This window comes from Bacillus sp. RE35 (assembly GCF_052146655.1).
GTDB lineage: Bacteria > Bacillota > Bacilli > Bacillales > Bacillaceae_G > Bacillus_A > Bacillus_A cereus.
This window is the reverse complement of sequence record NZ_CP197377.1, coordinates 5,102,069-5,332,754: the sequence shown is the minus strand read 5'-3', so window position 1 is coordinate 5,332,754 and position 230,686 is coordinate 5,102,069. Positions and strand designations below refer to the sequence as shown.

The window sequence follows — 230,686 nt, the reverse complement described above, 5'->3', positions numbered from 1 at the left end:
ACAGATGAAAAGTATGCTTGACTACTAAATTTCATCTTATCGATTTAGTTCTAGTTGCAAATTATCGGCTGTTAGAGCCATTTGTGAGGAATCATCTTGAATTCCTTTCATTACTTGTGAAATAGCTTGTAGTTCGTGTTCAATTTTCTTATTCTGTTCTTTTGAGTTAGACATATCTTTTACGATTTCTTGGAAGTATCGATCTGTTGCCGACATACTATCTGTTCCTTCCGATACGAGAGAGCTAATTTGTTTCACAGAAGACGAGACACGAGTAATTTGTTCATTTGTTTTTTCGACGAGCTTTGTAACGTTAAATATAGATTCTTTCGTTTGCTCTGATAATTTTCGGATTTCGCCAGCAACAACAGAAAACCCTTTCCCAAATTCTCCAGCACGTGCCGACTCAATAGCAGCATTTAGTGCGAGTAAATTTGTTTGCTCCGCAATCGATTTAACAATATCTATGATTTCATTAATTTTGTTAGAAATATTGAGAAGTTCATGAGTATCTGTAATAATCGTTTCCATATTCATTTGAATAGATCCCATTCGTTTGTTTTGCTGGTTTAATTGTTCTTTCCCTTTATTCGCTTTTTCTTCAGATGTTGTAGCTAATGATGTACCTGTTTTAGCAATCTCTACAATAGTTTCAGATTTGGCGGTTAGTTTTTGAATAGAAGAGCTTGTTTTTTCAGATACAGCAGCTAGTTCTGTTGCGATATGCGTAATTGTCATAGCAGTTAATTCTTTTTCTTTCTCATGCTCTTTTTGCATTCTTTCATATTCAGATTCATAAGCTGCAAGAACAAGTTCTTGTTCAAGAGTGAATAATTTATTTATAACATTTATAGAATATGAAAAATCATCGATTGTCGTTATTTTTGTTTGCAAAATCTTCATGATAGAGCGGAATAATTCTTGATAAGCAGCAGTATACCATTTTCGATGTAAACCAATTTGTACATGCCTTTTGGCAATCCTAACACGCTGTTCAATAAAATCTTCATGCATATTGCCGCTGAATAATTCTTTAATATGTGTTTTTAAAGTTTGTTTTAGTTTTGGAATAGAGCTGTAACGCTCAATAATAGTAATTAAATTAGGTTGTTTTGTAATGTTGGCATAGAATTTTTCAGTAATCCAATCAATTTCTGCATAAATAAAAGGCTGTAGCACTTTTACAACTTGTAAATCTTCTTTTGAAATATGTAGCATATCCATTTGAATTTTTAATTCAGAATTAGTAGGTACATTAAAAGTTATTTGTTGGTTCTTACTTAATTCGATTATACTGGCATTTGTTTTATTAATATTTTTTTTGAAAACCCCAAGCATCATTCTTCCCCCTGTATATAAAACGTTTTCAATTTTAAAACTAATATAGAGTAATTATATATGCTTATATATAATTACTCTATATTAGTTCGTTGAATAGTATATAAATTAAGAGAATTCTATCTAGAATTCTCTTAATGGCCTTTATTAATTTTAGCATGTGTTTTAAAGAAGACAGGGAAATGCACATTATATATTACAGTGACGACACGAATAACGAACGTTACTAATAAACAAACATAGAAAGCTAATACGTGCGCCCCCATAGCGTGTGTAATTAGGAAGCTAATTGCTCCTAAGATAGAAGCGATTGCGTAAATCTCTTTTCGGAATACGTAAGGGATATCTTGAGCACAAATGTCACGCAAAATACCGCCTCCAATACCTGTAATGACTCCCATTGAAACAACTAGAAATGAGGCGTCAACATGATGTGACATTGCCGCATTTGCACCAATAGCTGTAAAAACGCCTAAGCCAACAGCATCAGAAAGCATAATAACGACTTGAAGTTTATTGATACGCTCAAAAAACATACAAGTAAATAATGCTGATAATACACTTACGAAAAAGTAAATGGGTTTTACAAATGCGACAGGGGGCAGGTTACCAATCATGATATCACGAATAATACCGCCGCCGAGCGCAGTGGCTACAGCTAAACAAAGGACACCAAATAAATCTAAATCTTTTTTTAAACCAACTAATGTACCAGAAATGGCAGCGGCGATAATGCCAAGAAACGTAAATATATCGATTAATAACATGGCCTTAATCCCTTCCTCTTAAAGATGTTCCAGAGAAAAAATATACACTAAAGTATTGGAAATAACAATTACTTTTCGCTACATGTAGAAAAACGGATAAAATTCATAAAGAAAGCGTTTGAAAATGTTTGGAAAATAACCATAAAGTAATCTGAAAAAGATATGAAAAGATTAATTTTACATTTTTTGATGTTGTTAATTTGGTAAAATATTACAATTAGAGGTGAGATATTTATATTTGTATAAAATGATAAAAAAATATGTATATACTGACAAAAATAAGGGGATGGTTGTTAGATAGATTTTGTAAAAATAGGGGAGTATAGCTAAAGGACGATGATTTTTATTACTTATTAATACTTGTCCTGGCTAGTTTTAGCTGGAAAAATAGTTCTCGATTTGAATATGAGTTATGTTATAATTGCTAGGTGTGTTTGAATGATAAAAAATTATGATTAAAAGATAATGTTAAGATTTTGTATGGAGGTCTTGGAATGTTAGCAAATCAAGCTAGGGTTAGATTTGAGCATTTTTTGCTCTTTTTTATTATTTTACAGCCTGTTTTAGATTTATTAACGTCTCTTAGCATAACTTTATTAAAGTCAAATGCTACCGTTGGAATTTTAGTAAGATTCCTTATTATGGCTGTTGGTGGTATTTACATTTTAATTCAGGCAAAAGAGAAGGAAAATAGAAAGTTTTTAATTTATCTTATATTATTAGCCGGAGTTTTAGGGATAGGGTTTATTAATAACAAACTAGTTAAAAATCCTATTGTACTTGGTGAAGAGGTTAAATTCGTTGCGAAAGCATTATATATATATATCATGCTGGGATCATACATTTTAGCTTTAAAATCATTGAAAAAGACAGTTAATATTAGTGATAAGGTTCGAAATAGTATTGTATATTCTACATTAATCATTAACGCAATTATGGTTATTTCTATTTCAACATCTACTGACTTTGGTAGTTATGAATGGATGAAGGTTGGTTCTCGAGGTTGGTTCTATGCAGGGAATGAACTAGGTTCAATCTTAGCTATTATTTTCCCTATTGTGGTACTATATTCTATTCAAAAAACAAAGAGCTGGAAACACATTTTATATTGGATTCCATCACTTTTAATGATTTATTCGCTAATTCAAGTCGGTACAAAAGTTGGAATGGGCTCAATTGGTGCTACGTTAGGGGCAGCAATCGGAATCATTGTACTACAATTATTATTTGATAGAAAAAATCCGAACAAAAAATCCCTTGCGCTTAATGCAGTAATTGCTATGGTCCTATTAGCTGGTGTAGTTGGGACGTTTAAACAAACACCATTAGCACAAAATATGGGTATTCACAATAATTATTTATCAGAGCAAAATGTGGCACAGCAAGGTCAAAAAGAAAAAGAAATTAAAGAGAAGCTGAAAAAAGAGCAAGAACTTAAAGCAAAAGAAGAAAATCATCATAAAGTTGAAAAGCCAGAAGAAAAGGCGAAGATAGAAGAGGAAGTTAAGAAAGAGCTTGAGAAAGAGCAAAAGAAAGAAAATCAAGAAAATCTTATTTTCAGTGGACGTCAAGTATATGAAGAAAGACATAAGCAGTTCTTTAAAGAAGCGCCAATGTCACAAAAGTTATTAGGAATGGGTTATGCAGGTAACTTTAAATACAATGAACAAAAGCAGCCAGATCCAAAACTAATTGAAATGGACTTCCATGATTGGTTTTATGATTTCGGGATTATTGGCTTTGTATTACTAATGATTCCATTTATTTATTACGGGCTAAGAATTTTACTAGCATTTGCTACGAGATTTAAGGACATATTCAATATAAAATATGGAATGATTTCAGCAAGCTTATTGTTAGCGTTAGGTATTGCTTATATTGCAGGACATATTTTAACAGCACCAGGAGTTGGGATTTACTTTGTAGTGGTGTTAGCTTATCTAATAGTAGACCTAGAAATTGAATGATAAAAATAAAAGCTAACTTTTGTTAGCTTTTATTTTTTAGTACAGTAAAATAAAAATAGATGGAAACGTAGCGAGGATTTAAAGGAGGAAAAAATATGAGAATATTGCATATGAATGCAGGAGCAGAAGATGGGGGAGGGAAAACACATATTATTTCACTTCTCGATCAGTTTCCAACTGGTGAAGTAGAATTAGCAGTATTTGAAGATGGAATTGTTGCGAAGGAAGCAAGGGAGTTAGGGATAAAAGTCCATGTGTTTTCACAAAAATCGCGCTATGATTTATCCATTTTAAAGAATATAAGTGAATTTATTAATAAAGAAAAATTTGATGTAGTTCATACACATGGCCCTAGGGCTAATTTCTATGTTTCTTTAATGAAAAAGAGAATAAAGGCAAAATGGGTAACGACTATTCATAGTGATCCATTTCAAGACTTTACTAAACAGGGCTTAAAAGGTTGGATTTTTACGAAATTAAATTTGAAAGCCTTAAAAAATATAGACTTATTTTTCGTTGTAACAAATAGATTAAAAAAAAGCCTGGCAGCATTAGGTATTTCAAATGAAAAGATGCATGTTATTTATAATGGAATTGAATACGATAAGGAAAAAGCAGAAGGCTATAATAAAAAAGAAATGTTCAATATTGATGAAGATGTATTTACAGCAATCCAAGTAGCACGATTACATCCTGTCAAAGGACATGAAGTTTTATTCGATGCGTTACAACAAACAAAATTAGAGAAAATTAAAGTATTATTAGTTGGCGATGGCCCATTAGAAGAAAATCTAAAGTCATTAGCTACTGAAAAAGGGATTAACGATAAAGTAGAGTTTTTAGGACATCGTCAAGATGTAAAACAATTATTTGCGTCGTCACATGTAAATTTATTAACTTCCCATAGTGAAGGGTTCCCATTAGTTTTATTAGAAGCGGCAAATCAACGCGTACCATCAATTGTGACTAGGGCTGGAGAAATTGAACCATTAATCGTAGATGAAACTTACGGATGGATTGTGCCAACAGGTGATGGAAAGGCATTAGCATTAGCTTTAGAAGAAGCATATGATAAGTGGAAAACTGGAGAGTTAGCAGCAATGGGTAAACATATTTATGAGCATGCTACTATGAACTTCTCACTTCAAAAACTATATGAAGATACAAAGGAAACATATAAGCAATTAATAGCGAAAAACTTGTAATGATAGAGAGGATAGTTAACTATGGCAGTACAAACAGTTGATATTCTAGGCGTTCCTTTTTCTACAATGACAATGGATGAAACGGTCCAATATTTAAAAGAACAACTAGAAGCGGAGCGAACTCATACGTTTCAGGTAGTAACAGCAAACCCTGAAATTGTTATGTGCGCAAAAAAGGATGAAAAGTTCTATCAAACATTATTGAATACAGATTTAATTACACCTGATGGTATTGGGGTTGTAAAGGCAAGCGGGATGCTTGGTACACCTTTAAAAGAACGTGTAGCAGGTTTTGATTTAATGTGTAATTTACTTGCGAAGTTATCTGAAGATAGTAAGCCGGTATCTGTTTTCTTATTAGGTGCAAAGCCGCATGTTGTACAAGCTGCAGCAGATCATTTAACAAAGACATATTCAGCTGTATCCATCGCCGGTATACAAGATGGTTATTTTAAACAAGAAGACGAAGAGAATATTATTTCTCGCATTCAAGAAGCAAAACCAGATTTATTACTTGTTGCACTTGGTTTCCCGAAACAAGAGAACTTTATCCAAAACAATAAGCATCGTTTAGAAACGAAAATGGCTGTTGGAGTGGGTGGAAGTTTAGACGTATGGGCTGGAGAGGTAAAACGTGCACCAAAATGGATTCAAGCGATTCATTTAGAGTGGTTTTATAGATTATGCAGTAATCCAACACGCTGGCGTCGTCAGTTAGTATTAGCGGAATTTTTAAAAGAAGTAATGCGTTCGAAAAAGTAGCGAAATATCGCTGCTTTTTTTATTTGTTCATTTTTAATAAATTGAAACTTTAATTAGTGAGGCATCCCCACTGATTATTAGCTCTCACCAATCGGGATAGACGTTTTACTTTTTGGGAATGATGAAGGAGAATTTTTTACACAAAAGTATTTTACTTATACAATTCACACATGTAAAATGATGTGTAAAGACACCTGTGTGAGGAGGACTTCTAGTGGGCAAGGTAAAAGAAATTTCGAAGCGCAAACTACTTGGTATAGCTGGGCTTGGATGGCTATTTGATGCAATGGATGTTGGAATGCTTTCATTTGTAATGGTAGCCTTGCAAAAGGATTGGGGATTAAGTACGCAAGAAATGGGCTGGATAGGCAGTATTAACTCAATCGGTATGGCAGTAGGAGCGCTTATTTTTGGGATACTATCAGATAAAATAGGGCGAAAATCAGTCTTTATTATTACATTATTATTATTTTCTATCGGTAGTGGTTTAACTGCGTTAACGACGACACTTGCGATGTTTCTCGTTTTACGCTTTGTAATTGGTATGGGGCTTGGCGGAGAGCTTCCGGTTGCCTCTACACTAGTATCAGAGAGTGTTGAAGCACATGAGCGTGGGAAAATTGTTGTGTTATTAGAAAGTTTTTGGGCAGGTGGATGGCTAATTGCAGCTCTTATCTCGTATTTTGTTATTCCGAAATATGGTTGGGAAGTTGCGATGGTATTGAGTGCAGTTCCAGCACTATATGCTTTATATTTAAGATGGAATTTACCGGATTCCCCAAGGTTCCAAAAAGTGAAAAAAAGACCATCTGTTATTGAAAATATAAAATCAGTTTGGTCTGGGGAATATCGTAAAGCAACAATTATGCTATGGATTCTATGGTTTTGTGTTGTCTTTTCCTATTATGGAATGTTCCTTTGGTTACCGAGTGTAATGGTGCTAAAAGGGTTTAGTTTAATAAAAAGTTTCCAATACGTACTTATTATGACGTTAGCTCAACTTCCAGGGTATTTCACCGCTGCTTGGTTTATTGAACGTCTCGGTCGTAAATTTGTTTTGGTTACGTATTTAATTGGGACAGCTTGCAGTGCTTATTTGTTTGGGGTTGCGGATTCATTAACAGTATTAATCGTGGCAGGTATGTTACTATCCTTCTTTAACTTAGGTGCTTGGGGAGCATTATACGCCTATACACCTGAGCAGTATCCAACCGTTATTCGTGGTACAGGTGCAGGAATGGCAGCAGCGTTTGGGCGTATTGGTGGTATTCTTGGACCATTATTAGTGGGGTATTTAGTTGCCTCAGAAGCTTCACTATCATTAATATTTACGATTTTCTGCGGATCAATCTTAATTGGTGTATTCGCTGTAGTAATACTTGGACAAGAAACGAAGCAACGAGAATTAGTATAAAGTGAAATTTTAAATGTATGCCTGATCGTTTATTACCCTACACTACTCGGCTCTTTCTAGGCAGTTAATGTAGGATAAAGGGGGAGAGGAAACCGAAGGGGTTTCCTTTTTTCTGTTTTTTTAGATAAATAATGGTATAGTAAGAAAAAGGGATTATTTCTTATAAAAGCGAATGTATACAACAGGACATATGGACAAAGAATTAGGTGGTTGAAGAAATGAAAATTTTACTGATTATGGAAGAGGCAGAAGAGAGAAGAGAGTTAGCTGAAAATTTCACTGAAAATATGAGAAATGTAGAATGTTTTGAAGCAAAGACAGGAACAGAATCTTTATTTATGATGAAAAAACATATACCAGACTTTGTTTTTTTAAGTTCCAAATTACTAGATGGTACTGGTTTTGAATATGCAAGTTTATTACGAGAAATAAATTGCTATACAAAATTTATTTTTGTAGGTGAAAACATAGAAGAATCTATTACAGCTTTTCGTTTCCAAGCATTTTATTATTTATTGCGACCATTTCGTGAAGAAGATTTACAATTTCTTTTATATAAAATAGGTAAAGAACAAGGCGAGAAAGCAAAGAGTTATTTGCGAAAACTACCGATAGAAAGTCAAGAGGGCATACGATATATTCTTCCAGAAGATATCGTATATGTAAGTAAAAATAAAGAAAATAAAACTGTTTCAATTTACACAACGAATAATCAGTATATTTCAACATATACACTTCAGGAATTAGAAAATAAGCTAAATGCATATGATTTTTTACGTGTACATAAAAGCTATTTAATTAATATGTCATATGTAAAAGAACTGAAACCTTATTATAATGGCACGTATAATTTGTATTTAGATAGGTATGATGAGCAACCGATTCCAGTCAGTCGTAATTATGTAAAACGCCTTCGAAATAACATTGAATTATAGTAGATAATGAGAGTATTTTAACATGATAAACTAAAAATCCTTCATGATAGGGAGGATTCAAGTTAAATATTCAGAAAATTTAGTACAATCTCCACTAAGAAATAGTATTGGGGGAATTGTATGTGAAGACATTGAAATCGATCTTACTTTGGGGCGTTATTACAGCAGTAGGAGCAGGTGCTTTTGGGGTAATAGCTTTATCACAAGGTGAAACCATTAATGCTGTATGGCTCTTAGTAGCTGCCGTATGTGTATATGCAGTTGCTTATCGCTTTTATAGTAGATTTATAGCGAGAAAGGTTTTTAATTTAGATGATAATCGGCAAACACCAGCCCATACATTAAATGATGGGAAAGACTATGTTCCAACAAATAAGTGGGTATTGTTTGGACATCACTTTGCAGCGATTGCTGGAGCGGGACCTTTAGTAGGACCGATTTTAGCGGCACAAATGGGGTATTTACCAGGGACCATTTGGATTATTGTTGGGGTAGTTGTTGCGGGGGCTGTCCAAGATTTTGTTATTTTATTTGCTTCAATGAGACGTAATGGTAAATCGTTAGGAGAAATGATTAAAGATGAGATTGGACCTGTTACAGGACTAATTGCAATGATAGGTATTTTAGGAATTATGATTATTTTATTAGCAGTATTAGCGTTGGTCGTAGTAAAGGCACTAATCGGAAGTCCTTGGGGAATGTTTACGATAGCAGCAACGATTCCTATCGCTATTTTAATGGGAGTTTATATGCGCTATATTAGGCCTGGTCGTGTTGGAGAAGGATCAGTAATCGGTATTATCCTACTTATTTTATCTCTTGTTGGAGGACAGTATGTAGCAGAAAATCCAACACTTGCAAGTATGTTCACATTTAGTGGTGAAACAATTGCTATTATGCTTATTGTATATGGATTTATTGCATCTGCATTACCAGTTTGGATGCTTTTAGCACCACGTGATTATTTAAGTACATTTTTAAAAGTTGGAACAATTGTAGGGTTAGCAATCGGTATCTTAATTGTAGCACCAGATTTACAAATGCCAGCAGTTTCGAAATTTATTGATGGAACTGGTCCTGTGTTCTCTGGAAACTTATTCCCATTCTTATTTATTACTATTGCTTGTGGTGCAGTGTCTGGATTCCATGCTCTTGTTTCATCAGGTACGACGCCGAAGATGATTGAGCAAGAGGGACACGCACAGCCAATCGGTTATGGAGCAATGTTAATGGAGTCGTTTGTAGCAGCGATGGCGATGATTGCAGCTTGTGTATTAACACCGGGAACGTATTTTGCAATTAATAGTCCCGCAGCACTTATCGGTACAGATGTCTCGCAGGCAGCTCAAGTTATTTCCTCATGGGGATTTGCTATTACACCAAATGAATTAAAAGATCTTGCTGTAAATGTTGGAGAGCAAACGATTTTATCACGTACAGGTGGTGCGCCAACATTAGCGATAGGTATGGCATATATTTTCTCACAAGTAATAGGTGGAACGGCCATGATGGCATTTTGGTATCATTTTGCGATTCTCTTTGAAGCCCTATTTATTTTAACAACGATTGATGCCGGAACGCGTGTCGGCCGATTTATGATTCAAGATATTTTAGGGCATGTATATAAGCCATTTGGGAAAACGGATTCTACATTAGCGAATGTAATCGCTACAACATTATGTGTATTAGGATGGGGATATTTCTTATACCAAGGGGTAATAGATCCGCTCGGTGGAATTAATACATTATGGCCACTTTTCGGTATTGCAAATCAAATGCTAGCAGGTATTGCATTATTACTTGGAACGACAATTTTGTTCAAAATGGGGAAAAAGGCGTACGTTTGGGTAACACTTATTCCAACTGTGGGATTGCTTATTGTAACAATGACAGCTGGTTATCAAAAGCTATTTCATGAAAATCCTAAAATCGGATTTCTATCTCACGCGAAGGTGTTTCAGGGAGCGTTAGATGAAGGGAAAGTGTTAGCACCAGCTAAAAATGTTACTCAAATGAAGCAAATTATTTTTAATGATTATATCGATGCAGCGCTTTGTGGGATTTTTATGATAGTTGTAATCGCTGTGTTAATTTCAGCACTTCGAATTTGGATACAAGTATTAAGAAATAAGCCAATGCCGTTAAAAGAGGCACCATATATTCCTAGAGATGAAAGTGAGTCGAGGAACTATGCTTAAAAAGCTGTGGCAAGTATGGGGGGAAAGGAAGCGCTTTATTAGTTTGCTCGTTGGGGTACCAAGTTATGAAGTATATGTGGAGCATATGAAAAAGCATCATCCTGAAGAAGAGGTTTTATGTCAAAAGCAATTTTTTGCTGAGGCACAAGAAGCAAGATTTAACGCAAAGGGTGGAAAAATATCACGCTGTTGTTAATGAAAAAGGGCGAGTTTTCGCCCTTTTTATTTTTTGCTGTTTCACGTGGAACAGCAAAAAATAAATAAAAACTTTGGGAATTATAGGGATTTCGTATACAATAAAGTAAGGAAAGGGATAGATAGAAAAGTAAGGAGATCATTTTATGTTAAGGGACTTATTTGTAAATACAACAATTATTCTTTCCTTTATTTTTGTTGGAGGTCAGCTTTTAAGAGATAAGCCGTTAAAAGAAGGATTCTCTTTTGGGCAGAAATGTGTAGTAGGCATTTTTACTGGGATACTAGGTATATTACTAATGTATTTCGGTGTTCGTGTTGGTACCATCCTATTGGATTTACGCTACTTAGCTGTTATTCTAGCTGTTATTATTGGAGGGCCGATAGCGAGTACCATAACAATTATTATGATTTTAGTAACTAGACTGTTGTTTATGGATTATTCATTAGCTTCTCAAGTGGCCTTTTATACAATCATTGCGATAGGAATAGGGAGTATCTTTATTTCGCGTATGAAGCTTTCTTTAGGGGAAAAGTGGGTATGGTTACACGCATATATTTTATCTATTCTAATCCCAGCGTTATATATATGGTTAATTAAAGAGATCCACATAGTGGGATTATATTTAATTTCTAGTATTATTACAGGTTACATAACATTCATAAGTGCAAATTATGTTTTACAATCCAATGAGCTATTTCAAACGATGAAGCAATACGCAACGATAGATGCATTGACAGGTCTAGGAAACGTAAGACAGTTTGATTTAGAGATGAATCGTCATATTAGTAATAAACACTTGAAAAACGATTCACTTTGTTTACTACTTATAGATATTGACCATTTTAAGCATGTAAATGATACGTATGGGCACCCAGCGGGAGACGAAGTGTTAAAACAAGTAGGGCATATTTTGCGAGAAATGTCAGCATTTCCGGATTTGGTTTTTCGAAAGGGTGGAGAGGAGTTTGCGCTTTTGATACCAAGGAAAGGAATGGTTTATGGAATTCATGTTGGGGAACAAACTCGTATAGCTGTTGAAAAACATTCATTTGAATTGTTAGATGGAACAAAAATAAAAATTACAGTTTCGGTAGGGGTTTCAGAGTATGAAGGGGCATCAGAGCAATTTATTCAAGCGGCGGATGATGCGTTATACTACTCGAAACGAAATGGTAGAAATAAGGTCAGCTCTGCATCTTAAAGATAAGATGACCGGAAGACATAAAGCTTATAAAAAACACTCACAGAGACAATGTATGAACCTTGTGAGTGTTTTTATTTATATATTAGACAAGTTCTTTTGATACAACGAATTTACGATATGCACCATGGTGAGTTGGACCTACGTATTCGTTAATTTTGAATGAGTAACGAATAGCAGCTGTGATGAATTCTTTAGCAGTTTTTACTGCTTCTTTCACAGGTTTTCCTTTTGCAAGTTCTGCTGTAATTGCAGCAGAATATGTGCAACCTGCGCCGTGTGTATTTGTAGTATCAATTTTTTCTGATTCTAAAAGATCGAATGTTTCTCCATCATATAGGACGTCGATTGCAGTTTCCGTACCAAGTTTGCTTCCGCCTTTAATTAGTACGTATTTGGCACCTAAAGCGTGGATTTTCTTCGCTGCTTCTTTCATGTCCTCAAGAGAATTAATTTTCACACCGCTTAATTGGTAAGCTTCAAATAAGTTTGGCGTTACAACTAATGCCTTTGGCACAAGAACGTCACGTAAGCAATCGTTCGTTTCAGGGTGTAATGCTTCATCTGCACCTTTACATACCATAACAGGGTCAACTACTACATTTTTGAAATTGTGCTTTTCGATTGTTTCTGCAACCATTTCAATAATTTCTACTGATCCAAGCATACCTGTTTTTAAAGCGTCTACGCCAACACCTTCAATTGTTGTTTCTAATTGTGGTTTTAATGTAGAAGCTGGGATTGGAAATACGTTATGTGCCCAACTGTTATGTGGATCCATCGTTACGATTGTTGTAAGAGATGTCATTCCGTATACGCCCAGTTCTTGGAATGTTTTTAAATCTGCTTGTATACCAGCACCGCCACTTGTGTCAGAACCAGCGATAGTAAGTGCTTTATTTAATGTCATTATGAAAGCCCCCTCGAGTGATATAATGAAAACTATGTTTTCACCATTATATCAATGTTACGAATAAGTACAAAGTGAAAAGTAGATGATTTATTTTAAGAGCTATTTAAAATCTTGTATGCAGGAGACTGAGTATGTTTCGAGATAATCGTACGAATGAATTAGTTATATTAAAGGAAATTGCAGAAACATTAAATACATCAAATGATACATATCATGTATTGCAAGCTGTCCTCGAGAAATTGCTAAGTGTAACAGGTTTAACGACAGGATGGATTTTTCTTGCGGATGAAAATGGTAAGTATACGAAGTTAATTGATTATCAATTACCAGAGGCACTTACATATGAAAATAAACGCCCGATGTGCGAAGGTGAATGTTGGTGTTTACGAGGTTTTGTAGATGGAAAATTGGAGAGAGCCGTTAATATTATTGAATGTAAAAGAATTAATAATGCAATTGAATATAATTGGGGGGATACGGAGGGCATTCTTCATCATGCTACGGTTCCTTTAAAAGCTGGGGGAGAAAAATTTGGGGTGTTAAATGTTGCAAGTCCGGGTAAAACACATTTTTCAGAAGAAGAATTAGTATTACTCCAATCGGTTGCCTTCCAAATTGGTACGGCTTTAAAGCGAACAAAATTATATGAAAATGAAAAGAGAAGAGCACATTATTATGTGAAATTAGAGCGTTTCATTCAAGATTTAAAAATGATTCATAAGTTTAATGTACTACCTGAAAAGGTGGTAAATCACGTAGGTGAAGTATTTCAATGGAATCAAGTAGCGCTTTTTATTAGGGAGGAAAAAGAATTATCTCTGCGAGCGTCTTACGTTCAGGAAGAGTTACAAGAGGATGTAAAAGAGGCGGCCAAGAAGGCGTTAGAACAAGATGAACCAGTTCTAATAAAACATCAAATAGGACATAATGTACATCTAAATCGAGCTGTTATTGCTACACCAATACATATTCAAAACCATATATTTGGTGTTTTATGTGTTAGTTTGAATAATGGAGAGTTTGATGCTAATACAATAGATGTAATTCAAGCATTATCGAACCATGTTTCGTTAATAATAGAGAATTTGAGGTTAAACGAGCAGCGCCGTGAACTTGTACGAATGGAAGAAAGAAATCGGTTAGCAAGAGATTTACATGATTCTGTTTCGCAAAAATTATTTTCATTAACCTTCATGACAAAAGGCGCCGAGGCAGTTTTAAAAGGTAAAAATGAAAAGGTAGATCAATCTTTGCATGAGATGCGTGAACTTGCGCAAGGAGCTTTGAAAGAAATGAGGACATTAATTTGGCAGCTTCGTCCGGCAGGATTAGAAAAAGGATTATTGCCAGCTCTAAAGCAGTACGGTGAAAATTTGGGACTGAAAATTAGGGAGCAAGTTACGGGTGTTCGTGATTTACCTCGTGTAGTAGAAGAAGCTTTGTGGCGCATAGGCCAAGAAGCACTGAACAATGTAAGTAAGCATGCAGGTGTAAAAGAAGCGACGATTTATTTTACAGTGAATGAGAAAAATGTATCATTAGAAATAGTTGATCAAGGAAAGGGCTTTGTGGAAAAGAATATAAAAGAAAAGAAATCACTAGGTATGACTACGATGCGTGAAAGAGTAGAATTAGTTGGTGGAACAATTAAAATTGTAAGTAGTAATAAACGAACGAGCGTAAAAGTAAATGTACCATTATGATGTGAAAATGAGGGAAGTTTGTGAAAATAAAAGTATTGTTAGTTGATGATCATACAGTCGTTTTAAAAGGATTAGCATTTTTCTTAAGTACACAGGAAGATTTAGAGTTAGTTGGAGAAGCGAATAATGGGAAAGAAGCGTTAGTGAAAGTAGGAGAAACAAATCCCGATGTTATATTAATGGATTTATATATGCCTGAAATGGATGGTGTTGAGGCGACGGCATATATAAAAAACGAGTATCCAAATGTGAAAGTAATTGTATTAACTAGCTTTTCTGATCAGGCGCATGTGTTACCTGCATTAAGGGCTGGAGCAAGTGGGTATATTTTAAAAGATGTAGAACCAGATCAGCTTGTTGAGGCTATTCGAAGCGCATATAAAGGTAATATTCAATTACATCCGGATATAGCAAATGCTCTTCTCTCTCAAACATTACCTGTAGAAGAAAAGGAAGAAGAATCTTCTATTCAAGTGGATGTGCTAACAGCGAGAGAAAATGAAGTATTGCAGCTATTAGCGAAAGGGATGAGCAATAAGGAAATTGCATCTGTTTTAGTTATTACAGAAAAGACGGTTAAGGCGCATGTAAGTAGTATTTTGAGTAAGTTGAATTTATCTGATCGTACGCAAGCGGCATTATATGCAGTTAAAAATGGAATTGTATAAGACGAAAGTCGTAAGACCAAGTTCGCCTTTAGAAGGTGGACTTTTTTTATGGAAAAATACGTCTATGTGAGGACGAAATTGTCTTTATATAAAGATAAAATATGTTTGTAAGCAACAAAACAACAATTACAAGGGATACCTTTTTTGAAAGCATATAACAACATAAGAGTGAGTACTAGGAGGAATAAATAATGGCAACAGTTTTATTCGTTAAAGCAAATAACCGTCCAGCGGAACAAGCAGTTAGTGTAAAATTATATGAGGCATTTTTAGCAAACTATAAAGAAGCACACCCAAATGATACAGTAGTAGAACTTGATTTATATAAAGAAGAATTACCATACGTAGGCGTAGACATGATCAATGGTACATTCAAGGTAGGTAAAGGATTTGATTTAACAGAAGAAGAAGCAAAAGCAGTAGCAGTTGCTGATAAGTATTTAAATCAATTCCTAGAAGCTGATAAAGTTGTTTTCGGCTTCCCATTATGGAACTTAACGATTCCAGCAGTATTGCACACATATATTGATTATTTAAACCGTGCTGGTAAAACGTTCAAATATACGCCAGAGGGTCCAGTTGGCCTAATTGGAGATAAGAAGATTGCATTATTAAATGCAAGAGGCGGCGTATATTCAGAAGGTCCAGCAGCTGAGGTAGAAATGGCTGTTAAATATGTAGCAAGTATGATGGGCTTCTTCGGCGCAACAAACATGGAAACAGTAGTTATTGAAGGACATAACCAATTCCCAGATAAAGCAGAAGAAATCATCGCTGCAGGTCTTGAAGAAGCAGCTAAAGTAGCAAGTAAATTTTAATTAAAATTATAATCGTCACTCGAAAAAACAGCATTAACATGTAAACGTTAATGCTGCTTTTTTATATTTTTAGTTCATCAGCCAGCTTTTCTAATGTATTTCGATCTTGTATATAATATGTTCGGCCTTCTTTTCTTAAATAATTTTGTTGGCAAAACTGATTTAATACATATAAAAGATGACGGTAGCTGACATTTAAATATTCCGAGGCCTCGGTATGCTTTTCTATATAACAATTATTTTGCTCTGTTAATAAAATAAAAGCAGCTAATCGATTTTCAAAAGGATAACTATAGTTTTTTGCGTAATTTTCAGTGCGAGTAATTGTCTTTTCTCCAATAAATTTACATAAGTGCTGTAAAAACGTTGCATCTTGTAATAAAAGTTGCTGACAATCTTTAAGAGGAAGTGCCAAACACACACAATCTTCTAGTACTTCAACGGACTTAGTAATATTTTCTACTCCTATTAATCCTAATTCTCCGATAAAAGATGGTGCTTGAATAAAATTAATTAATGAAACCTTCCCGTTTTTATGACTCATATATATTTTGGCTCTCCCAGAAATTAAGTAATAGAGATAAGGAAGAGCATTTCCTTCGCTACATATCATCTCTTTCGTTTGAAAAGAATGCAGCTCTACATATGGCAAGACATGAAATGAAAATAGGGTATGGAATTGATGGATTCGCATGTATTGATAAATTTCTTCCTCATTTTTGCTGATTTTCATATTTTCACCCCTATGTATAGTATGAGATATCTCCTATTATCTTTACAAGAAGGAATGATATGATTTATGTAAATTTGTTTTTGTAGAAAAGAGAGTGTGATGAATTTATGAAAAAATATAAAACATTGTTATTTGATGTAGATGATACATTACTAGACTTCCAAAAGGCTGAAAAAGTGGCTTTACGGGTACTTTTTGAAGAGAAGGGAATCCCTTTAACAGACGAGATAGAGACTCGTTATAAAAAAATAAATAAAGGTCTTTGGGATGCTTTTGAAAAAGGTGAACTATCACGCAATGAAGTTGTAAATACACGATTCTCTCTGTTGTTTAAAGAGTATGGAGAAGAAGTAAATGGAATATTATTCGAAAATAATTATCGTAACTACTTAGAAGAAGGAAATCAACTCATGCAAGGTGCGTTTGAATTTATAAATCAAATTCAAGGGGAGTATGAATTGTATATAGTGACAAATGGTGTTTCTAAGACGCAAGATAAACGTTTGCGTAATGCAGGGTTACATTCATTATTTAAAGATGTCTTTGTTTCGGAAGATACAGGTTTTCAAAAACCGATGAAAGAGTATTTTGATTATGTTTTTGAACGGATTCCTAACTTTGCACCTGAAGAAGGGCTGATTATTGGGGATTCATTAAGCGCTGATATTAAAGGTGGATATGTAGCGGGAATTGATACTTGTTGGTTTAATCCAGAAAGGAAATTAAATGATAGTGGGATTATACCGACATATGAAGTGCATAATTTTGAGGAGTTAGAAGCTTTATTAAAGCAGCATGTGTAATAAAAATAGGCAGTGGAGCTTTCGTCCCCACTGCCTATTTTTATTAATTTTTATTTTCGTTATGTTTTGGGAGTGGAAAGGCATTCCCGATAGCAGCTGCACCAAGCATGGGCAATAGTAAATTAAGCGGGAAAAACATAAGTAATAGTAATGTTATAGCTATTGGCTTTCGTAACGCATAGCTTGAAATTGCTGTCGTTACGATGGCAACAGATGCTACTGGATCTATAGGAAGAATAGATGCTACAGCGTATCCGATACTTGAACCAGAAAATATAATTGGGAAGATATGTCCACCTCGCCACCCTGTGTTCAAACAAACGGCAGTAATGCACAACTTTAAAATCCCTGAAAGAAGTAGTATCCAAAAAGATAAATGGCTCCATTCAACAACTAATTCTTTTAATTGATGTTCCCCTGAAAATAATGTGTACGGAAGAAAAGTTCCCCCGATTCCTAATAAAATACCACCGATAATTCCGAGTGTCAGCTTGTATTCTCTAAAAGGGTGAATTAACTTTTCTAATGTGAATTCTAACTTGAAATAAAAGAAACCAACTATAGCGCCGATACTAGCAAGTGGAAGAAATGCAATCCATTCATTGAAAGAAAGTGCACCTTCCCCGAAATCAACAATAAAGGATCCACGATTATCAAGTTTACTCAGTAGTAAATAAACAGAAAAACCTGCGAAAGTAGTAGCTAAGTATACAATCGCTTTTTTTCCTTTAGAAAAAGCAGCAATTTCTTCCCCCTCATTTTCATTTGGTGCTAAATAACCGAATAATGGTGCATTAAAAATGACACTTAAAGTAGCGCCAATTCCGATCTCGGTTAGCTCATTCATACCCTTTAAGGCAAATTTAAAGCGATCCCCTACCCATGTGCACAGTCCGCCTATAATTCCAACTAGTGCGGCTTCTGGACCAAGACTAGCACCGAAAATTAAAACAATAATCGCTGTTAAAGTAGCCCGATGGACAAAGCGATATTCGATTCGACCAGTTTTTTTATATTCAGCCATTACTTCAGGCATAAGGCGTGGGTATGTACCGAAATGTTTTTGTGATAGACCAACAAGGACCCCGCCAATTATTGTTACGCAAAGGGTGTAATAAGAGGGAAAAGAGAGAACTTCAGGCAAGTATCCCCAAATAAAGTGGATTCCAATATTTATTGTGACTAAAAATAACCAGACTGTAGCTCCTACTATAGATCCTAGAAGAATGCCATATAGAGCAAGTATGTAATGCATATCTTTTTTATTTGTCATGTTATACCTCCGTTATGTAAATCTTAGTAGGGAAAAAAGTGAAATATACTAGTGAAAAATGGATTGAATATATATAGTATCTTTTTGAGAAGATGGCCTATTCAACATATAGGCTAACTTTTGGGGAATTTGAATTTATAGGTTAAATTACTTATTTAATTTTATAGACTGATTTGAGGTTTTTAAAGGTCTTTTTTGAAATAGACTAGAATATATTTCTTTTGTTGCTTTATATGAAACTGTTAACATTTATTTTAGAACATTCAGAAAAACTGTTTGACATTAGGAAATTATTGCTATAAAATCAACGGTAATTGCATAGTCTTATCAAGAAAAGGTGGAGGGACAGGCCCGATGAAACCTTGGCAACAGCCGTATAACGGAATTGTGCCAAATCCTGCAGGTAGTAATCCTGAGAGATAAGAAAGAGCCTTTAGAGCGTGTTTTCAAACTGCTCCTTTCTTGTTTTCAGGAAAGGGGCAGTTTTTTATTTTGTATAAAAGAAAGGAGAATGAGAGATGGGAGAATCATGGGGAAAAGGAACAATTTGTGTGCAAGGTGGCTATACGCCAAAGAATGGTGAACCACGTGTTTTACCACTTTATCAAAGCACAACGTATAAATACGATACTTCGGATGATTTAGCAGCTCTATTTAACTTAGAGGCAGAAGGATATATTTATACACGTATTGGAAACCCTACTCTAGCAGCATTTGAGCAGAAATTATCAGATTTAGAAGGCGGTGTAGGAGCTGTTGCAACGGCTTCTGGGCAAGCAGCTATTATGCTCGCAGTTTTAAATATTTGTAGTAGTGGAGACCATTTACTTTGCTCTTCAACTGTTTACGGGGGAACGTTTAATTTATTTGGGGTGAGTTTACGTAAGCTTGGCATTGATGTTACGTTCTTTAATCCAAATTTAACGGCAGATGAAATTACGGCGCTTGCTAATGACAAGACGAAACTTATCTATGCAGAATCGTTAGGAAATCCAGCGATGAATGTTTTAAATTTTAAAGAATTTTCAGCTGCCGCTAAAGAATTAGAGGTACCTTTTATCGTTGATAATACATTAGCAACTCCTTATTTATGCCAGGCATTTGAACATGGGGCAAATATTATTGTTCATTCTACGACGAAGTATATCGATGGGCATGCGAGCTCCTTAGGCGGTATTGTAATTGACGGTGGAAACTTTGATTGGACAAATGGAAAGTATCCTGAGCTTGTTGAACCAGATCCAAGTTATCACGGTGTAAGTTACGTTCAAAACTTTGGTGCAGCAGCGTATATTGTGAAAGCACGTGTTCAGCTATTAAGAGATTATGGAAATTGTATGAGCCCATTCAATGCATATATTAGCAATATTGGCTTAGAAACATTGCATTTACGAATGGAGCGTCATAGCGAAAATGCTCTGGCAGTTGCTAAGTGGCTTGCTAATCATGAACGTATTGAATGGGTGAATTATCCGGGATTAGATAGTAATGAAAATTACTCGTTAGCACAACAGTACTTGAAAAAAGGTGCTAGTGGTGTTTTAACTTTCGGTATTAAAGGCGGATTAGAAGCAGCAAAAGAATTTATCGCAAATGTAAAACTAGCAACTCTTGTAACGCACGTAGCTGATGCACGAACTTGCGTTATACATCCCGCTAGTACGACGCATAGACAATTAAATGCTGAAGATCAGCGTTTAGCTGGTGTTACATCTGATTTAATTCGTTTATCGGTTGGTATAGAAGATGTTTCTGATATTATTGCAGATTTGGAAGCAGCTCTAGTTGGAGGCAAAACACATGCCGATCATAATTGATAAAGATTTACCGGCTCGCAAAGTGTTGCAAAAAGAAAATATTTTTGTAATGACGAAGGAGCGGGCAGAAACACAAGATATACGTGCTTTAAAAATTGCTATATTAAATTTAATGCCAACGAAGCAAGACACAGAGGCGCAATTACTTCGCTTAATTGGAAACACACCGTTACAATTAGATGTTCATTTGCTTCATATGGAATCACATCTATCGCGTAATGTAACGCAAGAACATTTAACAAGCTTTTATAAAACGTTTCGTGATATTGAAAATGAAAAGTTTGATGGGCTCATTATTACAGGAGCGCCAGTGGAGACCCTTGCTTTTGAAGAGGTAGATTATTGGGAAGAGCTTAAACATATTATGGAGTATTCAAAAACGAATGTAACATCTACGCTCCATATTTGCTGGGGGGCACAGGCTGGCTTGTACTATCATTATGGTGTTCCAAAGTATCCCCTTAAGGAAAAAATGTTTGGTGTATTTGAACATGAAGTTTGCGAGCAACATGTGAAATTATTACAAGGATTTGATGAATTGTTTTTTGCTCCGCATTCTCGTCATACAGAAGTACGAGAGAATGATATTAGAGAAGTGAAAGAATTAACATTGTTAGCAAACTCTGAAGAAGCAGGTGTTCACCTTGTTATTGGGCCAGAAGGAAGGCAAGTGTTTGCCCTTGGACATAGCGAATATAGTTGTGAGACGTTAAAACAAGAATATGAACGAGATCGTGACAAGGGATTAAATATTGATGTGCCAAAAAACTATTTTAAACATAATAATCCAGATGAAAAGCCGCTTGTTAGGTGGAGGAGTCATGGTAATTTATTGTTTTCTAATTGGTTGAATTATTACGTGTATCAAGAAACCCCTTATATATTGTAAAGAAAGATTGTGTAACACGTGGTAACGTTTTCCTTGTAAAGATTAACCTTTATTTTTCCGAATGTTCAAAATACATTGTTTTTCAGATTTTTTACTCATATAATTTCATCTAAACACAATTTTTGAGGGGTGGACAGTACTATGAAAGAAATTCAAGTTGGGTTATTAGGTCTTGGGACAGTTGGCAGTGGTGTGGTTCGTATTATTACGGATCATCAAGAACGACTCATACACCAAGTAGGTTGTCCAGTGAAGGTAACGAAAGTATTAGTGCAAAACATTGAGAAAGAGAGAGAGGTAGAGGTACCTTCTACTCTATTAACACAAGATGCAAATGAAATTTTAGATAATCCAAATATTGATGTTGTCATTGAAGTGATGGGTGGCATTGATGATGCAAAATCATATATTTTACAAGCTTTAAAAAGCGGAAAGCATGTTGTAACTGCAAATAAAGACTTAATGGCATTACATGGAGCTGAATTATTAGCGACAGCAAAAGATAATAAGGCTGATTTATTCTATGAGGCGAGTGTGGCAGGGGGAATTCCAATTTTACGCAGTATCGTAGAAGGACTTTCTTCAGATCTTATTACGAAAGTAATGGGAATTGTAAATGGAACAACAAATTTTATTTTGACGAAAATGTCAGACGAAGGGAGAGCATATAACGACGTGTTAAAAGAAGCCCAACAACTTGGATTTGCAGAAGCAGATCCAACATCAGATGTAGAAGGTTTAGATGCAGCAAGAAAAATGACGATTTTAGCTACCCTCGGTTTCTCTACAAATGTAGAGCTTGGAGATGTGAAAGTAAAAGGGATTACCTCTATTACAGAGGAAGATATTGAATACAGTAAGAGCTTAGGCTATACAATTAAATTAATCGGTCTTGCAAAACGAGATGGTGAAAAATTGGAGGTTACAGTTGAACCAACTTTACTTCCAAATACACATCCTCTTGCGGCAGTACAAAATGAATATAACGCTGTGTATGTGTACGGTGAAGCAGTTGGAGAAACGATGTTTTATGGACCAGGCGCAGGAAGTTTACCGACAGCGACAGCTGTTGTTTCGGATTTAGTTGCTGTAATGCAAAATATTAGATTAGGGGTAACAGGAAATAGTGCTGTAGTCCCACAATATCAAAAAGTATTAAAAGAGCCAGACGAAATTGTCGTGAAAAAGTTTTTAAGACTGCATGTAAAAGACGAAATTGGTGTATTTGCAAAAATTACTTCATTGTTCTCTGAGCGCGGAGTTAGCTTTGAGAAAATTATTCAAATGCCGCTTGAAGAGAAAGGAAAGGCTGAAATTGTAATTGTAACGCATCGTGCGTCTCTTGCTGATTATGATTATATTCTACATACGTTGCAAGGGTATGAAGAAATAGATTGTTTGAAAGCGAACTATCGAATTGAAGGGGATGCTAAGTAGTATCTCTTACCATAAAACAGAAAGAGCCTATTAAGCAGCTTGCTTAATAGGCTCTTTTCTATTTAAAATCTGCGTACCAACTTGAATAAATGCTTGGATAATCCAGCCTGTTGTAAAGGATAAGATGATTGTTCCAAAATAGATAGGTCCATCTAATAAAAAGCTTAACGTTAAAAATAAAAAGGCTAATGAAATCTCTGTTCTTCTAAACGTCCATTTTTTCTTCTCGGCAACCGTTAAAACGAAAGCTTCTTGAGGCGCTGCACAAAGGTTTGTAGAGACGTAAAGACCAATTCCAGCTCCAACGAATAGATTTCCGCAAATAAGTGTTATATATTTTGGAAGAGAGCGGATAGCGTCCATAATAGTTGTAATGGAACCAATCCAATCAACAAAAAGAGAAATAAGAACCATCGTTACAATTGTACCGATTGTAATTTGTTTTCTATTCCAAAAGAGTACGATAAGTGTAAAGGCAAAGTTAATCATGAAAATCCAAAAACCAATACTTATCCCAAAATTTTGATATAGTGCAATAAAGAAGGAATCATAAGGGCTAAGTCCAAAGGAAGTAATTGTCGTCATCATATTAATACCGATGGCAAGAATGAGTAAACCGCCAATGAAAAATATATATTCTAATTTGAATCGAAGCATAGTTGTATATCCTTTCTAAATGTATTTGCTAGGAAAGGATATATTGTGGAAAGCTTACCAGGTCAAGGAAGAATTTTTGTGAGAAGGGGAAAATGAGATGACAAATATAAGAAAGATTGCTGAACTTGCTGGAGTATCTGTTTCAACTGTTTCACGTGTACTAAATAATCATCCGTACGTAAATGAACAGAAACGAAAAGAAATTTTAGCGATTATAGAAGAATTAAATTACACGCAAAACGTGAATGCAATTCATTTAGTGAAAGGAAAAACGAATGTAATTGGCGTTTTATTGCCACACGTAAATGATCAATATTATAGCGCTATTATCGAGGGGATATCAAAAGAGACAGCAAAGAATAATTATAATATGATGCTTTGCCAGACGAATTATAGTGAAGAAAGAGAACTAGAAATTTTGAATATGTTAAAAATGAAAAAGCTTGATGGGGTTATTATTTGTTCTCGGACAAATAGTAAGGAGAAGCTTGAAGAATATACGAAATTCGGCCCGATTGTTATGTGTGAAGAAATAGATTCGAAGTATATTTCAAGTGTCCATATCGATTACTACAAAGTATTTTCACGTGGGATGAAAAGCTTAATAGATGCCGGTCATACACGTATTGGATATTGTATTGGAAGAAGTAATAGCGTTAATAGCCAAAGACGAAAGAAGGCGTACGAAGATTCGCTTCAACAGAGTATCGTAACACCGTTAGAGACCTGGAAATTTGAGGGATGTTTTACAGTGGAAGATGGACGCAATGTAATTAGAGAATGGGCTCATATGTCAGTAAAACCGACGGCGTTCCTTGTATCTTGTAACCATATTGCAGCGGGGATGGTTACAGAAGCAAAAAAACAAGGAGTTCGTATTCCAGAGGATATTACGATTATCGGGTGTGATGATCAAGAGGTGGCAGATATATTGGGTATAACGACGATTTCGCATTCTAGTAAAAACGTTGGAGTGAAAGCGTTTGAATTATTATATGAAAAGATTAATGAAGAGAAATTAGATGTGAAGCAGATAGAGTTATTACCAGAGTTAGTAGATAGAGAAACGACATAATTGAGAAGGTGTGAAAATCGCTTTTCAAAATTTCGTTTGGTATAATTATGGACAATCTATGAGGGCTAAAAGGGGTTTTGATATGAGATCAAAAGTAGTAAAAGTAATTCTACTCATTACAATTGCATCTTTCTGTTTATTTGCATATGGCTTTGTTTCAGGTGTAAATGATGTATTAAATCCGAAAGCTTCAAATTTAATTAAAAAGACCGATGTAGTGGCAAAAGAGAAAAAGAAAATGGGAACGTTACAAATCGTTAGTTTAGGTGATTCATTAACGCGTGGCGTTGGTGATAAAGAAGGAATTGGCTATGTTGGGCGAATGAAAGAGGATTTACAAAAAGATTATAAGCAAAAAATTGCATTAACAAATTTAGCAGTTAGTGGTGCAAAAATGCCCGATTTATTAAAACAAATTGAAAGTAATGGCGCTCAATATTCAATTAAGCAAGCAGATGTAATTGTGTTAACGATTGGTGGAAATGATTTGTTCCCAGGCTGGGAATCACTTGGGAAAATAGATTTAGAGACGTATCGTCCTGACACAGAGACGTTTCAAAATGAAGCAAAGAAAATTATAGAAGAAATTCGTAAATTAAATACAGATAGTCCGATTTTTTGGCTTGGTTTATACAATCCTTTTGAAGATGTAGAAGATTTAAAAGGGTCTTCAAACATTGTTGTGGACTGGAATGCATCTTTAGAGAAATTAGCGCTAAACGATAAAAATGTGTATATTACACCGACATTTGATTTATTCCAAAACCGCGGGAAAGATTTATTATACTCTGATCATTTTCATCCGAACGAAGTAGGTTATACGTATATGGCAGAACGTTTAGTTCAAAATGTTGTAAGTAAATTAAAACTAGAACAAGGAGGGGTAAAATGACGACGATACTTTCCGTACGAGACTTGAAGAAGGTAATTGGAAAGAAGACTCTTGTAGAGAATATTTCCTTTGATGTAAAGCAAGGAGAAGTGTTCGGGTTCTTAGGACCAAATGGTGCTGGAAAGACGACTACCATTCGAATGTTAGTCGGATTGATTAAGGCGACAGAAGGTACGATTTCTATCGGTGGTTATTCGATTAAGGAAAATTTCAGAGAAGCGATGCGTCAAATTGGGAGTATCGTTGAAAACCCAGAGTTGTATACATATTTAACGGGATGGGAAAATTTAAAGCAATTTGCTCGTATGTTAGGTGATATATCAGATGAACGTATTATTGAAATTGCTGAAATGGTTCATTTAGATGAAAGAATTTATGACAAGGTAAAAACGTACTCACTTGGTATGAAACAACGCCTTGGAATTGCACAGGCGCTCCTTGGGAATCCGAAATTGCTCATATTAGATGAGCCAACGAATGGTTTAGATCCAGCAGGGATTAGAGAACTTAGGGAATTTATACATAAGCTTGTGAAAGAAGAAAATATGAGCGTGTTTATTTCAAGTCACTTGCTAAGTGAAGTGCAAATGATATGCGATCGCGTTGCTATTATTCATAAAGGAAAGATGATAACAGTTGCCAAGGTTGAAGAATTAATTAAAACAGCAAGTGATCGTGTAGAATGGATTGTTACACCGATTTCTAAGGCGAAAGATATGCTAGAAGCGGCCGAAGAAGTAAGGGAAGTGAGTGTAGAAGGCGATCGATTACTATGCCGCATGGATATTGCATCTATAAGTAGTTGGAATAAACACTTTGTCGCAAATGAAATAGATGTACATAGCGTTAAGGAGCTTGTATTTACGCTAGAAGATTTATTTATTGAACTCACAAGGGGTGAGCAGCATGCGTGAATTTGCGAATCTAGTTTTAAATGAATCAGAAAAGATTTACCGCAAGAAACGTATTTTTGTTGTCATGCTTATTTTAGCAATCTTGATCCCGCTTTTTGTGTATGCGCAGTATCGTGAAATAGAAACGACACAAAAAAGACTCGGTACAACTGATTGGAAGGTTTCATTGCAACAGCAAATTGTTGATTCTCAGAACCGGTTGAACAATTCTAGGTTGCCAGAAGAATGGCGTGATTGGTTAAAGGTAAGAGTTGAGCAACAACAATATTATTTAGATCATAATATTAATCCGATGGCACCGGGTGCACCGACTTTTGTCAGAGCATTTATTGAACAAGGAATTACATTATTCATTCCGCTTCTCGTAATGATTGTCGCCATTGATATCGTTTCAGGAGAACGAAGTGATGGGACGATGAAGATGTTACTTACGCGGCCGATTCGGCGCTGGAAAATACTCCTTAGTAAATACGTGACGATGTTATTTTTCATTTCGCTCATACTGTTTCTTGTAGGTTTGTTTGCTTACATATTATCAGGGCTTGTATTTGGGTACTCGGGATGGAATTTACCTGTTTTAACAGGATTCGTCATTGATAAGGAAACGTTAAATACGAACTTTGTACATCTTATTCCGCAGTGGCAATACATCTTAATGGCGTATGGACTAGCCTGGTTTGTTGCTATCGTTGTCGGAACTATATCATTTATGGTCTCTGTTTTAATTCGTAATACACCAGCTGGTATGGGCGTTATGCTAGCTGCATTAATTGCAGGCGGTATTTTAAGCTCGTTCGCAACATCTTGGGAAGGCGCCAAATATATTTTTAGTGTGAATTTATCATTAACGGATTATTTATCAGGAAAATTACCTGCATTACAAGGTTTATCGATGGGATTTTCTTTGATGAATTTAACTGTTTGGGCAGTTGTTTCTCTTGTTATTTCGTTCGTAGTATTTACAAGACAGGATATGGTGAATTAATTAGACAGGAAGTGACAGTATGGAAAATGTTTTAAAGAATGATTGGGAGCCACTATTGGCACCAGAATTCGAGAAAGAGTATTATCTTACTCTATCCAGTTTTTTGACAGAAGAATACAGCACGCATGTTGTTTATCCGAAGGTAGAAGATATTTTTAAAGCTCTTCAGTATACAAGTTATGAAAATACAAAGGTTGTCATTTTAGGGCAAGATCCATATCATGGACCGAATCAAGCGCATGGTTTAAGCTTTTCTGTGCAACCTGGTGTTAAAACACCACCGTCATTGTTAAATATGTATAAAGAACTTCGAGATGAATATGGTTATGAAATCCCGAATAACGGTTATTTAGTAAAATGGGCGGAACAAGGAGTATTATTACTAAATACCGTATTAACAGTTCGTCAAGGCGAAGCAAATTCTCATAAGGGAAAAGGATGGGAGCACTTCACAGATCGTGTAATTGAACTATTGAACGAACGTGAAAAGCCAGTTATTTTCATATTGTGGGGGCGCCATGCGCAGGCGAAGAAGAAATTAATTACGAATCCGAATCATCATATTATCGAATCTGTACATCCAAGCCCATTATCGGCAAGACGTGGTTTCTTTGGTAGTAAGCCATATTCTAAAATAAATACAATTTTAGCTAATATGGGCGAAAGAGAAATTGATTGGGAAATTCCAAATTTATAAATAGAAAAGGTAGTTAACAGTTGTTAACTACCTTTTTATTATCATTGTTGCTCGTTCTTTAATTTTGCATCTAGTACAAAAGTACCAAATGGGATAACTGATGAAACGAATGCTCCAAGTGCCCATAAAATTGATTTACGGTGTACGATTGTTACTTGAATTACTGCAAAGATGAATAGAATAAATAGAACACCATGAGCCATGCCTGTAATTTTAACAGCTGTTGCAAATCCTGCAAAATATTTCAATGGCATTGCTACAAATAATAGTAATAGGAAAGAAATACCCTCAACTAGTCCAATTGCTCTTAATCGTCCGATTGGTGTAGATAACATAAAGTAGCCTCCTTTAACGTATGCTTGTATATAGTAAATTTGTATTCTTTTTCAAAATAAAATAGTCTATTTTGTTTCATTATATACAAAAAGAAAGTTTACACTACGAGAATAGTGCAAAGTTCAAAATATAGTCACAAAAGCATGAGAATTTAAATAAAAACCTATTTGAAGTATTTGACTTCAAATAGGTTTTGTGAATGAAAATATTAAACAAGTACATCCGTTTTTAAAACGAATTTCTCTACAACTTTTGCAACACCATCGTTCATATTTGTATCTGTTACGTAGTTCGCAATTTCTTTAATATCATCAGGTGCATTGCCCATTGCAACGCCAAGACCAGCAAATTCGATCATTGCTTGGTCGTTATAGCTATCGCCCATTGCGATAACTTCTTCACGCTTAATGCCAAGCTTTTGAATCAGTTTGTTTAAGCTCGTTCCTTTTGTAACACCGGCTTCAGTAAATTCTAAGAAGAATGGTTTCGAACGCATCACGCTTAATTGGCCTTCTAGTTGTTGTTGAAGTTTCTTTTCAACTTCAACAAGGCGTTCAGCTTCTTTATTCATTAATACTTTTACTACAGGCTCTTTAACTGCGGCTTTAAAGTCATCTACTACAACAATTGGCATACCAGTAATATCGCCCTCAATTTCAGTATAAGGATTATTTTCTTCCGTTACGATATCATCGCCCATATAAGTATGAATCCATACATCTTCAGTTTTACTAATTTCAAATAGGTTGTGAACGATTTCAGGAGATAGTGTACTACTAAAGATTTCTTCGTTTGTTTTACAGTTAATAATTTTTGCGCCATTAAAAGATAGAATGAAACTGCCGTATTCTTCTAAGCGAAGTTCTTTGGCTACATTGCGCATACCAAACGTTGGACGTCCAGAAGCAAGTACAACCTTTACCCCTTGCTCTTGTGCAGTCATTAACGCTTCTTTCGTACGAGGTGAAATAGTATGGTCATCACGTAATAAAGTATCATCTAAATCTAAAACAATCATTTTATAAGTCATATAGAAAATTCCTTTCTTTAATTGAAATCAAAATACATGTTCATGAAGATGTTGAGGAATAATAGTAAGACATCAAACCTCTTTGAAAAGAAGTAGATAAATTATTATGAGTTGTTGCTCATAATATTGGTTAATAATCATTGGGGAAGAATAAAACCCCAATGATTAAAGTTTGATTTTATCGTAACAACTCTAAAGGTAGAGTGCAATAATGGAAGTTTTCCAATTTACGATATTTGTTTTGCAGCGGAACGAGAAAATAGTATTTCTAGCAAGATTGCCATTACAGATCCAAGAACGAGACCATTACTTAAAAACGATGCTAGAAATGGTGGAAGTGTGGAATATGCTCCTGCTGGAACAAACATAACTCCGACTCCTGTAAAGATTGAAAGACCGGCTACTTTAAATAATCGTTCTTTATCCTGGACAGTTTCGTATTCTCGAAAGGCGAGACCAATCATGCTTGCGAATACAGGATAAATAGCGGCATAACCAACTGCAACAGGGATTGCTGCAAAGAATGAAGTAATCTTTGGAAATATACTAACGACAATAATAAAGCTTGACCCTAATATAAACGGGAGACGTTTATAAATATTAGTCGTTGCAATAAAACCTGCTGATCCAGAAATAGCGACAGGCCCAATAGCTGAAAATAGGCCGCCTAGCAATTGGTTGATTCCTGTTATAATGCCAGCTTGTTTAAAACGATCTGATGCAGCGTTTTCTTCATATTTAGAGACAACCTTTTGTACAACGCGAATACTTGCTAACATATTTGTTAGAAGTAAGAGTGTAACGAAAATGACCGTAATTACCATGTTCCATTCAACACGAGGCATTCCGAAAACAAATAAGGATGGAAAACGGATTATGTCTGTCACTGGTGTTATTGGATTAGATAATCCGAAACATGCGAATAATATCCAGCCGCATACGATACTGAAAAGAACGGAATATTGTCCAATAATAGGTAGCTTCATGATGAAAAAGGATAGTAAAATAACAATGAGTGAAAGAATAAATACGTTAGGTTGTACTTCTGTATGTTTTCCATCAAGGCCAAACATTCCCTTTAAGAAGGAGCCACTAAGCTGCGCGACAAGAAGAAATAAATACGTTCCAATGACTGTCGGTGTAAAATAGCGAACGAGTTTATCAATAAGTCCAAAAACGCTAAGAATAATACAAATAATACCGCTTAATAAGAAAGCATATTGAAGAACTTTAAGTGTCTCATTGCTTGATCCAAATAATACGACGCCTAAACTCGCATAAAGGGAGAAAATTCCCCACCAAAGGCCAGCAGGACCTTCTTGAATAGGAAGTTTATGCCCAAATATAGCTTGCAAGAGACCAGCAAAGCCTAGAACAAATAATGTTCTTTGTACGAATGCAATGGCTTCAGCGCCATCAAGACCATAACTAGTTGCGACACTAATTGGTACAATAAGGCTTCCAGCTAAAATAAATAGTGCCCATTGTAAGGCGGAAAGAAATGTCTTCATTATATCAACCTCTTTCATAGATTCCGTATCTAGTATATACGTATTTTATTTCCACTGGCAAAGATTGTAGATAGAGAAAAGAGTTGAAACACGGTATGAATGCACGTAAGCAATTATGGATAGCAGTTATATGTATGACTTTTGTTGTAATTCTAGGAACGATAGGATTTATGACGATTGAAGAGATTAGTTTGTTTCAAGCATTTTGGATGACAATGATTACTGTATTGACTGTTGGATACGGAGATGCTGTTCCTGTAACGCAAGCGGGGAAAGTATTTGCGCTTCTTATTATTCCTGTTGGCGTAGGTATTGTTACGTATGCAATTGGGGTAGTGGCAGCTATGATTATTGAAGGGAATTTATTTCATGCAGTACGGAGGAAGAAGATGGATAAACAAATAGCGCAGTTGAAAAATCATATTATAGTATGTGGTTGCGGTAGAGTGGGGCTTCAAGTTGTACATGAATTGCAAGAAAAGAATATTCCATTTGTCGTTGTTGATAAAGATGAAAGTATATTGGAGCAGGAAAAGCTTTTATTTGTACATGGAGATGCAACGGAAGATCAAGTATTACATAATGCCGGAATTTTAAAAGCAGCTGGTTTAGTTGCTATTGTTGCAAATGATGCCGAAAATGTATTTATTACATTAACAGCAAGAGGGTTAAACGATACGATTAAAATTGTGGCGAGATCTGAAAAGCCAGAAACTGAAGAGAAATTAAGGCGTGCCGGTGCAAATAAGGTTATTAATCCATCTAGTATGGCGGGTATTCATATCGCAAAAGGTATTGCAAATCCATTAACCGTTCATTATATTGATACAGTGTTGTATGGAATAGAACAGTCATTTGTCATTGAAGAAATTCTAGTTGGAAAAGATTCAATATTAGTTGGTAAATCGTTACTAGAGAGTAATGTAAGGAATCAGTTTGATGTAACAATATTAGCGATTTCAAGAAATGGGGATATTATACATAATCCAGCAGGGCAGGAAAAATTGAAAGAACGTGATATGATAATAGTATTTGGTTCAGTAGAGAAATTGGGGCAATTCGAGAAAGAATTACAAAGTACGAGGTGAGAAGGAATGCAAATATCTAGCGACAAGATTTTAAATAAAATGGCGAATGAAATTGCGAAGGCAAAAAGTAGTGAAGGACAAAAGTCAAAAGAACATTTATTAGTTGTGCGTGCTTTATGTGACTTATTATTAGATGAACAAGTTGAAACATCTACATATAGAGAACCGCAAATTCCATCGCAAGTAATTGGATCACAACCAGTAACAACTATGCAACCAATTGCACCTGTTTCTGGGGAGCCAGTATATATAAAAGAAAGTGATGCAAACGGTAATTCTTTATTTGATTTTTAGAAGATAAATCGTTTGGCTTATATGCAAAAATTGCTTATGATAAAGGTAAAAAAGGGGAATTAAGATGAAAATTTTCTTTTTACTAGGTTGTATTGCAGCGGGGCTATCTGTTGCATTAGGGGCCTTTGGAGCACACGGTTTAGAAAATAAAATTTCTGCAAAAATGTTAGAAGTGTGGAAAACAGGCGTTACATATCAAATGTTTCATGCAGGTGGACTATTCGTAGTTGCTTTATTGATGGATAAGGTTCAATCATCACTTTTAACTACTGCTGGTTGGCTAATGGTAGCTGGAATTATTATGTTCTCAGGTAGTTTGTATGCATTAAGTACGACAGGTATTAAGTTCTTTGGTCCAATTACACCTCTTGGTGGTGTAGCGTTTATTGTGGCGTGGATCCTAGTAGGGACTGCAGTTGTAAAAGGATTATAAAAAAACAAAAGCTGGCATTTGCCAGCTTTTTTTATGGTCTTGGAGTATAAGTTGCTTGTTGACTAGGTAAATACGTAATTTCTTCTGGAAATTCTACGTAATCTAAGTAGATCATTAGTAGTAAATAGCGTTTTCCTGATTGCGGTTCACTAATAACGATATGGTCACGGCCAGCTGCTTCAATAATACCTGTATAAGATTGTGTGCCAAGGGAACTGCCACGTTCATAGGTCATTACAACCGTAGCTTGCTTACCTTTGTTTAAACGAAGGATATTTTCAATATAGGATTGCTCTAGAGGTAACATGCCTTGAGAAATTGCATATTGAGCTTGCGCAGCTTGAGCTGTTTGTTGTTGCATCGCTTGCTGCTGTTGTTGAGTCATTTGTTGCGGTTGTACATAAGTTCCAGATGGTTGATAAAAACCTGTTCCATAGTATGGATTTTGTTGCTGTGCCATTCAAAAATCCCTCCTCATTTTTATTCCTTAATATACGCTAGGGCAGTCTCCAGCAGATGGCTGGAAGAAGCAGTGCTTTTTAAAGCGACCAGAGTTTTGTTGGTTATACCAAGTTGGTGGACAAGGACCTTCAGGTCTAAAGAACCATAAGGCAAAGTTGGCAGGCCAAAAACGTTGCCCTTGAATGGTCCGTCTCGCTAGGGCAATATCTTGTTCGCGTGCCCGTTGATAAAAATATCCTTTTTGCGTTGCTTCAAAACCGCCGGGGTTTTGATAAACCATTTGACGTAAATTACGAATGCTTTTAAAGTCTAAACAATTTCCGCGGACACGATTTACCCCAACGTTTCCGACCATTAACATTCCTTGTTGCCCTTCTCCTTCGGCTTCAGCACGCATCAGTCTAGCCAACAACTTTACATCTTCTTCGTTATAAGCAATAACGCCCATTATGTGTCACCTCTCTTTTTGTAATACCTTTTGGAAAGAGGTTTATCCCGCATTAACGGGCAGTAAGACTCCTGCCCTAAAATTTGGTTGAAGTAAAGAAATTAGATGGGAGATCAAACTGCCCGTAAACGCCCGATTGGTTCAACTAATAATCAGCGGGGGATTCCCCCACTGATTAAAGTTTCACTTTATCTCTAGATGAAGTGTGTAACAATTACTAGTTCATACGTATGAGGAAAAGGACTCAGATATGACAACCAAACGAAGTTTTACATTGAGAGTGGAAAATAAAAAAAGCTAGCGTGAGCCAGCTTTTTTATTAAAAAACTCTAGACCATAAGTTTGAGAAGAAATCACCAATAGAGCGCATTGTTAACACAAACCAATTTGCTTTTTCAACTTCCTCTGTCGTTTTTGCAGTAACTTTCATACTTTTACTACCGTCTAAGAAACCATATTTATCAGTTGATTCTAAAGTAATTGAGCCTACTTTGGTATCTTTCTTAATAGGTGCAACTAAATGTCCATCTTCAGAAAGAGATTTATCTAATTCAGTTCCAATTTTATAAGGCTCTTTGCTACCTTTTTTCGCAATTACTGTTATTTCTTTTTCGGGTGCAACAGTTACTTGGTCTTCTTTCCCTTTTACTACAGAGATTGTATTGTTTTTATTAACTTTTAGTTTTTGTTTTTCAAAGTTATTAAATCCATATTCGATTAATTCACGAGATTCCGTGAAACGTTCATCCATTGATTTTGTTTTAATAATAACCGAGATAAGACGTACATCACCACGTTTAGCAGTAATGGTAAATCCGTATCCAGCTGTATCAGAACTTCCGGTTTTTAAACCATCAGTACCTTCATAAGCGAAAGCAGCTCCTGGTAACATCCAATTCCAGTTTTCCATACGAATTGGTTTTGGGTGATTGTCTGGGAAGTTTCTAAATCTTTGTTTTGTATCCTCTAGCATTTCTGGATACTTTGTAATCATTGCTTTTGAAAGCATACCCATATCACGAGCTGACATAGAGTTTTCTGCATTTGGATCAGTACCCTCAGGATGTTTTCCTTTTAAGTCAGCGTTATTTAAGCCAGTAGCGTTTACAAATTTATATTTCTTTAATCCTAGCTTTTTAGCATGTTCATTTGCAAGATTTAAGAAGTTTTTCTCACTTCCTGCAAGAAGTTCTGCTAAAGCAATACTAGATCCATTTGCAGAGAATATAACAATAGAATGATATAATTCTTTTACAGTATATTGACGTCCTTTTTCGAACGGTACATTAGAGAATTCATTATTACGAGAGACTTCATAAGCGTAATCAGAAATATTTACTTTCGTATCCCATGTGATTTTTCCTTCTTTAATTGCTTCTAAAACAGCGTAAACAACAATTAATTTTGACATACTAGCAATAGCTAGCAATTCATCTGGATTTTGCTCGTGAAGTATTTTTCCTGTATCTGCATCAAATAAAAGTGCAGCCGCCGCCTCAATATGTATTTTTTCTTCCGCATGGGATGTTGTTACTCCTAAGGAAGAAATTGACAATACAAGCAATAGTAAAATAGACAAGATTTTTTTCATATAGATTATCACCTTCGCATCGTTATTTAGCATATAGCTCGTATTATTTTAGCATATCTTTACATATAAAAAGGTTACAATTTTACAAGAAATTTGAAAAAATGTTGGTTTTTCTTCAAAAGTGTAGAAAAAAGGAGATTTTTGAGGATAAATATAGAGAAGAATAAAAAAAGGAACGAATTTCGTTCCTTTTCACCATTTATATGTGTAAAAATTTCTCTACTTTTTCGTCTGGTAAAATGTTTCCAACGAAGAATGTTCCAAATTCACCATAACGAGCACTTACTTCATCGAAGCGCATTTCGTATATAAGTTTCTTAAATTGAAGAACATCGTCAGCGAATAATGTTACGCCCCATTCGAAATCGTCGAATCCAACAGATCCTGAAATCACTTGGCGTACTTTACCTGCGTATTGACGACCAATTTTACTATGGCTGTACATCATTTTTTTACGTTCTTCCATAGGAAGCATGTACCAGTTGTCATCACCTTGGCGACGCTTATCCATTGGATAGAAGCAAATATGATTTGCTTTCGGTAATTCAGGATATAAACGAGCTAAAATTTGCGGGTTTTGGTATGGATCCTCATCAGCTGGAAGGTAGTTGCTTAATTCAACAACAGATACGTAAGAATATGCAGGAACCATATATTCAGCTAAAGTTGTTTTATTCAATTCTGTCTCAATTTCATTTAACTCTTCCATTGTTGGACGTAAAATCATAAGCATAATATCAGCTTTTTGGCCAACAACTGTATACATTGCGTGACTACCTTTTTTCGCAGTAGCTACTTCGTTCCATTTTTCAACGACATTTAAAAATTCAGACACTGCTTGTCCGCGTTCGTCGCTAGATAATGTTTTCCATGCAGCCCAATCAATAGAACGTAAATCATGTAAACAATACCAGCCATCTAACGTTGTTGTTGCTTCACTCATTCTATTCACCTCAGTTAATGATAGTTTTACACGTTAACTATAGCATATATAGTTTTAAAATCATCTATATAAAACCTTGGCGCATAAAATTGTCACATTTAAGTGTTTAAGCAAGGTGAATTTAACGGCTGAATTTTATGAAAATATAATCATTTTTATTTTATCTATTTTTTGGGAGCTATAAGTTTAAAATATAGAAGAAAAGCAGTATTCTTAAAGATAGAGTTTTTTTAACATATGTAGGAGGGTTTATTCGTGAGCAACTTATTTACAACAGTAAAAGAAAAAGTTCAAGGAAAAGGCATTTCTATCGTACTTCCTGAAGGAACTGATGAAAGAATTTTAGGCGCTGCAGAGCGTTTAGCAAAAGAAGAGTTAGTAAAACCAATCTTAGTTGGTAATAAGGAAGAAATTAGCGCAAAAGCTGCTAGCATGAATTTAACATTAGCAGGCGTTGATATTTACGACCCAGCTACATACGAAGAAATGGATGCAATGGTAGCATCTTTCGTTGAACGCCGTAAAGGTAAAGCAACTGAAGAAGACGCTCGCAAAATCCTTAAAGACGAAAACTACTTCGGTACAATGCTTGTATACATGGGCAAAGCACACGGTTTAGTAAGTGGTGCAGCTCACTCTACAGCTGATACAGTTCGTCCAGCACTTCAAATTATTAAAACAAAACCAGGCGTTACAAAAACTTCTGGCGTATTCATCATGGTACGTGAAGAAGAGAAATATGTATTCGCTGATTGCGCAATTAACATTGCACCAAACAGCCAAGATTTAGCTGAAATCGGTATCGAAAGTGCGAAAACTGCTGAGTTATTCGGCATTGATCCACGCGTTGCTATGTTAAGCTTCTCTACAAAAGGTTCTGCGAAATCTCCAGAAACAGAAAAAGTTGTAGAAGCAACTCGCATTGCAAAAGAAATGGCTCCTGAGTTAACTTTAGATGGAGAATTCCAATTCGATGCTGCATTCGTACCATCTGTAGCTGAGAAAAAAGCTCCAGGTTCTACAATTAAAGGTGATGCTAACGTATTCGTATTCCCAAGCTTAGAAGCTGGTAATATTGGCTACAAAATCGCTCAACGTTTAGGTAACTTCGAAGCAGTAGGACCAATCTTACAAGGCTTAAACATGCCTGTAAATGATCTGTCTCGTGGATGTAACGAAGAAGAAGTGTACAAGTTAGCTTTAATTACAGCAGCTCAAGCACTTTAATTCTATAATGAATTGAAATAAAGACCGTCGCTATAATAGCGACGGTCTTTATTTTTCTAAGCCAAGTGCTTTATTATTACGATCAATAATACGTTGTAAATTCGTCTCATATAAAGGAATCTCATCTATTGTTAATTGAGATGGTGTTAACTTTGGAGCGAATTGCTGCAATGTTTTTAAAAGACGCATCATTAAATCTTGTACTGTAATGGTTTCGCCAAGTAATTCTGAGAGTGAGGCCATCGTACTTGGTACAATTTCAGGGTACGTAAAGCGTGTTTCTTCTCCTTGAATTGCTAGGTTGTAGAAATCACGAACGAGTGCGGCACGCTCAGAGCCACTTCCGGTAGCACAGAGATAAATTTGGACAGCGACCCCCCCGCGAATACGACGTTGTGAAATACCAGCGAATTTTTGATCGCGAATACTTAAGTCATAACTACCAGGACAGTAAGAGCCAACAATTTCTTTTGCCTCGATAGTAACGTCGTAATCCTTTAACATCTCCTTAATCAAATGCCACATTGTATCGTATCCAAGATCAATATCGATACCTTTTTCTGTTTCTTGGAATAAAAGTGATACGTTTAAAACACCTTCATCAAGCACGACTGCAAGCCCGCCAGAATTACGAACAATAACATTGAAGTTGTGTTGTTTTAAAAAAGAAATACCTTCTTCTAAATGCGGAAGGCGTGAATCTTGAATGCCAAGGACAATTGTATTGTGATGAACCCAAGAACGCATTGTTGCGGCTGACTTGCCATTTCCAATGCTTGTGCATAATGTGTCATCCATTGCGAATGACTGAAGTGCATGGAATGTTGGTCCCAAACTAGACTGATCTACAATGCGCCACTCTGGCTGAGATAAAATGGAACGGGAATTGCTCATATAACTAACCCCTTATCTTTAAAATGACAATCTCTATTATAGCAAAAAATGAAGAATGGAGTTTTCTCACATATAAAGGGGGAGCTTAAAGGTGAAATAATAAAAAGGATGCATTGCATGCATCCTTCTTATTCTGCAATTTTTTCTAAATTACCGTTTCGGTCCATTCGGAAAGATGTTTGAGAACGTTCTTCGTCATCCATGACTGCCAATTTACGAGCACGGTTCATAATGTTCATAAGTGTTTCGTAATCTTCTTGTACAGTATGAGATTGCTTTTCTAATTTTTCTAGTTTCTTTTCTAGTTCCTCATTCCGAAGGATTTGTGCTTTAATTTCTTGTTTCAATCTCGTATTCTCGTTTTCAAGAGCTGTCACTTTTATATTTGAAGATCCGACTGTTTGTAAAAAATAAATAACATCTTGCATTGTCATAGAGCTTCTTGCAGCAGGAGCAGTAGATTCTTGATATGGAATAGCTTCTTTATATTGTACGATTGATTCTTCTTGTACTAATTCTTCATAATCAGTTATCGAATCTGAAGCTGGTGGTGTATAAAGTAAACGTTTTTTCGCTTGTTCACCGCTTGCAGCACGCATTTTATCTTTACGATGTTTTTTTGCTAGTTGAAGAGCTTGTTCATAGCTATAGCGAACAACAGCATTCCAGCGGAAACCACAAGCAGCAGATGTACGATTTAACTGATCCCCTACTTCCTCAAATGCATTTAATTGCGTACTTCCTTCTCTAACATGACGAAGTACCGTTTCAGCAAGTAATAAATCATCCTCATCTGTCCAAGCATCTTGTCTTACTTTCATAGATTCAACTCCCTTTCTTTTTATGAACTTCCTATTTTTATAATGGGCAAAAAAATAAACTTTTATACAAAGCTTTTAAAAATATGGTAGATTTCGATGAAAGGTAAAAATTTTCCCATGAATGGTGAGCGCTTCTGTAGGAGAGCATATAAATATGTATCATTATGTAGAGAATAGGTTTTGTAGGGAAACTTGCAACGAGCTTCAAAGAGCGGTAAAATACCATTTAGTGTTTATTTTTAAATGTACTTGAGAAAAGTTTAAAATAGAGGAAGTGTTATGTAATGGGAAACGAGTTTCGCGTGTGCGATGACTGTCAGGCAACGAACATTAAAACGTTAGTTCCGAAGTTAAAAAAAGTAGATTCATGTGCAACGATTGAAGTTGGATGTCAGTCTTACTGTGGTCCTGGTCGTAAAAAATCATTCGCATTTGTAAATAACCGTCCAGTTGCGGCTCCAACAGAAGATGAGTTAATCGTGAAAATTGAAGCGAAGTTAAATAAGTAAGAAAAAGAAGAGTGAAAAGATTACTCTTCTTTTTTTATGCCCATAAGAGGAATGATTTATTCTGCGAAAGTACTCTTGTGTGGACGAACATTTTCTAAAGGATGAACATAACTTTTGTATTAAAATACCAATTTGTATAAATTTATATTTCAAAATAATGGTTGACAGTCTTTTAAAGCGATAGGTAGAATAGAAGTGTCTGATTCTGAGAATCATTATCAGGGAAATAACAATTCACCTAATTTTTTTATTACTATTTGAGAATAAATTTCATTTCAATAAATATATGTTGTTGGTTAGGATGGTTGAGGGATGGAAGCGAGCGCAAGCAGTATAGAACAGCAAGAAGAGAATGTTAAAGAGATTAAGAGCAGACCGCTCATCGCTTCTATTATTTTAGTAGCGGGTACAATTTTGTTAGCTTTAAGCATGGCAGTTTCTATTTCTTTTGGGGCTGCAGATATTAGTTTAAAGACTGTATGGCAAGCTGTATTTCAGTTTGATGGATCTATTACACATCATAACGTAATTCAAGAGCTTCGCATGCCTAGAGCAATAGGGGGCGTAGTTGCAGGTGCCTTTTTAGCGGTATCAGGAGCAATTATGCAAGGTATGACGCGAAATCCACTTGCTTCACCATCGTTAATGGGGATTACAGATGGAGCTGTATTTGGAATTGCAATTATGTATGCATTTTTCCCTAATTCACCTTATTTAATGTTTGTTATCGCATCTTTTATTGGAGCTGCGTTTGGTGCAAGCATTGTATATGGAATTGGATCTTCTTCACCAGGTGGATTAACACCTGTGAAATTAGCTTTAGCAGGTGCAGCTATTAGTGCTTTATTAGGGGCAATTTCATCTGGAATCGCATTGTATTTCAATCTTGCCCAAGAGGTGAGTATGTGGAATGCAGGCGGAGTCGCTGGAGTGAAATGGCAAAGTATTAATATGTTAGTGCCAATTGGCCTTATTTGTCTTTTTATCGCAATTATGATGTCGAGATATATTACAATTTTGAGCTTCGGTGAAGAAATTGCGATTGGACTTGGTCAAAATACGACATTGATTAAATTTATCGGAACAGTACTTGTTCTTGTTTTAACGGGTTCCGCAGTTTCCATGGCAGGATCAGTTGGATTTGTTGGTCTTGTAATTCCGCATATGACTCGTTTCCTCGTAGGCTCGGACTATAGATGGGTTATTCCATGTTCTGCGGTCTTAGGTGGGCTGTTAATTGAATGTGCAGATATGTTATCTCGCGTTATTAACCCGCCATTTGAAACGCCAATTGGAGCAATTACAGCACTAATTGGGGTTCCATTCTTCCTCTACTTAGCACGTAATGAAGGGAGAGGAAAGATGTGAGGACGAGTGTCTTAACAAAAAAGAACATTTCTATATTAACGATTTTAGTAGGACTAATCGTTTCTATATTTCTTATTAGTTTAAATACAGGAACTTTTAAAATCCCGCCAATGGACGTATTAAAGTCATTGGTTGGACTAGGGGCTGAAGATCAGTCTGTTATTTTATTTGAATTCCGTATGCCGCGTATGGTAATTGCTATACTAGTCGGATCTGCTTTAGCTATGTCAGGCGCGATTTTGCAAGGTTTATCACGAAATCCTCTTGCTGATCCAGGTATTATAGGTATTAATGCTGGAGCGGGATTAACAGTTGTTATATTCGTCTACTTCTTCTTCGGGAAAGTAGGGACTGGTACATTTTTATCTGTATTCATTCTCCCATTCTTCGCACTAGTTGGAGCGATATTAGCAGCGGTAATTATTTATTTACTAGCATGGAAAGACGGCGTTTCATCGACTCGATTAATACTAGTCGGTATTGCCGTTGCAGCTGGATTTGGAGCTGTTAGTTTAATTTTCTCTATGAAGATGACATCTAACGATTTTCGTTTTGCTACGATTTGGCTGGCGGGAAGTCTATGGGGTACAGATTGGAAATTCGTATTAAGTGTACTTCCATGGATGGTTATTTTCTTACCGCTTGCTATAAGTAAAGCACACATATTAAATGTAATGAACCTAGGCGATTCTACAGCAGTTGGCCTTGGTGTAAACGTAGAAAAAGAAAGACGTAAATTATTATTTATTGCAGTTTGTTTAGCAGGGGCATCTGTTGCTGTTGCCGGCGGAATTGGCTTTATCGGTTTAATGGCCCCGCATTTAGCAAGGCGCCTTGTTGGTGGTAAACATCAAATTATGTTGCCCACAGCTGCGCTAATAGGAACGTTTTTACTTTTATTCGCAGACGTAATTTCAAGAAGTGTACTAACAACTTCAGAAATACCAGTCGGTCTTGTTATTTCTGTAATTGGTGCACCGTATTTTATTTATTTACTTATGAGGACAAAATAAAGGGAGGCTTTTCGTATGGCAACTTTAGCGGTGGATGCGGTATCGGTTGGCTATAATGAAGGTTTAATTATTGATGGATTAACAGTTGAAATTCCGGAAGGGAAAATTACAACAATTATTGGACCAAATGGTTGTGGGAAGTCCACATTATTAAAAACGGCGTCTCGTATTTTGAAGGCAAAGCAAGGTACTGTTTATCTTGACGGAAAAGCAATTGAGAAACAGCCAACGAAAGAAATTGCAAAGAAAATGGCGATTTTACCACAAACTGCAGAAGTGCCAACGGGTCTTACTGTATTTGAGCTTGTGTCATATGGAAGATTCCCTCATCAAAAAGGGTTTGGCACGTTGAAAGAAGAGGATTATCGCTACATTAACTGGGCACTTGAAGTGACAGGAATGAAAGAATTTGCGAATCGTCCAGCAGAAGCGCTATCAGGCGGTCAACGTCAACGTGTTTGGATTGCAATGGCTCTTGCACAAGGAACAGAATTACTTGTATTGGATGAACCAACGACGTACTTAGATATGGCTCATCAATTAGAAGTATTAAACTTATTGAAAAAGTTAAATGAAGAAGAAGGTAGAACGATTGTTATGGTTATCCATGACTTAAATCACGCTTCTCGTTTCTCCGATCATATGATTGCATTAAAAGCAGGTAAGTTAATGAAACAAGGAACGCCAGATGAAGTTATGACAAGTGAAACACTTCGTAACGTATTTGAGATTGAAGCTCAAATCGTTCCATGTCCAGTAAACTGTAAGCCAATTTGTTTAACATATGATTTAGCGATGATTAGTAATCAATTGCGTAAAAAAGCATAAGTAGAACCCCCTCGTGAAGAGGGGGACTTCTAATGGACGTTGAGCTTCTTATATAAGAATGGGAAGTTGAACGCCCGTTAGAATGGGTTATTAACAACAATTAATAAATATATATTAATTAATTGTTATCTTTGTTTCTTATAGTTCGTTGTAACTTATAAGATAAATACAGCTAGAAGGAGTGGGAACATGAAGAATTTTAAAATGGCACTATTAGCAATGGTACTAGTTGTGACTTCTGTACTATTTGCAGCTTGTTCTAACAAAGAAGAAGAAAAGAAAGCAGATGCAAAGACTGAAGAGCGCACTGTAAAACATGCAAAAGGGGAAATTAAAATTCCTGCAAACCCAAAGAAAATTGCTGACCTTAGTGGTTCAACAGAAGAATTATTAATTTTCGGTATGAAACCGGTTATTACTGCTAATACATCTCAAGAAAAAATTGATGCACATATTGAAAAGAAACTAAAAGACGTTAAACCAGTTGGTTCTGCTTGGGGCGATAAAATTAACATCGAAGCAGTAGCTGCTGCAAAACCAGATTTAATTCTTGTAAATAATCGTCAAGAAAAGATTTATGATCAATTATCTAAAATTGCACCAACAGTTATGTTAAACACTCCATTAGATCAATGGCGTCCAAAATTTGAAGAAGTAGGTCAAATCTTCGGTAAAGAAAAAGAAACAAAAGAATGGTTCAAAAAGTATGATGAAAAAGCAAGCAAATTACATGACAAAATCGTCGCTAAAACTGGTGAAGCAACATTTATGAAAATGGCTGCATATCCAAATGCTTTCCGCGTATACGGTGACTACGGTTACGGTAGCGTAATCTTTAATGACTTAAAACTACCAGCAGTTAAAGGTACACCAACTGATAAACCACTAGTACAAGTACAAAAAGAAGCTTTAATCGATTACAACCCAGATTACTTATTCGTATTTACAACTGGTGACGGTTCTCAGCGCTTGAAAGAATTCCAAGAAGAATCAATTTGGAAAAACATGAACGCTGTTAAAAACAACCACGTATTCACAATTAAAAATGAAGACTTAAACAAAGGTTACTTCCCATTAGGGAAAGATATGATCTTAGACGAAGTTGCTGAATTCGTTTTAGGTAAATAATGTATAAAGGAAATCACTTTTACTTCGGTAAAGGTGATTTTTTCTTTTTATAAAGGGAATTAATACAGTCTTTCATTTCTTTCTGTTTCTCATTTCGTTTATAATATAAAGTAAGAATGTAGTAAAGAAAGGGGGATGTCGGAAAGTGGTATATTTAAACGACAAACTCAGCGAAACAAAAGTGTTTAAAGACCCAGTACATAAATATGTGCACGTGCGTGATCGTGTTATTTGGGATTTAATCGGAACGAAAGAATTTCAACGCTTGCGCCGTATTAAGCAGCTTGGAACGACATTTTTTACATTTCACGGTGCAGAGCATAGTCGCTTTACTCATTCGTTAGGTGTATACGAAATTATTCGTCGTATGATTGATGATGTGTTTGATGGCAGACCAAATTGGAATGCTGAAGATAGATTGTTATGTTTATGTGCGGCATTACTTCATGATGTCGGTCACGGCCCATTTTCTCACTCGTTTGAAAAAGTATTTTCATTAGATCATGAGAAATTTACGCAAAAGATTATTGTTGGCAATACGGAGATTAATGATGTATTAAGTCGTGTTGATAAGGAGTTTCCACAAAAGGTAGCAGATGTAATTGCAAAAACGTCTACTAATAAATTAGCAATTAGTATGATTTCGAGCCAAATTGATGCGGATCGTATGGATTATTTATTAAGAGATGCTTATTTTACAGGCGTAAAGTACGGAAACTTCGATATGGAACGTATACTGCGTGTAATGCGCCCGTATGGGGATCAAGTAGTCATTAAAAATAGTGGTATGCATGCTGTTGAGCATTACATTATGAGTCGTTATCAAATGTATTGGCAAGTATATTTCCACCCAGTAACGCGAAGTGCAGAAGTTATTTTAACGAAGATTTTACACCGTGCGAAATCACTGCACGAGAAGTATTATACATTCAAAAATCATCCTGTTCATTTCTATTCTTTATTTGAAGAAGAAGTAACAGTAGAGGATTATTTAAAGTTAGACGAGAACGTTATGTATTACTACTTCCAAGTATGGCAGGAAGAAGAAGATCCAATTTTAAGCGATTTATGCCGCCGTTTTATGAATCGAAATCTATTTAAATATGTAGAGTTTACAGATAAACACGGTTTAGATAATTGGATGGAATTAAGTAGTTTATTTAAAAAGATTGGACTTGATCCGGAGTATTATTTAGTAGTTGATTCAACATCAGACTTACCGTATGACTTTTATCGTGCAGGAGAAGAAGAAGAGCGTCTACCAATCCTACTTCTTATGCCAAACGGAGAGCTTAGAGAGCTTTCACGTGAGTCGGATATTGTTGAGGCGATTACAGGTAAGAAAAGAACGGATCAAAAGCTATTCTATCCACATGATTTAATCTATGAAGATGGAAGAAAAGGAAAATATAAAGAGAGAATTATTGAGTTGTTAGAAGGAAAGAAATAAGAAGCAGCTAATGGCTGCTTCTTATGAAAAAACTTGAAATTATTTGTCGCTTAAGCGTTTTCCGCCAACTGCATAATGGTTTTTAGACATTTCTTCGATGAAAACAACGATGTTTTCTTCAGGAGCACCAGTTGTTTCGCTTACTGCTGCTGTTACTTTCTCAGCAAGAGCTTTCTTTTGTTCTTCTGTGCGTCCTTCTAGCATTTTCACTGTTACGTATGGCATGTACAATCGCTCCTTTTATGTAAGTTACACTCTTATTATAGCGGATTATGGGGAAGAACAATCGAAAAAACAAATAATTTCTTTTTTTGACATATGGAAGAGGAGATGAAGTATGGATCAGTTATTTAGATATCCATTGCACGAAATTCCGTTAGTAGCAATGGCAATTATTATTGCACTATCCGTTCATGAATTTGCACATGCATATGTTGCATATAAATTTGGGGACGATACAGCAAAGAGACAAGGGCGTTTAACGTTATCACCGATGGCCCATTTAGACCCTATCGGTTTGATTGCAGTATTAATTCTTGGATTCGGTTGGGCAAGACCAGTTCCTGTTAATCCATATAACTTTAAAAGACCGCGTCTGGCAGGTATATTAGTGTCAATTGCAGGGCCGATTAGTAACTTAATTTTAAGTGCAATTGGTTTAATGATTTGGTATAGCTTATTAAAATTTGGTGTATTATACTCAATTCCATCTGCAGTGGCAGATACGTTAGCTCAATTTTTCCAGATTTTTATTATGCTGAATATCGTTTTACTTGTATTTAACTTATTACCGATCCCGCCACTTGATGGATATCGAGTTGTGGAAGATTTAGCGCCAGCAAATATTCGCGCGAAAATGACACAGTATGAAAAATACGGGGCAATTGCGTTATTAATTCTCGTTATTACACCGCTTAGTAATTACACAATTCAACCTATTTTCCAGGTAGTTATTCCGCATGTATTTGTATTTTTAGACAGCATCATTGCGCCTATTTTTGGCCTTTTATAATTTTTAAGTGAGGAGGATTTTACATATGACAGAGAAAAAGAAAAAAATCGGTTTTAATATCGTGAAAAATGATTCAACAGATGGACATGGTGGATTTGGTGTTGGAGCATTAAGCTTAGAAAACATTTCACCCGTATTTGTTGATGTACTAGAGAAGACTGCATTCGTTGATATCGGTGCGATGCATGCGCGTAGTACAGTAGAAAAAGGTATTAAGTTTTTAACAAATAAAGATGAAGTTCCAAATGGAAAACCATTTTGGCTTGTTTGGGTAACAATTGAAAGAACTGCGACAGGTGCGTATTACGCAGGTGTAACAGCTTGTGAAATGACAGTTGACCGTGAGATTCGCCGCGGATATAAATCACTTCCAGAACACGTAAATAAAATGGATAAATCATTGAAGCGTCACATTATGGTTGACCATATGGATGAATCATCTAAAAAGGTACTTGGTACGTTCTTGAAAGAACATAATGAAGCGATTTGGAACGAATCTAGTGAAGAATTGCGCCGTGCATTATTAAGTGAATAAAAAATAGCTGACGGATGCCCGTCAGCTATTTTTTTACCAAGGAAGATATTTTTTCCACCAACTTGTTTTTTTCTTTTCTTCAGTTGTTTTTTCAAATTCTTCTTTATCATCGACGTGATCCATACAATATTCAGTCGGTTCGGTACCTTTAGCGAAATACATTTTCACAGAAATAGGACAATTTTTTGTAGCAATTTTACCGTTCTCTGGATTGATATTAACCGCTACGACGTCACTTGGTTGTTTAAATTCTTTTTTAGGCTGTCCATCTAAGCCCTTCTCCATCGTATCAGTCCATATTTTCTTCGCATACCCCTGTTCTGCTACGTTTGAAATAGATTTAGGTTGATCATATCCGACCCATACACCTGTTACGATTTGCGGAGTAAATCCGATCATCCAACTATCCGTTTCAGTAGAACCAGATTTGCCGGCATATGTTCTTGATAATTTTGATAACATCGATTGGCCAGTTACAGCAGCATAACTGCTTAGTTTCTTATTAAACATACCAGTCATCATTTCTTCCATTACAAACGCTTTGCTCTTGTCGAGAACTTGTTTACTCTCTAAATGAGCATCGTATAATATATTTCCTTCATGATCCATAATGCGGCGAATGAAAGTAGGTTTTACTTCTTTTCCACCGTTTGCGAACATGCTATAAGCGTTAACCATTTCAATTGGTTTTACTGGTGATGTACCGAGAGCTAGAGAAGGCACATCTTTTAATGCACTTTTAATTCCAAATTGTTTCGCTGTTTTTGCTAGCGTGTCATCTCCTAAAAACAAATTCGTTTTCACAGCATAAATGTTATCAGAGACTGCGAGAGCTTGTGCCATCGTTACGAAATCATCTGCATAATAATCTTTATAGTTCTTCGGTTTATACTTTGAAACGCCGTCACCTAGGGTGAATACAGTATATTCGCTTTTTAAGCGCGTAGCAGGCGTGAATCCTCGTTCTAATGCCGCATAATATAGAAATGGCTTAAATGTAGAACCAGGCTGACGAACGGCTTGTGTAGCCCTGTTAAATTGACTCATATTATAATCAGTTCCACCAACAAGAGCAGCCACTTCACCTGTCGTTGGATTCATAGAGACGAGAGCAGTTTGTATGTTTGTTGTGTCAGGTATATGATCTTTTACAGCTTGTTCTGCTACAGCTTGTAGTTTAGGGTCTAGCGTTGTATAAATTCGTAAGCCACCTCGTTGTAAAGCTTGTTCGTCTAATCCAACATCACGAAGAAGCGAAGCTTGTACAGCATCTTGGAAATATGGTGCGACCTCTGCTACTTTTTTCGTATCTAATGAGGCAAAAGTTAGTGTCTCTTTCTTCGCTAAGGTTGCTTGTTGCTTCGTAATATATCCTTGCTTCACCATTTCATCTAATATGAGAGCTTGTCGTCCTTTAGCGCGATCCTCTTTCAAAAAGGGAGAATAGACACTTGGCCCTTTCGGGATACCTGCCAGCATACTAGCTTCTGCTAATGTTAACTCTTTTGCCGTTTTATCGAAATATAGACGGGACGCAGCTTCGATGCCATAAGCGCCATGTCCGTAATAAATTGTATTTAAATATCCTTCTAAAATATGATTTTTATTATAGTTTACTTCAAGGCGGATAGTGTACATTGCCTCTAATAATTTTCGTTTCCACGTTTTATCATGATCTAAATACAGATTACGCGCGTATTGTTGTGTAATTGTACTAGCTCCTTGTACCTTTGCCATCGCTTTTAAATCAGCAACAATTGCACCTGCAATCCGTTTCACATCGAAGCCGTGATGTTTATAAAATCTTTGATCTTCAATAGAAAGGGTCGCTTCTTTTACATAAGGTGAAATTTCATTAAGAGAGACATTGTAACGTTTTTGAATTTCGTTACTTTGTCCAATAACAGTATCATCGTTTGCGTAAAAGACGCTTGTTTGCGGGACCGCAACAGGAGGAGGTCCCATAATTTTTGCAACTATAATAATAACAAAAAAAGAAAAAACGAAGAAAAGGACGCACGAAAACATTGCGGTGAAGAAAAGACGTTTATATTTTTTAAGTTTTGGATTCATAGTTTGATCCATCTTTTTTCAGCCCCTCATTAATACAAGCGTTATTGTATTAGTATTGAGGGTTTTCGTTTATTTTAAACAATGAAATTTCGAAAATAAAAAGCTCCTTCCATTAAGAAAGGAGCTCAAAGGCACGTGCTGGCCAATCGGTAATGATGACATCTACACCATAATCAATCATAGTTTGTAAATCTTTGTATTCGTTAATTGTATATGGACGGAAAACATATCCTTGCTCTTGTGCTAACTGCACAAATTCTTTCGTTAATAACTGGAAGTTTGGATGTAATCCACTTGCTTCTCTATGTTTTGCTTCGGAAATTGGATCAGTAAGTGGTGTATCATATAAAATTGCTCTTGGGATTTCAGGAGCAATTTCTGCTAATAATGAAACAGAGTCATGGTTAAATGATGAAAATACAATTTGATTAGAAAGATGATATTCACGCACAAGTGCAACAGCTTTTTCCTCAATATTTGGGTAATGAATAACATCTGTCTTTAATTCAATATTTAGTTGTAAGTTCGTTGTGGAAAGCCAAATGAAAACCTCACGCAACGTTGGGATTTTTGCTTCATGGAAAGAAGGGTCTTTATAGCTACCAGCGTCCAATAATTGTAGTTCCTCTACCGTTTTTTCAGAAACAAGTCCAACGCCATTTGTTGTACGATCGACGGTTTCATCGTGAATTACGACAAGTTCACCATCTTTTGATAAGTGGACATCGAGTTCAATTCCGTGAGCACCAATGCGTTCTGCTTCTTGGAAGGCAATCATCGTATTTTCGGGATGTGTTCCTTTTACTCCGCGGTGAGCGAAAATAAGTGGTTTACTCATGTGAAATTCTCCTTATTATCTCTTTTCTTTTATTATGAAACTGCTTTAGGGAAAATACAATTGAATATGACAAACATTTACAAAAGTCTAACAGTTGCAGAAAAGTTAACGTTAACGTAAAATGTAATAATCAAGTGAAGGGAGGAATAAACATGTATAAAATTGATGAAGTAACAAAGCAAGTCGGTTTAACAAAACGTACACTTCGTTATTATGAGGAAATTGGTTTAATTCATCCCCCAGAACGTAGTGAGGGAAATATCCGTCTGTATACGGATGAGGATATTGCCAGAATTAAAAGAATTGTAGAAGCGAAAGAAGTGCTAGGAATCACACTTCAAGAAATGCAGCATTTCTTATCACTAAAAGAAAGAATGGAGCAAAGAAGAAATAGCGAAAATCCTCGTGATCGTGAAGTGATTCAAGAAATTAAAGATATGCTTGAAAAACAAGTGCAAACGTTAGACGAAAAAATGGAGCAAATGCAACGTGTAAAGGCAGAACTAGAAGATAGTTTACATCGTGCAGTAACATTTTTAGAGAGCACAAAAGGAGAGTAATCAAAATGGAGAGCAAACAAAAACTAGGGAGATTGATTACAGTGGTGGCTACCTTCCTTGCCTTTTCGGGTATAGGAGTAGTCGACCCAATTTTGCCGATTATTGCAGAGAAAATTGGTGCATCGCATTGGCAAGTTGAAATGTTATTTACCGCTTATATTTTAACGATGGCAATTATGATGTTACCAGCTGGTATATTTGCATCGAGATTTGGTGATAAACGGATGATGACAATCGGTCTTGCGATTGTGACTGTATTTGCGTTTATATGTGGTATGTCACAAACGATTGCTCAATTATCTCTTTTCCGCGCTGGATGGGGATTAGGGAATGCGATGTTCTTCGCGACGGCGATGACTTTATTGATTGCATTAAGTAAAGAAGTTCATGAAGCAGTAGGATTATACGAAGCAGCTATCGGCTTAGGTATGGCTGGCGGACCGTTATTAGGCGGGATATTAGGTGGTCATTCTTGGCGTTATCCGTTTTTCGCGACGAGTATTTTAATTTTCTTAGCATTTATTTTAGTATTCTTTTTTGTAAAAGAACCAGAACGAAAAGTGAAGCGTAAGGCTGCTGGCGTAGGGGAATTACTTAACCTGGTGAAGTATAAACCATTTATGCAAGGTGCCATTTCAGGGATGCTATACTACTACGGATTTTTTGTCGTGTTAGCATATTCACCACTTATTATGCATTTATCAGCTATTCAATTAGGCTTTGTATTTTGCGGATGGGGACTCGCGTTAGCTTACGGTTCTGCAATTTTAGCACATAAGCTAGAAGGGAAATATGAACCAAAAACATTATTGAAGGGTAGTTTACTCGTATTTGCGATTTTCTTAATTGCACTATTCTTTGTGAAAATTATGTGGTTACAAATTACTCTTATCGTTTTATCAGGATTGGCGTCTGGCTTAAACAATGCATTATACACAAGTTATGTAATGGATATTTCACCTTATGAAAGATCTGTTACCTCAGGTGTTTATAACTTTGTTCGTTGGTTAGGTGGTGCGATTGCTCCGATTTTATCAGGAATTATCGGTCATACTGTTTCACCACAAAGTCCGTTTTTAGTAGGTGGAATTGTGGTGTTAGTTGGTTGTATTATGATCCTAATTCCAATTCGTAAACCAGTAGAAATAGAGACAAAAGCCCTTTCTTAAGAAAGGGTTTTCTTTCCTTTTACGGTGCAAACCCTTTCCGCACATATGTTAGAACCCTCTGACTAAAATATATTTTCGGTATTTTTGTACTTTTAACTATACATTTTGGATGTTTTGTTTTATTTTTGTTAGGGGACATTAATGATGTCCCTATTATAAATTTGCATTGAAAGGCGTGATTGTACGATGGAACTATGGTTCACTGAAAAACAAACAAAACATTTTGGGATTACGGCGCGTATTAACCGCACATTACATACGGAGCAAACAGAATTCCAAAAACTTGATATGGTTGAAACGGAAGAGTTCGGAAACATGCTTATTTTAGATGGCATGGTTATGACAACAGAAAAGGACGAGTTCGTTTATCACGAAATGGTAGCGCACGTACCTTTATTTACACATCCAAACCCTGAAAACGTATTAGTTGTTGGTGGCGGTGATGGTGGTGTTATTCGTGAAGTGTTAAAACACCCAAGTGTAAAGAAAGCAACTCTTGTTGAAATCGATGGAAAAGTAATTGAGTACTCTAAACAATACTTACCATCAATTGCAGGCGCATTAGATAATGAGCGTGTAGAAGTAAAAGTAGGAGACGGTTTCCTACATATCGCAGAAAGCGAAAATGAATACGATGTAATTATGGTAGATTCTACTGAGCCAGTAGGACCAGCAGTAAACCTATTTACAAAAGGCTTCTACGCTGGAATTTCAAAAGCGTTAAAAGAAGATGGTATTTTCGTTGCACAAACGGACAACCCTTGGTTCACACCAGAGTTAATTACAACTGTGTTTAAAGACGTAAAAGAGATCTTCCCAATCACTCGTTTATACACAGCAAACATTCCAACTTACCCAAGTGGTCTTTGGACGTTCACAATTGGATCTAAAAAACATGATCCATTAGAAGTAAGTGAAGAGCGTTTCCACGAAATCGAAACGAAATACTACACAAAAGAATTACACAATGCAGCATTCGCATTACCGAAATTTGTTGGCGATTTAATTAAGTAAGAGAATTGTATCAAACAAATAAAGTGTAAGTAGCTCATTTAAGGTGTTTGTCCAGAAGACTTGAACATGCTAGCTACTTACACTTCTGTAGAGAAAATCGTCTTCTTGTTGTTAAAAAGAAGACCCGGTAAATCGAGAAAGAGGAGCAATTCGCTCCAAATTTGAGAAATAGTGAAAGGTTGGGATACCTTAAGTTCCACATAAGGAGGAAAAGAATATGCGTTTTGATGAAGCTTATTCAGGTAAAGTATTTATTAAAAGTCATCCAAGTTTTGAAGAGTCAAAGGTAGTTATTTATGGGATGCCTATGGATTGGACAGTAAGTTACCGTCCGGGATCTCGTTTTGGCCCTGCACGTATTCGTGAAGTATCAATCGGTCTTGAAGAATATAGCCCGTATTTAGATCGTGAACTAGAAGAGGTAAAATATTTTGATGCGGGTGATATCCCATTACCATTCGGAAACGCACAACGCAGCTTAGACATGATTGAAGAGTATGTATCAAAACTTTTAGATGCCGATAAGTTTCCACTAGGTCTCGGCGGTGAGCACCTAGTGTCTTGGCCAATTTTTAAGGCAATGGCAAAAAAATATCCGGATTTAGCAATCATCCACATGGATGCTCATACTGATTTACGTGAATCGTATGAAGGGGAGCCTTTATCCCACTCTACACCAATTCGTAAAGTGTGTGATTTAATTGGTCCGGAAAACGTATATTCTTTCGGAATTCGTTCTGGAATGAAGGAAGAATTTGAATGGGCGAAAGAAGTAGGTATGAACTTATACAAATTTGACGTATTAGAACCGTTAAAAGAAGTATTACCGAAACTTGCTGGCCGCCCAGTCTATGTCACAATCGACATTGATGTATTAGACCCAGCTCACGCTCCAGGAACAGGAACGTTAGAAGCTGGCGGTATCACATCTAAAGAATTATTAGATTCCATCGTAGCAATTGCAAATTCAAATATAAATGTAGTTGGAGCAGACTTGGTAGAAGTAGCTCCAGTCTACGACCATAGTGATCAAACACCAGTCGCAGCAAGCAAATTCGTGCGGGAAATGCTGCTCGGTTGGGTGAAATAAAAGTGAAGCCGACTGTTTAGGCCCGGTGGCTAAGGTTCTTTCCTGCAAAAGGCGCTTTTTGCCTCGAAGGAAGAAGCGAAGCCACCGATCATTCTAGCCACTGCAGCTAGATAAAATAAAAGCCCTCTATATGATTAGAGGGCTCTTATTTTTTCGTTATGTGTCGGTAAGTCGATATATTAAAAAAACCGCCGATATAATTTCATTTACTGTTACGCAACACAAAAAAGAGCTATTCCTAAACGATGGGAATAGCTCTTTTTCTTATGCAACCTTCTCTTCCGAAGTAACTCCGCGAATTTCATCAGCAGAGCGGATCGGATATTTACGGAACACAATAGATCCGATGTATCCGACAATAGTGGTAACGATCCCACATAATATAGCAGCAATTGTTACTTTTACAACGTCATTAAATCCGAATAAGACAAGAAGTCCTGGGATTGGTGATGCTGTTCCTGGTGCATTATTAACGAGCTGGAACAGAGAGGTAATAATACCAGCAAGTGCACCGCCAACGAAGTTTGTCGCATAAATTGGAATCGGATTTGCTGAAACAACATCGGCTTGTGTTAAAGGCTCGATTGCTACAGCAATTGTATCTTTCTTTGAACAAATTTTTAAGCGTTTAAAGAAAATAAAGTTCATTGGGGCTGAAGCTGCTACAGCCAGACTACCAATTGCCATTGGTAAACCTGTTAATCCAAGCATTGCAGTTAGTGCCATAGAACTCAGTGGAGAGGTAGAAATAACTGTTATTAATCCACCAAGCATAATACCCATAATGATAGGACTTTCTGTAGTTGCAACTGAAATCATAGAACCGATTTTACCAAGTGTGGCGTTAACGAGCGGATCCATAAGCATTGCCATTCCGCGTGAGATTGGTGCAGCGATAAATAGGATTGCTAAAAATTCCACACCAGCTGGTAATTTCTTTTCGAGAAATTTCACGACGAAGGCACAAACGTATCCAGCGAAAAATCCTGGTAAAATACCAAATCCACTAGTAGCGATACCAATTAAAACAGCATATACGGGGGAAACACCGATTGCTAATGCGACTAAAATCGCTGCTGCGACACCGCTCATACTACCGGAAGCTTCTCCTACTGATTGTAAAAAGTCATTATGAAACATTTCTCCACCTATATAACGGTGAAATGCTTCAATAAGAAAACTTGCAATTGCTGCATTAGCTAAAGCGCCCATCGCCTTCATTCCGTAAGGCGCACGGTAACTGAAAAGTGTAAATAGACAAAGTACAACAAGTAATAGTGCTAAACCTTGCAAGATAGCCATTTGAAAACTGTCTCCTTTGATTTTTGTAATAAAAATTCGTATCATTCAATAATAATATAAAAGTGTATGAAACGGAAAAATTTTTTCTTGGGAACTGGTTGTAAGAAAAAATCCCTTACAATAATGTAAGGAAAGTGTAAGACTTTTAGATAGAGTATAGTATGCTCTTTTCCGTATAATACAAGTATAGATATAATACTAGCGAGAAAGAAGTGCAAACAGGAGGTTCATGTATGAAATTGGTAATTAAAGTTTTAGCTGTATTCGCCATTATTCTAGGTGGAACAGCGTATTATTTGAACACAAAAACAGAAGGTGTACATGCTTTTGTAGACAACTTCTTTTCAAATAAAGAAATACAAGATTATTATGCGGTTATAGATAAAGGTGAGAAAAAAGACGGAGAATACTTGTATACTTTTAAAGGGTATACAGAAGATGGAAAGTTACAAGTTATTAAAAGAATGATGAACCGTGAATTGCATACGGGGGCGTTTATAAAAATTTATGCAAAAGGTATGCAAGGAAAAGGATGGGCTGAAATCCCGAAAGAATCCATTCCGCAAAAAGCGTTGGAAAAAATAGAAAAACCATAAAAGGAGCGACTCATTCGCTCCTTTTTTAGTACGTTAAAATAGTGATAGATGTCTTCTCTTTGTGAGAAATAATTTTTGCATGTCCACCAATTGGAAAAGTGAAAATCGGGGTTGTATGCCCGAAACTTGCGTTTGCAATGATAGGGATATGTGCAAGTTCAGGTTTTGAAGCAATCATTTCTTGAATGTCTTCTATCGTACATTCTGCACCTTTTTGCATCTTTCCTATAACGATTCCCTTTATGTATTCAAAACCTTGCTGCTGCATAAGGGAATGTAAATAACGATCAAAAGTTTTAAGAGTAGATGTTCCAGTTAAACTATCTTCTTCAATAAATAAAATTTTCCCCTTTAAATTTGGCATATATGGTGTACCTTGCAGTAAGTTAAATGTGCTCATATTGCCACCGATAATATCTCCCGTAGCTTCTCCTTCTTGAATTGAAACATATCCTTCATTTTTAATAAATTCTCGATTTTCCTGATCTATATACCAAGAATCATCGCTCCATGTTTCAGATGGAAGGACTTCAATAGGCTCATTAGAAGTTAAGCACTTTAAAAAGTAATCGGTTGTATATCCGAGCCCTTTCTCCATTCCAAACGAAGAGAAATGGGGTCCTGAATATGTAACAAGCCCTGTTTTTGCGTAAATTGCATTATTTAAGGCAGTAATATCAGAATAACCACAGAAAAATTTCGGGTTTTCACGAATTAAATCATAATCGAGATGTTTCAATAAACCATTTGAGTTGTATCCGCCAAGTGTAGTCAAAATAGCTTTTACATTAGAGTCTCGAAATGCTTCATGGAGGTCTTGAATGCGGGAAGAAATAGAGGAGGAAGCAAATCGATCTATCTCATCAGCATATTTTGAGAATGTAACTTGAAAGCCCATGTCAGTTAATCTTTTTATAGCAAGTTTTCTATTTTCATTTGAAACAATACTTAAACTACACGATGGTGAAATCACTCGTATTTCAGCACCCTTTTTTAACTTTGTTGGTATCACTACATTCACCTCTTTAATTGAAAGAAAATTTAGATTTAAAAAATATTTTATCATATGAAATAAAGTAGAAATGAATTATTTTTTGAAATGGAGTTTTCCTGATTTTTCAGCAGACAGACAGAGTCTTTTTTTGATATGATAGGAAAAGTGATTTATTATAAGTAGTATTTAATATCTATAACATTTGAAAGGTGTGCAAGACGTGGAGAAACAACTTGCAGGCTTGCCGGTACACGTTCATTTCGTAACAGAAATCCGTGAAGGGGCGAGGAAGGAAACCGTTGCTTTTGAAGCAAATGGTCAATACTATGTAAAAGGTCAAGGTACATATGTAACATTCCAGGAGCCGAACGAACAAGGCGAAGTGAAAACAATTATTAAAATTCAAGATGAACAAGTTCTCATTATGCGTTCAGGTGCTGTTTCTATGCGTCAGACGCATGTGAAAGGTGAATGGACAACTGGTACGTATACGAGTGAACTTGGTACGTTTGCATTGCAAACAAAGACTGATAACGTTCTTTTTAAATGGTCGGATGAAAAGAAAAAAGGACAACTCTTCTTAACGTACGCATTGCTTCTAAGTGAACAAGAAGCTGGCAGATATACTATTACAATTAATTTGAAGGAGGCAAAATAATGAATTCCTTAGAACAGGTAAAAGGATTGATTAAAGAAGAAATTCAGGCTGCTGTATTAAAGGCAGAATTAGCGACAGAAGAACAAATTCCAAACGTTGTATTAGAATCTCCAAAAGATAAAACAAATGGTGACTTCTCTACAAATATGGCAATGCAACTTGCACGCGTTGCGAAAAAAGCACCTCGTATGATTGCAGAAGAACTAGTTGCAAACTTCGATAAAGCAAAAGCTTCTATTGAAAAAATCGAAATCGCTGGTCCTGGTTTTATTAACTTCTATATGGATAATAGCTACTTAACAGATTTAATTCCAACAATCGTAAACGCTGGTGAAGCTTACGGTGAAACGAATACTGGTAAAGGTGAAAAAGTACAAGTTGAGTTCGTATCTGCGAATCCAACAGGTGACCTTCACTTAGGACATGCACGAGGTGCGGCAGTAGGTGACACTTTATGTAACCTATTAGCAAAAGCAGGATACGATGTATCTCGTGAGTACTACATTAATGACGCTGGTAACCAAATTCATAACTTAGCTCTTTCTGTTGAAGCTCGTTACATGCAAGCTTTAGGCTTAGAAAAAGAAATGCCAGAAGACGGATACCATGGTGCGGATATCATTGGAATTGGTAAACGTTTAGCAGAAGAATTCGGTGATCGTTATGCGAAAGCTGATGAAAAAGAAAGCTATGAATTCTACCGTGAGTACGGTTTAAAATATGAATTAGCAAAACTTCAAAAAGACTTAGAAAGCTTCCGCGTTAAATTTGATGTATGGTTCTCAGAAACATCATTATACAAAAACGGGAAAATTGATCAAGCACTTGCTGTATTAAAAGAGCGCGACGAGATCTTTGAAGAAGACGGTGCAACTTGGTTCCGTTCAATGACTTACGGTGACGATAAAAACCGTGTATTAATTAAAAATGACGGTTCTTACACATACTTAACGCCAGATATCGCGTATCATCGTGATAAATTAGAGCGTGGTTTCGATAAGTTAATTAACATTTGGGGTGCTGACCATCACGGTTATATTCCACGTATGAAAGCTGCTATTCAAGCACTTGGTTACGATAAAGACACGCTTGAAGTAGAAATCATCCAAATGGTACAACTATACCAAAATGGTGAAAAAATGAAGATGAGTAAGCGTACGGGTAAAGCAGTTACACTTCGTGAGCTTATGGAAGAAGTAGGCGTGGACGCAATGCGTTACTTCTTCGCAATGCGTAGCGGTGACTCTCATTTAGACTTCGATATGGACTTAGCTGTATCAAAATCTAATGAAAACCCAGTATACTATGCACAATACGCTCACGCTCGCGTATGCAGCATCCTTCGCCAAGGTGAAGAATTAGGATTAGCTACAGGCGGAGACGTTAACTACAAACTTGTTACTTCTGAAAAAGAAGTAGAGTTACTGAAAAAACTTGGTGAATTCCCAGCGGTAGTTGCGGATGCAGCACAAAAACGTCTACCACACCGTATTACAAACTATGCATTTGAATTAGCAGCAACATTACACAGCTTCTACAATGCAGAAAAAGTATTAAACCAAGATAATTTAGAATTAAGTAAAGCTCGTTACGAGTTAATGAAAGCAGTACGCACTACACTTCAAAATGCATTAGCAATCGTAGGAGTATCTGCACCAGAAAAAATGTAATTAAGAAAAGCGGAAGCGGCTCGTTTAGAATAGGAGGGGGATGGAGCTCCTGATAGAGAGGCGTACTTTGCCTCGGAGGAAGGCGCGAAGCCACCGAGTATTCTAGCCGCTGGAGCTGGACAATAAAGAAAAGCGGAAGCGGACTTTCGTTTTTAAATAAAAGGCAATCACACGATGTTGTGATTGCCTTTTTATGTGGAGATAATAAAAAATAAAATTTTATCAAACAAAAAGGGAATTTGCGTCGTCTTATATAAATGACAGGAGGCTTATGATGGAAGAAAAGGTAGAAGAATTAATTGATATATATAAGAAGCAAATATATTCCTTATGCTATAAGTTAGCAAAGACGAAAGAAGACGCGGAAGATATTTTTCAAGAGACATGGATAAAAGTTTTTTCATCGCGGCACCAACTTTCTTACGTGGAGAATTATAAAAAATGGATTACTACAATTTGTGTTCGTACGTTTTATGATTTTTATCGTAAGAAAAAAAGGTGGAAAGATCGAATATTGGATTTGTTTCATAAAGAGGATGGTGGAGAAATAGATTTCGCAGATGATGTGAATATATCAGAAGAATTTATTCAAAAAGTGGAAGCGGAAATGATACGGGAAGTTATACAGCTATTGAATGAAAAATATAAAACCGTGCTCGTACTCTACTATTATGAACAATACTCTTATAAAGAAATGAGCGAAATATTAAATATACCGATTGGTACGGTAAAGTATCGGCTTAATTATGGGAAAAAGAAAATGCGAGAACATTTGGAGGGGTCCGTTCATGAAGGAAGATAAATTTGAACAGAAAATAAAGAGCAGTTTAGCAGAAGAGATAACTCCAAGCGAAGAGCTAATAAATAACACGAAGCAGGGCGTGCGAAAGGCTCAGAAGTTAGAGAGGAAATGGATGATTTGTATTCATACCATTTGGATTGTTTTGCTAACAATTGTTATAGAACAATTTGTCACTCATTTGGATTATAAAATTCCTATGTTAATAGCCATTGTGATTATGATGCATGTATACATTCCGATATATGTTGTAATACAGTCATTTTTAAAGAAGGAGTATAAATTACATGAATGAGTTCGCTAATCCGTTTGTACTATTTGAAGTAGCTGGAGTGACGATGTTTTTAGCTTTTATAGCACTTTTAATATGTGTTGCATCATGGGTATATACAGATGCTAAAGCACATCAAATGAGTAAAGGATGGAGTGTCTTAGCGGTTATATTTCCATTTTTTATCGGTTTTTTGTTATATATGGTAAGAAGAAGTAAAAAGAAAGTTGAAGGAGAATATAAGATGAACTTTGTTAAAAAACAGAAAGTAACATTAGTTGCGATATTGGCAAGTACAATGTTTGTATTACTTAGTGGTTTTGCTTTTGCACAAACGTTAAATGACGCGTGGAAAGCAGGAGATATATATTTAGAAAATGAGAAGCAAGGGGAGACAAGTTACGAGGCGAAATTCTCATCATGGGATATTGCCGGTAAAGATATTGAACTTCAGTATGAGAAGGACACAGAAGTGACATTTTCTTATGAGACAGATGCAAAACGAGGGAACTTATGCTTTAGCGTGTATGAAAGACGAGGAGAAGGTATAAAAGAGTTAAAGGAAATCTGTGAATCGAAAAAAGGTAGTTTTACAGTTACTTTAAAAGCAAATGAAGAGTATGTATTGAATATAAGTGGATTAAAAGTGAAAGATGGATTCGTAAAAGTGAATTGGCAAGAGAAATAAAAGGGGCCCTATAAAGGACCTCTTTTTTATTGAATAGTATAAGTAACAGAAAAACTAACAGGACTATAGTAAACGTAAGGTGCATGAAATTGAACATACATATTTCCATCTGTTTTTGCAGTGAAAATTCGGCCGTAACCATCAGAATAACGTCCAATTAGGTTATGATTTGAGTCATAAACACTGTAACTAGGAGTTTTGCTGTTAGGATGAATTGTTAGTTCTTGTCCTTTTTGAAGGAAAATAGGTTCTTGTTCAGAACTACCTCCAGTTTGCAAAGAATAAAATTTTGTAAAGCTTTGTTCTTGAGCGGCAGCAGCGACTTTTGTTTCAGGAATAAACGCAGTAGCTCCAGTAATTCCTGCTAAAGTTAATGCACCTGCTAAAATCATTTTTTTCATAATAGAAAAAGCCTCCTTATTAGTTGTAATCGGTGTTGTTACAGTTAATATTGTATACGATAATGGGTAGGATAAAATATGCTTTTATGCATATATATTTTTTCTCAATAAAAGACCACTGATAAAATCAGTGATCTTTTAAATGATTAAGCAGCTTTCTGTTCAGTTTGAGGAACAGGTTTTTGAAGCGAGTTATAAACTCCTGTTCCGATAACGTCTAATGCTATTCTCATTCGTTCAGGTGAAATGTTTTCTAATACGTTATCTTGAGGTGTATGGTATACCTTCTCAATATGATAGATTAATGGATTCCAACTATCGACACCCATCCAAATGAATAGAGCAGCAGGAATACCAGCTTCAGCAAATGGAACATGATCACTAGAACCGAATTTACCTTGTAGGACGAGGTCATTATTTAGTTGTTTACCTGCTTGCAAGGCAGCATCTGTTACAAAGTTTGTAGAGCCATCAGGTGTCATAGCGTATAAATTCTTTGCTTTATCATAATTTGTTGCAACCATGTCGGCGTTAAAGACACCTAAAATACGGTCGCGTTCTTTCTGGGATAGACTATTCACGTAATAATCCGAACCAAGTAATCCAGTTTCTTCAGAACCAAAGGTAATAAAGCGAATTTCTTTATCAGTTTCTACATTTTGAAAAGCACGAGCTAGTTCTAATACTAATCCAGTTCCAGAAGCATTATCATTTGCGCCAGGTGCTCCGACAACACTATCATAGTGCGAGCTTACAACGACTGCTTTCTCATTACCTGTACTCTTTTTTGGTTTCTTTTTGGCGATAACATTTAGAGATGTTAATTTAGATTCATGTCTCGCTTTTAGGGAAAGAATTGTTGTCCCTTTTTTAGCGATTTCTTCTTTAAATGCATTTCCTTGCGCATAAGCAAGACCAAAGACAGGGATAGATTGCTTTTTCGTTAGGCGGGGATTGAAGGTTTGTCCATAATTTCCGCGTCCGCCAATTAAACTGTATAAAAGAACGCCTTTTGCACCTTTGCTAACAGCATTTTCAACTTGTTTATTATAGTCTGTAACTGTCGTTCCTCTTTCAAATAAAACAATTTTACCGTTTACTTCATTTGGAATATCTTCTAATTTTGTCCCACCTTGAACAAAGATAAGGGGAGCTGTAACAGCTTCTGTAGAAATGAGTGCATTAGGAGCAGCACCAGCTTGCCAATTACGTTTTGTTGATAGTGGTGATTCAATGAATCCAACGTATTGATCGGGCACCTGAAATGGTTGATATTCTACGTCATAGCCCATTGATTTAAGCTGCATACCAATGTAACGAGAAGCCCATTCTTCGGATTTTGTTCCACCGGGGCGAGGACCAATTGTTTCAGATAAGAAACGAACATGTTCAATCGCGCGGTTTGGATCAATCTGTTTTGTAATAGATGGAGTTTGTGTAACCTCTGACGTGGAATCCGCTTTTGCTTGCCCAATTGGAGCTAAGCTAACAGCGAGTGATACAGCAAGCAAAGAGCTTACTATTTTTTGTTTCAATGATTTTCTCATTTTTTCCTCTCCTATTCTTCTATTCTCTGTGACTGACAAAAGAAGACGGATAATGACTTTATTTTACCTTCGAGTCTTTTATTTTTCAATATTCTGACATTGAGAAATAAAAACAATATATGCATATTTGCATATTTTTGAGGAAGATATGTATGCTATCATTTTAAACGAAGGTTCGCTTTCTACTCTGAAAGCTCCTACATTGCATGAATCTAGTGTACCCAAACTTTAGATTATGTAGAGAAATGGAACCACTGTAGGGTTTCATTTCTCATGTTTGAATCAGTTGATGGTAATTATGTTTCCGCATTTCATAATTATTATCAGTGATATATGTAAGGCATCCATATGAAAATAAGAGGCTGTTCAAAGGTTTTCCGTACTTTTGGGCAGCCTCACCCCGTTAAAAGGACGATACTTTATGTATCGTCCTTTTTGTATAAAAAAACATCCAATCAATTGAGAGATTGATTGGATGTGAAAAAATTATTAATAATTTTTTTTGCGTTTTGTAGCCAAAATACTTAATAATCCAGCTAGTAGAAGAAGGATACCTACTGTTTGTGTAGGGTCTTCTTTATGACCTGTATTTGGAAGGTGTTTATCCGTATTTCGATCATCTTGCTGTTTGTTATCTGTTTTATTCGATGTTTCTTCGGAAGTTCCGTTTTCGTGTTTCTCAGATGTTTCATTGCCTTTGTTCTCTTCTTTATTTGGAGGAGTAACTGGCTTGTCATCTCCACCTGACGAAGATTCAATCTTTTTATTTGAAACTGTAATTTGTAGTGGTGTAGCTTGGGCTTTATCAATTGTAAAGTTTATTGGTGATGCATCTAATTGATAGCCTTTAGGAGCCTGTGTTTCTACTAATTGATAATTACCAGGTTTCAAATCATTTACGATTACTTTTCCGTGTTGGTCTGTTTTTAAACCTTCTCGGATGATTTTTCCATCTTGGTCTAAAATATTGAAAATGGCACCTTCAAGTGTTCCATGGTGATCAATATCAACTTTAGTTAACTCAATTGAACCTGTTGTTAAACTATTTAAAGCTGTAACAGAGGTAATCTGAGATTGTCCTTTCGTAATTGTGAAAGGAATTGGTTTAATGTTTAAATCATAGCCAGTTGGAGCTTTCGTTTCAATGAACTGATAATCTCCCGGACGTAAATCAGAAACAGAAATCTTCCCGTCTTTATCAGTAGTTAAATCAGAACGAACATCCTTGCCGTCCATATCTACAATTTTAAAGATTGCTCCTTCAAGAGTAGTACCATCGATGTCATCAACTTTAGTTAATTCAGCTGCGCCTTTAGTTAAGCTATTCGTAGCAGTAACAGAGGCGATTTTTTCTTGGCCTTTTTTAACTGTGAACTTAATAGGTGTTTTGTTTAAGTCATAGTGTTCAGGAGCTTTCGTTTCGATAAACTCATAGTCTCCTGGCGGTAATTCATCCACAACTAAACGGCCGTTTTTATCAGTAGTTAAATCGGTACGAACATCGTGTCCATCCTTATTAACAATTTTAAATACTGCACCTTCAAGTGTTGTGTTTTGCTTAGCATCATCAACTTTAATTAACTCAACACTACCTTCAGTTAAGCTATTAATAGCTGTAACGAAGACATGCTTTGTTTGACTTCTTTCGATTGTGAACTTAATTGGTTCTTCATTTAAGTCGTAATGTTTAGGAGCTTTTGTTTCAATAAATTGATAGTCTCCTGGTTGTAAGTCTTTAGCGATGATTTTTCCGTCTTTATTGGTAACTAAATTCGTACGAATGTCGTTACCGTTCAGATCAGTAATTTTAAATACCGCACCTTCTAGCATTTCTTTCTTATCTATAGAGTCAACTTTCGTTAATTCCACGCCACCTTTTGTTAGGCCATTCTTAGCAGTAACAGAAGCGTGAGTTAGTTGACTTCTTTCGATAGTGAAGCTAATAGGTGTTTTATTTAAATCGTAATCTTTCGGAGCTTTCGTTTCAATGAATTGATAGTCTCCTGGGCGTAAGTTCGTAGCAGTAATCTTCCCATCTTTATCAGTAGTTAAATCAGTGCGAACAATTTTACCTTTCGCATCGATGATGTTAAACACTGCATCAGAAAGTTTTGTATCTGGATTTATATCATCTACTTTTATTAATTCTACAGAACCCTCAGTTAAGCTATTTGTAGCAGTAACTTGGAGCTTTTCTTTTTGGCTTTTCTTAATTGTAAACTTAATAGGTGTACTATCTAATTTATAGTGTTCAGGAGCTTTCGTTTCAACAAACTGATAGTCCCCAGGACGTAAATCAGAAACAGAAATTTTTCCGTGTCCATCTGTTGTAAGCTCAGTACGAATGTCTTTACCATTCAGATCAGTAATTTTAAATACCGCATCTTTAAGAGCAGTACCATCTACATCATCCACTTTAGAAAGTTCCACAGCGCCTTTCGTTAAGCTATTTGTAGCTGTAACGGAGATAGGATCAGCTTGGCTCTTTGTAATTGTGAATGGAATTGGCTCTTTGTTTAAATCGTAGTGTTTCGGAGCCGTTGTCTCGATGAATTGATAATCACCAGGACGTAGGTCAGAAACGCTAATTTTACCTTGTTGATTCGTAACAAGATTTTTGCGAATTACAGTACCATTCATATCCACAATTTTAAATACTGCGCCTTCAAGAGTAGTGCCATCGACGTCATCCACTTTAGAAAGTTCCACGCCGCCTTTTGTTAAACTATTTTTCATAGTAACGGTAGCAATATCTTTTTGGCTTTTTTCAATTGTAAATATAATTGGTTTTTTGTCTAAATCATAGTGTTCAGGAGCCGTTATTTCAACGAATTGGTACGTACCAGGACGTAAGTTTTCGATAACGATTTTACCTTCACTGTTTGTTTTTAAATCTGTTTTAAGTACTTTGCCATCTTGATCTAGTAAATTAAATACCGCATCGGCAAGTTTTGTTTGAGTGTTTAAATCATCAACTTTAAGTAATTCGATACTACCTTGTTTTAAGCTATTTGTAGCAGTTAAAGAAATAGCTTTCTTCTGTCCTTTTTCAATAGTGAATTTGATTGGTGTTTCATCTAAAACGTAATGCTTCGGAGCTTTCGTTTCGATAAATTGGTAATCACCAGGACGTAGGTCGTTAATTTCGATTATTCCTTGTTCATTTGTAACAAGGTCTTTATGAACTACATCACCATTCATATTAACAATTTTAAATACTGCATCTTTAAGAACAGTGCCATCAACATCATCAACTTTAGCAAGTTTAACTGCACCCTTTGTTAAAGCATTTGTAGCAGTGACATGAAGAGTTTCAGTTTGGCTCTTTTTAATTGTAAATACGATAGGTTTTTTATCTAAATCGTAATGTTCAGGAGCAATTGTTTCAACGAATTGATACGTACCAGGACGTAGGTTTTCAACAACAATTTTACCTTCATCATTTGTTTTTAAGCCTTCTTTAGCTAGCTCTCCGTCTGCATCTAATAAATTAAATACGGCGTTAGCAAGTTTTGTATTTATATCAATATCGTCAATCTTTGTTAGTTCAACGCTACCGTTTTTCAAAGCATTTTTGCCTGTAACATTGATCTCTTTCGTTTGACTTCTTTCAATTGTAAATGGAATCGTTGTTTCATCTAATACATAGTGCTCAGGAGCTTTTGTTTCAATGAACTGATAGTCTCCAGGGCGTAAATCAGAAACAGAAATTTTACCGTTTTTATCTGTAACAAGATTCGTATGAACTTCCTTACCATTCATATCAACAATCTTAAAGATTGCACCTTCGAGCATCGTACGATCGATGTCGTCAATTTTTGTTAATGTTACTGCACCTTTCTTTAAACTGTTAGTAGCAGTAACAGTAATATTCTCTTTTTGACTTTTTTCGATAGTGAACGGAATAGGGTCTTTGCTTAAGGTATAGTCTTTTGGAGCTTTTACTTCAATAAATTGATAGTCTCCAGGACGTAAATTAGAAGCAGAAATTTTACCGTTTTTATCAGTCGTTAAACCTTTGCGAATTACCTTTTTAGTATCATGAGCGTCAACGATTATAAATTCTGCACCTTCAAGAATAGTGCCATCAACATCATCAACTTTTGTTAAAGTGACGCCACCTGTAAGTAAACTATTTTTTACAGTAACAGGGATAGGAAGATCTTCCTTACTACCTTTTTTAATTGTGAACTTAATAGGTGTTTTGTCTAATTTATAATGTTCAGGGGCTTTTGTTTCGATAAATTGATAATCCCCTGGTGCTAAATCAGGAATAACTAATACTCCGTAATCATCTGTTGTTAAATCTTTCATAATTTCTTTGCCAGTTGCATCTTGCAATGTGAATACAGCGCCGGCAAGAGCTTTACTACTTTCCACATCATCTTCTTTAATAAGTTTAACTTTTCCTTTCGTTAAACTATTTTTAAATGTAAGTGGAAGGAGTTTTTGTTGTCCTTTTTCGATTGTAAATTCAATTGGTTCTACATTTACATCGTAATAAGTTGGAGCCTTTGTTTCGATAAGCTTATAGTTACCAGGACGTAAGTCATCTACAACTAGCATTCCTTTATTATTCGTAACAAGGTCCGTACGAACATCTTCATTAGTATCTCTATTAACGATTTTAAATACTGCACCTTCAAGTGTTTCCTTTTCATCTGCAGCATTCACTTTTGTTAACTCAATACCGCCTTTTGTTAAGCTGTTTTTAGCGGTAACAGTAGCCTGAGTTGTTTGACTTTCTGTAATCGTAAATTTAATTGGTTTTGTATTTTTGTCGTAATACTTCGGTGCTGTTACTTCGATAAATTTATAATCGCCAGGGCGTAAGCCAGTAGCGATAGCTTTACCATCCGCACCAGTTTTTACATTTTCGCGAATAACTTTCTTTTCATCATTTGCATCAACAATTTTAAATACAGCACCTTCAAGAGCTGTACCATCGATATCATCAACTTTTGTTAATTCAACATCTCCTGGTTTTAAAGCATTTTCAGCTTTCACAAGTAGAGTTTCTTTCTGACTTCTATCGATTGTAAATTCAATAGGTTCTGCTCGTAAAACGTAATGTTCAGGAGCAGCTATTTCAATAAATTTATACGTACCAGGACGTAGGTTACTAACTTTAACTTTACCGTGTTTATCAGTAGTTAAGTTAGTGTGAGGGGAAACGTCATTATTATTTGTATCGACAAGTTTGAATACAGCACCTTCTAGTGGTTTTTTCTCACCAAACTCATCAACTTTTAATAATTCAACCTCGCCCGTTTTTAAGCTGTTATTTGCCGTAACAGTAGCAAGAGCTTGTTGGCTTTTATCAATTGTAAACTCGATAGGGTTTGTACTTAACGTATAATCCTTAGGAGCTTCTGTTTCGATAAATTTATAAGCACCAGGCTCTAAATCTTTAACGGTAACTTTTCCATCTGAACCTGTTTTTATATTTTCACGAATTACTTGTTTCTCGTCATTCGCATCGACAATTTTAAATACAGCACCTTCAAGGGCAGTGCCATCGACATCATCGACTTTCGTTAAAGTGACACCACCTTTAATGAGGTGATTTGTCGCTGTAACAGTAAGTGCTTTCTTTTGACTTTTTATAATTGTAAACTCAATTGGTTTTTTATCTATGTCGTAATCTTTAGGTGCTTTTTCTTCGACAAATTGATAGTCTCCAGGGCGTAAATCTTTTGCTTCGATTTGTCCTTGATCATTTGTCGTTAATTTTTCATATCCACGAATTACTTTGTTATATCGATCGCGTACACTGAACTCCGCACCTGCTAAAGTTTTTCCATCTTTATCGAATTTTGTTAAAATGGCCGATCCTGGAATCAAACTGTTTGTTGCAGTTCGGTTTATTACTGTTGTTTGATCTTCTTTGATTGTGAATTGTATAGGTGTACTGTCTAATTTATAATGCTCAGGAGCAGTTGTTTCTTGTAAGTAGTAAGTTCCTGGTTTTAAATTATCTACAGTAATTTGTCCTTGATTATTTGTTGTTAATTTTTCGTGTTCTGAAATTATTTTTTTGTCTTTATCAAGTAGTGTGAAAACGGCACCTTGCAGTGTGACGTTTGTATTCAGGTCATCAGACTTTGTTAAAACTACTTTACCGACAAACTTCTTATTTGCAAGTTTATATGTTGTAGTCTCTTGTGTACCAAGTTCAACAATTTTCCCTTGTTTTAAATCCCAGCTAATTACATAGCCTTCAGGAGCCTTTGTTTCTTTTAATAAATATTTATCGCGTTTTAAATTATTAAATTTAGCGATACCGTCTTTGTCTGTTGTAATTTTACGGATAACAGTTTTACCTGTACGATCGTATAAAGTAAATTCTGCCCCAGCTAATAGTGCGTTCTTATTGTCGTTATCTACCTTTATAATTTCAAGGTTTCCACGGCCTTTAGTAGCAGATCCTCCGCCTGAACCAGAAGACATTCTCACTTCAATCGTTTCAGTAGTTTCTGTGTTTTTAACTGTCAACTTATTGCCTGTGATTTTCGCTTTATTACTTACTTTTTCTTTATCGTCTGCATTAATAAGTGAGCGATATTCTAAAATATAAGCTCGATCAATTTTTTTCAAGAAGGCAATTTCGAAATGTTGCTTTCCGGTATTATTGTCTGTTGTTATTTTGAGTTTATAGTCTGTTCCTTCTTTTAATTCGTTTACTGTATCTTTTGTTAAATTTCCATATGGATCAACAGTTGTAGGATATAAGTGGAATGAATCTTCCACAATTACCTGATTTTCGGTTGGATCATCTGTTACAACGGCATCTGCAATGGTTGATTGGCTTTCGTTAATTGCGATACTCCAATTAATATAGTTGTCGTCTTGCACAGCTTTTTTAGTAACGAAGCTGCCACCTTTATTTACTTGAGTGTCACCTGTAAGGGTGTTTACGATTTTAGAGCCATCTTTTAAATCTGCCTCGTTTTTGTAGGTGCCTTGGATAAGTTCACCATCAAGGCTTGTTTTAAAGATAATATAGTAAGGTGAATTAATTGATTGTTTGAAATGAACCTTTAGGGTGTTTTTATTTTTCTCTGTAGGTTCTTCAAGTTCATATTTCTCAGTTGGTACAGCATTACCAGGTTGTGCATTATCAGGATTTCCATTTAGAATCATATCGCGCACTTCAATGGATCCAGGCACTAATTTTTGTTTATCTTGTATTACGTCTATAACATAAGGATCTTTAATCTCAACATTATTATAGTTAAAGCCTATTATCCAAGTAATTTCCTTCGTTTGGGCGTTATAAGAACCGTATTTATAACCATTTGCCTTTGTGAAAGTATCAGGATCGAAATTAGCTTCAACTTTATTTGATTGTGGATTAGAATCCGTATCTATCCAAGAAAGGTTACCTGTATTTTTAAATGAAGTTTTACCACTTTCTAGCTTTGTATAATCAAAGTCTGTCGTATATTTTACGACTAATGTCTTTGTCATATTAGACTGATACGTACCTATAAGAGTAATTTTGAAGCCTTTATCTGTTACATCTAAAACATAGTCAGTCCCAGCTTGAAGGGTATAATTTCCGTCTTTAATGTCTAGTTTCTTATCTTTTAATTGTAATCCACCATGATCAAAGGTGTCCGTAATAATCGCGTTGCTTAATGGATAGTTGTTATTATTTACTATAATTGTCCAAGTTGTTGTTTTGTCTTTATAATTTGTTTCAGCTTTATTATTAGATTTAATAATATTTTGCTGCTTGAAGCTAGCTTCATTTTCTTTACTTGAATTATTATCAGCTGTAACTTTATTTTTTACTTTTCCATCTTCTATAACTTTATTAGTTGGCTTGGTTTTATAGGTAATCACATAAGCACTATTAATATCATCATTAAACTGTAAATCGAATCCATTCTTCTTGTTATTTACAGTGTAATTATTAACAGCGTCTCCTGTTACAAGCGTTCCTTTTTCATTATATGAAGCGTTTTTTACAACAATAGAATTTGCATCTAGTTCGTGTGTATCGTCAAAAATATCTTTTAAAATCGCATCAGCTTTTTTGATCTCTCTTTGATCACCATTGTAAGTAATTGTCCACTCAATTGTTTGCGTCTTTGGATCATATTTACTTGTTTTATTTAAGTGTGTACCACGAGAAACCGTTACAGTAGAACTTGCGTTTTGTTGCTTTTGATTATCACTCGTTATCGTAACGTTATTTCGGAAACTTTTAATATTTTCATCAGTAATTTTTGTGGCATATTCGATTTGATATGCTTTATTGATAGAATCTTTGAAAGCAATCTCCAATTTTGAGCCATCTGATGAAATAATATTGTAATCTGTTGGCTCAGCTTCTGCACCACGCGTTACATTCCCATTAACATCAACTTCTAAATAATAAACTTTAATAGAATCTTTATTTAAGCTTGTACCTTGTGGAATGTTATCTTTAAAAACAGCGTTTTTAAGGGGTTCTTTCGTTTTGTTCATCTCTACTTTCCAATTAATTTCATTTGTATTAATTGGTCTATCAGGTAAACCCTTTTTATTCGTAGCTGTTTGTACATTAGGCTTAAAGTCAACTGTAATAGAAACATCCTTATCTTTAATCGGGAAAGGAATTTCTTGTGTTGTTGTACCTTTAATTTCAGCTTTATTAAATTCTGTCTTTAATTGTAGGTTACCAGCAACATCTGGATGCTCTTCAACATAATCGTTGAATGTCATCGTGACTTTTCCATCTTTTGTAACAGTAAAATTACCAATTTGATGGTTTTCACTATCATATAAAGGACTGTTAATTGTATTGTAAATCTTAAAATGTTTAGGAAGATCAAAAATATAGTAATCTCCATTTTTCACATTCATTGATTTTAAAAGTTCCCATGTAAACTCAATATTGGCAGGGGAATCTGTACTTGGACGGTTATCCTCTGTAAATGGTTTTCCGTCTTTATCCGTCAACTTTACACTGGTTAAAATGTTTGTTGTTATTTGCTTTGGACCTGAATTTGTATTCTCAGCAGGGTCGCTTGCTAGCTTTTGTTCTGGATTGTCAGTAGCAATTTTAGCTGCTGGGTTTTGTTCCGGATTATCAGTGGCAGTTTTAGCTGCTGGGTTTTGTTCCGGATTATCGGTAACAGTTTTAGTTGTTGGGTTTTGTTCCGGATTATCAGTAACAGGTTTAGTTGTTGGGTTTTGTTCCGGATTATCAGTAACAGGTTTAGTTGCTGGATCTTGCTCCGGATTGTCAGTAACAGGTTTAGCTACTGGATCTTGCGCTTGTTTATTAGTATCCTGTTTGGTGCTATCTTCTTTAGAGTTTTCTACTTGAACAGGAACTGATATAGGCTGAACCATTGTTCCTAAAGGAAAAGCGATTTGAACTGATTTTTCTCCAGTTTTTAAAGTTGAGTTAAACACGGTATCAACTTTAATTTTTCCTTTAGCGTCTTTCAAATTTTCTACTTGATTATTAAATATTAATTTTAATTTATTATCTTTAGCTGTTATAAAATATTGACCAATATTTTTTTGATCTGTTACTAAATCTCCTTGCAAATCTTTAGATACTTTTAATGCAAGTGGTATTTGAACTACTGCTGTATCATTTGCGTGTGCAGCTTGTTGATCCTTTATTGACCAAGCGTATTCTACTTGAATGATTGATCCTATCTTTATTAAATTGTTAGGATTTTTTGCTTCGTCAATAATATGATTCGTTGCATCTTTCATTTCAACAGTGTCAAATAAGGAATCTCCTGTTAAGGTTTCCGCTTTTACTTGATTGTATGGAAAACTAGCAAGTTGCGAAAATAGTACGAATACAATTAAACATACATTGAAAAGTTTTTTCATTTTTCCTCCTCTGAACATTCATTTGTCCATTGGGGACTTATTCCACATGAACAAATGGAATATTAAAAGTATTTGTTATAAGCTATTTATTTTTGCTATCCCTCCGTTTCTATACGCGTTCTCAGACAAACAGGATTATGTTCAAAGTAAAATTGTTTAACGTAAAACAAAATGTATATTTACACAGTTCTATGGAAATATACACAATTCGACAAAAAATGTCGAAAAAAATACTGATATAAAGAATGATATCAGACCTTTATATGTGAGATAGTTTTCATGTATATCTAGTAAAAAAGAATGGTTATAAAGGTAAGTTTTACGATACATACTAACCAATGTAGTGTATCCCTTTGTGAAGGCTTATTTTTGCCTTAAAGTTATGTGGAGATAAAAAGCTAGATAGGGTTGGTTTTGGTCAGAATGAAGACAATATGTACTTTGAAAATAGTCATTTATTTTGTCTAAAGAGAGTTGTGCGATTAGTGGACCGAAGTTGAAAGATGATAGTTTCTTACATTGTTAGAGGAATATAAGAATTACAGAATATTCGACTAACACGTTACTACGGTCATTTTTGAGACTGTTTAAACAATAAGAAAGAAGGTGTTTTTAGTTACAATATCTTTTTAGTAAAGATAAGCTTAAGTAACCTCCGCTAAAGATTATATACTTAAATGATAAAGAGTTCAACAGTAGTTCACATATTTTCCCAAAAATAAAAACGGCTGTTTTATGTGGAATAAATCTACAAAACAGCCGTTTTTGGTATTAGATTTCTGTTAAAATTATTGGTTCGCCGCGCGTTACGACAACCGTATGTTCACATTGTGCAACAAGACTTTTATCAGGTGTAACGAATGTCCAGCCGTCGTCACCACGTTCAATAATATGATCAGCTTTCATAGAGATGAACGGTTCTACAGCGATAACAAGACCGTCTTTTAGAAGCGCATTATCCATTGGATCATAGTAACTTAAAATGTGATTTGGTGCTTCATGTAAGCTAAGACCAATGCCGTGACCAGTTAAGTTTTGAATAACATTGTATCCACTTTTATGTGCGAAGTTTGAAACAGCACGACCAATTTGATTTTGTTTTGAGCCAGCTCTAACCTTTTTCATTGCTGCCCAAAATGCATCAACCGCTGCTTGGCAAAGCTTTTCTTTTGCTTCGTCTTCTCCAAGAACAAATGAGATACCTGTATCTGCATAATAGCCATCAAGTGCAGCAGATACATCGACGTTTACTAAGTCGCCTTCTTTTAATACGCGATCTCCTGGAATACCATGAGCAACTTCCTCATTTACACTAATGCAAGTTACACCTGGGAAATCATATTCTTTTTCAGGTGCAGAAATAGCACCATGCTCATCTAATACTTTTTTACCGATCAAATCAAGCTCTTTCGTTGTCATACCTGGCTTCGCTTGTTTTTTCATTTCTTCACGTGCAAGCGCAACGATGCGGCCGATTTTTCGTAAGCCTTCTAAATCTTGTTCATTACGAATAATCATGAAAACCACTGTCCTTCCTCGAATATATATCTTATCCGATTGTATCATGTTTATTTTCGTCCTGCTACTCGCTTGCGGTATGCGGGTTGATTCCTCTCATAAAGAATACATGACAATTGTCATATCGATGTCATGACGCATCATACTGTTTCCTAAGTTTTCCAAGTAATACAATGTAAATATAAGAAACAGCGGGGGTGGAGAGATGGAAAAGATTATTGAAGTAAATGGTGTTTCTAAAACATTTAAACATAAAAACGCAGTAAATAATGTTTCATTTCATGTAAATAAAGGGGAAATAGTAGCGTTACTTGGTCCGAATGGTGCGGGGAAAACAACGACGATGTCGATGATGCTTGGATTAAAGGACCCGACAGAAGGTAAGGTCTTTATATTTGGAAAGAGTCCAAAGCATAGAGATGTTCGTAATAGCCTCGGTGCGATGCTGCAAGAAGTAAGTGTCATTGATAGTATTACGGTGGAAGAGGCAATTGAGTTATTCCGTAGTTATTATACGAATCCTATAGCGAAAGAAACGTTACTGCAGTTATCAAATTTAGAATCAGAGCGAAAGCAAAGATGTGAGAAGTTATCAGGTGGGCAAAAAAGAAGGTTGAATTTTGCGCTTGCACTTGCGGGAAATCCAGATTTGTTATTTTTAGATGAGCCGACAGTCGGAATGGATATTACGTCTCGAAGAATGTTTTGGGAAACGATTCGAAAGTTAGCAAGTGAAGGGAAAACAATTATTTTAACGACGCATTATTTAGAAGAAGCAGATGCTTTAGCAAATCGTATCTTATTATTTGCGAACGGAAAGATTATCGCAGATGGTACACCAGACGAAATGAAAGCGACGATTTCGCGAAAAACAATCACATTTTACTCGAAGGAAAGCATTCCTACAAAATTACTAAAGGAATTACCAAATGTAACAGAAGTAAAGTCAAGCGAAGGACGCTTCATTTTAACAACGGAGGATACGGATGCAACTTTAAAAGCCATTTATCAAAAGAGTTTACCTGTAACAGATGTTTCAGTTGAACGTGGAAGTCTTGATGAAGCATTCGAACAGTTTGTCGCAAATCAGAAGGAGGAAATCGCATGAGAGCATTATGGATGCAATGCAAAATAGAAATTTTACGTACATTCCGCAATAAATTATTTATCTTTTTCTCATTATTAATGCCTGTTATGTTTTACTACATTTTCACAAATGTTGTTCAAGTACCACAAAACGGAGATGCGTGGAAAGCACATTATTTAATTTCGATGGCAACTTTCAGTATTGTAGGGACTGCACTCTTTAGTTTCGGTGTGAGACTTTCTCAGGAAAGAGGGCAAGGATGGACACATCTTCTAAAAATTACACCGCTTCCAGAGGGAGCATATTTAACAGCAAAAATTATCGCTCAAACAGTAGTAAATGCTTTTTCAATATTAGTTATCTTTATTGCAGGGATACTAATTAATCATGTTGAGTTAACGATAGGGCAATGGATTGGTGCGGGATTATGGTTATTGTTAGGGGTAACACCATTTTTAGCGTTAGGAACAGTAATAGGTTCCATTAAGAAGGCGGACGCAGCTGCTGGCTTAGCAAATATTTTAAATATGAGTTTAGCTATAGTTGGCGGGTTATGGATGCCGATTGAAGTATTCCCCAAAATATTAAGAACGATTGGTGAATGGACACCGACATACCATTTCGGAAGTGGTGCGTGGGATATTGTAGCTGGAAAATCAATTGGATGGGAAAATATCGCGGTATTAGGAGGTTATTTCCTTATATTTGTTGTAGTATCAATATATATAAGAAAAAGACAGGAAGCGGTATAAATGATAGAGAAGAAGAGGATTGAGATTTTTCCGAAACATATGGGATTCTTCCCGTATATGTGGTTTGTTTATCTATTATTTCCAATTTATCACTTAGCGCAGGCATCAGGATGGAAGCTTGTAATAGGAAGCGGTATGTTGATAATTTTTATTGTCACATACCGTCAGCTTTATTTTGTTCAGAGGACGTTTGTTTTTTGGGCGTGTATTCAAATGGTACTCATCTTTTTATTTGCTTTATTTTATAATCCTTTTATGATATTTTTTGGCTTTTTCACAGCAAGTGCGATGGGATTTGCGCCAAATAAGAAAGTATTTCGAGTGCTGTTATGTTCGTTAGTTATCATGCTTGGAGCATTTTTATTTGTAAATATGAATCAACTAACAACTACAAGTTTAGTAAATATCGTTCCAATGTTTATTTTAATGCTTCTTACGCCATTTGGTATGCGCAATTTTAATCAGAAAAAGATGTTAAGAAATCAATTGGATCAGGCGAACGAGCAAATTAAAGACTTAGTAAAACGTGAAGAACGGCAGCGGATTGCAAGAGATCTTCATGACACATTAGGGCATACGTTATCTCTTATTACTTTGAAAAGCCAGCTTGTAGAGAAGTTAATTGTGAAAAATCCAGAGCGTGCAAGTGCGGAAGCGAAGGAAATTACACAAACGTCTCGTACAGCCTTAAAACAGCTGAGAGAATTAATTTCTGATATGCGTATGATTACGGTAGAAGAAGAGCTAGAGCAAATAAAAGCGATCTTACAAGCAGCTAATATTGAATTAGAAGTGAGGCAAGAAGCAAGATCGAGCTCGTTATCACCAATTGAACAAAATATTGTCGGGATGTGTTTACGTGAGGCCGTTACAAATGTTGTAAAACATAGTAAGGCAACGCGGTGCGCAGTTTCTGTATTAGAATCACAAGGTGAACTGATTTTGAAAGTAGAAGATAACGGAATCGGTTTAACAGATCAAAATCATGATGGAAATGGTATTCGCGGCATGAAAGAACGAATTGCTCTTATTGATGGATTTGTTGAACTAGGTACAATCAATCCAGGGACGTTATTAACGGTAAAAGTTCCAGTTGTTATTAGAACAGGAAAAGATGAGGTGAGGGCATGATTCGAATTATTATTGCAGAAGACCAGCGGATGCTTCGTGGTGCATTAGGGGCCCTGCTTGATCTAGAAGATGATATCGAAGTAATTGGGCAAGCTGCGAACGGGGAAGAGGCGTTAGAATTAATTGAATCGTTAAAGCCAGATGTAAGTATTATGGATATTGAAATGCCGATTCAAAGTGGATTGGATGTCGCTGAGACTTTAAAGAAAGAAAAATCATCATGCAAAGTAATGATTTTAACAACATTTGCACGGCCGGGATATTTTGAAAGAGCAATGAAAGCTGGTGTGCACGGCTATTTATTAAAGGATAGCCCAAGTGAAGATTTAGCGGCAGCAATTCGTAATGTAATGAAGGGGAAACGAGAGGTCTCCCAAGATTTAATGTTTGGCTTATGGCAGGAGCAAAATCCGTTGTCAGATCGCGAAAAGGAAGTACTGTTACTTGCGAAAGAAGGAAAGACGGCAAACGAAATTGCGAAGGCACTTTATCTTTCGCCGGGTACAGTACGTAATTATATTTCTGAAGTATTAGCGAAGCTTGATGCGAAAAATAGAATTGAGGCAATTACAATTGCGGAAGAAAAGGGTTGGATATAAAAAGAAGGTTACCTATGAGAGGTAACCTTCTTTTTATAATTATTGTACTTCTATTACTTGATTTACTTTTTGTAACGGTTTGTAACCGTGTGCTTCAAATGCCTTTGCAAATTCATTTGATACGGCAGTGCCATATAAATCTTTTGCAGCTTGTACGATATGAGATTGAAGTGATTCAAAGTCTTCAGCGGAAGTTGCATAATTTTGCAATGCACGCATAACAACTTTACTTACTTTTTCATTTCCTTGTTTTTGAACAGCAACACCGTTATATGTTTTACCTTCAGCTAATTGATATAATACGTGACTGATAATACCAGAATTCACGTGTGATTCTTGATTATTACCATCGTTATAGAAATCTTGTAAATTTGTATATAGTTTATGACCGCCGTCACCAATTTCCCTTGGGATATCACGAATTGTTAGGCCACCTAATGTATCGCCCATAATCCAGTTTCCTTTATCTTTCTTTACGTAATATTCGATTTGTGTACCCCAGAAATCCGCTAATCCCTCGTTTAGTGCAGATGTTTCAGCGCTTGGATATCTCACGACTTTATTTTTCGTCGTGCCACTGAATACAGCATGTCCAAATTCATGAGCTGTTACATCAAGAGCGGATGTTAGTTTTCCGTCTAAACCATCACCAAATACCATTTGGTTCCAAGCGGGATGCCAAAATGCATTTACATAGTCTTCTTTTACACCATCACTAACTTCAGTAGAATCAAAACCGTGTACACTAGCAACAACTTTTGAATCTTTATTGTCGTAACTTTTTAGATTATGTTCTTTCTTAAAGTAATCGTAAATATCACTCATGTTCTTCATAGCGCCCGCGGCTTCTTTATCTGCAAAATTAGGAGTACTACTTGAAATTAGTGTCCCTGGATAACCAGCTTGACTATATCCTCCAAGGGAATCGGCGTAGTTTGCATTATAAATATAAATACCATTTCCGCGTGATAAATCCGCTAAATAAAATTTTCCATCAGTTCCTTTGGCAATTTTGAAAGAGATGTTTTCTTGAAGTGCATTTTTCCCAGTTCCTTGCTCACTTGCAGGGGATAATCTAGGTGATGTTACTTGATTTATAGTCTTATTCTCTTTGTTTTTAATGAACTTTTCTTGGAAAAGTACTTCTCCAGTTTTTAAATCAACGATAGCATTGCCGTTTATAATTTGTTCATTGTTTTCATAAGTAAATGTAATAACAGTTGCGAATGTATAATAGCCATCTTTTTTCTTATAAACAACGGTTTCGCTAGAGAATTCTGTCTCAACTGCATCGCTTGGAATTTGAACTATATCGCGTAATTTAGATTTTACTTCATTTTTCGACAAAAAATTTGTTATAGTAAGATTAGGTTGTTGATTTAAATTTTGAACAACTTTACCACTAACAGTTGTGATTACTCCATTTTTATCTACTTTTACAATGAGATCTTGGCCATATACTTTATAGTTTTTATATGTTTGTGCAAGGCGAACTTCGGTTTGATTTTCTTTGGTTTCTTTATTTGTAGGTTGGAAATCTACATTTTTTTCAGTAGTGACTTGTTCTTGTTGAGCTTTCGCCCCATTTACCTCACCTTTTAAATACTTTTTAGCAATATTTTCTTTCGTATCATTTTGAGGTTGTGTTAATTTCCCGATTGTTAAACCAGGCTGAGCAATTTCAACTTTGACTGCACTTTTGTCTAATTCTTGAGCATGAATAGCTTCTGTTGATAAAGGGCAAAGAAGACCGAATGTAACGAAAGCACTAGCAAGTTTTCTATAATTCATCTATAACACTCCTAATCTATTATTGTATGTGAGATGAATTGTATGAAAAATTTGCCGAATTTTATATATATTATGCATTATTTCATATCAAAAATTGTCGAATTCACATTATTGTAGTGGTATGACAACTCAAAAAATTAGATTGTTCTAATGGGATGGTGAGTAAGTATGCACGCAGAAAAATTAGGAAGTGAAATTAAGAAAATTAGGGTGATGAGAGGATTAACACAGAAACAGTTATCCGATAATATATGTCATCAATCGGAAGTGAGTAGAATTGAATCGGGTGCGGTATACCCAAGTATGGATATATTGCAAGGTATCGCAGCAAAATTACAAGTTCCTATTATTCATTTTTATGAGGTACTCATTTATTCCGATATTGAAAGAAAAAAACAGTTTAAAGATCAAATCATTATGCTTTGTAAGCAAAAAAGATATAAAGAAATTTATAATAAAGTATGGAATGAGCTGAAAAAGGAAGAATATCATCCTGAATTCCAGCAATTTCTTCAATGGCAATATCATGTAGCAGCTTACATATTAAAGAAAATCGATTACGAATATTGTATTTTAGAATTAAAAAAATTGTTAAATCAACAGTTAGCTGGAATAGACGTATACCAAAATCTTTATATAGAAAATGCGATTGCAAATATTTATGCTGAAAATAGCTATTTTAAGAAGAGTATTGAGTTATTTGAAGATATATTAAAACAATTAGAGGTATTGCATGATAATGAAGAATTTGAAGTGAAGGTAAGATATAATCATGCGAAAGCATTATATTTAGATAATCAATATGAAGAGTCACTTTATCAAGTAAATAAAGCGATTGAAATATCATGCCGAATTAATAGTATGGCATTAATTGGACAGCTATATTATCAAAAAGGTGAATGCCTAGGGAAGTTGGAGTACGATGGGGCAGAGGTTGAAGATGCATATAAAAAGGCAAGTTTCTTTTTTGATATATTAGAAATGCATGCATATAAAGAAGCGCTCGTAAATAAGATCAGCAGATAAATATCCTAAAAAATGGGTATGCATAATTGCATATAATAGATATAAATTTTCATGATATATTAAAATAAAAAATGTGGGTGATGGAATATGAAGAAATTACTTATTGGTAGTTTATTAACGTTAGCGATGGCATGGGGTATTTCATTAGGCGATACGGCATTAGAGAAAAGCCATATAATTTCTCATAACGATCAAGAGGTACAATTAGCTAAAGATTTACCTTTTGAATATTAAAAAACAACCGTCTTACTTAGGCGGTTGTTTTTTTATGGAGTAACATCCAAACGTCTTTACTAGAAACAGGTTTGCTAATAAAGAATCCTTGAATGTGATCACAATTTTGTTTATGTAAAAATTCCCATTCTTCTTCCGTTTCTACACCTTCTGCAATCACTTCTAAATTTAGTTGTTTTGATAGTGTAATAATGGAAGAGACAATTGCTTCTTCTAAAGGGCTAGTTGTAATTCCACAAATAAACTCTCGAGCGATTTTTAATGTGTTGATTGGATATTTTGTTAAATAAGCTAAAGAACTATAACCAGTTCCAAAGTCGTCGATTGAAATTTGAATACCGAGATTTTGAAGTTGTTCTAGTTTTGCAACTACAGATTGATTTTGATTAATTGCGATGCTTTCCGTAATTTCAATATCTAGTGCTTCTGGTTTCAGTTCTGTTTCTTCCAATACCTTTGAAATAGTTGGGATTAAATCTGCATGGTTAAATTGAACAACAGATAAATTTACACCAACTTTTAAATGAGAGAAACCTTGATTATGCCATCTTTTTGCCTCTAAACAAGCAGTACGTAAAATCCAATTGCCAAGTTCAATAATAAAACCAGTTTCCTCTGCTAGAGGGATAAATTGGGCAGGAGATACGATACCGAGTTTTGGATGCTTCCAACGTATTAATGCTTCAAAACCGATAATTTGTTTTGTTTTTGTGCTTACTTGTGGCTGGTATTCAAGGAAAAATTCATTTTGTTGTAATGCTTTTGAAAGTTCACCTTCTAAGAATTGAATTTCATTTTGAGCGATACTCATTTCTTTTGAGAAGAAAACAAATCTGTTTTTTCCATTTGCTTTCGCACGATACATAGCCATATCAGCATTTTTCATTAACTCATTTACATCAGTTCCATAATCAGGGTACATCGCAATTCCGATACTTGGTGTAATAGAAAGTTCTTCGCCTTGAATGAAGAATGGTTTGTTTAAAATAGTTAAAATCTGTTCAGCTATAAAAATTGCACTTTTTTCTGAGTACATTTCTGGTAATAGAATTGTAAACTCATCTCCACCTTGGCGAGCGACGATATCTTTTGAACGCAAGCAACCGCGTAATCTTTTTGCTACTTCAATTAATAATAAATCTCCAACGTCATGGCCAAGTCTATCGTTAATTTTTTTAAATCGATCTAAATCAAGGAATATGACGGCGACATCATTTGCGTTAGTTTGGGCTGTATTTAAAATGGCTTTTAAATCTTTTTCGAACTTTCGACGATTTGGTAATCCAGTAAGTGCATCGTGAAAGGCTAAATGTTCTACTTGTTTTTGTTTTTCATATAAGGTGGTAATATCACGTGCTATCCCAAACATTCCGACCACTTCTTTGTTTATAAAAGTAGGGATAAGTGTAATATGGAGATAATAATAATAGCCTTCTTGTTCTTTTGTACGAACTTCTAACGTTTGTGGCCTACCTTCCTTTGTAATTTGTAAAGCCTTCTTTAGTAGTTCGTGGTCTTTTGAATCAATGAAGTGTACCAGAGAATAGCTTGCCACTTCGCAATAATAGGCAGTAAATAAGCTTTCGCACGCCTTATTAGATTGTTGAAAAATGCCATTCATATTTAAAGAGAAAACGGCATCGGGATGGTCCTCGAATAAAGATTTATAACGTTGTTCACTTTTTGATAATGCAAATGCACCTTCTTCAACTTCGTCCTCTAGTTGTGTAGTCAACTGTTCATATGTATGAATTAGTGCTTGATTATCTTTCCACATGTAAAGTTGCCGCAAGAATAACAAAATAAGTGATAATACGAGACCGATTAACATGAATTTATCATCCCAAGGTTGAATGATAATAAAAGAAAAAGTAATAATTATACTAAAATAAGGTAGTATAAAACGTACATAATCGAATCGATAATATTTTGTTTTCGTTTCATGCTGCATTGGTTTATCTAAAATATATAGTATGGAAGAAAGTCCAATTAATAAAATAGAAGCAGTGTGTATTAAATAATTAATTTCAGCAGAAGTTTTCATTCCAAAATTCAATTGAAACAGATGAATATAACCGTATACGAGTATAATAGTGAAACCGATAATTAATGCAATTCTACTAGAAGAATATTGTTCTCTTCTATATAGGCTAATAACGGCGTAAATTACTAATGATTGTGCAATGAAATACCCAATTAAAATCCAAGTATCCTTTGTTAACATGCGGAAGCTTGAAAGGTCTAAGATAAAAGTTAAGGTGAAATAAATGTTCATAATAATAATAAAGATGCTATCGAATGAAAATTGAGAAAGCCCCTTAATAGAATAATTTTTTATAAACTTTATAGCAAATCCAACAAAGAGCAAAATATATTGTATGATAAAAAAAGGTAATGCTTTATATGAAAATATAGATTGATCATGTATAGAAAGTGAACTAAGAAATAGGGTTATCTCCATAACTAACCCACATAGGCAAGTACATAGTAATAAAATCCAAAATAGTTTATCACTGCGTTTCATTCTCTTAATAGCTTTATATAAACAGTGACAAGAAAAAAGTGCAGCGAAACAGAATAAGAAAAGAATTCCAATCTCCTTTATATGCGACTCATTTGGAATAAAGAGTATCCAAAGAGCAAATATAGATATGTATATTATGACAAATTGTACATATTTTTTTTGATTAATCATATTATGACTCCGTTTCAATAAAGTTGAATCTCGAGGGAATGCTAATTTAAATAATAGCATATAAAATAGGATGTTTTTTACTATAAAAATTACTTTTTTGAAAAAATGGTGCAAAGTTACAATTTACCACTGTAACATTGCACCACTTATTCTTTTAATTCCTCTTATAGCAGAAAGTTCATCTATTAATTGGAATAATGCTAAGTCTTTTTGTTTACTTTCAATCATAATATCGAAATTATGATTGTGTTTTTTTGCAATGTGTAAGAAAGGCTTAATAAACTCTAAATCGATATATTCAGCATGAGCCCTAAATTCTTTTTCCGATCTCGGGGAGGAAATGTGAACTTTAGGAGAAATATTTGTATGTGACCAAGTTTCAAAAATTGCAGGAAGCAACTCTTCTAGTGGTTCCTCGCAAAGATTGGCCATATGATGATGATAATCAAATACAAATGGAATATTTTCTTTTTGGCAAATTGATAAAGTTTCAGCGGTTGTATAGGTTTTATCATCATTTTCAAGAGTCATTTGTTTTTTTATATGTGTAGGAAGTTTTTTTATGTTTTCATGGAAGCGCTCAATTGCCTTTTCTTTATTTCCATAGGCTCCACCTACATGAATATTAATGTAAGAAGAATCTGCAATGCCTATAGCATCCAATATTTTATAATGATAAGTCATATCCGTAATAGCGTTAGTAGTAATATGTGGCTTGTCGCTTGTAAATAGCGTAAATTGATTTGGATGAAAACTTATTCGTAAATTGTGTTCTTTAATTAAAGCCCCTATTTTACGCCAAAGTGGTGTGAATACCCCAATATAGTCAAACTCGACTTCGGGATGTGTTGCAAGTGGGACGATGGAAGACGATAGGCGATATAGTGGGATTTCATGCGCTATATTGTAATGAAGGATACGTATTGTGTGCTCTAAATTTTGCCTTATAACATGGTACAGTTTGTCTTCTCGCTCTTGCTTACTGAGTTTCTTAAAGCTTGTAAACGTCATTGTTTTGGCAGGAGAACAGTCCCAGAGTGCCATTGCATGTGAGACATATCCAAACCGTATAAGCATATGAGATACACCTCTTTTATTCATTGTCTTTCCTATAAAAAGAAAGCAAATATTGTTCCAATCCATTCCTTTCCTCTATCGATAAGAGAAGGCGGGTTTACATCGCTATAGGAAAGTACAGATGCATTCTCTAGATCTTCATGGAATTTCTTTTTTACTGTTTGAATGAAATGTTTATTATATAACAGGCAGTTTATTTCATGGTTAATATATAAACTTCTCATATCAAAGTTTGCTGTTCCGATATCGCAAATATCATCGTCTACTATAATAATTTTGGCGTGAAAAAAACCTTGTTGAAATGCATAAATATTGCAACCAGCCTGTATTAATTTTCGGCAGTACGGAAATTTGGCTTCTCGAACAAGAGGGTGATCAGCTTTTTCTGGAACAAGAATTGTGATTTGAACCCCTCTTTCTTTTGCTTTTAATAAGGCATTCATAATTTTTTTTCCAGGAATGAAATATGGTGTACCGATACAGATTTCTTTTTTTGCCGCGTTAATTAAATGTAAAAAAGTATGCTGTAAATAAGCCCCATCAGTCGGAATAAATTGATGCAGGATGGTACCTGGGTTTTGTTTTGGAAAATAAAGAGAAGCATCTAATAAATTTTGTTTCGTATCATCAAACCAGTCATGCAAAAATTGCTTTTGTAAATCTTGAACCCCTTCTCCTGTAAGACGTAAATGGTAGTCTCGCCATAATCCTAAATATTCATTATGCCCTAGATACTCTTCACCGATATTAAATCCCCCGATATAGCCGGTTTTCCCATCAATCACTGTAATTTTCCTATGATTTCGTTGATTGGCAGAAAAGAAAGGCAGAGGAAATTTTACCTTATGACAAAATGAAAAAGATACACCATGTTTTTGCAGGGAGCGAATAGCTTCGTTTGATAAAGAATGGCTGCCAAATCGATCAAGTAAAAGTCGTACTTCAATTCCTTCCTGAGCCTTATCAATCAGCAATTTTAAAAATTCACGACTGATTTTATCGTTTTTTACAATGAAGAATAAAATATGAATGTGATGCTGTGCTTGTTTTATATCAGTAAATAAAGCGTCATACAAATCTTTCCCGTATGTATAAAGGTGAAAATCACTTTGACGTAAAGGGAAAGTGCGAGAGCTTACTCGTTTTAAATGAAGAAGTCTCCCGTATGAAAGGTCAATTGTAATCCAAAGAGCAACGGATATTAACAAAAGAGATAAGTAGAGCATTAGTGAATTCCCTCCTTCGCATTCTTTTCACCTTCAGTGTGTTACAAATGATACGGGTAGCACGGCTGTTATTATAAATTTCTTTAGAGGATAGATCTTGTACTGATTAAAGGTTCACTTTATCCCGCTTTAACGGGCAGTAAGCTTCCTATTTCAAAAATTGATGAATAAGCAGAAGCTAGTTTGGAAATCAACTGCCCGTAAAAGCCCGATTGGTTCAACTAATAATCAGCGGGGGATGAACCACCCCTGCTGATTAAAGTTTCACTTTATAGTTTCACCGAAATAAACAGCTTTATGAAAAAATGTGTTGTTCTATAACAAAAAACTGTTGACTGAATGCTCACTCATTATATAATGGGGATAGGGGATATAATTCAGAAAATTATATATTTTTGAAGATTCAAAAAAGAAAGAGGGCTTACAAAGAGAGGGGTAGCATAAAAATGAATAGCTTACTGATCATTAATTGGCTGGCTGCCATTGCTGTTATTGCTTATGCAGGATATTTGTTTGTATATCTTATACGGACGAGAATGGCCTACATACAATTAGGAAAAAAAATTGAATTTGACCGTCGTTTTAAAGAGCGTTGGGATCTCCTTAAGGTCAATGTTTTCGGTCAAAAAAAGCTGCTGAAAGATAAGAAAAGCGGCATCATTCACGTTATGTTCTTTTACGGATTTATTCTTGTCCAATTTGGAGCAATTGACTTCGTTTGGAAAGGACTCGCACCAGGATCACATCTTCCACTTGGACCACTATACCCTGCATTTACATTCTTCCAGGAAATTGTCACACTTGTTATTTTAATTGCAGTATTTTGGGCTTTTCATAGACGTTATGTAGAAAAGCTTGTTCGTTTAAAACGTAACTTCAAATCAGGTCTTGTTCTTATCTTTATCGGTGGCTTAATGATTTCTGTGCTACTTGGTAACGGTATGGGACTTATATGGCATGGCGAGGAGCTTTCATGGAGTGAACCAATTGCTTCTGCAATCGCTTACGTTTTTAGCGGGATAAATGAAACCGTAGCCATTTCAGTGTTCTATTTTTCTTGGTGGGTGCATTTACTAATTTTGTTAACGTTTTTAGTGTATGTTCCACAATCAAAACATGCGCATTTAATTGCAGGACCAGCTAATGTATTCTTCGGTCGTCTTTCAAACCCAGGGAAGCTTGAAAAGATTGATTTTGAAGATGAAACGCAAGAAACATTTGGTGTTGGTAAAATTGAAGACTTTAGACAAAATCAACTTATTGACTTATACGCTTGTGTAGAGTGTGGCCGTTGTACAAATATGTGTCCGGCAACAGGAACAGGAAAAATGTTATCGCCGATGGACTTAATTTTAAAACTTCGCGATCATTTAACTGATAAAGGAGCTGCGGTAACATCAAAAGCACCGTGGGTTCCAGTAGTTGCCTTCAATAATACACAAGGAAATCAGTTAGCGATGATGGCAGCTGGAAAAGGACAACAAGAATCAGCGTCTACAACGCTCGCTTACGATCCGAGTTTAATCGGAGATGTTATTACAGAAGAAGAGATTTGGGCATGTACAACGTGTCGTAACTGTGAAGATCAATGCCCAGTTATGAATGAGCATGTTGACAAAATTATTGATTTACGTCGATATCTCGTTTTAACAGAAGGAAAAATGGACGCGGAAGCACAACGCGCGATGACAAATATCGAGCGTCAAGGGAATCCGTGGGGTCTGAACCGTAAAGAGCGTGAAACATGGCGCCAAGGTGATGACGAAGTAACAGTTCCAACTGTAAAAGAAAAATCAAAAGCTGGGGAGGAATTCGAGTATTTATTCTGGGTTGGTTCAATGGGATCATACGACAATCGTAGTCAGAAGATTGCGATATCGTTTGCGAAGTTAATGAACGAAGCAGGCATTTCATTCGCAATTCTCGGTAATAAAGAAAAGAATTCTGGAGATACACCACGCCGCCTCGGAAATGAATTTGTATTCCAAGAGATGGCGACAAAGAATATCGAAGAATTTGAAAAGGCAGGAGTGAAGAAAATCGTTACGATTGATCCTCATGCTTATAACACATTTAAAAATGAGTATCCGGACTTTGGCTTGCAAGCAGAAGTCTATCATCATACAGAATTGTTAGCTCAGTGGGTGAAAGAAGGGCGCTTAAAGCCTGTTCACGCTATTGAAGAAACAGTTACGTACCATGATTCCTGTTATTTAGGAAGATACAACGAAGTGTACGAAGCGCCACGTGACATTTTGAAAGCGATTCCTGGAGTGAATCTTGTAGAAATGGCACGTAACCGTGAAACTGGAATGTGCTGTGGCGCAGGTGGTGGCTTAATGTGGATGGAAGAAACAACAGGTTCTCGTATTAACGTTGCTCGTACAGAACAAGCATTAGCTGTACAGCCATCCATTATCGGTACAGGTTGTCCATATTGCTTAACGATGATCAGTGATGGAACGAAAGCGAAAGAGGTAGAAGAGAAAGTTCAAACTCTTGATGTGACAGAGATTTTAGAACGATCTGTTATCGGACAGAAAAAAGAAGCAATGTAGTTTGTAAGAATGTATACAACTTTAGAAAGAGGTGCAATGATTGCACCTCTTCTCAACGTAGGGATACCGAGCGAGCGCTCAGTGTTAAAAAATGAAATGGGGGAAAGAAACATGAGTAAAACAGTTATTTTAAGTGCTGCAAGAACACCAGTTGGAAAATTTGGAGGATCTTTAAAGGATGTAAAAGCGACGGAACTTGGAGGAATTGCAATTAAAGCAGCACTTGAAAGAGCAAATGTTGCGGCTAGTGATGTTGAAGAAGTTATATTTGGAACGGTTATTCAAGGTGGGCAGGGACAAATTCCATCGCGCCAAGCTGCGAGGGCTGCTGGAATCCCTTGGGAAGTGCAGACGGAAACAGTGAATAAAGTTTGTGCATCAGGGCTTCGTGCGGTTACGTTAGCGGATCAGATTATTCGTACTGGCGATCAATCACTGATTGTAGCTGGCGGTATGGAGTCGATGAGTAACAGTCCTTACATTTTACGTGGAGCAAGATGGGGATACAGAATGGGCAACAACGAAGTTATTGATTTAAACGTTGCTGACGGTTTAACATGCGCATTTTCAGGTACACACATGGGCGTTTATGGCGGAGAAGTTGCAAAGGAAGATGGAATTTCTCGCGAAGCGCAAGATGAATGGGCATATCGTAGCCATCAGCGTGCGGTTTCAGCGCATAAAGAAGGGCGTTTTGAAGAGGAAATCGTGCCAGTAACGATTCCGCAAAGAAAAGGCGATCCTATTGTCGTTGCAAAGGATGAGGCGCCACGTGAAGATACAACGATTGAAAAGTTAGCAAAGTTAAAACCTGTATTTGATAAGACAGCGACGGTGACAGCTGGTAATGCGCCGGGACTAAACGATGGTGGTGCCGCACTTGTATTAATGAGCGAAGACAGAGCGAAGCAAGAAGGAAGAAAGCCATTAGCGACAATTTTGGCGCATACAGCAATTGCAGTGGAATCTAAAGATTTCCCAAGAACTCCAGGTTATGCAATTAACGCATTGCTTGAAAAAACAGGAAAGACAATTGAAGACATTGATTTATTCGAGATTAATGAAGCCTTTGCAGCGGTAGCAATTGCAAGTACAGAAATCGCAGGAATTGATCCGGAAAAATTGAATGTAAATGGCGGCGCGGTAGCGATGGGACATCCAATTGGAGCAAGCGGAGCGCGCATTATCGTTACACTAATCCATGCACTTAAGCAGCGCGGCGGTGGAATTGGAATTGCTTCGATTTGTAGCGGTGGCGGTCAAGGGGACGCAGTGATGATTGAAGTTCACTAATTAAAGTTCGAGGGTATAAAATTTATTAACAATTAAGGGGGAAGAAAAATGGGTGTACAAAACATTGTTGTAATTGGTGCAGGGCAAATGGGATCAGGAATTGCACAAGTATGTGCAATGGCAGGATATGACGTGAAGGTACAAGATTTAAAGCAAGAGCAATTAGATAGAGGATTGGCTATCATTACGAAAAACTTAGCACGCCAAGTAGAAAAAGGACGTATGAAGGAAGAAGAGAAGGAAGCCACATTAAATCGTCTTACAGTAACGCTTGATTTAGATTGTGTGAAAGAAGCGGATCTTATTATTGAAGCAGCTGTTGAGAAAATGGATATTAAAAAGAAAATCTTTGCGAATCTAGATGAAATTGCTCCAGAACACGCAATTTTAGCAACGAATACGTCATCTCTGCCAATTACAGAAATTGCAGCGGTAACGAAGCGTCCGGAAAAAGTAATCGGTATGCACTTTATGAATCCAGTTCCAGTTATGAAGCTTGTTGAGATTATTCGTGGTTTGGCTACCGATGATGCGGTATATGAAGCAATTGAAGATATTACGAAAAAAATTGGGAAAGTACCAGTTGAAGTGAATGATTTCCCAGGTTTTGTATCAAATCGTATTTTGCTACCGATGATTAACGAAGCAATTTATACGTTATATGAAGGTGTAGCGACGAAAGAAGCAATTGATGAAGTCATGAAGCTTGGTATGAACCATCCGATGGGGCCTTTGACACTCGCCGATTTTATCGGTTTAGATACGTGTTTATACATTATGGAAGTGTTGCATGAAGGATTAGGAGATAGTAAATATCGCCCATGTCCGTTATTACGTAAGTATGTGAATGCAGGATGGTTAGGGCGTAAAACAGGTCGTGGATTCTACGTTTACGAATAAATGCCCCCTTTGTTACAACATAGTGGTCTTACCAAATTATTTAAAGGATATATAGCAAATGGAGGCGGAATATATGAACTTTCGTTTTAATGAAGAGCAGCAAATGATGAGGAAAATGGTTCGGGATTTTGCACAGAAGGAAATAGCTCCCTTTGTTCCTAGTATGGAACAAGGGGTGTTCCCGAAAGAGATTTTGCAAAAGATGGGTGAGCTTGGATTAATGGGTATTCCAGCGCCTGCAAAATACGGTGGGGCAGAAATGGACTTTATATCTTACATTCTAGCAATTGAGGAAATCTCAAAGGTAAGTGCAACAGTTGGTGTAATTTTAGCTGTACATACGTCAGTTGGAATGAATCCGATTTTATATTTCGGAACAGAAGAACAGAAGAAAAAATATGTTTCTAAACTTGCAACTGGGGAATATTTAGGTGCATTTGCTTTAACAGAGCCAAATGCAGGATCAGATGCAGGGAGTTTGAAATCAAGAGCTGTGAAAAAAGGTGATCATTATATTATTAATGGATCGAAAGTGTTTATTACAAATGGTGGTGAAGCAAGTACATACATTGTATTCGCTTCTACAAATCCAGAGGCAGGAAAAAGTGGTATTTCTGCATTTATAGTAGAGAAAGATACACCTGGTTTAATCATCGGAAAAGATGAACATAAGATGGGACTTCTCGGTTCTCGTACAGTACAACTTACTTTTGAAGATATGAAAGTGCCAGCTGAGAATTTACTTGGGGAAGAAGGACAAGGATTTAAGGTGGCGATGGCGAATTTAGATGTTGGGCGAATTGGAATCGGTGCGCAGGCGTTAGGAATTGCTGAAGCGGCGCTTGGCTGTGCAATTGATTATGCAAAAGAAAGAGAGCAATTCGGGAAGCCAATTGCGGCGCAGCAAGGGATTGGCTTCAAGCTTGCAGATATGGCAACCAGTGTCGAAGCAGCAAGGTTACTCGTATATAGAGCGGCATCTCTTAGGGCACAGGGATTACCATGCGGTAAAGAAGCATCTATTGCGAAATTATTTGCTTCTAAGACAGCGGTTGAAGTCGCGATTGAGGCGGTGCAAGTGTTTGGTGGTTACGGTTATACGAAAGACTATCCAGTAGAACGATTTTTCCGTGATGCGAAAATCACGCAAATATATGAAGGAACAAGTGAAATACAGAAACTTGTTATTAGCCGTGCTTTATAAAAGGGCGAGGGGGAGACGGAGATGCATTTTAAACTATCAGAAGAACATGAAATGATAAGAAAAATGGTTCGAGATTTTGCTAAAAATGAAGTGGCACCAACAGCAACTGAGCGTGATGAGGAAGAGCGATTTGATCGAGAATTATTTGATCAAATGGCAGAGCTTGGTTTAACCGGTATTCCGTGGCCTGAAGAGTACGGTGGAATTGGAAGCGATTACTTAGCGTACGTAATCGCTATTGAAGAATTATCCCGCGTTTGTGCTTCAACAGGCGTAACACTGTCCGCGCATACTTCACTTGCGGGATGGCCAATTTTTAAATTTGGGACGGAAGAGCAAAAGCAAAAGTTTTTACGACCGATGGCTGAAGGAAAGAAAATTGGTGCATACGGCTTAACTGAGCCAGGATCTGGATCGGATGCTGGTGGAATGAAGACAATCGCAAAGAGAGATGGAGACCATTATATTTTAAATGGATCAAAAATTTTCATTACAAATGGCGGTATTGCTGATATTTATGTTGTTTTTGCGCTAACTGATCCTGAATCAAAGCAGCGCGGTACGAGTGCATTTATTGTAGAAAGTGATACACCGGGATTTTCAGTTGGGAAGAAGGAGAGCAAGCTAGGGATTCGCTCTTCACCAACGACTGAAATTATGTTTGAAGATTGCCGTATTCCTGTAGAGAATCTACTTGGAGAAGAGGGGCAAGGGTTTAAAGTTGCGATGCAAACATTAGATGGAGGTCGTAACGGTATTGCGGCGCAAGCTGTTGGTATTGCACAAGGGGCTTTAGATGCTTCTGTAGAATATGCAAGGGAGCGCCATCAATTTGGAAAACCAATTGCGGCGCAGCAAGGGATTGGCTTTAAACTTGCGGATATGGCAACAGATGTAGAAGCGGCACGCCTTTTAACATATCAAGCGGCTTGGCTTGAATCAGAAGGGCTTCCGTATGGAAAAGAGTCAGCGATGTCAAAAGTATTTGCAGGAGATACAGCGATGAGGGTGACGACTGAAGCGGTGCAAGTATTTGGTGGTTACGGTTATACGAAAGATTATCCAGTAGAGCGTTATATGCGAGATGCAAAAATTACACAAATATATGAAGGAACACAAGAGATTCAGAGGCTTGTAATTTCTCGTATGTTAACGAAGTAGGAACGAAAGCGTAGGTATTTTCCTACGCTTTTTCCTTCCAAAAAATAATAGAGAGAGGTGAAGGGAATGGTTAAACATAATGTACATGCATCGGTGAAAGATGAAAAATTAGTTGCGTTAAGACGTGAGCAAATGATTAAAGGTGCGGTGCAACTGTTTAAACAAAAAGGATTTCCGCGTACAACAACGAGAGAAATTGCAAAAGCGGCTGGATTTAGTATAGGGACACTTTATGAGTACATTCGTACAAAAGATGATGTTTTGTATTTAGTTTGTGATAGTATTTATGAACATGTAAAAGAAAGATTAGAGGAAGTAGTTTGTACAGAAAAAGGGAGTGTAGAAAGTTTAAAGATAGCAATAACGAATTATTTTAAAGTGATGGATGAATTACAGGAAGAAGTATTGATAATGTATCAAGAGGTACGCTTTTTACCGAAAGAATCACTTCCGTATGTATTAGAAAAGGAGTTTCAAATGGTAGGAATGTTCGAGAATATTTTAGAACAGTGTACGGAAAATGGAACATTTACATTAAATAAAAAAGAAATACAGCTTCTTGCCCATAATATTTTTATACAAGGACAGATGTGGGGATTTAGACGCTGGGCGCTGCAAAAACTGTATACGCTCGAAGAATATACAGAAATGCAAATTAGGTATGTATTGCAAGGGGCCCATATGCTTCCGAAATAAGGAACAGACAAATTATAATTTTACTACCCTATAAAAGTTTCCCGTTTTTTTTTGTAGCATATTTGTGCGACTTTTGTTTATAATGAATAGTATGGATTTTTTTAAGCAGGCCGTTATATATAAGGTTATATTTGATGAAAGGAAGTGCCGCATAAGTGGATTTTAAGCAATATTCACCAGAAGAGCTAAAAGAATGTTCAATGATTGAAGTTGTACATAGCGTTTTAGGGGATAAAAAACAAGCAACGACATTCAACGAGTTGGTTCAAGAAATCGCTCAAGTGCTGGGACTATCTCAAGAGCAAGTTAATGCGAAAATCGCACAATTTTATACAGACTTAAACATTGATGGACGTTTCATTAATTTAGGAGAAAATCGTTGGGGGCTACGCAGCTGGTACCCATACGAGCAAATTGATGAAGAAATCTTGCCTCAACCAAAACCGAAGAAGAAACGTAAAGTTGAAGAAGACGGTTTTGACGACTACATTGAAGAAGATGAAGATGACTTCGACGATGCAGACGTAAGTGAAGACGAAGATGATGATGTAGAAGATTTGGACAAGGTTCTTGAAGAAGAAGACGGAGATGACGACGATCTTGATGATTTAGACGAAGATGACGACGACTTCGCTGAAGAAGAACTTGAGTATGACGAAACTGAAGAAGAAGAAGAGGAAGAACTGTAGTTCTTGACTTTTCATTATCGTCCATGTAGAATCATTTTTGGGCTCTTTAAAAAAGGACGATAATACTTTTAAAGTGTAAATATAAAAGAAAATTGCTCCCTACTTATTACTTTTTGTGATGAGGGGAGCAATTTTCTTTTTTGTTTTTTGTTTAGAAAATAAAAAGAGTCTAACAATAAGATGGATACAGTGTTATCTACATACGTTGCGCTTTGCAACGGTGATTATATAACAGCAAAATAGAAGGGAGCTTTTTCATGACTAAGTATATTTTTGTAACAGGCGGTGTAGTATCGTCTTTAGGAAAAGGTATTACAGCAGCATCTCTTGGAAGACTTTTAAAAAATCGTGGTTTAAACGTAACGATTCAAAAGTTTGATCCATACATTAACGTAGACCCAGGGACTATGAGCCCATATCAACACGGTGAGGTATTCGTAACAGATGATGGCGCAGAAACTGACTTAGACCTTGGTCACTATGAGCGTTTCATCGACATTAACTTAAACAAATACAGCAACGTAACAACAGGTAAAATTTACTCTTCAGTTCTTCAAAAAGAGCGTCGCGGTGAATATTTAGGAGGAACAGTTCAAGTTATTCCTCACATTACTAACGAAATTAAAGAACGCGTATATCGTTCTGGTCGTGAAACAAATGCGGATGTTGTTATTACAGAAATCGGTGGAACTGTTGGTGACATCGAGTCTCTACCATTCTTAGAAGCAATCCGTCAAATTAAGAGCGACATCGGTCGTGACAATGTAATGTACATTCACTGTACGTTAATCCCGTACTTAAAAGCAGCGGGTGAAATGAAGACAAAACCAACACAACATAGTGTTAAAGAACTTCGTAGCTTAGGTATTCAACCAAACATTATCGTTGTTCGTACAGAAATGCCTGTTTCTCAAGATATGAAAGACAAGCTTGCATTATTCTGTGACATCGATACAAAAGCGGTTATCGAAGCTCGCGATGCAGATACTTTATATGCGGTCCCATTATCTCTTCAAGAACAAAACATGGACCAAATCGTTTGTGACCACTTAAAATTAGACAATCCAGCTGCAGATATGACAGAGTGGACTGCTCTAGTTAACAAAGTGCGTAATCTTTCTAAGAAAACAAAAATCGCTCTTGTTGGTAAATATGTAGAACTTCAAGATGCTTATATTTCTGTTGTAGAAGCACTTCGTCATGCTGGTTACTCATTCGACACAGATGTAGAAGTAAAATGGGTAAATGCTGAGCACGTAACAGCAGAAAACGTAAAAGAATTAGTTGGCGATACAGATGGTATCCTTGTACCAGGTGGCTTCGGCGATCGTGGTGTAGAAGGTAAAATCGTTGCGATTCAATATGCTCGTGAAAACAAAGTTCCATTCTTAGGAATTTGCTTAGGTATGCAACTTGCATCGATCGAATTTGCACGTAATGTATTAGGTTTAGAAGGTGCTAACTCTTCTGAAATCAACCCTGACACACCATATGCAATCATCGACTTATTACCAGAACAAAAAGATGTAGAGGACCTAGGTGGTACACTTCGTCTTGGTCTATACCCATGTAAGCTTGCTGAAGAAACAAATGCTTACAATGCTTATAATGAGCCGGTTGTATATGAACGTCATCGTCATCGTTATGAGTTCAACAACCAGTTCCGTCCGGATATGGAAAAAGAAGGATTTGTATTCTCTGGTACAAGCCCAGACGGTCGTCTAGTTGAAATCATTGAATTAAAAGATCATCCTTGGTTCGTGGCAGCACAGTTCCACCCAGAACTTGTTTCTCGTCCAAACCGTCCACAACCATTGTTCCATGACTTCGTAAGAGCTTCTATTACGAATAAAGAGAGCAAGTAATAAAAAAAGCGCCTGAAATAAGGCGCTTTTTTTAATATTCATTTAAAATTTCATCGATTGTAAATTTAATCCCGTGATAAGCAAATAAAGCTACTATTAAACTTGGGAATCCGTAGCGATTACCTTCATCGTCTGGAATAAGACCTTTTAACAGTTTTGTATCAATATGTACGTCTGTATATCGTTCCAGTGATTCTGTACCTTCTTGAAGAGCAGAAATGCCCACAATAGAGTGTCCCTCTTCTTGTAGTTTTTTTGCAATTTCTACAACCGCTTCATCTGTTGAAAAACGGCTAATAAGAAGTACACGATCCGCAGAGGTTACTTCTGCTTCTTTACCATTTTCAAATAAGCGTTTTGCTTGCTTCATTGGTTCAGCACCGAATAGTGCCTCGGCAACAACGCCCTCCATTTCATTTGTACCATGTAAATAAATGAAACCATCGCCAACTAGTGCTTGAGCAAGTAAACGAGCGCTATCTTCTATATTCATTTCTTCTTTTTGAGAAACTCTGGAGAAATAACCACTTAATTGAGTTGAAAAAATTTTTAACATAATGTTACTCCCTTCGTACGTGTTTGCCGGCTTTCATTATAATTTATTTTTTTAGAAAGGTGAAATCGTAGGGTAGCATAACAAAATAGGAAACGGTAAAATAAGAAAGAATAGGAAGGAATTTGCCAAAGAATAGCGAAATTAAATCGTTAAGATATAAGAAGCTTTAAATCTTGTACTTACACAGAAAGGTTGGGAATTATGGAAGGTAAAATTTTAATCGTTGATGATCAATATGGGATTCGTGTGTTATTACATGAAGTGTTCCAAAAAGAAGGTTATCAGACATTCCAAGCAGCGAATGGATTTCAAGCTTTAGATATCGTGAAAAAAGATAATCCAGATTTAGTAGTGTTAGATATGAAAATTCCAGGCATGGATGGTATAGAGATTTTAAAGCATGTAAAAGAAATTGATGAGAGTATTAAAGTAATTTTAATGACTGCTTATGGAGAGCTTGATATGATCCAAGAAGCAAAAGATTTAGGAGCTTTAATGCATTTTGCTAAACCATTTGATATTGATGAAATTCGTCAAGCTGTGAGAAATGAGCTCGCTGTAGAGGCGTAAAAATGAATTTTTTATAAAAAATATGGAAAAAAGCGTTTACATGGACTATTGTGCAGGTGAATACGGTTGAGTTTTTGAGTACAAGTTGTTATCCTATTGAGTGTAGAAAAAAGTCCGGTATGTAGATATACATATTTTACCTTATTCTGGTCATACTACCAGCGATAAGAACTTATCGGATACAAAAAACGTTTTTTAGGAGGATTCACCATGCCTTTAGTTTCTATGAAAGAAATGCTAAACAAAGCACTAGAAGGAAAATACGCAGTTGGTCAATTCAACATGAACAACTTAGAGTGGACTCAAGCTATCTTAGCTGCTGCGGAAGAAGAAAAATCTCCTGTAATCCTAGGTGTATCTGAGGGTGCAGCTCGTCATATGACTGGTTTCAAAACAGTTGTAGCTATGGTTAAAGCTTTAATCGAAGAAATGAACATCACTGTTCCTGTAGCGATTCACCTTGACCATGGTTCAAGCTTCGAAAAATGTAAAGAAGCAATTGATGCAGGTTTCACATCTGTAATGATCGACGCTTCTCACCACCCATTCGAAGAAAACGTTGAAACTACTAAACAAGTAGTAGAATACGCACACGCTCGTAACGTATCTGTTGAAGCTGAGCTTGGAACAGTTGGTGGACAAGAAGACGACGTAATCGCTGAAGGCGTAATTTACGCTGACCCAGCAGAGTGTAAGCACCTTGTTGAAGCAACAGGTATCGATTGCCTAGCTCCAGCTTTAGGTTCTGTACACGGTCCTTACAAAGGTGAGCCTAACTTAGGATTCGCTGAAATGGAACAAGTTCGTGACTTCACTGGCGTACCTTTAGTATTACATGGTGGTACTGGTATCCCAACTGCTGATATCGAAAAAGCTATCTCTTTAGGTACTTCAAAAATCAACGTAAACACTGAGAACCAAATCGAGTTTACAAAAGCTGTTCGTGAAGTATTAAACAAAGACCAAGAAGTTTACGATCCTCGTAAATTTATCGGACCTGGCCGCGACGCTATCAAAGCAACTGTTATTGGTAAAATTCGCGAATTCGGTTCTAACGGTAAAGCGTAAGAATAAAATTCCGTTTTGGAAACCGTCTAGTCTTTTAGACGGTTTCCTTTCGTTGTATAATGAAAGCGTGAACAAGTCTAAAGATTTTATCATTTTTGGTTTTTAAATAGAAAATAATGTGCATAGTCCTATTAATAAATGTGATAACGTATCTAAATTGATAAAGTGAATTCGATGAATAGTTGATCTTTATCTATTCGTGCTACAGGAGAAATGAAGATAATGGTTTCCTATTTATTGAGTTTTGGGATGGAAAGAGTAATTGAGATTCTTAAGGGGAGCTTTCTATAAAAAGATAGAAAGTAAATACATTCACAAGAAGGGAGCTCAATATGGAAAAATTGCTAATTGAAGGCGGAAGAGCTTTAAATGGAACAATTCGAGTAAGTGGTGCAAAGAACAGTGCCGTTGCATTAATTCCAGCGACAATTTTAGCAGATACTCCAGTAACTATTGGTGGTGTCCCTAATATTTCGGACGTGAAAATGTTAGGAGACTTACTAGAGGAAATTGGAGGGAAAGTAACTTATGGACAGGAGGAAGAGATGGTAGTCGATCCTTCTAACATGGTTGCAATGCCTTTGCCAAATGGAAAAGTGAAAAAATTGCGCGCTTCTTATTATTTAATGGGTGCAATGCTTGGCCGTTTTAAAAAAGCTGTTATTGGGCTTCCGGGTGGATGTCATTTAGGACCGAGGCCGATTGATCAGCATATTAAAGGGTTTGAAGCGCTAGGTGCACATGTTACGAATGAACAAGGTGCCATCTATTTAAGAGCAGATGAGCTACGCGGGGCACGTATTTATTTAGATGTTGTTAGTGTAGGAGCTACGATTAATATTATGCTAGCAGCTGTACGAGCGAAAGGTAGAACTGTTATTGAAAATGCAGCGAAAGAGCCTGAGATCATTGATGTAGCTACATTGTTAACAAGCATGGGAGCACGTATTAAAGGTGCTGGTACTGACGTAATCCGAATAGATGGTGTTGACTCTTTACATGGTTGTCACCATACTATCATCCCAGATCGTATTGAAGCTGGTACGTATATGATTCTAGGAGCTGCATCAGGAGGAGAAGTAACGGTTGATAACGTTATTCCTCAGCATTTAGAATCAGTTACTGCAAAGCTAAGAGAAGCTGGTGTTCAAGTTGAAACGAACGATGATCAAATTACGGTGAACGGTAATAGAAAGTTAAAAGTAGTTGATATCAAAACGCTTGTATATCCAGGTTTTCCAACGGATTTACAACAGCCGTTTACGACGCTTTTAACAAAGGCACACGGGACGGGAGTTGTAACAGATACAATTTACGGTGCCCGTTTCAAACACATTGATGAATTACGTCGTATGAATGCTCAAATTAAAGTAGAGGGTCGTTCGGCAATTGTAACTGGTCCTGTGTTACTGCAAGGTGCAAAAGTGAAGGCGAGTGATTTACGAGCAGGAGCGGCACTTGTTATTGCAGGGTTAATGGCAGATGGAATTACAGAAGTAACAGGACTTGAGCATATTGATCGAGGTTATGAGAATATAGTGGACAAGCTTAAAGGGCTTGGTGCAAACATTTGGCGAGAACAAATGACAAAGCAAGAAATTGAAGAAATGAAGAACGCATAAGTGATACTTCCGCAAGGGGGAAGCGAAGCATCACTACTTGCGGAAGTACACTTTATAGAAAAACACGGTTCACAAAATACGGCAGAAATATAAAGGCTTAAAGGAGAGGGATTATCGTGGAAAGAAGTTTATCTATGGAGTTAGTACGTGTAACAGAGGCTGCAGCTTTATCATCAGCGCGTTGGATGGGGCGCGGGAAAAAGGATGAGGCAGACGGTGCAGCAACATCAGCTATGCGTGATGTATTTGATACAATTCCGATGAAAGGTACAGTTGTAATTGGTGAAGGTGAGATGGATGAAGCACCAATGCTATATATCGGAGAGAAATTAGGTACAGGATATGGACCACGTGTAGACGTTGCGGTTGATCCTTTAGAAGGGACAAACATCGTAGCAGCTGGTGGCTGGAATGCTCTTGCTGTCATTGCAATTGCAGACCACGGTAATTTGTTACATGCCCCTGACATGTACATGGATAAAATCGCGGTTGGCCCAGAAGCAGTTGGGGCGGTCGACATTGATGCGCCTATTATTGATAACTTACGTGCAGTTGCGAAAGCGAAAAATAAAGATATTGAAGATGTTGTAGCGACAGTTTTAAATCGTCCACGTCATCAAGAAATTATTGAAGAAATTCGTAAAGCTGGTGCGCGCATTAAATTGATTAATGATGGAGATGTAGCTGGAGCGATTAATACAGCGTTTGATCGTACAGGTGTAGATATTTTATTTGGATCTGGTGGAGCACCTGAAGGTGTATTAGCAGCAGTTGCTTTAAAATGTTTAGGTGGAGAAATTCACGGAAAACTATTGCCACAAAACGAAGCTGAATTAGCACGTTGTAAAAAAATGGGCATAGAAGACATTAATCGTATCCTTCGCATGGAGGACTTAGTAAAAGGTGACGATGCAATCTTTGCAGCAACAGGCGTAACAGATGGAGAACTATTACGCGGTGTTCAATTTAAAGGTAGCGTAGGAACAACGCAATCCCTTGTTATGCGCGCAAAATCAGGCACAGTTCGCTTCGTAGATGGTCGTCATAGCTTAAATAAAAAACCAAACTTGGTTATTAAATAAAAAGCGTAAGCAGCTCCTTCAGAAAGGTTAAAATGGTCGATCTTTCTAACTATCGGAGCTGGAACTAAATTAAATAAGAAGCGAAGACAAATTTTCTTGTCTTCGCTTCTTGTATTTGTGTTCCAACGTATTGATTAAAACTAGATAAAAGGGTTACAATAGTGAATATTACCCTACTTGAACTTATTGCCTTTCATTATTAATTATTTGCCTTCCGTATTTTTTCCCTTTACCCATGAAAAAAGAGAATAACGTTAAAGTGTGGTGTCTGAATGAATTTGTCAATTGCAGCATTAGAAAACATGAAATTAAAAGAGTTATACGAGCTTGCGAAAGAATTTAAGATTTCGTATTATAGCAAGTTAACGAAAAAAGAGCTGATTTTTTCTATTTTGAAAGCTCGAGCAGAAAAAGAAGGTTTCTTTTTCATGGAAGGCGTATTAGAAATTATTCAATCAGAAGGATTTGGATTCCTACGTCCTATCAACTATTCTCCAAGCTCAGAAGATATTTATATCTCAGCTTCGCAAATTCGTCGTTTCGATTTACGTAATGGAGATAAGGTTTCTGGTAAAGTACGACCTCCGAAAGAAAATGAACGCTATTTTGGGTTATTACAAGTTGAAGCTGTAAACGGAGATGATCCAGATTCAGCAAAAGAGCGTGTGCATTTCCCTGCATTAACACCATTATACCCAGATCGCCAAATGAAATTGGAAACGGAACCGAAAAAGTTACCGACACGCATCATGGATTTAATCGCACCAGTTGGATTTGGACAACGTGGTTTAATTGTTGCGCCTCCAAAGGCTGGTAAAACAAGTCTATTAAAAGAAATCGCGCACAGTGTTACAACAAATCATCCGGAAGCAGAACTAATTGTACTTTTAATTGATGAGCGTCCAGAGGAAGTAACAGACATTGAACGTTCTGTTAAAGGAGATGTTGTAAGTTCTACTTTTGATGAAGTACCAGAAAATCATATTAAAGTAGCTGAGCTTGTGTTAGAACGTGCGATGCGTCTTGTAGAGCACAAGAAAGATGTTATCATTTTAATGGATAGTATTACCCGTTTAGCTCGAGCTTACAACCTCGTTATTCCACCAAGTGGTAGAACATTATCAGGTGGTATCGATCCAGCTGCCTTCCATAGACCGAAGCGTTTCTTTGGAGCTGCACGTAATATTGAAGAAGGCGGTAGCTTAACAATTTTAGCAACAGCCCTTGTTGATACAGGATCACGTATGGACGATGTTATTTACGAGGAATTTAAAGGAACTGGAAATATGGAACTTCACTTAGATCGTTCATTAGCTGAACGTCGTATCTTCCCAGCGATTGATATTCGTCGTTCTGGTACACGTAAAGAAGATCTATTAATTCCAAAAGAACATTTAGACAAGTTATGGGGCATTCGTAAGACAATGCGTGATACACCAGACTTTGTTGAAAGTTTCTTACGTAAGCTTCGTCAAACGAAGACAAATGAAGAGTTTTTACAAAACATTGTTGCAGACTCGAAAAGGTATGTAACAACTAAGTAAAGGGAAAAAATCAGGACTCGCTTATTTTATAGTAAGCGAGTTTTTTATGCTGTTTAGGTGATATTAAAGAGAGAAATAAGTGAAAGAACCTGAGCTAGTCAGAGCTGGATGAGCTCCCTCCAGCGGCTAGAATGGTCGGTGGCTTCGCGTCTTCCTACAAGGTAAAAAGCACCTCTACGTCAGAAGCTCCATCCCCCTCCCATTCTGAACGAGCCGCTTCTGCTTTTAAATTGTATCTAGTTCCGACGGCTAGCTCTTCGTGTCTAAGAACCTCCAACACTAAAGGTAAAAAGCACCTTTTGTGCGAGAGAACCTTAGCCGGTCAGAGCTAAACGAGCCGTCTACACTTTTAATTTCAAAAGACAAAAACAGGTAGTTGCAAAATGAAGTTAGCCTTGTTATAATTTCATCATATGTGTTTCATCAATATAGTTGTGTATGCAGCTGAAGATGAAAAACTCTGTTTCGAAAATGATTCAGGGCGGAAGGAGATGAAAAGAATGAAAGCAGGAATTCACCCAGATTACAAGAAAGTTGTATTCATGGACACAAACACAGGCTTCAAATTCTTAAGCGGATCTACTAAAGGATCTAACGAAACTGTTGAGTGGGAAGATGGTAACACTTATCCATTACTAAAAGTTGAGATCAGTTCTGATTCTCACCCATTCTACACTGGACGTCAGAAGTTTGCTACTGCAGACGGACGCGTTGACCGCTTCAATAAGAAATACGGTCTTAAGTAATAAAAACATAAAACAGGCAAGTGTATGTATTCGCTTGTCTGTTTTTTTTGCGAAAATATTATACCTTTACCCTACTTTTAACTGAAAAGTAGATGAAAGGAGAGCTTCATGTACTTAATAAATCAAAATGGCTGGATTGAAGTGATTTGCGGTAGTATGTTTTCTGGCAAGTCAGAAGAGCTAATCCGCCGTGTGCGCCGTACGCAATTTGCAAAACAACATGCAATTGTATTTAAACCATGTATTGATAATCGATATAGTGAAGAAGATGTTGTATCACATAACGGATTAAAGGTAAAAGCAGTTCCTGTTTCAGCTTCAAAGGATATATTTGAACATATTACAGAAGAGCTGGATGTTATTGCAATCGATGAGGTGCAATTTTTTGATGGGGACATTGTGGAAGTGGTGCAAGTATTGGCAAATCGTGGCTATCGTGTCATTGTAGCTGGTTTAGACCAAGATTTCCGTGGTCTACCATTTGGACAAGTTCCTCAGCTGATGGCGATTGCTGAACATGTGACAAAACTACAAGCAGTATGTTCTGTATGTGGATCTCCAGCAAGTCGTACACAACGATTAATTGATGGAGAACCAGCGGCATTTGATGATCCAATTATTTTAGTTGGAGCTTCAGAATCGTATGAACCACGTTGTCGTCATTGTCATGCAGTACCTGCAAACAAAGATAAGTAAAACTCGCTGCGCAAGGCGGGTTTTTTTCAAAATAGAGAGAATGAGCGGTGTGAGCCGCTTACGTTTTTAAATATATCTAGTTCCGGTGGCTAGCTCTTCGCATCTAAGAACCTTCCGCCCGAAAGGTAAAAAGCACCTTTAGGTCGAAAGAACCTTAGTTGGTCAGAGCTGAAAGAGCCACTGCCACTTTTAAATATATTATCTAGCTCCAGCGGCTAGAATCTCCGGCCATTTCGCTCTCTCGCTCGAAGCAAAAAGCGCTTCAAGGTCGAGAGCTCCAATGGCCTGCAATTCTGAGCGAGCCGCTTGCGCTTTTAAATATAATTTGCGTTTTTTTGAGTAAGTACCATATACTATTTGTATTAGATACTAGGATGTAGAGGTGAATGATGTGTTAGATCGTTTGCAAGCTGTAGAAAATCGTTATGAGAAGTTAAATGAATTGTTAAGTGATCCAGCGATTATTAGTGATTCAAATAAGCTTCGTGAATATTCAAAGGAACAGTCTGATATACAGGAAACGGTAGAGGTGTATCGTGAGTATAAGGATGTTCGTGAGCAATTAAAAGATGCGAAAGCAATGTTAGAAGATAAGTTAGACGCAGAAATGCGTGAAATGGTAAAAGAAGAAGTTTCTGAGTTAGAATCACAAGATAAAACATTATCAGAGCGTCTGAAAATTTTACTTGTTCCAAAAGACCCTAATGATGATAAGAACGTTATCGTTGAGGTTCGTGGAGCTGCTGGTGGAGACGAGGCAGCTTTATTTGCTGGTGACTTATACCGTATGTATAGCCGTTACGCTGAGGTACAGGGCTGGAAAACGGAGATTATTGAGGCTAGTTATACAGAGTTAGGTGGATATAAAGAGATTATCTTTATGATTAATGGTAAAGGTGCTTTCGCGAAGCTGAAATTCGAGAATGGTGCTCACCGTGTACAACGTGTTCCTGAAACGGAATCTGGTGGACGTATTCATACATCTACAGCAACTGTAGCTGTATTACCAGAGGCAGAAGAAGTAGAAATTGATATTCATGAGAAAGATGTTCGTGTTGATACATTCGCTTCTAGTGGACCTGGTGGACAGAGCGTTAATACAACGATGTCAGCGGTGCGTTTAACGCATTTACCGACTGGTGTAGTTGTATCTTGTCAGGATGAGAAATCACAGATCAAGAATAAAGAAAAAGCGATGAAAGTATTACGCGCACGTGTTTATGATAAGTTTAGACAAGAAGCGCAAGCTGAGTATGATCAAAACCGTAAACAAGCTGTTGGTACGGGAGATCGTTCAGAGCGTATTCGTACGTATAACTTCCCGCAAAACCGTGTTACAGACCATCGAATCGGTTTAACGATTCAAAAGCTAGATCAAATCTTACAAGGTAAGTTAGATGATTTCATCAATGCCTTAGTGATGGAAGATCAGGCTCAAAAGATGGAGGCAGCTGAGTAATGCGTGTCTATGAAGCCCTGAAATGGGCTTCTTCTTTTTTACAGGAAAATGGACGAGATGAAAATGCGGGAGAAATTGTCCTTTGTCATGTATTAAAGGTGAACAGAACAGGATTACTTATGAATATGCGTGAAGAAATAACTGAGGAACAAGAGAAAAGCTTTACGGAGTTTATCCATAAGCATGTAGAAGGTATTCCTATTCAATATATGATTGGTTATGAAATATTTTATGGACGGTCTTTCTTTGTGAATGAAGAAGTATTAATACCAAGGCCGGAAACAGAAGAGCTTATAGTGGGAGTATTAGAAAGAATCGAGCGCCATTTTGGTGATGAGAAACTACATGTAGCAGATATAGGTACAGGTAGTGGAGCGATTTCTATTACGCTTGCTTTAGAAAATAAAAATCTTCATGTGTATACAGTAGATATTGCACAAGAGTCGATTGAAGTTGCAAAAGAAAATGCAAAAGCTTTAGGTGCAGAAGTAACGTTCTATCACGGTGATTTATTGTCACCATTTCATAAAACGGGTCAAAAGCTAGATGTTGTTGTTTCAAATCCTCCATATATACCGGAAGAGGATTGGCGTGGTCTTTCTCCTGTTGTGAAAGAGCATGAGCCGAAGAGAGCACTTGTTGGTGGTGAAGACGGATTAGATTTCTATCGCCGTTTTATGGAAGAATTGCCGAATGTGTTGCAGAAGAAAGCGATTGTGGCGTTTGAAATTGGAGTAGGACAAGGTGAGGATGTAAAAAGATTGTTACAACAAGCTTTTCCACATGCTCATGTTGAGGTTGTTTTCGATATTAACGGAAAAGATCGTATGGTATTTGCAGAGATGGAGTAAGGTTCACACCTTACTCTATTTTTTTGTGGAAAAATTCATATAGATTTTGAATTTAATAGTTTAGAAAGATGAAAGTCTGTCCACACTGTTTGTAGAAGGGACGGTGGAGGAAATGAAAAAACAAGTTATTGCTTATCTTCTTATACTATTAATTGGTGCACAGTTACTTGTGCAGTTTGGATATATGAAAGCTGATGCGAAAGGGCCTTCAGTTATTCCGAAAGAGGCCGTTCGATTACGAATTTTAGCAAATAGTGATTCAGATAAAGACCAGGCATTAAAGCGTAAAGTGCGTGATGAAGTAAAAGCACAAATTGATGGATGGGTAGCGGATTTAACTTCATTTGAAGAGGCGCGCAAAGTAATTCAAAGTCATATTCCAGAAATCGAGAAAACGGTGGAAAATACGTTAAAAAGAGAAGGAAGTAAAGAATCATTTCAAGTGAAATTTAGTAAGAATGTAAAGTTTCCTACAAAGGTATATGGGAATTTTATTTATCCGGCAGGGGAATATGAAGCAGTCTTAATTACAATTGGGGAAGGTGAAGGGGCAAACTGGTGGTGTGTATTATTTCCACCGATGTGTTTCTTAGATTTTTCAAGTGGTACAGCTGTAAGGAAAGAAGAACATGTTGTGAAGGCTGAATCTCCTGAAGAGGAGCAAGTAAAACAAATAGATAATGAAGAAGTAGTAAATGTAGAAGAGAAAAAAGAGGATGAGGTAAAAGAAACGAAAGTTGTAAAGCGGGAAGCAGTAAAAAAAGTAACAGCTTCTGAAAAGAAAGTAGTGAAAAATGAAACAAAAGTCGAAGAGCAGCCTGTAAGTAAAGAAGAAACAAAAAATGTGGAAAAAGTGGAGAAATCTGTGGAGAAAAAACAAGAAAAGCAAAATGAGTATGTAAAAGTAGAAGAGGAAGAAGAAAAGCCAGAAGTTAAATTGTTTATTGTAGAAGCTTTTACATCTTTATTCTCTAAATAGTACTATTAATAAATCCCTCCTCATATATATAAATGAGGAGGGATTTATTATGAAGAAAGTGTATTTTGCTACGAAAGCAGATGTGGAAAGATTACATTCTTTTTTCGGACAAGCTAATAAAAAAGATGATAAAATAAATGAGTTGTACGCACAATTTATGATTTTGGAAGAGGCGGAAGAAATACGAGCTGTAATTGGTTATGAACAAAGTGGGGAAGATGTACTTATTCGTTCTTGTTTATTCACACCTCATGTGGATAAACAGACTTTCTTATATTTTTTTGAAATGTTTTTGCAGTATATGAAAGAAAAAAGTGTTCAACAATTGTACTTACTAACAAATCATCCACAATCTGTACCGATCTTTCAGTTCTTTGACTTTTTTACTATAGAAAAGGATGAGGTTCCAGAGGGAATTCAACAGCTAGAACATTTTTGTAAAAATATAAAAGAGCAGAATGCAATAATACTAAATTGTCAGCTATTCACAAAGTTATCCACGGATTAATTAGGTTTATCCACATTTTGTGGATAAACCTTGTTTGTCTTTTGGATAAATCTCATAGTAAACTAAAAATAGACAAGTATTTAAGGCTAGAAAAGGACGTGGAAAAAAATGCATACAAATATGTGGGTTGTGGATAATGTTGTGGAAAGAAAAAAATATTATCCACAGTTACAAGAAGCAGCAAAATTATTAAGAGAAAATGAGGCGGTTGCTTTCCCTACGGAAACAGTATATGGGTTAGGGGCAAACGCGATGGATGATGAAGCAATCGCGAAAATTTTCGAAGCGAAAGGAAGACCGAGTGATAATCCACTCATTGTCCACATAGGTACAAAATCTCAGTTAGATGGGATTGTGAAAGAAATTCCACCAGTTGCAGAGAAGTTAATGGCGCATTTTTGGCCAGGACCATTAACAATTATTTTGCCGAGAAAAGAAGGAATTTCAGAGAAGGTGACGGCAGGACTTAATACGGTTGGAGTAAGAATGCCTGATCATCCAATTGCACTTGCTCTTATTGAAGAGGCGAATGTACCTGTTGCGGCACCAAGTGCGAATCGTTCAGGGCGTCCAAGTCCAACATTAGCTTCTCACGTATATGAAGATTTGAATGGGAAGATTGCAGGTATTGTTGATGGTGGTGCAACTGGAGTAGGCGTTGAATCAACTGTAATTGATTGTACAAGCACGGTTCCAACAATATTACGTCCAGGTGGGATTACGAAAGAACAATTAGAAGCGGTGATAGGTACTGTTTCTTTAGATCCAGCTTTAAAGGATGAGAAGGAAAAACCGAAATCGCCTGGAATGAAATACACACATTATGCGCCGAAAGCACCACTTAGTATTGTCGAGGGCTCACGTGAGTTTATTCAGCATCTTGTGGATGAGAAAAAGAAAGAAGGATTTAAAGTAGGCGTATTAACGACAGAAGAGTATCAGCATGTATATAGTGCAGATGTTATATTATCTTGTGGCGTTAGAAGTGACTTAGCTAGCGTTGCGACTAAATTATATGATGTACTTAGAACATTTGATGCAAGTGAAGTGGATGTTATTTTTAGTGAGTCATTCCCTAATGAAGGAATAGGGAATGCAATTATGAATCGTTTAACGAAAGCGGCAGGACATCATATTATTATTGAATGATAAGGTAAGATTAGCAAACAGAATATTTCTCCTTGGATAAGCATATTGTGAAGTAGCACGTCCAAGGAGGGGCATGAATGACGTTTGAACAGCTAATACCTTTAATAATTATGGCATTCGCCTTAGGGATGGATGCGTTCTCGGTGAGTCTTGGTATGGGGATGATGCCCCTAAAGTTAAGACAAATCCTGTATATTGGTATGACGATAGGGATATTTCATATTATTATGCCGTTTATAGGAATGGTACTAGGTCGTTTTTTATCAGAGAAATATGGAGATATCGCACATTTTGCGGGTGCTATTTTATTAATCGGACTAGGGTTTTATATCGTATATTCGACCATTTTACAAAATGAAGAGACTAGAACTGCTCCTATTGGAATTAGTTTATTCGTATTTGCATTTGGCGTCAGTATAGATAGTTTCTCAGTAGGGCTTAGTCTTGGTATTTATGGGGCACAGACAATTATTACGATTTTACTTTTTGGATTTGTTAGCATGTTATTAGCGTGGATTGGTTTATTAATTGGGAGACATGCGAAAGATATGCTCGGTACATACGGTGAGATAGTAGGTGGTATCATTTTGGTTGGGTTTGGATTATATATCCTTTTTCCTATATAATTTTATGTAGGAGGGAATTATGAACAAGCTATTGGAATGGTATGTTAAATTTTTAACCTTCTTTCCTCGATGGCTAAGAAGACTTATAATTTGGGGTATTATTTTGCAAATTTCGATGTTAGGTTGGATTAAGTTAATTCGTGAATGGTGAGATAGTTCCTTTCTGTGAATATTTTGTTTGTACTATATTTATTACGCTAAAAATTACAGATATAGAAAGGATGAGATGAATGACGAGATTGAAGCAAGTTTTTGGTATTATTATTAGTTTTTTTGTTTTTTGGTTTAGTATGCTCGGTGTACAAATGTTTGCTGAGTTTTTAGATATTGAGTCATTGAAATTTGTTGCGGGAAAGACTGAGGCGGCGCGTGCCTTTTACTCTCCGTACCCGTTTTTAATTGTTTTTCTTATTACATTGCTTTCCCTATACTTCTTCGTAATTAAGCTAGGGAAGCCGAAAAAAGAGAAAATGCCTACTTTAGAGGAAAAGAAGGAAGAATTACAATGATAAAATCCCCTGCTAAAAAGCAGGGGATTTTATATTTGAGTGATGGGAGGAATCTAGCTGCCTCCGCTTTTAGATGTTATCCAGCTCCAGCGGCTAGAATCTCCGGTCATTTCGCTCTCTCGCATGAAGCAAAAAGCGCTTCATGCGAGAGAGCTTGAAGTGCCCTCCCATTCTGAGCGAGCCGCTTCCGCTTTTAGATATATCTAGCTCCAGCGGCTAGAATGGTCGGTGGCTTCGCATCTTCCTGTGAGGCAAAAAGCGCCTCTACGTCAGAAGCTCCATCCTCCTCCCATTCTGAACGAGCCGCTTCCGCTTTTAGATATTATCCAGTTCCAATGGCCAGCTCTTCGCATCTAAGAACCTCCCGCACGAAAGGTAAAAAGCACCTTTTGTGCGAGAGAACCTTAGCTGGTCAGAGCTAAACGGGCCACTTCCACTTTTAAACTGGCCTAACTAATTCAAATTGTTCTCCTAATTTTGCATAGTTGTGTCCTGCTAGGCGGCTTATTGGTTTGAGTCCTTCGGCGTGAATGCGCCCTTTTTCATATAGATGTTCGGCAACGTGGAAACGAACGACGCGTCCAATTAGTAGATCACAAGCTGGTGAGTCTTCCGTTCCGCCAAGTGGAATTGCACGTTCTAATACGCATTCCATTCGAATATTTGCTTCTTTTACACCTGGAACAGAGATGACTTCACTTTCGATTGGTGTTAGTTTTGCTAGTTCAATTTCACTTTCATTTGGCGGGAGGTTAGCTGCTGTTTCGTTAATTGCTGCTACATATGATTCGTCAGAAATATGTACGACAAATTCTCCTTTTTCAATTGCGTTTCGGGAAGTGTCCTTTCTTTCTCCTGCTTTTCGTTGTACAGATACTGAGATAAGTGGTGGATTAGCAGCGACAATATTGAAATAACTATATGGTGCTCCGTTTAGTACACCTTCTTTTGTTACAGAAGTAACGAATGCGACAGGACGAGGGATGATACTTCCGGTAAGTAATTTGTAATTATCTTTTTCAGTTTGTTCATTTGGATTAATGGATAACATGCTTGTAATCCCCTTTCTAAATATGAATACTTATTGTTTGTTTACAAGATAACGATGAGAAAATCCTGCTGGAAATAATATTTTGTTTCATAAAAAGAACTTACTTCAATTGTAATGAAGTAAGTTCTTTTTCAAGAATCTCAAATTTGAGATAAAAATTAAAGTAAAACGTATGCGCCAGGTCCGATTAAAGCTACACCAACAGCGACAGCGATTAACATTAAGTTATATTCATATCCGTTTTGTGTTACCCAGTAACCATTTTTTCCGTGAACAGTGAAGATAGCCATTAACATTGTTCCAACGATAAATAATGAACCAACTACAATGAAAATACCTGATGCGAATAAGAAACCACCTAGTAATTCAGTTGCGCCAGCCATAAATGCCATAAATACACCAGGACGTAAACCGATTGACTCCATCCAGCCACCTGTTCCTTTTAAACCGTAACCGCCGAACCAACCAAATAATTTTTGAGCGCCATGACCCATGAATGTAATTCCTATAATAAGACGAATAATAAGTAGACCGAAATCCATCATTTTAAAAACCTCCTAAAAGTTATTAACTTACCTTACGTAAGTAATAATAAAATAGTTACTTACTATAGTCAAGTGGATTTTGAAAAAAGTTTGAATTAAATTTTACAAATTAACAACAAAAAATAAAATGTAGTAAAGACCTCTAGACAAGTTGGGCAAAAAAAGAGAAAATATAAATAGAAGTTAACTTCTAATTGTTATTCAGACAATCAGAATTGACTGGAATTTTGTGAAGCGCTACAATAAGAGTCTATTAGTAATGACATAATTTATTTCGAAAGCGTTTTTACAGTATAATATTCGAAGTATGAAGTCTTACATGTATCCCGAGTTTTACTAGGGATTGCCCTATAAACTTTTAGGTAAATTATAAGGAGGACTATCCTATGTTTAAAAAATTATTCGGTCTTGGTTCAAAAACAAATGAAGAAACAATCGTAGCTCCATTAACTGGAGCAGTGAAAAATATTGAAGAAGTACCAGATCCAGTATTTGCTGGTCGTATGATGGGTGACGGTGTTGCAATTGATCCTACTGAAGGTGTAGTTGTATCTCCAGTTGATGGTGAAATCGTACAATTATTCCACACAAAACATGCTATCGGAATTAAAGCGAAAAACGGTACAGAAATTTTAATCCACGTTGGATTAGAAACTGTAAAAATGGAAGGTGAAGGTTTCGAAGCTCACGTTTCTGAAGGCCAAGCTGTAAAAGCTGGAGATAAATTAATCTCATTCGACTTAGAATTAATCCGTGAAAAAGCGAAAAGCACAATTACTCCAATTGTTATTACAAACACAGATGCAGCTGAGTCTATTAAGACAACTGTAGGCGTAGCAGCTACAAAAGGTTCAACAGAAGTAATGAAAGTTACAATGAAATAATTGCAATATAAGAGGAATCCGTTTCGTATGAAATGGATTCCTTATTTTTGTTGCGTGTTCAGTATGTATGTTAAAATACTCTAGGCACTTGGAAATAGGGTTTCACATATATGTGGATAAGGCGCATTTTTCTTAGAAAAAATATAAGAGAAATGCGCCTTTTGTATATTCACATTTCTTTTGTTCTATTCTAATGTAAGTTATGATGAATGATAAGAAATCGAGTATAGGGGTGGGTTTGAATGAAACGAGTGTTATTTGTTTGTACTGGCAATACATGTCGTAGTCCAATGGCTGAGGCGTTGCTTCGTCATCACGGAGGAGATAAGTTTGAAGTGCAATCTGCTGGTGTTTTCGCCTATCCTGGGAGCGATGCATCGGTACATGCGAAGGAAGCTTTAGCTGAAAAAGGAATTTCAATTGATCATGTGGCGCAGCAAGTAAATGAAACTTTGCTTGATTGGGCTGATATTGTCGTAACGATGACAGAAAACCATAAGCAAATTGTACTTGGGCATTATCCGAGCGTTGAAAAGAAATTAAATACGTTATATGGATTAACTGAAGGTATAGGCAAGGACATTTCAGATCCATTTGGAGGCTCGCTTTCTATTTATAAAGAAACGTTAGATGAGATGGAAAAACTTGTACAAACTTTACTGAAAAAACATTCAGTAGGTTGATGTTTCGTGTATAATACGATATTGGAGATCACTTCTTCCTATATGAGGTAGCGAGTGTGAAATGAAGATAATTGATTGAAACTTTGGAGGGGTAAAAATGAAAGTAGTAATAGCATCTGATCACGGCGGTATGAATATCCGCAAAGAACTTGTAAATTTATTAGAAGAGTTAAATATTGAATATATTGATTTAGGTTGTGAATGTGAAGCTGGTTCTGTTGATTACCCTGACTTTGCGTTTCCAGCAGCTGAAATGGTAGCGAATGGTGAAGTAGATCGTGGTATCTTAGTTTGTGGGACAGGCATTGGTATGTCAATCGCAGCAAACAAAGTAAATGGTATCCGTTGTGCGTTAGTTCATGATACTTTCAGCGCGAAAGCGACGAGAGAGCATAATGACACTAACATGCTAGCAATGGGCGAGCGTGTAATTGGTGCTGGTCTAGCGCGTGATATCGCGAAAATCTGGTTAACAACTGATTATGAAGGTGGTCGTCACGAAAACCGCGTAGGAAAAATTAAAACATACGAAACAAAGTAATAGATTCTAACTATCAGTAGTGTGAAATATAATTTGGTGAACCAACCTGTGAAAGGAAGAGGCGTAATGACAGAAATCGTAAAGGTAAGAGAACAGCTACAAATGTCGCTTTCTGATTTCCAAGAACAAGCTTCATTACAAAGCGGTCAAGTTTTTGTAGTGGGTTGTAGCACGAGCGAAGTGCTAGGCGAAAGAATTGGAACATCAGGAACGATGGAAGTAGCAGAGGCGATTTTCTCTGAGTTAAAACAATTTCAAGAGCAAACAGGTATTGAATTAGCGTTTCAATGTTGTGAGCATTTAAACCGTGCTTTAGTAGTTGAGAGAGAAGTAGCGATAAAATATCAATTTGAAATTGTAACAGTTACGCCTGTTAGATCAGCAGGTGGTGCATTGGGGACATATGCGTATCACAATTTGAAAGATCCGGTAGTAGTTGAGTTTATTAAAGCTGATGCAGGAATGGATATTGGTGATACATTTATCGGTATGCATTTGAAGCATGTAGCTGTTCCGGTTCGTACAAGTGTGAAGGAAATTGGAAGTGCGCATGTAACGATGGCCAAAACACGTGGAAAACTAATTGGTGGAGCACGTGCTGTCTATGCGGCAGTGGAAGAGACTACCACTTGCCGTTAAATATGAGAAATTAGAAAGTCATATAGTACCTGTTTATCATAAGGTAAAAGGTATGTTGTCTGACTTTATAATAGAAGAAAGAAAAGACCGATTTTCGGTCTTTTTTTTCTTTTATGATATAGAAAGTCATGTTAGAATGTAGTTGAAAACATGAAGGTTCGAAAGAATTACAACCTGAATTTTCGTTTTTTCTGAATAAATAAGAAAAAACTGTTGGGAATCGATGTAATTCGTTCAGAAAAGGGGGATTTTGGTGGATCATTTAAAACGTCAAGATGAAAAGGTATTTGCTGCAATTGAGGCAGAACTAGGAAGACAGCGTTCAAAGATTGAGTTAATTGCTTCGGAAAACTTTGTAAGTGAAGCAGTAATGGAGGCACAAGGTTCTGTTTTAACGAATAAGTATGCTGAAGGATATCCTGGAAAACGTTACTATGGTGGCTGTGAACACGTAGACGTAGTAGAAGATATCGCACGTGATCGCGTGAAAGAAATTTTCGGCGCAGAGCACGTAAATGTTCAACCACACTCTGGTGCACAAGCGAACATGGCAGTATACTTCACGATTTTAGAGCAAGGCGATACAGTACTTGGTATGAACTTATCTCATGGTGGTCACTTAACACACGGAAGCCCTGTTAACTTCAGTGGAGTACAATATAATTTCGTAGAATATGGCGTGGATGCTGACTCTCACCGTATTAATTACGATGATGTATTAGCAAAAGCGAAAGAGCATAAACCAAAATTAATCGTTGCAGGTGCAAGTGCATACCCTCGTGTTATCGATTTCAAGCGATTCCGTGAGATTGCAGATGAAGTGGGCGCTTATTTAATGGTTGATATGGCACATATCGCAGGTTTAGTAGCTGCTGGTTTACATCCAAATCCAGTACCACATGCACATTTCGTTACAACGACAACACATAAAACGTTACGTGGTCCGCGTGGTGGTATGATTTTATGTGAAGAGCAATTTGCAAAACAAATTGATAAATCAATCTTCCCTGGTATTCAAGGTGGTCCACTTATGCACGTAATCGCTGCAAAAGCTGTTGCATTTGGTGAAGCACTTCAAGATGATTTCAAAACATATGCACAAAATATCATTAACAATGCGAACCGCTTAGCTGAAGGTCTTCAAAAAGAAGGACTTACACTTGTTTCTGGCGGAACAGACAATCACTTAATCTTGATTGATGTTCGTAACTTAGAAATCACAGGTAAAGTAGCAGAGCACGTATTAGATGAAGTTGGTATTACAGTGAACAAAAATACAATTCCATTTGAAACAGCAAGCCCATTTGTAACAAGTGGTGTACGTATCGGTACAGCAGCTGTAACATCTCGTGGTTTCGGTTTAGAAGAAATGGATGAAATTGCGTCACTTATTGCTTATACATTAAAAAATCATGAAAATGAAGCTGCATTAGAAGAAGCACGTAAGCGTGTAGAAGCGTTAACTAGCAAATTCCCAATGTATCCAAATCTATAATAGATTGAAGAAGACTGCCGAGACTTAATTGTTTTGGCGGTCTTTTTTTTGGACATATATTATTTTTAAAGTATGTATACAAATGATGAATAAATTTTGGCGATATAATGAAGGATACAGCTCCCATAATTGGTAAAGATACTAGATAGATTCATTGTAAAATCATGATTTTGCCAAATTTGCCCTTGAATATTAGTAGCGTTTTCTTTACAATCGTAAATAGTGTAAAAAAGCGTGCAAACGCATGAATATCATCTAAAGGAGAGATTCACATGGGAAAACTGTATGTATTTGATCACCCGTTAATTCAACATAAGATTACATATATTCGCGATAAGAATACAGGTACGAAAGATTTTCGTGAATTAGTGGACGAAGTAGCAAGCTTAATGGCTTTCGAAATTACTCGCGACCTTCCACTTAAGGACATTGAAATTGAAACACCTGTAAGCAAAGCGACAACAAAAGTGATCGCTGGTAAAAAACTTGGTTTAATTCCGATTTTACGTGCAGGTTTAGGAATGGTTGATGGAATTCTGAAATTAATTCCAGCAGCAAAAGTAGGACACGTTGGTTTATACCGTGACCCTAAAACATTGCAACCGGTAGAATACTATGTGAAACTTCCAACGGATGTAGAAGAGCGTGACTTTATCGTACTAGATCCGATGCTAGCAACAGGTGGTTCTGCGGCTGAAGCAATTAACTCTCTGAAAAAGCGCGGTGCGAAACAAATTAAATTAATGTGTATCGTTGCAGCTCCAGAAGGGGTAAAAGTAGTACAAGAAGAACATCCTGATGTTGATATTTATGTAGCAGCATTAGATGAGAAATTAAATGACCACGGATATGTAGTACCAGGTCTTGGTGATGCTGGTGACCGTTTATTCGGAACGAAGTAAGACAACTGACGAGCAGGGGAGATTCCCCAGCTCGTCTTTTTTGCTGTAAGCAAGTAGGGGAGGGGGAGAGGATAAATATACATCGTATATACAACATAAGTTGCATACACCTCACATATAATATAGAAGTCTTACGTCTGAGGAACACTATATTATGGAAGAAAAGCGTTATATCTCGAAAATATAATAGTGACAAACTTGTGAACATTTCCTTCTATTATAAAGAGAAAACTGTTAGAAATTGCATATATGTAACCAGTATTTAGAAGGGGAACGTTTTCATTTTTGGGAGGAAATGCCTAATACTCAAATTTTTAGATTTTTTACGATTTCTCGTTGACACTGTTAATACCCTATTGTATGCTAACAACGGGGATAGATGGTAGGGCTTTCAGTGACAAAATTACATCTATTCCGTGACGAAAATGTAAACTTTTTGTTTTGTATAGGATTTATGCAAAAAAATGAGTTATTATTAACACATCGTGAATGAGGGTTACATATTGGAGGGATGAATCCTTGCAAAAAAACGATCGCAGCCATATAAAAGCTTATGCTTTAATGTCAGGTATTCTTGCTCAATTAGTCGGTTCTATTCTTGTTGGAATCTTTGGTGGGCAGTGGATTGATAATAAGGTTGGAACGTTTCCGTTGTTTCTTATTATAGGGTTATTACTCGGACTAGGAACAGGGGTATACGCAATGATTCGACTCATTCGACATTACTATTCGGGAGAGCAATGATGATAGACGTACATGGACTTGTCCAAAGACAAAAGAAATATATGTACTACTTGCTTGCGCTTCTAGTGCTAGGATGGGGATTTACCTCTTACAAGGATGTATTTCTTGGACTGATTATCGGTACGATTTTCAGTTTTCTTAGTTTGCGCATCATTGCACGTAGAACAGACAAGCTGCTAGATCGCGTAACAAATGGAGAAAACGTGAAGTTCAAGGCAACAGCGGTAAGTACATATTCAAGATTCGCCACGATTGGGTTATTAATTTTATTTGCAGCCAAATATCAAGAGTTAATCGCGATGTGGGGCCTAGGTGTAGGATTGCTGACAGGATACCTTGTCATGATCATAGATTTTCTTTATTTAGAGTATAAGAGCAGGGAAGAGAGGTGAATTACTAGTGGAACACGGTAAATTAGTTGAATTTCTAGGTTTAACGTTCGATTTGTCATCAGTTATGATGGTTACTGTAGCAGCAGTTATTGTTTTCTTAATCGCTGTTATCGGAACTCGCAGCTTAGCTCTTCGCCCAACCGGGATGCAAAACTTCATGGAATGGGTGTTTGACTTCGTGAAAGGGATTATCAATAGTACGATGGACTGGAAAACAGGTGGACGTTTCTTAACGCTTGGCGTTACGCTTATCATGTTTATCATCGTATCGAACTTCCTTGGTTTACCATTCATGTATTCAGCAACTGAAGCTGGCGAACATATTGCATGGTGGAGATCACCAACGTCTGATCCAGCAGTTACATTAACATTAGCCGTGATGGTAGTTACCCTCACCCATTATTATGGAATTAAGATGAAGGGTACGAAAGAGTACGTAAAAGGTTATTTCCAACCTATGAAATTCTTATTCCCATTAAAGGTTATTGAGGAGTTTGCTAACACATTAACGTTAGGTCTTCGTTTATTTGGTAACATTTATGCAGGTGAGATCTTATTAGGATTACTTGCTAAGTTGGGCGGAGCATCAGTCCTTGGGGCATTAGGTGCGCTTGTACCAATGTTAGCATGGATGGGATTCAGTGTATTCGTTGGATCAATCCAAGCATTTATTTTCGTTATGTTAACGATGGTTTATATGGCTCATAAAGTAAGCCATGACCATTAATATAATTTAAGTAAGAAAAAATTTATTTTTTTATAATACAAAGGAGGACAAATTAAATGAGTTTAGGTGTAATCGCAGCTGCAATTGCAATTGGTTTATCAGCATTAGGTGCAGGTATTGGTAACGGTCTTATCGTATCACGTACAATCGAAGGTGTTGCTCGTCAACCAGAATTAAAAGGCGCACTTCAAACAATTATGTTCATCGGGGTTGCTTTAGTTGAGGCACTTCCAATCATCGGTGTAGTTATTGCATTCATCGTAATGAACAAATAAGGGAGACTCCCCTTACATAGATGGCGAAGAGTGTTTTTCCGAACTTTCTTCGCCATTGCTTTATGAACGAAACGTATGTCTTTTTTTTTCATATGATCAATTTAGATATTTTGAAGGGAGTGAATCCTTGTGCCAACTTTATTATTAGGAGCTTCCATTCCATTTGGAACGATTGCTTATACATTGTTCATTTTCTTACTTCTATTAGTAATGCTACGCAAATTTGCGTGGGGTCCTTTAATGGGAATTATGAAAGAACGTGAAGAGCACGTTGCTAATGAAATCGACGCTGCAGAAAGAAATAATGCTGAAGCGAAGAAATTAGTAGAAGAACAACGTGAGATGTTAAAACAATCGCGTGTTGAAGCACAAGAGTTAATCGAAAGAGCGAAAAAGCAAGCTGTAGATCAAAAGGATGTTATTGTTGCTGCTGCGAAAGAAGAAGCAGAATCAATTAAAGCATCTGCTGTACAAGAAATTCAACGCGAAAAAGAGCAAGCAATTGCTGCTTTACAAGAACAAGTCGCTTCTTTATCTGTTCAAATTGCTTCTAAAGTAATTGAAAAAGAATTAAAAGAAGAAGATCAAGTGAAGTTAATTCGCGATTATATTAAAGAAGTAGGAGAAGCGCGATGAGCAATGGGATTGTAGCAAAACGTTATGCTGTCGCTCTTTTTAAAATTGCAAAAGAAAAACACGTATTAGAAATGTTTGAAGAGGAATTACGCCTTGTACAAAACGTTTATGTAAAGAACGGAGAACTACATAGCTTTTTAACGCAACCGAACATTTCAAAGGAACAAAAGAAAACGTTTCTTGCAAACGTATTCGGATCTGTTTCTGAATCTATTTTAAATACGTTATATATTTTAATTGATAACAAACGCATTGATATCTTACCTGAAATTGCAGATGAATATGTTGTTCTTGCTAATGAAGAACGTAACGTAGCGGATGCAACTGTATATTCTACTCGTCTTCTATCAGAAGAAGAGAAGCTTAACATTGCTGAAGCATTTGCAAAGAGAACGGGAAAAGATGCAATTCGCGTGAAAAATGTTGTAGATGAAGATTTACTAGGCGGAATTAAAGTACGTATTGGAAATCGCATTTATGACGGAAGTTTACAAGGAAAATTAGCACGTATTCAGCGTGAATTAATGAAGAATAGATAGGGGTGAAGCACATGAGCATCAGAGCTGAAGAAATTAGCGCACTGATAAAGCAACAAATCGAGAACTATCAGTCTGAAATCGAAGTTAGTGATGTTGGTACAGTTATCCAAGTTGGTGACGGTATCGCGCGTGCTCATGGTCTTGATAACGTTATGGCTGGTGAACTTGTAGAGTTCTCTAACGGCGTTATGGGACTAGCACAAAACTTAGAGGAAAACAACGTAGGTATTATCATTTTAGGACCTTACACAGAAATCCGTGAAGGTGACGAAGTTCGTCGTACTGGTCGCATCATGCAAGTACCAGTAGGAAAAGAACTAATTGGTCGTGTTGTAAACCCATTAGGTCAACCAGTTGATGGTTTAGGCCCAATCAATACAACAAACACTCGTCCAATCGAAAGTCCAGCACCAGGTGTAATGGATCGTAAATCTGTTCATGAGCCACTTCAAACAGGTATTAAAGCGATCGATGCTCTTGTACCAATTGGCCGTGGTCAACGTGAGTTAATCATTGGTGACCGTCAAACTGGTAAAACAGCAGTTGCACTTGATACAATCATTAACCAAAAAGATGAAGACATGATTTGTATCTACGTAGCAATTGGACAAAAAGAATCAACTGTACGTAACGTAGTAGAAACACTACGTAAGCACGGTGCATTAGAATACACAATCGTTGTAACTGCATCTGCTTCTCAACCAGCTCCATTATTATACCTAGCTCCTTATGCTGGTGTAACAATGGGTGAAGAGTTCATGTACAATGGTAAACACGTATTAGTAGTATATGATGACTTATCAAAACAAGCAGCGGCTTACCGTGAGCTGTCATTACTATTACGTCGTCCTCCAGGTCGTGAAGCTTACCCAGGGGATGTATTCTACTTACATTCTCGCTTATTAGAGCGTGCAGCAAAATTAAGTGATGCAAAAGGCGGCGGTTCTTTAACTGCACTACCTTTCATCGAAACACAAGCAGGGGACGTATCAGCATACATCCCAACAAACGTAATTTCTATTACGGATGGACAAATCTTCTTACAATCTGACCTATTCTTCTCTGGCGTACGTCCAGCGATCGATGCGGGTACTTCTGTATCTCGTGTAGGTGGATCTGCTCAGATTAAAGCAATGAGTAAAGTATCAGGTACACTTCGTCTTGACCTTGCATCTTACCGTGAGTTAGAAGCGTTCGCTCAGTTCGGTTCTGACCTTGATAAAGCAACTCAAGCGAAATTAAACCGTGGTGCTCGTACTGTTGAGGTATTAAAACAAGGATTACACAAACCGTTACGTGTAGAGAAACAAGTTATCATTCTTTACGCTTTAACACGTGGATTCCTAGATGATATCCCAGTAGTAGATATCACTCGTTTTGAAGAAGAATTCCATGCTTGGTTAGATTCTAATGCGACTGACTTATTAGAAGAAATCCGCACAACTAAGAAACTTGCGGATGACGACAAATTTGCAGCAGCAATCAATGGATTTAAAAAAGTATTCGTAGCTTCTGAATAATAAAAGCGGAAGCGGCTCGTTCAAGCCGCTGGAGCTAGATAGTATATATAAAAGGCATCTCGGGCTCTGAGATTGCTAAAGGTCATGTAAAGGAAAAGAGTAGGTGCACCTATTCTTTTCCTTCAATCATGAGCAAGAATATCTTGCAACGTAGATTAGGAAGAGGATTCTTACTAATCGTGCCAACTTCCGGAAAAAAGGTGGTGAAAACCTGTGGCATCTTTACGCGATATAAAAGCGAAGATTAACTCGACAAAGAAAACGAGTCAAATTACGAAAGCGATGGAGATGGTATCTGCATCTAAGTTAAACCGTGCAGAGCAAAATGCTAAATCTTTCGTTCCGTATATGGAAAAGATTCAAGAAGTAGTAGCGAGCATTGCGCAAGGAAGCAAAGGGATTAATCATCCAATGCTAAATGCGCGTCCTGTAAAGCGTACAGGATACATCGTTATTACGTCTGATCGCGGACTAGCAGGTGGTTATAACAGTAACGTATTACGTACAGTAAGTAACGTAATTCGTGAACGTCATAATATGGATTCAAACCAATATTCTATTATTGTGCTTGGACGACTAGGACGTGATTATTTAAAACGTCGCGGCTTTAACATTATTGATGAAGTAGTTGGATTATCTGACCACCCATCATTTACTGATATTAAAGACCTTGCTTCTCGAGCAATTGCGATGTTCGCAGATGGTGCTTATGATGAGCTGTACATTTACTACAACCATTACGTAAGTAAAATTTCACAAGAGGTAACGGAAAATAAAATTTTACCGCTTACTGATGTGGCGTCTGACAAACCGACGACAGCTTATGAATTCGAACCTTCTGAAGAAGAAATTTTAAAAGTACTATTGCCACAATACGCAGAAAGCTTAGTGTACGGTGCATTACTAGACGGTAAAGCAAGTGAGCACGCAGCGCGTATGACAGCAATGAAGAGTGCTACAGACAACGCAATGGAAGTTATCGATTCACTTACACTTTCATTCAACCGTGCGCGTCAGGCAGCGATTACGCAAGAAATTACGGAAATCGTTGGTGGAGCAGCAGCGTTAGAATAGTATTAAAAAGCGGAAGCGGTTCGTTCAGAATGAGAGGGGGATGGAGCCTTTTGACGTAGAGGCGGTTTGTGCCTCGTAGGAAAAAGCAAAGCCACCGAACATTCTAACCGCTGGAGCTGGATTCAATAAAAAGCGGAAGCGGCTCTTTCAGGAGAGTCGCGTAAGCTAAACTAATAAAAAATTAAAAGCTAACCTCTCTGATAGAGGTAGCTAATTAAAAGAAAGCTAGGAGGGAACCCGATGAATAAAGGGCGCGTTACGCAAATCATGGGTCCGGTTGTAGACGTTAAGTTTGATGGCGGAAAGCTACCAGAAATCTACAATGCCCTTACGGTAAAACAAAGCAACGAAAACGGAAGCATGAACTTAACATTTGAAGTTGCACTTCATTTAGGTGATGATACAGTTCGTACAGTTGCGATGTCTTCCACAGATGGACTTGTTCGTGGCACAGAAGTAGAAGATACTGGTAAAGCAATCTCTGTACCAGTTGGTGATGCAACACTTGGACGTGTATTCAACGTATTAGGTGATGCAATTGACTTAGATGGTGAACTTCCTGCGGATGTACACCGTGATCCAATTCACCGTCAAGCACCTGCATTCGAAGAATTATCTACTAAAGTAGAAATTCTTGAAACTGGTATTAAAGTAGTAGACTTACTTGCTCCTTACATTAAGGGTGGTAAGATCGGCCTATTCGGTGGTGCCGGCGTAGGTAAAACAGTATTAATTCAGGAGTTAATCAATAACATCGCACAAGAGCACGGTGGTATCTCTGTATTCGCTGGTGTAGGTGAGCGTACTCGTGAGGGTAATGACTTATACCACGAAATGAGCGATTCTGGCGTAATCAAGAAAACTGCGATGGTATTCGGACAAATGAACGAGCCACCTGGAGCACGTCAACGTGTTGCATTAACAGGTTTAACAATGGCTGAGCATTTCCGTGATGAGCAAGGACAAGACGTACTTCTGTTCATCGATAACATCTTCCGTTTCACGCAAGCGGGTTCTGAAGTATCTGCCCTTCTTGGTCGTATGCCATCTGCGGTAGGTTACCAACCAACACTTGCAACAGAAATGGGTCAATTACAAGAGCGTATTACATCTACAAATAAAGGGTCTATCACGTCTATCCAAGCGGTATATGTACCAGCCGATGACTATACTGACCCAGCACCAGCTACAACGTTCGCTCACTTAGATGCAACAACAAACTTAGAGCGTCGTTTAACGCAAATGGGTATTTACCCAGCCGTAGATCCATTAGCATCTACATCTCGTGCACTTTCTCCAGAAATCGTAGGAGAAGAGCATTATGAAGTAGCTCGTCAAGTACAGCAAACTTTACAACGTTATAAAGAACTTCAAGATATCATCGCTATCTTAGGTATGGATGAGTTATCTGAAGAAGATAAGTTAGTTGTACATCGTGCTCGTCGTATTCAATTCTTCTTATCTCAAAACTTCCACGTAGCTGAGCAGTTTACAGGTCAAAAAGGTTCTTACGTACCTGTAAAGAATACAGTTAGTGGTTTCAAAGAAATTCTAGAAGGAAAATATGATGACCTTCCAGAAGATGCATTCCGCTTAGTAGGTGGCATTGAAGAAGTTATTGAAAACGCGAAGAAAATGATGGCGTAAGGCCTTAGGAGGGACGAAGTATGAAGACATTTCCAGTCAGTATTGTAACTCCTGATGGACCGGTTTACGAAAAAGAAGTAGAAATGGTAAGTGTAAAAGCAGAGAGTGGGGAAATGGGGATCTTACCAGGTCACATTCCAACTGTTGCACCATTAAAAATTAGTGCAGTTCGTCTGAAAAATGGTGGACACACTGATTATGTAGCAGTAAGCGGTGGCTTTATCGAAGTTCGTCCAGATAAAGTGACTGTATTATCATCATCTGCTGAAGAAGCAAACCATATCGATATCCATCGCGCAAATGAAGCGAAGCGTCGCGCTGAGCAACGTCTGCAAGATAAACAAGCACATGTTGACTTTAAACGTGCAGAAATGGCATTACAACGTGCCGTGAACCGTTTAAACGTTTCCGATATGAAGTAAAAAAATCCGTAAGGGCTTTGCCTTTACGGATTTTTTTGTGTGTATTTTATGGATAATTTTACAAAAATGGTATAATTATATTGATGCTTGTATAAGTAGAAGTGTACAACAATTTATATTTCATAAAGGGGATGGATCAATGATTGGTGAAATGAAGCGAGAAGCATTGTACTCTTTAAAGGGAAAATGGGGACTAGGTGTTGGATCAACAATTTTATATTTTATTTTAAGTTATGTCGTTTCGATGGCTGCAATGCTTATACTGTTAATTCCAGGAATTATTATATTTCTCTCAGTTGCAGGCTTAACTGGATCATTTGAAGAGGAAACGATGTCAATTGGAGCAGGTATTACCTTTGGAATTTTTTATTGCATTATGATAATTTTGAGTAACGCATCGTATGGGATTACGTCATATGGTTATACAAATGTATTTTTACAGATTAGTAAACGAGAAGATGCTAAAGTAGATTACTTATTCGAAGGATTTCGTGGCTTTAAAAGAATGATGAAAACAATGTGGGCAATGCTTGCGATTTTGTTATATACAGGTACATGGATTCCGATGCTGTTAATAGGCTTATTTGCATTGTTAGGTGAAGAAGGGAATACGTCATTTGCAATAGCTTTCTTCGTACTATTAGCAATTTCAATTGTTGGTATGATTGTGATGTATTTTTCTTATGCACTGACGTACTATGTGATGATTGAAAATCCAGAATATAGTGTTTCGCAGGCGATGAAGGAAAGTAAGAATCTTATGAAGGGTCATAAGTTAGATTTGTTTCTTTTATGGCTGAGCTTCATAGGATGGGCTATTTTAGCGCTGCTTACTTTTGGAATAGGATTTCTTTGGCTTAGTCCGTATATGAGTACGACGACAGCACACTTTTATCGCTACATTTCAAAAGGTGAATTTCAATAGGAACATGCTATACTAATAGAATTATTGTGTATAGGAGGCGAGGCTACGCATGATTAGTGATTTAAAAGGAGAAGCACTAGATTCATTAGAAGGGAAATGGGGATTAGCTGTTGGAGCTACACTACTCATTTCAATTCTTATCACGGCTTTTAGTTTTAGTGTTGATTGGGGATTTTCTTTAATTTTCGGTTGGCAAAAAACAAATGGTTCACTTTCAACGAATATTCTTTCATTTTTTGTTACTGGACCGTTAACTTTAGGTGGATATTACCTTGGTTTAAATATCCTTCGTGAAAAGCAAGCTAGTATTGGTAATGTATTTATTTGGTTTTCAGAGGGAAAGAGATTTCTAAAATCATTTTTATTATATTTATTAGTAAATCTTTATCTTTTCTTATGGACGTTATTGTTCATTATTCCAGGTATTATTAAATCATTTTCTTATGCGATGACATACTTTATTATAAACGATCATCCTGAGTATTCACTGAACCAAGCTATTACAGAAAGTCGTCGTATGATGGATGGACATAAGATGGAGTATTTCATTTTATGTTTAAGTTTTATTGGCTGGTTTATATTAAGTTGTATTACGTTAGGGATTGGATTCTTATGGTTAATTCCATATTTCTATACGACATCTGCAGCTTTTTACGAAGAGATTGCAGAAGAATATTATGAGAAAAAAATTTAGCACTATAAAACCCCCAGTATGAATTATTTGTTCATACTGGGGGTTTTTTGTAGAAATTTTATAAATTGATTACTAGTAAGTGGTTTACTGAAATAGTAACCTTGCATATATTTACAGTTATGTTTTTGCAGAAACTTAAGTTGTTTTTCGGTTTCAATTCCTTCGGCAACGACTGAAAGATTTAAAGTATTTGCGAGGGAAAGTATTGTAGAAACGATGGCTCGTTCTTCAGGACGATGATCAGCTAATTGTGTAAATTCTCTCGGTACTTTTAATGTGTCGATTGGAAAAATTGATAAATAAGCAAGAGAAGAATACCCAGTACCGAAGTCATCAATGGAAGTTTGGATACCATACTCTTTTAATTGCTTCAGTCTCAATAATGTTTCTTTCTCGTCAATCATTGCAATTCTTTCTGTTAACTCAAGTGTTACATATTTTGGATCGACTTGCACGTCGTTTAATATTTGTGAAATGTTTTCGATTAATTGATCTTGCCGGAATTCTTTTGCGGATAAATTAACACTTATTTTTAAATTTTGGTAGCCAAAGGTATGCCATACTTTTAATTGGAGACAAGCTTCTTGTAATACCCAATGTCCAAGTGGGACTACTTGTGGCGTCTCTTCTACAATTGGAATAAACTCACATGGTGAAATGTCACCTAATAGTGGGTGTTTCCAACGTATTAAAGCTTCAGCACCGATAATTTTATTTGTTGTCGTATCAATTTGTGGTTGATAAACGAGATAAAATTCTTTGTTTACTAAAGCGATTGGCAAATCTTTTTCAATTCGAGCTTTTCGTTCCATTTTTTTATATAGTTCTTTCGTGTAAAGAGAGCTACCGTTTTTTCCTTTATTCTTTGCTTCGTACATGGCCATATCAGCATGCTGCAAAATGGATAGCGCATCTTCACCTGCTTCAGGATATATTGCAATTCCGATACTCGGTGAGATTTGTAAATGTTGATTTTCGATTTCAAATGGCTCATTCATGGCCGCTACAATCCTATCAGCTATTTTTTGGACATCTGGCTTTTTTTTGTAATTCTCGATAAGGATTGTGAACTCATCCCCAGCTAGCCGCGCGAGTTTCATATTTGATGTTGCTATTCTTTCGAGCCTTTTTGCTACTGCGATGAGTAATAGGTCTCCTACTCGATGACCGAGGGTATCATTAATAACCTTAAAACGGTCTAGGTCGAGAAACATAACAGCAAAAGGCTTTTTCGATATTTTTGCTCGCGCAATTGCCTGTTCTAAATGTTGATGAAATGCACGACGATTTGCAAGCTCTGTTAAAGTATCATGGTATGCTAGGAAGTTGATTTGTTCTTGTTGTTGTTTGCTTTCCGTAATATCTTTAATCATTAAATAAACCCCAGAAATTTTCTCCTTTAAAAAGATCGGTACGGCGGTAACGTGCAAGTAGTAAATATCTCTGTTTTTATGGTAAGCCCGTATTTCTAAAGAAATAGAATATCCCTTTTTCACGCGATGAAAGGCGTTAATCATTTCTTCTAAATCTTCTTCGTATATGAGTGAGTAGTAAGGCTGGTTTAATAATTCATTCGTTTGATAACCGAGTAAAGTAGTACCAGCGTTATTTACTTTGAGAAAATTACCGTACAAATCTAATGTGAAAATTGGATCGGGATGATGCTCGTATAAAGATTTAAACATTTGTTGATTATGATAGAGTTCATTTTTCTGTTCTACTAAATCTTCTGTACGTAGTTTAATTTGTTTCTCGAGTTCTGAGTTGAATTGCATTTGAGCGATCAATAATATTTTATTTTGTTTTCGAACTAAACTATGACGTATGAGAACGAAAGAAAAAGTTATTATAAGTCCGATTACTATAATAGGCGCAAAAACGTATTCAACTAATATAAAAACAATAAGCATTACTACCGAAATATACGGTAATGATAATCGGATTGATTCGCCAATTTTAGGTGTTAGTAGTACTTGTTCTTGTTTTTCAGGCTTTTTTGTATGGAGAATACAGGCGATTGCTACTAGTACTAAGGTTACTTGATAGAAAGGCGTAACTGTAAACATAGAATACTCTGGTATGAAGTATTTTATATAAGCATAAATCGCATCTGTAGTAGCATATAAAATTAAAGCACTGCCAAGAAGTGCACCGACCTTTTTAGGTAATAAGGATAGTGGTTTGAATAAAAGGTTGATTCCTATTAAGAGAAAGAGTAAATCAGCCATTGGATAGGTAAGTTGAACAAATATGTCGATATAGGATGTTGTAAAGATATGAATAGTTCGTTCAATAAGTAAGTAGTAACTTAAAGTAAATTGGGCTGTAACGATAATACAAATATCACATAGCATAAAAAGTTTTTCTAATAAATCTCGGTTATAAATGATTTCGTATAGAAAGGCAAACGTAAAGCTAACTAAAAAAAGTAAGTAAAAAAAGTCAGATGGATCAACGAACGTATAGAAGTCCTTTACAATTAAACGCTGATAGGCAACGACTATATCACCGATAAAATAAGAGAGAGCTCCAACAGATAATATGATCCAAAATAAACGAGATAGCCCTTCTTTCATGTTTGAAAAATAAAGTATATAACTACAAGCGATAATATCAATTAATAGGGTGCTCGTTCCGATTAATAGCTGAAAAGGAAATGAGTATTCATATACAAAAGGCATTGCTACATAGTGAAGCGTTATAGACAGCAATACAATGCTTATAAGAATACTTACATGTGTTTGTTTTTTCATTTATATCACCTACGGTTTCTTGAAAAGCATATATAAGTTTTATATTTATTTTGCACAATTATAGCAAGTTGTAAAGATAGATTTTAATAATTCTTGTTTCTGTCTCCCAACATATCGACATAGGAATTTGAAGTTTGCTATAATGATTAGAATAGTTGCATTATTTAGAAAAATTTAAAAATAATAATTACTGCAACTAGGACATATTGTTTACTATGTGAACTTGTTCTTAATTTAGGGGGGAGGGTTTCACAATGGCAAGTGTATATGAAAATAGTTATATGATCGTTTTGATTTTCTTGCTATTAGGTATATTGCTGCCGGTAGTGGCTCTTACATTAGGAAGGATGCTGCGCCCAAATAAACCAAGTGCAGCAAAGGCGACGACGTATGAGAGTGGAATTGAGCCTTTTCATGATGCAAATATTCGGTTTCATGCTCGTTATTATATTTTCGCTTTATTGTTTGTGATCTTTGATGTAGAAACTTTATTTTTATATCCTTGGGCTGTTGCGTATGACAAGCTAGGTTTATTTGCATTAATTGAAATGCTCATCTTTGTTGTAATGTTGCTAGTTGGATTAGCGTATGCTTGGAAAAAGAAGGTGTTACAATGGTTATAAATTTTGAGGAATTACATCCAAATGAGCGAGCAGAATTAGAACGAAATATCTTTTTTTCTACATTGGAACAGTTGAAAGGATGGGCGAGGAGCAACTCTTTATGGCCGATGACATTCGGACTGGCATGCTGTGCAATTGAAATGATGGGGGTAGGCTCATCACATTACGATTTAGATCGATTTGGGTCATTTTTTCGAACTTCACCAAGGCAATCGGACGTCATGATTGTATCGGGAACAGTAACGAAGAAGATGGCTCCTATTGTTCGGCGTTTATATGATCAAATGCCCGAACCAAAATGGGTTATTGCGATGGGATCTTGTGCGACAGCAGGTGGTCCGTATGTAAATTCATATGCTGTTGTGAAAGGTGTAGACCAAATCGTACCAGTTGATGTGTATATTCCTGGTTGTCCCCCAAATCCAGCTGCTTTAATCTATGGGATTAATAAATTAAAAGAGAAAATTCGTTACGAGGCAAAGACCGGAAAGCAGGTGACGAATAAATGAGTAATCCAAATAAAGATTTAGAGGATCTGAAAAAAGAAGCAGCTAGGCGTGCGAAAGAAGAAGCGAGAAAACGCCTTGTAGCGAAACACGAGGCGGAAATAAGTGAACTTGAGGAGGAAGATCAAGAAAAAGAGAAAGCGCTACCAAAAAATGATGATATTACTATAGAAGAAGCAAAACGACGTGCAGCAGCAGCTGCAAAGGCAAAAGCGGCGGCGTTAGCGAAACAGAAAAGAGAAGGAACCGAAGAAGTAACGGAAGAAGAAAAAGCGAAAGCCAAGGCGAAGGCAGCAGCAGCGGCAAAAGCAAAAGCGGCAGCATTAGCGAAGCAAAAAAGAGAAGGAATCGAAGAAGTAACGGAAGAAGAAAAAGCGAAAGCCAAGGCGAAGGCAGCAGCAGCTGCAAAGGCAAAAGCGGCAGCGTTAGCGAAGCAGAAAAGAGAAGGGACAGAAGAAGTAACGGAAGAAGAAAAAGCGAAAGCTAAGGCGAAGGCAGCAGCAGCGGCAAAAGCAAAAGCGGCAGCATTAGCGAAGCAAAAAAGAGAAGGAACCGAAGAAGTAACGGAAGAAGAAAAAGCGAAAGCCAAGGCAAAAGCGGTGGCGGCGGCAAAGGCGAAAGCGGCAGCATTGGCGAAGCAGAAAGCCTCGCAAGGTGATGGGGATTCGGGAGATGAAAAGGCAAAGGCAATTGCAGCGGCAAAAGCGAAAGCAGCAGCGGCTGCAAGAGCGAAGACAAAGGGAGCTGAAGGTAAGAAAGAGGATGAGCCGAAGCAGGAAGAACCGTCCGTAAATCAGCCGTATTTAAATCAGTATGTTGAGGCTATTAGGGAGAAGTTAGGAGAGGGTGCATTAGTAGATTCCTACATTAATAAACTGTCAAAGGATGTGCCAACTCTTGTGGTGGATCCAGAAAAGTATTATGAAGTGATGGAGTCACTGCGATTCCATGAGGGACTTGCTTTTGATTATATGTCAGAGCTACATGCGACGGATTTTGTGACACATATGGAAGTGTATGTTCATTTGTTTTCATATAGCAAGAAACAATCGGTAGCGGTGAAGGTAAAGCTAGACCGGGAAGCGCCGCAAGTCGAATCTGTGACAGCGCTTTGGAAAGGAGCTGACTGGCCGGAGCGAGAAGCATATGATTTGCTCGGCATTGTATTTAAAGGGCATCCGAATTTAACGCGTATTTTAATGCCAGATGATTGGGTAGGATATCCGCTTAGAAAAGACTATGAACCGTATGATGTGGAGGTGTAGCTATGATCCGCACGGAAGAGATGCTTTTGAATGTAGGACCTCAGCATCCGAGTACACATGGTGTGTTCAGGCTCGTAATTAAGATTGACGGGGAAATTATTAAAGAAGCTACACCTGTTATTGGATATTTGCATCGCGGGACCGAAAAGATCGCTGAGAGCTTACAGTATACGCAAATTATCCCTTATACAGATCGAATGGACTATTTATCAGCCATGACGAATAATTACGTCATTTGCCATGCTGTAGAGACGATGATGGGGCTTGAAATTCCAGAGCGTGCCGAATACTTGCGAGTACTTGCGATGGAGTTAGGAAGAATTGCGAGTCATCTCGTTTGGTGGGGGACGAATCTTCTTGATATAGGAGCGGTCAGCCCGTTTTTGTACGCGTTTCGTGAACGAGAGATGATTATAAATTTATTAAATGAATTATGCGGGGCACGGCTTACTTTTAACTATATGAGAGTTGGCGGTGTGAAGTGGGATGCGCCAGATGGTTGGATTGAAAAGGTGGAAGAGTTTGTTCCGTATATGAGGGAGCAATTAGCAGGGTATCACGATCTTGTTAGCGGTAATGAGATTTTCTTAAATCGTGTGAAAGGCGTTGGTATATATAGCGCGGAAGAAGCAATCTCGTATTCTTTAAGCGGAGCAAATTTGCGGTGCACTGGAGTAAACTGGGATCTTCGCAAAGATGAGCCGTATTCGATTTATGATCGTTTTGATTTTGATATTCCTGTTGGAAGCGTGGGAGATGCTTGGGATCGCTACGTTTGCCGAATGCAAGAAATCGAGGAGTCTTTAAAGATTGTTGAGCAAGCGGTTCAGCAGTTCCCGAAAGATGGAGCTGTGCTGGCAAAAGTACCGAAAATTATTAAGGCACCTAAGGGAGAAGCATTTGTACGTATCGAATCGCCGCGCGGAGAGATTGGTTGTTATATCGCAAGTGACGGAAAGAAAGAGCCGTACCGTTTGAAGTTTCGTAGGCCATCTTTTTATAACTTGCAAATTTTACCGAAGTTATTGAAAGGTGAAAACATCGCTAATTTAATTACGATTTTAGGTGGAGTTGATATTGTACTTGGGGAGGTTGATGGCTAATGATTGAGACGCTCTTACAATCACCTTCAAGCTGGACGAATTTCTTCATTTTTTTCGGATTAGCGGTACTTCTACTATTTGCAGTCCTTGGCTTCGTTACATATGGAATTTTGGCAGAACGGAAAGTGATGGGGTTTATGCAAGGGCGGATTGGACCAAACCAGGTTGGAGGCCGATTCGGTTTACTGCAAACGGTAGCTGATGTTTTAAAACTATTATTGAAAGAAGATAGTATTCCGAAAGCAGCAGATAAACCGCTGTTTATATTAGCGCCTGTCATTGCATTTGCACCAGCATTTATGGTGCTTGCGGTTATCCCGTTCACTGATAAATTTCAATTTGCAGATATTGGAGTCGGGCTACTTTATTATATTGCTGTTTCCGGTATTACGACGATAGGTGTTGTAACTGGGGGATGGGCATCGAATAATAAATATTCCCTTTTAGGAGGGATGCGTGCGGCGGCGCAAATGATTTCTTATGAGATTCCGCTCGTAATGAGTGTAATTGGCATCGTTTTGCTAGCTGGTAGTCTGAATTTAAATGAGATTGTAGCGGCGCAGGAGAGGGTCTGGTACATTTTCGTACAGCCAATTGGATTCGTCGTTTTCTTAATCGCAGCAGTTGCAGAGTTAAATAGGACGCCATTCGATTTGCCGGAAGCGGAGTCAGAACTTGTTTCTGGATATCATACGGAATACTCAGGTTTTCGCTGGGCGTTTTTCATGCTTTCAGAGTACGTATATTTCTTCGGGATGGCATCGTTAATTACAGTGCTCTTTTTAGGCGGATGGAATCCAGTCATGTTTCTTGGATTTATCCCAGGTGCCGTATGGTTTGCTTTGAAATTTAGCAGTGTAGTCTTTCTATTAATTTGGTTCCGCGTTACGTTCCCGCGTATAAGAGGTGACCAGTTAATGGAGTTTGGATGGAAAGTATTATTGCCGATTGCACTTGCAAATATTTTCTTAACGGCATTGATTAAGGAGTTATTCTTCTAATCTATGAGGGGGGTGCCAGTAAGAGATGAAAGGACTATTTAAAGGGTTAAAATATACATTAAGTAATTTGAGCAAGAAGAAGGTAACGTATGATTATCCAAATCAACCGTTGCCGTTGCCAGACCGTTTTCGGGGGATTCAAAAATTTTATCCGGAGAAATGTATTGTTTGTAATCAGTGCTCTAACATTTGTCCGACAGACTGTATTCAGTTAACAGGAAAGAAACATCCGGATCCTACGAAAAAAGGAAAAATTATCGACACGTATGATATTAATTTTGAAATTTGTATTCTTTGTGATTTATGTACAGAAGTTTGTCCGACAGAGGCAATTGTCATGACAAATAACTTTGAACTCGCGGAATATTCACGTGATGACTTATTTAAAAATTTGCAGTGGCTTGACGAAAACGACGAAAACGTCAGGAAGGAGAATAAGGCATGAATGGCGAGTTTGTAGCATTCTTTATACTATCCTTGTCTGCAATTATCGGCGGTGTTCTTATGTTGAACTTAACGAAAGTTATGCACATGATGCTAGCTCTCGTTCTGACATTTCTCAGCATTGCAGGTTTGTATTTTCTTTTGTCAGCCGAATTTATAGGCGTTGCACAAATTTTACTTTACTCTGGTGCAATCACAATTATTATGATTTTCGGCATTATGTTAACGAAACATAACGCGGAAAATGAATCGCGTCTTACTCTTCGAAAATGGATTATCTTCTTTGCAGTTGTAGCATTTGGAGCAGTTATGTATTTCGCTGTTAATAATGTTGATTTTGCAAATGAAAGCACACAAGGAAGTTTACCTCTCCATGAAAACAACACACTTCAAATCGGTACGCTTCTCTATTCAAAATATATTATTCCATTTGAACTAACTTCAGTTATTTTACTTGTAGCACTCGTTGGCGCAATTATACTTGCGAAAAAGGACGAGAAAGAGGAGGATTCCAATGAGTAGCGTTCCAGCTTCTGCATATTTAACACTTGCGATTATTTTGTTTTGCATCGGTTTATTTGGAGCTTTAACAAAGCGGAATACAGTAATCGTATTAGTTTGTATCGAATTAATGCTGAATGCTGCCAATTTAAACTTAGTGGCGTTTAGTAAATTAGGCTTATTTCCGAATTTAACAGGTCAAATTTTCTCACTGTTTACGATGGCTGTAGCGGCAGCGGAAGCGGCGGTAGGACTCGCTATTTTAATTGCTTTATATCGTAATCGTACGACAGTTCAGGTGGATGAAATGGATACGCTCAAAGGATAGCATTGTGACCGAAAAAGGGGGAAGGAAACAATGATCGATTATGCATGGCTCATACCGCTTTTCCCACTCGTTTCGTTTTTGTTACTTATTATATTCGGGAAGAAAATTAGAGAAGGAAGCAGCGTACTTAGTATTTTTTTCGTCTTTCTCTCCTTTATACTTGCGGTACTTGTGTTAATAGAAAGGTTTTCAGAAGCAAGCGTGAAGCATAAGTGGGTGTGGCTTAGAGCTGGAGATGTGGATATATCATTCGGCTTTGAAGTGACTGCATTAGGAGCTTTAATGTTATTTATCGTGACGCTTGTGAGTCTACTTGTACATGTGTATTCGAAAGGTTATATGAAAGGTGATGAACGATTACCAACCTTTTACGCATATTTAGGACTCTTTACATTTGCGATGTTAGGGCTTGTTATATCAACGAATTTATTACAACTTTATATATTTTGGGAATTAGTTGGCCTTGGCTCATTTTTACTTATCGGTTTTTATTTCTTTAAAGAAGAAGCGAAGGCTGCTGCAAAAAAGGCTTTTATTATGACCCGTATTGGGGATGTTGGTTTATTTATCGGGATGATTTTAATTTTTTGGTACGCAGGTAGTTTTGAATATGACGCAATATTTAGGGCGATTTATACAGGGGATCTACCTCCTTACATGATTACAATAACAGCGATATTAATTTTTATCGGGGCGATGGGGAAATCAGGTCAGTTCCCGCTTCATACGTGGTTGCCAGATGCAATGGAAGGGCCAACGCCCGTTTCGGCACTTATTCACGCGGCGACGATGGTCGCAGCTGGCGTATATTTAGTAGCGACGATGTTCCCTCTATTTTCAGCAAGTACAGTGGCGATGCAGACAGTGGCAATCGTTGGAGCTTTCACTGCAATCTTTGCGGCCTCTATCGGTCTTGTGCAAACAGATATAAAGAGGGTGCTTGCTTATTCTACAGTTAGCCAGCTCGGGTATATGATGCTCGCGTTAGGTTCTGCCGGTTATGTAGCTGGTATATTCCATTTAACGACACATGCTTTTTTTAAAGCACTACTATTTTTGGCGGCAGGAAGTGTAATTCATGCTGTGCATACGCAAAACATTAATAAAATGGGCGGTTTACAGAAGAAGATGAAAGTAACTGGTACGCTATTTTTAATAGGTACCCTTGCCATTAGCGGTGTTCCGCTGCTTTCCGGTTTTTTCAGCAAAGATGAAATTTTAGCGGTGACGTGGATGAATGGCAATTACGTTTTATTTACTTTAGCGGTAATTGCGGCGTTTTTAACAGCGTTTTATATGTTCCGCCTTTACTTTCTTGTCTTTACTGGAGAAACGAAGACGAAGGAAGAAGTGCATGAATCGCCTCGCGTTATGACGTATCCAATGATTGTTCTCGGCGTTCTCGCAGTAGTGGTAGGATATATAAATACACCATGGTTTGGGACGTTTCTCGGAGATTGGTTGACGAAAGATGTAGGGTTTAAGGTTGAAGAAGCGCATGGACCAGTTTGGATTATGATTGTTGCGACACTCGTTTCATTTGCGGGAATCGCTCTTGCATATTTCATATATAGCAAGAAATCAATTTCTAGGAATTGGGCTGGGGGTACGGAAACATCGCTTTATAATCTTTTGAAAGAAAAATATTATGTGGATGAACTATACAACATGACGGTGATCCCTATTACGAAAGGAATCGCTCATGTGCTTCGCTTATTTGAATTGTATGTAGTCGAAGGAATTGCAGTTTTAATTGCAAGTGTAGTGAAAGGCACAAGTAACCTTGGATCGAAACTTCAAAACGGGAATGTACAAGTGTACGGTACTGTAACGGCGGTTTCGCTCGCTGTACTCGTCATTATTTTGCTCTATACGGGAGGGGATTTACGATGAATGATTTGTTGTTAACGTTCTTCATTTTTTCCCCGCTTTTAGGAATTTTATTGCTTGTATTAACACCGAAAAAGGAATTGCGTACAGTGCGAGCGCTTGGCCTATTTGGGACGGCACTTCCATTTGGAATCGCTATCGTCCTCGCTTGTACATATGCTTCTGGAAAGAATTTGTCACTATTCGATGAAAAGATGAAATGGATTAAGTTCGGCGATTTTACAGCGGTAGATAAAAGGTGGTTTTCTATTTATTACGAGCTCGGTATTGATGGTTTGTCGCTTGTCATGATGGTACTGACGGCTCTTCTAGCAACGCTTGCAGCAATTGCAGCCTTTTCTATTAAAAGAAATTTAAAAGCATTTTATATGCTGTTACTCATGCTAGAAATAGGAATGCTCGGCGTCTTTGCTGCTCAAAACTTAATGTTGTTTTTTATCTTCTTTGAAATTACGTTGCCACCAATGTTCTTATTAATTGGAAAGTGGGGGAAATTGTCGAGTGAAAAGGCTGCGTATAGTTATTTAATATATAACGGTATTGGCTCAGCTATTTTGCTCATTGTTTTCTCAATTTTGTTCGCGAAAACAGGTACAACAAATATTGTGGAGCTGAAAGAGATATTAAGAAGCGTAAACGCAGAGGGAGCACTCGTCATCCCAATTAGTTTGCAGCTTAGTGTATTTATTGCCATAATGATTGCTTTTGCAATTAAACTACCTGTTTTTCCGTTGCACCGCTGGATGGTCAATGTACACATAGAAGCGCATCCAGCTGTAGTTATGCTTCATGCGGGTGTTTTGCTGAAGATTGGAGCGTACGGTATTATTCGCTTCGGGAAAGGGCTATTCCCGGAATATTTTCACGATGTTGCAACACTAATTGCGATATTAGGCGTAATTAATTTATTATACGGTGCCTTTTTAGCGCTCATCCAAACAGACTTTAGGAAAGTACTGGCTTACTCTAGTATTTCGCATATGGGAATTGTGTTAATGGGACTTGCGTCACTTAATGCACCTGGTACACAAGGAGCGTTATTCCAGGTTGTATCGCACGGTTTAATTGCAGCCTTGCTGTTTTTCTTACTCGGTGTTATAGAACAACGTTTCGGAACATCAGACATTACAGCGCTTGGTGGACTCGCAAAAAGTGTCCCAGTACTTAGCGGCTTCTTCTTAGCAGGAGGAATGGCATCGCTCGGATTACCAGGGATGTCTGGGTTTGTTAGTGAATTTCTTGCCTTTCTTGGTTTATTTCAAGGAGAGCCCGTCATTGCTGCAGTCGGTGTGATTGGCATCATTTTAACCGCTGTATATGTATTAAGGGCGACACTTCAAGTGACATTTGGAAAGAAAGAGTGGGAAGCAAAATCTGATATACACGGATGGGAGTATGTCCCTGTTTTACTACTTATCGTTTGTATTATTGCAATTGGAGTTATGCCAGAAATACTAGGGGATCCGCTTCAAAATACATTGAAAACATTGGGGGTGAAGTAGGATGGATATGAATACGTTACTTAGCTTATCGTGGCATCTAATGGTGCCAGAATTTATTATTCTCGGCGCCGCCATCCTCCTTTCCATATGTGATTTGTTTTTTAAGTTGAACCATAGATATGTAGCTCTTGGTGCGATTGCTGCCATCGTATTAGCAATCGTGTCATTAATTACTCTATATAGCGAACCGGCAGGAGATATTTTAAATGGATCGTTTGTGTTAGATGGATTTTCAAAAGGGTTTAAAACGTTACTATTAGGTGCCTCAACCCTCATTTTATGCACCGCAATGAGCGATGATAAGAAGAATCCAATCGAAGATAAAGGTGAATATTATTACTTATTTTTAATGGCACTTCTTGGTGCGATGTTCATGGCTTCTAGTGTAGATTTTATTACCCTTTTCGTTGGCTTGGAGTTACTTTCACTTTCTTCTTATATTTTAGTAGGAATACGAAAAAAGAGCCGTGCATCAAATGAAGCGGCAATGAAATACGTCATTAGCGGAGGAATTGGAACGGCGATTACGCTCTTCGGAATGAGTTATTTATACGGTATTACAGGTTCAACTAACATTGTAGATATGCAAAAGGTACTCACTGGGGAACTCGCTAGTGGTATTCAGTTATTGTTAGCTCTCGCATTTCTTTTATTGCTAGTTGGTCTCTCATTTAAAATTGCCACAGTGCCGTTTCATATGTGGGCACCTGATGTGTATGAAGGAGCGGCTACACCAGTTACTGCTTTTCTTGGAACGATTTCTAAAATTGCCGGGTTCCTACTCATTATTCGTTTGTTCCTTATGATCTTTGCAAGTGTATTAATACAAGGAGATATGCAATCTTTATATGGGCATATGAGTATATATATTGCGGTGCTAGCAAGTATTACGATGATTGTTGGGAATGTAGTCGCATTAAAACAATACAATATAAAGCGTTTATTTGCTTATTCGGGCATTGCTCATGCAGGATATTTACTCGTTCCACTTGTGGCATTATCACCATTTACGATGGATAGCATATGGTTTTATATGCTGGCATACATGCTTATGAATATAGGGGCATTTGCTATCATCCATGGCTTAATCTTACAAAATAATGAGGAAAATATAACAATTTTCACAGGTTTATATAAAAGGTCGCCATTTACAGCGATAATGATGACAATTTTTATTTTATCGTTGGCTGGGATACCAGGAACGGCTGGCTTCATTGGAAAGATTAATATCTTTTTAGGCGCACTTCATGTAGAGCCAGCACATTACGTACTAGCTTCGATTATGATGGGTACGACAGTTGTTTCATTCGTATATTATTTCCGTATTTTACAACAAATGTTTTTCCGCACCGGAGAGACAGAAGAGAGAATACGGTTACCGTTAAATATAAAGGTTGTTATGAGTCTTTGTGCAATTTCGATTGTAATACTAGGGATTATGCCGATGATTGGGTACAATTTCTTTTATGAATATTTTCCATTAATGAAAGATTTCTTCTTCTTAGGGAACGTGGTACAATAGTGAAAATAAAAGGTGTGGAGTCAGTACTCTGCGCTTTTTATTTTGTGTTAACTTGTAATGTAGATATACGTTTTTGGAAAGAAAATCACGATGTAAAATGTAAGATGTCTATGTGCATTTGAAAAAGTGTAGCTCCTACTTATTATGGTATCGTTTTTATATTCTTTCATAAGTAGTAGCTGAGTAAAAAGGGGTCGATTTTTTGGCACAACTTTTAGGGCAACAAGCACTGATTGCCATTGTTTCGCATTTATTGTTTATTACCATTACGTGGTGGGCCTTACAAGGCATTCACATTGAGCGTTTAATGAAGTCCGGAAAAGTGCTGCAGACGAGAGTATTACTCATCTTAATTACAATTGCAATTGGGACATCTGTAAGTAACTTTTTCCTTGATTATTTAGGCTATTCGAAGAGTTTAACGTATTTAGTAAAGTAAGTGTATAGAACCTCAAATCTCCGTTAACAATGGGGATAGGAGGGGATGAAATTGAAGCTTAAAGCCATTCTTATTGTTGCACTTAGTGTTGTTTTATTTTTGGTTGGATATAGAGAGATGAAACCGATAAGCGATGAACAGAAAATGGAGAGCATGATCAAGGCTTTAGAGAAAAATGATGCTAAAGTAGAAAAATGGTCATGGTTAGCGAGAGAAACAAAAACAATTTCTAACATACATACGTTTCAAAAGTTGTTAAACGATGTGAAGGAAAAGGCAAATATTCAAAAGTGGGAAGTAGAGCAATCTCCAGATGGATATAAAGCTACATCCTATAAAAAGCTTTCTTCTTATGAAGAACGAGTAGTAGTAACTTGGAGTAAAGAAAATACTAAAGAAAACACTTTCATTATCTTTGAAGTAAGTGGGGCGAAATGGGACCCGAAGTATGTTCAAAACATGAATAAAATTTTTAGTGAAAAACCTATAATTTACACTTGTGTTCAAGGTGTACTGAATGATAAGATTGAAGGTGTTTTGCAAAATAAAACCAATCAGGTTTTGAAAGATCTTTCAGCAAGAGCGATCGAACAAGTAGAAGAAAGAGCATTTGTGTCAGTCTCCGCATACAATAAAAAGTGGGATGACGCTCTTTCAACAAATAGAGAGAAAATAAATGTGCAAATAGCAATACGTTCTACAGACAACAAAGATACAATTGTGGTTGGCACACCGATCATAACTTCTGAGTATTGAGTGAATAGATACTGAAAAAAGGACACGGAGGGGAATAATTTGGAAAAGATCATCGTCCGTGGCGGAAAGCGGTTAAACGGCACAGTGCGTGTTGAGGGCGCAAAAAATGCTGTATTACCTATAATCGCTGCAGCCCTATTAGCGAGTGATGGAAAGAATGTACTATCTGAAGTACCAGTTTTGTCTGATGTATACACAATTAATGAGGTATTACGTCATTTAAATGCTGAAGTCGTATTTGAAAATAATCAAGTAACAATCGATTCTTCTAAAGAACTAAACATTGAAGCACCATTTGAATATGTACGTAAAATGCGTGCATCTGTTCAAGTAATGGGACCATTATTAGCACGTAACGGTCGTGCTCGTATTGCACTTCCTGGTGGATGTGCAATTGGTTCACGTCCAATTGACCAACATTTAAAAGGCTTCGAAGCAATGGGAGCAAAAGTACAGGTTGGTAACGGTTTTGTTGAGGCATATGTTGAGGGAGAACTAAAAGGAGCTAAAATCTACTTAGACTTCCCAAGCGTAGGCGCGACAGAAAACATTATGTCTGCAGCTACATTAGCAAAAGGGACAACAATTCTTGAAAACGCAGCGAAAGAACCAGAAATCGTTGACTTAGCTAACTTCTTAAATGCGATGGGAGCGAAAGTACGCGGAGCTGGAACTGGAACGATTCGTATCGAAGGCGTTGATAAATTATATGGTGCAAACCACTCTATTATTCCTGACCGTATTGAAGCGGGAACATTCATGGTTGCAGCAGCAATTACTGGTGGAGACATCTTAATTGAAAATGCTGTACCTGAACATTTACGCTCAATTACAGCGAAAATGGAAGAAATGGGTGTTAAAATTATTGAGGAAAACGAAGGTGTACGTGTTATCGGCCCAGATAAGTTAAAAGCGGTTGATATTAAAACTATGCCTCACCCAGGTTTCCCAACAGACATGCAATCACAAATGATGGCATTATTACTACAAGCTGATGGAACAAGCATGATTACAGAAACGGTATTCGAAAACCGCTTTATGCACGTTGAAGAATTCCGTCGTATGAATGCTGATATTAAAATTGAAGGTCGTTCTGTTATTATGAACGGTCCAAACAGCTTACAAGGTGCTGAAGTAGCAGCAACTGACTTACGTGCTGCAGCTGCATTAATCTTAGCTGGTTTAGTATCAGAAGGTTATACTCGTGTAACTGAGTTAAAACATCTTGACCGTGGCTATGTAAACTTCCATAAGAAATTAGCTGCATTAGGTGCAACTATTGAACGTGTAAACGAAAAAGTAGAAGAAGTGAAAGAACAAGAAGTTTCTGATCTTCACGCTTAATTGAAATAGTCTCTATGTCTTTTGACATAGGGGCTATTTTTTTGGGTTATTACTGTTATAGTCAATAAATTCTATACTTATGCACGTACCAGTAAAAATATTTAGAAAATTTCTGTTTTATACTCTTCCCTTTAAGTATGTTCTAAAAGAAAGAGTTGTTCCATAAGAATGAATGGAGTAAAGCTTTTATATTGGGGGAAAATAGGATGAAATTTTCAAAGCCACTTTTTATTACAGTAGCGCTCTTAATAGCGCTCGTTATCATTGTACCTGCAGCCCTTGTTATTCCATTTGCGAAAGCAAAAGTAGGGGAAGAAACGGCCTCTAAAACTCCTCCAGCGATAGAAAGCATACCAGCTCCAGGAAAAGTAGATACAGCTGTTCAAGTTGCTGTATATCGCGAAAAACAGAAGAAGGTAGAAACATTACCAGTGGAGGAGTATGTGACAGGTGTAGTAGCTTCTGAGATGAATGCCAGTTTTGAAATAGAGGCACTAAAGGCGCAGGCATTAGCAGCGAGAACATTTGTAGTACAACGTATGCTAAGCGGAGGAAAGAAAAATAATGCGGACGTGACAGATACGGTGAAAGATCAAGTGTACAAAAGCAAAGATGAATTGAAGAAGCAATGGGGTAATAACTACGAAAATAATTTGAAGAAAATCGAAGAAGCCGTTTCGAAAACAGCAGGACAAGTTTTAACGTATGATGGAAAACCAATTTCAGCATCCTTCTTTTCAACGAGTAATGGTCGAACAGAAAATGCAGCTGACTATTGGGGAAATGATTATCCGTACTTGAAAAGTGTAGATAGTCCGTGGGATCAAGCCTCTCCAAAGTTTACGAGCGAGCAAACATTTACAGTAGCTGATTTTCAAAAACGTCTCGGTGTGAAAGTGCTAGCAGACGGAAAGGTTGGCAATATTAAAGACCTTACGGAAGGAAAGCGCGTAAAGGATGTAGCTTTTCAAGGAAAAACATTAACTGGAAAAGAAGTTCGTGAAAAGTTAGATTTACGTTCTTCTGATTTTACGTGGAAACAACAAGGAGATAAAATCATCGTTACGACGAAAGGTTTCGGTCACGGCGTTGGTATGAGTCAATACGGGGCGAACGGCATGGCAGCGGAAGGAAAGAAATATACAGATATCGTCGCTCATTACTATAAAGGCGTTGAAATAAAGACGATGAATGATTATGAAGGGAAATTGATGGTGAAGAAATAGGTGTCAGAACTCTGGCACCTATTTTTTTGTTTAAAATATCATAATTTTCCATTAACTGTTTGATATAATAGGATAAAAAGGCATTTGGGGGAAATGAAATGGCGTTACTAGAGTTGAAACAATTAGGGAAGACGAACCAGTTACCGGCAATTGAGCTAAAGGTTGAGAAAGGACAATGTATTGTTTTGCAATGCAATAATCATACAGCTAAAGTGTTACACCGCATTATTATTGGTGAAGAAGAAGCTTCGACTGGCAATGTACTGTTTGAAGGAGAAGTGATTGGAAAGAAAAATTATTCCCGCATCGGTTTTTGTTTTTTGAAAGATGAGGCATATGATCGTTTGAAGGTGAAGGAATACTTTAAGTTTTTAATAGGGCTTTATGAATCAAAGATAAGTATAGAAGAAGTTGTGCAGTCTGTTGGCCTCCTAGATAAGCTAAACGTTAAAATAGAAAAACTATCATTTTCAGAGAAACGTCGTCTTCATATTGGACGAATGATGATTCATAACCCGGATTTAATCATTTTGGAAGAGCCAGAGCAAAATGTAGATATAGAGAGTACGGTTATTATTCGAAAAGCAATTATGAAAATGAAAGAACAAGGAAAGGCAATTTTTATTACGTCATCATTTTTATCGGATGCCCTTTCGTTAACAGAGGATGTATACATATTAAACAACGATTGTGTGAAAAAGATAGAAATTGAGCAAGAGGAAGTGGAAGAAGTCGGTGAAGAAAAAGTCATTCAAATGATTCCGCAAATGAAGTTAGAAAGAATACCTGCGAAAGTGAACGATAAAATCATTTTACTTGATCCGATGGAAATCCATTTCATTGAAACGCAAAACGGGGTAACACATATTCACGTTCGTGAAGGTGATTTCGTATGTGCATTAACATTAAGCGAACTAGAAGCAAGGTTAACAGGTTTTGGTTTCTTTAGATGTCACCGCTCGTATCTTGTGAATTTACAAAGAGTACGAGAAGTGATTACATGGACTCGTAACAGTTTCAGTTTAATTTTGGATGACGAAAGAAAAAGTTCAATCCCGCTTTCAAAAGGACGCATGGATGAATTAAAAGGCGTGATTGGGCTATAAAAAAGTGTTCCAATAAGCTCAACATGCGATTCATTCACCGGTAAAAATACTCCTTTTACCGGTATTTTACTGCGTAAACCCTTTGTTTTTCATATGATTGAGTCAAGAAAAGTGAAACAAACGAACGAAAAGCGCTAAAGCGACTTTCATCTATAAAGAAGAAAAACAAAGGGGATGAAGAAATGACATTGGCAATTGAAATGAAAGATGTAATGAAAAGTTTCGACGGAAAAACGGCACTTCGAAATGTAAATATTGAGGTGAAGCGAGGAGAGATATTCGGATTCCTCGGACCGAGTGGATCTGGTAAGACGACAACAGTAAAAATTTTAACTTCTCAATTGCTTCATAGTGTTGGAACGGTAAGAGTATTAGGGAAAGATATTACAGGACCAAGTAGCATCGATTATAAACGAATTGGTATTTTAACAGACAACAGCGGTTTATACGAGAGACTTAGCATTTATGATAACTTACTATTATTTTGTGACTTATATGATTGCAAAAAAGAACGAATCGATGAAGTACTAGCACAAGTGAATTTATTAGATGATAAAAAAACACCAGTAAAAAAATTATCAAAGGGAATGAAACAACGCGTCACATTAGCTAGAGCAATCCTTCATAAACCAGATATCCTCTTCTTAGACGAACCAACATCTGCACTTGATCCAGTAAACGTACAAAATATTCATAAAATCTTAAAAGACTTAAATAAAGAAGGAACAACGATTTTCTTAACGACGCACAACATGGACGAAGCAGAAACGCTTTGTAACCGTATTGCCTTCCTTTGTGGCGGAGAAATTGTAGCGCTTGATACGCCAGAGAACCTGCGCTTGCAATACGCTAAGGATCAAATAGAGGTCGTATTAAAAGATAAACAAAAAGAAGTAGTGCAAAAAGATGAATTAGGCGCAAAACGTATTTCAGAATGGATGAAAAAGGGCGAACTGTTATCTATTCATTCACACGAACCAACTTTAGGCGATATCTTTATTGAAGTTACTGGGAGGGGATTATAATGACATTTTCAATGAGACGTGTATCAGCTATTTTTAGAAAAGAAGTACAAGATTTTAAGACAAATTCACAAGTGTTGTTAATGGCATTTTTACCAATTATACTTTCATTTTTGTTTAGCAGATTTGGAGTGGGAAAGGAAATGTTAGGTATTACTACTATAACGGCCTTCCTATTTGTCGCAGGCTTTGTTCAATCTATGGTAATTGCAGAAGAAAAAGAAAAACATACATTGCGTGTATTAATGCTATCACCGGCATCTTCGGTTGAAGTTCTACTTGGAAAGAGTTTATTAACATCGGGTCTGACGATGGTCATTTGTATTGCAAATTTATTCATTTTAGATCAGTTAAATATTAACCTTCCATTGGTAGGATTGATATTCTTATGCGGAACTATTTTGTTTATCGTACTTGGAACAATGATCGGATTACTTGCATCTTCTGTACCACAAACATCAATAATTGGAATGCCGATATTAATGACGATGTATTTGGCTGTACAGTTTGAGCCAATGGTTGAAAATAAAGTAATTAAGACGATGATTGGATATCTTCCAACATCTCATATTGTGAAAGCACTTAAAAGCTTAGTAGGTGGGGCGGGATTTAGTAGTATTAGTGGGCATGTATTAAATGTTGCAGTTTGGCTTATTATATCGCTCGTTATATGTTTAATCGTATATAAAAAGAAACAATTAGACTAAAAACTGAGCCGAAACGCTCAGTTTTTTCTTTTTTCTATCATTTCCTCGGAAATTTTACAGTTCTTATACATATTTTTACAGATTTTGTCGAAAAGTAATTAGTTATACGTTGTATAGGATACGTGAATATTGTTCAAAATGATTGCTGAGGTGATGATGGAATGCGAGGAAGAAATAATAAAAAGTCGCAAAAGGTAGTACATTTATTTCAAAAAAGATGGGTGTTTCCGGCACTATACATTGCTTGTGCAGCGGTAATCTTAATGGTTGCGCTATGGTTCCAAGGAGCTAATCCGAAGAAGAATCCAAACCACGATCAAGCAACACCGTATACACAATCGGAAGATCCAGCAGTACCAGTAACGAAATCTTCAGAAGTAGTGAAAATGCCAGCTGCCGCGAATGCGGAAGTAGTCGTACAGAAGAAATTCTATGAAGATGCAGCAACTGAGGCGGAACAAGAAAAAGCACTTGTCTTTTATAACAACACATATTCCCCGAACAAAGGAATTGACATTGCTGCGAAGAATGGAAAAGAATTCAATGTTGCTGCTGCTTTAAGTGGTACAGTAACGAAAGCTGAAAAAGATTCACTTCTTGGTTATGTTGTAACAGTTGATAGTGGAAATGGTGTAGCGGTATCTTATCAAAGCTTAGGCAGTGTGAAAGTAGAAAAAGGTGCAAGAGTTGCACAAGGTGAAGTATTAGGAACATCCGGTCTAAGTGCAATGAATAAAGAGGCAGGCTCTCACGTTCACTTTGAAGTACGTAAAGACAATGTGGCTGTGAACCCTGAACGTTACTTAAATAAATCAGTAACAGAAATTAAAGCTGATGCAGGTGCTGCAAAGGCTACGAATGCTTCTGGTAAAAAAGCTGATGACAAATCTCAAAAAGAAGAGAAGTCAACGAGCACGAAACCAGAAAGTAAAACAGAAGACAAGTCTCAAAAAGAAGAGAAATCAACAAGCGGTTCAACTAGTGACAAAAAAGAAGAACCGAAGAAAGAAGAAAAATCAACAAATGGTTCTACAGAATCATCTAACGATTCTTCTTCACAGGAATAAGAAAGTGAAAAAATCAGTTCCCACTAGGGGAGCTGATTTTTTTATTTTTATATAAAAATACTCAATTTCGAGAAAAAAGTTGCAAAAACAAGGAAAAATGACGAGATTCTCGAATATATATTACAAAAGGGAGGGGATACTGTGTCATTTTTATTTGTTCTGTCGACTGCTATTATTTTATTGTTTGTTTTATTCACCTTATATTATTATATTGCCGGTAAGAAAGAGGTTCCCCACCATCAATTATTAGAAGAAGAGTTTGAAAGAGAAGAATGACGCCTTACATATAAGGTGTCATTTTTTTTCGTCAAAATAGTCACTGTTAACGTATTTCTCACAAAAAAACGTAATTTTTCTTAACTTAGTCCGCAAAAATAGTGAACATGTAGCATATATCAGTAGTGCGGGCAATACAATGGTATAAACCAAAGCAAAGAGAGTGTTTGAGGTGAGAAATCGTGAATCATTTCATTATAAATCCAAGAATGTTTAACGCTTACAAACAGCACTCACACTTACTTCTTAGTCGTATGCAGCGAGGCTCATTTCACCCTTCTCACATCCAAATTAGGGAGGCGAGTGGTGTGCACGATTACATCAAAGAGAGAACTATCAAGATTGGTAAGTATATCGTGGAGACAAGAAAGACAGTGCGTGTCATTGCAAAGGAATTTGGGGTATCAAAGAGTACAGTCCATAAAGATTTAACAGAACGTCTACCAGAAATTAATCCAGAGCTCGCAAATGAAGTGAAAGAAATTCTTGATTATCATAAGTCTATTCGCCATTTAAGAGGTGGAGAAGCAACAAAGCAAAAGTATAGAAAAGAAGATGTAGAGAAGCCTGTACGTCAATAATGTTACAGTAGCAAACATTCCGTTCACATTCGGTAATATTTTTCAGAAGAATTCTTTTTGCGAATATTACGTTTCTGTTAAATTTATGATAAAATCAGAAATTAGGTGAAAAGAATTCGGGTGTAACCTGATTTTGAATATCGAGGAGGAAAAAACGGGAATGTTTGCGCGAGATATCGGAATTGACCTAGGTACGGCTAACGTATTAATTCATGTTAAAGGTAAGGGTATTGTATTAAATGAGCCATCTGTTGTGGCAATTGATCGTAATAGTGGTAAAGTATTAGCAGTAGGTGAAGAAGCGAGAAGTATGGTGGGACGTACACCGGGTAATATTGTAGCAATTCGTCCACTTAAAGATGGTGTAATCGCAGACTTCGAAATTACAGAAGCAATGTTAAAGTATTTCATTAACAAATTGGACGTAAAGAGCTTCTTTTCAAAACCTCGTATTTTAATTTGTTGTCCAACAAATATTACATCAGTAGAACAAAAAGCAATTCGTGAAGCTGCTGAACGTTCAGGTGGTAAAACAGTATTTTTAGAAGAAGAACCAAAAGTAGCCGCAGTTGGTGCTGGTATGGAAATCTTCCAACCAAGCGGTAACATGGTTGTTGATATTGGTGGAGGTACAACAGATATCGCTGTACTATCTATGGGTGATATTGTTACCTCTTCCTCTATCAAAATGGCTGGCGATAAGTTTGATATGGAGATCTTAAACTATATTAAACGTAAGTATAAGCTATTAATCGGAGAACGTACTTCAGAAGATATTAAAATTAAAGTTGGTACAGTATTCCCAGGTGCACGTAGCGAAGAGCTTGAAATTCGCGGACGTGACATGGTAACAGGCTTACCACGTACAATTACAGTATGCTCTGAAGAAATTACAGAAGCATTAAAAGAAAATGCAGCTGTTATTGTACAAGCTGCAAAAGGCGTATTAGAGCGCACACCACCAGAATTATCTGCAGATATCATCGACCGCGGTGTTATTCTAACAGGCGGTGGAGCTTTACTACACGGTATCGACATGCTTTTAGCAGAAGAACTAAAAGTACCAGTATTAATTGCTGAAAACCCAATGCACTGCGTTGCGGTTGGTACAGGTATTATGTTAGAGAATATCGATAGATTACCAAAGCGTGCTTTGAGATAATTTGAAAGAACTAAGGCTGACGCCTTAGTTCTTTTTTTTCGTTTTTATATTTTTTTATTTTGATTTTTTGCGAAAATGGAAGGAAAATAGAGAAATGTGAAGGAAACAGGTAAAATATTCATATATATGGTTAAATTTAATATTTCCTTAATTGAAAACGTTTATAATATAATGAGTCGAATACGACATTAAGGCAAATAATGTTTCAATACATATTGCCTTTCCCTAATTTGGGCATACACTCCTTTCCACCTCCGTGTCAGTTGCAAAAATGTGCAACTATTTTAATGGAATAGAGTGTGTGCATTTTTTTTTAGGAAGTTGTACTAAATATAAAATGTTACTTTGTAATGACAAACAATAAACAAAATGGGATAATAGCAATATGTCCAAGTGGTAAGACCAATATTACAAAAGGGGCGATTGTTACATGCTAAATATAGAACAAATTAAAGAAATCATTCCTCACCGCTATCCATTTTTACTTGTTGATAAAATATTAGAAGTAGATGAAGGTAAAAGAGCGGTTGGGATTAAAAATGTATCCGCAAACGAAGAATTCTTTAACGGACACTTCCCTGACTATGCAGTTATGCCTGGTGTACTTATTGTAGAAGCATTAGCACAAGTCGGAGCAGTTGCAGTATTAAAGAAAGAAGAAAATCGCGGAAGACTTGCTTTCTTTGCAGGTATCGACAATTGCCGTTTCAAAAAACAAGTACGACCAGGTGATCAGCTTCGTCTAGAAGTAGAAATGACACGCGTACGCGGCCCAATTGGAAAAGGAAAAGCAATCGCAACAGTAGATGGTGAAGTTGCATGTGAGGCAGAAATTACATTTGCGATTGGTGATAAAAAAGAATAGATAGTACTAAAAAATCTCCTTGTGAAAAGACAAGGGGATTTTTTAATTTCTGCTATATAACGATTAAACAATAATATACAAACTAATCAGAAAATATCTTGTAAATAGATGGTAATTACCATATACTTACTTTATTATTTATCTAGAAAACAGGATAAGTGATAAAGGTAATAAAGAAATAAGGGCATTGTCATATTGTTAAGGTACTTAAATAAGACAAAATAGGATGTTATTGATTATGATGAAATGTGGGGAACTCAGCAAGAATATTAATTAGACGTATGAAATCGAGCATAAGAGAGAGAAAAGGGAAATGTCGCATTTCACAAAAGGAGATTATGAATATGTTCGGGAGAAAGAAAAGAAAACCATTACGACAATTAATTACACATAAAGAGCCTAAATCGCGTATTACAGAACAATACCGTAACATTCGTACAAACATTGAGTTTACATCTGTAGATAATCATATTCGTTCTATTATTGTTACTTCAGCCGATCCAGGTGATGGGAAAACAACGACAATCTCAAACTTAGCGGTTGTTTTCGGACAACAAGGAAAGAAAGTTTTATTAATTGGAGCTGACTTGCGTAAGCCGACGATACAAAACTTATTTGCCATTCATATTTCAAATGGGTTAACGAACTTATTATCAGGACAAGCAAAACTTATGCAATGCATTCAAAAAACAGATATAGAGAACGTATACTTAATGGCAGCAGGTCCAATCCCGCCAAACCCAGCAGAACTATTAGGGAGCCGGGCAATGGACGAGGCGTTGCTAGAAGCATATAACATGTTTGATATTATATTAATCGACACACCACCTGTCCTTGCGGTTACAGATGCACAAATACTTGCGAATAAATGTGATGGAATCGTACTCGTTGTACGAAGTGAAAAGACGGAAAAAGATAAAATCGTAAAAGCGAAACAAATATTAGATAAAGCATCAGGAAAAATACTTGGAGTCGTTTTAAACGATAAAAGAGAAGAAAAAGAGCAGTATGGTTATTACTAAAATATGAAAAAGCCAACAAAAAAATGTTGGCTTTTTTGTTTTCTGAAAATTATTTATCAAGTTATACAATGTAAAAAGCATGATATGATAAAATTTTTGGGAAATCATTGGAATGTGTTGTCATATTTAAGATTATTTTGTAAGATTAAACTTGTTTCTTGTGAACAAATATAGAACTGAATTATTAAAAATAAAAAATGTAAGATTTATATGTTATAATTTTTCCTATGTGTAAATTTTAGAAAGTTGGAGGAACTTATGGAAGAAACAATTAGTCTAAAAGATTTATTTCATATCTTAAAAAAACGTTTAGCAATGATCCTCGTAATTGCCTTTGGTGCAGCTATTGTAAGTGCTATCGTTAGCTTTTTCTTTATGACACCAATCTATCAATCTTCGACGCAAATTCTTGTTAACCAGAAGAAGCAAGAGGGTTCTTCAATTCAATTAGGGGAAATACAATCAAATATTCAATTAACGAATACATATAAGGTTATTATTAAAAGTCCAGTAATCTTAGATCAAGTAAATGAAAAATTAAATTTAAATATGACAGCGCAAGCTTTAACAGGAAAGATTAATGTTGCGAATGAAAAAGATTCACAAGTAATCTCTTTAACAGTTGAAGATAAGGATCCAAAGCTAGCCCGTGATATTGCAAATGCAACTGCAGATGTATTTAAAGGTGAAGTTGCAAAAATTATGAGCGTTGATAACGTAACAGTATTATCTAAAGCAGAAGTTGCAGAAAATCAATCTCCAATTAAACCGCGTCCAATGTTAAATGTGGCAATTGCTTTCGTTGTTGGTTTAATGGCTTCAGTTGGTCTTGCGTTCTTACTAGAATATTTAGATAACACAGTGAAAAAAGAAGAAGATGTAGAAAACTTACTTGGGTTACCAGTATTAGGGATTGTGGCTCGTATGGATGAAGAAACAATGAACGTGAAATCGCACGCTCCATCATCAAGAAAAGTGAGGGGACAAACAATTGGCTCTTAATTTATTTAAAAAGAAAAAGAATCATCGTCAACGCCGTCAATTAATTGCTCATCAACAACCGAAATCACCAATTTCAGAACAATATCGTAATATTCGAACGAATATTGAATTTGCAGCTGTTGATACGAATTTACATTCATTAATGGTAACGTCGGCAAACCCAAGTGAAGGGAAAACGACAACGACAGCGAATATGGCAGTTGTGTTTGCTCAACAAGGAAAAAAAGTATTATTAATTGATGCAGATATGCGTAAACCAGCAATGCATCAAATGTTCCAAGTAGACAACATTTTTGGACTTACGAATGTACTAACACATAGTGAACGTTTAGAAAAATGTGTACAGACGACATCTGTAGACAATCTACACTTTTTAGCTTGTGGTCCGATCCCACCAAACCCGGCCGAATTGTTAGGCTCAAAATCAATGAAAGAACTTCTTGGACAAGCATACAGTATGTACGATTTAGTTATTTTTGATATGCCGCCAATTTTAGCTGTAACGGATGCGCAAATTATGGCAAATGTATGTGATGCTTCTATTCTTGTTGTTCGTAGTGAATCAACAGAGAAAGAAACAGCGGTAAAAGCAAAAGGATTGTTAGAATCGGCTAAAGGTAAATTGTTGGGTGTTGTTCTGAATGATCGTGAACGTGAAGAAGGCTTATATTATTACTACGGTGCAAACTAATTTTAAAGTGAGATATGGTAAAAACATATCTCCTTTTTTCCCTTGAATATGAGCAATATCTCATATTCAAGGGAAAAAAGATCTTTATAGGAGAGAGGGAGGATGAAACAAATGATAGATTTACATTGTCACATTTTACCTGGTATCGATGACGGTGCACAGACAGTAACAGATAGTTTAGCAATGGCACAACAAGCCGTTTCAGAAGGAATACATACTATTGTCGCAACACCACATCATCAAAATGGTAAATATATAAATGAACGTACCTCAATTATTCATCACGTAAAACAACTAAATGATGAACTACAACAACATAATATTCCACTTACTATTTTACCTGGGCAAGAGGTCAGGTTATATGGCGATTTATTAGAAGACTATGAAGCTGATAAAATCGTTACTTTAAATGAAACAAATAAATATATATTCATTGAATTTCCATCGAATCACGTACCACGTTATGCCGAACAATTATTATACGAATTACGTGTAAAAGGAATGATTCCAATTATCGTTCATCCAGAACGTAATGCCGAGTTAATCGAGCGGCCAGATAAGTTATATAACCTTGTAAATAAAGGTGCATTAACACAAGTGACAGCAGGGAGTTTGCTTGGGAAATTCGGTAAAAAAATTAAAAAGTTTTCACTTCAACTTGTAGAACATAATTTAACGCATATGGTCGCTTCAGATGCACATAACACGACATCGAGAGGATTTCATTTAGCGGAAAGCTATGAACTAATTGAGAAAGAATTCGGAATGAATGTTATGAGTGATTTGAAAGAAAATCCGTACTTATTAATTAGCGGGAAGGCAATTTATAAAGAAGATCCAGAACAAATTCGTCGTAAAAAATTGTTTGGTATTTTTTAAATAAAGAATTGGTGATGTCTCCTAACCGTTATCAATGGGGGCACTCGGTCGTGCTGTGGGTAGAAAATTTATTTTCGAACCTACCTTAGACGCTTGTCGTCGGGAGTATGACGTGAGGATGGGTTAGATGCCCATAATTTATTTCTAATAGAAACTCTACCTATAGAGTTATAAAAATAACTTTATAGGTAGGGTTTTTGTTATTGTTACATGTAGATAAAAGGATGTAAGGGGGAATATAATTGAAAAAAGTAAGAAAGGCGATAATCCCAGCTGCTGGTCTTGGGACAAGATTTTTACCAGCGACAAAAGCGATGCCGAAAGAAATGTTACCAATTGTCGATAAACCGACGATTCAATACATAGTAGAAGAAGCGATAGAATCAGGAATTGAAGATATTATTATTGTTACTGGAAAAGGTAAACGTGCCATTGAAGATCATTTTGATCATTCTTTCGAATTAGAACAAAGCCTTTTAGAAAAAGGGAAGCATGAGATGCTAGAAAAAGTACAAGCTTCTTCAAAAATTAATATTCATTACATAAGACAAAAGGAACCAAAAGGGCTGGGACACGCAGTATGGTGTGCACGTAAATTTATTGGAAATGAACCATTTGCAGTATTACTTGGTGATGATATTGTGCAAGCAAAAACACCATGTTTACGTCAATTAATGGATCAATATGAAGGTACACAGTCGTCAGTTATTGGTGTACAAACAGTGCCTGAAAACGAAACACATCGCTATGGTATTATCGATCCGATTGAACAAAGCGATCGCCGTTATCAAGTACGTCAATTTGTGGAGAAGCCAGCTCAAGGAACTGCACCATCAAATTTAGCAATTATGGGACGCTACGTATTAACACCAGAAATCTTTATGTTTCTTGAAAATCAACAAACAGGTGCTGGTGGGGAAATTCAGTTAACAGATGCGATTCAACGTTTAAATGAAATTCAGAGAGTGTTTGCTTATGATTTTGAAGGAACACGTTATGATGTGGGAGAAAAACTTGGATTTATTAAAACAACCATTGAAGTAGCATTACAGCAGACTGAATTGAAAGAAGAGTTAATAGATTATATACGTGCACTCGCAATGAAGGAAAGTGTACATGTATAAATGTGAGGTGAGAAGGATTGGATCTGGCAAAAGTCTCGAGTAGAGATGTAGCAAAAGAAAAAAATAAAGAAATTGATTTCGAAAAGGTAAATAGCCGTAAAGTATATTTAGTATCTAAGCGTTGTATGGATTTTATTGGGGCATTATGTGGATTAATAGTATTATCGCCAATTTTTATTGTTATAGCATTTTTAATTAAATATGAAGATTCAAAAGGCCCTGTGTTTTTTAAGCAAGTTCGTGTTGGCAAAAACGGAAAAGAATTTTATATGTACAAGTTTCGTTCAATGGTAACAGATGCGGAAGAAAAATTACAAGATTTATTAAAATATAATGAAGTGTCTGGTGCAATGTTTAAAATGAAGGAAGATCCTCGTGTCACAAGAATCGGTAAATTTATACGAAAAACAAGTCTTGATGAGTTACCACAACTATTAAATGTATTAAAAGGTGAAATGAGTCTAGTTGGTCCACGTCCACCACTTCCAAGAGAAGTGGAGGAATATACACAATATGATAAACAAAGATTATTTGTTACTCCTGGATGTGCAGGACTGTGGCAGGTAACTGAGAGAAATAGTGTAGGTTTTAAAGAAATGGTAGAGTTAGATTTAGAATATATTAATAAGAGAAGCCTATCCTATGATTTGAAGATTATTTTGAAAACAATTCAAATTATGATTAGGTCTAATGGTGCATCTTAGTAGTTAATGACAGAAAAGAGGTCAAAGAAAATGGATAAAAAGATATGTGTAATGGGATTGGGATATATTGGTTTACCTACTGCAAGTTTACTAGCAACAAAAGGATTTCAAGTGCATGGTGTTGATGTAAATAAAAATGCAGTTGAAATGATTAATAGTGGAAAAGTACATATTTATGAACCAGATTTAGATATTTTAGTTAAAGCAGCGGTACAAAGTGGGAAATTAAAAGCTTCATTACAGCCTGAAGAAGCAGATATTTTCATTTTGGCAGTGCCGACACCATTTAAAGATGGTCATAAACCAGATTTAGCATATGTAGAGGCCGCTGCAAAAACAATTGCTCCTGTTATAAAAAATGGAGATATTATTATTCTTGAATCAACAAGTCCAATCGGTACAACCGAAAAAGTTGCAGAATGGATTTTAGAGGAGCGTTCGGACTTAACAACTTCTGAAGAGATGCATAGTGATAAAGGAAGAGTTTATGTGGCTCATTGCCCAGAACGTGTATTACCAGGGCATATTTTAAAGGAACTAGTAGAAAACGATCGTATTATTGGTGGGTTGGATAAAGAATCTACCAAACGTACGGTTGAATTTTATAAACAATTTGTAAAAGGGAAAATTTTAGATACGAATGCTAGAACAGCAGAAATGGCGAAATTGACTGAGAATTCATTCCGTGATGTAAATATTGCTTTTGCAAACGAGCTATCCTTAATATGTGACAAGTTAAATATTAATGTTTGGGAATTAATTCGTTTAGCAAATCGTCACCCTCGTGTGAATATTTTACAGCCTGGTCCAGGTGTAGGGGGACATTGTATTGCTGTAGATCCTTGGTTTATTGTAGATGCTGCGCCGGAAGAAGCTAAACTTATACATACTGCGAGAAATGTTAATGATTATAAACCAATGTATGTAGTTGAAAAAGTAAAAGAAAAAGCAGATAGATTTAAAAATCCAGTCATTGCTTGTTTGGGATTAGCGTTTAAAGCAAATATTGATGACTTACGTGAAAGTCCAGCGTTAGAAATTGTGAAAAAATTAGCGGGGCTAAATATTGGTAAGGTAATTGCTGTTGAACCACACGTAAATGAATTACCGAAATCCTTGAAAGATGAGAATATTTCACTTCTTACAATTGAGGATGCTGTAATGCAGTCAGATATTATTTTAGTATTAGTGGATCATGAAATTTTTGGTTCAATTGACTTCGATCAATTAAAGGAAAAAGTTGTAATCGATACAAAAGGATTTATTAAATAATTTATAAACTATTTTGGAGGGCAAGAATGTCAAGGTTCTTACAGAGAGTACGCAAGTTAAGGAGAAAACCAGCCCATATAATTGCTCGCAAGATAGCTCAAAAATCGTATGAGGCTATATATTATAAAGGACGTAAATTAGTTGTTGCGAAAAATTTAATAGATGTGGAACAAGAAGCTTTTAAGAATTTCCAACCACTGTGTAATTTTTTATTTGAAACAAGAGATAAATTAAATTATATGAGCAAATTAAAAAAATTGGGTGGAGAGGCAGAACTTATTGGGGATGCTGAAAAAATATATAATCATACCTTTAATTTATTAGGTTCTGGTGATGCTCAATTAGGGAAGAATATATTATGGAATAAGGACTTTAAAACAGGATTTATTTGGGATAATCAGTTTTATAAAGAAATTAAAATAATTGACTTGCAGAATAAAGCTGATGTCAAGGTACCATGGGAGTTATCAAGATTCCAGCATGTTTTTACACTAGGGAAAGCATATTGGGTAATGGAAGATGAAAAATATGCAGTTGAGTTTAAAGAACAGATAATAGATTGGATAGAGAAGAATCCTGTTGAGATGTCTGTGAATTGGACATGTACAATGGACGTAGCAATTAGGGCTGTAAATTGGATAGTTGGTTATTGTCTTTTCAGAGATTCGAGAGAAATAGATAAGGATTTTTGGGAAGTTTTCAATAAGAGTTTATATATGCACGGAAAGTTTATTTATAAAAATTTAGAGAATAAAGGTGAACATACTGGTAATCATTATTTATCTAATATAGTAGGATTAGTCTGGTTAGGGTTATATTTCAAGCAGTTTAGTCTCTCCTCAGTCTTTAATAGTAATACTCCCGAGAAGTGGTTAGCGTATGGAGTAGCTGAACTAGAAAAAGAGATGTTTGTACAAGTAAATGAAGATGGGACAAATTATGAAGCCTCCACCTCGTATCATAGATTGGTAACCGAATTATTTTTAATTACAACTATATTATGTAAGGAAAATAGTATTAACTTTTCTGAAAAGTATGTTGAGCGTTTAGAAAAAATGTGTGATTTCTTAATGTATTTAAATCAACCTAATGGAAAAAGTCCGTTAATTGGGGATGCGGATGACGGAAGACTTATTATTTTTTCTAACTATGGTTCCTGGAATAAAAATGACTTTCGACATTTACTAGCAATTGCAGGTGAATTTTTCAATAGGGATGATTTTCGGTATTTTGGTTTAGACTATAGGGAGGATGCCCTATGGTGTACGGGAAGCTGGACTGATATCGAGCAGCAGTTCTTATTGGAATCTAAAGCATTTAGCAGTGGTGGATATTACATCTTACGGAATGAGGATGTATATTGCTGTATTCGATGCGGGGAATTATCGTTTAGAGGACAGGGAGCACATAGCCATAATGATCAGTTAAGCTTTACTTTAAGCGTTACTGGCGAAGATATTTTTATTGATTCAGGCACATTTACGTATACAGCTGATTATAAAATGCGAAACTTATTTAGAAGCACGAGTGTGCATAATACGCTTGAAATCCCACCGTATGAACAAAATGATTTTGAGAAATATCATTTATTTGAGATGGCAGAACAAAGTTTCTCAAAAGGTAATTATTTTAAAGATAGTAAATTTGTAGGTCAGCATAGAGGGTATTTAAAAAAATGTGGGGTAATTCATGAGAGGGCTATATATTTAGAGGGAAATAAGATAAATATCAAGGATAATGTAATAGGTGAAAAAACTTTTGACCAGTGTAAATTTAATTTCATTCTAGATCCTGAAGTTAAGGTCAAATTTGAAGGAAACAAGGTACATATTTCAAAAAAACATGTTTATGGAGTCTTACAAGTAAATAAAAATATGAAAATAGATCATGAAGCTATTTTTGTTTCTGATGGTTATGGGAGGAAAAAGGAAAGTATAAAGTTAGTGGTGAAAACTTCTGCCTCTCACCTAGAGACATCTTTAGTATTTAAAAATTATAAGGATGATTAGTTTGAAGAATACTATAAAAAAATTACCGTACCCATTTAAATTACCGCTATTATATATGGCTGCATTAATTCCTCAAAAGTTGAGAGAAAGCAAAGAGTATAAAGAGTATGTAAGATTCTTAGAATCTTCTTCTTCGTGGGATGCTACAAAGATAGCCGAATTTCAAAATACACAATTACAGTTATTAATTAAGCATGCTTATGAAAATGTTCCTTTCTATACTCAAATGTTTAATCAATATGGGATTAGTGTAAAAGATATTAGGGATGTTGGAGATTTGAAGAAAATCCCTATTATAGATAAGTCCGTGGTTAAAGAAAATAGAGAAAAATTTATAGCTAAAAATATTGATATAAGTAAAATTAAGTCTATTAATACAGGTGGCACGACTTCTAGCCCAATGCATTTCTACAATACAGATACTACAAACAATAGAGAAGCTGCATTTTTTAATCGTATATGGAAGAAGTATGGTTATGAAGGGCAATTATGCTTAGTGTTAAGAGGAGATGCAAATGATAGTGAACAATTATATAAATATAGTCCTTATAATAAAGTAATATCTATAAATACTAGAAATTTAGATGAAGAAAAAATGGAGGGGATATTAGGTGTCATTTCAAAATATGAACCCTCTTTTATACAAGCATACCCTTCATTGATTTATCTCTTATCTAAATATATTAATAGAAATGAACTGTCAGGAAAAATAGGAAAGTTTAAAGCTGTTTTTTGTTCCTCAGAAAAAATGTACGATTTTCAAAGAGAAGAAATAAAAAAGGCTTTTAATACTCAAGTAATTGATTATTATGGGCATAATGAACGTCTAGCTTTAATGGAATATTGCCCAATATGTAGCAGGTACCATGTTTTACCTGAATATGGTATTGTGGAATTTTTAGATAACAATGGATCCTCAGTCAATCAAGAAAATGAAATGGCCGAAATTGTGGGGACAGGTTTTAATAACTATGCTTTTCCACTTATTCGTTATAAAACATCAGATATTGCAACAATATCTGGAAGCGACTGTAAATGTAAATGTGGTAAACCATATGTCAGTGTAAAAGAAATTGATGGACGATCAGGGGACTTTTTAGTGACTGAGGATGGGAAGCATTATTCACCAACTATGTTGGAATTTGCCATTCGTCATGTTGAAAACTTTAGGGATTTACAGTTAGTACAAAAAGATTATAATCAATTGGAAGTACTTATTGTACCAAACCAATATTATACAGAAGCTGAGGGGATTCGTTTTAGTAATGAACTTCAAAAAAGAATAGATACTAATATTAATATTGAAGTAAGAATAGTAAACCATATAGATAGGCCGTTAAACCAAAAACATAGATTTATTATCTCTAATATAAAGTGAGGGACTAAACATTGAAAAAAACAATTGGATTTCCTATAAGTGATAAAAAAAATGAAAAAAGAAGAGCTTTAGTGCCTGAAGATATAGTAAACATTAGTAATAAAGATATGATATATGTTGAAAAGGGATACGGAGAAATTTTAGGAATTACAGATAAACAGTATATTGATATGGGAGTTAATGTAGTTGAAAGAGATATTGTTATGTCTAGGGATGTTATATGTGATCCTAAAGCTGGTGACGCTGGATATCTAGAAGATTTAAGGGAAGGACAGCTTGTTTTTGGATGGATACATGCAGTTCAAAATAAAGATATAACAGATCAATTTATAAATAATAAACTAACTGCAATTGCTTGGGAAGATATGTTTGAAAGTGGAAGACACGTTTTTTGGCGAAATAATGAGATAGCTGGGGAAGCTGCAGTTTTACACGCTTATAATTTATATGGGAAATTACCATACGAGACAAAGGTTGCTATTTTAGGACGCGGAAACATAGGAAGAGGTGCATATAAAACGCTAGTTGCTCTTGGGGCTGATGTTGTAATGTATGATAGAAGAACAGAAGTTTTATTCCAGGAAGAACTTGGTAAATACGATGTGTTAGTAAACGCAATTCTTTGGGATGTTGATCGTACAGATCATATTATTTATAAGGAAGATTTAAAACGCATGAAAAAAGGAGCAATGATTATTGATATTAGTTGCGATGCACATAAAGCTGTAGAGACAAGTGTTCCAACTAGTATAAGTAATCCTGTCTATGAAATTGATGGAGTTTTACATTATGTAGTAGATCACACTCCAACTATGTTTTATAAAACTGTTTCTAGATCTTTAAGTTTAGAGATTTGTAAATATATAGATTTTATTGTTGAAGATATAGAAAATAAAGTATTATTAGGAGCTTTAATTATAGACAAAGGAATAATTAGAGATAAACGCATAGTAGATTTTCAAAATCGCTGTTTAGAAACAGTATAGAGAAATAACTAGCTCTTAAAAAGAACTAAAAGGAGAGCTTATATTATGAAAATTAATATAATTGGTACAGTCCCACCCCCTATAGGTGGGATTTCTGTTCATATAAAAAGGACAAAAAAGTTTTTAGATGAAAGAGAGATAGAAAGTGCAGTATACAATGAAGCAAATTGGGGAAGAGAAGAAGATGATATTTATCCTATAAAAAATTATAAATTTTTTATGTGTAGACTTCCTTTTTTAAAGGCTGATGTGTTCCACTTTCATTCCATAGATATAAAAATTCGTATTCTTTTAGGAGTATATAATTTTTTTGGAAAAAAAATTATATTAACAGTACATGGAGAAAGTCTAACTGATCAATTAAAGAGTTCTAATTTTATTACTAAATATTTATTATTAAAAAGTCTAAATAAACTTGAAAAAATTATTTGTGTAAATAATTCAATTACAAATGACCTAATTCAATTTGGAATAAAACATCAAAAAGTAATTACAGTTCCAGGATATATCCATCCGCAAGAGGATAAGAAAGATATCCTTAGCATACCAGAAACAGTTTGGGATTTCATAAAAAGAACGCCTTTCCTTATTAGTGCAAACGGATGTGTACGTTTTTATAAAAATGAGGACTTGTATGGAATTGATATGCTTATTGAATTAATGAAGAAATTAAAAGATAACAGAATAGAAACGAGTTTACTATTTGCTGTTTTAGATAAAGATAGTCAGACAGAACTTGAAAAAACGTATTATCAAGAGTTAAAAGAAAGAATAATAAGATATAAATTGGAAAATCACATTATGTTTTATGAGGTAGAAAATACAGAGTTTTATCCTATTCTCCAAAAAACAAATCTGTTTATAAGGCCTACTAATACTGATGGTTTGGGAGTATCAATTACAGAAGCAATTCATTATAAGGTACCTTCTATAGCAAGCAAAGTCTGTGAAAGACCAACAGGTACGATATTGTTTGAATCCCGGAACGTAGATGATTTATTTGAGAAAGTAATTAAGGTTATTCAAAATTATAATGAGTATGTTGATGAGATAAGTGTGATAAATAATCAAGATTATGCAGAGAACTTGCTCAGTATTTATAGAGAGGTAAGCTCTAAGTAAAAATATTAAATTAGCAAGGTTTGGAGGATAAAATGTATCAGATTAATGTATGTAGCTCATTAGAAGATGTACAAAATAAAAAAAATGAGTGGTTGAAATTTGAAAAAAAAATAAATAATCAAAATATAACCACTTCGTATTATTGGATAGAAAGCTTTCTAAAGGTATTTTTTCCAAGAGAAGATAATCAATTTGGTTATAAAAAAGAAATCATTGTAATCTTTCTGTATAAAGAAGGAGAGTTAATCGCAATAGCTCCATTAATACAAGTAGTCCATAGAAAATATGGAATTAAATTAAAAATGATAGAATTTATAGGCCAACAATGGGGTGGAACCTTTATTGATATTATTGGTAGAGGTTTAAGTAAAGAGGATGTAGATTATATTATGGGATATGTTTATAGTAATTATAAATTTGATTTATTACACTTTAAATATATTAGAAAATCTACTGAGAATTTTGATTTGAATAGTAAAGATGCAGAAGTTTTATCAGGATGTCCATATCTGGTAATTGAGGATTTCAATGAGTTCGATGAATACAAAAATCAGGTATATTCAAAAAAATTAAAGCAAAATATTAGAACAGCATTTAATAAAATGAAGAAAAAAGGATTAATTTATGATTCAGTAATTGAAAGAATAAATAATCAAAACTTTGAAGACATTGTAAGGATTTCCCGCTCAAAACTTGAGGACGGCAAAGGTAGTATTTATTTAGATGAAGATAAGAAGAAATTTGTAAAAACAATTATCGATAGTTTACCAAGCGAGGTTATATTTGGAAGGATTAACAATGATTGTGTTGCGTACAGACTGAATTTATTTTTTAATGATATAAAATTTTGCTTTGACGCAGCTTATGATAGGGAATTTAGAAATCTAGAATTAGGCACTCTATCAGTAGAAGAAAGTATTAAGGATAGCTTTAAGAAGAATATTAAATTACATTCGGAGGGTGCGGGAACAGATTTTTATAAGTTAAAATTTATGAAAGAAGTAGAGCAAATCTATACATACACTAAAAAGGGAAATACTTTGCTAAGCTTTATACATTATAAGAGGCATTTAATTAAAGTAAGAAAAGATAATGACTAGATAGAATAATGATATGATTCTAAGAAAATAATGAAAGGTAATAGATGATGAGCTTAGTAAATAAAGTTAGAAATCGGAGTATGAAAACTATAATTAAAAAAATTAAAACAAAATTTTTCACGGTTTCCAATGGATATATATTAAACTTGAATAATTATAATATGGTTCCTTATGAGGAAAAATATAATTGTTACGCATTAATGCCGATGCAAATGTATCATTTGAAAACAATGATTGAGTCATATGGTAACCAAGTAGGTAGTTACAAATATGAAATTCTAAAAAAGAGAATTGCAGAACAGGATAAACATATACCATATGTAGTAGTAGACAAGGAAGGCGATTTATATGGTTATTTCCACCTCTCCATTGGAGATACGCGAGATGGTACTATAAATATTGATGTTCAAGTTAGTAAAAATACAGTGTATTTATTTGATGATTATACTTTTTTAGAAAAACGTGGTAAAGGTGTGCATAAATTTTCGGTTTACTCGCGTTTAGAGTTGGCTAAGAAACTAGGATATTCAAAAGCTATTGTAAACATATTAAAAGGAAATTTGTATTCTGAAAAAAGCTATAAGGGGTTAGGCTTTATAAAAAATTTAGTTTATTATTATGTTCACATTTTAAACTTTAAAAAAACTTTTACTCGTGTGGTTAAGAAATAATTTTAAGTTAAGGAATAGTGGTAAGTATGAGTTTAAATAGTAATAAGTTGATATCTAGTGGGACTGTATATTTTATATTTTCAATTCTAACACAACTAATAAATATGTTACTCATCCCTTTATATACTAGTAATTTATCACAAAATGATTATGGGAAATATGAATTATTAAATACCATACAACAATTGTTAGGCCTTGCTATTACAATTGGGGTATATTCGGGATTAAAAAGATTTTTTTATGATGTAGAAAATAAAATAACATTGAAAAATACAGCATTAAACTTTTCAGTATTATGGGGGATTGTTGTTTTTTCATTTGTATATTTTATTAGTCCGTTAATAAGTGACTATGTTTTTAGTGGTGACAAGGAGGTCACTCTTTATATTAGAGTTATAGTAATAACTTCTTTATTGACATGTTTGATTGCTATTTATACTAGTTATTATGAAATGGAATTTAAAGCTTTTAGGGTAGCCATAGTACAATTAAGTATCTTAATTTTAACATTTCTATTAGCCACATATTATATTTTGATTTTGGGCAATGGAATTATAGGTATATTAAAGGCTACTTTAATTTCGAATCTATTAGTTTTTATTGTATTGTTTATATTAGACTTTAAAAATTATAAAATTACTATTCATGTACCATATCTTAAAAACATACTGTATTATGGTGGAGGTTTATTGTTAGGACAAATTTCGGCATGGATATTAAATTTGATAGATCGCTTTTTTATTAAAGAATTAATCAATTATTCAGCAGTTGCGGTGTATTCAATATCCTCAAAAATTGGAATGTTAATCAATCCAGTTTTTATCACGCCATTTGCTCAAGTATTTACAGCTTATAAATTTAAGGTTTATAAAGAAGAAGGCGGTCAACAAAAAATCCAAAATATGTTTCGAATCTACAATATTGTAGGTTGTTTTTGTATTTTTGGATTAGCTATATTTGGTAAGATAGCGATTAGTATTTTAGCTACAAATGAATATTTAGAGGCTTATAAGATTATTCCATTAATTGCTATTTCCCATTTTATATGGGGAATTGGACAATTTTATTCTTTAGGTTTACATGTAGCAAATAAAATGATGTTAAATTCTCTAATTGTTGTAATTAGTGCTCTTATAAATATAGTGCTAAATATATTACTAATTCCTCATCTTGGGATAAATGGTGCAGCTTTAGCGACAATTGTATCTTATATAGTGGCTAATATTCTTTATTATTATTTTAGTGAAAAATACTATAGTTTAGGATTAGGCTTACTATATCCATATAAATATTTTACCATTTTCGTTTTATTATATGGGGTATATTGGATGCTGATTTCTCCAATTCAAAATTTATACATTGAATTTATTTGTAATGTATTTCTATGTATAGTATATGTTTTATTATTGATTGTTTTCAAATTTACTAATATTCAAGAAATTAGGAGATTTCTGTTGTCAATAGTAAAAAAGAAATAGATAATATTCAAAACTATTTAATTTTTTGAGCTAATGTATAATAAAGATTAAATGAAAAGTAATTTAAAGTATTAAATATTTTAATAAGGAGAAGATATGATGAATATTGAAATATGTAAGTGGTTTAATAATTCAGATTCTCCAGTTATGTTTATGATAGACGATTTAGCAAACGTTTGGGTAGATACAACTAAAAGTGGGGAATTAGAATTAGGTGAAGATTGGGGTTATTGGAAAAACGAAGAAAAATCATCTTTTCGATATTTAAACGAAGTTGTTTTAAAGGAATTTCCAGAGGTTAAAGCTACATTCTTTGTTCCAGTAGGTGTTAGAGTGGGAATGATAAAAGAGCCGGTAGCGCCCTCAATATCAAAAAAGATTAACCATGATGAAGCGACGAAAAAATTTTTTAGAGACATTCATCAAAACCCCAGATTTGAAATTGCATATCATGGAACTACTCATGGTAAAGTGGGAGAAACTAATTTGGATTTCAAACAAGAATGGGAACTTTTTTCGAGTTTAGAAAAAGCTGTGGATGTTGTTGAGGAAGGAAAAAGAATCTACAAAGATGCAATAGGTGTTAATCCTTTAGGTGGAAAATATTGTGGTTATACTAGTAATGAGTTTTCAGATCTTAGTATAGATAAAACAGATTTTTTATGGTGGTGTAGATATTGGAATAGAGGCATAGAGGAGGGAGAAGTAGATAAAGTTTCTGGAAGGGATAAAAATTTATTATCTAATTATGATATCAAAAAGTTTGGAGATAATAATGTTATTGACATACCATCAACAGTAAACGGTGGTTTATTGACAAGTGTATTAAATAGCAATTTTATATCTATTAAGGGGATATTAAAAAAATTATTGAAAAACTATTTAGTACAAAAAAGGTTACAACAAATTGAATATTTACTAAAGAGGAAATTAGTCATTAGTATCCAGGAGCATATTGCACCTTCTAGGGATGATGGAAGAAGACAAATGCCTAATATTTTTGATGATACTAAAAGTTTACAAACCATATTTAGATATCTTCGTAATAAGAATGTATGGTATTGTACAGGTACTGAATTGGCGAGTTATGTATATTTAAGGGATAATTTTTTAATTAAGTCTACATCTGAAGGTACTTTTTATTTCGTACAAACCAAGGATAATAATCGAGACGTAGAATTAGGGGAAGTAACCCTGTCTATTTCTGGTTGTGAAAAAAGAAAATTGTTATTACCGAATCAAACAATTAAAAAAGTAAGGAATGGCATTGTTAATGTTCCAATAATGTCAGGAACTTATCAAATTATTTAGGGACATATTGCTGATTTTAAGTAATAAGTAATTTAAATCCATGAGGTTACTACATATGAAATTAATATTTATTTTAAGTCTATTTTTATTTCTTTATTTTTCTTCTTTATGTTTAATTCTTATGAGGAAGAATAAAAAAAATACCATTATTATTTTTATGTCTATAATTCTAGTGGTCATAACTTTAAATATTTCACCGACTATGTTTGTTGTTGAATTTCAAGATATTCGAGTACAGTTATTACTATTTGTTTTAGTTATTTTGAATTGTACATTAGCAATATATAAGTTAATTCAAAAACAAACATTTTCTAGTTTTGATAGGAAAACATACAGTATTACAACGTATGCTTTATGTTTGTTGGTAATTATTTCCTGCTTTCCTTTGCAGTTTTTAACATTACAAATATTTGATATTAACTTATTTGTATTCCATCTGACTGTGTACTGTAACATTTTGTTAATGGGATTCTTCTTTAATCAAGTTAGAGGTTTTAGCTTACAATCAATGCAATTTTTTCAGGTAGTAGGCTTTTTCTCTCTATTTAATTCTATTTTATCAGTAATTCAATACATATTTAATCGGTCTTTTTTGTTATTTTCAAATGGGGCTAGTATTAATTACACAGAAGGATTAGAAGTTGTTAAAAGAGTTGTTGGAGTAATAGGGGCTAGTAATGGTGCTGGGAATTTAGGGGTTATCTTATTTCCTATTCTAGTATTCAATTTTTTAAAAAGGAAAAACTCTTTAAATCTGTTAGTTTTATTATTAAATATTGTATTTGTTATATTAACTTTAACGCGCATATCATATGTGGCTATTTTGTGCCAAGTACTAATTATTTTCTTAATTAAGAAATCTAAGAATAAGAAGGAATTTGGTTATAAAGTTTTATTTGCTAGTATGGTTCTCATAGGATGTACACTCATTATATCCTTATTTTATAGTGAAATATTCGATTTGTTATTTGTAAGTCGTGGTGGCACACAGGAACACAGGTTTATACAATTTATAAATGTTTTTCAAGTAATCAAAGAAAATCTTGCAATGGGAATAGGGGCTGGACAATATACGTATTATGCATCTTATTATCTTTTTGCAACAGATTTAGTTGTGCACTCACAAGTTTTAAATATTCTTTTAGAACAAGGAATAGTTTCATTTATGAGTTTTGTAATCTTAAATATAAGCTTACTATTATTTACACTGAGAAATATTGATGACGGTTATAAATGGCTGCCGATTTCTCTATTTATAGGGAATTTAATTACCACAAATTTCAATCCGAATCAATACTATTCTATAAATATATATATATACTTTTTTATTATGCTATCACTTACATGTTCTACAGATTTATTGTCAAAGAAAAAGTGAAGATTTAAATAGTTGCTGAGATAGTTGAATGTTCAGCTAATGGAGAAGAGGAAATAAAATGAATATACTGATGTGTGAATATCTTCAATATGATACCGTATTTCAAGTGGGAAGCCATTACTACGCTAAAGAATTTCTTAAAGAAAATAATAATGTGGTTTGGGCTAATCAACCTAAACCCTTTTTTTTCGGTAAAGAAAAAAATAATAAGGTGCCCACTACAAACTTAGAAATTTACAATCCTAATGTCTTACTACCTTTTTGTAAATATCCTGGGCTTAATACAAAATTTTGGGCAGAATATCATATAAAATATCCTTTTTCAAAAGTTAGTAGTGATTTAAAGAAAAAAGAAATAGATGTGATGTGGCTGACAAATGTAAAAATGTACGAGTTAGCAAATCAATTGAATTATAAATTTATGATTCATAGAATGGCTGATGACTTTTCTGGTTTTAAAGGAGCGTATAAGAACCTTATATATTTACAAAATCAAGTTGTACAAAAATCAAACCTAGTGGTTGTTACCGCCAAAAATTTAGTTGATGTTGCTTATAAACATAATAAAAATGTTTTATATCTTCCAAATGGTGTTAATACAAATAGGTTTAAAGGAAATGTTGGTGATATGCCCCTAGAGTATCAAAATTTAAATCGTCCTGTTGTTGTATATGTAGGGGCAGTAGAAGAATGGTTTGATTATGAATTAGTTATTAAAGCAGCTGAAAAATTAAAAGAATATGCTTTTGTTATTATAGGAAATGTAAATGATAAGATAAGAGAAACCTTTGCTTCAAATAAAAACATTCATTTGTTAGGAAAAAAATCGCATGATGAGATACCTAAGTATTTAAAGCATGCTAACGTGGGTATTATGCCGTTTGTTGATAATAAATTAACAAATAGTATTCATCCATTAAAATTATATGAATATTTTGCAGCCGGATTACCTGTTGTGTCAAGAAAGCTTCAAGAAGTAGTTGAAATGGATTCACCGGCTAAATTATATAAGACAAATGAAGAATTTATAACTTTAATAGATGAAGCAATTAAAGAGACATTAAATAAAGAAATGTTTATAGAATATGCCGAGCATAATACATGGGAAAAGAGATATGAACATTTAAAGCAGTATATAAATTATTAGGGTGAGTATATGAAAATACTATTAATTAATAAATATTACTATGTAAAGGGTGGTAGTGAGACGTATTTTTTTGGTTTAAAAAAAATGCTAGAAGATAATGGACATGAAGTTATTGTTTTTAGTATGCAAGATGAAAAAAATCAACAAAGTGAGTTTGAAGATCACTTTGTAAAAAATGTTAATTATCAAGAGGATAGTGGCATTTTAGCGAAAATGCAGGGAGCTTTGAAATTAATACATTCTAATGAAGCGTATAAGAAGTTATGCAAGTTAATTGCTTGTACTAAACCAGATATTGCCCATGTTAACTTAATATATCATCAACTGACACCTTCTATTTTTCAAGCATTAAAAAAATATAACATACCAACAGTTTTTACTTCACATGATTATAAATTAGTTTGTCCAAATTATAAGCTTTTTAATAATGATGAAGTATGTACGAAATGTATACAAGGTAATTTTGTGAATTGTTTTAAAAATCGTTGTCATAAAGATTCAACAATATATAGTCTTTTATTAACTATGGAAGCATATTGGCATAAATGGTTAAAATCATATGATGTAGCTGATTTTGTAATATGTCCAAGTAAATTTATGTATAATCAATTAGCTGAAAATAGGATACCGGATACAAAGCTAGTGCACCTTCCAAATTTTTTAACAAATAATTTTCTTGAAATTGAAATGAATGAGAAAAAAGAAAAATTTATACTCTATTATGGTAGACTTTCTAAAGAAAAAGGCATAGATACTTTGCTAGATGCTCAAAGATTATTAGGTGAAAGAGTAACTTTGAAGTTAATAGGAACGGGCCCAGAGGAAGAGAGATTAAAAGCTAGAGTTGAACAAGAGAATATTCGAAACGTTGAATTTTTAGGATTTAAATCTGGAAATGATTTAGTAGCAGAAATTAAGAAGGCGAAAGCTACCATAATTCCTTCGATATGGCATGAAGTTTTTGGTTTAACGATTATTGAATCTTTAAGTGTGGGAACCCCTGTAATCGGATCTAAAGTGGGGGGGATAACAGAATTGATAAAAGAAGGAGAGAATGGATTTCTATTTGAAAGAGCGGATGAAAAAGAGCTTGCAAATAAAATAGATAGATTAATCAATTTAACAGAAGATGAGTATGCTCAAATGGAACGAAATAGCTATCAGGCTAAAAATGACTTTAAACCTGAATGGTATTATGGAGAATTGATTAGCATATATGAACAAGCTATTAATAATAAGAAGATAAGGAAGTAATTTGATAATGAAACATGTATTTATAATCGGATCTAAAGGAATTCCCGCAAAATATGGTGGATTCGAAACATTTGTAGAATACTTAACAGCTCGAAAACAAAGTGAAGATATTCAATATCACGTATCTTGTCTAGCTCATGATAATGATGAGTTTAAGCATAATAATGCAAGATGTTTTAATGTCAAAACACCTGAAATTGGTAGTGCTAAAGCAGTAGCATACGATATTTTAAGTTTAAAAGAGTGTATCCGTTATATTAAAAGAAATAGCCTTACAAATTGCATTGTTTACGTGCTTGCTTGTCGTATTGGTCCATTCTTTTCCTTCTATAAAAATAAGCTAGAAAAAATGGGTGTAAAAGTATTTGTAAATCCAGATGGGCATGAGTGGAAAAGAAGTAAATGGAGCCCTGCTATCAGAACATATTGGAAAATATCTGAGAAGTTAATGGTTAAAAATGCAGATTTGTTAGTATGTGATTCTAAAGGAATTGAGTCATATATTAAAACAGATTATAAAAAGTATAACCCTAAGACGACATTTATTGCTTATGGCGCGGATGTTACATCGTCATCTCTAAAAGACGAGGATGTAAAACTAAATGAATGGTATAAGAAACATGATATAAGCGCCAATGAATATTACTTAGTAGTTGGTCGTTTCGTTCCAGAGAACAATTATGAGTTAATGGTCCGTGAATTCATGAAATCAGATTCTAAAAAAGACTTTGTTATTATCTCTAATGTTGAACAAAATCAATTTTATCAGGATTTATTAGCAACGACGAATTTTGATAAGGATCCTCGTGTTAAGTTTGTTGGAACTGTATATGATCAAGAACTATTAAAGAAAGTTCGTGAAAATGCGTTTGCATATTTCCATGGGCATGAAGTAGGTGGAACGAATCCATCATTATTGGAAGCATTGGCGTCTACAAAATTAAATATGCTTTTAGATGTGGTGTTTAATAAAGAGGTTGGGGAAGCAGGAGCTGTTTACTTCTCTAAAGAGGGTGGATCCTTGGCTAACTTAATTCATGACGTTGAGCGATATTCACAAGAGCAAATTAATGAATTAAGTAATAAGGCAAAAGATAGAATCATCCATGAATACTCATGGGAAAAAATTGTAACAGATTATGAATCTTTATTTTTAAAGTCATAAATTAGAAAGGGGATGAATCTGGGCAGATTTATTCCCTATTTCTATGATATAAAAAGGAGCGCGAGCAATTTATGAAAGGTATTATTCTAGCTGGAGGTAGTGGAACACGTTTATATCCACTAACACAAGCAGTATCAAAACAATTATTACCTGTATATGATAAGCCAATGATTTACTATCCATTATCAGTATTAATGCTTGCTGGTATTCAAGAAATTTTAATCATCTCTACACCACAGGATACACCTCGTTTTAAAGAGTTATTGGGAGATGGTTCGCAGTTTGGGATAAAGCTTGAATATGCTGTGCAACCTTCACCCGACGGTTTAGCTCAGGCATTTATTATCGGAGAAGAGTTTATTGGCGATGATTCTGTAGCCCTTGTTCTTGGTGATAATTTATTCTATGGACACGGTTTAACGAAACTATTACAAAACGCCGTAGAACGCCAAGAAGGGGCAACTGTCTTTGGATATTATGTAAATGATCCAGAACGTTTTGGAGTTGTAGAGTTTGATGAAGGTGGGAAGGCTATTTCTATTGAAGAGAAGCCTCAAGAGCCAAAGTCACATTATGCTGTAACAGGTTTATATTTCTATGATAATCGTGTTATAGAGATTGCGAAGAATATTAAACCATCACCTCGTGGAGAATTGGAAATTACTGATATAAATAAGGTTTATTTACAATTACAAGAGTTACACGTTGAAATTCTTGGCCGAGGCTTTTCTTGGTTAGACTCTGGCACGCACGAGTCATTATTAGAAGCATCTCAATTTATTGAAACAATTGAAAAACGTCAAAGTTTAAAGGTAGCTTGTTTAGAGGAAATAGCATTTAGAAAAGGATATATTACCCGTGAGCAACTATTTGAATTAGCAGAGCCTATGAAAAAAAATCAATACGGTCAATACTTGATTCGATTGGCAGAACAAAGTAAACAAAAACAACCAATTTATCAATAAAGGAGTACTTATAATGAAGATTGTTGAAACTAAAATTCCTGATGTAGTTATTTTAGAGCCTAGGGTATTTGGCGATCATCGCGGATATTTTATGGAAAGTTATAATAAAGAGGTTTTTGATAAGCTTGGTTTAGATTACGAATTTATTCAGGATAATCAATCTTTATCTGTACCAGCCGGAACATTACGTGGATTACATTTTCAGTTAAATCCTAAAGCACAGACAAAGATAGTACGCTGTATCACAGGTGCTATTTATGATGTAGCTGTTGATATTCGGAAAGGTTCACCTACATATGGCCAATGGGTTGGTGTTATTTTAAGTGAACATAATAAACGCCAATTAGTCGTGCCGAAAGGATTTGCACATGGATTTTGTACATTAGTGCCAAATTCGACAGTGGCTTACAAAGTAGATGAATACTATTCTCCTAATCATGATGCTGGTATTCTATGGAATGATCCAGCCTTAGGAATCGATTGGCCGGTGAGTGAACCAATCCTTTCGGAAAAGGATACTAAACATCCATTATTAGAAGAAGCAAATATTAATTTTGTGTACGAGAAATAAGGAGGAATAACATGAAAGTATTAGTAACAGGTGGCGCAGGGTTTATTGGAAGTAACTTTGTTCGATATATGGTGAAGAAGTACCCAGAATATAATATTGTAAATTTAGATTCGTTAACATATGCAGGTAATTTAGAAAATCTAAAGGATATTGAGAAATTATCTAATTATAAATTTGTCAAAGGTGATATAGCAGATCGTCAGTTTATTAACCAATTATTTAAAGAAGAAAAGTTTGATTATGTGTTAAATTTTGCAGCAGAGTCACATGTTGATAGAAGTATTACAAATCCTGATATCTTTATTCAAACGAATATTCAAGGTACACAAGTATTACTAGATGCTGCTAAAAATGCGGAAGTAAAAAAATACTTGCAAGTTTCAACAGATGAGGTATATGGAACTTTAGGCGAAACTGGTTACTTTACGGAAGAAACACCTTTGGCATCAAATAGCCCGTATAGTTCAAGTAAAGCTGGTGCAGATCTATTAGTTCGTGCTTATCATGAAACGTTTGGTTTACCAGTAAATATTACACGTTGTTCAAATAATTACGGACCATTCCATTTCCCAGAGAAGTTAATTCCTTTAATGATTATTAATGCACTAAATGATAAACAATTACCTGTATATGGTGATGGTTTAAATGTACGTGATTGGTTACATGTTGAGGATCATTGTCAGGCAATTGATTTAGTACTTCATAAAGGTAAAAATGGTGAAGTGTACAATGTTGGTGGAAATAACGAACGTACAAATATTGAAATCGTAAAAACAATCTTAAAAGCATTGGGTAAACCAGAGTCTCTAATTAAGTATGTTACAGATCGTCCAGGTCATGATCGTCGTTACGCAATTGATGCGACAAAACTCCGTGAAGAATTAGGTTGGTCACCAAAGTATAATTTTGACACAGGTATTGAGCAAACTATTAAATGGTATTTAGAAAATCAAGATTGGTGGAAAAATATTATTTCTGGAGAATACCAAGAATACTTCAAGAATCAATATGCTAATAGATTAGAGGTATAAAACATGAAGGTATTAGTAACAGGAGCTAAAGGTCAGTTAGGAAAAGATGTAGTAAGTTTATTAAAAGAACAAACATGGGAAGTCTTTGGATTCGGCAGAGAAGAGTTAAATATTACAGATGAAAAACAAGTAAGCGAGAAAGTATTATTAATTCAGCCCGATATTATTATTCATACGGCAGCATATACACAAGTAGATCAAGCGGAAAGCGATGAAGAAGCTGCTTTTAAAGTCAATGCTGAAGGAACAAAATACTTAGCTCAAGCTGCTGAAGCAGTAGGGGCAAAGTTTTGTTATGTAAGTACTGATTACGTTTTTGATGGAACAAAAGATACTCCATATAAAGTGGATGATCAAACGAATCCTCAGACTGTATATGGTAAATCAAAATTAGTTGGAGAACAGTATACACAAGAGTATTGTTCAAAAAGTTATATTGTTAGAACGTCTTGGGTATTTGGTTTATATGGTAATAATTTTGTGAAGACGATGCTACGTTTGGCAGAGGAGAATAAAGAATTAGGGATTGTTCATGATCAAGTGGGTTCACCAACTTATACCACTGATTTAGCAAGATTTATTATTAGTCTTGTACAAACTGATAAATATGGAGTATATCATGGTTCTAATTCAGGGGTGTGCTCTTGGTATGAGTTTGCAAAAGAGATATTCAAGCAATCTAATATTGAAATAGTGGTCAATCCACTAAAGACCGAAGACTTTCCAAGGCCTGCCGCACGCCCTAAATACTCAGTGCTGGATAAAGGGATGATTGAAGAAAATGGATTTGAATCGCTTCAAAATTGGAAGGAAGCTTTAAAAGATTTTCTCAAGAAGCTATAAGATAGTGGAAGAATCAGTAGTTTACAAATGATTTGTAAATCTGTATAGTTTTATGTGGAATAATAGTAAGAATAAGGTTGTTGAATTTGTTATTTGAAAGAAGGAAAAACGATGAAGAAAAAGATTCTATTTTGGATTCTAGGTATCATTGGTGTTCTTGTTATTGCTGGTGGTGTATATGCGTATACTGTTTACTCTAATGTATCTAATACGTTAAATACAGTGCATAAGCCTTTGGATCGTGATAAGTCTGATAAACGGGATAAGAAAGTAGAAATTGCGGATAATAAACCTATATCTATTTTATTGATGGGTGTAGATCAAGAAGGTAATGGAACAGGTAGATCCGATTCACTTATGCTATTTACCTTAAACCAAAAAACAAAATCTATGAAAATTACAAGTATCCCACGAGATTCTTATACGGAGATTGTAGGGAAAGGGAAAAAGGATAAAATCAACCATGCATATGCTTTTGGTGGTATTGATATGGCTGTAAAAACAGTAGAGAATTTTCTTAACGTACCAGTCGATCATTACATCGAGGTAAACATGGCTGGATTCAAAGATATTGTAGACGCTGTTGGTGGTGTTGATGTAAATAATGATTTGGAGTTTACATCAAGGGAGCAACATTTTGCTAAAGGTAACATCCATTTAAATGGTGAAACAGCATTAAAGTATACTCGTATGCGTTATGAAGATCCACGTGGTGACTTCGGTCGTCAAATGCGCCAACGTCAAGTTATTCAAGCTGTAATTAAGAAGGGTGCAAGTGTATCTTCTCTAGCAAGCTACGGTGATGTATTAAAAGCAATTGAGAAAAACGTAAAAACAAGTTTAACGCAAGATCAAATGTTTGATATTCAAAAGAATTATAAAGATTGTATGGAGAACAGTGAGGAAATTCAAATTCCAGGCGACGGCCACAAAGCCGCTGATGGTATTTGGTACTACTATGTTCCAGAGGCAGCAAAACAAGATATAACGAATAAGTTAAGAGCACATCTTGAATTAACTAAGTAATATGTAATAACCCAGCTCCTTTGGAAGGAGTTGGGTTTATTTTTGCATGAATTTATATTAGTATTATATATTGTGAGATTAATAGATGAGGTGAATCGATGAATAAGAAAGCAGTACTTGTTCTTGTTATTTTTGTATTGTTTGCTGCTTCGATTGTGAGCGGTAAATTGTACTGGAATAAGAAGATTGCGAATGCAACAGGACAAACGAGTGAAGTAACGAAAATAAAGGCTGAAGTGAAAGATAGCGGAGCAAAGAAAGAAGAGAAAAAAGAAGAGAAAAAGGAAGAGAAGAAACAAGATACGAAGTTATCTTTTAATGAAGCATATGCGAAGAATTTGCCAGATGCAGTGAAAGAGAAGTTGAAGAAAGCTGCTGAGGATAAAAAGGCAGTAAATCTTGTTATTGTTGGGGATGAAGGTTCTTCATCTGAAAAAGGTGCTTGGGCAGCTAAGTTAACGTCTAATTTAGAAACGGCTTACGGTAAAGGTTTATGGAATGTGACTGTAAAGGAATATAAGGGTGAAAGCACAGAAGAGTTAATTGCGAATAAGCGTGATAAAGAGATTGCGAAAGAGAATCCAGATGTAATTTTATTTGAGCCACCATTTATTACTGATAACGGTAAAACTGGTAATGGGAACTCTGTCGCAAATACACAGAAGTTCGTTCAAGCACTTTCTACTAGTGCGAAGGGTGCTACAATTATGATTCAACCATCAAATCCAGTGTATGGTGCTAAGAATTATCCGAAAGCAATTGAAGCATTAAAACAATTTGCAACTCAAAATAATTATACATATATTGATCATTGGGGAGCATGGCCGGATGCATCGACAAAGGCTATCCTACCATATTTAAAAGAAGAATTTGGTTTCCCAACTGCTAAAGGTCATGAAGTTTGGGCACAATATGTAACGGATTATTTTGTAGCTAAATAATAAAAGGGGAGAGGGTATCGTCGACAAAATATGTTCGACAATACCCTCTCTTTTTTTATAGGATTTTTGCTATACTAAACTGTACTATAATACGTGGTGGAAGGAGGAGAATGATGAAAATACTTGTGGTTGATGATGAATCGAGTATTCGTAATTTGATTCGGATGCAGTTGGAGATGGAAGGTTATGAAGTGTTGGCAGCGGCTGATGGGAGAGAAGCTTTAGAGAAATGGAATGAAGGGCCGGATGTATTGATTTTGGATGTTATGCTTCCGGATACGGATGGGTATGAGTTGCTTCGTTTGTTCCGTGAGAGGGATAGGGATATTCCGGTGCTTATGTTAACGGCAAAAAGTCAGATGAATGATAAGTTGCTTGGATTGCAGCTTGGTGCTGATGATTATGTGACGAAGCCATTTAATTATGCGGAGCTTATTCTTCGGGTTAAGAATATGGCGCGGCGTGTAAAGAAGACGGATGCGGCTGTAAGTCATGAAGTAATTGAGGCTGGAGAGATCGTGATTTGTCCTAAGGAAAGAAAGGTACATGTGAGTGGACAAGAGATTCAGTTAACGTACCGAGAGTTTAATTTATGTCAGTTATTTGTTTCAAATCCGCAGCGTGTGTTTATGAGGGATGAGTTGCTTGAGAAAGTATGGGGATTTGAGTATATCGGAAATACGAGAGCAGTTGATATTATGGTGCAGAGACTTCGCAAGAAGCTTGGGACGAGTGGAGAATATATTAAGACAATTTATGGCGTTGGCTATAAACTGGATTGTTAAGTGGTGATGGTATGTCTTTAAAGCGAAATATGGTGTTCGGAATAGTTGGGCTGTTAATTCCGATTTTTGTTCTTTTATATGCAGTTGTTTATATTACGTTAGAAAAGAATATGTATCATAACGCAGCAGATTCTTTAGAAAAGTTAAGTGTAGAAGCGCAAATTTATACGATGAATTATTTAGAGAAGGAAGCAGAAGTGGATACGCTTGGTCCGAATTCACTTTTAATTGCGTCGTATTTAGCGAAGCGTATGGATGTCCGTGTGCAGATGATCGGGAAGAATGGCGATGTTGTTGCAGATACACAAAAGGGAGCATTGCTTCACCGTAACATCGACATTGAGAGTTCCTTGAAGGGGAAGAAGTCTTATGTTTTTGAGGAGGCGGATCCCGCTCCCATTCTTTTGTTTTCAAGCCCGGTTTATTATGGAAACGATGTCATTGGAAGTATTCGTTTTATAAATGAGTTAACGGGTGAGAAGGAAGTTTTAACAAATGTGAGCTGGACTTTCTTAATGACGTCTCTTTGTTTAGTAGCTACCGGTATTTTCTTTGCGATTCGTTTGGCGAAGTCTCTTCATAAACCAATTGATCAGTTGAGACAAATGGCACAGAGGCTCGCGAATGGTGATTATAAGAGTAAGATTGAGTTAAATGAGTACGTGGAAATCGCTCAGCTTTCAGCATCTTTTAATGCGATGGCTGATGGAATTGAGCTGCATATTAAGCAATTGCAGGAGGAGAAAGAGAAGCAGAAAGATTTCCTAGACCGCATTACGCATGAGTTAAAAACACCGCTAACGGCAATTATCGGTTATGTTGATTTAATTCCGAAGTTACAATCGAAAGAAGATGTACAGGAAAGTCTCCGTTATGTGGCTGTGGAAAGTGAGCGTTTATTATCACTTGTAGAGGAGCTGCTTAAGTCCTCGAAATATGGAACGAGTACGTTTGAAGTGTCTCCTACAGTTGTGAACATAAAGGAATTGGCAGAGGAAGCAGTTTCAATTGTGAAGCCTCGTCTAAATCAGTTTGAAATTGAAGTGATAAATGAGTTAACAGATGTACATGTTGTTGCGGATTTTGATAAGACGAAGCAAATTTTCTTAAATGTGCTTGATAATGCAATTAAGTATAGTGATGCTTCGCATATTCGTATGAATGTAATTGTAAATGAGCATGAGGCGAAGGTTTTTGTTCATGATGATGGGATCGGTATAGACGAAGAGGTGCTTGCAGAGTGGAATGAGTCTCCGAAAGGAAAGGCACTTCCTTCTAGTTATGGGAATGGTTATGGTTTGTATATTTGTCAGGAGATTATGAATAAGCAGGGCGGAAGCATGCGGATTGAGAGTAGTGAAGAAATAGGTACTACAATATTCATTACATTTTTGCTTCCGAGAAGGATGGAAGACATAAAAAACTTGAAAGCGGTTAAATGATACATTTATGAAACAATTATGCGGTATTTTCGAAACAACGTTTTTTTATCTTGGAGGTAGGCAGAAATGAAAAGGCTATCATTTCAAATTCTTATGTTTGTCATTTGTATGATTGTTTCTCTTGTTTTGTTTTATGTTATGGAGAAGCAAATCTATAATCGAATCAACATTGTAAATGATAAACAAGCCGTTTTACAAAGGGTGAATGAATCTCTTCCAATTGAAGTGAAAGTAAGACATGAAAAGTGGGGAGAAATTGTTGTAACGGATGAAGTTCGTTTGCATACGATTGTTTCATTCTTTGACCGAATTCGAATAGAGCCTGAGGACGTTAAGAGCCAAGAACAAGTATTTACTGGAGAAGTAACGTACTTGAATGGACATAAGCGTACTTTTGCAGTAGGTGACTTGTTCCAGTATGGGGAAAATGTATACGGAAAGAATGGCATGGATCCGATGATTTCAGCACTTCAAACGTATTTATTAAGCCTGTATTACACGCCAGAGCGTATTAGTGATTTCTTTGCTTCAGCAAAGGATGTCGTAGTACGTCAAGGTGATGTGGTACGTACTATCAATCTTACGCACATACTTGATTCTATTCGATACGCAAAGCAAATTACAGATTACGGAGAAATTCAGAAGTTATTACAATCGCAGAATGAACCGATTGCTTATATTACAGCTTATAAAACAGGTAAGCGTGTAAAGAATGATCGTGAAGATATTCTTACGATTTCTGTGTATCCATCGTACTTTGTTGTGCAATATCTCGGTGATAATAACGGAAATGTCATGTATATGAAAAGCTCTCTAGCAGAGTTATTCGTAAAGGAGAATGCGTCATGAGAAAGATAGCCTTTTTCTTCTTTTTGCTAGTAATTGGAGGAGCGATGTCTAGTTGCTCTCGAGATACAACCTCTATTAAATATAGTAAAAATGGTCTCCCTATTTTGGATGATCGTCATATTGTTGCGTATGTAGCGGCTCGTGAGGAAGTTGGTGAAGCGTTACTTTCATCATTTTGTAAGCCGCGCGGATGTACGTATGAATTTATTCGTCTTTCAACAGAAGAACTTCTTCGTAGAGTGGAAGAAGAAGCCGGAAATCCGAAGGCGGATATTATTATTGGCGGTACAGTAGATGCGCATCAAATGATGAAGCAAAAAAATCTTTCTATTCCTGTGATAAGCCAACATGCAAATCGTATTTCAAAAACTGTTAAAGATAAAGATGGTTATTGGTACGGTTATGAAGTGGAGAAGCTGGCAATTGCGATTAATAAAGAGCGGTGGAACGAGGAAATAGCGCCGCTCGGTCTCTCGTATCCGTTAAGATGGAAAGATTTATTGAATCCAGTATATAAAGGAAAGATTGTCATGCCCGATCCAAATGTTTCAGGTACAGCATATACGTTTTTTCAATCACTTATTGATATGTTAGGTGAAGAGGAAGCGAAGGGATATGTGAAGAATCTGGCGGAACAAGTTGGAGAAGTAACAGTGAATGGTTACATCCCAGCAGAACTTGTTGCGAGCGGTGAATATATGATAGGCATCAACTTTATGGGAGATCAGAGAATGCTTCAAAAACAAGGCTTTCCGATTTTAAGTAACGAACCTGAGCAAACAGGGTTATCTGTTAATGCGATTTCGAAACTAAAACGTGCACCGAGTGGTATTATTGCGGATTTATTTATTGATTATTGTTTATCAGAAGAAGCGGGGCATATTTTAGAAAAAGTGTCGTTTGGCGTACCAACGATGTTTGCGAAGAATGAGAAAGAAATAGAAGGACAGCCGGTTAGAAGAACAAACCAAAATATATCAAATAGCGGAATAATCGAGATATGGAATAGACAGCGTCTCTCTCTGAAGTGAGAAAAGGAGACGAAAATATATGTTTAAATGGCTCAAGCCAGCACCTGCAATTGAAAGATTGCCAGCGGATATGATTGATCGTGTATATCGATTACTACGTATTCGTGTGTTAATCGGGATTTCAGTTGGATATGCTGCTTATTATTTAGTTCGTAGTAACTTTACGTTATCAAGTACGTATTTAGTACAAGAGTATGGTTTTAGCACAGCTGAAATTGGTCTACTAGGTTCAGTAATGGCAATTGTTTATGGATTTAGTAAGTTCTTTATGGGGAATTTATCAGATAAAGCTTTCGCCCAGCGCTTTATCGCAGTCGGTTTATTCTTATCAGGGCTTGTAAATATTTGTTTCGGCTTTGCATCATCATTTGGGATGATTGTTACATTACTTGTTGTTAACGGTATTGTACAAGGTATGGGAGCACCACCTTGTAGTATTGTTATGACGAAATGGTTCTCGAAGAAAGAACGTGGTACGAAAACAGGTCTTTGGAATATTTCACATAACGTTGGTGGAATGCTTGTGCCACCACTTGTCGGAATTGGTGTAGGTATTTTCGGTGAAAATCATTGGCAAGGCGGCGTGTTTATTTTTCCTGCGATTATCGCAATGGTAATTGCAGTTCTTGTTTGGATCAATGCGAAGGATACACCAGAATCTGAAGGTCTTCCTCCAATTGATGAGTATCGTAATGACTATGAAAATCTTGAAAAAGCAGATAATGCTAACAAGATGTCACCAAAAGAAATTTTAATGAAGTATGTAGTGAAAAATAAATTTGTATGGTTCTTATGTATTGCGAATGCTTTTGTTTATTTAATTCGTTTCGGTGTTATTAACTGGGTTCCACTTTATTTAACGACAGTTAAAGGATTTTCAAAAGCAGAAGCGCATGCGGCATATGCAATCTTTGAAGGTATGGCAATTCCAAGTTCATTAATCGTTGGTTTTTTAAGTGATAAATTATTTAAAGGAAAACGTATGCCATTATGTATTATTAGTATGGTTGGAGTTGTTATTGGTACGTTTATATATTGGCAAGCAACTAGCGTACTTGTTGTAAGTATTGCAGTTTCTATTATCGGTTGTTTAATTTATGTACCACAGTTCTTAATCGGTTTAAGTGCGATGGAATTAGTACCGAAATTTGCAGTAGGTACGACAGTTGGTATGTGTGGTCTATTTGGTTATGTAGGCGGAAGTCTTGTAGCTAACGCAGCAATTGGTGTTATTGTTGATAGTTCTGGCTGGGATGGTTGTTTCATCTTACTATTAACAGGAGCGGTTTTATCAACAATCTTCTTATTTATTGTTCAACGTGGACATGAGAGAAAAGATCCTAAAGCGGCGTAATATTTTGTTTGAAAAGCTATCCAATTGTGATTGGATAGCTTTTATATTAGAAAAAACAAACAGTATGTAAAATTGCAGTTTAATATGTAAAAGACTTTTGTTACTTAATATAATTTTTTTAGATTCCATAAACCAAATAGATACATGGTTGTACCGAAAAATCCGCCGGCGCAGCCCCAAAGCATAACATCAAATAAAGAAATAGAGATTTCTTCTGAACCTACATAGGGAAGGATATAATTCATAAAAACAAACATTTGAAAGCCCCAAAGCACACCTGCTTTTAAGCCAGCTTTTCTTAATTTTTTCTTGTGTTGTAAATATTCTTCTTTTGTTGCACATTCAGTATCACTTAAACCTTTTTTCTTGAATTTAAAGACTAAATAATTAGCATAAATCATATTAGATAGAAAAATGAATATTGTTCCTATAGATATTGTGTGGTTCATAGTATCAACAAGTAACATAATAAGCATTACCAACATATTTAGCCACCATAAACCAATTCCAGCTACAGATAATTCTTTATTGATTTCTTGTTTTTGATATTCATCTCTCTCACTCAGTGTTCCAACAAAACTATTATAAACTCTTTCTTTCCATTCAATTTTCATCATTTAATCTCCCTCCCAAAATAGACTGTTTAAATCTGTTTTTAGTGCTTTTGCTAATTCGATACATAAGGCTAAAGAAGGGTTATATTTATTATTTTCAATTAAATTTATTGTCTGTCTCGCCACGTTAACTTTTTTAGCTAACTCTAGCTGCGATAGCCCTTCAGATTTTCGATATTGTTTAACGTTATTCAAATATAACCCTCCCATTTATGGTTGTAGACCTCGTGTACCAAAATGTCATTTATATGTGACATTTTATAATTGAATAGATGAAATGTCAAATATATATGACAAAATAGCGATGGTGCAATTAGGAAAATGATTTTAATGATTCATTTTGGCAAGAAGTTTGTTAATAAAGAATGGCTTCTATTCAATTAAAATTGCTCTTTTTCCTTTCCTTAAATCTATCTTAAAAGATATAATGTCATATTTCTAATCATTGGAATTTTTGTTACAATATAAATGGATGTGTAAAACTTTGTAAAAAGATTGTAATAATATGTATTTTGTTTTCAGAAAGTTTTATACAATTCTTATATTAAATTATTAAGTTATAAAAAAGGAGCGGTAATATGTTACCAAATACGGTTCGTACTCCAAACAAGAAGAAGAAATGGATTATTATTGGGGTTATTGCACTAATTGTTATTGTAGCGGCAATTAATATTTTTGTTATGCAAGGTAAGAAGAAGGGTGCATCAACAAATGCTGATGCTGTAAGTTTTGAGAAAGTGACAGAGCGTAAGCTGAATAATACGAAGTTAATTTCTGGTCAGGTGAAGCCTGGTAATATTGAAAGTTTTTATGCAGATCCGGCCAAAGGAAAAGTGAAAGATATTGAGGTAAAAGAAGGGCAAGAGGTAGAGAAAGGCACGAAGTTATTCTCTTATGATAATGAAGAGATTAACCTTCAAATGAAGCAAGCTGAGCTTGATCAGAAGATGGCGGATATGCGTTATGATCAAGGAAAAAAGAAGATTGATTCGTTAAAGAAAGAAATTAAGAAGGCGAAAGATAACGGAGCTGGGAAAGAAGTAACAGATCCGATGGAAGAGCAAGTAAACGAGTTAGAGATAGGACAAAAAACAATTGACCTTGAGAAAGAAAAAGGAAAGTTGCAGAAAGAAGAGTTAAGTAAGAAGCAGAAAGAACTTACGATTTATAGCAATTTCGCTGGTGTTGTTCAAAAGTTAGATAAAGATGCGGCACAAAGTTCATCTCAAGCGTTAGGTGGTCAAGGAAAAGCGTTTTTACAAGTAGCTTCTAAAGATCCATTCCAAGTTCAAGGTACGTTAACTGAGCTTCAGAAGTCACAAATTCAAAAGGATCAAACATTCACTGTAACTGCGAAAGCAAATAATAAGAAGAAGTGGACAGGTAAGATTACAGAGGTAAGTGAGTTCCCAACAAGTGCAGAGATGGCGCAAGCTGGCGGCATGGGTGAAGCAACTCAAAATATGTCCCAATATACATATAAAGCTAGCCTTGATAGTCAAGATGGTTTATCTCCAGGTTATCATGTTTCATTGCAAGTAAACTTAGAGAATAAGAAGATGATTGCTGTCCCAAGTAAGAGCATTGTAGCAAAAGGCGATGATGCATTTGTTTATGTCGAGGATAAAGGGAAGCTTCGTAAACAAAATGTGAAAAAAGGTTCTACTGATGGGGACTGGACAGAGGTTGTAGAAGGCGTAACAGTGGGGCAAAAGGTGGTTAAAAATCCTTCCGACGATGTGTATGACGGAATGGAAGTGAAAGAGAAATGATTACGTTAAATCATATTGCTAAAACGTATTATCAAGGAAAGTTGGCAGTGCCGATTTTACACGGTATTAGTTTAACGATTCAGAGCGGTGAGTTCGTTTCGATTATGGGACCGTCTGGTTCTGGTAAATCAACGCTTATGAATATTATCGGTTGTTTAGATCGTCCAACAGAAGGCGAATATATGCTGAATGACGTGAATATCTTAACAGCAGACGAGTCAAAGCTTGCTTTAATTCGTAATGAATATATTGGCTTTGTATTCCAGCATTTTAATTTACTACCTCGTCTTTCCGCAGTGGAAAATGTTGAGCTTCCGCTCGTATATGGTGGCGTGAAGAAAGCGGAGCGTCGCAAGCGTGCTTTGGAGGCGTTAGGTAAAGTTGGATTGGCAGATCGCGTGCATCATTTACCAAATGAGTTATCAGGTGGACAGAAGCAGCGTGTAGCGATTGCAAGAGCGATTGCAAATAATCCAACGTTCATTATGGCTGATGAACCGACTGGTGCACTTGATACGAAGTCTGGTGAGCAAGTTATGGATATTTTCACGAAGCTTAATGCAGAAGGTACGACGATTGTTATGGTTACGCATGAAGAGGAAGTAGCAGCGTATTCTTCCCGCCGCATTGTACTGCGAGACGGGAAAGTTACAGAAGATAGAAGGTGTGCGGTATGAGTTTACTAGATAGTATAAAAATTGCCCTATCTTCTATTTTAGCTCATAAATTACGTTCAGCTCTTACGATGCTCGGTATTATTATCGGGGTAGGTTCGATTATTACAGTCGTTGCAATTGGGCAAGGCGGAGAAGCGATGCTGAAGTCGAAATTCGCAGGTTCTGGTGGTAATAACCTTATGCCAATTCAATTTAAACCAGATATTAATGATGAGTTTGCTATAGGTGGATTTGAAATGCCGAAGTTAACGGAAGAGGATATTTTGGAAGTAAAACAAGTGAAAGATGTTTCACATGTTATTACGACAAACCAGACGACAGAGGTGCTTGATGTAAATGATAAAAAAGCAAATTTGAATGTTATTGGTCTTGATAATGAATATTTTGCGGTTAATAAAGTAAAGGTCGTAAAGGGACGTACTTTAAATGAATCAGATATTTCTCATGCAAATAACGTTGTGATGATTAGTACAAAAACAGAAGAGACGTTATTTAAGGGTGTAAATCCAGTAGGACAAATTATTGAGATGAAAGGACAACCGATGCAAATTGTCGGTGTGTATACATCTGATAATGAATTTATGGGATTTGAAATGGAAGAAGCGTTAATCCCTCTTACGTTATGGCCTGTTTTATACGGAACAGATGAAATTCAAAGTATCGCAATTCAAGCTAAAAATGTAGACGATTTAGAAGCAGCAGGGAAACAAGCTGTTGATGTATTAAATAGCCGTAAGCCAAGTGAAATTCCGGGTAAATATGAACTGGTTAATTTAAAAGAATTCCAAGAAAATGTTTCTAAAGTTACTAACATTATGACAATGATCATCGGTGGTATCGCTGGTATTTCATTAGTCGTTGGTGGTATCGGTGTTATGAACATCATGCTTGTATCTGTAACGGAGCGTACGCGCGAAATTGGGATACGTAAAGCGCTTGGAGCAACGCGTAGTAAAATTTTATTACAGTTTTTAATTGAAGCCGTTATGTTAACACTTCTAGGTGGTTTAATCGGAATTGGTCTTGGGTATGGCGGAGCATATATCGTTTCTACATTCGCAAAATGGCCGCCACTCGTTTCATGGGAAGTTGTCGTTGGAGGCGTATTGTTCTCGATGACACTCGGTATTATTTTTGGATTAATTCCAGCAAATAAAGCTGCGAAATTAGATCCAATTGAAGCATTGCGTTATGAGTAATTAATAGTGTAGTAGAACTACACATTACCGTTCTAGTGGGCGGTTCGTAGCCTCTATATGAGGAAGTGAACCGCCCACTAGAACGGGTTATATAAATAGAAGGAGGCGTTATAATGGAAGCAAATATTAATACGCAAGATGTAGGTGCGAAGAAGCCATCATTATTAGGAATGATTACTTCTCCAGGTGAGCAGTTTGAGAGAATGAAGACGAAAAGTCCGGTTTGGGGGGCATTTGTCTTATTTGTTATATTAGGAACGATTATAGCAACAGCAGTGTCTTACTTAACATTAATTAGTACTCCAGAATTGGCAAAAGAATTAAATGGTGAAGCAGGGGCAATGGTAAAAGGATTTACCCTTGGTGGAGGCGCACTTGTTGGTCTATTAGGAACACCTATAGGTCTCTTTATTGCGGCAGGTTTTTATAAAATTATTATGATGTTTATGAGCAATGATACACCATACATGAAAATATTATCGATTTACTTATATGCTAATCTTGTTTATTATATCGGCGGATTGTTAAATGCAGGATTAGGCTTTATTTTTGATGGAAATGGCACTGATGTTTATACAAGTTTAGCTCCTTTATTTGAACAAGGGACAGTAGCACATGGAATTGCCTCTTCAATTGAAATTTTTAATATTTGGAGCCTCATTCTAACAGGACTAGGCTTACACATTGTAGCTGGTTTAAGTAAGAAACAAGCTACGATTTTAATTGTAATCTTCTTTATCCTAACAATTGCATTAGGCGTTGTAAGAGGTTTAGTAAGCGGCTTTGGTGCATAACATATTATTTTAAAAAGGTGACTCTTCAAGAGAGTCACCTTTTTTATTTTTACCCTTACTTCAAATACCACCAACAGAATTTCAAATTCTACATAGTGTAATTTCAGATTCCGTCGGTAGTATTTGAAATGACTCACAGTGAAATCTTTTCTTTATTTTTATATTGTGAAGGTACCGCGGAATACTAGAAAGGTATACCTTTTAGAAACGGGTACTGTGTGAAGCCAGCGACTTTTAAAGAGGCAGTTGTTTTGTATGAAGGGATGATTGTAAATCAAATAAAGAAATTAGGTATTCGTAAAGATTATGAAGAGTATTATCAATGTGGTTTAATCGGTCTTTGGCATGCGTATGAAAGATTTGATGAAAAGAAGGGGTATTTCCCTGCATATGCAGTTGTAACGGTGCGTGGTTATATATTAGAGAGATTGAAGAAAGAGTTCGCAGTGCAGGAGAGATGTGTATGTGTAGGTGAGTATGAGGATATCTTTCATTTTGAGGATGTTGAAATAAGAGTGAAGGATTTTATGAGCGTGTTAGATGAGAAGGAGAAGTATATTATTTTTGAACGTTTTTTTGTAGGGAAGACGATGGGAGAAATCGCTTTAGAGACGGAAATGACATATTATCAAGTAAGATGGATGTATCGGCAAGCACTCGAGAAAATGCGAGATAGTGTAAAAGGATAAAAATAGAATGGAAGGTAAGGTAAGGAAATACTACCTTCCATTCCATTTGTTATTAAGGTGATGAATCTTGCATGTTCATTTGGGATAATACATATCCAGCTTTCCATAATTGCTGGCTTAACTTATGGGGACTAATTTGTATCGTTACGGTAGCTCCATTTGAAAAATGAATTTTAGCTTGTTTAGCTTTTTTGAAAAACTCTATTGTATGAACATGTTTGAAGAAAAGCCAAATGCAATTTGGAGAAGCAGGAGATTCTGTTGGGAAAGCACAAATATATTCTCTATGATTGATCGGAATTGGAACGTTTTGTTTGAATTTAAATTTTGTTTTTACGGCATTACGTCTCCCTTGATAAGTAGAATGAATATTTGTTAGACAAGATTTCTGTATAAGTTGGAGAGCAGTTTGACAGGAGTAAAGATGGTTCCCGCTACTGTCGATAATTTTTGTGCGGTAATAAGGGTGTTTACATGGTTCAAGCATCATTGTAGAACTAGAAATAAAAATGTTGTTTTCATTATCCATAATTCTATATCCTCCCTTATAATTTTCATTCCGAATATAATTATATATAAATTAAGTAAATTTACCGTTAATATTCTATTTCATATTGTAAATTTTGGCTATTCGTTTACAATCAATAGGTGATAGTCTTTCTAATTTGCATCGCTTGTACATATATATGAAAATAGAAAAGAGTAGGCGGTGATATAGTATGAAGAAAAAGTATATTATTATGGCTTTAGTTGTCGTTCTCCTAGTATATTTAGCAAACAGTAATCCGAGTAAGGGCGAATATACAGAATGGGCAGCGAAGCAGTTTATGAAGCGTAATGATGTGAGTAAGAAGCTAGATGAAGTTCAAAAAGAGAATGAAGAGGGTCTCCTTGGCGACTTGGCATCGGCCGGTAAAAAGTTAGCGAAAAAGTATGTTGAGCCACAAGTTGGGTTATTAATTGATCATTATACGAAGCGAAATGATTATATATTCTTCTCAACATATACGACTGAGTTTGATATAGGTGAAGAACATTATAAGTACGTATGCGTCGGTTTCTCAAAGATTTTTATTCCGATTGAAATGCCGAAGAAAAAAGACGAATCTGCAAAATGATGCAGATTCGTCTTTTTCATTTTATAGAGTAATTGGAACTTCAGATACATTTTTTTCTACAAGGCGAGCTCCCTTTTTTCGTGTATTTTCATCAATGGATGAAAATACAGATGAGGCGAGGATTGTATCCATTACTTGATTTACGACTTGTGCATCGATTGGTGTGATGGGCGTATCGATAGAAAAAACGACTGTTTTTCCATCTTCTTTTGCGAAAATCAACTCTAGTACTTGCATGTTATTATTCCCTCCTTTGTATTTATCAAGCTATTTATGGGATTTGGGTCTGCCGGTTAAATTGCGGTCTAATAATCAGCGGGGATGATTAAAATCCCCACTGATCCGAGTTTTACTTTATAGTTTAGAAAGATCTGATGTGCTTACAAGTTGTACAGCGTGAAGTGGTGATGCTTGTAAGGAAGCTAGAGCATGAGCTACGTTGTGTACTTGATCTAAGCTCGCATTTGTTTTAACACGTTTAAATTGTTTGCTCTTGAAAACTGTTTTGCCGTTCTTATCTAATCCGTTATTTAAGACAAGACGTAAAGTTAAATCCATTACGATTGTTTCAATTGCCATGTGTATCACCTCCTTTCACTTTATAAATAGGGTACAAATGTCATGTTTTGGCGTGAAATTTTTTCTTTTTTTTGGTACCCTTAAAAGATTAAGAGAGGAGAATTCTGGATAATGAATCGTAAATGGTTATTTTGGATTCCTGTATTACTATGGATGGGGCTGATTTTCTATTCTTCGGCACAACCATATAAAAAGCAGGATATGCGTTCAGATATTGAACAATATGTAAATGTTGAATTTGTGAAAGAGCATTTTTCATGGGTATCTATTGATTATGGTGGAGGAACCCCTGTTAGTATTGCGAATAAAGGTGTAGGCGGATTTATTGAGTTTTTCCTTCGTAAAGGTGCTCATTTTATGGTGTTCTTTATGCTAGGTTCATTGATTTATTACGCTTTTCATCGATCAGGTCATTCGAGGAAAAGATGTTTTATATATGCCCTTCTTTTCGTTGCGGGTTATGCAACATTTGATGAAATTCACCAATGGTATACGGGAGACCGCACACCAATGTGGCAAGATTCATTGCTTGATACGTGCGGCGGATTAACGGGAATTATAATAAGTAATTGGTTTTGGAATAGAAAAAAGCGCTAATCTCATTTGAGATTAGCGCCTTTTTTTGCGAGTAGTAAAACTCCACTTAACTGGCTTGATTCAAGTTTCACTTTATACACCAAGTAATTCTTTTAGTTCGTCTGTTGATAGTTCAGTCATCCAGCTATCGCTTGTGATGACCGCATTGTTTAGAGATTGTTTTCTTTCTAGCATTTCATCAATTTTTTCTTCTAATGTTCCTGTTGTAATAAGTTTGTGAACATGAACAAATCGTTTTTGACCAATGCGATATGCGCGGTCTGTTGCTTGATTTTCCACAGCTGGATTCCACCAACGGTCGTAGTGAATGACATGGTTGGCAGCGGTTAAGTTTAATCCTGTTCCGCCAGCTTTTAAGGATAAGATGAAAATGTCATACGTTCCGTTTTGGAACTCCTCAATCATCTTGTCGCGATCTTTTTTCGGCACACTACCGTTTAAGAAGAGGACACGCTGGCCGAATTTTTCTTCTAGCACACGTTTTAGCATGTTCCCCATGCCGATGTATTGAGTGAAGATGAGGCAACTTTCATTTTGATCTTTTATATTTTCGATGAGCTCCATTAACGTTTTTGTTTTCATAGAGCGTTCAACGATATTTTGTGGCTCTTCTTCTTTTAAATAAAGAGCTGGATGATTACAAATTTGTTTTAGCTTGTTCAGCATAAGTAATATAAAGCCGCGTCTTTCAATTCCACTTAATCCTTCGACATTTTGCAGTGTATCTTGAACAAGTTGTTCATATAAGGAAGCTTGTTCACCAGTAAGGGGGCAGTAAGCTTTTTGTTCTTGTTTATCTGGTAAATTTAATGCGACCGTTTGATCTTTCTTCGTTCGGCGCAGTAAAAATGGTGAGATAAACCGTTGAACTTGCTGGATTTTTCCTTCATCACGATCTTTTTCAATCGGTGTGACGAAGCGACGTTGGAATTGCCCTAAGCTTCCGAGATATCCATGATTAATAAAGTCGAAAATGGACCAAAGTTCAGCAAGGCGATTTTCCATCGGCGTACCAGTTAAAGCGATTTTGTGATTTGCTTGTAAGTTTCGTACTGCTTTCGACTGTTTCGTATGTGGGTTCTTAATATTTTGTGCTTCATCCAAAATAACAGCATCCCAGCATAATGAAGTTAGTTCTTCCTCATCGAGTTGAGCCAATGCATAAGATGTTAATACAACATCTGCTGATTGAAGGAAATCTTCAAAAGAATTGCCCTTATCTCTATTACTTCCGTAATGTAATTGAACACGTAAATTCGGTGCGAAACGCTCAAATTCTTTTTGCCAATTTCCAAGAACAGATGTCGGCGCTACGATTAATGCAGGGCCTGTTTTGAGATTATTTTCTTTTATATATAGTAAGTAAGAGATTGTTTGAATACTTTTCCCGAGTCCCATATCGTCAGCTAGCAATGCTCCAAATCCAAGCTTTCGTAAATATAACAACCATTCAATGCCGTGTTGTTGATACGGACGAAGTGTTGCGTTTAGTGAAGCAGGGACATCTACTTTTGGAATATCTCCAATATGAAGTAGCTTTTGGAATAGTTCCTCATAATATCCATCTAGTTCGATTTCAATATCAGTAAACGGACTATCATCTTCTACAATTTCTGTTTCAGCCGTATTTGATAAATGTTGTTGCAAAACATCTTTCATCTCTAGTCCGTATTTATCGGCACGGTTCATGAGTTTCCTTACTTCTTCGATAAAGGCTGGATCTAGTCGCATCCATTGACCGTTTATATTAAATAGACGTTTGTTTTGTTCAACGAGTTCGAAAAATTCGCTTTCTGATAAGTCAATGCCATTCGTAGAAATGCGCCAGTCAAAATTAACGAGCGTATTCATACCGAAGAACGATTGTGTTTGTACTGTATTTTGCTTCAGTTGAACACGTAATTTCGGTTTTGTTGCTTTTAAATTTTGCCACCATGATGGTAGTAAAATTGTAATGCCGGCTGCAAGTAATTCATTGCTTGCTTCTGTTAAGAAGTTCCAAGCTTCTGTTTCAAAGAGCTCATTTCGGAATGTATCTCCTTCTTTTAACCACGGTATGAGCTTACTAAAACCTTCTTGTGTTTCTGTAATCCGTTCTTCGTAATCGTGCCATCTTTTCGGTAAGGAATCGATGTTTTCGTATACATATATGCGATGCGCCCCGCGCTTTGGTGTCACGATTGTTTCAAGCTTCCACATTTCAAATTCTTCTTGTGGTTCTTGCAGTCTTAGCCCGATTGTAAACGGAAGATCATCTTCAATATAACCAATTTTTCGAAGCCAATCTTCTTCATGTAGTGCTGTTTCCAATTGTCTTTTCGTAAAGTCGTAATGTTCATATAGTCTTTTAGCATCTTCCCAGCCGTCATTTGAACGATTATCTTGTAATATGCTTTCATTAACTGCTGCTGAGAAAAGAGATGCTAATGTGTCATCTTCAATTGGCGTATTTTGAACTTTCCAAGATGGTTGTTTGGGCCAGTGCTCTATATCTGGTACGAAGCTACCACTCGTAAAGGCATCCCATAATTCATTTGCATCTTTTGTAAGTGCTGTAATAGGGCCGTTCAGTTGAATATGTGCAAAGGAATTCATCGGTTTGTTTGCAATGTATTCAAAGGCTTGTGCATTTGTTAGCAGCACACCTTGTTTTCCTTCGAAGGTTGCTTCTTTTAGAAACGTACCGTAGAAAGAAGTGGAGTGCCATGTGAATGCATTTCGTTTCCAACTTGTTACGGATAATGGAGTACCGCTGTCATCTTCTCCCCAAAGGAACCAACCTTGACTAACATGCTGGAGCCTAATTGTTACTTCAGTTTGATTGATCATCGATTAATTTTCCTTTCCGTAATTCCTCTTGTAGTGCACGTAGACGTGAATGGAGATTGGCGATGTGAATAATGAAAGCATCCCATTCATCGGTGCGTTTTAATCGTTTATATAATGTACGTAATTTCTTTAAGTAACGAACTGCGCGTCTATATGATTTACGATTTCGTTCTTCAATTGCTTCTACAGCAGCAAGATGATAAAGAGGAAGTGCTGCTTCTGGCGCTTCTTTTTCAATATCTTTCAGTGGTTCTTTTAACAGTTCAATTGCTTCAAATCCATATAAGAGATGGAGCTCTGCCCATGTACGATACTGTTTTTTCGCGAGTACGTACTGTTCATAGTTTGTGAAACTATACGGTAATAGTTCTTGTAAAATCATTTCAAAACCAGCTTGTTCATTTGTATGTGTTGCATATGTTTCATACATGATTACAAATAGCCGAACGATATCTTTTATGAAAATCGTATTTTCATGATCTTGGATCGTTTTCTTTACTTGTTTATACGTAAAGGAAAGCCAGTTTTTCGCACGATCCCACTGCATGGCACTTAATAGTTCTTCTAACCAATAGAAGTATAGACTCACAACAGAAGCAGGTTGTTTCTTTAGTAAGTCCATCGCTAGTAGATCTTCTTCATTTAAAAAGAGAAGGTGAGAAGACGCTAACGCTTTAGATAGTGGATTAATTTTCGTATCGATTCGTTTTTCTTCCTCTTGTATTTTCTCTTTATTGTTTAAAAGTTCACTCCATATGTGGCGATAAATGAAAAATCGCTCTTGCGTATAAGCGTCGGTAGAGAAGAATACTTCATGAACGAGACGAGCTGTTTCTTGCAAAATTATTTCAGATTCTGAAGGAATCGCTTCTGATTGTAAGTCCCGAACGATGGATTCCACTTTATCTACAAATAGGCGAACGACATTAACAGGTTGGTGATAAGAATACGTTTTGTTTGCTTCGAACGCCTGGATTTCTTCTAATAATTTTTGAAAGCAGTAAAGTGCTGCATGTAACCTGAATAATTCATGTATGGCGATGACGCGCGGAGCTTTCCGCTCAAGTTTCGTATAGAAATCTGTAAAGATACTCATAAGAAAATACATTTGTTTATAAGTAAGGCGAGCTTGTTCTTTTTTAAATGATTCATATTCTTTTTCAAAATACGATTCCCAACTTTTATAATCCGTTTCTTCAAAAGCTGATGATTGCAATACTTGTCTTGCAGTTCGAATAGGAGGAAGGGAAGGTTTCGTATTATTTTTAAATAAAGTTAATACATCTCCTACTTGCCCGAAACTAGACGCTGCAGATAGTAATACGGCGAGCATATGCTCACATTGTGTTGGTGCGAAGCAATCACAATAACTTTCAGCTACATTACGAATCGGAATATGAACGCTATATACGTTGCCTTCCGCATCTACAGTTCCTGATAGTGTATAACCATCAAAGTCAACGTTGTAGACAACACCACTACGATATAGGTGCCGAGCTGTAGCGACATGTTCCTGATCAGCCGTTTGCTGTGGATCTAGTCCTTGAACGAACTCATTCGCAATCATCATAATTTCATCTTTCGTAATTGAGTGTTGCAGCATAATATTCCTCCGTACACATATTTCTTTCCTTTACCATTATAAACAAAAAATGCTCAAAACAGAAAAAATGAAATTTGGATTACATAACTTGAAAATCATGGTAATATATAAAATGTTAATTTCATATATTAATATATATGTATAGGAGGAGAAATGATTTGTCAGATTTACAGACGAAGTTAGGTAGTGGAATGAATAAGTTACAAGAAGGAATAGAACAAGGGAAAATGAAGTTGCAAGTTGCACAAGAAATTGCTCAATTGAAAAAGGGAATGCAAGTGCAAATGCAGAAAAAAGCAGAGGTTCTATTAGAGGTTGGACAGCAAGTGTATGTTCAATTAAGAGGAAGTGGAGTAAATGAAGTGAGCTTAAAAGAAATGATTGCTCCAGTTCAAGAATTTGATGTAGCTATTTATCAAGCAAGAAAGCGCATTGTTGAATTGCAAAAACAACAAGGTGAAAAAGCTACATGTGAATGTGGTGGACCTTTATCAATAAATGATAAGTTTTGTGGTTCGTGTGGAAAGCCTAACCCGATGTTAACAGTAGAAAATGAAGGTGAAACGGTAAATTGTATTTCATGTAATGAGCATATCGATAAAAACTCTACTTACTGTCCAGTTTGTGGAATTAAGCAAAGTGGGGAGTGAATTAAATGTATTGTCGCACATGTGGAAAACAACATGGTGAAGAAGTAAATTATTGCCCAAATGAAGGTAGTATGGAGATTGCAGGAGCTATAGATGCAGTAACATTAGAAAAAGATACTGCAAAATACTGCAGAGGTTGTGGCAGTGAAAATGCTCAAAAAAATTTATATTGTCAAAAGTGTGGGTATTCTTTATCTGTTGTGAAGAAAAAAGAACAAACTGTAAAATTGCCTACAATGGATGGTGCTCCTAAAGTTGAATTTAAAGCAGATAAAGCCGTTTTACAAAAAGGTTTTATTGGTGGGGCTGTTGCAAGTATTCTCATGTTAATTGCTGGTTGGATTGGTAGTTTATTATTTGCCTCTATGTTAAGTGAGATGTTTAGCAAATTTGCGAAAGAATTAGAAATGTTGCCAAGTTTTTATTCGAGTGCAACTTCTACGATGTTAAGTTACCATTTACTTGGTTTTACAGCTAACGATGATAGTGGATTGATATTTTCTTTATCTTGGCATACTCCATTTACATTATTATTAATCATTCCATTTATTATTTTCGCTGGTACAGGAATTTGGTTAGGGAAACAGCATGTTGCGAAAACGATTAAAGATCAAATCTTTATGGCAGCAACAGTTGGTATTATTTATGGAGTCTTTTTATTCATTATAAGTTTTATAGCATCACAATCTTTTGCAATCCCATTCTCAGAAGCAGGTAAGATTACGGTTGGCTATTCAGCGATGAAGAGTTTATTGAGTGGTTTTGTATGTGGGACATTATTTACCTTATTAGGATTTATTGCTCATACAAGCAAAAACAATATGGCAGCAGCATTTCAAGAGTTAATGCCATATGGAGCGTCTGTTTATTACGGTGTTTCGGCTATGATAAAAGGACTTTTAGTAACAGCAGTAGCGGTTTGTATTATGGCGTTAGTAAGTAAGGAAGACGGTATTGAACCATTAAAAGAAATAACAACTTTAAAATCTGAAAGTACATTATTAGCATTAGAGTTAACACCTCAATTATGGAGTATGGCTCATTTTGCGCCGTTAGAAGTATCAAGTCCAGCACTTAGTAAGGAATTTACTAGAATTGGTAAGAAATCAAATGCATATGAGAGCACACTATCGTTTTCATTTATATCAGGCGTCTCTGTAAATGGCGTAGAGCTTAGAGAGATATTGATTTCAAAAGGAGCAAATGAGGGAAGCCTTGCAGAATTTGATAAAGTGAATAACGTATTCCATTACGGTTTATTACTGCTTATTATTCCATTGTTCTTTATGTTTAGAGCGGGAAGAAAGTTAGCTAAATTACCGACTGCCAATATATATATTACATTAGCGGTATGCAGTGGTTCTTACACAATTATGATGATTGTAATGAATATGATTTCTAAGTTCCAAATTAATGTTTCAGGAACGGTAACAAGTTTATTTGGAACAAGTGGAACGGTATTATCTATGCAAAATTCATTTATATATTTAACTTTGTTTAGCTTGATTGTGACATATGTAGCAGCATTTGCTGGAATGAAATTAGCTAAAAAATAGGAGGAGAGCACGTTGAAGTTTTGTGGAACATGTAAAAAGAATGTTGCAGACCATTTGAACTTTTGTCCTGAGTGTGGGAGTAAAGTAGAAGTAATCGTTGATAACACTGCTGCTTCATATACAGAATTACAAACCGAGACAAAACCAGTGAAAAGTAAGAAAAATTTATTTGTAATCATTGGTTTTGCCATTATTGCTGCATTATTATTTGGGGCATATAAATTTGGAGCATATAAGTTTTCAAAAGAAAAGCAAGTAAATGTAATGATTGAAGCATTCCAAAAGAAAGATATTAATGCAATTGATGAGTTTGTAAAAGCAAATGATTCAAGCTTAAAGATTAAGACAGAGGATCTTAAAGCGTACATGCGTTATTTAAAAGAGAATCCTTCTTACAACAAACAATTACTGTCTTATTTACAGAAAGAGACAGTAGATCAAAAGTTAACAAAAGATAAATCTTCATTTAAGGACGGGGAAATAGTAGAAGAGGGAAAAGAGTGGTTCTTATATCCAAAGTATAAGTTCAGCATGAAATCTTATTATATGAGCGTTAGTACAACTGCAAAAAATGCAGAAATATATGTGAATGACAAAAAAGAAGCAGAGCTTTCTAGTGATAAAACTTCGAAAGAGTTGGGGCCATACTTCCCAGGTACATATGTTGTAAAGGCAACGGCGAAGACAGAACTTACTGAATTAGAAACAGAGAAAGAAGTAGATTTAGCGGATGAACAGAGCGAGAAGGTGAAAGTGGATTTATCGCTTGAAGGCAAGTATGTAAGCATTTCTTCTGATGAAAGTGATGCAACTGTATTTGTGAATGGGAAAAAACGTGGAAAATTAAATTATGGAAGTTATAAGCTTGGCCCTGTATCCACAGATGAAACAGTAGAAGTACATTTAGAGAAAACTACTGATCTTGGTGTGATGAAATCTGAAAGTGTTAAAATTGGAGACCAAAGCACATATTACTTAAAATTCCCGAAAGAAACATCAAGTTCAGCAGTGGGCGAATTTGTAAGAAATCATATTTATGATAACGTACGTGCAATTTCATTAAATGATTTTAGTTTAATTGAAAATAATTATGATAAGGGCGGGAAATCGTATAAGGAAGACCGTGATTATATACAGTATTTACACAAAAAAGGAATTACAGAAGACTTATTAACGATGGAAGTTCGTAATGTAGAGCGTCAAAGTGCTACCAAATATAAAGTAACGACATATGAAGAGTATCATATTCGTTACGGTGATGGATCTGTGAAGTTCAAAAGTTTTAATAACGAACATATTGTAACTGTGAATGGAAATGGAAAGATGTTGTATCATTCTCTTGGTGCAAATAATACGTTGAAATCAGAAGATGTATCTGGTCCAACTCGTTAATATGAGAGAAGCTGTTCAATATTTGAACAGCTTCTTTTTTGTAGCTAAATCGATATTTCGTGTCGAACCGTTGATATATCGTAAGTTATGATAGATATAATCGAAAAATCGTTGATATATTGCGATTTATGATAGATATAATTGAAAAATCGTTGATATATTTTTTTACAATTATGAGTGTGTTTCCTTTAGTATCGCTTGTACATATGGATCATGTAATATTTGCTCTATAATTGGTAACATGTTTTGTTCAAATGGAATGTCGATAGGAAATGGCTTTTGAGAGCCTGGTTTTATTCCATATTGCACAATTTTGTAATGTGTATTGTTTTCAGACTTGAGCACAATTAACTTATAGCGGTTATCATCGCCAGCGAGTGAAAAATCAATAGAAGTAGCGTTATATGTCACTTCATCTTTATATATGTACGGTTTTGGCGTACCAATCCAGTCTACTTTTGCTTGCACATTCATGGGCGTAGCCTCCTTATATGTATTATAAATAAATAAAAGCCAGCTCTCAATAAAGAGAACCGGCTTGTAATTTAGCAGTCATTGGTTATTTTAAAATTTTCACTTTAACAGTTTTGCGTCCCCATTTTTGAGCAGCGCTATCTGATCCAAGTAAGATATCAATACGGTTACCTTTAATTGCACCACCAGTATCTCCAGCGATAGCTTCTCCGTAACCTTCTACCCATACTTTAGATCCTAATGGGATTACTTTCGGGTCAACAGCGATCATTTTCATGTTTGGATTCGCAGTTAAATCATGACCCATTGCAGTTAATACACGGCCGCCATATGTGCCACCGTTTTCGCTCGGGTGAGCTGTATATGCTGTAGCTACAACTGTTAACTCACGACCACCAGATGGTGTGCTAGTTTCAGCAGCTTTCACAGCAGGCTTAGCAGCTGGTTTTGCTTGTGCTACAGGTGCTTGAGCCTTAGCTGGTGCTGCAGCTGCAGCTTTAGCAGGAGCAGTTGTTTCTTGTTTCTCAATTACAGGTGCTGTACCTGTTAAGAAAGGAACATGAACATAAGCTGTTTTCCCGTTATATTCAAATTGTAACCACTCATTTTGTACTTGGTTCGTTGTTTCGATTACATCGTCTTTCTTCAACTTTCCAAGAACCTCTGAGTTTGTGTTCGCTTCAGCACGTACGTTTAATACGTTAGCTGTTACGTAGTAGATGCTTTTTGTGAACTCTGCACTTACGAATGCGTCTTTACCGTCTAAAGTAATTTTTGACCATCCGTTCTCTGTATTTTGAACATCTATTTTATTACCGTTTAGTAATTTACCGACAACTTTTGATTCAGTAGTAGGGTTTTCGCGTACGTTTAGTACGTCTGTTGTTACAACCGTTTCTGCATTAGCAGATGATGTGAAAATCCCAAGACCAAAAACTGCTGCTGTTGCTATACCAATTAATTTTTTCATGATAGCCTCCATTGCGTTTGTTTTCGTGTCCTCATTATAGCAACAGATTTTTTCGGATTTGGGGAAAACACACAATTACAAACCATTCGTAATAAGTCGTTAACATCCTGTAATATAACAAAAAATATAGGAAAGCGTTTTTCATTCTATATGACTCATAGGTTTCTAGTTATATTCAAAATATTTAATACAACATGTTTTTTTCGACGTAAATAAAAATATTACAGGAATATTACATGATGTTTACTAAACGATTACATTCCTTGAGTATTTTACCGTTTTATGGGTAATATAGTTATATAAACATAAACATTTTGTTTGTGAAGCTATAAACACGTGCTATATACTAGCAAAAAAACCGCATAATTGTTACAAAACGAAAGGGTTGCAAGGAAGAACTTTGCCCTTTTTTACATATGTAACACATCCTTTTTTAGGAAAATACATTCCTATCCGCGTTTTTCTCACACAATTTGACAGCAGTATTTCTAACTTGTAGCTCTTGCAGAGTGAAAAAGTTATACGAAAGGTAAGGCTGTCCATAAGAATTCGAATTGGTGAAGGTGAAAGTAAGAAAATCACCGCAAAATTATAGTTTTCTATCCGATTTTACATATCGGAATTTATGTTATTTACAAAAGCGAAACCTACGAAGGGGGATTTGATGAGGAAACTGACAAAAACATTCATCGTTTCATTAACATTATGTATTGCATTTACAATTTGGGGGATTATTCCCGAATCTATTATTGGAAAAGGTAGCTTAGGAAATGTAACAACCGCAATTCAAACTGCATTAGTTAGTAAGTTCGGGTGGTTTTATATTATTTCCGTGTCTATTATTTTAGGTGTGTCTATCTTTTTAATTGTTTCGAAATACGGTTCTATTCGTTTAGGTAAAGATGATGATGAACCTGATTATAGTTATATGACATGGTTTGCTATGTTATTTAGTGCTGGTATGGGTATTGGCTTAGTTTTCTGGGGCGTTGCCGAACCATTAAACCATTTATACGCACCTCCGTTTGGAGATAGTGCAACTGAGGAAAGTGCGCGCCTTGCACTGCGTTTTTCGTTTTTCCATTGGGGATTACATCCTTGGGGACTATATGCGTTTGTAGCGTTATGTATTGCTTACTTTACCTTTAGAAAAGGAAAAGCAAGTACGATTAGTGCGACAGTAGGTCCGTTATTTAAGGGCGGGGAACACGGGCGTATTGCTCATTCATTTGATGTGTTAGCTGTTTTCGCAACTGTATTTGGTGTTGCAACGTCATTAGGTCTTGGTGCGAAACAAATTGCAGGTGGTGTTAGTTATTTAACATCTATCCCGAACTCATTAACGACTCAGTTAGTTATTATTGCAATCGTAACAGTATTATTTATGTTATCTGCGCAAACAGGTCTTGATAAAGGAATTAAATATTTAAGTAATACGAATATTATTTTTGCATTTGCACTTATGATCATTGTATTATTTGCAGGTCCAACAAACTTTATTATGAATTACTTCACTTCAACAATCGGTTCTTATATTCAGGAATTGCCAAGTATGAGTTTCCGTTTAAGTCCATTAGACGAAGGTGGGAATCAATGGATTCAGTCATGGACAATTTTCTATTGGGCATGGTGGATTGCGTGGTCACCGTTCGTAGGTACGTTTATTGCTCGTGTTTCACGAGGTCGTACGATTCGTGAGTTTGTTATCGGTGTGTTACTTGTGCCGACCGTAATTGGTGCACTTTGGTTCTCTGTGTTCGGCGGTACTGGTATTCATATGGAGCTGTTTGGTGATGCACATATCTTCGACAAAGTGAAAGAAATGGGAACAGAAGTAGGATTATTCGCTATGTTCGATCAGATGGGCAGCTTTGGATCAGCTTTATCAGTTTTAGGTATTTTACTTATTGCAACATTCTTTATTACATCTGCAGACTCTGCAACATTCGTTTTAGGGATGTTAACGACACATGGTAGTTTAAACCCACCCAATCGTATTAAAATGATTTGGGGTATCGTTCTAGCCGCGATAGCTTCTACGCTATTATATATTGGCGGATTAGAAGCCTTACAAACGGCAGCTATCATTGCAGCATTCCCGTTCGTCTTTGTTATTTTCTTTATGATGGCAGCATTATTTAAAGAGTTACAAAAAGAAGGACGTATGAAGCGTCATTAATAATAGAAGGAAAAGAGCTGATTTCATATCAGCTCTTTTTTATTTCTCTATTTGCCTGTAAAAGTACGATTGGTGATGGCTAATGAAAGTTTCACTTTATATAGAAGGAATTTGAAATGCGGGTAGGGGAAATAAAATACTTTACCATATAAGTAGTATGCCTTTTATACGAAGAAAAAACGATAGGTTTCGACAATATTCGATACCTTACGAATTCTATTCGTATTTTTGTCAAAAATATGTCGGAAATGTGTTGTCACGTTTATATATATGTGCTATATTATTTCCTGTAAGCGATTTCAAATAGTTTTAAAGCGCATTCAAGGGGGACATCTAGAATAATGAAACGTTACGAAAGAAAGTGGAAGCATATTTGTTTGAAACGTGTGGCACATCGTAGTGTCCAAGAAAGCACGGAACCTAAGACTGAAACGCGCAAAGAACAGCAAGAGAAGCAATTGGTTCTACAAAAATAGCAATCACTTTTTCGTATATAAATGAAGGTCGATCGTTCGTTGGGGGATGGACGTGAAATTACTTTCAGCTAAGGGGTATTGTCTGATATATAATTTATACGGCAATAAATAAGCACAGAGCATACGGCGCTCTGTGCTTATTGTTATTATTTCTCTTTTTTGAATCGAACTGTCTTATCCCAGCCAATGACTTGTTTCTTGCTCTTTGCACGTAAGTATAAGATTAAGCTACGAATAAATAAGTACGTAAAGAGCTGTGCGTACGTAAAGTACATAATAACGCTAATAAAAATATTAGTCGGTGTAAAGGTTCGTTCGACACTCTGGGCACTAAATAATTGAGAAACATATGTAATATATGCGACATACCACATAAATAGTAGCGGGATGCTATATTGAATTTGGAATATCCCGAGTAGCCCAATTACAAACCAAACGTTCGAAATGATTAGGAATAGCCAAAATACAACATACACTAGAACTTGTTGTAAGGAATGGACGAGAAGTTTTCCTTTAAAGAAACTTAATGATGAGAACATTTTTTCTAAAATGTATAAATTCCCTTGGAGCCAACGTGTACGTTGTTTAATAAGAATTTTTAAATGCTCTGGTTCTTGTTCCCAAGTAACTGATTCTGGGACGATTGGTAAGAGATAACCTTTTTGTGTAATTCTTAATGTTAATTCAGCATCTTCTGCAATTGCATAAGGGTCATAGCCACCAAGCTCTTCTAGTGCGGAGCGACGAAGAAGCATATTTGTTCCTGTCAGTGAGCCTGTTTGGAATAGTAACCAGCGTCCAGATTGCATAAGGAGCTGGAAGATTTGAAATTCCAGTGAAATCATTCGCGTCAGCCAGTTGCGCTTTTCATTTACTGTACGAACATGTCCAACAGCTCCAACAGCATCTTCAGTTGTTTCAGCGTGTTCTACAAGCATTCGCAGTGCGTGTGGTTCAGGCTGGTTATCTGCATCGTACACACAGAAGTATTCACCATCTGAAATACTAAGGCCGTAGTTTAGTACACGTGATTTACCCTTCGGTTCACCGGGTGGAACACGAATATGGCGAATATGAGCATAAGCTTTGTCGAAATCATCGCCAATTTCAGGTGTTTCATCTTGAGAGTTATCATTTAATAAATAAATAGTTAGTTTTCCTGGATATTCAATCTGCGCCATCGCCTCTAAAGTATCTTTAATAACGACGCCTTCATTATGGGCAGGTATGAAAATATCGACGCTTGGATAATGGTCTAATGTACGATCTTTTCGTTTACTATTTCGGTGAATTAAGCCCGCGATTGTTAAAAAAGAGTAGTAAACGAGTAAGCCAGAGAATAGAAAGGCCGTAAAAATAAGTACATATTTAATTGAAAATGTGATACTAATCCAAAAAACGAGTACGCAAAACAGAAGGAATAAAAGAAGTATAACGAGAGTCATCATAACAGTGTCTGTCCTTTGTTTCCAATTTGCTCGCGTGAAATTTTTATATCTCGGATTGCTTCAGCAGCAAGCCATTGCTCCATTTTTGGCTTTAGGCGGTTCATTACAATGTCAGCACCAGCTTCATTTGTGTTTTGTAATAAAATAACTAGCGTATTATTATCATATTCAGCAGCAAGGTCAAAATCATTCCTTACCGTTTCAACTAATAAGGAAGCTACACGGTCCATAACACTTTCCTTCGTATATTTACTAAAGGGAGTGAAATCAAAGTAAATGATAACGCCTGTTTCATTACGACGATTCATTGCAGTTGTTAATAATGCTTGGCGTCTCTCGAATTCTTGTCTTGTTAGTAATTTTGATTCTCCAATATATTGTTCTAACGTTCTCACACGCTCAGTTAAAGTTTTATTTTCATGAATCACTTTTTTCAATAGGTGAGTTGTTATATATACAATGAAGAAGTTAGCTGCCATCAGGAAGTGGATAATCATATATTGCCATTGATCTGATGTACTCCATAAATGAAGCCATGCTTGATAGAACAAATAAAATACGGAAATAATGGTTCCTAGTATGAAGAAAACAAATGCTGTTTTGTCAGCTAAAAATAAGAATAGTACATTTACGATTACGTATATTATTGTAAAAATAAGAGCATGCTCATATTTCGTCACATGTACAGTAGTAAAATAAAATACAATTTGTAAAATCCACATAGAGAGGATTTTATAGAACTTATCTTTCACAAAACTTTCCTCCTTAAAGCTATTTCATCAATAGATACTTGTAGTATGCGCAATTATTAAGAAATTGACCATGTCGTTACATTCTTTTGAAGGGCAACAACAAGTAGTATCTCTATTTTCATTAGAAAAATAAAAAGACTTAAACATTATTGTATCATAATGTTCTTATATTTGGCATAAAGTGATTAATAGATGTACAAAAGACATTTGGATTGCATGAAAAAAGTCTCCTCTTGTAGAAAGAGAAGACTCTATATAAGTTTATAGGAACATCATACCTGCAACTGCTGCATTTAAGAAGTTCGCTAATGTACCAGCGATAACTGCTTTAATCCCTAATTGTGCAATTTGTTTACGGCGAGTAGGAGCTAGCGTTCCTGTTACACCTAATTGAATTGCGATAGAAGAGAAGTTTGCGAATCCACAGATTGCGAATGTTAAAATTAGATTTGTTTTGTCAGAGAACTCTGCCATGTGTGGTCCTAAGTTTGCGTATGCAACGAATTCGTTGATTGCAAGTTTTTGACCAATAAAGCTTGCTGCTTGTACAGCTTCACCAGGAGAAACCCCGATTAAGATTGCAAATGGTGATAATAAGTAACCGAAGATTAAATCAAGGCTAAGTTTAATATCGAACAGAGAACCAATCAATCCTAATAATCCATTTAATAAAGCGATTAATGCGATGAAAGCCATTAACATTGCTGCTACGTTAATAACAAGTTGCATACCTTCAGATGCACCGCGTGCAGCTGCGTCGATAACGTTTGCGTCTTCACGTTCTGTAGAAAGTTCAACGTTATTATCTACTTTTTCTGTCTCAGGCATAATCAGTTTCGCAATTAATAAGCTTGATGGAGCTGCCATTATTGCAGCCGCTAATAAGTGCTCTAACGGAATACCCATTGCTGCATAACCGACGAGAACAGATCCAGCAACAGCTGTCATACCGCTTACCATAATAGCGAAGAATTCACTATTTGTTAAACGTGCTAAGTAAGGTTTAATTAAAATTGGAGCTTCAGTTTGTCCTAAAAATACAGTCGTTACTGAGTTTAAGCTTTCTGCTTTAGAAGTTCCAAGAAGTTTACTTAATGCGCCACCAACGACGCTAACAAATTTCTGCATAATACCAAAATGATATAAGATTGCTACTAATGAACTAATAAATACGATTGGAAGTAGTGCTTGAATAAAGAATACAAATCCCCAAGGTCCTTTTGCGTTGACTAAATCCCCAGCAACGAACTTAATTCCCTCGTAAGAAAAATTAATTAATCCTTGAACACCGTCAGCAGCGTGTTTTAAACCTGCTTTACCAGCATCCCATCGTAATACGATAAATGAAAATGACATTTGTAATGCTAGCGCGATTAAAATTGTGCGCCAATTAATAGCTTTGCGGTTGGAAGATAGTAAGAATGCAATTGCTAATACTCCAATCACGCCGCCAATTCCCCATAAAAGATTCATGCAGTGTATGCTCCTTCCTCATAGTAAAAACAGTGTATAAACCAGTTGTCTATACGTTTACGAATATAACATCTTAAGTAACTTATCATAATGGACATCGGAGGTCAAACGTCTAATGAAAAGTTTAAATAAAAAGAAAATTCTTCAAAAAAACACATATGAAATAAATAGACATGAAATAGGTTATGTTTTTTATGGGAATATATACATTATGATAACGTTATGGATTGTTTTTGCAGAATAAAGTGTATGAAATGGAAGAATAGATACATTATTTTTGTAGAGGGAAGCTAGGGGAAAGGGAGTAATATGTTGAACTCATAGCAAAAAGCCTTCTAGTAAACTAGAAGGCTTTGAAACTATTAATTAAGGTGCTTTCGTGTATCCTAAGAAGTGGCTCTTCCAATAAGAGTTACTTAATGAAGCGATTGCTACACCTTTATCTCCAGCTTGGATAAATGATCCGCCCCCAAGGTAAATACCCATGTGAGAAGGGCCAGATTTATAAGTGTTTTGGAAATAAATTAAGTCACCAGGTTGTGGACTTGAAGTTTTTGGTAGGCTACTCCAATATCCTGCAACACTTTGGCGGCTAATGTTATGACCAAATTTCTTAAATACGTGGTAGATGTAACCACTGCAGTCAACACCGTTAGCAGAAGTTCCGCCCCAAACGTATGGTACACCTTGCATTGATTTTGCGTATGCAAGTACGGAAGAACTGTCGCCGCTATTATTACCTGTATTATTATTGTTGTTATTGTTTTGATTGTTATTTTGGTTATTGTTAGGCTTATTATCTACTGCGCCTCCAACTGGTGTTTTAGATAGGTAACGTGTTCCGATATAACCAGTTTGACCGTTGTAGTTAATTTTGCTCCATCCAGAGTTTTCAGAGATTACTTGAACCTTCTGACCTTGTGGAAGTGCGCCTATGATTCTATAATTTGTACCTTCGCCGCTACGTACATTTAGTGCAGAAGCATTAATGTAGTAGTCACCAATTGCACCTTGGTTAGGTTTTTCAGGTTGTTTTGGTTGCTCAGGAGTAGTAGTGCCACCTTTAACGAATTTTACAAATTCGCTGCTAACAAAGCCTGTTTTTCCTTGGTAATTTACTTTAAACCAACCGTTTTCAGATCCAACTACGTTTAATGTTGTACCGTTTAAAACGCCACCAATTACACTATGGTAAGCGGCAGGGCCTGTACGAACACGTAAAGATGTAGCGTTAACTACGTAAGAACCGCCAGTTTGAATAGTTCCATTATTGTTTTGCTCTTGTTTGTTGCCTTCTGTAACGTTTTCGTTAGAACCGCCTTTTGTTACGTAGTCTTTGCTTATATAAGCAGTTTGTCCTGCGTAATTGATTTTGAACCAATCTTGAACTTCGCCGACAACTTGTACTACTTGTCCTTTTTTGACAGAACCTACAGTTGTGTGAGAAGTGCTAGGACCTGTACGAACGCGAAGGGAAGATACATTTACTGTATAGTTTCCGCTTGCTGGTTTTACTTCTTGGTTGTTATTATTCGTATTGTTGTTTGAAGAACCCCCATTAGAAGAAACGCCAGATACGAATTCGCCACTTACATAACCTACTTGTCCATTATGGTTAATTTTCACCCAACCATTTTCTTGTCCAATTACGTTTAATGTTTGTCCTGCATATACACGTCCAGAAACAGAACTAGAAGTGTTAGGAGCTGTACGTACACGTAATACATCAGCGGTAACTTTATTGTTTCCACCTGTGCTTACATTGTTGTTTGCTGCTCCACTTTTTGATACAAATTCGCCACTAACAAAGCCTGTTTTTCCGTTAATGTTAATTTTGAACCAACCATTTTCTTCGCCAATCACGTTTAGTGATTGACCGTTATAAACGCGTGAGATGATGTCGTGAGAAGTGCTTGATCCCGCACGAACATGTAAGACGCTCGCGTTTACCGTATAAGATGAGTTGTTTGACGCAGAAGCTTGGACAGTTGTAGCAGCTTTTTGTGTATTTTGTTCAGGTGCAGCTTGAACACTATCAAGTGTAGGTGCTGCTCCTCCTGCTACAGACACTGCCGCAAGACCGGCAAGATACTTTTTCATAATTTGTCGATTCCTTTCTGTCTGTAATGTAGTGAAGAAATATTTACCAACTGTTAAAAATTCTAAAGAGCATGTCGATTACTGTCAAGGCTTATGTGGGAATCTGAATATGACAAAAAGATTACAAGAAAAAATCAAGGTATAAATTTACACCTTGATTTCCATTTAAATGCATATATTGAATATAAAAGGACAGAAATTATTCGTGTTTAAGAAGATGACATATTGGATTGTAACAAGATTTTATTAAAAGATTTTTGCAGTTTTTTGGTGATAGGTCCAACTTGCCCATCTTGAATCGCGGTTCCATCAAGGTGGGTCATTGGTAAAATTTCAATTGTTGTGCCTGTAAAAAAGCATTCATCTGCTTGATAAACGTCACGAACGCTGAAAAGTTCTTCCTGTACAGGAATGTGAAGAGTATTCGCTAAAGAAAGGACATATTGACGAATAATGCCATTTAAAATAAGGTGATTGGCTGGATGTGTGTAAAGAGTTCCATTTTTAATTAAAAAGAAGTTGGAATGGCTTCCTTCCGTTACAATACCATTCCTTACGAGAAGTGCCTCTTTACAGCCTTTCCGTTCAGCTTTCGTAGCAGCTAGTACGTTTGGTAATAAATTTAATGATTTAATGTCACAGCGTAGCCATCGAGTATCGGGTTCTGATATAGCGCGTATACCATATTCAATCCATAAGGCTGGTCTTTCTTTTTTTGTAATATAGGCATAAATTGTCGGAGGGGTGTCATATGAAAATACATGTGTGCGAGCTTGTACACCACGAGATACTTGCAAATAAATTGTGCCATCTTCGTGGAAATGGTTTCGTTCAATTAATTTGTAAAGTAAAGTGATGAGCTCAGCTTTTGAGAAAGGGAGCGATAATTCTACTTCTTCCATGGATCGATATAATCTCGTTATGTGCGGATCTAATAAGTGAAAGTTCCCTTTATATAGGCGAATAACCTCGTAGACACCATCTCCGAACTGCGAACCTCTCTCTTCAAGTTCTATGTACGTTTGTTGTTTTGTTGTATCAATAACTTCATCATTCCAAAGTACAAATTTTTCGTATGCCAATTTCCGTCCCATCCTTTCGTAAGTACGTAAGTAATGTGAAACTTTCATTCATGCGAGATAAAAATCACTATAGTAATTTTTATGTAAGCAATTCTCTACATATGACCGTATATGTATTTGTAAATCATAGAGAAGTAAGGATGGTTTACCCCGCATTAACGGGCAGTAAAACTCCTACTTAAAAATTCGGGTGGAGCAAAGAAGTGAATTGGGCGAATAACTGCCCGTAGCTGCCCGATTGGTGAGGGCTGATTAAAGTTTCACTTTACAGCATTTTGTATATACAAATTCGAAAATAAGAATGAGAATCCTGCTTTTAAATAAAAAAAAGCAACATTCTTATGGAATGCTGCACAAGGAGGGTAGCTATCTTTCATAGGGACATTGTCTCGTTGAATGTTTTGTGTATGGAAACAAAACATGTTGAAAGACAATTATAAGAAAGTAGAAACAAAAGATTTACACACTTCTTTAAGGGATCTTACGAAAGATGAGAGATAAGAAATATGTAGAACCTCGTTTACATATTTTATTATAGAGATTCTTCATTAACACTATGTGAATATTTGGTAAAGGTTATGTAATTTTAAAGTTAATGAATATAAGTAGTTGTATGGAAGAAAATAAAAAAAGAGGCTGAGATTACTCAGCACTCTTCTTTTCTTCTTTAATAACTGTTTTTACTTCACCAGTTTTGATCTTATTACTTTCAGAGAAGCGAAGTAAGTCACCTTCAATGATTTTATCAGACATGTTCAATTCATTTTGGGCGCGATCAATTAGTGGTTGAGATTCTTCTTTCGGTAATTGTACAACTTCGCCAGTAGCACGGTCATAGAATGTACTGTTTGTGTACATGTATTTATCTGTAACGAAGCTACCGTCACGAAGAACAACGAATCCTTTATTATCAGGTGAGAATACATCATGACCGAATCGAACGTCATTTGTAGAATCTACACCAAGTAAGTTTAGAATAGTTGGTTTAATGTCAATTTCACCAGTTGGTTTCGAAATTGTTTTACCTTCTTTTTGACCTGGAACGTGAATAAACATCGGTGTTTTTTGTAAGTTCATATGGTCAAATGCAGAGATTTCTTCTTTTCCTAAGAACTGTGCCATTGCACGGTTATGGTTTTCAGAAATACCGTAGTGGTCACCGTAGAATACGATTACTGAGTTGTCGTAAATACCTTCTGCTTTTAGACGCTCAATAAAGTGTTTCATTGCTTCGTCTAAGTAACGAGCAGTTACCATGTAACGGTCAAATACTCCATCACCAGAATTGTATTCGTCGATTAATTTTGTACTGTCATCGTAAGTGAATGGGTAATGATTCGTTAAAGTAAGGAAGCGAGTATAGAATGGTTGCTTCACTTGTTTTAACATATCAATAGATTGATCGAAGTACTCGATATCTTTTAATCCCCAGTTTAATTTTGTTTCTGGTGTAATCTTGTAGTCAAGTTCGTTGTAGTAACGATCATAACCAAGTGCTGGATACATAATGTTACGGTTCCAGAATGTTGCGTTGTTTGCGTGGAATACCGACGTGTGATACCCTTGCTGACGTAAAATTTCTGGAGTTGCTGTATATTCATTGTTACCGTGTGTGAAGAATACAGCACCGCGGTCTAGTGGATATAACGAAGTATCTACTAGGAATTCAGCATCAGATGTTTTACCTTGACCAGTTTGATGGAAGAAGTTATCAAAGTAATAACTTTCTTTCGTAAATTGGTTTAAGAATGGTGTAACTTCTTGTCCGTTAACTGTTGCACCAATTAAGAATGTTTGTAATGACTCAAGAGAGACAACAATTACGTTTTTCCCTTTTGCAGTACCGAACATATTTGGATCTGGTTTACTTTGTGTTGTTTTTACGTAGTTTTCTGTTTCTTGTAATTTACTACCGTCAGCGAACGCTTTTTGTGAACTTGATTTTGCTTGTAAGCCAAGATCGTATACTTGGTGTACATATAATCCTAAGTTTTTAACAAGCATAACGCGGTCGAATGAACGTGTTAATAGTTCTGGGCGTTCAGCTTCTGCAAGTCCTAAGTTTGCGAAGAAAATAGCAACTGTTGATACGAAGTATAGAGAACGCATCGGGCGTGCTACACGCTCTGTAGGTGCAAAGTTCTTCATTTTCTTTAATAGAACGAAGAAAACGATAATGTCTGCAAATGCAAGGATAATTTTGTAGTTAAATAATTCTTTCACACTAGAACCTAAACTTCCGAAGTTAGATGTTTGTCCTAGCACCGGTAATGTAACGAAGTCATTGTAGAATCCGTAGAACATTACGTTACCAACAAGAACGATTGTTAAGACAAAATTAATTCCAAGTGCTATATAGTTACGTTTTTTCCCTTTTGCAAATAATGCAAGACCAACAAGCAGTAATGATGCTGCTAATGGGCTAAGGAATAAAATGAATTCTTGCATGAAAGATTCAAGTTTTAAGTCAAAGCTTGTGCGTGTAATAAGGTAAGTTTTTAGCCATAAGGCTAAAGCTACGAATACAGTGAAACGCACATTTTGAAATTGTGATTTCAAGGTTTCTTTCATTCATTTCCACCCTTTCTCTATCAGGCTTGGTCGATTTTGGAGCGAAAAATGCTAAAATAAAAAATACATAGTTTTCTTGGCCATAATTAAAGGTTCTATATTCACCCATATACGACTATAACTATGCATACCCTTTTGGTTTCTTTTGTTGCTCATAAGCATAACGTCATTTCTGTATTATACAACAAAATTCATTTCTGAGAAACACTATAACATTTTACATTTTTTGTATAAGATTTGTCACTACCAGAGAAAACTTTAACATTCGTTTATATGTCCGTCAACTAGAAAATATAACAAAGGCAGAGCAGAATGTTAAGTAGAAGTGAAAATTTTCTTTGTTGAGAAATAAGAAACGAAGATGGGTAAGGGTTATCTAGAAATCTATTATATGAAGGAAATCGTGTGAAAATTAACGAACACTTGTTCTTTTTTGGTTTGTTTGTTACAATAAAAGTTCATTGATAGGTTTTGTGTAATTTCCATGAACTTTTACTGATAACATATTGTAGCTTATTTCTTTTTAAAAATAGGGAGGCTTTTTACATGAAACAAAAATTTTCAGTTGAAGCGTTTTGGAAGAAAGTAAAACATGTTGCAAAGCAAGCTGGGCAGTCGGTCATTTATGCAAGTTTATTACTGTTTTACGTTTTGCAAAGACCCGATGTTCCAAAACGAGTGAAAATTATTGTAATTGGAGCACTTGCTTATTTTATTGCACCGATTGATGCGATTCCAGATTTCATTGCTGGAATTGGCTATACGGATGATTTAGGGGCGTTAACGGCCGCACTAATACAGGTGTCGTTATACGTCAATGAAGATGTGAAAGATAAGGCACGAGTGAAGTTGGCAGAATGGTTTGGTTCGGATATAGACACAACATTTATCGATCAGAAATTAGGTCAATAGGTGAAACCTGTCATAAGGTGACAGGACGAACGTAAGCGAGGAAGTGCATTATGCCATCAGGAAGAACGCATACGAAAATAAACTTAATATCCCTTCCGGTTGTTTTGTTTTTTCTCTTTTCGTATGGATTAACAAATTTTGATTTTTTATTAACTTTTGCAATTGGTTTTTTAGTAGGTACTTCATTTTTAACACCAGATTTAGATACGTACAGTAATGCTTATAACAAATGGGGTTTCTTACGTATATTTTGGTATCCTTATAAAAAAGTAATGCCGCATCGATCTTTCTTTACGCATACGATTATACTTGGTGATGTGATTCGTATTGCGTACATGTTAATCGTCTTTTCTCCATTTTTATTTCTATTAAATGTAATCGCACTGGATGGTAATTTAATAGAAATTGCGAAGAAACATGAGGTTGAAATTGTAACGTTCTTAATGGGAATTGTTGTGGCAAGTACGCTTCACATTATAGCGGATAAAGTGAATACGCGCCGAAAGAAAATGATGAGAAAAAAGAAGAAACGCAGAAGATAAAGTGAACGAATTAGGAAAAGGACCCTTGCAATTTGCAAGGGTCCTTTTTTAAACAAACGTTTGTTTAAAATTAAGCTTTCAGCACTTTAATTCCTTTTACAATGTTCCAGATGAAGTAGTATAAGCTGATGATTCCGCAAATAGCTAAGACAATCATTGATCCAATTCCAAGTGTTACATCTGCTTGGTCAGATCCCATGCCCATAATTCCTAAAATGGCTACGCCGATAAATGTAGCAATACTTGGAATGATGTGTGTCCATAGAGCACGTTTTGCATGTGGCTTTGTTTCAGCGTCCCCCACAATCCAAACGATAATTGGGAATAAGATAGGGGCAAATAGTACACTAAAGTACGATAAAGCAGCTAATATTTTGTTTCCATTCATATATATCACCTCATAAATAATGTCCGTTGTTATACTATTATTATGCAATAAATTTTGCAAGCTTTCTATCGATGAACATTACAGGAACATGACGATTTTGTAAGATTTTTTCGTTAAATGATAAAATTTTCAAAAAAATCTTTTTTAATGGAAATTGTTATGGTACAGTATAAATGAAAGTTGTTGAAAACGTTTTCTTAAACGTTTTTTTATTTTAGACTTAAAGGTATGATGACCTGATAGTCTATTGATGAGGTTATTCTATTTAAAAGGGGATTCTTTAGGGGGAGAGAACAATGAACACATGGACACAAGTTTATGATCCATTCGGAAACATTTGGATTTCGGCAGCGGTAGCACTTATTCCGATTATCTTTTTTTTCTTAGCTTTAGCAGTTTTCCGCATGAAAGGGTATGTGGCAGGATTTATTACAGTTGTACTTACAGTTTTAGTAGCGTTATTCGCTTATAAAATGCCATTCACGATGGCAATGGCAGCGACCGGATATGGTTTCTTATACGGATTATGGCCAATTGCTTGGATTATCATTATGTCGGTATTTTTATATAAAATTTCTGTGAAAACAGGTCAATTCGATGTGATTCGTGCATCGGTATTATCGATTACGAGCGATCATCGTCTACTCGTTATTTTAATTGGATTTTCATTTGGAGCATTTTTAGAAGGAGCGGCAGGATTTGGGGCACCAGTAGCGATTACAGCAGCACTTCTTGCGGGGCTTGGGTTAAATCCTTTATACGCAGCAGGTCTTTGTTTGATTGCAAATACTGCACCAGTGGCGTTCGGAGCGATGGGAATTCCGATTACAGTTGCTGGACAAGTAACAGGTATTGATCCACATAAAATTGGACAAATGGCTGGGCATCAATTACCGTTCCTATCATTATTTGTGCCATTCTTTATCGTATTTTTAATGGATGGATTTAAGGGGATACGACAAACGTGGCCTGCGTTATTTGTAGCGGGTAGTTCATTTGCGATTACGCAGTTCATTACAGCGACATTTTTAGGACCAGAACTTCCGGATATTACATCGGCACTTGTAAGTTTAATTAGTTTAGCGCTGTTCTTAAAAGTTTGGCAGCCGAAAGAAATTTATCAATCTGGGCAAGCAAATAGTGAAGTAGCAGCAACAACGACAGCGGCATCGATGCCGAAATTAACGTTTGGAAAAGTAGTGAAGGCATGGTCCCCATTTATCGTATTAACGGTTATGGTAGTCATTTGGAGCCAAAGTTTCTTTAAGGCATTATTCACTCCAGGAGGGGCTTTAGAAAGTCTTGTATTTAAGTTTGAAATTCCAGGTCTGCATAATCTAGTAATGAAAGCAGAGCCAATTGTAAATAAACCAACGCCTTACGAGGCAATTCTGAAGTTTGATGTATTATCGGCAACCGGAACAGCGATTTTAATTGCTTGTATCATTTCCATGTTTATTTTGAAAATGAATGTAAAAGATGCAGTAGTGACATTTAAAGAAACGTTAAGCGAATTAAAAATGCCAATTCTATCTATCGGATTCGTACTAGGGTTTGCATTTATCGCAAACTATTCTGGTCTATCTTCCACGTTAGCGTTAGCATTAGCCGGAACTGGCGGCCTATTCCCGTTCTTCTCACCATTCTTAGGCTGGATTGGCGTATTCCTAACAGGGTCTGATACGTCTGCGAATGCACTGTTCTCAAATTTACAAGCCATTACAGCGCAGCAAGTCGGCGTATCTGAAGTGCTTCTCGTTGCAGCAAATACAACAGGCGGTGTAACAGGTAAAATGATTTCCCCGCAGTCGATTGCGATCGCTTGTGCAGCGGTTGGTCTTGCTGGAAAAGAATCGGATTTGTTCCGTTTTACAGTGAAGCATAGCTTATTCTTCGTAATTATTGTTGGTATTATGACGTATGTGCAGGCGTATTATTTAACGTGGATGATTCCGTAAAGAGCAAAAGAAATAAACTTTGAATTTTTCAGATTATGGTGTATGATGGGAAAGTATTGAAAATTAAATCAGTGATAAACTAGGGGTGCCTAACGTATGCGTAGGCTGAGAGAGAAGCGCGTGAACTTCTTAACCCTTTGGACCTGATCTGGCTCGTACCAGCGTAGGGAAGTTAATGGCTTTACATAATGATGTCTTTATGAGCCAGGTCCTTATTTTTTTATGGACCTGGCTCTTTTTATTTTGGCATGCGCTGGCCATATCTCGTCCTTGTCACGAACAGGGGGGCAATAAAATTTATGAAACAATCTGTTTCAGCTGAGCAAATTGAATTGAAATCGAGTTTACCAGGGAGTAAGAAAGTATATGTGGATGGACCACGAGAAGGCATGAAAGTACCGATGCGTGAGATTGAACAAAGCGAAACAAATGGCGTTCCAAATCCGCCAATTCGTGTGTATGATACGAGCGGCCCTTATACGGATCCTGAGTATAAAGTGGAGTTAGAAAAGGGGATTCCAACGCCGCGCCATTCTTGGATTATGGGGCGTGGTGATGTAGAAGCATACGAAGGGCGTGAAGTGAAACCAGAGGATGACGGTGTGAAAGTGGCTTCGAAACATACACCTGTTTTCCCGCAAATGGATCGCCAGCCACTTAGAGCAAAGCAAGGTGCAAACGTTACGCAAATGCACTATGCACGTAATGGCATTATTACTTCTGAGATGGAATATGTTGCGATTCGTGAAGGGGTAGAGCCGGAGTTTGTTCGTAAGGAAATCGCAGAAGGCCGCGCTATTTTACCAGCGAATATTAATCATCCAGAAGCTGAACCGATGATCATCGGGCGTAACTTCCATGTGAAGGTAAACGCGAATATCGGAAACTCAGCTGTATCTTCTTCGATTGCAGAAGAAGTAGAGAAGATGACGTGGGCAACGCGCTGGGGTGCAGATACGATTATGGATTTATCTACAGGTAAAAACATTCATACGACGCGTGAGTGGATTATTCGTAATGCGCCTGTACCAGTTGGAACTGTGCCGATTTATCAAGCGCTTGAAAAGGTAAATGGAATTGCAGAAGATTTAACATGGGAAGTGTACCGTGATACGTTAATTGAGCAAGCGGAGCAAGGCGTTGATTACTTTACGATTCACGCTGGTGTATTGCTTCGTTACATTCCAATTACTGCAAAGCGTACGACAGGTATCGTTTCGCGTGGTGGTTCGATTATGGCGCAGTGGTGTTTATTCCATCATAAAGAAAACTTCCTATATACTCATTTTGAAGAGATTTGTGAAATTATGAAGCAGTACGATGTTTCGTTCTCTCTTGGAGATGGATTACGTCCAGGATCGATTGCAGATGCAAATGACGAAGCACAATTCTCTGAGCTTGAAACACTTGGTGAATTAACGAAAATTGCTTGGAAACATGATGTGCAAGTTATGATCGAAGGACCTGGACACGTACCGATGCACTTAATTAAAGAGAATATGGAGAAAGAGCTTGATATTTGTCAGGGCGCGCCGTTTTATACACTTGGGCCACTAACGACAGATATTGCACCGGGTTATGACCATATTACATCGGCAATTGGAGCTGCGATGATCGGTTGGTTTGGAACGGCGATGCTTTGTTATGTAACGCCGAAAGAACATTTAGGTTTGCCAAACAAAGATGATGTACGCACGGGTGTTATTACGTACAAAATTGCAGCGCATGCGGCTGATCTTGCGAAAGGACATAAAACGGCTCATCAGCGTGATGATGCACTTTCAAAAGCACGTTTCGAATTCCGTTGGCGCGATCAATTTAATTTATCTTTAGATCCTGAACGTGCGATGGAATATCACGATGAAACGTTGCCTGCAGAAGGGGCAAAGACAGCTCACTTCTGTTCAATGTGTGGACCGAAGTTTTGTAGTATGAGAATTTCACATGATATTCGTGAATATGCAAAAGAAAATGATTTAGAAACGACAGAAGCAATTGAAAAAGGAATGAAAGAGAAAGCAGAAGAATTTAAAGAAGCTGGTAGTCATTTATATCAATAACACGTTACACCTCTTTACTTGATTGATCACACTGTAGTACCTAACTTTATTATAGAAGAATCCCCATTTGCTAAGACGGTAGCAAATGGGGATTCTGTTGTTTATAAGGCAAAGAAGAGATGTACCCAGTAGAATAAGAGGAATAGTGTGACGACTGTTGTGAGCGGGATAACGATAAGGGATACACTTAAATAGTCTTTCCATTTTACTTTAATTTTGTTTTGTTTCAGAATATACATCCAAATGAGTGAAGCTAGTGTACCAATTGGTAGTAATAGTGAACCGATGTCACTACCAATGATGTTTGCAAGATAGATTGTTTTTAATGTGACTGGATCTAGTCCCATTTCTGTTAATGTGATTGTACCAATCATAAGGGCAGGATGGTTATTGAAGACGTTAGAGAGGATGGATACAAGTCCGCCCATTGCAAAGCTAGCATAGAGTAGATGCTGATTCACAATTGGCTCGAGCCATTGTACAAGTGCAGCTGTTAATCCTGCGTTGTGGAGTCCGTAAATAATGACGTACATAGAGAAGGCGAAAATTAAAATGTGCCACGGTGTCTTTTTCAAAATGTCGACAGGGTTTGTTCGTAAGTAGTACCATCTCCAAATGAGAAGAACGAGTGAACCAAGTACTGCAACGATTTCAATTGGGATGGATAAGAAGGATGCAACGAATAGAAGACAGCGCATCAGGAAGACGAAACCTAATACTTTTAACATGAATCTTGTCCGTTTTTGTTTCGTATCAACAGAATTATTTCCTTTTAGTGGATGGAAGTTTTTCGTGAAGAAAATTTCTTCAATATCATATGAAGAAACAGGTAATTTTTTCGGAAGTTTTTTCTTCAAAACTGTATACATGAGCCATGACATAAATAATAAGCCTAATGTTGCAGGTACAAACATCATAGCAGTATGCATATAAAGAGTCATATTAACGATATTTAATGCAATTAAGTTTACGATATTACTTACACCAATTGGTGCACTAGATGCGGTAGCGATTAAAGCTCCGCTTAATAAATAAGGAATTTGTTGATGTGGTTTTAATTGAAGGTTTTTTAGAAGAAGAATTAAAATGGGAGTTGTAATTAAAATACTACCGTCGTTATTAAATAAAAGAGTCATAAGAAAACATAATAATTGAATATACCAGTATAGACGGCGTCCAGAACCTTTCGCTAGATTTGCCAGTTTCGCTGCGGACCAATGGAAGAAGCCGAAGCTTTCTAATATAACTGCCATGACGATGGTCGCTAATATTGTTATGGAAGCACCGCCAATTTTACTTATAATATCCATGACGTCTGGTTTTGATACAAGTCCAGTAATTATGATGATACCAGCTCCGATTGCTGCTGGCCACGCCTCATTCAAACCTCGAGGCCGCCAAAAGATAACGATCATCGTTAAGAAGAATACAATAATAGTAATCCATATTTCAATGCTCATATTTTGCCTACCTTTCTATTTTCCCTTGAACAGATGTAGCTTGTCTCAAGTTTATATTGGTAGTATATTCAGCAAAAAATAAGAAGAACTAGACGTATAACGAGATGAACCGAATATGTGTTTTTCATGCTAAAGGACAAGTGTCACGAATAGTGAAATAACTATTATGAGAGGAGTCTATAAATTTTTGGGGCAGTAAAATAGTAAATGAAATTTATATGGGCAATTATGGAGATATATTGGCGCAACTTAAAATATATCAGCGATTATTGAAATATATTGGCGATTTTTAAAATATATCGACTTATCAACAAAACATGACAAAAGGAGTCTATTCCAAAATGCCTTTTGGGACAGACTCCAAGACTATATTATTTTTCCTTCAAAAAAGTACGATCCTTCAAGAATAAATTCCAGAAGAAAATAAATCCTGGTAATAAAATTGCAATCCCAATTGCGTATAGAATGAGCAGTGCATAGAACGTTTCTGTCGTTGTGAAGCTTGTAAATACAGTTACGTCAGGATAAATAATATACGGTAAATGCGCGACGCCGTAAGCGTAGCTTGCAAATGCATATTGAGCGACGACAGCTAAAACGGCAATGCGAGGGTATCCTAGTGTATTGTATTTTTTGTTTGTCCACCAAAGGGACGAGTATCCGATAACGAATAAAACAATAGAAACTGTAAACCACGGGAATTGCTTTATTAATCCTTGCATAAGCCAATGTGTTTCTGGGTCCATTACAACGAGGGCGATGATTGCTGTAACGAGCGTTGCAGGACCAAGAATGATAGCATTTCTTCTATAAATTCTATACGTATCTTCTGAACTTTGTTCTCTCGCAAAATCAGCAAGAAAGAGAGAGGAGAGAAATAGTTCAGACGTTAGTCCGAAAAGCATATAACAGTAGATAACCGGGCTAGAAAGAAGTTTTCCATACAGGAGTACTTCTTTTCCTTCAGACATTGTAATATAGGCTCCCTCTGTAACGGGTAAAACGGTAATTAATAGTGCTGGAATTAAGAGACCAGTAATACCTGAAATAACCCGAAGAAGGTACTGATATTTTGGCAAGGAGTAAGCAAATACCATAAACGTACTACGTACTGCAACGAGCACTAAAATTAACATAACTGGTACGAACATTACTGTCGCAAGGGTAAAGGCCGCTTTCGGAAAGAAGCCGAGAAATGCGACAACGACGAAGACGAGAAATGTATTTGTTACTTCCCAAGTTGGTGATAAGTACCGATTCGCAAGTTTGGCAGCGAGCGTTGGATGTTTTGCGTATACCATGCCCCAAAAACCAGCACCAAAATCGATGGAGCCTAATATACTGTATACGAAAATAAGGGCCCATAAGATGATGATTGCAATACTTTCCTCATGCATGAGAATCGCCTCCTTGGTGTTGTAAATCATTCTTTAATGGATGTCTTCTAAAGAATGTCCGTAGAACAAAGACTGTTAAAATAGCGAGTCCAATATATAAAATGATGAACAAAATAAATAAAGGACCGACGAAATCAGCGCGTGTAGCTGCATCGACGGTACGTTGCATACCATAAATTGTCCATGGTTGACGACCGCTACAACTGAAAATCCATCCGAATTCAATACCGAGCATCATAATTGGTCCGCATGCGGCAGCCCCCCAAAGTAGCCACTTCGGTAGTTCTGTTCCCTTTTTTCGGTACACGAAATACCAATATAAGAGTGCAATTGCTGCAACTGCAAAGGTGAATGCAGCAGTGCCGACCATTAAGTTGAATAGTGTATGTGTATAAAATGGTGGCCATGTTTCTTGTGGGAATTCCTTTAAACCTTTTACGACAGTGCTAGGGTCTAGTCCCACTAATAAGCTAAGCATGTTTGGAATTTCAAGTGCGTAGTTTAGTTCAAGTGTATTAGGATCCACAACTCCGCCAATGGATAGCGGTGCGTGTGATGTCGTTTCAAATAAAGCTTCAGCAGATGCAAGTTTTTCAGGTGAGTGTTTATGTAGGGCAATCGCTGATTCATGTCCTGAAAGCCACATCGTAGCGCCTGTAATAAATGTAACGACAAGCCCTAATAGCAGCCCTTTTTTATGATAAGCAATTTCACGTGTACTTAAATTTTTCTTCAATAATTTAAATCCAGCGATAGAAGCAATGACAGCCGCACCAGTTGCATAAGCCGTAATAACAACATGGAATGCGCTTGTGCCAAAACTCGGATTAAAGAAAGCTTTCCACGGATCAACGTTAAAAACAGATCCATCTGGATTCATTGAAAAGCCTGCTGGTGTATTCATCCATGTATTTGCTGATGTAATGAGTACGGCGGATGCCGTGGCACCAAGCATGACGAAAAATAGCGAGATTAATCTCATAAATGGAGGAAGTTTATCAGCTGCATATACGTAAATCGACATGAATAAAGCCTCCAAAAAGAAGGCGAAAATCTCAATTTGGAAGGGAACAGAAATAACTTGCCCAACAATTTTGGCGAAACCAGGCCAAAGAAGTGAGATTTGCACACCAACAATTGTTCCAGTTGGAATTGCTACACCGAGAAGAATAGCAAACGCCTTTGTCCATCTTTTCGCCATAATGGCATAGTCGGAGTCTTTCTTCCAGTGATAGAGTATTTCGCTTATAAAAATCATCAATGAAAGTCCGACGCCAAGTGTTGCAAAGATAATGTGGAATGCTAATGAAGAACCAAAAAATGCTCTTGCTAATGTTACCGTATCCATATGTAAACTCCTCTTCTTTTTTGCCATTATTTTCTGATTGAATTGGAAGATTTATTCAAAAAAACTACCAAAAATATATATGTATTTAAAAAGTGAATATGATAATATAATGTTGTAATATTTCGAATAGAAAGAAATAAATGGTTGGTCATGTTTTGTTTGTTTTTTGCTCAGGAATCTTTTATAATCTTTTATGCGAACATAAGTTCTGTTTTTCGAAATCAAGAAGTTTATGTGAAATGGAGAGGGTGTTTTATGTATCCTGAAGTCATTAAAAAGATGGCATTTTCAAAAGAGCATAGAGATTTATTATTGAAGCTATATAATAAAGAAATTACGCGTCGTGAATATGATCGACTTGTACAATCGCTATATAAACCTTCTAAAGAGGTTTGTGAGGGATAAAAATGCGGGAGACAATCTAATAGATTGTCTTTTTTAAATTTATGTATGTTCTGATAAAATTAAGGTTAGCCTTACTAGGGAGGTGAAAAGATTGCGGAAACGTTTATATATAGGGATTGGAGTTATCTTCTTAATCGCTTTAGGTGGAATTGTATTTTGGTCAGCTTTACAAGGAAACCGTACAGAAAATTTTATTTTAAGACATATGGTGAATGACAATGGAACACTTGCCACGTATCGTTTAGTAGATACTAAGGCAGGTACGGGTGAAGCTAAGGGACGTGAAGCATTATCAGAATCGGCGGGATTATGGTTACAGTATACACTTGATAAAGATGATCAGGCGTTATTTGATGAGCAAGTAAAGGTTATTCAAGATAATTTCATATATAAGAATCATATCGTTTTATGGAAACTCTCTGAAAAGGGAGAGAGGCAGTCAGCTACAAATGCACTTATAGATGATCTTCGTATTATAGAACAATTATATCGTGCTTATGAAATGTATAAGGAAGAGCGTTATAAAAACCTTGCCGATCAATTAAGTGATGCTGTACTTCGTTATAATAAAAAAGATAATTATTATGTTGATTATTATGATGCAGATGCAGGGAAACAAAATAATTTTGTAACAACATCATACATAAATCCGCGTGCATTCTCCTATATGAAGAAGTACGGCAAAGTTTCTGCTCAGCAATATCAGGAAGTCGTTCAATTTTTAGCTGATTATCCAAGGCATGGCTGGGCATTCCCAAAAGAGTATAAAGAAGATGGTACATTTACGTACGATAAAGAAGTGAATCTTATTGACCAATCATACGTTGCATATCATCGAAGTTTAGGTGGTCTTTCATCAGCTGCTTATTTGGAATTTATAAAGAAGAAGTTCCAGGAGGATGGAAAGCTATACGGTCGTTACAATTTAGAAACGGGAAAACAAACTGTGAATTATGAATCGCCGGCCGCGTACGGATTAACAATTTTGTACGTACTACAAACAGGTGATACAAAGTTTGCGAAGGAATTGTATAATCATATGGCCACATTCCGAAATGACAATGTATTTAGTAGATATTACGGTGGATATGTAACAGGTGAAAATAATAATACGCATATTTTTGATAACGTACTACCACTTTTAGCTGAAATAGAATTAAAAAAGAGTGAACAATAAAAGGTGCCACCATATGAGGGTGGCACCTTTTATTTGTTCATATAATTTTACGTCCTAATATTAGAGAAGTAGTCAATCACGAATTCACGGAATTGCTGAGCTGTTTTTGATAAGTAACGTTTTTTTGACCAACTTAATCCGATGGTTCGCTGACAATTGGGTTCAATAATACGCAACTTGCTTGATGCTAAAGTAGAGTTTTTTAATAAAGTTAAACTTGGAACAAAAGCGATGCCGAGACCTTGCTTAATAAGGTCGCTAATCACTGTCGGTTCATCTACTTCAAAAGCAATATGCGGAGTGAAACCAGCTTCTTTACAAAATTCATCCGTTAAGTGCCGAAATCCGTAGCCAGTGTTCATACTAATAAACGGTTCGTCTTTTACTTCATGCAGGTGGATATTTTCTCGGCCGGATAAACGGTGGCCTGAAGGGACGACTAAGAAAATTTCTTCTGTAATAAGTGGTTCCCAAACAATCTCCTCACCTTCAATTGGCACAGAGGAGATACAAAAGTCAATTTCTATATTATCTAGTTGTCGTTTCATAGAAGGAGTAGATGCAAGAAATTGTTGAAATCGAACGTTAGGATGTTCTATTAAAAAAGAGCCAAGTAGTTCTGGTAATATTCTCGGAATAGAAACGGCCAGTGTAATAGAGCTTTGTTGTAATTCGGCTAAATCTTTAATTTCTCGTTCCCCTTCACTTAATTCATGAAAAATACGCTCTACTCGTTTTAAAAATACTTTTCCGAAAGAATTTAAAGTAATCTGTCTGCCTTGGCGATCAAATAAAGGAACGCCTAAATCCTTTTCAAGTCTAGCGATTGTTTTGCTGAGTGAAGGTTGCGCGATATGCAATTCTTCAGCTGCCTTTGTCATATGTTCTAGTCGTGCGACTGTCTGAAAGTATTTTAACTGGAGCAGTTCCATTTAGAATCCCCTTTCTATAGACCAAAAGGAATGAATTGATAATTAAAGATGTATTATACAGTATGGAAAGTGACGTGTATAGTAAATCTGTTAAACCATTCGAAGGGTGTTAAATTAGAAGAGGAGTATGTTTCATGAAGGGAATTCAACTAATATTTAAAGATTGGAAAGCGATGTGGCACCATAAACATGGACGTATCGCTTTAATTTTTTTATTAATCGTTCCGTTAATTTATTCAGGATTCTTCTTGGCTGGATATTGGGATCCGTACGGAAGATTAGATAAATTACCTGTTGCAGTTGTGAATTTAGATAAGGGTGCTGTGATGGATGAAAAAACAATTCATGCAGGAGACGATTTTGTTAAAAATTTAAAAGAGAATAAGGAACTGGCTTTTCATTTCGTATCAGAAAAAAATGCAGATGAAGGGTTAAAAGAAGATAAATATTATATGGTTGTTACGATTCCAGAGAATTTCTCTAAAAAGGTAAGTACACTTATGGATGAGAAACCAGAGCCGGCAAAGTTGCAGTACAAAGTAAATCCAGGTAAAAACTTTGTAGCAGCTCAAATTGGAACGACAGCTGTTGAAAATATGAAAACAAAAATCTCAAACAGTATTACGAAATCTTATACAGAAGGTGTCTTTTCAAAGTTTCAAGATTTGGCACAAGGATTGAGTGATGCAAGTAATGGTGCTGAGAAGTTACATGAAGGAACGACCGATGCAAAAAATGGAGCGAATCAGCTTGCGGATGGTATTGATCGTTTAAGTGATGGGACATCGAAATTGAAAGAAGGAAGTGAAAAGCTTGCATCCAGTCAATCTGCTTTAACCGGGGGAGCAAATGAGCTGAGTCAAGGAGCGACATCACTTCATAGTGGTATGGAATTACTAGCACAAGGTGAAAAAACGTTACAATCAGGAATTAGTGAATTAAGTGCTGGTACAAATGAATGGGTGAATGGAAATGAAAAACTTGCTGAAGGGCAAGCGAAAGCGGACAATGCGGCAAATAGTGTAAAACAACAATTAGAAGAGTACGTGAAAAATCATCCAGAAGTGCAGCAAGATCCCGCTTTTCAAAAAATTGTTGCTACGTCTAATGGACTAGCTAAAGCAACAAGTACTTTAAATAATAGCCAACAACAATTGACACAAGGTGCGAAGAAGCTTACTGACGGTCAACATAAGATTGAAGAAGGCATAAATACATTCGGAGTTAAGTTAAATGAAGCTACTGCTGGAACGCAAAAGATAGCAGATGGTGCATCGAATTTGGCTGATGGATTTACGAAGTGGGGAAATGGGTTTACATCATTGCAAGAAGGTGTAAACCAGCTTGCGAGTGGTGGAACGGAGCTGAATAACGGAGCTGGTAAATTAACAAATGGACTTGTTAAACTTGATGATGGTGCGAAAGAACTTTCTACGAAATTGGGAGAGGGCGCAGAGAAGATAGCGGATGTTCGTAATGATGATGCACGTAATACGATGTTCTCAGAGCCAGTTCAGTTAGTGAAGTCAACAGTTTCTGACGTTCCTAACTACGGTTCAGGCATTGCGCCATATTTCTTATCACTTGCATTTTATGTTGGCGGAATTATGGCATCGAATATTTTACCTCTTGGCCGCAGACAAAATATGAAGGTAAGCGGAACGGTACATTTTATTAATAAACTAGGATTGGTATATTTAATTGGACTTATTCAAGCGCTACTCGTAGATGTAGTTGTGCTAGGTGTTATGAAATTAGAAGTCGCAAGTGTGCCACTCTTTGTTTTATCAAGTATTGTTATTTCCTTTACGTTCATGACATTTATTCTTATGTTAGTAACAGTATTTGGTCTTGTTGGAAAGTTCTTAGCGGTAACCCTTCTTGTCCTGCAATTAGCGACGAGCGGAGGTACTTTCCCAGGAGAATTAAATATAGCTGTTCTTAGTAAAATTGGACAATTTCTCCCAATGTCCCATTCTCTTAGAGGATTACAAGATGTTATTTCTTTAGGAGATTGGTCGCAATTACAAATGCAAATTTTAATATTGTTATGTTACCTCGTTGTTGCAGGTGGAATTGCTTGGATCACGAGTCATATACAGCATAGAGAAACGAATGTAGAACAAGTTTCTTAAGATGAAATAAGCTATCCGATTTTTTCGGATAGCTTATTTTTTATTTACGTTCCATTACTGCAAAGTAATTATTTTCATTATCAGCAAAGTTGAATGCTCTACCAGTAGGTAAATCTACAACCTGTCCAACTGTGACATTTTTCTCAGAAAGATCTTTATATAGACGGTCTAAGTCATTTGAGAAGAACATAAGTGAAGGTGTATTTAGGTTTAGTTCAGGTTGCATCTTCGCGATTAACGCTTTATCGTGAAGGACGATGCTTGTTCCTGCTTCTTTCGCCGGTGCAATTTCAATCCAGCGGAAGCCATTTCCGTTATTTTCTTCCGCAATGATTTGGAACCCTACTTTTTCTGTCCAAAATTGTACTGTTTCGTCTTGGTTATTTACATATAGCATAATTTGTCCAACTTGATTAATCATAGGTGTCTCTCGCTTTCTTTTTATATGCGTATCATTATATCAAATATATGGCTTGAATAGTTTTTTATGATTTTTTCGGAATACAACCTTCGTCCATTTCATCTTTGTTGTAGGAGAAGGACCTGTAATCCAAGTATGAAATGGTATTGTGCTACAAATGACCATTGTTGAAATAGAGATAATAGCCGTTAACACAAATAGTAATAGGCTATATAATATAGTATTTTCTTGCAGCGTGAATAAGGAAAGAAGTTTTGTGCATAGTTGCAAGAAGAATAAATGAGCTAAATAAGCACCATACGTGTAATTTCCAATAAAACGTAACGTTTTATATAAGAAACCACGACGCTGTACTATCATAATAGATAACACATACAGTATGATAATTTCGCATACGATATATAAAAACATAGATGGTTTTAAATAGGTAGAAACAGTTAAATGAATAGAGTTTGCTCCGTAAAAACTAAACAACTCATAATTGATGAATAAAAATAAGATGAAAAATAATATTGTTATAAGCGGGATATGTTTCATGACGAATAGACGCCAAGTTTTTAGTGCTACAGCGGCAATGCCACCCATAACGAAATAGAATGAGTAGAATAGAAATGATCGATCTGTATAATGTAAAATTGTTGAGCTTGTTAATTTTTCTCCATTAAAAATATAGTGAGAAGAGAACCACATTAATAGAAAATATAGGCAAGCGAAAAAGGTCATATATTTATATATGTCTTTTTTATTTTCTGTTCGTTTTTGAAACCAATAAAAAAGTGTGCATAGTAAAGGGAACAATAAGTGAATTTGGAACATCATAATAACGTACCAAAGATGGGGCGCGGCTGTTCCGAGTAATAAACTTTTTATTCCGCCTTGTAATGTAATAAGATCATTTGTTGTTAATAAGTAAAGAATAGACCAAAAGAAATAAGGAATGAGTAAGTGTGTCGCTTTTTCAGAAATATATTCTTTATATACTAATTGCTTCGTATAGTGACGAATTAAGTGAAATCCAACGATAAATATGAATGCTGGTGCTGAGAATTTTGCAAGATTAAATAGCATGCCCATAATGAGGGATTGCTCAAGTAAGACATTTCCTTGATTCATTGTATATAATAAGGAACTTTGCAAAACGACAGCGAGAAATGCAATGCTTTGCAAAACTTTAAATTCAGGTGCGCTTTGTGTCATCGTTTCCATCTCCTTTTCCATACATGATTATAGTACGGAGAATGGATAATGGATGTGGAATATTTGTGAAGATTTTAACAAATTTGTGGCGAGAGAGAATGAGTGGTATCGACTAATCAATAAATAAAGACAAAAAGAGGATGCTCTAAACGAGCATCCTCTTTCTATTAAGCAAATTTGTTTTTGATCCAATTCTTACCTTCTACAAGGCGAGCTGTCATTACCGCACAAGCGTTATCTGCTGTTACGTTTAACATCGTTGCAGGTGGATCAATGATTGTACTAATTGCTGCGATAATTGGCAGTGCTTCTGGCGGGAAACCGTATAGAGATACGATTAACATTTCACCAATCATACCACCGCCTGGAATAGCACCCATTACTGTTCCTACTAATAAAGAAACAACAAGTGCGATTGCTAATGTTTTCGGCCCTTCGAATTCCATGTTGAAAATACCGAATAAGAAAGCAATTTTTAATACGCCACCTAAAACAGAGCCGTCTTTATGAAGTGTAGAACCAAGAAGGACAACTGTTTCACGAACGTCTGAAGAAATACCCATTTTCTTCGTTGCTTCTAAGTTCGCTGGAATACTTGCGGCACTACTACAAGTTGCAAGTGATGTAACTGTAGGAGAGACCATGTTCTTCCAAAATACTTGTACACCTTGCTTGCGACCTGCAAGGTATGCATAGAATGTGAAGAATACAAAGAAATAAATTAGAGAAGCTGGATAGTATACCATTGCCGCTCGGAAGTAAGTTCCAAGAAGTTGTGGTCCGAATTCACCAACTAATGCTGCGAAGTAAGCAGCAAGTCCGATTGGGGCGTAGTACATAATGAAAGATACAACCTTCATTGAAATCTCTGCACCAGCCTGTAGGAATGTAGCGAATGGCTTTCCTTTTTCGCCAACTGCTGAAGTTGCAATCCCCATTAAGATAGAGAAGAAAATAAGAGCTAACATATTTTCACGAGATAGTAACTTCGAGAAGTCAGATACTGTTAAAATACCGACGATTTGATCTGCAACACTAACAGCTTTGCCGGCTTTGTCAGGTTGTGTTAGTTCTAGTACAACACCTTGTGCTGGCGGGAATATTTTCACAACAATAATCATAAAAATAGCAGCTAAAATACTTGTAAATAAGAAAGTCCCAGCCATACTAGACATAATTTTACCGAAACGTTTTAATCCATCCATATTAGCAATAGACGATGCGATGCTAAAGAACACTAGAGGTACAACAATCGTAAACATTAAGTTTAAGAAAATGTCACCAAGCGGCTTTAAAGCAACTGCATCGGCACCCATGAAATAACCAATGAAACCACCAATTAGGATAGAAGATAATAAAATAAGTGGAAAGCGATATGCCTTCATAAATATATCCTCCTATCAATTAAAAAAAGTCATACTGAATCATTATAGCGAGTTAGAGTTCTCTTTACTAGGAGAATACGGATAGATGGAATAGCGCGAAAACCAAGAAATTTTTGTTTTTAAGCTCGGCATACAGCAGGAAATCTAGACATATATATTTGTAACCTAGTGGTGGCAAGGAGTGCACCATAATTTAGGTAGAGAAAAAAGGGGAGGGAAGCGGGATGAATATTTTACTTTGCTGTGCAGCGGGAATGTCTTCCAGTTTGATTGTTACAAAGATGGAGAAAGCAGCAGAGGCAAGAGGGATAGAAGTGAAAATCTGGGCAGTATCAGGTTCTGAAGTGAATAGTCATATT

Annotated in this window: 217 protein-coding genes, 1 pseudogene and 2 riboswitches (1 of these 220 only partly in view); of the genes and pseudogenes, 162 read left to right on the top strand and 56 right to left on the bottom strand. The window is 36.1% G+C overall.

Annotated elements, in window-relative coordinates; translation table 11 throughout:
* Window positions 1–36: 36 nt before the first annotated feature.
* The 3 genes and pseudogenes from ACTL4X_RS27275 to ACTL4X_RS27265 form a co-directional block, all read right to left on the bottom strand.
* Window positions 37–738 (bottom strand): methyl-accepting chemotaxis protein, encoded by a 702-nt coding sequence (locus tag ACTL4X_RS27275; RefSeq protein ID WP_370658441.1) that lies wholly within the window; start codon window positions 736–738, stop codon window positions 37–39.
* A gap of 54 nt (window positions 739–792) precedes the next feature.
* Window positions 793–1,338, bottom strand: a pseudogene (locus tag ACTL4X_RS27270) (protoglobin family protein); the annotation flags it as partial.
* Between the two features lie 134 nt (window positions 1,339–1,472).
* Window positions 1,473–2,105, bottom strand: coding sequence for a trimeric intracellular cation channel family protein (locus ACTL4X_RS27265; RefSeq protein WP_000924371.1), 633 nt, complete (start codon window positions 2,103–2,105; stop codon window positions 1,473–1,475).
* 494 nt (window positions 2,106–2,599) lie between these two features.
* On the opposite strand from ACTL4X_RS27265, the gene ACTL4X_RS27260 reads away from it, so the two are divergent.
* The 8 genes from ACTL4X_RS27260 (at window position 2,600) to ACTL4X_RS27225 (ending at window position 11,986) form a co-directional block, all read left to right on the top strand.
* A complete protein-coding gene (locus ACTL4X_RS27260) occupies window positions 2,600–4,072 on the top strand; it encodes an O-antigen ligase family protein (protein WP_000880755.1) in 1,473 nt (490 codons plus the stop codon).
* Window positions 4,073–4,167: 95 nt separating this feature from the next.
* Window positions 4,168–5,277: a glycosyltransferase family 4 protein gene (locus ACTL4X_RS27255; RefSeq protein WP_001221227.1), complete on the top strand. Its 1,110-nt coding sequence runs from the start codon at window positions 4,168–4,170 to the stop codon at window positions 5,275–5,277.
* Between the two features lie 21 nt (window positions 5,278–5,298).
* Entirely contained in the window at window positions 5,299–6,039 is a 741-nt protein-coding gene (locus ACTL4X_RS27250) for a WecB/TagA/CpsF family glycosyltransferase (protein WP_000290747.1), read from the top strand.
* Window positions 6,040–6,253: 214 nt separating this feature from the next.
* Window positions 6,254–7,453, top strand: a complete 1,200-nt coding sequence (locus ACTL4X_RS27245; RefSeq protein WP_074554296.1) for an MFS transporter — start codon at window positions 6,254–6,256, stop codon at window positions 7,451–7,453.
* 218 nt (window positions 7,454–7,671) lie between these two features.
* Window positions 7,672–8,388, top strand: coding sequence for a LytR/AlgR family response regulator transcription factor (locus tag ACTL4X_RS27240; protein ID WP_000698256.1), 717 nt, complete (start codon window positions 7,672–7,674; stop codon window positions 8,386–8,388).
* 122 nt (window positions 8,389–8,510) lie between these two features.
* Complete coding sequence (gene cstA / locus ACTL4X_RS27235) at window positions 8,511–10,586, top strand: carbon starvation protein CstA (RefSeq protein WP_000854312.1); 2,076 nt, start codon at window positions 8,511–8,513, stop codon at window positions 10,584–10,586.
* Window positions 10,579–10,782: a YbdD/YjiX family protein gene (locus ACTL4X_RS27230; protein ID WP_000914503.1), complete on the top strand. Its 204-nt coding sequence runs from the start codon at window positions 10,579–10,581 to the stop codon at window positions 10,780–10,782. The genes cstA and ACTL4X_RS27230 overlap by 8 nt, the downstream gene beginning before the upstream one ends.
* A gap of 145 nt (window positions 10,783–10,927) precedes the next feature.
* Window positions 10,928–11,986, top strand: coding sequence for a GGDEF domain-containing protein (locus ACTL4X_RS27225; protein ID WP_017657620.1), 1,059 nt, complete (start codon window positions 10,928–10,930; stop codon window positions 11,984–11,986).
* Between the two features lie 85 nt (window positions 11,987–12,071).
* Here the strand turns inward: ACTL4X_RS27225 and pdxK are convergent, their stop codons facing one another.
* Window positions 12,072–12,896, bottom strand: a complete 825-nt coding sequence (gene pdxK, locus ACTL4X_RS27220) for a pyridoxine/pyridoxal/pyridoxamine kinase (protein ID WP_000174266.1) — start codon at window positions 12,894–12,896, stop codon at window positions 12,072–12,074.
* Window positions 12,897–13,030: 134 nt separating this feature from the next.
* Here pdxK and ACTL4X_RS27215 point away from each other — a divergent pair, with 134 nt between their 5' ends.
* The 3 genes from ACTL4X_RS27215 (at window position 13,031) to ACTL4X_RS27205 (ending at window position 16,088) form a co-directional block, all read left to right on the top strand.
* Window positions 13,031–14,602, top strand: coding sequence for a GAF domain-containing sensor histidine kinase (locus ACTL4X_RS27215; RefSeq protein ID WP_000488138.1), 1,572 nt, complete (start codon window positions 13,031–13,033; stop codon window positions 14,600–14,602).
* A 20-nt stretch (window positions 14,603–14,622) separates the two neighbouring features.
* Window positions 14,623–15,270 (top strand): response regulator, encoded by a 648-nt coding sequence (locus ACTL4X_RS27210; protein WP_086401112.1) that lies wholly within the window; start codon window positions 14,623–14,625, stop codon window positions 15,268–15,270.
* Window positions 15,271–15,461: 191 nt separating this feature from the next.
* Window positions 15,462–16,088, top strand: a complete 627-nt coding sequence (locus tag ACTL4X_RS27205) for an FMN-dependent NADH-azoreductase (RefSeq protein WP_000246735.1) — start codon at window positions 15,462–15,464, stop codon at window positions 16,086–16,088.
* Window positions 16,089–16,149: 61 nt separating this feature from the next.
* Here the strand turns inward: ACTL4X_RS27205 and ACTL4X_RS27200 are convergent, their stop codons facing one another.
* On the bottom strand, window positions 16,150–16,821 hold the full coding sequence (locus ACTL4X_RS27200) for a transcriptional regulator YeiL (protein ID WP_000703327.1): 672 nt from the start codon (window positions 16,819–16,821) through the stop codon (window positions 16,150–16,152).
* A gap of 107 nt (window positions 16,822–16,928) precedes the next feature.
* On the opposite strand from ACTL4X_RS27200, the gene ACTL4X_RS27195 reads away from it, so the two are divergent.
* Entirely contained in the window at window positions 16,929–17,624 is a 696-nt protein-coding gene (locus ACTL4X_RS27195) for a YjjG family noncanonical pyrimidine nucleotidase (RefSeq protein WP_069604551.1), read from the top strand.
* A gap of 43 nt (window positions 17,625–17,667) precedes the next feature.
* Here ACTL4X_RS27195 and ACTL4X_RS27190 read toward each other — a convergent pair whose 3' ends face one another.
* Window positions 17,668–18,897 carry a chloride channel protein gene (locus tag ACTL4X_RS27190; protein WP_134207459.1) on the bottom strand — a complete coding sequence of 410 codons (1,230 nt, stop codon included), beginning with the start codon at window positions 18,895–18,897 and terminating at the stop codon, window positions 17,668–17,670.
* Between the two features lie 321 nt (window positions 18,898–19,218).
* Window positions 19,219–19,323: riboswitch (SAM riboswitch) on the top strand.
* Between the two features lie 92 nt (window positions 19,324–19,415).
* On the opposite strand from ACTL4X_RS27190, the gene ACTL4X_RS27185 reads away from it, so the two are divergent.
* The 3 genes from ACTL4X_RS27185 to ACTL4X_RS27175 all read left to right on the top strand — a co-directional run bounded on the left by ACTL4X_RS27185 (window position 19,416) and on the right by ACTL4X_RS27175 (window position 23,040).
* Window positions 19,416–20,714 carry a bifunctional O-acetylhomoserine aminocarboxypropyltransferase/cysteine synthase gene (locus ACTL4X_RS27185; RefSeq protein WP_000504780.1) on the top strand — a complete coding sequence of 433 codons (1,299 nt, stop codon included), beginning with the start codon at window positions 19,416–19,418 and terminating at the stop codon, window positions 20,712–20,714.
* Window positions 20,698–21,603 (top strand): homoserine O-acetyltransferase MetA, encoded by a 906-nt coding sequence (gene metA, locus ACTL4X_RS27180; protein WP_001121536.1) that lies wholly within the window; start codon window positions 20,698–20,700, stop codon window positions 21,601–21,603. Before ACTL4X_RS27185 ends, metA begins: the two co-directional genes overlap by 17 nt.
* 141 nt (window positions 21,604–21,744) lie before the next feature.
* On the top strand, window positions 21,745–23,040 hold the full coding sequence (locus ACTL4X_RS27175; protein WP_000659109.1) for a homoserine dehydrogenase: 1,296 nt from the start codon (window positions 21,745–21,747) through the stop codon (window positions 23,038–23,040).
* 30 nt (window positions 23,041–23,070) lie between these two features.
* Here the strand turns inward: ACTL4X_RS27175 and ACTL4X_RS27170 are convergent, their stop codons facing one another.
* Window positions 23,071–23,697 carry a YczE/YyaS/YitT family protein gene (locus tag ACTL4X_RS27170; RefSeq protein WP_000943416.1) on the bottom strand — a complete coding sequence of 209 codons (627 nt, stop codon included), beginning with the start codon at window positions 23,695–23,697 and terminating at the stop codon, window positions 23,071–23,073.
* Between the two features lie 97 nt (window positions 23,698–23,794).
* On the opposite strand from ACTL4X_RS27170, the gene ACTL4X_RS27165 reads away from it, so the two are divergent.
* The 5 genes from ACTL4X_RS27165 to ACTL4X_RS27145 are packed head-to-tail and all read left to right on the top strand — an operon-like array spanning window position 23,795 to window position 28,260.
* Entirely contained in the window at window positions 23,795–24,772 is a 978-nt protein-coding gene (locus tag ACTL4X_RS27165) for a LacI family DNA-binding transcriptional regulator (RefSeq protein WP_086401111.1), read from the top strand.
* A gap of 10 nt (window positions 24,773–24,782) precedes the next feature.
* Window positions 24,783–25,664, top strand: a complete 882-nt coding sequence (locus ACTL4X_RS27160; protein ID WP_002180592.1) for an SGNH/GDSL hydrolase family protein — start codon at window positions 24,783–24,785, stop codon at window positions 25,662–25,664.
* Window positions 25,661–26,578 (top strand): ABC transporter ATP-binding protein, encoded by a 918-nt coding sequence (locus tag ACTL4X_RS27155; RefSeq protein ID WP_086401110.1) that lies wholly within the window; start codon window positions 25,661–25,663, stop codon window positions 26,576–26,578. Before ACTL4X_RS27160 ends, ACTL4X_RS27155 begins: the two co-directional genes overlap by 4 nt.
* Window positions 26,571–27,563 carry an ABC transporter permease subunit gene (locus ACTL4X_RS27150; RefSeq protein ID WP_001206500.1) on the top strand — a complete coding sequence of 331 codons (993 nt, stop codon included), beginning with the start codon at window positions 26,571–26,573 and terminating at the stop codon, window positions 27,561–27,563. The genes ACTL4X_RS27155 and ACTL4X_RS27150 overlap by 8 nt, the downstream gene beginning before the upstream one ends.
* Before the next feature lie 19 nt (window positions 27,564–27,582).
* The gene (locus tag ACTL4X_RS27145) at window positions 27,583–28,260 is read left to right on the top strand and encodes a uracil-DNA glycosylase (RefSeq protein ID WP_086401109.1); all 678 of its coding nucleotides are present in this window, start codon (window positions 27,583–27,585) and stop codon (window positions 28,258–28,260) included.
* Window positions 28,261–28,301: 41 nt separating this feature from the next.
* Here the strand turns inward: ACTL4X_RS27145 and ACTL4X_RS27140 are convergent, their stop codons facing one another.
* From ACTL4X_RS27140 to ACTL4X_RS27130, 3 genes are all read right to left on the bottom strand, one after another.
* Window positions 28,302–28,595, bottom strand: a complete 294-nt coding sequence (locus ACTL4X_RS27140; protein WP_000953396.1) for a DUF3817 domain-containing protein — start codon at window positions 28,593–28,595, stop codon at window positions 28,302–28,304.
* A gap of 209 nt (window positions 28,596–28,804) precedes the next feature.
* Window positions 28,805–29,626 (bottom strand): Cof-type HAD-IIB family hydrolase, encoded by an 822-nt coding sequence (locus ACTL4X_RS27135; RefSeq protein ID WP_000221387.1) that lies wholly within the window; start codon window positions 29,624–29,626, stop codon window positions 28,805–28,807.
* A 227-nt stretch (window positions 29,627–29,853) separates the two neighbouring features.
* Window positions 29,854–31,137, bottom strand: a complete 1,284-nt coding sequence (locus tag ACTL4X_RS27130) for a purine/pyrimidine permease (protein ID WP_000847034.1) — start codon at window positions 31,135–31,137, stop codon at window positions 29,854–29,856.
* A 95-nt stretch (window positions 31,138–31,232) separates the two neighbouring features.
* On the opposite strand from ACTL4X_RS27130, the gene ACTL4X_RS27125 reads away from it, so the two are divergent.
* From ACTL4X_RS27125 to ACTL4X_RS27115, 3 genes are all read left to right on the top strand, one after another.
* A complete protein-coding gene (locus ACTL4X_RS27125) occupies window positions 31,233–32,225 on the top strand; it encodes a potassium channel family protein (protein ID WP_000993980.1) in 993 nt (330 codons plus the stop codon).
* Window positions 32,226–32,231: 6 nt separating this feature from the next.
* The gene (locus ACTL4X_RS27120) at window positions 32,232–32,519 is read left to right on the top strand and encodes a YwdI family protein (RefSeq protein ID WP_001167352.1); all 288 of its coding nucleotides are present in this window, start codon (window positions 32,232–32,234) and stop codon (window positions 32,517–32,519) included.
* Between the two features lie 64 nt (window positions 32,520–32,583).
* Window positions 32,584–32,952, top strand: coding sequence for a DUF423 domain-containing protein (locus tag ACTL4X_RS27115; RefSeq protein WP_000688315.1), 369 nt, complete (start codon window positions 32,584–32,586; stop codon window positions 32,950–32,952).
* A gap of 31 nt (window positions 32,953–32,983) precedes the next feature.
* On the opposite strand, the gene gerQ is transcribed toward ACTL4X_RS27115, so the two are convergent.
* From gerQ to hemQ, 4 genes are all read right to left on the bottom strand, one after another.
* Window positions 32,984–33,412 carry a spore coat protein GerQ gene (gerQ, locus tag ACTL4X_RS27110; RefSeq protein WP_000068652.1) on the bottom strand — a complete coding sequence of 143 codons (429 nt, stop codon included), beginning with the start codon at window positions 33,410–33,412 and terminating at the stop codon, window positions 32,984–32,986.
* 27 nt (window positions 33,413–33,439) lie between these two features.
* A complete protein-coding gene (gene cwlJ, locus ACTL4X_RS27105) occupies window positions 33,440–33,862 on the bottom strand; it encodes a cell wall hydrolase CwlJ (RefSeq protein WP_000538168.1) in 423 nt (140 codons plus the stop codon).
* Window positions 33,863–34,181: 319 nt separating this feature from the next.
* Window positions 34,182–35,453, bottom strand: a complete 1,272-nt coding sequence (locus tag ACTL4X_RS27100) for a serine hydrolase (RefSeq protein ID WP_000722871.1) — start codon at window positions 35,451–35,453, stop codon at window positions 34,182–34,184.
* Between the two features lie 199 nt (window positions 35,454–35,652).
* The gene (hemQ, locus tag ACTL4X_RS27095; protein WP_001287595.1) at window positions 35,653–36,396 is read right to left on the bottom strand and encodes a hydrogen peroxide-dependent heme synthase; all 744 of its coding nucleotides are present in this window, start codon (window positions 36,394–36,396) and stop codon (window positions 35,653–35,655) included.
* A gap of 255 nt (window positions 36,397–36,651) precedes the next feature.
* On the opposite strand from hemQ, the gene pta reads away from it, so the two are divergent.
* Complete coding sequence (gene pta / locus ACTL4X_RS27090; RefSeq protein WP_000067215.1) at window positions 36,652–37,623, top strand: phosphate acetyltransferase; 972 nt, start codon at window positions 36,652–36,654, stop codon at window positions 37,621–37,623.
* A 48-nt stretch (window positions 37,624–37,671) separates the two neighbouring features.
* Here the strand turns inward: pta and ACTL4X_RS27085 are convergent, their stop codons facing one another.
* Together ACTL4X_RS27085 and ACTL4X_RS27080 are read right to left on the bottom strand one after the other, a co-directional pair.
* A complete protein-coding gene (locus tag ACTL4X_RS27085) occupies window positions 37,672–38,517 on the bottom strand; it encodes a lipoate--protein ligase family protein (protein ID WP_000071943.1) in 846 nt (281 codons plus the stop codon).
* 128 nt (window positions 38,518–38,645) lie between these two features.
* Entirely contained in the window at window positions 38,646–39,338 is a 693-nt protein-coding gene (locus tag ACTL4X_RS27080) for an RsfA family transcriptional regulator (protein WP_000868358.1), read from the bottom strand.
* 284 nt (window positions 39,339–39,622) lie between these two features.
* Between ACTL4X_RS27080 and ACTL4X_RS27075 the strand changes: the two genes are divergently transcribed.
* The 6 genes from ACTL4X_RS27075 to ACTL4X_RS27050 all read left to right on the top strand — a co-directional run bounded on the left by ACTL4X_RS27075 (window position 39,623) and on the right by ACTL4X_RS27050 (window position 45,634).
* Window positions 39,623–39,847 (top strand): DUF1450 domain-containing protein, encoded by a 225-nt coding sequence (locus ACTL4X_RS27075; RefSeq protein WP_000526071.1) that lies wholly within the window; start codon window positions 39,623–39,625, stop codon window positions 39,845–39,847.
* A 312-nt stretch (window positions 39,848–40,159) separates the two neighbouring features.
* Window positions 40,160–41,215: a FecCD family ABC transporter permease gene (locus tag ACTL4X_RS27070; RefSeq protein WP_000388293.1), complete on the top strand. Its 1,056-nt coding sequence runs from the start codon at window positions 40,160–40,162 to the stop codon at window positions 41,213–41,215.
* Window positions 41,212–42,228, top strand: a complete 1,017-nt coding sequence (locus ACTL4X_RS27065; protein ID WP_001260757.1) for a FecCD family ABC transporter permease — start codon at window positions 41,212–41,214, stop codon at window positions 42,226–42,228. The genes ACTL4X_RS27070 and ACTL4X_RS27065 overlap by 4 nt, the downstream gene beginning before the upstream one ends.
* A gap of 15 nt (window positions 42,229–42,243) precedes the next feature.
* Window positions 42,244–43,056 carry an ABC transporter ATP-binding protein gene (locus ACTL4X_RS27060; RefSeq protein ID WP_000212068.1) on the top strand — a complete coding sequence of 271 codons (813 nt, stop codon included), beginning with the start codon at window positions 42,244–42,246 and terminating at the stop codon, window positions 43,054–43,056.
* Between the two features lie 189 nt (window positions 43,057–43,245).
* Window positions 43,246–44,184, top strand: a complete 939-nt coding sequence (locus ACTL4X_RS27055; protein ID WP_000787724.1) for an ABC transporter substrate-binding protein — start codon at window positions 43,246–43,248, stop codon at window positions 44,182–44,184.
* Between the two features lie 145 nt (window positions 44,185–44,329).
* Entirely contained in the window at window positions 44,330–45,634 is a 1,305-nt protein-coding gene (locus ACTL4X_RS27050) for an HD domain-containing protein (RefSeq protein ID WP_000262741.1), read from the top strand.
* A 39-nt stretch (window positions 45,635–45,673) separates the two neighbouring features.
* Here the strand turns inward: ACTL4X_RS27050 and ACTL4X_RS27045 are convergent, their stop codons facing one another.
* Window positions 45,674–45,859, bottom strand: a complete 186-nt coding sequence (locus tag ACTL4X_RS27045; protein ID WP_001147171.1) for a 2-hydroxymuconate tautomerase — start codon at window positions 45,857–45,859, stop codon at window positions 45,674–45,676.
* Window positions 45,860–45,971: 112 nt separating this feature from the next.
* On the opposite strand from ACTL4X_RS27045, the gene ACTL4X_RS27040 reads away from it, so the two are divergent.
* Both ACTL4X_RS27040 and ACTL4X_RS27035 read left to right on the top strand, forming a co-directional pair.
* Entirely contained in the window at window positions 45,972–46,646 is a 675-nt protein-coding gene (locus tag ACTL4X_RS27040; protein ID WP_086401108.1) for a site-2 protease family protein, read from the top strand.
* Window positions 46,647–46,671: 25 nt separating this feature from the next.
* Window positions 46,672–47,181, top strand: coding sequence for a YwhD family protein (locus ACTL4X_RS27035; protein ID WP_000136678.1), 510 nt, complete (start codon window positions 46,672–46,674; stop codon window positions 47,179–47,181).
* 33 nt (window positions 47,182–47,214) lie between these two features.
* On the opposite strand, the gene ACTL4X_RS27030 is transcribed toward ACTL4X_RS27035, so the two are convergent.
* Both ACTL4X_RS27030 and ACTL4X_RS27025 read right to left on the bottom strand, forming a co-directional pair.
* Window positions 47,215–49,266 (bottom strand): transglycosylase domain-containing protein, encoded by a 2,052-nt coding sequence (locus ACTL4X_RS27030; protein ID WP_000372958.1) that lies wholly within the window; start codon window positions 49,264–49,266, stop codon window positions 47,215–47,217.
* A gap of 100 nt (window positions 49,267–49,366) precedes the next feature.
* Window positions 49,367–50,092 carry a glycerophosphodiester phosphodiesterase gene (locus tag ACTL4X_RS27025; RefSeq protein WP_000042779.1) on the bottom strand — a complete coding sequence of 242 codons (726 nt, stop codon included), beginning with the start codon at window positions 50,090–50,092 and terminating at the stop codon, window positions 49,367–49,369.
* Window positions 50,093–50,244: 152 nt separating this feature from the next.
* On the opposite strand from ACTL4X_RS27025, the gene ACTL4X_RS27020 reads away from it, so the two are divergent.
* The 4 genes from ACTL4X_RS27020 (at window position 50,245) to speB (ending at window position 53,925) form a co-directional block, all read left to right on the top strand.
* Window positions 50,245–50,652 (top strand): MerR family transcriptional regulator, encoded by a 408-nt coding sequence (locus ACTL4X_RS27020; RefSeq protein ID WP_000276560.1) that lies wholly within the window; start codon window positions 50,245–50,247, stop codon window positions 50,650–50,652.
* A 5-nt stretch (window positions 50,653–50,657) separates the two neighbouring features.
* Window positions 50,658–51,821 carry an MFS transporter gene (locus tag ACTL4X_RS27015; RefSeq protein ID WP_000444228.1) on the top strand — a complete coding sequence of 388 codons (1,164 nt, stop codon included), beginning with the start codon at window positions 50,658–50,660 and terminating at the stop codon, window positions 51,819–51,821.
* Between the two features lie 186 nt (window positions 51,822–52,007).
* Window positions 52,008–52,835 (top strand): polyamine aminopropyltransferase, encoded by an 828-nt coding sequence (speE, locus tag ACTL4X_RS27010; protein WP_000424696.1) that lies wholly within the window; start codon window positions 52,008–52,010, stop codon window positions 52,833–52,835.
* 217 nt (window positions 52,836–53,052) lie between these two features.
* Window positions 53,053–53,925, top strand: a complete 873-nt coding sequence (gene speB / locus ACTL4X_RS27005; RefSeq protein ID WP_001209831.1) for an agmatinase — start codon at window positions 53,053–53,055, stop codon at window positions 53,923–53,925.
* Window positions 53,926–54,189: 264 nt separating this feature from the next.
* Here the strand turns inward: speB and ACTL4X_RS27000 are convergent, their stop codons facing one another.
* On the bottom strand, window positions 54,190–55,227 hold the full coding sequence (locus ACTL4X_RS27000; protein ID WP_000996319.1) for a PTS sugar transporter subunit IIC: 1,038 nt from the start codon (window positions 55,225–55,227) through the stop codon (window positions 54,190–54,192).
* 233 nt (window positions 55,228–55,460) lie between these two features.
* Between ACTL4X_RS27000 and ACTL4X_RS26995 the strand changes: the two genes are divergently transcribed.
* Window positions 55,461–55,823: a YxeA family protein gene (locus tag ACTL4X_RS26995; RefSeq protein ID WP_000779921.1), complete on the top strand. Its 363-nt coding sequence runs from the start codon at window positions 55,461–55,463 to the stop codon at window positions 55,821–55,823.
* Between the two features lie 25 nt (window positions 55,824–55,848).
* On the opposite strand, the gene ACTL4X_RS26990 is transcribed toward ACTL4X_RS26995, so the two are convergent.
* On the bottom strand, window positions 55,849–56,889 hold the full coding sequence (locus ACTL4X_RS26990; protein WP_134207460.1) for a S66 family peptidase: 1,041 nt from the start codon (window positions 56,887–56,889) through the stop codon (window positions 55,849–55,851).
* 148 nt (window positions 56,890–57,037) lie between these two features.
* On the opposite strand from ACTL4X_RS26990, the gene ACTL4X_RS26985 reads away from it, so the two are divergent.
* The 5 genes from ACTL4X_RS26985 to ACTL4X_RS26965 all read left to right on the top strand — a co-directional run bounded on the left by ACTL4X_RS26985 (window position 57,038) and on the right by ACTL4X_RS26965 (window position 60,903).
* Window positions 57,038–57,475 (top strand): DUF1934 domain-containing protein, encoded by a 438-nt coding sequence (locus ACTL4X_RS26985; protein WP_000414867.1) that lies wholly within the window; start codon window positions 57,038–57,040, stop codon window positions 57,473–57,475.
* Window positions 57,475–59,145, top strand: coding sequence for an arginine--tRNA ligase (gene argS / locus ACTL4X_RS26980; protein WP_001086454.1), 1,671 nt, complete (start codon window positions 57,475–57,477; stop codon window positions 59,143–59,145). Before ACTL4X_RS26985 ends, argS begins: the two co-directional genes overlap by 1 nt.
* Before the next feature lie 274 nt (window positions 59,146–59,419).
* The gene (locus ACTL4X_RS26975) at window positions 59,420–59,947 is read left to right on the top strand and encodes an RNA polymerase sigma factor (protein WP_065224453.1); all 528 of its coding nucleotides are present in this window, start codon (window positions 59,420–59,422) and stop codon (window positions 59,945–59,947) included.
* Window positions 59,934–60,239: an ECF-type sigma factor negative effector gene (locus ACTL4X_RS26970; RefSeq protein ID WP_000656684.1), complete on the top strand. Its 306-nt coding sequence runs from the start codon at window positions 59,934–59,936 to the stop codon at window positions 60,237–60,239. The genes ACTL4X_RS26975 and ACTL4X_RS26970 overlap by 14 nt, the downstream gene beginning before the upstream one ends.
* Window positions 60,232–60,903 (top strand): ECF-type sigma factor negative effector, encoded by a 672-nt coding sequence (locus tag ACTL4X_RS26965; protein WP_001001598.1) that lies wholly within the window; start codon window positions 60,232–60,234, stop codon window positions 60,901–60,903. Before ACTL4X_RS26970 ends, ACTL4X_RS26965 begins: the two co-directional genes overlap by 8 nt.
* Before the next feature lie 26 nt (window positions 60,904–60,929).
* Here ACTL4X_RS26965 and ACTL4X_RS26960 read toward each other — a convergent pair whose 3' ends face one another.
* The 4 genes from ACTL4X_RS26960 to map all read right to left on the bottom strand — a co-directional run bounded on the left by ACTL4X_RS26960 (window position 60,930) and on the right by map (window position 74,260).
* The gene (locus tag ACTL4X_RS26960) at window positions 60,930–61,304 is read right to left on the bottom strand and encodes a hypothetical protein (protein ID WP_000738221.1); all 375 of its coding nucleotides are present in this window, start codon (window positions 61,302–61,304) and stop codon (window positions 60,930–60,932) included.
* A gap of 146 nt (window positions 61,305–61,450) precedes the next feature.
* On the bottom strand, window positions 61,451–62,851 hold the full coding sequence (locus ACTL4X_RS26955) for a M28 family metallopeptidase (RefSeq protein WP_001232216.1): 1,401 nt from the start codon (window positions 62,849–62,851) through the stop codon (window positions 61,451–61,453).
* Window positions 62,852–63,340: 489 nt separating this feature from the next.
* Window positions 63,341–72,694, bottom strand: a complete 9,354-nt coding sequence (locus ACTL4X_RS26950; RefSeq protein WP_318788152.1) for a SpaA isopeptide-forming pilin-related protein — start codon at window positions 72,692–72,694, stop codon at window positions 63,341–63,343.
* Between the two features lie 771 nt (window positions 72,695–73,465).
* The gene (gene map, locus ACTL4X_RS26945; protein WP_003313889.1) at window positions 73,466–74,260 is read right to left on the bottom strand and encodes a type I methionyl aminopeptidase; all 795 of its coding nucleotides are present in this window, start codon (window positions 74,258–74,260) and stop codon (window positions 73,466–73,468) included.
* Between the two features lie 157 nt (window positions 74,261–74,417).
* On the opposite strand from map, the gene ACTL4X_RS26940 reads away from it, so the two are divergent.
* From ACTL4X_RS26940 to ACTL4X_RS26925, 4 genes are read left to right on the top strand one after another with little or no spacing between them, the layout of a single operon-like run.
* The gene (locus ACTL4X_RS26940) at window positions 74,418–75,320 is read left to right on the top strand and encodes an ABC transporter ATP-binding protein (protein ID WP_000411127.1); all 903 of its coding nucleotides are present in this window, start codon (window positions 74,418–74,420) and stop codon (window positions 75,318–75,320) included.
* Window positions 75,317–76,051 (top strand): ABC transporter permease, encoded by a 735-nt coding sequence (locus tag ACTL4X_RS26935; RefSeq protein WP_001202429.1) that lies wholly within the window; start codon window positions 75,317–75,319, stop codon window positions 76,049–76,051. The genes ACTL4X_RS26940 and ACTL4X_RS26935 overlap by 4 nt, the downstream gene beginning before the upstream one ends.
* Window positions 76,052–77,182, top strand: coding sequence for a sensor histidine kinase (locus ACTL4X_RS26930; protein ID WP_000570607.1), 1,131 nt, complete (start codon window positions 76,052–76,054; stop codon window positions 77,180–77,182).
* Window positions 77,179–77,781 carry a response regulator transcription factor gene (locus ACTL4X_RS26925; protein WP_000619237.1) on the top strand — a complete coding sequence of 201 codons (603 nt, stop codon included), beginning with the start codon at window positions 77,179–77,181 and terminating at the stop codon, window positions 77,779–77,781. Before ACTL4X_RS26930 ends, ACTL4X_RS26925 begins: the two co-directional genes overlap by 4 nt.
* 39 nt (window positions 77,782–77,820) lie before the next feature.
* On the opposite strand, the gene ACTL4X_RS26920 is transcribed toward ACTL4X_RS26925, so the two are convergent.
* Window positions 77,821–79,572, bottom strand: coding sequence for a M4 family metallopeptidase (locus ACTL4X_RS26920; protein WP_086401104.1), 1,752 nt, complete (start codon window positions 79,570–79,572; stop codon window positions 77,821–77,823).
* Between the two features lie 168 nt (window positions 79,573–79,740).
* Between ACTL4X_RS26920 and plcR the strand changes: the two genes are divergently transcribed.
* Together plcR and ACTL4X_RS26910 are read left to right on the top strand one after the other, a co-directional pair.
* Window positions 79,741–80,598: a transcriptional regulator PlcR gene (plcR, locus tag ACTL4X_RS26915; protein WP_086401103.1), complete on the top strand. Its 858-nt coding sequence runs from the start codon at window positions 79,741–79,743 to the stop codon at window positions 80,596–80,598.
* Between the two features lie 87 nt (window positions 80,599–80,685).
* Window positions 80,686–80,832, top strand: coding sequence for a quorum-sensing peptide PapR (locus ACTL4X_RS26910; protein WP_000734730.1), 147 nt, complete (start codon window positions 80,686–80,688; stop codon window positions 80,830–80,832).
* A 16-nt stretch (window positions 80,833–80,848) separates the two neighbouring features.
* Here ACTL4X_RS26910 and ACTL4X_RS26905 read toward each other — a convergent pair whose 3' ends face one another.
* The 3 genes from ACTL4X_RS26905 to cls all read right to left on the bottom strand — a co-directional run bounded on the left by ACTL4X_RS26905 (window position 80,849) and on the right by cls (window position 85,830).
* Complete coding sequence (locus ACTL4X_RS26905; protein ID WP_002184091.1) at window positions 80,849–83,527, bottom strand: DUF4084 domain-containing protein; 2,679 nt, start codon at window positions 83,525–83,527, stop codon at window positions 80,849–80,851.
* A 123-nt stretch (window positions 83,528–83,650) separates the two neighbouring features.
* Window positions 83,651–84,604, bottom strand: coding sequence for a UV DNA damage repair endonuclease UvsE (gene uvsE, locus ACTL4X_RS26900; RefSeq protein WP_011110499.1), 954 nt, complete (start codon window positions 84,602–84,604; stop codon window positions 83,651–83,653).
* 32 nt (window positions 84,605–84,636) lie between these two features.
* Window positions 84,637–85,830 carry a cardiolipin synthase gene (cls, locus tag ACTL4X_RS26895; protein WP_000966419.1) on the bottom strand — a complete coding sequence of 398 codons (1,194 nt, stop codon included), beginning with the start codon at window positions 85,828–85,830 and terminating at the stop codon, window positions 84,637–84,639.
* A 446-nt stretch (window positions 85,831–86,276) separates the two neighbouring features.
* On the opposite strand from cls, the gene ACTL4X_RS26890 reads away from it, so the two are divergent.
* From ACTL4X_RS26890 to pyrG, 8 genes are all read left to right on the top strand, one after another.
* The gene (locus ACTL4X_RS26890) at window positions 86,277–88,388 is read left to right on the top strand and encodes a heterodisulfide reductase-related iron-sulfur binding cluster (RefSeq protein WP_001086776.1); all 2,112 of its coding nucleotides are present in this window, start codon (window positions 86,277–86,279) and stop codon (window positions 88,386–88,388) included.
* Window positions 88,389–88,397: 9 nt separating this feature from the next.
* Window positions 88,398–89,681: an acetyl-CoA C-acetyltransferase gene (locus ACTL4X_RS26885; RefSeq protein WP_002026635.1), complete on the top strand. Its 1,284-nt coding sequence runs from the start codon at window positions 88,398–88,400 to the stop codon at window positions 89,679–89,681.
* Between the two features lie 48 nt (window positions 89,682–89,729).
* Entirely contained in the window at window positions 89,730–90,581 is an 852-nt protein-coding gene (locus tag ACTL4X_RS26880) for a 3-hydroxybutyryl-CoA dehydrogenase (RefSeq protein WP_000538874.1), read from the top strand.
* Window positions 90,582–90,654: 73 nt separating this feature from the next.
* A complete protein-coding gene (locus ACTL4X_RS26875; protein WP_001011179.1) occupies window positions 90,655–91,785 on the top strand; it encodes an acyl-CoA dehydrogenase in 1,131 nt (376 codons plus the stop codon).
* Between the two features lie 21 nt (window positions 91,786–91,806).
* Window positions 91,807–92,946 carry an acyl-CoA dehydrogenase AcdA gene (gene acdA / locus ACTL4X_RS26870; RefSeq protein WP_098770812.1) on the top strand — a complete coding sequence of 380 codons (1,140 nt, stop codon included), beginning with the start codon at window positions 91,807–91,809 and terminating at the stop codon, window positions 92,944–92,946.
* 66 nt (window positions 92,947–93,012) lie between these two features.
* Window positions 93,013–93,642 (top strand): TetR/AcrR family transcriptional regulator, encoded by a 630-nt coding sequence (locus ACTL4X_RS26865; protein ID WP_000238605.1) that lies wholly within the window; start codon window positions 93,013–93,015, stop codon window positions 93,640–93,642.
* A 155-nt stretch (window positions 93,643–93,797) separates the two neighbouring features.
* The gene (gene rpoE / locus ACTL4X_RS26860) at window positions 93,798–94,331 is read left to right on the top strand and encodes a DNA-directed RNA polymerase subunit delta (RefSeq protein WP_000346279.1); all 534 of its coding nucleotides are present in this window, start codon (window positions 93,798–93,800) and stop codon (window positions 94,329–94,331) included.
* A 257-nt stretch (window positions 94,332–94,588) separates the two neighbouring features.
* A complete protein-coding gene (gene pyrG, locus ACTL4X_RS26855) occupies window positions 94,589–96,196 on the top strand; it encodes a CTP synthase (protein ID WP_000170460.1) in 1,608 nt (535 codons plus the stop codon).
* Window positions 96,197–96,227: 31 nt separating this feature from the next.
* On the opposite strand, the gene ACTL4X_RS26850 is transcribed toward pyrG, so the two are convergent.
* On the bottom strand, window positions 96,228–96,752 hold the full coding sequence (locus tag ACTL4X_RS26850; protein ID WP_137396979.1) for a DUF2529 domain-containing protein: 525 nt from the start codon (window positions 96,750–96,752) through the stop codon (window positions 96,228–96,230).
* A 201-nt stretch (window positions 96,753–96,953) separates the two neighbouring features.
* Here ACTL4X_RS26850 and spo0F point away from each other — a divergent pair, with 201 nt between their 5' ends.
* The 15 genes from spo0F (at window position 96,954) to ACTL4X_RS26775 (ending at window position 110,161) form a co-directional block, all read left to right on the top strand.
* On the top strand, window positions 96,954–97,322 hold the full coding sequence (gene spo0F / locus ACTL4X_RS26845; protein WP_000398594.1) for a sporulation initiation phosphotransferase Spo0F: 369 nt from the start codon (window positions 96,954–96,956) through the stop codon (window positions 97,320–97,322).
* Window positions 97,323–97,532: 210 nt separating this feature from the next.
* On the top strand, window positions 97,533–98,390 hold the full coding sequence (locus ACTL4X_RS26840) for a class II fructose-bisphosphate aldolase (RefSeq protein WP_001131855.1): 858 nt from the start codon (window positions 97,533–97,535) through the stop codon (window positions 98,388–98,390).
* A gap of 332 nt (window positions 98,391–98,722) precedes the next feature.
* Entirely contained in the window at window positions 98,723–100,012 is a 1,290-nt protein-coding gene (gene murA / locus ACTL4X_RS26835; protein ID WP_000413254.1) for a UDP-N-acetylglucosamine 1-carboxyvinyltransferase, read from the top strand.
* Window positions 100,013–100,128: 116 nt separating this feature from the next.
* Window positions 100,129–101,094, top strand: coding sequence for a class II fructose-bisphosphatase (gene glpX / locus ACTL4X_RS26830; protein WP_000442340.1), 966 nt, complete (start codon window positions 100,129–100,131; stop codon window positions 101,092–101,094).
* A 272-nt stretch (window positions 101,095–101,366) separates the two neighbouring features.
* Entirely contained in the window at window positions 101,367–102,638 is a 1,272-nt protein-coding gene (gene rho, locus ACTL4X_RS26825; RefSeq protein ID WP_001053903.1) for a transcription termination factor Rho, read from the top strand.
* A gap of 500 nt (window positions 102,639–103,138) precedes the next feature.
* Window positions 103,139–103,384 carry a type B 50S ribosomal protein L31 gene (locus ACTL4X_RS26820; protein WP_000643433.1) on the top strand — a complete coding sequence of 82 codons (246 nt, stop codon included), beginning with the start codon at window positions 103,139–103,141 and terminating at the stop codon, window positions 103,382–103,384.
* Window positions 103,385–103,492: 108 nt separating this feature from the next.
* Window positions 103,493–104,080, top strand: a complete 588-nt coding sequence (locus ACTL4X_RS26815; RefSeq protein WP_000280859.1) for a thymidine kinase — start codon at window positions 103,493–103,495, stop codon at window positions 104,078–104,080.
* Between the two features lie 391 nt (window positions 104,081–104,471).
* The gene (prfA, locus tag ACTL4X_RS26810; protein ID WP_000887064.1) at window positions 104,472–105,539 is read left to right on the top strand and encodes a peptide chain release factor 1; all 1,068 of its coding nucleotides are present in this window, start codon (window positions 104,472–104,474) and stop codon (window positions 105,537–105,539) included.
* On the top strand, window positions 105,539–106,390 hold the full coding sequence (gene prmC, locus ACTL4X_RS26805; RefSeq protein WP_001267061.1) for a peptide chain release factor N(5)-glutamine methyltransferase: 852 nt from the start codon (window positions 105,539–105,541) through the stop codon (window positions 106,388–106,390). Before prfA ends, prmC begins: the two co-directional genes overlap by 1 nt.
* A gap of 112 nt (window positions 106,391–106,502) precedes the next feature.
* Entirely contained in the window at window positions 106,503–107,369 is an 867-nt protein-coding gene (gene spoIIR / locus ACTL4X_RS26800) for a stage II sporulation protein R (protein ID WP_033666656.1), read from the top strand.
* Between the two features lie 49 nt (window positions 107,370–107,418).
* Window positions 107,419–107,877 (top strand): mechanosensitive ion channel protein, encoded by a 459-nt coding sequence (locus ACTL4X_RS26795; protein ID WP_000758437.1) that lies wholly within the window; start codon window positions 107,419–107,421, stop codon window positions 107,875–107,877.
* A 108-nt stretch (window positions 107,878–107,985) separates the two neighbouring features.
* The gene (locus ACTL4X_RS26790) at window positions 107,986–109,026 is read left to right on the top strand and encodes an L-threonylcarbamoyladenylate synthase (protein ID WP_000557353.1); all 1,041 of its coding nucleotides are present in this window, start codon (window positions 107,986–107,988) and stop codon (window positions 109,024–109,026) included.
* A 77-nt stretch (window positions 109,027–109,103) separates the two neighbouring features.
* Complete coding sequence (locus tag ACTL4X_RS26785) at window positions 109,104–109,652, top strand: manganese efflux pump MntP (protein ID WP_000142475.1); 549 nt, start codon at window positions 109,104–109,106, stop codon at window positions 109,650–109,652.
* A 19-nt stretch (window positions 109,653–109,671) separates the two neighbouring features.
* The gene (locus ACTL4X_RS26780) at window positions 109,672–109,803 is read left to right on the top strand and encodes a hypothetical protein (RefSeq protein WP_001037634.1); all 132 of its coding nucleotides are present in this window, start codon (window positions 109,672–109,674) and stop codon (window positions 109,801–109,803) included.
* Window positions 109,804–109,882: 79 nt separating this feature from the next.
* A complete protein-coding gene (locus tag ACTL4X_RS26775) occupies window positions 109,883–110,161 on the top strand; it encodes a DUF3935 domain-containing protein (RefSeq protein WP_000197472.1) in 279 nt (92 codons plus the stop codon).
* A gap of 439 nt (window positions 110,162–110,600) precedes the next feature.
* On the opposite strand, the gene ACTL4X_RS26770 is transcribed toward ACTL4X_RS26775, so the two are convergent.
* Both ACTL4X_RS26770 and ACTL4X_RS26765 read right to left on the bottom strand, forming a co-directional pair.
* Window positions 110,601–111,212, bottom strand: coding sequence for a flavin reductase family protein (locus ACTL4X_RS26770; RefSeq protein ID WP_000949055.1), 612 nt, complete (start codon window positions 111,210–111,212; stop codon window positions 110,601–110,603).
* A 158-nt stretch (window positions 111,213–111,370) separates the two neighbouring features.
* Complete coding sequence (locus tag ACTL4X_RS26765) at window positions 111,371–111,757, bottom strand: DoxX family protein (protein WP_000968616.1); 387 nt, start codon at window positions 111,755–111,757, stop codon at window positions 111,371–111,373.
* A gap of 386 nt (window positions 111,758–112,143) precedes the next feature.
* Between ACTL4X_RS26765 and ACTL4X_RS26760 the strand changes: the two genes are divergently transcribed.
* The 19 genes from ACTL4X_RS26760 to ACTL4X_RS26670 all read left to right on the top strand — a co-directional run bounded on the left by ACTL4X_RS26760 (window position 112,144) and on the right by ACTL4X_RS26670 (window position 126,496).
* Window positions 112,144–112,641 (top strand): PTS sugar transporter subunit IIA, encoded by a 498-nt coding sequence (locus tag ACTL4X_RS26760; RefSeq protein ID WP_000473665.1) that lies wholly within the window; start codon window positions 112,144–112,146, stop codon window positions 112,639–112,641.
* A 242-nt stretch (window positions 112,642–112,883) separates the two neighbouring features.
* On the top strand, window positions 112,884–113,324 hold the full coding sequence (locus ACTL4X_RS26755; RefSeq protein ID WP_137396977.1) for a low molecular weight protein arginine phosphatase: 441 nt from the start codon (window positions 112,884–112,886) through the stop codon (window positions 113,322–113,324).
* 97 nt (window positions 113,325–113,421) lie between these two features.
* Window positions 113,422–113,865, top strand: coding sequence for a ribose 5-phosphate isomerase B (gene rpiB / locus ACTL4X_RS26750; RefSeq protein WP_000869538.1), 444 nt, complete (start codon window positions 113,422–113,424; stop codon window positions 113,863–113,865).
* A 66-nt stretch (window positions 113,866–113,931) separates the two neighbouring features.
* Entirely contained in the window at window positions 113,932–114,504 is a 573-nt protein-coding gene (locus ACTL4X_RS26745; protein ID WP_000136386.1) for a TIGR01440 family protein, read from the top strand.
* 253 nt (window positions 114,505–114,757) lie between these two features.
* Window positions 114,758–115,999 carry a serine hydroxymethyltransferase gene (glyA, locus tag ACTL4X_RS26740; protein ID WP_000349805.1) on the top strand — a complete coding sequence of 414 codons (1,242 nt, stop codon included), beginning with the start codon at window positions 114,758–114,760 and terminating at the stop codon, window positions 115,997–115,999.
* Between the two features lie 272 nt (window positions 116,000–116,271).
* Entirely contained in the window at window positions 116,272–116,901 is a 630-nt protein-coding gene (gene upp / locus ACTL4X_RS26735) for a uracil phosphoribosyltransferase (protein ID WP_000517539.1), read from the top strand.
* 379 nt (window positions 116,902–117,280) lie between these two features.
* A complete protein-coding gene (locus ACTL4X_RS26730; protein ID WP_000232962.1) occupies window positions 117,281–117,394 on the top strand; it encodes a DUF4024 domain-containing protein in 114 nt (37 codons plus the stop codon).
* A 26-nt stretch (window positions 117,395–117,420) separates the two neighbouring features.
* Entirely contained in the window at window positions 117,421–117,645 is a 225-nt protein-coding gene (locus ACTL4X_RS26725) for an AtpZ/AtpI family protein (RefSeq protein ID WP_001171223.1), read from the top strand.
* On the top strand, window positions 117,645–118,037 hold the full coding sequence (locus ACTL4X_RS26720; protein WP_000567600.1) for an ATP synthase subunit I: 393 nt from the start codon (window positions 117,645–117,647) through the stop codon (window positions 118,035–118,037). Before ACTL4X_RS26725 ends, ACTL4X_RS26720 begins: the two co-directional genes overlap by 1 nt.
* 7 nt (window positions 118,038–118,044) lie before the next feature.
* The gene (gene atpB / locus ACTL4X_RS26715; RefSeq protein ID WP_000399871.1) at window positions 118,045–118,764 is read left to right on the top strand and encodes a F0F1 ATP synthase subunit A; all 720 of its coding nucleotides are present in this window, start codon (window positions 118,045–118,047) and stop codon (window positions 118,762–118,764) included.
* Between the two features lie 56 nt (window positions 118,765–118,820).
* A complete protein-coding gene (gene atpE, locus ACTL4X_RS26710; RefSeq protein ID WP_000052064.1) occupies window positions 118,821–119,039 on the top strand; it encodes a F0F1 ATP synthase subunit C in 219 nt (72 codons plus the stop codon).
* Window positions 119,040–119,168: 129 nt separating this feature from the next.
* A complete protein-coding gene (gene atpF, locus ACTL4X_RS26705; protein WP_001142624.1) occupies window positions 119,169–119,675 on the top strand; it encodes a F0F1 ATP synthase subunit B in 507 nt (168 codons plus the stop codon).
* On the top strand, window positions 119,672–120,214 hold the full coding sequence (gene atpH, locus ACTL4X_RS26700) for a F0F1 ATP synthase subunit delta (protein ID WP_000064683.1): 543 nt from the start codon (window positions 119,672–119,674) through the stop codon (window positions 120,212–120,214). Before atpF ends, atpH begins: the two co-directional genes overlap by 4 nt.
* An 11-nt stretch (window positions 120,215–120,225) precedes the next feature.
* On the top strand, window positions 120,226–121,734 hold the full coding sequence (atpA, locus tag ACTL4X_RS26695; protein WP_000027518.1) for a F0F1 ATP synthase subunit alpha: 1,509 nt from the start codon (window positions 120,226–120,228) through the stop codon (window positions 121,732–121,734).
* A 213-nt stretch (window positions 121,735–121,947) separates the two neighbouring features.
* Complete coding sequence (gene atpG / locus ACTL4X_RS26690) at window positions 121,948–122,808, top strand: F0F1 ATP synthase subunit gamma (protein ID WP_000157696.1); 861 nt, start codon at window positions 121,948–121,950, stop codon at window positions 122,806–122,808.
* Window positions 122,809–123,048: 240 nt separating this feature from the next.
* Window positions 123,049–124,455 carry a F0F1 ATP synthase subunit beta gene (gene atpD / locus ACTL4X_RS26685; protein ID WP_001032595.1) on the top strand — a complete coding sequence of 469 codons (1,407 nt, stop codon included), beginning with the start codon at window positions 123,049–123,051 and terminating at the stop codon, window positions 124,453–124,455.
* A gap of 20 nt (window positions 124,456–124,475) precedes the next feature.
* Complete coding sequence (atpC, locus tag ACTL4X_RS26680) at window positions 124,476–124,877, top strand: F0F1 ATP synthase subunit epsilon (protein WP_000847211.1); 402 nt, start codon at window positions 124,476–124,478, stop codon at window positions 124,875–124,877.
* 139 nt (window positions 124,878–125,016) lie between these two features.
* Complete coding sequence (locus ACTL4X_RS26675; protein WP_000578827.1) at window positions 125,017–125,802, top strand: DUF975 family protein; 786 nt, start codon at window positions 125,017–125,019, stop codon at window positions 125,800–125,802.
* A 49-nt stretch (window positions 125,803–125,851) separates the two neighbouring features.
* Window positions 125,852–126,496, top strand: a complete 645-nt coding sequence (locus tag ACTL4X_RS26670; RefSeq protein ID WP_000622462.1) for a DUF975 family protein — start codon at window positions 125,852–125,854, stop codon at window positions 126,494–126,496.
* A 23-nt stretch (window positions 126,497–126,519) separates the two neighbouring features.
* Here the strand turns inward: ACTL4X_RS26670 and ACTL4X_RS26665 are convergent, their stop codons facing one another.
* The gene (locus ACTL4X_RS26665) at window positions 126,520–129,249 is read right to left on the bottom strand and encodes an EAL domain-containing protein (RefSeq protein ID WP_134207468.1); all 2,730 of its coding nucleotides are present in this window, start codon (window positions 129,247–129,249) and stop codon (window positions 126,520–126,522) included.
* 254 nt (window positions 129,250–129,503) lie between these two features.
* Between ACTL4X_RS26665 and nuoA the strand changes: the two genes are divergently transcribed.
* From nuoA to ACTL4X_RS26400, 53 genes are all read left to right on the top strand, one after another.
* Window positions 129,504–129,872, top strand: coding sequence for an NADH-quinone oxidoreductase subunit NuoA (gene nuoA, locus ACTL4X_RS26660; RefSeq protein ID WP_000179273.1), 369 nt, complete (start codon window positions 129,504–129,506; stop codon window positions 129,870–129,872).
* On the top strand, window positions 129,863–130,381 hold the full coding sequence (nuoB, locus tag ACTL4X_RS26655; RefSeq protein WP_000236331.1) for an NADH-quinone oxidoreductase subunit NuoB: 519 nt from the start codon (window positions 129,863–129,865) through the stop codon (window positions 130,379–130,381). Before nuoA ends, nuoB begins: the two co-directional genes overlap by 10 nt.
* Window positions 130,378–131,643, top strand: coding sequence for an NADH-quinone oxidoreductase subunit C (locus ACTL4X_RS26650; RefSeq protein ID WP_151640059.1), 1,266 nt, complete (start codon window positions 130,378–130,380; stop codon window positions 131,641–131,643). The genes nuoB and ACTL4X_RS26650 overlap by 4 nt, the downstream gene beginning before the upstream one ends.
* Before the next feature lie 2 nt (window positions 131,644–131,645).
* Complete coding sequence (nuoD, locus tag ACTL4X_RS26645; RefSeq protein WP_000621434.1) at window positions 131,646–132,746, top strand: NADH-quinone oxidoreductase subunit NuoD; 1,101 nt, start codon at window positions 131,646–131,648, stop codon at window positions 132,744–132,746.
* Window positions 132,746–133,747, top strand: coding sequence for an NADH-quinone oxidoreductase subunit NuoH (nuoH, locus tag ACTL4X_RS26640; protein WP_000573432.1), 1,002 nt, complete (start codon window positions 132,746–132,748; stop codon window positions 133,745–133,747). The genes nuoD and nuoH overlap by 1 nt, the downstream gene beginning before the upstream one ends.
* Window positions 133,748–133,772: 25 nt before the next feature.
* Window positions 133,773–134,192, top strand: coding sequence for an NADH-quinone oxidoreductase subunit NuoI (gene nuoI / locus ACTL4X_RS26635; protein ID WP_000677191.1), 420 nt, complete (start codon window positions 133,773–133,775; stop codon window positions 134,190–134,192).
* Complete coding sequence (locus ACTL4X_RS26630; protein WP_001012812.1) at window positions 134,189–134,713, top strand: NADH-quinone oxidoreductase subunit J; 525 nt, start codon at window positions 134,189–134,191, stop codon at window positions 134,711–134,713. Before nuoI ends, ACTL4X_RS26630 begins: the two co-directional genes overlap by 4 nt.
* Window positions 134,706–135,020, top strand: coding sequence for an NADH-quinone oxidoreductase subunit NuoK (gene nuoK, locus ACTL4X_RS26625; RefSeq protein ID WP_000100079.1), 315 nt, complete (start codon window positions 134,706–134,708; stop codon window positions 135,018–135,020). Before ACTL4X_RS26630 ends, nuoK begins: the two co-directional genes overlap by 8 nt.
* 30 nt (window positions 135,021–135,050) lie before the next feature.
* On the top strand, window positions 135,051–136,913 hold the full coding sequence (gene nuoL, locus ACTL4X_RS26620) for an NADH-quinone oxidoreductase subunit L (protein ID WP_048538353.1): 1,863 nt from the start codon (window positions 135,051–135,053) through the stop codon (window positions 136,911–136,913).
* Window positions 136,910–138,412 (top strand): NADH-quinone oxidoreductase subunit M, encoded by a 1,503-nt coding sequence (locus tag ACTL4X_RS26615; RefSeq protein WP_086692209.1) that lies wholly within the window; start codon window positions 136,910–136,912, stop codon window positions 138,410–138,412. Before nuoL ends, ACTL4X_RS26615 begins: the two co-directional genes overlap by 4 nt.
* A 7-nt stretch (window positions 138,413–138,419) precedes the next feature.
* On the top strand, window positions 138,420–139,934 hold the full coding sequence (gene nuoN, locus ACTL4X_RS26610) for an NADH-quinone oxidoreductase subunit NuoN (RefSeq protein WP_406741433.1): 1,515 nt from the start codon (window positions 138,420–138,422) through the stop codon (window positions 139,932–139,934).
* Window positions 139,935–140,136: 202 nt separating this feature from the next.
* The gene (locus ACTL4X_RS26605) at window positions 140,137–140,373 is read left to right on the top strand and encodes a DUF1146 family protein (protein WP_000057889.1); all 237 of its coding nucleotides are present in this window, start codon (window positions 140,137–140,139) and stop codon (window positions 140,371–140,373) included.
* Between the two features lie 51 nt (window positions 140,374–140,424).
* On the top strand, window positions 140,425–141,129 hold the full coding sequence (locus ACTL4X_RS26600; protein ID WP_000767916.1) for a YwmB family TATA-box binding protein: 705 nt from the start codon (window positions 140,425–140,427) through the stop codon (window positions 141,127–141,129).
* Window positions 141,130–141,168: 39 nt separating this feature from the next.
* Window positions 141,169–142,473, top strand: coding sequence for a UDP-N-acetylglucosamine 1-carboxyvinyltransferase (murA, locus tag ACTL4X_RS26595; RefSeq protein ID WP_000411274.1), 1,305 nt, complete (start codon window positions 141,169–141,171; stop codon window positions 142,471–142,473).
* A gap of 206 nt (window positions 142,474–142,679) precedes the next feature.
* Window positions 142,680–143,699 carry a stage II sporulation protein D gene (spoIID, locus tag ACTL4X_RS26590; protein WP_000672663.1) on the top strand — a complete coding sequence of 340 codons (1,020 nt, stop codon included), beginning with the start codon at window positions 142,680–142,682 and terminating at the stop codon, window positions 143,697–143,699.
* Window positions 143,700–143,797: 98 nt separating this feature from the next.
* The gene (locus ACTL4X_RS26585; protein ID WP_060851502.1) at window positions 143,798–144,805 is read left to right on the top strand and encodes a LytTR family transcriptional regulator DNA-binding domain-containing protein; all 1,008 of its coding nucleotides are present in this window, start codon (window positions 143,798–143,800) and stop codon (window positions 144,803–144,805) included.
* A 182-nt stretch (window positions 144,806–144,987) separates the two neighbouring features.
* Window positions 144,988–145,830, top strand: a complete 843-nt coding sequence (locus tag ACTL4X_RS26580; protein WP_098570044.1) for an ABC transporter ATP-binding protein — start codon at window positions 144,988–144,990, stop codon at window positions 145,828–145,830.
* Entirely contained in the window at window positions 145,830–146,534 is a 705-nt protein-coding gene (locus ACTL4X_RS26575; protein ID WP_441394968.1) for an ABC transporter permease, read from the top strand. The genes ACTL4X_RS26580 and ACTL4X_RS26575 overlap by 1 nt, the downstream gene beginning before the upstream one ends.
* A 161-nt stretch (window positions 146,535–146,695) precedes the next feature.
* Complete coding sequence (locus tag ACTL4X_RS26570; RefSeq protein ID WP_088361751.1) at window positions 146,696–147,601, top strand: M23 family metallopeptidase; 906 nt, start codon at window positions 146,696–146,698, stop codon at window positions 147,599–147,601.
* A 141-nt stretch (window positions 147,602–147,742) separates the two neighbouring features.
* Window positions 147,743–147,877, top strand: coding sequence for a hypothetical protein (locus tag ACTL4X_RS26565; protein WP_000008901.1), 135 nt, complete (start codon window positions 147,743–147,745; stop codon window positions 147,875–147,877).
* A gap of 308 nt (window positions 147,878–148,185) precedes the next feature.
* On the top strand, window positions 148,186–148,458 hold the full coding sequence (gene spoIIID / locus ACTL4X_RS26560) for a sporulation transcriptional regulator SpoIIID (protein ID WP_000544012.1): 273 nt from the start codon (window positions 148,186–148,188) through the stop codon (window positions 148,456–148,458).
* A gap of 160 nt (window positions 148,459–148,618) precedes the next feature.
* A complete protein-coding gene (locus tag ACTL4X_RS26555) occupies window positions 148,619–149,620 on the top strand; it encodes a rod shape-determining protein (RefSeq protein WP_000457978.1) in 1,002 nt (333 codons plus the stop codon).
* A 430-nt stretch (window positions 149,621–150,050) separates the two neighbouring features.
* Complete coding sequence (fabZ, locus tag ACTL4X_RS26550; RefSeq protein ID WP_000931959.1) at window positions 150,051–150,485, top strand: 3-hydroxyacyl-ACP dehydratase FabZ; 435 nt, start codon at window positions 150,051–150,053, stop codon at window positions 150,483–150,485.
* 344 nt (window positions 150,486–150,829) lie between these two features.
* Window positions 150,830–151,507, top strand: a complete 678-nt coding sequence (locus ACTL4X_RS26545) for a CpsD/CapB family tyrosine-protein kinase (RefSeq protein WP_071740948.1) — start codon at window positions 150,830–150,832, stop codon at window positions 151,505–151,507.
* 258 nt (window positions 151,508–151,765) lie between these two features.
* Complete coding sequence (locus tag ACTL4X_RS26540; RefSeq protein ID WP_000393110.1) at window positions 151,766–152,509, top strand: YveK family protein; 744 nt, start codon at window positions 151,766–151,768, stop codon at window positions 152,507–152,509.
* Window positions 152,499–153,200, top strand: coding sequence for a CpsD/CapB family tyrosine-protein kinase (locus ACTL4X_RS26535; protein WP_001207164.1), 702 nt, complete (start codon window positions 152,499–152,501; stop codon window positions 153,198–153,200). Before ACTL4X_RS26540 ends, ACTL4X_RS26535 begins: the two co-directional genes overlap by 11 nt.
* 111 nt (window positions 153,201–153,311) lie before the next feature.
* Entirely contained in the window at window positions 153,312–154,079 is a 768-nt protein-coding gene (locus ACTL4X_RS26530; protein WP_002097926.1) for a tyrosine-protein phosphatase, read from the top strand.
* A gap of 242 nt (window positions 154,080–154,321) precedes the next feature.
* Entirely contained in the window at window positions 154,322–155,203 is an 882-nt protein-coding gene (gene bpsC, locus ACTL4X_RS26525) for a UTP--glucose-1-phosphate uridylyltransferase BpsC (RefSeq protein WP_050822177.1), read from the top strand.
* 17 nt (window positions 155,204–155,220) lie between these two features.
* Complete coding sequence (locus ACTL4X_RS26520) at window positions 155,221–155,907, top strand: sugar transferase (protein WP_071740947.1); 687 nt, start codon at window positions 155,221–155,223, stop codon at window positions 155,905–155,907.
* A 30-nt stretch (window positions 155,908–155,937) separates the two neighbouring features.
* Window positions 155,938–157,179 carry a UDP-N-acetyl-D-mannosamine dehydrogenase gene (gene wecC / locus ACTL4X_RS26515; RefSeq protein ID WP_000358344.1) on the top strand — a complete coding sequence of 414 codons (1,242 nt, stop codon included), beginning with the start codon at window positions 155,938–155,940 and terminating at the stop codon, window positions 157,177–157,179.
* A gap of 26 nt (window positions 157,180–157,205) precedes the next feature.
* Window positions 157,206–159,188, top strand: coding sequence for an alginate lyase family protein (locus tag ACTL4X_RS26510; protein ID WP_071740945.1), 1,983 nt, complete (start codon window positions 157,206–157,208; stop codon window positions 159,186–159,188).
* Between the two features lie 55 nt (window positions 159,189–159,243).
* Complete coding sequence (locus tag ACTL4X_RS26505; RefSeq protein WP_225989789.1) at window positions 159,244–160,566, top strand: phenylacetate--CoA ligase family protein; 1,323 nt, start codon at window positions 159,244–159,246, stop codon at window positions 160,564–160,566.
* Window positions 160,567–160,577: 11 nt separating this feature from the next.
* Window positions 160,578–161,552 carry a N(5)-(carboxyethyl)ornithine synthase gene (locus tag ACTL4X_RS26500; RefSeq protein WP_000750924.1) on the top strand — a complete coding sequence of 325 codons (975 nt, stop codon included), beginning with the start codon at window positions 160,578–160,580 and terminating at the stop codon, window positions 161,550–161,552.
* 45 nt (window positions 161,553–161,597) lie between these two features.
* Window positions 161,598–162,674 carry a glycosyltransferase family 4 protein gene (locus ACTL4X_RS26495; protein ID WP_071740944.1) on the top strand — a complete coding sequence of 359 codons (1,077 nt, stop codon included), beginning with the start codon at window positions 161,598–161,600 and terminating at the stop codon, window positions 162,672–162,674.
* Between the two features lie 32 nt (window positions 162,675–162,706).
* The gene (locus ACTL4X_RS26490; protein WP_000284357.1) at window positions 162,707–163,774 is read left to right on the top strand and encodes a GNAT family N-acetyltransferase; all 1,068 of its coding nucleotides are present in this window, start codon (window positions 162,707–162,709) and stop codon (window positions 163,772–163,774) included.
* Window positions 163,775–163,854: 80 nt separating this feature from the next.
* A complete protein-coding gene (locus ACTL4X_RS26485) occupies window positions 163,855–164,445 on the top strand; it encodes a hypothetical protein (protein ID WP_225989788.1) in 591 nt (196 codons plus the stop codon).
* A 26-nt stretch (window positions 164,446–164,471) separates the two neighbouring features.
* The gene (locus ACTL4X_RS26480; protein WP_071740943.1) at window positions 164,472–165,923 is read left to right on the top strand and encodes a lipopolysaccharide biosynthesis protein; all 1,452 of its coding nucleotides are present in this window, start codon (window positions 164,472–164,474) and stop codon (window positions 165,921–165,923) included.
* A 99-nt stretch (window positions 165,924–166,022) separates the two neighbouring features.
* Entirely contained in the window at window positions 166,023–167,234 is a 1,212-nt protein-coding gene (locus tag ACTL4X_RS26475; RefSeq protein ID WP_318788154.1) for a hypothetical protein, read from the top strand.
* 55 nt (window positions 167,235–167,289) lie between these two features.
* On the top strand, window positions 167,290–168,612 hold the full coding sequence (locus ACTL4X_RS26470; protein WP_071740942.1) for an O-antigen ligase family protein: 1,323 nt from the start codon (window positions 167,290–167,292) through the stop codon (window positions 168,610–168,612).
* A 58-nt stretch (window positions 168,613–168,670) separates the two neighbouring features.
* Window positions 168,671–169,759, top strand: coding sequence for a glycosyltransferase (locus ACTL4X_RS26465; RefSeq protein WP_001023777.1), 1,089 nt, complete (start codon window positions 168,671–168,673; stop codon window positions 169,757–169,759).
* A 9-nt stretch (window positions 169,760–169,768) separates the two neighbouring features.
* Entirely contained in the window at window positions 169,769–171,013 is a 1,245-nt protein-coding gene (locus ACTL4X_RS26460) for a glycosyltransferase family 4 protein (protein ID WP_071740941.1), read from the top strand.
* Window positions 171,014–171,020: 7 nt separating this feature from the next.
* A complete protein-coding gene (cps2T, locus tag ACTL4X_RS26455) occupies window positions 171,021–172,178 on the top strand; it encodes a beta 1-4 rhamnosyltransferase Cps2T (RefSeq protein WP_044306719.1) in 1,158 nt (385 codons plus the stop codon).
* Window positions 172,179–172,249: 71 nt separating this feature from the next.
* The gene (rfbA, locus tag ACTL4X_RS26450) at window positions 172,250–173,143 is read left to right on the top strand and encodes a glucose-1-phosphate thymidylyltransferase RfbA (protein ID WP_044306718.1); all 894 of its coding nucleotides are present in this window, start codon (window positions 172,250–172,252) and stop codon (window positions 173,141–173,143) included.
* A gap of 13 nt (window positions 173,144–173,156) precedes the next feature.
* Window positions 173,157–173,714 carry a dTDP-4-dehydrorhamnose 3,5-epimerase gene (gene rfbC / locus ACTL4X_RS26445; RefSeq protein WP_044306717.1) on the top strand — a complete coding sequence of 186 codons (558 nt, stop codon included), beginning with the start codon at window positions 173,157–173,159 and terminating at the stop codon, window positions 173,712–173,714.
* 11 nt (window positions 173,715–173,725) lie between these two features.
* Window positions 173,726–174,745: a dTDP-glucose 4,6-dehydratase gene (rfbB, locus tag ACTL4X_RS26440; RefSeq protein ID WP_044306716.1), complete on the top strand. Its 1,020-nt coding sequence runs from the start codon at window positions 173,726–173,728 to the stop codon at window positions 174,743–174,745.
* A gap of 3 nt (window positions 174,746–174,748) precedes the next feature.
* On the top strand, window positions 174,749–175,588 hold the full coding sequence (gene rfbD / locus ACTL4X_RS26435; RefSeq protein WP_318788155.1) for a dTDP-4-dehydrorhamnose reductase: 840 nt from the start codon (window positions 174,749–174,751) through the stop codon (window positions 175,586–175,588).
* A 111-nt stretch (window positions 175,589–175,699) separates the two neighbouring features.
* Window positions 175,700–176,614: a polyisoprenyl-teichoic acid--peptidoglycan teichoic acid transferase TagU gene (tagU, locus tag ACTL4X_RS26430; protein WP_000727065.1), complete on the top strand. Its 915-nt coding sequence runs from the start codon at window positions 175,700–175,702 to the stop codon at window positions 176,612–176,614.
* Window positions 176,615–176,712: 98 nt separating this feature from the next.
* On the top strand, window positions 176,713–177,555 hold the full coding sequence (locus tag ACTL4X_RS26425; RefSeq protein ID WP_071740939.1) for an SGNH/GDSL hydrolase family protein: 843 nt from the start codon (window positions 176,713–176,715) through the stop codon (window positions 177,553–177,555).
* Between the two features lie 113 nt (window positions 177,556–177,668).
* Window positions 177,669–178,340, top strand: a complete 672-nt coding sequence (locus tag ACTL4X_RS26420) for a response regulator transcription factor (RefSeq protein ID WP_000699546.1) — start codon at window positions 177,669–177,671, stop codon at window positions 178,338–178,340.
* An 11-nt stretch (window positions 178,341–178,351) separates the two neighbouring features.
* Window positions 178,352–179,782 carry a HAMP domain-containing sensor histidine kinase gene (locus ACTL4X_RS26415; RefSeq protein WP_000054021.1) on the top strand — a complete coding sequence of 477 codons (1,431 nt, stop codon included), beginning with the start codon at window positions 178,352–178,354 and terminating at the stop codon, window positions 179,780–179,782.
* Window positions 179,783–179,848: 66 nt separating this feature from the next.
* Window positions 179,849–180,631, top strand: a complete 783-nt coding sequence (locus ACTL4X_RS26410; protein ID WP_075676741.1) for a DUF3919 family protein — start codon at window positions 179,849–179,851, stop codon at window positions 180,629–180,631.
* On the top strand, window positions 180,628–181,662 hold the full coding sequence (locus ACTL4X_RS26405; protein WP_048655547.1) for an ABC transporter substrate-binding protein: 1,035 nt from the start codon (window positions 180,628–180,630) through the stop codon (window positions 181,660–181,662). Before ACTL4X_RS26410 ends, ACTL4X_RS26405 begins: the two co-directional genes overlap by 4 nt.
* Before the next feature lie 19 nt (window positions 181,663–181,681).
* Window positions 181,682–183,016, top strand: a complete 1,335-nt coding sequence (locus ACTL4X_RS26400; protein ID WP_000477601.1) for an MFS transporter — start codon at window positions 181,682–181,684, stop codon at window positions 183,014–183,016.
* A gap of 104 nt (window positions 183,017–183,120) precedes the next feature.
* Here ACTL4X_RS26400 and ACTL4X_RS26395 read toward each other — a convergent pair whose 3' ends face one another.
* Both ACTL4X_RS26395 and ACTL4X_RS26390 read right to left on the bottom strand, forming a co-directional pair.
* The gene (locus tag ACTL4X_RS26395) at window positions 183,121–183,633 is read right to left on the bottom strand and encodes a DUF3278 domain-containing protein (protein ID WP_000975596.1); all 513 of its coding nucleotides are present in this window, start codon (window positions 183,631–183,633) and stop codon (window positions 183,121–183,123) included.
* Window positions 183,634–183,825, bottom strand: coding sequence for a helix-turn-helix transcriptional regulator (locus tag ACTL4X_RS26390; protein WP_001067016.1), 192 nt, complete (start codon window positions 183,823–183,825; stop codon window positions 183,634–183,636).
* Between the two features lie 383 nt (window positions 183,826–184,208).
* Here ACTL4X_RS26390 and ACTL4X_RS26385 point away from each other — a divergent pair, with 383 nt between their 5' ends.
* From ACTL4X_RS26385 to ACTL4X_RS26365, 5 genes are all read left to right on the top strand, one after another.
* The gene (locus tag ACTL4X_RS26385; protein ID WP_063538122.1) at window positions 184,209–185,402 is read left to right on the top strand and encodes an efflux RND transporter periplasmic adaptor subunit; all 1,194 of its coding nucleotides are present in this window, start codon (window positions 184,209–184,211) and stop codon (window positions 185,400–185,402) included.
* The gene (locus ACTL4X_RS26380) at window positions 185,399–186,079 is read left to right on the top strand and encodes an ABC transporter ATP-binding protein (RefSeq protein WP_000631603.1); all 681 of its coding nucleotides are present in this window, start codon (window positions 185,399–185,401) and stop codon (window positions 186,077–186,079) included. Before ACTL4X_RS26385 ends, ACTL4X_RS26380 begins: the two co-directional genes overlap by 4 nt.
* Window positions 186,076–187,278, top strand: coding sequence for an ABC transporter permease (locus tag ACTL4X_RS26375; RefSeq protein WP_000054365.1), 1,203 nt, complete (start codon window positions 186,076–186,078; stop codon window positions 187,276–187,278). Before ACTL4X_RS26380 ends, ACTL4X_RS26375 begins: the two co-directional genes overlap by 4 nt.
* 113 nt (window positions 187,279–187,391) lie before the next feature.
* Window positions 187,392–188,072: a Yip1 family protein gene (locus tag ACTL4X_RS26370; protein ID WP_000387924.1), complete on the top strand. Its 681-nt coding sequence runs from the start codon at window positions 187,392–187,394 to the stop codon at window positions 188,070–188,072.
* Window positions 188,073–188,290: 218 nt separating this feature from the next.
* On the top strand, window positions 188,291–188,761 hold the full coding sequence (locus tag ACTL4X_RS26365; RefSeq protein ID WP_002025078.1) for a sigma-70 family RNA polymerase sigma factor: 471 nt from the start codon (window positions 188,291–188,293) through the stop codon (window positions 188,759–188,761).
* 52 nt (window positions 188,762–188,813) lie between these two features.
* On the opposite strand, the gene ACTL4X_RS26360 is transcribed toward ACTL4X_RS26365, so the two are convergent.
* Window positions 188,814–189,290 (bottom strand): competence protein ComK, encoded by a 477-nt coding sequence (locus tag ACTL4X_RS26360; RefSeq protein WP_000368309.1) that lies wholly within the window; start codon window positions 189,288–189,290, stop codon window positions 188,814–188,816.
* Between the two features lie 190 nt (window positions 189,291–189,480).
* On the opposite strand from ACTL4X_RS26360, the gene ACTL4X_RS26355 reads away from it, so the two are divergent.
* Window positions 189,481–189,879, top strand: a complete 399-nt coding sequence (locus ACTL4X_RS26355; protein ID WP_000731405.1) for a DUF4359 domain-containing protein — start codon at window positions 189,481–189,483, stop codon at window positions 189,877–189,879.
* Between the two features lie 21 nt (window positions 189,880–189,900).
* On the opposite strand, the gene ACTL4X_RS26350 is transcribed toward ACTL4X_RS26355, so the two are convergent.
* Together ACTL4X_RS26350 and ACTL4X_RS26345 are read right to left on the bottom strand one after the other, a co-directional pair.
* Window positions 189,901–190,116, bottom strand: a complete 216-nt coding sequence (locus tag ACTL4X_RS26350; protein ID WP_001197593.1) for a DUF2922 domain-containing protein — start codon at window positions 190,114–190,116, stop codon at window positions 189,901–189,903.
* Between the two features lie 117 nt (window positions 190,117–190,233).
* Complete coding sequence (locus ACTL4X_RS26345) at window positions 190,234–190,458, bottom strand: DUF1659 domain-containing protein (protein WP_000963861.1); 225 nt, start codon at window positions 190,456–190,458, stop codon at window positions 190,234–190,236.
* A gap of 111 nt (window positions 190,459–190,569) precedes the next feature.
* On the opposite strand from ACTL4X_RS26345, the gene ACTL4X_RS26340 reads away from it, so the two are divergent.
* The gene (locus ACTL4X_RS26340) at window positions 190,570–191,055 is read left to right on the top strand and encodes a VanZ family protein (RefSeq protein WP_001080707.1); all 486 of its coding nucleotides are present in this window, start codon (window positions 190,570–190,572) and stop codon (window positions 191,053–191,055) included.
* A 72-nt stretch (window positions 191,056–191,127) separates the two neighbouring features.
* Here the strand turns inward: ACTL4X_RS26340 and ACTL4X_RS26335 are convergent, their stop codons facing one another.
* Entirely contained in the window at window positions 191,128–193,884 is a 2,757-nt protein-coding gene (locus ACTL4X_RS26335) for a DEAD/DEAH box helicase (RefSeq protein WP_086404152.1), read from the bottom strand.
* Window positions 193,868–195,487, bottom strand: a complete 1,620-nt coding sequence (locus ACTL4X_RS26330; protein ID WP_000939139.1) for an SWIM zinc finger family protein — start codon at window positions 195,485–195,487, stop codon at window positions 193,868–193,870. The genes ACTL4X_RS26335 and ACTL4X_RS26330 overlap by 17 nt, the downstream gene beginning before the upstream one ends.
* Before the next feature lie 158 nt (window positions 195,488–195,645).
* On the opposite strand from ACTL4X_RS26330, the gene ACTL4X_RS26325 reads away from it, so the two are divergent.
* The 3 genes from ACTL4X_RS26325 to ACTL4X_RS26315 are packed head-to-tail and all read left to right on the top strand — an operon-like array spanning window position 195,646 to window position 199,085.
* Complete coding sequence (locus ACTL4X_RS26325; RefSeq protein WP_086402094.1) at window positions 195,646–196,137, top strand: zinc ribbon domain-containing protein; 492 nt, start codon at window positions 195,646–195,648, stop codon at window positions 196,135–196,137.
* A gap of 5 nt (window positions 196,138–196,142) precedes the next feature.
* On the top strand, window positions 196,143–197,693 hold the full coding sequence (locus ACTL4X_RS26320; protein WP_086402095.1) for a zinc ribbon domain-containing protein: 1,551 nt from the start codon (window positions 196,143–196,145) through the stop codon (window positions 197,691–197,693).
* A gap of 12 nt (window positions 197,694–197,705) precedes the next feature.
* On the top strand, window positions 197,706–199,085 hold the full coding sequence (locus tag ACTL4X_RS26315; RefSeq protein WP_048538370.1) for a zinc ribbon domain-containing protein: 1,380 nt from the start codon (window positions 197,706–197,708) through the stop codon (window positions 199,083–199,085).
* 171 nt (window positions 199,086–199,256) lie between these two features.
* On the opposite strand, the gene ACTL4X_RS26310 is transcribed toward ACTL4X_RS26315, so the two are convergent.
* On the bottom strand, window positions 199,257–199,559 hold the full coding sequence (locus ACTL4X_RS26310) for a DUF3910 family protein (RefSeq protein WP_001102539.1): 303 nt from the start codon (window positions 199,557–199,559) through the stop codon (window positions 199,257–199,259).
* Window positions 199,560–199,644: 85 nt separating this feature from the next.
* Complete coding sequence (locus ACTL4X_RS26305; RefSeq protein WP_000733325.1) at window positions 199,645–200,529, bottom strand: cell wall-binding protein EntA; 885 nt, start codon at window positions 200,527–200,529, stop codon at window positions 199,645–199,647.
* 664 nt (window positions 200,530–201,193) lie between these two features.
* On the opposite strand from ACTL4X_RS26305, the gene opuD reads away from it, so the two are divergent.
* On the top strand, window positions 201,194–202,708 hold the full coding sequence (opuD, locus tag ACTL4X_RS26300; protein ID WP_001229103.1) for a glycine betaine transporter OpuD: 1,515 nt from the start codon (window positions 201,194–201,196) through the stop codon (window positions 202,706–202,708).
* 622 nt (window positions 202,709–203,330) lie between these two features.
* Here opuD and ACTL4X_RS26295 read toward each other — a convergent pair.
* From ACTL4X_RS26295 to ACTL4X_RS26270, 6 genes are all read right to left on the bottom strand, one after another.
* On the bottom strand, window positions 203,331–204,632 hold the full coding sequence (locus tag ACTL4X_RS26295) for a glycosyltransferase family 2 protein (RefSeq protein WP_000988746.1): 1,302 nt from the start codon (window positions 204,630–204,632) through the stop codon (window positions 203,331–203,333).
* The gene (locus ACTL4X_RS26290; RefSeq protein ID WP_000653218.1) at window positions 204,629–205,384 is read right to left on the bottom strand and encodes a diguanylate cyclase; all 756 of its coding nucleotides are present in this window, start codon (window positions 205,382–205,384) and stop codon (window positions 204,629–204,631) included. The genes ACTL4X_RS26295 and ACTL4X_RS26290 overlap by 4 nt, the downstream gene beginning before the upstream one ends.
* 261 nt (window positions 205,385–205,645) lie before the next feature.
* On the bottom strand, window positions 205,646–206,857 hold the full coding sequence (locus ACTL4X_RS26285; protein WP_001051015.1) for a NupC/NupG family nucleoside CNT transporter: 1,212 nt from the start codon (window positions 206,855–206,857) through the stop codon (window positions 205,646–205,648).
* Window positions 206,858–207,223: 366 nt separating this feature from the next.
* The gene (locus ACTL4X_RS26280) at window positions 207,224–208,957 is read right to left on the bottom strand and encodes a C40 family peptidase (RefSeq protein WP_063538102.1); all 1,734 of its coding nucleotides are present in this window, start codon (window positions 208,955–208,957) and stop codon (window positions 207,224–207,226) included.
* Between the two features lie 209 nt (window positions 208,958–209,166).
* Window positions 209,167–210,051 (bottom strand): D-amino-acid transaminase, encoded by an 885-nt coding sequence (locus ACTL4X_RS26275; RefSeq protein WP_078186980.1) that lies wholly within the window; start codon window positions 210,049–210,051, stop codon window positions 209,167–209,169.
* 630 nt (window positions 210,052–210,681) lie between these two features.
* Entirely contained in the window at window positions 210,682–212,610 is a 1,929-nt protein-coding gene (locus ACTL4X_RS26270; RefSeq protein WP_441394967.1) for an LTA synthase family protein, read from the bottom strand.
* 546 nt (window positions 212,611–213,156) lie between these two features.
* Between ACTL4X_RS26270 and ACTL4X_RS26265 the strand changes: the two genes are divergently transcribed.
* A complete protein-coding gene (locus ACTL4X_RS26265; protein WP_000810369.1) occupies window positions 213,157–213,522 on the top strand; it encodes a YkvA family protein in 366 nt (121 codons plus the stop codon).
* Between the two features lie 50 nt (window positions 213,523–213,572).
* A complete protein-coding gene (locus ACTL4X_RS26260; RefSeq protein WP_001139056.1) occupies window positions 213,573–214,064 on the top strand; it encodes a metal-binding protein in 492 nt (163 codons plus the stop codon).
* Between the two features lie 70 nt (window positions 214,065–214,134).
* On the opposite strand, the gene ACTL4X_RS26255 is transcribed toward ACTL4X_RS26260, so the two are convergent.
* Entirely contained in the window at window positions 214,135–214,452 is a 318-nt protein-coding gene (locus ACTL4X_RS26255; protein WP_001014096.1) for a DUF4870 domain-containing protein, read from the bottom strand.
* Between the two features lie 296 nt (window positions 214,453–214,748).
* On the opposite strand from ACTL4X_RS26255, the gene lldP reads away from it, so the two are divergent.
* Both lldP and thiC read left to right on the top strand, forming a co-directional pair.
* Window positions 214,749–216,410, top strand: coding sequence for an L-lactate permease (gene lldP, locus ACTL4X_RS26250; protein WP_071740933.1), 1,662 nt, complete (start codon window positions 214,749–214,751; stop codon window positions 216,408–216,410).
* 71 nt (window positions 216,411–216,481) lie between these two features.
* A riboswitch (TPP riboswitch) is annotated at window positions 216,482–216,597 on the top strand.
* 112 nt (window positions 216,598–216,709) lie between these two features.
* On the top strand, window positions 216,710–218,470 hold the full coding sequence (gene thiC / locus ACTL4X_RS26245) for a phosphomethylpyrimidine synthase ThiC (RefSeq protein ID WP_000814485.1): 1,761 nt from the start codon (window positions 216,710–216,712) through the stop codon (window positions 218,468–218,470).
* A 101-nt stretch (window positions 218,471–218,571) separates the two neighbouring features.
* Here thiC and ACTL4X_RS26240 read toward each other — a convergent pair whose 3' ends face one another.
* The 3 genes from ACTL4X_RS26240 to cydA all read right to left on the bottom strand — a co-directional run bounded on the left by ACTL4X_RS26240 (window position 218,572) and on the right by cydA (window position 222,675).
* On the bottom strand, window positions 218,572–219,930 hold the full coding sequence (locus ACTL4X_RS26240) for an arsenic transporter (RefSeq protein ID WP_000021123.1): 1,359 nt from the start codon (window positions 219,928–219,930) through the stop codon (window positions 218,572–218,574).
* Between the two features lie 371 nt (window positions 219,931–220,301).
* Window positions 220,302–221,327, bottom strand: a complete 1,026-nt coding sequence (locus ACTL4X_RS26235; protein ID WP_000544187.1) for a cytochrome d ubiquinol oxidase subunit II — start codon at window positions 221,325–221,327, stop codon at window positions 220,302–220,304.
* Window positions 221,320–222,675 (bottom strand): cytochrome ubiquinol oxidase subunit I, encoded by a 1,356-nt coding sequence (gene cydA, locus ACTL4X_RS26230; protein ID WP_000381975.1) that lies wholly within the window; start codon window positions 222,673–222,675, stop codon window positions 221,320–221,322. Before cydA ends, ACTL4X_RS26235 begins: the two co-directional genes overlap by 8 nt.
* 255 nt (window positions 222,676–222,930) lie before the next feature.
* Here cydA and ACTL4X_RS26225 point away from each other — a divergent pair, with 255 nt between their 5' ends.
* Together ACTL4X_RS26225 and ACTL4X_RS26220 are read left to right on the top strand one after the other, a co-directional pair.
* Complete coding sequence (locus ACTL4X_RS26225; RefSeq protein ID WP_000283179.1) at window positions 222,931–223,080, top strand: hypothetical protein; 150 nt, start codon at window positions 222,931–222,933, stop codon at window positions 223,078–223,080.
* Between the two features lie 91 nt (window positions 223,081–223,171).
* On the top strand, window positions 223,172–224,257 hold the full coding sequence (locus ACTL4X_RS26220; RefSeq protein WP_140161683.1) for a transcriptional regulator: 1,086 nt from the start codon (window positions 223,172–223,174) through the stop codon (window positions 224,255–224,257).
* A 47-nt stretch (window positions 224,258–224,304) separates the two neighbouring features.
* Here the strand turns inward: ACTL4X_RS26220 and ACTL4X_RS26215 are convergent, their stop codons facing one another.
* Window positions 224,305–225,189, bottom strand: coding sequence for a LysR family transcriptional regulator (locus ACTL4X_RS26215; RefSeq protein ID WP_086402098.1), 885 nt, complete (start codon window positions 225,187–225,189; stop codon window positions 224,305–224,307).
* 134 nt (window positions 225,190–225,323) lie between these two features.
* Here ACTL4X_RS26215 and ACTL4X_RS26210 point away from each other — a divergent pair, with 134 nt between their 5' ends.
* On the top strand, window positions 225,324–227,324 hold the full coding sequence (locus ACTL4X_RS26210) for a YhgE/Pip domain-containing protein (RefSeq protein WP_086402099.1): 2,001 nt from the start codon (window positions 225,324–225,326) through the stop codon (window positions 227,322–227,324).
* Window positions 227,325–227,364: 40 nt separating this feature from the next.
* Here ACTL4X_RS26210 and ACTL4X_RS26205 read toward each other — a convergent pair whose 3' ends face one another.
* The 3 genes from ACTL4X_RS26205 to ACTL4X_RS26195 all read right to left on the bottom strand — a co-directional run bounded on the left by ACTL4X_RS26205 (window position 227,365) and on the right by ACTL4X_RS26195 (window position 230,327).
* Window positions 227,365–227,745 (bottom strand): VOC family protein, encoded by a 381-nt coding sequence (locus tag ACTL4X_RS26205; RefSeq protein ID WP_000610162.1) that lies wholly within the window; start codon window positions 227,743–227,745, stop codon window positions 227,365–227,367.
* Between the two features lie 39 nt (window positions 227,746–227,784).
* Complete coding sequence (locus ACTL4X_RS26200) at window positions 227,785–228,942, bottom strand: acyltransferase (RefSeq protein ID WP_000194333.1); 1,158 nt, start codon at window positions 228,940–228,942, stop codon at window positions 227,785–227,787.
* Between the two features lie 167 nt (window positions 228,943–229,109).
* Window positions 229,110–230,327 (bottom strand): dicarboxylate/amino acid:cation symporter, encoded by a 1,218-nt coding sequence (locus ACTL4X_RS26195; protein ID WP_000649362.1) that lies wholly within the window; start codon window positions 230,325–230,327, stop codon window positions 229,110–229,112.
* A 224-nt stretch (window positions 230,328–230,551) separates the two neighbouring features.
* Here ACTL4X_RS26195 and ACTL4X_RS26190 point away from each other — a divergent pair, with 224 nt between their 5' ends.
* Window positions 230,552–230,686 carry the 5' end (the start) of a PTS sugar transporter subunit IIB gene (locus ACTL4X_RS26190; RefSeq protein ID WP_001023543.1) on the top strand. It continues 168 nt past the right edge of the window, so only the first 135 of its 303 coding nucleotides appear in the window; it begins with the start codon at window positions 230,552–230,554; its stop codon lies beyond the right edge, outside the window.

Coding starts and splice junctions, on each gene's coding strand:
- cydA (WP_000381975.1), bottom strand. CDS start 222,675: ATGGATACGGTAACATTAGCAAGAGCATTTTTTGGTTCTTCATTAGCA.
- upp (WP_000517539.1), top strand. CDS start 116,272: ATGGGAAAACTGTATGTATTTGATCACCCGTTAATTCAACATAAGATT.
- ACTL4X_RS26815 (WP_000280859.1), top strand. CDS start 103,493: ATGTACTTAATAAATCAAAATGGCTGGATTGAAGTGATTTGCGGTAGT.
- ACTL4X_RS27230 (WP_000914503.1), top strand. CDS start 10,579: ATGCTTAAAAAGCTGTGGCAAGTATGGGGGGAAAGGAAGCGCTTTATT.
- ACTL4X_RS26940 (WP_000411127.1), top strand. CDS start 74,418: ATGGAAAAGATTATTGAAGTAAATGGTGTTTCTAAAACATTTAAACAT.
- ACTL4X_RS26335 (WP_086404152.1), bottom strand. CDS start 193,884: ATGATCAATCAAACTGAAGTAACAATTAGGCTCCAGCATGTTAGTCAA.
- ACTL4X_RS26200 (WP_000194333.1), bottom strand. CDS start 228,942: ATGACACAAAGCGCACCTGAATTTAAAGTTTTGCAAAGCATTGCATTT.
- nuoL (WP_048538353.1), top strand. CDS start 135,051: ATGATCGATTATGCATGGCTCATACCGCTTTTCCCACTCGTTTCGTTT.
- ACTL4X_RS26530 (WP_002097926.1), top strand. CDS start 153,312: ATGATAGATTTACATTGTCACATTTTACCTGGTATCGATGACGGTGCA.
- ACTL4X_RS26795 (WP_000758437.1), top strand. CDS start 107,419: ATGAAGAAAGTGTATTTTGCTACGAAAGCAGATGTGGAAAGATTACAT.
- ACTL4X_RS26970 (WP_000656684.1), top strand. CDS start 59,934: ATGAAGGAAGATAAATTTGAACAGAAAATAAAGAGCAGTTTAGCAGAA.
- ACTL4X_RS27015 (WP_000444228.1), top strand. CDS start 50,658: ATGGAGAGCAAACAAAAACTAGGGAGATTGATTACAGTGGTGGCTACC.
- ACTL4X_RS26405 (WP_048655547.1), top strand. CDS start 180,628: ATGAGAAAGATAGCCTTTTTCTTCTTTTTGCTAGTAATTGGAGGAGCG.
- ACTL4X_RS26720 (WP_000567600.1), top strand. CDS start 117,645: ATGATAGACGTACATGGACTTGTCCAAAGACAAAAGAAATATATGTAC.
- ACTL4X_RS26260 (WP_001139056.1), top strand. CDS start 213,573: ATGCCATCAGGAAGAACGCATACGAAAATAAACTTAATATCCCTTCCG.
- ACTL4X_RS27190 (WP_134207459.1), bottom strand. CDS start 18,897: ATGACAAATAAAAAAGATATGCATTACATACTTGCTCTATATGGCATT.
- ACTL4X_RS26875 (WP_001011179.1), top strand. CDS start 90,655: ATGAACTTTCGTTTTAATGAAGAGCAGCAAATGATGAGGAAAATGGTT.
- ACTL4X_RS27215 (WP_000488138.1), top strand. CDS start 13,031: ATGTTTCGAGATAATCGTACGAATGAATTAGTTATATTAAAGGAAATT.
- ACTL4X_RS26380 (WP_000631603.1), top strand. CDS start 185,399: ATGATTACGTTAAATCATATTGCTAAAACGTATTATCAAGGAAAGTTG.
- ACTL4X_RS26495 (WP_071740944.1), top strand. CDS start 161,598: ATGAAAATTAATATAATTGGTACAGTCCCACCCCCTATAGGTGGGATT.
- ACTL4X_RS26345 (WP_000963861.1), bottom strand. CDS start 190,458: ATGGCAATTGAAACAATCGTAATGGATTTAACTTTACGTCTTGTCTTA.
- ACTL4X_RS27055 (WP_000787724.1), top strand. CDS start 43,246: ATGAAGAATTTTAAAATGGCACTATTAGCAATGGTACTAGTTGTGACT.
- ACTL4X_RS26675 (WP_000578827.1), top strand. CDS start 125,017: ATGATTGGTGAAATGAAGCGAGAAGCATTGTACTCTTTAAAGGGAAAA.
- ACTL4X_RS27265 (WP_000924371.1), bottom strand. CDS start 2,105: ATGTTATTAATCGATATATTTACGTTTCTTGGCATTATCGCCGCTGCC.
- ACTL4X_RS27000 (WP_000996319.1), bottom strand. CDS start 55,227: ATGGCTATCTTGCAAGGTTTAGCACTATTACTTGTTGTACTTTGTCTA.
- spo0F (WP_000398594.1), top strand. CDS start 96,954: ATGGAAGGTAAAATTTTAATCGTTGATGATCAATATGGGATTCGTGTG.
- ACTL4X_RS27260 (WP_000880755.1), top strand. CDS start 2,600: ATGTTAGCAAATCAAGCTAGGGTTAGATTTGAGCATTTTTTGCTCTTT.
- ACTL4X_RS26865 (WP_000238605.1), top strand. CDS start 93,013: ATGGTTAAACATAATGTACATGCATCGGTGAAAGATGAAAAATTAGTT.
- ACTL4X_RS26505 (WP_225989789.1), top strand. CDS start 159,244: ATGGCTGCATTAATTCCTCAAAAGTTGAGAGAAAGCAAAGAGTATAAA.
- ACTL4X_RS26465 (WP_001023777.1), top strand. CDS start 168,671: ATGAATATACTGATGTGTGAATATCTTCAATATGATACCGTATTTCAA.
- gerQ (WP_000068652.1), bottom strand. CDS start 33,412: ATGGCACAGCAACAAAATCCATACTATGGAACAGGTTTTTATCAACCA.
- ACTL4X_RS27145 (WP_086401109.1), top strand. CDS start 27,583: ATGGAAAATGTTTTAAAGAATGATTGGGAGCCACTATTGGCACCAGAA.
- ACTL4X_RS26785 (WP_000142475.1), top strand. CDS start 109,104: ATGACGTTTGAACAGCTAATACCTTTAATAATTATGGCATTCGCCTTA.
- ACTL4X_RS26400 (WP_000477601.1), top strand. CDS start 181,682: ATGTTTAAATGGCTCAAGCCAGCACCTGCAATTGAAAGATTGCCAGCG.
- ACTL4X_RS27120 (WP_001167352.1), top strand. CDS start 32,232: ATGCAAATATCTAGCGACAAGATTTTAAATAAAATGGCGAATGAAATT.
- uvsE (WP_011110499.1), bottom strand. CDS start 84,604: ATGCTTATACGGTTTGGATATGTCTCACATGCAATGGCACTCTGGGAC.
- rfbC (WP_044306717.1), top strand. CDS start 173,157: ATGAAGATTGTTGAAACTAAAATTCCTGATGTAGTTATTTTAGAGCCT.
- ACTL4X_RS27040 (WP_086401108.1), top strand. CDS start 45,972: ATGGATCAGTTATTTAGATATCCATTGCACGAAATTCCGTTAGTAGCA.
- nuoH (WP_000573432.1), top strand. CDS start 132,746: ATGATTGAGACGCTCTTACAATCACCTTCAAGCTGGACGAATTTCTTC.
- ACTL4X_RS27155 (WP_086401110.1), top strand. CDS start 25,661: ATGACGACGATACTTTCCGTACGAGACTTGAAGAAGGTAATTGGAAAG.
- ACTL4X_RS26920 (WP_086401104.1), bottom strand. CDS start 79,572: ATGAATTATAGAAAACTTGCTAGTGCTTTCGTTACATTCGGTCTTCTT.
- ACTL4X_RS26280 (WP_063538102.1), bottom strand. CDS start 208,957: ATGAAAAAGTATCTTGCCGGTCTTGCGGCAGTGTCTGTAGCAGGAGGA.
- ACTL4X_RS26255 (WP_001014096.1), bottom strand. CDS start 214,452: ATGAATGGAAACAAAATATTAGCTGCTTTATCGTACTTTAGTGTACTA.
- ACTL4X_RS26950 (WP_318788152.1), bottom strand. CDS start 72,694: ATGAAAAAACTTTTCAATGTATGTTTAATTGTATTCGTACTATTTTCG.
- ACTL4X_RS26905 (WP_002184091.1), bottom strand. CDS start 83,527: ATGATTAATCAAAAAAAATATGTACAATTTGTCATAATATACATATCT.
- ACTL4X_RS27035 (WP_000136678.1), top strand. CDS start 46,672: ATGACAGAGAAAAAGAAAAAAATCGGTTTTAATATCGTGAAAAATGAT.
- ACTL4X_RS27195 (WP_069604551.1), top strand. CDS start 16,929: ATGAAAAAATATAAAACATTGTTATTTGATGTAGATGATACATTACTA.
- ACTL4X_RS26475 (WP_318788154.1), top strand. CDS start 166,023: ATGAATATTGAAATATGTAAGTGGTTTAATAATTCAGATTCTCCAGTT.
- ACTL4X_RS26480 (WP_071740943.1), top strand. CDS start 164,472: ATGAGTTTAAATAGTAATAAGTTGATATCTAGTGGGACTGTATATTTT.
- speB (WP_001209831.1), top strand. CDS start 53,053: ATGCGTTTTGATGAAGCTTATTCAGGTAAAGTATTTATTAAAAGTCAT.
- speE (WP_000424696.1), top strand. CDS start 52,008: ATGGAACTATGGTTCACTGAAAAACAAACAAAACATTTTGGGATTACG.
- ACTL4X_RS26755 (WP_137396977.1), top strand. CDS start 112,884: ATGAAACGAGTGTTATTTGTTTGTACTGGCAATACATGTCGTAGTCCA.
- ACTL4X_RS26975 (WP_065224453.1), top strand. CDS start 59,420: ATGGAAGAAAAGGTAGAAGAATTAATTGATATATATAAGAAGCAAATA.
- ACTL4X_RS26760 (WP_000473665.1), top strand. CDS start 112,144: ATGTTTAAAAAATTATTCGGTCTTGGTTCAAAAACAAATGAAGAAACA.
- ACTL4X_RS26555 (WP_000457978.1), top strand. CDS start 148,619: ATGTTTGCGCGAGATATCGGAATTGACCTAGGTACGGCTAACGTATTA.
- ACTL4X_RS27185 (WP_000504780.1), top strand. CDS start 19,416: ATGGGAGAATCATGGGGAAAAGGAACAATTTGTGTGCAAGGTGGCTAT.
- ACTL4X_RS26425 (WP_071740939.1), top strand. CDS start 176,713: ATGAATAAGAAAGCAGTACTTGTTCTTGTTATTTTTGTATTGTTTGCT.
- metA (WP_001121536.1), top strand. CDS start 20,698: ATGCCGATCATAATTGATAAAGATTTACCGGCTCGCAAAGTGTTGCAA.
- ACTL4X_RS26215 (WP_086402098.1), bottom strand. CDS start 225,189: ATGGAACTGCTCCAGTTAAAATACTTTCAGACAGTCGCACGACTAGAA.
- ACTL4X_RS26275 (WP_078186980.1), bottom strand. CDS start 210,051: ATGGGACGGAAATTGGCATACGAAAAATTTGTACTTTGGAATGATGAA.
- ACTL4X_RS27140 (WP_000953396.1), bottom strand. CDS start 28,595: ATGTTATCTACACCAATCGGACGATTAAGAGCAATTGGACTAGTTGAG.
- ACTL4X_RS26960 (WP_000738221.1), bottom strand. CDS start 61,304: ATGAAAAAAATGATTTTAGCAGGTGCATTAACTTTAGCAGGAATTACT.
- ACTL4X_RS27130 (WP_000847034.1), bottom strand. CDS start 31,137: ATGAAGACATTTCTTTCCGCCTTACAATGGGCACTATTTATTTTAGCT.
- ACTL4X_RS26350 (WP_001197593.1), bottom strand. CDS start 190,116: ATGCAAGTACTAGAGTTGATTTTCGCAAAAGAAGATGGAAAAACAGTC.
- ACTL4X_RS27135 (WP_000221387.1), bottom strand. CDS start 29,626: ATGACTTATAAAATGATTGTTTTAGATTTAGATGATACTTTATTACGT.
- ACTL4X_RS26395 (WP_000975596.1), bottom strand. CDS start 183,633: ATGATGAAAATTGAATGGAAAGAAAGAGTTTATAATAGTTTTGTTGGA.
- ACTL4X_RS26630 (WP_001012812.1), top strand. CDS start 134,189: ATGAATGGCGAGTTTGTAGCATTCTTTATACTATCCTTGTCTGCAATT.
- ACTL4X_RS26995 (WP_000779921.1), top strand. CDS start 55,461: ATGAAATTGGTAATTAAAGTTTTAGCTGTATTCGCCATTATTCTAGGT.
- ACTL4X_RS26570 (WP_088361751.1), top strand. CDS start 146,696: ATGCGAGGAAGAAATAATAAAAAGTCGCAAAAGGTAGTACATTTATTT.
- ACTL4X_RS26205 (WP_000610162.1), bottom strand. CDS start 227,745: ATGATTAATCAAGTTGGACAAATTATGCTATATGTAAATAACCAAGAC.
- ACTL4X_RS27085 (WP_000071943.1), bottom strand. CDS start 38,517: ATGAGCAATTCCCGTTCCATTTTATCTCAGCCAGAGTGGCGCATTGTA.
- ACTL4X_RS26585 (WP_060851502.1), top strand. CDS start 143,798: ATGGCGTTACTAGAGTTGAAACAATTAGGGAAGACGAACCAGTTACCG.
- opuD (WP_001229103.1), top strand. CDS start 201,194: ATGAGGAAACTGACAAAAACATTCATCGTTTCATTAACATTATGTATT.
- ACTL4X_RS26650 (WP_151640059.1), top strand. CDS start 130,378: ATGAGTAATCCAAATAAAGATTTAGAGGATCTGAAAAAAGAAGCAGCT.
- ACTL4X_RS26415 (WP_000054021.1), top strand. CDS start 178,352: ATGTCTTTAAAGCGAAATATGGTGTTCGGAATAGTTGGGCTGTTAATT.
- ACTL4X_RS27080 (WP_000868358.1), bottom strand. CDS start 39,338: ATGAAAGTAAGACAAGATGCTTGGACAGATGAGGATGATTTATTACTT.
- map (WP_003313889.1), bottom strand. CDS start 74,260: ATGATACAATCGGATAAGATATATATTCGAGGAAGGACAGTGGTTTTC.
- rfbB (WP_044306716.1), top strand. CDS start 173,726: ATGAAAGTATTAGTAACAGGTGGCGCAGGGTTTATTGGAAGTAACTTT.
- ACTL4X_RS26770 (WP_000949055.1), bottom strand. CDS start 111,212: ATGTTATCCATTAATCCAAATGAACAAACTGAAAAAGATAATTACAAA.
- ACTL4X_RS26270 (WP_441394967.1), bottom strand. CDS start 212,610: ATGAAAGAAACCTTGAAATCACAATTTCAAAATGTGCGTTTCACTGTA.
- ACTL4X_RS26540 (WP_000393110.1), top strand. CDS start 151,766: ATGGAAGAAACAATTAGTCTAAAAGATTTATTTCATATCTTAAAAAAA.
- ACTL4X_RS26210 (WP_086402099.1), top strand. CDS start 225,324: ATGAAGGGAATTCAACTAATATTTAAAGATTGGAAAGCGATGTGGCAC.
- ACTL4X_RS27125 (WP_000993980.1), top strand. CDS start 31,233: ATGAATGCACGTAAGCAATTATGGATAGCAGTTATATGTATGACTTTT.
- lldP (WP_071740933.1), top strand. CDS start 214,749: ATGAACACATGGACACAAGTTTATGATCCATTCGGAAACATTTGGATT.
- nuoD (WP_000621434.1), top strand. CDS start 131,646: ATGATCCGCACGGAAGAGATGCTTTTGAATGTAGGACCTCAGCATCCG.
- ACTL4X_RS26615 (WP_086692209.1), top strand. CDS start 136,910: ATGAATGATTTGTTGTTAACGTTCTTCATTTTTTCCCCGCTTTTAGGA.
- ACTL4X_RS26765 (WP_000968616.1), bottom strand. CDS start 111,757: ATGATGGATTTCGGTCTACTTATTATTCGTCTTATTATAGGAATTACA.
- cls (WP_000966419.1), bottom strand. CDS start 85,830: ATGCTCTACTTATCTCTTTTGTTAATATCCGTTGCTCTTTGGATTACA.
- ACTL4X_RS26885 (WP_002026635.1), top strand. CDS start 88,398: ATGTATACAACTTTAGAAAGAGGTGCAATGATTGCACCTCTTCTCAAC.
- nuoA (WP_000179273.1), top strand. CDS start 129,504: ATGGCAAGTGTATATGAAAATAGTTATATGATCGTTTTGATTTTCTTG.
- tagU (WP_000727065.1), top strand. CDS start 175,700: ATGAAGAAAAAGATTCTATTTTGGATTCTAGGTATCATTGGTGTTCTT.
- plcR (WP_086401103.1), top strand. CDS start 79,741: ATGCACGCAGAAAAATTAGGAAGTGAAATTAAGAAAATTAGGGTGATG.
- ACTL4X_RS26990 (WP_134207460.1), bottom strand. CDS start 56,889: ATGATAAAATATTTTTTAAATCTAAATTTTCTTTCAATTAAAGAGGTG.
- ACTL4X_RS26925 (WP_000619237.1), top strand. CDS start 77,179: ATGATTCGAATTATTATTGCAGAAGACCAGCGGATGCTTCGTGGTGCA.
- wecC (WP_000358344.1), top strand. CDS start 155,938: ATGGATAAAAAGATATGTGTAATGGGATTGGGATATATTGGTTTACCT.
- fabZ (WP_000931959.1), top strand. CDS start 150,051: ATGCTAAATATAGAACAAATTAAAGAAATCATTCCTCACCGCTATCCA.
- ACTL4X_RS26935 (WP_001202429.1), top strand. CDS start 75,317: ATGAGAGCATTATGGATGCAATGCAAAATAGAAATTTTACGTACATTC.
- ACTL4X_RS27250 (WP_000290747.1), top strand. CDS start 5,299: ATGGCAGTACAAACAGTTGATATTCTAGGCGTTCCTTTTTCTACAATG.
- ACTL4X_RS26840 (WP_001131855.1), top strand. CDS start 97,533: ATGCCTTTAGTTTCTATGAAAGAAATGCTAAACAAAGCACTAGAAGGA.
- ACTL4X_RS26265 (WP_000810369.1), top strand. CDS start 213,157: ATGAAACAAAAATTTTCAGTTGAAGCGTTTTGGAAGAAAGTAAAACAT.
- nuoI (WP_000677191.1), top strand. CDS start 133,773: ATGAAAGGACTATTTAAAGGGTTAAAATATACATTAAGTAATTTGAGC.
- ACTL4X_RS26285 (WP_001051015.1), bottom strand. CDS start 206,857: ATGAATCTTTTATGGGGAATTGGCGGCGTGATTGGAGTATTAGCAATT.
- ACTL4X_RS26780 (WP_001037634.1), top strand. CDS start 109,672: ATGAACAAGCTATTGGAATGGTATGTTAAATTTTTAACCTTCTTTCCT.
- ACTL4X_RS26420 (WP_000699546.1), top strand. CDS start 177,669: ATGAAAATACTTGTGGTTGATGATGAATCGAGTATTCGTAATTTGATT.
- ACTL4X_RS26730 (WP_000232962.1), top strand. CDS start 117,281: ATGGTAGGGCTTTCAGTGACAAAATTACATCTATTCCGTGACGAAAAT.
- thiC (WP_000814485.1), top strand. CDS start 216,710: ATGAAACAATCTGTTTCAGCTGAGCAAATTGAATTGAAATCGAGTTTA.
- ACTL4X_RS26340 (WP_001080707.1), top strand. CDS start 190,570: ATGAATCGTAAATGGTTATTTTGGATTCCTGTATTACTATGGATGGGG.
- ACTL4X_RS27165 (WP_086401111.1), top strand. CDS start 23,795: ATGACAAATATAAGAAAGATTGCTGAACTTGCTGGAGTATCTGTTTCA.
- ACTL4X_RS26360 (WP_000368309.1), bottom strand. CDS start 189,290: ATGGATAATGAAAACAACATTTTTATTTCTAGTTCTACAATGATGCTT.
- acdA (WP_098770812.1), top strand. CDS start 91,807: ATGCATTTTAAACTATCAGAAGAACATGAAATGATAAGAAAAATGGTT.
- ACTL4X_RS26965 (WP_001001598.1), top strand. CDS start 60,232: ATGAATGAGTTCGCTAATCCGTTTGTACTATTTGAAGTAGCTGGAGTG.
- ACTL4X_RS26305 (WP_000733325.1), bottom strand. CDS start 200,529: ATGAAAAAATTAATTGGTATAGCAACAGCAGCAGTTTTTGGTCTTGGG.
- ACTL4X_RS26930 (WP_000570607.1), top strand. CDS start 76,052: ATGATAGAGAAGAAGAGGATTGAGATTTTTCCGAAACATATGGGATTC.
- ACTL4X_RS26820 (WP_000643433.1), top strand. CDS start 103,139: ATGAAAGCAGGAATTCACCCAGATTACAAGAAAGTTGTATTCATGGAC.
- ACTL4X_RS26485 (WP_225989788.1), top strand. CDS start 163,855: ATGAAAACTATAATTAAAAAAATTAAAACAAAATTTTTCACGGTTTCC.
- ACTL4X_RS26490 (WP_000284357.1), top strand. CDS start 162,707: ATGTATCAGATTAATGTATGTAGCTCATTAGAAGATGTACAAAATAAA.
- ACTL4X_RS27170 (WP_000943416.1), bottom strand. CDS start 23,697: ATGCTTCGATTCAAATTAGAATATATATTTTTCATTGGCGGTTTACTC.
- ACTL4X_RS27150 (WP_001206500.1), top strand. CDS start 26,571: ATGCGTGAATTTGCGAATCTAGTTTTAAATGAATCAGAAAAGATTTAC.
- ACTL4X_RS26295 (WP_000988746.1), bottom strand. CDS start 204,632: ATGATGACTCTCGTTATACTTCTTTTATTCCTTCTGTTTTGCGTACTC.
- ACTL4X_RS27115 (WP_000688315.1), top strand. CDS start 32,584: ATGAAAATTTTCTTTTTACTAGGTTGTATTGCAGCGGGGCTATCTGTT.
- nuoN (WP_406741433.1), top strand. CDS start 138,420: ATGAATACGTTACTTAGCTTATCGTGGCATCTAATGGTGCCAGAATTT.
- ACTL4X_RS27020 (WP_000276560.1), top strand. CDS start 50,245: ATGTATAAAATTGATGAAGTAACAAAGCAAGTCGGTTTAACAAAACGT.
- ACTL4X_RS27205 (WP_000246735.1), top strand. CDS start 15,462: ATGGCAACAGTTTTATTCGTTAAAGCAAATAACCGTCCAGCGGAACAA.
- hemQ (WP_001287595.1), bottom strand. CDS start 36,396: ATGAGTGAAGCAACAACAACGTTAGATGGCTGGTATTGTTTACATGAT.
- ACTL4X_RS27275 (WP_370658441.1), bottom strand. CDS start 738: ATGACAATTACGCATATCGCAACAGAACTAGCTGCTGTATCTGAAAAA.
- ACTL4X_RS27175 (WP_000659109.1), top strand. CDS start 21,745: ATGAAAGAAATTCAAGTTGGGTTATTAGGTCTTGGGACAGTTGGCAGT.
- ACTL4X_RS26880 (WP_000538874.1), top strand. CDS start 89,730: ATGGGTGTACAAAACATTGTTGTAATTGGTGCAGGGCAAATGGGATCA.
- ACTL4X_RS27060 (WP_000212068.1), top strand. CDS start 42,244: ATGGCAACTTTAGCGGTGGATGCGGTATCGGTTGGCTATAATGAAGGT.
- ACTL4X_RS26745 (WP_000136386.1), top strand. CDS start 113,932: ATGACAGAAATCGTAAAGGTAAGAGAACAGCTACAAATGTCGCTTTCT.
- spoIIR (WP_033666656.1), top strand. CDS start 106,503: ATGAAAAAACAAGTTATTGCTTATCTTCTTATACTATTAATTGGTGCA.
- ACTL4X_RS27225 (WP_017657620.1), top strand. CDS start 10,928: ATGTTAAGGGACTTATTTGTAAATACAACAATTATTCTTTCCTTTATT.
- ACTL4X_RS26580 (WP_098570044.1), top strand. CDS start 144,988: ATGACATTGGCAATTGAAATGAAAGATGTAATGAAAAGTTTCGACGGA.
- argS (WP_001086454.1), top strand. CDS start 57,475: ATGAATTCCTTAGAACAGGTAAAAGGATTGATTAAAGAAGAAATTCAG.
- pyrG (WP_000170460.1), top strand. CDS start 94,589: ATGACTAAGTATATTTTTGTAACAGGCGGTGTAGTATCGTCTTTAGGA.
- rpiB (WP_000869538.1), top strand. CDS start 113,422: ATGAAAGTAGTAATAGCATCTGATCACGGCGGTATGAATATCCGCAAA.
- ACTL4X_RS27025 (WP_000042779.1), bottom strand. CDS start 50,092: ATGAGTAAACCACTTATTTTCGCTCACCGCGGAGTAAAAGGAACACAT.
- ACTL4X_RS26790 (WP_000557353.1), top strand. CDS start 107,986: ATGCATACAAATATGTGGGTTGTGGATAATGTTGTGGAAAGAAAAAAA.
- rfbD (WP_318788155.1), top strand. CDS start 174,749: ATGAAGGTATTAGTAACAGGAGCTAAAGGTCAGTTAGGAAAAGATGTA.
- cps2T (WP_044306719.1), top strand. CDS start 171,021: ATGAAACATGTATTTATAATCGGATCTAAAGGAATTCCCGCAAAATAT.
- rho (WP_001053903.1), top strand. CDS start 101,367: ATGAATTTGTCAATTGCAGCATTAGAAAACATGAAATTAAAAGAGTTA.
- ACTL4X_RS26850 (WP_137396979.1), bottom strand. CDS start 96,752: ATGTTAAAAATTTTTTCAACTCAATTAAGTGGTTATTTCTCCAGAGTT.
- ACTL4X_RS26225 (WP_000283179.1), top strand. CDS start 222,931: ATGTATCCTGAAGTCATTAAAAAGATGGCATTTTCAAAAGAGCATAGA.
- ACTL4X_RS26575 (WP_441394968.1), top strand. CDS start 145,830: ATGACATTTTCAATGAGACGTGTATCAGCTATTTTTAGAAAAGAAGTA.
- ACTL4X_RS26460 (WP_071740941.1), top strand. CDS start 169,769: ATGAAAATACTATTAATTAATAAATATTACTATGTAAAGGGTGGTAGT.
- ACTL4X_RS26375 (WP_000054365.1), top strand. CDS start 186,076: ATGAGTTTACTAGATAGTATAAAAATTGCCCTATCTTCTATTTTAGCT.
- nuoK (WP_000100079.1), top strand. CDS start 134,706: ATGAGTAGCGTTCCAGCTTCTGCATATTTAACACTTGCGATTATTTTG.
- ACTL4X_RS26510 (WP_071740945.1), top strand. CDS start 157,206: ATGTCAAGGTTCTTACAGAGAGTACGCAAGTTAAGGAGAAAACCAGCC.
- prmC (WP_001267061.1), top strand. CDS start 105,539: ATGCGTGTCTATGAAGCCCTGAAATGGGCTTCTTCTTTTTTACAGGAA.
- ACTL4X_RS26355 (WP_000731405.1), top strand. CDS start 189,481: ATGAAGAAAAAGTATATTATTATGGCTTTAGTTGTCGTTCTCCTAGTA.
- spoIID (WP_000672663.1), top strand. CDS start 142,680: ATGAAATTTTCAAAGCCACTTTTTATTACAGTAGCGCTCTTAATAGCG.
- ACTL4X_RS26910 (WP_000734730.1), top strand. CDS start 80,686: ATGAAGAAATTACTTATTGGTAGTTTATTAACGTTAGCGATGGCATGG.
- pdxK (WP_000174266.1), bottom strand. CDS start 12,896: ATGACATTAAATAAAGCACTTACTATCGCTGGTTCTGACACAAGTGGC.
- ACTL4X_RS26775 (WP_000197472.1), top strand. CDS start 109,883: ATGACGAGATTGAAGCAAGTTTTTGGTATTATTATTAGTTTTTTTGTT.
- ACTL4X_RS26670 (WP_000622462.1), top strand. CDS start 125,852: ATGATTAGTGATTTAAAAGGAGAAGCACTAGATTCATTAGAAGGGAAA.
- ACTL4X_RS26410 (WP_075676741.1), top strand. CDS start 179,849: ATGAAAAGGCTATCATTTCAAATTCTTATGTTTGTCATTTGTATGATT.
- ACTL4X_RS27045 (WP_001147171.1), bottom strand. CDS start 45,859: ATGCCATACGTAACAGTGAAAATGCTAGAAGGACGCACAGAAGAACAA.
- ACTL4X_RS26330 (WP_000939139.1), bottom strand. CDS start 195,487: ATGCTGCAACACTCAATTACGAAAGATGAAATTATGATGATTGCGAAT.
- atpE (WP_000052064.1), top strand. CDS start 118,821: ATGAGTTTAGGTGTAATCGCAGCTGCAATTGCAATTGGTTTATCAGCA.
- atpD (WP_001032595.1), top strand. CDS start 123,049: ATGAATAAAGGGCGCGTTACGCAAATCATGGGTCCGGTTGTAGACGTT.
- murA (WP_000413254.1), top strand. CDS start 98,723: ATGGAAAAATTGCTAATTGAAGGCGGAAGAGCTTTAAATGGAACAATT.
- ACTL4X_RS27255 (WP_001221227.1), top strand. CDS start 4,168: ATGAGAATATTGCATATGAATGCAGGAGCAGAAGATGGGGGAGGGAAA.
- ACTL4X_RS26890 (WP_001086776.1), top strand. CDS start 86,277: ATGAATAGCTTACTGATCATTAATTGGCTGGCTGCCATTGCTGTTATT.
- ACTL4X_RS26385 (WP_063538122.1), top strand. CDS start 184,209: ATGTTACCAAATACGGTTCGTACTCCAAACAAGAAGAAGAAATGGATT.
- ACTL4X_RS27200 (WP_000703327.1), bottom strand. CDS start 16,821: ATGAAAATCAGCAAAAATGAGGAAGAAATTTATCAATACATGCGAATC.
- ACTL4X_RS26955 (WP_001232216.1), bottom strand. CDS start 62,851: ATGAGAAAATCATTGAAACAAAAAATAGTAAGCTCTTTGCTTGCTGTA.
- rfbA (WP_044306718.1), top strand. CDS start 172,250: ATGAAAGGTATTATTCTAGCTGGAGGTAGTGGAACACGTTTATATCCA.
- atpA (WP_000027518.1), top strand. CDS start 120,226: ATGAGCATCAGAGCTGAAGAAATTAGCGCACTGATAAAGCAACAAATC.
- atpC (WP_000847211.1), top strand. CDS start 124,476: ATGAAGACATTTCCAGTCAGTATTGTAACTCCTGATGGACCGGTTTAC.
- cwlJ (WP_000538168.1), bottom strand. CDS start 33,862: ATGGGCGTTATTGCTTATAACGAAGAAGATGTAAAGTTGTTGGCTAGA.
- ACTL4X_RS27240 (WP_000698256.1), top strand. CDS start 7,672: ATGAAAATTTTACTGATTATGGAAGAGGCAGAAGAGAGAAGAGAGTTA.
- ACTL4X_RS26470 (WP_071740942.1), top strand. CDS start 167,290: ATGAAATTAATATTTATTTTAAGTCTATTTTTATTTCTTTATTTTTCT.
- ACTL4X_RS26235 (WP_000544187.1), bottom strand. CDS start 221,327: ATGCATGAGGAAAGTATTGCAATCATCATCTTATGGGCCCTTATTTTC.
- nuoB (WP_000236331.1), top strand. CDS start 129,863: ATGGTTATAAATTTTGAGGAATTACATCCAAATGAGCGAGCAGAATTA.
- ACTL4X_RS26240 (WP_000021123.1), bottom strand. CDS start 219,930: ATGAGCATTGAAATATGGATTACTATTATTGTATTCTTCTTAACGATG.
- ACTL4X_RS27030 (WP_000372958.1), bottom strand. CDS start 49,266: ATGGATCAAACTATGAATCCAAAACTTAAAAAATATAAACGTCTTTTC.
- ACTL4X_RS27100 (WP_000722871.1), bottom strand. CDS start 35,453: ATGAAAAAAATCTTGTCTATTTTACTATTGCTTGTATTGTCAATTTCT.
- ACTL4X_RS26195 (WP_000649362.1), bottom strand. CDS start 230,327: ATGAAGGCATATCGCTTTCCACTTATTTTATTATCTTCTATCCTAATT.
- ACTL4X_RS26310 (WP_001102539.1), bottom strand. CDS start 199,559: ATGAATGTGCAAGCAAAAGTAGACTGGATTGGTACGCCAAAACCGTAC.
- ACTL4X_RS26545 (WP_071740948.1), top strand. CDS start 150,830: ATGTTCGGGAGAAAGAAAAGAAAACCATTACGACAATTAATTACACAT.
- ACTL4X_RS27075 (WP_000526071.1), top strand. CDS start 39,623: ATGGGAAACGAGTTTCGCGTGTGCGATGACTGTCAGGCAACGAACATT.
- ACTL4X_RS26370 (WP_000387924.1), top strand. CDS start 187,392: ATGGAAGCAAATATTAATACGCAAGATGTAGGTGCGAAGAAGCCATCA.
- ACTL4X_RS26320 (WP_086402095.1), top strand. CDS start 196,143: ATGTATTGTCGCACATGTGGAAAACAACATGGTGAAGAAGTAAATTAT.
- ACTL4X_RS26665 (WP_134207468.1), bottom strand. CDS start 129,249: ATGAAAAAACAAACACATGTAAGTATTCTTATAAGCATTGTATTGCTG.
- atpH (WP_000064683.1), top strand. CDS start 119,672: ATGAGCAATGGGATTGTAGCAAAACGTTATGCTGTCGCTCTTTTTAAA.
- ACTL4X_RS27070 (WP_000388293.1), top strand. CDS start 40,160: ATGGAAGCGAGCGCAAGCAGTATAGAACAGCAAGAAGAGAATGTTAAA.